The organism is Staphylococcus saprophyticus subsp. saprophyticus ATCC 15305 = NCTC 7292 (genome assembly GCF_000010125.1).
GTDB classification, from domain to species: Bacteria; Bacillota; Bacilli; order Staphylococcales; family Staphylococcaceae; genus Staphylococcus; species Staphylococcus saprophyticus.
Genome location: NC_007350.1, coordinates 922,747 through 1,153,432, shown reverse-complemented (window position 1 = coordinate 1,153,432; position 230,686 = coordinate 922,747). Strand labels below are relative to the sequence as shown.

Sequence of the window (230,686 nt, the reverse complement as noted above, 5' to 3'; positions counted from 1 at the left end):
GCTACCGTATGCTTTAATTCTTTTTCTAAAAAAGTAATCGGTATATAAAAAGTTCGGCTTGTCTCTTTTAAAACTCGCATTGCATCTTTTGGGAATTTCTTGTCTGCCATTTTATTCTCATACCTCCCCTTCGTAAATACTATCATATAACACCAAATTTAAATAGGAAATATATGTTTCATTTTTAGACGAAATTCAATACGCTTAGCGCCCGTTTACTACGTTGAATTTCTATCATAAATACATATTTTCTTCATAATAATATATTACCTCACACGTATATCATTGAAACTAAAACAACAACAGGCTGAAACATCAATGATGTCTCAGCCTGTTAATCTTAAAGTTACGCTTCACTAAAGAACTTTAACATTAGTAAACCATATAGAATTTTAGTAGCACTTACGAATAAGTTTCAGTTTAGGTAGTATTAAACTCAAGCTCATATAACTAGACATATTGCTATACTTTAAAATATGCATCATTTATGTCCTAATTGCTCTCATTAAAATTCACTTTAGATTTTACTTCGCTAATAAAGTATAAACTGCCAGTAATGATTAAACCTTCACCCTCATAAGTTTCTATAAACTTAACATAATCATCAACAAGTGCTTTTTGATCGTATCTGACGTCTTCAAAAATCTCTTCTTTTGTTAAGGCTTTCGGGAAATCAAAATCAGTAATATAGAATGTCGATGCAATCGTTTTAAGTTGATCTACCATGGCATTGATGGGCTTTCCTTTAATTGCTGAAAACAAGATATCTATATTTTCTATGTTGTAATATTGCTTAATTGTGCTAATTAACGCTTCTACGCTTTCTACATTATGCGCTCCATCCATAATCATTAAAGGCTGATCTTTTACTTGTTCAATTCTACCAGTCCAACTTACGGATTCTATACCATCTATCATTTTATTGAAATCTAAATCAACGATACCATCTTCATTTAATTCAATTAATGCCGTAATCGCTAGAGCTGCATTTTCTTTTTGATGTTCACCGACCATATTCAGAAGTAGTGTTTCTAATTCATAATCTTTATAGCGATAAGTAAATTCTTCATCTTCTGAAATAATACTAATATCGCGATCTAATTCGATGCCTTCAGCCTCTTGTTGCTCAACATAATCTCTAATCACTTTAAGTGCTTCATCGTTTTTCACGGCATAAATAACAGGTGTATTAGGTTTAACGATAGCGCCTTTGTCTTTCGCGATATCTACATAAGTATCACCTAAAAGGTCTGTATGATCTAACCCAATACTTGTAAGGATTGATAATATTGGTTTAAATACATTAGTCGAATCATTTTTAATACCTAATCCTGCTTCGACTATAACAAAATCTACTGGATGAATTTCTCCAAAATATAAAAACATCATTGTTGTTATAATTTCAAATTCGGTAGCAGTGCCAAGTTCTGTTTCTATTTCTAATGCTTCACTGACGGGTTTGACGTGTTGAACGAGTGCAACAATCTCATCATCACTTATTGGATTCCCATTTAAACTAATGCGTTCATTGAAGGTCTCGATAAATGGCGAAGTGAATGTGCCCACTTCATATCCGTTATCAACAAGTGCTGATCTCAAATATGAAACGGTCGATCCTTTACCATTTGTACCACCTACATGAATACCATTTATATTAAATTGTGGATTATTCAAGCGCTCTAGCATCCATTCCATGCGTTTGACGCCTGGCTTTATACCAAACTTAGTTCGCTCGTGTATCCAATATAAGCTATCTAGGTAATTCATCTTAAGGACTCCTATGCTTTTAATTGATTAATTCGTAATTTAACACCATCATATTTCTCTTGATAGGTTTGCTTTTTCTCACGTTCTTCATTAATCACTTTTTCAGGTGCTTTATTGACGAAGTTTTCATTTGCTAATTTTTTATTTACTCGATCTAGCTCTTTTTCCCATTTTAAAAGTTCATTTTCTAAACGTGCAATCTCTTTATCCATATCAATCAAACCTTCTAATGGAAGTACAACTTCACCGGCTGTCGTTACAGATGTCATTGCTTTTTCAGGAATTTCAATTGTTGTATCAATCGTTAATTCACTTGGATGACAAAATCTATCTATATAATTTGAATTATTCAACAATGTTTCTTTAATATTTTCATCTTTTGCTTTAATGAAAATTGGAATCGCCTTAGATAAAGGTGTATCCACTTCTAAGCGTGACTGTCTCACAGATTTTATAATTTCAACGAGTTGCTGCATTGTTTCTTTACTGTCATCAAAAACAAGCGCTTCGTTTACTTTTGGCCAAGCAGCTTTAACAATTGTTTCACCTTCGTGAGGTAAATTTTGCCAAATTTGTTCAGTCACAAATGGCATGAATGGGTGTAGCATTCTCATCGTATTATCTAGTACATAAGTAAGTACAGAGCGCGTGATTTGTTTCTGTGCTTCGTCTTCACCATTCATTGGTATCTTACTCATTTCAATATACCAATCACAGAATTCATCCCATATGAAATTATATAACGTTCTGCCTACTTCACCAAACTCATATTTATCACTTAATTCCGTTACATTCTCAATTGTTTCGTTTAAGCGAGTTAAAATCCACTTGTCAGCAAGTGATAAATCACCTGATAAGTCAACTTGTTCTACCGTAAAGTCTTCACCAATATTCATAATACTGAATCTCGCAGCATTCCAAATTTTGTTAATAAAATTCCATATAGACTCCACTTTTTCAGTAGAATAACGTAAATCATGACCTGGTGACGATCCTGTGGCTAAGAAATAGCGTAAACTATCAGCGCCATATTCATCAATAACATCCATTGGGTCAACACCATTACCGAGCGATTTACTCATCTTACGGCCATCTTCCGCACGAACCAATCCATGTAATAATACATCATTGAACGGACGTTTTCCAGTAAATTCTAATCCTTGGAAAATCATTCTAGCTACCCAGAAAAAGATAATATCATAACCAGTCACTAAAGCATTTGTTGGGAAATAACGTTGGAAGTCATCTGCTTCGACATCAGGCCAGCCTAGTGTAGAAAACGGCCATAAAGCACTGGAGAACCAAGTATCCAAGACATCTTCATCTTGTACCCAGTTTTCAATATCTTCTGGTTCATGCTCACCTACAAATATTTCACCAGTTTCCTTATGGTACCATGCTGGAATTTGATGCCCCCACCAAAGTTGTCTAGATATTGTCCAATCTCGAATTTCTTCCATCCATCGATTAAATGTTTTTTCAAAGCGGGCTGGAACAAAATCGATTCTGTCGTCTGTTTTTTGGTTATTTAATGCTTGTTCAGCAAGTGGTTTCATCTTAACGAACCATTGTGTAGATAAATAAGGTTCTACGACTGCACCAGAACGTTCAGAATGACCAACTGAATGTTCATGCTCTTCAATTTTAATGACTAGGTTTTCTGCTTCTAAATCTTTTACTAATTGTTCACGACAATCAAAACGATCCATGCCTTGGTATTTATCAGCTTTGTCATTCATCTTACCTGATTCATCCATGACAATAATACGCTCTAAATCATGTCGATTACCTATTTCAAAATCATTTGGGTCATGCGCAGGTGTAACTTTCATCGCACCACTACCAAATTCAATATCTACATATTCATCAGCCAATATTGGTAATTCTCTACCTACAATAGGTAAAATAACTGTTTTACCTATTACGTCTTTATAACGTTCATCATTCGGGTTAACCACAATTGCAGTGTCACCTAACATCGTTTCTGGACGCGTCGTTGCAATTTCAATATAACCATTACCATCTGCATAAGGATATTTAAAATGGTAAAATTTGCCTTGCACATCTTCATGTATAACTTCAATATCAGATAAAGCCGTGCGCGCAATAGGATCCCAATTAATAATATATTCGCCACGATAAATCAAACCTTTATTGTACATATCAACGAATACTTTTTTAACTGCTTTACTTAAACCTTCATCCAATGTGAATCTTTCTCTACTATAATCTAGACCAAGACCAAGTTTAGCCCATTGTTGTCTGATAAAGTTTGCATATTCCTCTTTCCAGTCCCATGCTTGCTCCAAGAATTTTTCTCTTCCTAAATCATGTCGAGATAAACCTTGTTCATTTAATTTTGCTTCTACTTTAGCTTGTGTCGCAATGCCTGCATGATCCATGCCTGGCAGATATAAGGTATCGTAACCCTGCATGCGTTTCATACGTGTCAATATATCTTGTAATGTTGTATCCCAAGCATGACCAAGATGTAATTTACCAGTTACATTTGGAGGCGGAATAACGATTGTATATGTTTCTTTAGATTGATCATCTTTTGCTTTAAAATATCCACTGTTTACCCATTGGTCATAACGTCCAGACTCAACTTCCCTTGGATTATATTTTGGTTTCATTTCCATGTGTTAAAATCCTCCTTAAAAATAAAAAATATCCGCCCTATCAAAATAGGACGGATATTCCGTGGTACCACCTAAATTCAAGAAATTACAAACTAATTTCAAGCACTTAATTACATGATTAACGCTCAAGCACGCTTTAACCTATTAAACAGATATCTTCATATGATTAGTGTTCAGTTAAAGTTCAATGTGGGCTACCTTCAATAAGTTAAATTGTACATTTTCAGCATTCTTGTACTCTCTGTTAAATTCAAGCCTATTTACTCTTCCCAGTAGACAATATTTATTTACTTAATTATAGTATAATGGATGTTAAAATAAGTCAATAAAATGGAGTGAAATTTATGAACGACTGTGCATTTGGTACCAAAGATCCGATCTATTTAAAATATCATGACGAAGTATGGGGGCAACCACTATATGATAGTCTCAAATTGTTTAAACTCTTAGCACTAGAATCTCAACATGCTGGTCTTTCATGGTTAACAATATTAAAGAAAAAAGAATCCTATGAACAAGCATTTTATGATTTCGATCCTCATCAAATTGTAAAAATGACAGATAAGGATATTGATCAATTAATGACTTTCCCTAATATCGTACATAACAGAAAAAAATTAGAAGCAATTGTAAGTCAAGCAAAAGGTTACTTTGAAATTGAAAAAGACTACGGTAGTTTCAGTGATTATTTATGGTCAACTGTTGATTATGAACCCATTAATTGTGGTTACAAACAACCTAGTGACCGAATTACTGTAGATGAACGTGCAACAAAACTTTCAAAATCTTTAAAAAGTTATGGGTTCAAATTTTTAGGTCCAGTAACAGTTTTTTCATTTTTAGAGGCTGCTGGATTGTATAATGCGCATTTGCAGTCTTGTCCAAACAAGCCGATTTATAACCATAACTAAATAATTAGATGATTAAAATTTGTTAAACTAAATTACTTGTAAAAGTGACTCGTATATATTCATAACCTATATGCTTATTTTTAAATTAAAAAATATTTTTCAATGATTTCATTTGTTATAAGTAAAATGAAATCATTAAAAAGTACATCGCTGTTTCATAATGTAATTAATAGATTATTTATTTTGTTGGCTTTCTGAATGCCACCATAATGAATCTTTAGGGTTTTCAACAGCTATTTTAAATTCTTTTTCATTAGAAACAGTTGGATAAGAGCCTTTTAAAGACTGTTTTGAAGTGTCTTTAAATAAAAACACGACAACTATAAGGCCAATAATACTCACTATTAACCAATAAAAGCCTGGGGCAAGGTTGTTTCCAGTTTCATGTACCAACCTTGTCGCTACTAAAGGTGTCGTACCACCAAACACAGACACTGAAATGTTAAATGTCCAAGACAGTGTTCTATAACGAACATTTGAAAAGAATAGTGTCGGTAGTGTGCCTGGCATTGTGCCTTCGTAGACTGATAATACGATACCGATCATTAGTAGACCTATAAATAAGAATATTAAGTTACCCATATTTAAAAATTGGAATGAAATTAATGATAATCCCCTTAAAATGTCTGATTATTATTTTATGCATTTTGTTTTCATTAAAAAATAACCTTCTATTCATAGAAGGTTATTTGTGAACATATTTCATTTTAAAATACCTAATCAAACTCAATAGTAAATCAATAAATTCTAATAGCTCTATGAATGTGATCTATCTATATATTTGAGTAAATGACCTAATAAAGGTGCAATTAAGAATAAAATAAAGAATATCCTAAAAATATGATAACTCGATATCAGCGCCACATCGGCACCTGTTTCAATTGCTACTAATACGATTTGGCTCATGCCACCAGGTGCAGCACCAAGGAACAATTCATTTACAGAATGATTAGACACCATCGAAATTAGCAACACCATGATAAAGGCAAGTAATATCAAAAGTACATTTTGAAATGCAATCGCAACTGCAATTCTCCCTTTCATTTGATCTAGCAACTTAGCTATTTGTAGACCAATGCGAATCATATAGATCACCTGGGCCGACGCAATAATATAATTATCTAGAGTAAATGTTACACCTGTAATTAAATTCCAACTAATAAGTACTATAATCGGTGCTAGTAACTGTTTCGTTGGAAAATTAATCTTACTCATTATGATATAAACAATAAAAACTGCTAATGCTAAAAGTAATATTTGGGGAATTGATACTGCATCTGTCAGTACCTTCGTTGTCGCCTTTTCAAGGCTACCATTACTACCATTATCTCTGAAAAAGTAAGAAATAAATGGTACTAGAATAACTACAAAAATAATCCTTGAAGTTTGTGTCAAACTGACTACCATAATATTTGCTCTTTTATTTTCTTCCGCCATGATTAACATTTGACTTAAAGCCCCTGGAATCACACTAAGAATAGCAGTTTCCGTATTAACTTTGGCAATTTTTTTGAAAAAGAATGCTATCACTAATGCTAGGGCTAACAACATGACAGTAATCAAAATAATCGTTAACCAATCATCTTTAATATCTAATATTACATTTTTAGTGAAAGTTGAACCAATTTGAACACCTAGCAAAACCAAACCTATCTGACTAAGCCAAAATGGCCATTCAATCTCTAGACGAAAGACCCTCACACAAATCACACTTGCAATAATAGGACCAAACATGAATGGCAACAATATATGCGCTACGTTTAATATCAAACTTAATATCACGGCGAACAGTAATACGATCATATTATTTCTTAATTGCTTATTCATGTTCTCACAACTTTCATCATTATCGTCAATCACAGTCAATCCAAATAAAATGCCCGCTCAACACATTGGTTGCTCGGGCATCATTTAAACTTTATACAATTCGACTTAATGCTGTATCAAATGCTTGTATGGTTTTGTTAATATCTTCTTCAGTATGTGAAGTAGAAAGGAACGTTCCTTCAAATTGTGAAGGTGGTAAAAATACGCCCTCTTTTGCCATTTCTCTATACATTTGGCTAAACATTTCTAAATCGCTATTGTTAGCTTGTTCAAAATTCGTTACTGGCCCTGCATTTAAGAAATATCCTATCATAGAACCAGCACGATTTACAGTGATTGGCACATTATGTTTGGCAAAAACATCTTTTAAGCCTTGCTCTAGTAAATCACCTAATTTATTGAAATAGTCATACGTTTCAGGTGTTAATTGACTTAATGTTTCGTAGCCGCTCGTCATGGCTAATGGATTACCGGATAATGTACCAGCTTGATAAATATCACCTGTTGGGGCAATTTGATCCATAATTTCTTTTTTACCTCCGAATGCACCTACTGGCAATCCACCACCGATTACTTTACCTAAGCAAGTTAAATCAGGAGTGACATCGAAGTATCCTTGTGCACAGTTATATCCTACACGGAATCCAGTCATTACCTCATCGAAAATCAATAACGAACCATACGCTGTTGTGATATCTCTTAAGCCTTGTAAAAAACCTTCAACTGGAGGTACCACACCCATGTTACCAGCTACAGGCTCAACAATTACGCCTGCGATATCGTCACCGAATTCTTCAAACGCAACTTTGATTGCATCTAAATCATTATAAGGTACTGTAATTGTGTTTTTTGCAATACCTTCTGGCACACCCGGTGAATCAGGTAATCCAAGTGTTGCTACACCAGAACCAGCTTTTATTAACAGTGAGTCACTATGACCATGGTAACAACCTACAAATTTCACAATTTTATTTCTACCTGTATAACCACGAGCCAAGCGTAATGTATCTAACGTCGCCTCAGTACCTGAAGATACCATACGCACTTTTTCTATAGATGGTACACGTTCGATAACAAGTTCAGCTAATTTATTCTCCTGTAATGTTGAAGCACCAAAACTTGTTCCTTTGTCCACCGCTTCATGTATCTTTTCAATGACTTGTTTATTTTTGTGTCCTAAAATTAAAGGACCCCAACTTAATACATAATCGATGTATTCATTACCATCAATATCATAAATTCTTGAACCTTCACCATGATCCATAAATATGGCTGGTGTATCAACAGATTTAAATGCTCTTACTGGACTGTTTACACCACCAGGCATTAATTCTTCGGCTTTAGCCATTGCTTTTTCTGAGTTACTGTAACGCATTCACATAACCTCCTAATCACTATTGTTCGTCTAAATAACGACAAATATCTTTTGAAAAATACGTAATAATCATATCCGCACCAGCACGTTTCATGGAAGTCATTTGTTCCATAACAACTGCTTTTTCGTCTATCCAACCATTCAATGATGCGGCTTTAGTCATACTGTACTCACCACTTACATTATATGCAACAACTGGAACGTTCGTAGTATTTCTAACATCTCTAATAATATCTAAGAAGCTAAGGGCTGGTTTAACAATCATCATATCTGCGCCCTCACGTAAATCACTATCTAGTTCTCTCAATGCTTCTCTACGATTAGCTGGATCCATTTGATAAGTCTTACGATCTCCAAACTGTGGTGTTGATTCTGCAGCATCACGGAAAGGACCAAAGAAACTTGATGCATATTTAATTCCGTAACTCATAATTGGGACATTATAATATCCAGCGTCATCTAGACCTGCTCTGATTTCAGCAACAAAGCCGTCCATCATATTACTAGGTGCAATGATATCCGCACCAGCTTCAACTTGTGATATAGCTGTTTTCACTAATAATGGTAGTGATTTATCGTTATCTACATCTTTCGTTTGTTCATTAATGACACCACAATGACCGTGGTCTGTATATTCACATAAGCATGTATCTGCAACAACTAATAAGTCATCATACATAGCCTTTGCTTTTCTTGTAGCTTCTTGAACAATCCCATTATGATCATATGCACCTGTTCCTATAGCATCTTTTTCATTTGGAACACCGAAAAACATAACACCTCTAATGCCTAAATCATATGCTTCTTTAATTTCTTCGTCTAATACATTTAAGCTTAATTGGTAAACGCCAGGCAATGATTTAATTTCTTCTTTAACATTATCACGTTCTACTACAAAGATTGGATAAATTAAATCTTCTTTGTTCACATGTGTTTCTCTAACTAAATTTCTCATTGATTTACTACTACGTAAACGTCTATGTCTATCAAATTGCATTTTCTTCCCAACTTTCTAAAATTTTATTAACTAAAGCATCTAATGTCTGTATATCAGCAACGATACCTTGTTTTTGATAATGATTCAATGTATCTAGCGTTTGTTGCCCTATCACAAAATAATTATTAAATGATACGTTTTGATTATCTTCAAAAAAATAACGCACTGCGGATGAACTTGCGAATGTAATTGCATCCACTTTGCCTTGCTCAATCAACATTTTAACATGCTTAATATGCTTTGTATGTGGCACAGGCTCATATAAATCAATCTTTTGAACATTATAATTTTGTTGTTTCAATCCTTCTTCAAGCGTGGACCTAGCAGCTGCACTAGAAGGTAATAAAATATTGCTTTGTTCATGTGTTTTAAATGCTTTCAGAAATCCTTCTTGCGAATAGTCTTTAGGACAAAATGATACTTTCAATCCAATTGAAGTACAATAATCTGCAGTTTTTTCACCAATCACAGCAATTTTTTTGTAATTCAGTTTAGATAAGTAGGGTTTGAAGTATTCCACAGCTTTTTTGGACGAAAAAATAAGCCAGTCATAATTAACATCGAGTAAATTCAGATTAAATGATAATGGTTCTACATTTATGAAAGGTTTATGTAGTATACATACATCTGATTTATAAAATTCACTCGTTTGAGTCATTACTATAACTGGTCTCATTTATTTTCACCTCGAAGTATTATTGTTCTTCGTTTAGTGCTTTAATTATTTCATACGCGCCTTGTTCATTTAATACTTTAGTCACTTCTTCACCTAATGCAACAGGATCTGTGCCGCGTACAGTGTGCTGATATCGTTCTTTACCATCTGGAGACATGATTAACCCTGTAAATTCGATTGTGCCATCAGCTTCTTTTGTTGCATAGCCACCGATTGGCACCTGACAACTACCATTCATTCGAGTTAAGAACGTACGTTCAGCAGTGACACAATCAGCAACATCTTGATTATGAACTTTGCTCAATAGTGATAAAAGGGTCTCATCATCTGAACGACATTCAATGCCTAATGCACCTTGACCTATTGCTGGAATTAATGTTTCTTTGTCTAAATAGCTCGTGACGATATCATCAGACCAACCCATACGTTTTAATCCGGCAGCAGCTAGAATGATTGCATCATAATCTTCTGTTTCAAGTTTATTTAAACGAGTATCAATATTTCCTCGTATCCATTTAATTTGTAACTTAGGATATTTTGCAAGAATTTGTGCACCTCTGCGTAACGAACTTGTTCCCACAATGCTATTATCAGGAAGTTCATTTAAAGGAACATGATTTTTTGCAATATATGCATCGTATGGATTTTCACGGTCAGGGATACACCCTAAAGTTAACCCATCAGGAATGACGCTAGGTACATCTTTCAAAGAATGTATCGCCATATCGATGCCATGATTAAATAATTCATTTTGAATTTCTTTCACAAAAAGGCCTTTTCCGCCTACTTTCGATAATTGTTTATCTACGATGAGGTCACCCTTTGTCACTATTTCTTTAATTTCTATTTCTAAACTTGGGTCAATAGCTTTTAATTTATCTATAAATTGTCGACTTTGTGTTAAAGCCAATTTACTTCTTCTTGAACCAACGACTAACTTACGCATTTTGCGTAACCTCCTAGCAATTTAGCGTTTTATCATTTATATTTAGTATCTCTTTAAATCCCAGTCCATTGATGAAAATCAGAAACATGGGAAGTGAATAATAAATTAATCATGTTTAAACAAAATAGAATGATATTAATATAAATCAACTTATGTTTTGATATCGACTGCCTTACTCTTAATAATAAGTATAAACCATACAATATCGTAATAATTACAGACATAATTACTTTCGGATCTACAAAAATATCCATCCCAATCGTATTGATGCCCCATTGAGCACCTAAAATAATGCTTAATATGATAAATAAAAAACCCACTAAACTATTATAAAATACAACTTTTTCAAGTGTAGCTACACTACTAATTCTAAAGTATTTTTGAGTAAATCGCTTTTGTTTCAAATTTTTAAATTGAATTAAGTATAAAATGCTATTCACAAATGCAAAGGCAAAAATAGCATAACTTATTATTGCAAACGTTACGTGTACAATAAGTAATTCATTGATTACATTCAATTTTTCACCAGCACCTTGATAGTGCATAGGTTGAAATGTACTAATTGCGATAAAAACGAAGCCAATTATATTAAATAAGAAAATGGATATATTGACTTGTTTAATCACACTAATCACGATTGATATCGAAATAATCAACCACGCAAGTGCAAATAATACATCAAAAACATTGCCCAATGGCACTTGATTTGTTGCGGTTACATAAAAAGATAAGGAGATTGTTTGTAACACCCAAACAATCCCCAATGTAACAAATCCAATGTTTCTAATCTTATAAAACCTTTTAATAAAATCAAAAAAATAACAAGCAATACTAAATAGATAAATTAATAATATTAGTTCATTTAACCTTATGAATAATAGTTCTTGCATATTATCACCATTTGCTAATGCTTATTCAAAACTTAAGATTTGACCTGTTTTCATATTGTTCTTTTGCTTTTTAGCTTCATATGCATTTTCAGCTTCAATATCAAATATGCTTTGAAATAGCTCTAATTTTTCGTTACTTTTCTTATCACTACTCAATTCTTTAGCTTGTTTTATAGGATCTTTCAACATTTGGTTTATAATGCTTTTTGTATGTTTTGAAATGATTTTGCGTTCTCTTTCAGATAATCCAGGTAATTTTCTGTCTATACTATCCATTGTATCCTCTTGAATTGACATGGCCTTTTCTCTAAGTGCGCGAATAACTGGCACAACACCTAACATATTAACCCATTCATTATGTGCTTCAATTTCATTTGGAATGTTTTGTATAATTTGTTCTGCTGCTAGTTGGCGTTCTCTCAGATTAGCATCTACTAAACCTTTCAAATCATCAACATCATAGCTAAACATATCATGGATTGTATCTATATTCGGTTCAATGTCCCTAGGAACCGCAATATCAATCATTACTAATGAATCGTGTTTACGTTCAGTGCTAATAGATTGCAACATTTCATTTGTCACAATATAATTTTCTGAACTTGTTGAACTTATTACTATATCTACGTCTACTAAAAGTCTTGGTAATGATTCCATTGGTTCAAATTTAACATGATGTTTCATTGCTAAATCTTGAGCTTTACTCAATGTTCTATTTACAATTGTGATATCAGTTACACCTGAACCAATTAAATTTAAGAGTGATAATTCACTCATATCCCCTGCACCTATAATTAAAGCTTGCTTATTATTGACTTTGCCAAATACTTTTTTACTCAGTTCAACAGCCGCATACGAAACACTTACTGCATTATCAGCAATATCAGTCTCATTATGTGCTTTCTTCGCAAAAGTAATTGCTTGTTTAAATAAATGATTAAAGATAGTGCCTGTTGTATCTTCTTCTTGAGCTAAAAAGAATGCGTTTCTAATTTGCCCTAGAATTTGTGTCTCACCTAGTACAACAGAATCTAAACCTGAAGTGACTTGCAATAAATGTTTTACTGCTTCGTCCCCCACTTTTACTTCAGTCATATTTTTAATATCCTCAACATCTAATCCAAATGATCTCGCTAAGAATCTCTGTATATAATAGCGACCCGTATGAATTTGATCTGCAACAGCATATACTTCTGTTCGGTTACAAGTTGATAGTATAACGTTTTCTAAAATAGATTTCGTTTCATATAAATCAACATTGGCTGAACGTATGGCATCATCTTTGAAAGCAACTTTTTCTCTAAGTGCTACATCTGCAGTACGATGATTAATGCTTACCGCAATTAAATGCATTTATAACGCCCTCCATACATATTACAATAAGTTTATTATAACACAATTATGACATGCGTTAAGTAACTCGTCCTGTAAATTAGAAGAATTATAATCTGTAGTCATATTGTTGTCATAATTATACTTAATTTTCTATTATATGTAATGATAAAAAGCCTGTTCTTTATAATAATTACAAATACTTTTCTATAACATTCCAAATTTGTTGTTGTTTATTATTTTTCACAGATGAATAACTTATAATTTCATCTTCAGGTTCCATTTCTAATTTTTGTTGAATATTTGCTAAGTGCTTTTGTACTTTGCCTTTTGCAATTTTGTCTTCTTTAGTTGCTACTACAAATGTAGGAATTTCATAATATTTTAAGTAGTTATACATTAAAATGTCATCCTCTGTTGGGTTATGTCTTAAATCTACAAGTTGAATGACTAATTTTAATTCTTCTCGCTGTGAAATATATTTTTCAATCATTTTGCCAAAAGCTTCACGTTGTTTTTTGCTCACTTTAGCGTATCCGTATCCTGGTACATCGACAAATACAAGTTGATTATCTATGTTATAAAAATTAAGTGTTTGTGTTTTCCCAGGTTGTTGTGACGTACGTGCCATATTTTTTCTACCAATCATGCTATTAATAAACGTAGATTTTCCTACATTAGATCTTCCACTTAAACCAACTTCACTTAGACCTGTTTCAGGATATTGTTCTGGTTTCACCGCACTTATCAATAATTCAATCTCGTTAGGATTAACTTTCATTTTCGTCCCTCTTTTCTGTTAAACTCTCTGATTCATTATATTACACAAATTATTAAATGAATATGTATTCTCACTATAAAGTGGTTATTTTGAAAAAAATAAAAATAGGAGTGGGTTAGCAATCTCAATTAACTTTGATTGCTTAGTCCCACTCCCAGTTTACTACTTAAAATATATTAAGCAGATGTTTGTTCTTTATTTACAAGATTTCCATCTTTATCGTAAAGTTCAGGTTCTTTTTCATCATTAATCGTTTCTGCAGTAATTACTACTTTAACAACGCCATCAGAAGATGGTACATCGTACATAATATCAATTAATGCTTCTTCGATAATTGAGCGTAATCCACGCGCACCTGTTTTACGTTTTATTGCCTTATTACTAATTGCTGACAATGCTTCATCTGTAAATTCTAATGTGACATCATCTAGTTCAAGCATTTTAGTATATTGTTTAACTAAGGCATTTTTCGGTTGCGTTAAGATGTTTTTTAATGCGTCTACATCTAATGTCTCAAGGTTCGCTACAATTGGCACACGTCCAATAAATTCTGGAATTAAACCATATGATTGTAAATCTTCTGGTCTAATTTGTTCAAGAATCGCATCTTCATCATACTTAGATGCTTCGCTACTAGAGAAACCAATTACTTTTTCACCTAATCTACGTTTGATTACTTCGTCAATACCATCAAAGGCACCACCAAGTACAAATAAGATGTTAGTCGTATCAATTTGAATTAACTCTTGGTTTGGATGCTTACGTCCGCCTTGTGGTGGAACACTTGCTGTTGTGCCCTCTAAAATCTTAAGCAATGCTTGTTGGACACCTTCACCAGATACATCACGTGTAATCGACGTGTTTTCTGATTTTCTGGCAATTTTATCAATTTCATCGACATAAATAATACCTTTTTCAGCTTTATCTATATCAAAATCAGCAGCTTGGATTAAACGTAGTAATATATTTTCAACATCATCACCGACATAACCAGCTTCTGTTAAACTTGTAGCATCAGCAATTGCAAATGGTACATTTAATGTTTTAGCTAATGTTTGTGCTAGAAGTGTTTTACCACTACCAGTTGGACCGATTAAAGCAACATTACTTTTTTGTAATTCCACTTCGTCTTCGTTAGGTCCTAATTGTTGAACACGTTTATAATGATTATAAACAGCAACAGCTAATGATTTTTTAGCTTTTTCTTGTCCAATAACATAATCATTTAATTTGTCCATAATTTCTTTAGGTGTTGGTAATTCAGTTAGCCCTTCAGGCTCTGATTGAGCTAATTCTTCTTCAACTATTTCTGAACATAGCTCGATACACTCATTACAAATATACACGCCACTTCCTGCTACTAGTTTTTTAACTTGGTCTTGATCTTTACCACAGAAAGAGCATTTTAAATTTTCTTCATCTTCATTGAATTTGAACATTCTATTTACACCCCTATTCCCTAAAGACTATACTAGATAGTATTTTAATATGCAACTTACACCTTTCACAAGTTATTTGCATAAAATAGTGTAGCAGACACATTATTTGAATGCATCTGCTACTAGTTTACTATATTAAACGACTAACATATAATTCACAAAACAATTTGCTCTATTTATATTTAGTTACGCTTCTGAGTCATCTTTAGATGGTTCTACTAATTTAGCTTCATCAACTAATAAGTCGATAACTTTTTGAATACGTACATCATTTTTAACGATATCCGTATTACCTAGTGTTTGTTTAATATCTTCTACTGAAATATTAAATTGTTCACTCATTTTTTCTAATTCTTTATCGATATCATCATCTGAAACTTCAATATCTTCTGCATCAGCGATAGCAGTTAATGTTAAGTTTGTTTTAACACGTTCTTCTGCATCGTCTTTCATTTGTTCTCTTAATTGTGATTCATCTTGACCAGAAATTTGGAAATAAGTTTCTAAATTAAGACCTTGTTGTTGCATACGTTGTCCAAATTCTTGAACCATGCGATCTAACTCAGTATTAATCATTGCATCTGGAACATCAATTGAAGCATTGTTTGCTGCTTTGTTAATTGCTTCTTCTTTTTGATTGTTTTCAGCATCTGTTTCTTTTTGTTCAGTTAGACGTTTACGTAAGTTTTCTTTATATTCATCAACAGTGTTTGCTTCTGAATCTAATTCGTTAGCAATTTCATCTGTTAATTCTGGAACATCTTTATATTTAATTTCATTAACTTTTGTTTTGAATGTAGCTTCTTTACCAGCTAATTCTTCAGCATGGTATTCTTCTGGGAATGTAACGTTAACATCTTTTTCTTCACCAGTTTTAACACCTACTAATTGTTCTTCGAATCCTGGAATAAATGAACCTGAACCAATTTCAAGATCGTAGCCTTCAGCTTGTCCACCTTCAAATTGTTCTCCATCAACATAGCCATCAAAGTCAATGTTAACTGTGTCGCCATTTTCAATAGCGCCATCTTCTTTAACAACCATTTCTGCTAAATGACCTAATTGATGATCAATTGATTCTTGTAATTCTTCATCAGTTAATTCAACATCTTGTTTTTCAACTTCTAAACCTTTGTAGTCACCTAATTGAACTTCTGGTTCTACAACAACATTAGCTTCAAATGTCATTTCTTTACCTTTTTCAATTGATGTTACATTGATTTCTGGTTGGTCAACTGGTTTAATTCCAGTTTCGTCAATAGCTTCACCATAAGCTTCTGGTAATAAGATATCAACTGCATCTTGATATAAAGCTTCTACACCAAAGCGTTGTTCAAAAATTGGACGTGGAACTTTCCCTTTACGAAAGCCAGGTACATTGATTTGTTTAACTACTTTTTTGAAAGCTTGATCAATTGCTTTGTCTACTTTTTCTGCTGGAACTGTAACGCTTAATACACCTTCGTTACCTTCCTTTTTTTCCCAAGTTGCTGTCATGTATAAAAACCTCCATGATTATCCTATTTTATTTTTTCAACTTCACTATTATAGCATAGGACTATTCACTACACAAACCCTGTGCTTATAACATTTTATTTTCCTGTGAAATTGAAATTATTTGCTTTATTATAACACTATTTTTTACAATTACCCGAAATACAAATGATTAATTATTCAATTTATCTATTTCAGTAATAAATTGAATGGCCGCATTAGACTCATCTAATGATTCTAAACCTATCATCGCTTTAAAGTAATTTGTATATGCCTCAACCCAAACATCTATATGAGCGATTCGCTCGATATCCAATGGATAAAATAAAATGGCATGATTATTCATTAAATGAAGCGCTTCTTCTATCAATTGCGCAGCATCTTCTTCAATGTGCTGAATCACATTTGGAATGATGTTAAGTTTAAATTCAGTATGTTCTAATCCTGGTAATTTGCTAGGTATAACAGACATGTCAAAATTGTATTTTATTATATCTATCTCTTGATCATATTCTGCAAAACGTAAATATTCAAGCATGATACTTAACACATTAGGTGTGAGAGTAACATGCTCAATAATATTCACAACCGTATTTTTATAGCTGAACTGACTATAATCAATTAATGTAAGTATCGTATTAATTTGATCACGAAGTGAAATTGAGTCGAAATCTTGAAGCATTTTGGTAGCATGTTCATTATGGCTATCTATTTGACTCATTGCATATTCTTTAATCGGGAACAATTCCATTCTAGTTCTATGGTCATTAACTTCATCTATAATTTGATTGATGACTTCTACTACTTCAAAATACTGTCCCAAGCCGTTTAAACTTTTCACATAATAAACCATTAAATCATCATACTTTGTCGTTCCTTGCTTAAGTAAAATAATGGCCTCTTCACGTAATTCTAGAAAATGCTGCATATTATATAACATTGAACATTTTAATAAAGCCATTTGTTCATCTAATTCGAAGTGTTCTTCAAAGTCTTCAAACAATTGATACATTTGCTCTAAATCATTGCTATTAAACGATTGCTTAATTTCTCTAATCAGTTTTTCTTTTGATCGAGGAAAAGGAATGACATCGGACATCTTTATACACCCCTACTGTTTAGCTTGTAATATTAAAGCGCTCCATGATTCAAATTCATCATAGTTATCAATTTTACTTTGATCTACCCATTTTATTCTCAATGTGTCGGTTTCTTTTGATTCTACATCATTACTATTTACATTGATTTTAAAGACGACACCTAGATGTACTTCGCCTACTTCATTCGTGTCATCATTGATGAAACCGATGTAAGCTAAATTCTGAGATTTGCTATCAGATAAACCAACTTCTTCTTCTAATTCTCTTTGAGCGTTAACTCTCAACACTTCATTTATAGATTCAGCACCCTTAACATCATTCATATGACCACCAACACCGATTGACGACTGACCATGTAAACGTGCCTCTCCACCACCAGACAAACGTTCATAAACTAAAATTTCATCATGTTCATTTTCTAATATGCAATATGAAATTAATTGTTTGTATGATGGGTCTTCTTCCATATCACCGCGTCGTTTTATCTCATATTTTGAAAGTGTGTCAAAAATATCTTGACCTTTTGTAGTATTTTTATCTAAGAAACCATTAAATTTATTTTTTTCATTATCAAATAAAATTGTTCTTGGAACTACTGTTATCATTTCATCAAATTTAGACATTAGTTTCTCCTTCATATATGACTTCTTCATTATTTTATCAAACCGTAGTTATTTATCAAAATGATTATTCAAAATCATATTGTAGATTGTTAATATAACTTTAGAAATTACAAAAATTAATTTGCTATGTATTTTAATCTCATTCATTAAATTTAAGACAACAAGAGAAAAGTTGAATTTTCATTGTTTAACTTTTCTAGAATTAAATTGAAACGAATCGATAAACATAAATGATCTCCAATATAGAGATTGCATTTCAACCATCTTTTGTCCTATATGACAAAGAGTCTGAGACAATAATTCATGTCCCAGACTCTACTTGATTATTATTTTAAAGCATCTTTTGCTTTAGCTACTAATTCACCAAAAGCTTTTTCATCTGAAATTGCAATTTCAGAAAGCATTTTACGGTTGATATCAATTTCAGCTTTTTTCAAACCATTCATTAATCTTGAATAGCTCATGTCATGTTGACGAGCTGCTGCATTGATACGTGTAATCCATAATTTACGGAAATCACGTTTTCTTTGACGACGGTCACGGAATGCATATTGACCTGATTTCATAACTTGTTGTTTTGCTACTTTATATAATGTACGTTTTGAACCGAAGTAACCTTTAGCTAATTTAATCGTCTTTTTACGACGCGCTCTTGTTACTGTTCCACCTTTAACTCGTGGCATAATAAATTCCTCCTCTAAATATGTTCGATCTTATCTTTTTTATATCGTTAATTATTTTTTATAAGCTAATAATTGTTTTACACGTTTCATATCTGATTTGCTTACTAATGAAGCTTTACGTAATTTACGTTTTTGTTTAGTACTCTTGTTTGCAAATAAGTGAGATGTGAAAGCTCTAGAACGTTTTAATTTACCTGAACCAGTTCTTTTAACACGTTTAGCTGCTCCACGGTGTGTTTTCATTTTAGGCATGATTCATTTCCTCCTGTAATATCGATTATTATTTTTCGTTAATTGGACTTAACATGATGAACATTTGACGTCCATCCATTTTAGGTCTTTGTTCAACTGTAGCGATGTCTTTGCATTGTTCTGCAAATTTTTCTAATACACGTTGACCAATTTCTTTATGCGTAATTGCACGACCTCTGAAACGAATTGAAACTTTACATTTATCGCCTTTTTCTAAGAACTTACGTCCATTTTTCAATTTTGTTTGGAAATCGTGTTCCTCAATTGTTGGACTTAAACGAATTTCTTTAAGGTTGATTGTTTTTTGTTTCTTTTTCATTTCTTTTTCTTTTTTCTGTTGTTCAAATTTGTATTTACCGTAATCCATAATTCTAGCAACAGGTGGTTTAGCGTTTGGAGCCATAATGACTACATCTAAACCAACGCGTTCCGCCATTTCTAGAGCTTCATTTTTAGTTTTAACACCAATTTGTTCTCCGTCTTGACCGATTAAGCGTAATTCTTTTGCACGAATCTTTTCGTTAACTTGAGTTTGATCTTTTGCTATGGTTGACACCTCCAAGATTTTTACGAAATTATCCCAAGCAAAAAGAGCGAGTATATAATATACCCGCTCTTCTCTACACATGAAATTAACATGTATATATAAGACCTGCCAACTGCCTATAGCGTCGCAACAGGTGAGAAGCGGGAGCTTCTACTTGGTTCGTTTCGTATTCAACGTTACCTATCTTATCAATAATACATATACAAGTCAATAGCTTTTTATTATTTATTAATTTCTTCCATATCAACATCTTGTCGTAAGTTCACTTTTTCCAATGGAACCATTTTCGTTTTATATCTCACTTTATGATAAATGAAGAACGCCAAGAATACTGGAATTCCCATATAAGTGATAACAAACCTGTTAAGGTCAAAGTCACCTGTTTTAATAAAATCTACATCTTGTCCAATAATAACTAATACACACAAGATACCAGCAAATATAGGTCCAAATGGGAATAATTTCGCTTTATATTTCAATTTAGACTTATCATAATCTTGTTTATCAAATGCTTTTCTAAATCTATAATGACTCACAGCTATACCTACCCATGCGATGAAACCAGTCATACCACTCGCAGCTACGATATATTCATATGCATCACCACTCAAGTGTTGCAATATAAATATGCCTATAACTATGATTGCTGTAACGATTAAAGATACATAAGGAACACCGCTTTTATTTGTTTTACCAAATATAGGGTATGCCAGTTTATCTTTACTCATTGAATAAAGCATTCTAGTTGAAGCATACATACCTGAGTTACCTGCAGAAAGCACTGAAGTTAAAATGACTGCATTCATGAATGACGCAGCAAATGCTAAGCCTGCATTTTGGAATACTAATGTAAATGGTGAAGTAGAAATATCATCTCCGCCGCCCATTAACGCTGAACTATCGTAAGGTATTAGCATACCGATTACAAATATAGCAAGTATATAAAAGATTAATATTCTCCAAAATACTTGTTTAATTGCTTTTGGAACTGCGCGTTCTGGATTTTCAGATTCACCAGCAGTAATACCAATCAATTCTGTACCTTGGAATGAGAAACCTGCCACTAAGAACACACCTAAAATAGTAAGTAAACTACCTCCAAGACCGTCACCTAAAATAGGTCCACCGCCTTTAGTAAATGTATCAAAGCCTACAAATTCGCCTCCCATAATACCTAGAATCGTTAATAGACCAATTGCAATGAAAATAATTACAGTAACTACTTTAATTAACGCGAACCAATATTCACTTTCGCCATAAACTCGTACAGATAATGCATTAAGTCCAAAAATAATAATTAAAAAGAGACAACTCCAACTCCAAGCCGGAATACCAGATAACGGCGTCCAATATTGAATAACTTGCGCAGCTATTGTAACATCGGCAGCAACAGTAATTACCCAGTTAAACCAGTAGTTCCATCCCAATGCAAATCCTAATGAAGGATCTACAAAGCGTGTAGCATATGTACTAAACGATCCAGATACAGGTAAATACGTCGCCATCTCTCCTAATGAAGTCATAAGAAAGAAGACCATTGCTCCAATGATTGCATATGCTAAAAGCGCACCAAGTGCACCAGCATCGTGGATCGCACCACCGGAAGTCATGAATAGTCCTGTTCCAATACAACCCCCAATAGCAATCATGGAAATATGACGGTCTTTCAACCCTCTTTTAATCCCAGTGTTTTGATTTTCTTGATTTGCCATAGAAGCTCCCTTTCTTTAAATTTAGAGGCTAACTTTCTATATGATTAATCCAATACGTTTATAGTAAAACATTGTCATCTGTATTCAGTATATCCATTACACATGACTTCATATTTTCGTTCTATCCCGTTAATGTATTTTCAATAATCATTAAACCAAAACAAAATGGTTGCATACCCATTAGATATGCAACCATTTTAATAATAGCATTTATATAGGTAGCACATCACATATGTGACAGTCCAGTTTCTTTCGATAACTGTCCCAACCTGTATTGTAAATGGTCAATACAGGTTTCGGCATTTTCACCTTTCATGCATTCAACATATGCCCCATCTGGCTTCTGAATCATTACTCTTTAAAAACGCAACCTCTAACTCAAATTTAATTTTTTTATTACTCACTAAACTGTAATATACATGATTTTAACAATAGTTTCAAGACTATCTTTGTTTTTTCAATCTGATTTCATCAACTAAGTTCCAAATGAATTCATCTTTTTCAAGCGTTTCTTGATCTTGGGAACCATATTTTCTAACATTTACTTCTTTGTTTTCAACTTCTTTGTCACCAACGACTAGTTGATATGGGATTTTTTGCATTTGTGCTTCTCTAATTTTATAACCCATCTTTTCATTACGATCATCAATCTCTACACGTACACCTTGAGATTTTAGTTCATCTTGAATAAGTCTTGCATAATCATAATGTAAGTCAACATTAACTGGAATAATTTCTACTTGTTTTGGTGCTAACCAAGTTGGAAAGGCACCTTTAGTTTCTTCCGTTAAGAACGCTACGAAACGTTCCATAGTTGATACAACACCACGGTGAATAACTACGGGTCTATGCTGTTCGCCGTCATTACCTATATAAGTCAATTCAAATTTTTGTGGTAATAAGAAATCAAGTTGCGCTGTAGATAAAGTTTCTTCTTTTCCCATCGCTGTTTGAACTTGTACATCTAGTTTAGGACCGTAGAATGCCGCTTCACCGATGGCTTCTTCATAGTCTAATCCTAGTTCATCAACCGCTTCTTTTAACATACTTTCAGCTTTAATCCACATCTCATCGTCATCAAAGTATTTCTCTTTATCTTCTGGATCTCTATAACTTAAACGGAAGCTATAATTCTCAAAATTAAAGTCATTATAAACATCTATAATTAAATTAACTACGCGTTTAAACTCTTCTTTGATTTGATCTGGACGAACAAAAATATGCGCATCATTTAAAGTCATACCACGAACACGTTGCAATCCTGAAACCGCACCACTTGCTTCATAACGGTGCATTGTACCAAGTTCAGCAATTCTAATTGGTAGTTCACGATATGAATGCGGTTTATTAGCATAAATCATCATATGATGTGGACAGTTCATCGGTCTTAATACCATTTCTTCATATTCATCTAATTTCATTGTCGGGAACATATCTTCTTGATAATGATCCCAGTGTCCAGATGTTTTATATAAATCAACGTTTGCCATTACTGGTGTATAAACGTGATCGTAACCCATACTCACTTCTTTATCTACGATATAACGTTCAATTTCACGACGGATTGTTGCACCATTAGGCAACCATAGTGGTAAACCTGCGCCTACTAACGGATTATTAGAAAAGAGTTCTAACTCTTTACCAATTTTACGATGGTCACGTTCTTTTCTTTCTTCAAGCATTTGCAAATGGGCTTTTAAATCTTTTTTATCAAAGAAAGCTGTACCATAGATACGTTGCAACATTTTATTATTGCTATCGCCACGCCAATAAGCACCCGCAGTTGATAACAATTTGAATTCTTTAATTTTTGAAGTTGATGGTACATGGACCCCACGACATAAATCAGTAAATTCTCCTTGTGTATACAATGTCACATTTTCATCTTCTGGAATCGCATCAATTAATTCTTGTTTATACGGATCATCTGAGAAAAAAGCTTTTGCTTCATTACGTGACACAACTTTGCGCTCAATTGGATAATTTTCGTTCGCAATTTGTTTCATTGTTTTTTCAATTTTTTCAAAATCATCCGATGAGATACTTTCTTCCATATCAAAGTCATAGTAGAAACCACCTTCAATAACAGGTCCAACACCAAAATGAACCTCACCATACAAACGTTTTAATGCTTGCGCCATTAAATGTGCTGTAGAATGACGTAAAACTTCCAACGCTTCATCTGAACCAGGTGTCACGATTTCAATATCTCCATCACTTTCAATAGGTCTAGTTAAATCAATTAATTGTCCATTCAACTTGCCTGCCACAGCTTTTTTTCTTAATCCTGGGCTGATGGATTGTGCGATATCTTCAGTTGTTGTTCCTTTGTCAAATTCCTTTGTATTACCGTCTGGAAATTTAATTTTAATTTGATCCATGTCACATTCCTCCTATTTTTTTCAAGCTCTTAAATCTTTACGAATCACCCTATGTTACTACTCAAAAACACAAAAAGACCTCATCCCAAAAAAGGGACGAGGTCTTCGTGGTACCACCCTAAATTAAAGTTATTCAACAAAAATATTGCATAATAACTTTACTCTACATAAGATAACGGTCTTGAGCCGGATGTTTATTACAACATCATTGACGAAGTAGTAATCAATAAATATACCTACCAATTCTCAACAAACATTGGTTCTCTGTGAGGTATCCATTTATTCATCTTGTCTCCGTATTATTTCGTAAGATTTAGATTTAATTATATTATACAACATTTATTTCAAATTTCAATCATTCCGGTAATTTTTTCCTTCTAGATAATACGGTATAGAAAGTGTTTTAATTCGCTCCATAATTCTGGCAGCTTTTGTCTTTTCAGTGCCGTCTCTCGTAACTGAAAGATGATATTCTAATTCTTCGAAACTTAAATTTGAACTGAAGAAAGTTGGCAGTTCTTGAACCATTCTATAATGTAAGAGCGGGCCAATGACTTCGTCTCTTGCCCATGTTGTAATTTCTTCAGCACCAATATCATCCAACATGAGTATATTCGCTTCTCTGACTCTTTGAAGTTTAGACTCAAAACTACCGTCTTTAAATCCGCCTTTTAACGAACGAATAAACTCTGGTAAATAAACGATGGTCGATGATATTTTTTCAGTTTTCAATTGATTCGCTATAGCACCTAATATAAAAGATTTCCCCGTTCCAAATGGCCCGTGTAGATATAAACCTTTCACTTGCGATTCGTGATTTGTAATTTTGTCGCAGATTTGGTTTGCAGCCATAGCAACATCTAATCTATCTCTTCTGTCCATATAAATATCTTCCAACTTAGCATCTAGTGTGTCGCGTTGCATGTGATGGGATGTAATCAAATGTGCATTAAACTTTTCTTCATCATGTTTGATTTTGCAAGGACAAGGTAAATAGCGAATCTTTATATGATTATTTTCAATGTACAATTCAGGTATGTGTCCTTTAACAAAATTGGGACAATCTTTATAAGCATGACCATCATAATGCTTTTCTTGGTCTTTATATTCTTGCAAAATATTTAAATCTTCATCAATCATTGCATTGGTCAATTCGGACTTATGTGTCTCTAAAAATTGTTTGACGTCTGGATCTTTGACGACATCTTTTTTGATTTTTTCGATGCGTTTTGATAAATCATTTGATTCACCCATAATATGGTTGAAAGATTTCATTTATTGTCCTCCTTCCATCTATTTTTTAATTGATTAAGAAATTGTTCTCTATCTTTTTTTAATTTCTCATCATCTTCATCTTTGGATGGTTCATTCGATTGCTTATTATCGCGTTCTTCTAACCATTTTGGTGTCATTTCTCTGGAAGCTAATTGTTTCTGTTTATAATTACGTTTATTAGATTGGTTTTCTTTCTTAGGCTGATTTACTTTCACGGCGTATTGATATGCTTGTTCTGCTGTTTTAATGCCTTTTTTCTTCCAATTAGATGCAATCTCAAATATATAGGATTTAGGCAGCTTCATATCTTCTTTTAACATTACAAACTGCAATAGAATATTAATAACGCCAAATGATAAATGTTCACGTTCAATCAGTTCTTCAATCATATATTTTTGTTGGGTAGTTGGTTCAGACTCTGACCATGATGCAAGCATATCAATAGGACTTGTTTCCTCCAATTGTTTAAGCCAACTATCATTTTCACTTTCAGTTTCCACTGGTTGATTCTCTAGTTTAGTTTCACTATCCGCTTCTGTTTTAACATTTAGTGTAGGCAATTGTTGTTCATGCTCCATTAAATAATACGTTCTTGCATGTTTACGCAATTCTTCAAATGACAATTCTTGTGCACTTGTGATGGATTTTAATATGATGCGTTTCATTGCTTCAGGTGTCAATCCATATAATGTAGCAATTTGTGTGATTAATATTTTAGCATCTTTATCAATTATTTTTGCACTTATAAAATGGCTTTGTAATAAATCGTAAAGTGTCTCAAAATCAAACTGAACTTGACTTAAGTTTAAACCAGTATATGCTGTTTCTTTTTTTTCTATACCATCATTTTCCACCGTTTTATTTGGCACTTTAAATACATCAGTGAACGTACGAGTCACATCTTGATATTGACTATAATCAATACGCTGATCACTCTCGAAATGCCGTTTGAGTTGTTGATAACGTTGTTTACTTACCTCACTATATAAATAAACAGATAACATAGGGTCGTTAAAAAATTGTTTCGCAGAAGGTGGTTGAATCAAATCATAAATAAACGATGAATGTTGTGCACTGTGATTAACATATGATTTAACAAGGCCTGTACCTTCTAACAAATCCATTTCTTTTCTGAATTCCAACAAATTTATTTTTAATTCACTCATTATAATATAGTGAGTTAAAACAGTATCAGAACCAACTTCCGCAAATTGATTCAAGTAATGATATAAACCAATCGCATTCATACCAATCATGGGCGTAAACAATCTATTTAATATTTCTAAATGGTTATTATTTAAATTAAAATCACGAACAACATTGAAATTATCATGTGGTCTCAAACCATAATCGTAGGATTGTAACCCCATTAAGAATCACTCCGTTTATTTTCAGCTAAAATACCTTGCATAGATTGTAGTAACTGGTCTACATCCTTAAATTCCTTGTATACAGATGCAAATCTTACATACGATACTTGATCTACATGCATCAATAAATTCATAACATGTTCACCAATTTCTCTTGATGAAATTTCAGCACGACCCTCATCACGTAATTTCCATTCGACATTATTTGTAATGTCTTCTAATTGCTCATATCGTACTGGTCTTTTCTCACATGAACGAACTAAACCATTTAATATTTTTTCTCGTAAAAATTGCTCACGTGTACCGTCTTTTTTAACTACGATGAGTGGTCTTTTTTCTATATGTTCAAAAGTAGTGAACCTTGTTTCACACTCTTCACATTCTCTTCTACGTCGAATCGCATTAACTTCATCTGCATGTCTAGAGTCCACAACACGAGAATGAGTCGAATTACATTTCGGGCATTTCATCGAATTATCACCCTCTCTTTTTGATTACCTTACATTATACTATAAATATGCAAGTCACAAAAGATTCGCTATTACACTATATCTATATCGTATAGCATAATTCAAAAGAAACGCCGTATAATTAAGATTTATTAACTTTAAAGCTAATATTAACGAAGAAATAATAATAAAATTAAAAACGCCTCGTAATATAGTTTATAAATTAACAACTATGTTACGAAACGTTTTAGATAATTATTTTTAAAATTTGTAATCGCTATTTTTGAAAATTAATTTGCTACAGCTGCAACATCGTTTTTAAGTAATTGTCCAATTTGTGTGGCAACATCAACTACTCTATTAGAATAGCCCCATTCATTGTCATACCATGCTATCACTTTAACTTTATTATCTCCCATTACCATTGTACTTTGTGTATCGATAATGGCCGAATGTGGATTCGTGTTAAAGTCCATTGAAACGAGTGGTGCATCTTCGGTAGAAATGACACCTTGTAAATCATTCGCTTCAAAAGCTTCGTTCACTTGTGTTGCTGTTACATTTTCATTTAAATCGACCACTAAATCAACGAGTGATACATTTTTTGTAGGTACGCGTAAAGCCATTCCATGTAATTTCCCTTCTAATTCTGGCAATACTTCTTTCAATGCTTTAGCAGCACCAGTTGAAGTTGGAATAATACTTTCATTACATGAACGTGCACGTCTTAAATCTTTATGTGGATTATCAATATTATTTTGGTCATTGGTAATGGCATGTACAGTTGTCATCAAGCCATTTTGGATACCAAATTGATCATTTAATACCTTTGCAACCGGACCGATACAGTTTGTAGTACATGAAGCGTTGCTAAAAATATCATATTTCTCAATATCTAATTGGTCATTATTAACGCCTTTGACAATCATTTGTACATCTCCACCCTTAGATGGACCTGTTAACAATACTTTTTTAGCACCAGCTTTAATATGTGCTATCGCTTTATCTCCGTGGTTAAATTTACCTGTTGCTTCTATTGCAACATCTATATCTAATTGCTTCCATGGTAAATTTTCAGGATTTCTATCAGAAACTAATTGAATTTCGTGATCATCAACTTTAATTCCCGATTCTATTGGCTCTACTTTAAAATCATAAACGCCATGTGTTGTATCATAATTTATTAGATGTGCAATTGTTTCCGGTGGGTAACTCGCATTTATCGCCACTACATTTAAATCTTTATTTTTTAGTGCGATTCTCAACACCATTCTACCTATTCTACCCATTCCGTTAATTGCTATATTTGTCGTCATTCGAAGCACCCCTCGTCTTAGTGTTATACTTTATGGAAATAGTATAACATAAATATTTATTCAGGAAAGCGTTTTCTATAATAAATTTAAAAACTTTAGCATTAAGGCTTTTATGTTTTCTAATATTAATCAGTAAGATTTTCGTATATATCCTATTCTCACTTATGTATTTCCTTAAATATTAATAATAAAAATACTTAAGTTATTAGAACGTCTCTTATATAAAAACCACCCAATTATCAAAGATAATTGGGTGGTTGTAATCACTTTTATTAAAGTACATCTTCAGAATGACTCTCTATATAGCCTTCTTCTAATAATAAATTTTCTAAATTTTGTTTTAGTTCTAATTTTGTATCACGATTATCTATTTCATGGTCTGCCATTCTACGTTTTTTATCTATAGAAATTTGACTATAAACACGTGCTTTCGCTTCTTCCATTGAAATATTATTTCGTTCCATCAATCTATCGATTTGTATACTTTCTGAAGTATATACTAACCAGACTTCATCGACAGTATCTTGTAAATTATTCTCAAATAATAATGGAATATCCATAATGACATGATAACCTTCGCTTAAGTATTGTGCTTTTTCTTTTTCCATAATTTCTCGCACAATAGGATGTACGATTTCATTTAATTCTAATCTCTTTTCAGGTTGATTAAATACTACTTCGCCTACATAAGCTCTATTCATTTCACCATTTTCATCAATAGCTTGCTCACCAAACGATTCTTTCACACGTTCTAGGCCTTTTGTACCTTTTTCTACTGCTTGACGTGATGCAATATCTGCATCTACGATTTTAAAACCATGTGCACTTAATAGTTCTGATACCGTAGATTTACCTGATGCGATACCACCAGTTAGTCCTATAACTTTCGGCATATTCTCACTCTTCCTTTATTTTTTGACAAGTTGGACAAAAATGACTATTTCTCGTTGCAATTACTTGTGTTGCAATGTCATCGCCACAAACTTTACAAACTTTTTGTTTATATACGTTTAGGTGTTGCTGCATTGTACCTGTACTACCATCAGCATGACGGTAATCTGAAATGCTTGTTCCACCATATTTTATACCCGCTTCCAGTACTTCTCGAACATAATAGAATAACATTTCTCGTTCCTGATGATTTAAATCTTTTGGTAATCTAGCTGGATGAATACCTGATCTAAATAATGCCTCGCAAGCATATATATTTCCACATCCTGATATGACACGGTGGTCTAGAATCATTTGTTTAATTGGTTTATTTTGATATAACTTTTTATCAAACCAAGCCAAATAATGTGCCATAGCTTCTTTTTCAAAAGGTTCTGGGGCAATTTCTAAAAATGATGGGTAAGCTTCAAATGAAGCAACGTTTCTAATTTCACCAAAGCGTCTAATATCTGAATACACAAGTAATTTGTCATTATCTAATTTAAATATGACATGCCAGTGTTTGCGATAATTTGGCACACTAATATCTTCAAGCTTATCTACGACAAAAAATCCACCAGCCATACCTAAATGACTTATTAGAATTCGCTTATCTCCATCTTTTTCTAAATAGAAGACAATATACTTACTTCTTCGCTCAATATCAACAATCGTATAAAGCCTAGTGAATCGTTTAAAAGTATCAAGCTCCATACCTTTAACAATGGTTTCTCTATGATTCGCTTTTCCTTCTTGTACTTTATCAGAAAAGAGAATAGATTCTATTTTTTGCCCTTTTACAAATGGCTTAATGCCTCTTGTTACATGTTCTACTTCAGGTAATTCAGGCACTTGTTCACCTACTTTCTATTTTGCGTCATACCATGTCTTACCATGACTTGTTTCAACTTTGAGTGGTACGTCTAATGCCAATGCATTATCCATTATTTCTTCTATAAATTCACTAAAAGCCTCTACTTCATCTTTAGGTAATTCAAAAATTAATTCATCGTGTACTTGTAATAATAATTGCGCATGAAAATCAGTATGTTTAACTTCATTTACAAAATTAACCATTGCCAATTTGATAATATCTGCGGCACTGCCTTGTATCGGTGTATTCATAGCCGTTCTTTCCGCAAAACCACGTAAATTAAAGTTTCTACTAGTGATGTCCGGAATATAACGACGGCGATGTAATAGTGTCTCAACATAACCTTGCGCTTTACAATCTTTAACAATATCTTCCATATATTGTTTCACACCAGGGAAACTATCGAGATAATCATCAATAAACTGCTTTGCTTGTTTACGTGTAATACCTAAACTTTGACTTAACCCATAGTCGCTTATGCCATATACGATACCGAAATTTACTGCTTTCGCTTGTCTACGCATTAGACTATCAACTTCATCTGGCTGTACATTAAATACTTTCATAGCAGTTGCTGTATGAATATCTTCATCATTGATGAATGCTTGTTTCATGCTCTCATCTTGAGTAATATGTGCAAGTACACGTAATTCAATTTGCGAATAGTCAGCTGAGAAGATGACATTGTTATCGTCACTAGATTTAAATGCCTTTCTAATTCTTCGACCTTCTTCTAAGCGAATTGGAATATTTTGCAAGTTAGGATCTACAGATGACAATCTACCCGTTTGTGCAAGTGTTTGATTAAAACGCGTATGAATGCGATTATCTTCACTAATCACTTTTTGCAGTCCTTCTACATAAGTAGATTGTAGTTTTGATAATGTTCTGTACTCTAAAATATAGTCGATAATAGGATGTTGTCCTTGTAGTTGCTCCAGTACATCTACGGCCGTAGAATAACCTGTTTTAGTTTTTTTAATAACAGGTAATTCTAATGTTTCAAATAGTACCACGCCTAATTGTTTTGGTGAGTTAATATTAAATGATTCGCCAGCCGCGTTATAAATATTATTAATTAGTACATCAAGTTTCGCTTGAATTTCTTTTTCCATTTCTTGCAAATCGGTTGCTACTGTGTAAATGCCAGTTTCTTCCATTTCACTTAAAATACGTGCTAACGGTAATTCTAAATCATCTAATAAGTTAGTTTGATTATATTCTTCTAACTGCGCTTCCATTTTTGGTTTAGTTTTGTTAATTGCTTCGATAATCGTTCCAACGTGATGATCTAAAATTTCATCCTCAGGTACATGTCTTTTTTTACCTTTACCAAAAACTTCTATACTTTCTTTCACATAATGTTGATCAAAATACGAAACCACAGAATTCACATCATCAATTGTGCGAGATGGATCGATAATATAACTCGCGAGCATAACATCAAAAACGATATGTTTAATAGCTATGTCTAAGCGATGTGCAACAATATATGATTTTTTAGCATCATAGACGATTTTTTCTGTCTTATCATTTTCTAACCAAGCTATCAATTCCGGATAGTCATGAACCTTATCCGCATCAATGACAACATGATTTGATCCATCATATAAAGCAAATTTCAAAATATCATCTTTCAAATAATTCGATCCATCTAATTCAAAATGAATAGTGGCTTCTGATAATTCATTAAAATCTACATTACTAAAATCCGATGTAATTTCAAGTTCTAATTCTTCAGCAGAAGTATGCGTGCCCTCTACATCGACTTGATCTAAAAGCTGCTTAAATTCAAGTTTTTTAAAGATATCAATTTTTGCTGTTGAATCAGGACTTTCAGGTAACTTCGTATCTGCTAAAGTGACTTCTATAGGGCTATCGCAGTTGATTGTAGCAAGTTCTTTACTCATTAAAGCATCAGATTTACTATTTTCTAGTTTTTCTTTTAATTTTTTACCAGACACTTCTTCAATATGATTATAAACATTTTCAACAGTAGAAAATTTCTTCAATAACTTGATTGCTGTTTTTTCACCAACCCCAGCCACGCCAGGAATATTATCTGATGCATCGCCCATCAATCCTTTCATATCAATGATTTGATTTGGGACTAAGCCATCATATTTTTCAGCAATAAATTCAGGCGTATAATGATCAACATCTGTTACGCCTTTTTTTGTGTAATAGATTGTTACATCATCTGTAGCTAACTGCGTCAAATCTCGATCACCTGTAACAATTATTGTTTCAAATTTTTCTGCATTTGCCTGTTTACTTAATGTTCCTATAATATCGTCAGCTTCATAATTGTCTAATTCGTATCGTTTAATTTGATACGCATCTAACAATTGTCTGACATATGGAAATTGTTCACTTAGTTCCGGTGGTGTTTTTTGACGTCCACCTTTATATTCACTATATTGTTCATGTCTAAATGTTGTTTTTCCTGCATCAAATGCAACAAGAAAATGTGTAGGCTGTTCTTCTTTAATTATTTTCTCAAGTAACATCGCAAAGCCATAAACAGCATTGGTATGTATACCTGCCTTATTTTGTAAAAGTGGTAAAGCATAAAAAGCTCTAAAGCTCAGACTGTTACCATCAATTAAGATTAATTTATTCAATGTTTTAACCTCCAACACATATTTATATTTATTTTAGCATAAAAAACTCCCGTAACTGTATTGATACGTCATATTTGCGATATTCAAATAAATATTAACGAAATAAAAAAGCCGGTCAAATACCATTTAGGTTATCTGACCGTTATATACATATAAGCTACTTTGATTTTAAAATTATAACATGTGTCACAACGTTATTCGAAAAATGTGACTCTAAAAGTAGAGCCTTCATTAGGGCGACTAAAGACATTAATACGTCCATTATGTGCTTCCATAATGTGTTTGGTTATTGAAAGTCCTAAACCAGTACCGCCTGAATCTCTACTTCTCGCTTTATCTACGCGATAAAACCTTTCAAAAATATGCTGCTGATCCTCAGCACTAATACCAATACCAAAATCTTGGACTTCCATGATACGTTTGTTTGCATCTTTATATACACGTACAATCACTTCACTTGATGCTTTAGAGTAACTCACGGCGTTAGACAACAAATTCAAGGCCACTTGTGATACTTTATCTTTATTTGCATCAATGACTATGTCAGGTTTAATTTCATTAACAATTGTGATTTGCTTTTCTTCTGCAATATTTTGCATATTCTTGATTGTGCTTTCTGCGATTTCCGAAAGACTCACGTATTCTGTTACAATTTCTGTTTGTTGCTCAACATGTGAGAGATCTAATAAATCAAACACTAATGTTTCTATGCGATCTGATTCTTTAGAAATAATTTTTAAAAATTCATTTAACGTCTGTTCATCGTTTTTTGCACCATCTAATAATGTTTCTGCAAAACCTTTGATAGACGTAATTGGTGTTTTTAATTCATGTGACACATTAGCAACAAATTCTCTTCTCAAATTTTCTAGTTTTTTAAGATTCGTAATATCGTGTAACACAATCACCATACCATATAAATTTTTCTTTGTTTTAGAAAGAATCGGTACACAAGATGTGTCAAAATATTTTTGATGAACTTGATCAATTGTTAATTCAATTTGATCATATATTGGCTTTTCTACTTTAAATGCTTCGGTAATAAGTTTTTGTAGTGTCAAATCTACAAAGTCAACATAACTTTTATGCTCTACAGCTTTTTCAGGTGTAAAAACATTATAAAATGATTTATTAGCTACAACGATTTCACCATATTTATCAATCATCAATATGGAACTTGGTATATTTTCTACCGTAGTTTTTAATCGATTAGATTGAAGTTTTTGTTTGTGATTCAATCTTTGCAACCTGCGAGCAAGTTCATTCGTCGTTACAAATAACTCTCTGGTTTCTTTGACATTACTTTCAGGTACTCTCACATGGTAATATCCTTCTGCTAACAGGTTCGTTGCATAAGTCACTTCATTAATTGGTCTAATATAAGTCCGGTTAATACTTCTAACAACTAAAAATATGATGATAATCACAAATAAACCAATCAGTGCAATATATTTCCACATTTGAATCTGTAATTCTAATATCTCATTATTTATTCCACTAAGGTATACATCTTTATCATCAATAGTGGTTTTAAATGTATATCTGCGATCATCATTTTCTTTATCATAGATTAATCGAGAAGGATTTGCTTCATTTTTTATATCCTCATTTATTTGTGTTCCTTGATTTGTGGAAAACAAGACATCGTTACTTTCCTCTATTTTAACTGTAAGCTTTTCACTTTTAGCAATATCAGTCATCTCATTTTCTTTGTCATTCTTATATAGTTTGACTAGATGATCAGCTTGATGTTCCAAATCACCTTCTTGAGCTGAAGAAACTGTATTATATATTGCATGTGTAATAATTGCACCTAAAGCTAAAAAACTTATAATAACGATGATACATAATAAAAATAAAAGTCGTTGTTGAAACTTTAACATTAGACTTTAGGTCTCTCCAATTTATAGCCTAACCCACGAACTGTCTTAATTAGTTTGGGTTGTTTTGGATTTTCTTCTAATTTATCTCTTAAATGACTTATATGTACATCCACAATTCTAGAATCACCAGCGAATTCATAATTCCAAACAGAGTTCAACATATGCTCACGTGTGATAACTCTGCCTTGACGCTCAATTAAATACAATAATAATTCAAATTCTTTTGGTGTTAATTCAAGCAATTCATCTTCTCTATATACTTCAAAATATTCAGGTCGAATTCTTATCGAACCAATGAGTATGTCATCTTCATCATTTTCAACTGGTACCGCCTCATTTACGATTGCAGACCTTCTTAATATTGCCTTTACTCTGGCAACAACTTCTCTTGGTGAAAATGGTTTAGTCATATAATCATCTGCGCCTAACTCTAGACCTAGAACACGATCAAACTCATCATCTTTGGCAGTTAGCATAAGTATAGGTACAAGATTTTTATCAGAACGTATTGATTTACAAACTTCAATTCCATCTTTTTTAGGAAGCATTACATCCAAGACAATCAATTCTGGGTTTGTAGCATTTACTTTTTCTAATGCCTCTTCACCATCATAGGCTACTTCTACTATGTATCCAGCTTGTTCTAAATTATATTTTAATAAGGTTACAATTGATTGCTCATCATCTACTACTAGTACTTTTTGTGACATAGTATACCTCCATATTTTTGTTTACAAATTAATTATAACTTAATTTTTAATAAAAATAACATAGTTTAAAATTTTTTAACATAAACTTTACAAAGCAAGTAATAACAATCTATGTAAATATTTTTTGAAACTTTTGTAATTTTGCTTTAAACAATGTATTGCGCTATTTATAACTGAAGTCATTATTGAAAACAATATATTGCGTTAATAGAATCTTAACACTATATACATAATATGAACACCTAAATAAGCGTTTTCATTTACTCTGTGTATTTTATTCCAATCCTATCTCACATAGACTCCCTTAGTTATCAAACAGTTTTAGTAGCCAATTGATATAAAAAGACGAAATTCCATAAGTGAGAATTTCGTCTTTTTTAATATATGCTAAATGTATGCTGACAGATTTAATTTTAACTGAATTATAGATTTTTAATTAATTCATCAGCAAAGTCAGATGTAGAAACTTCCTTCGCACCATCCATTAAACGAGCAAAGTCATAAGTAACTACTTTAGACGCGATTGTTTTTTCGATAGATGCAGTAATTTTATCTGCAGCTTCTTGCCATCCTAAATGTTCTAACATTAATACGGCACTTAAAATTTCTGATGATGGATTCACTTTATTTAAGTCAGCATATTTAGGCGCAGTACCATGTGTTGCTTCAAAAATAGCATGTCCAGTTTCATAATTTATATTTGCTCCTGGAGCTATACCGATACCACCAACTTGTGCTGCTAATGCATCTGATACATAGTCACCATTTAAATTCATAGTAGCAACAACATCGTGATCTGACGGACGTGTTAAGATTTGTTGTAGGAAGATATCAGCAATTGAATCCTTCACTATAATTTTACCATCTTTTTCAGCTTGTTCTTGAGCCGCATTCGCTTTGTCTTTACCTTCTTTTTCAACGATTTCATCATATTGTTGCCATGTAAATACTTTGTCACCAAATTCGTTATGCGCTACATCATAACCCCATTGTTTAAATGCGCCCTCAGTAAATTTCATGATATTACCTTTGTGGACTAATGTTAATGATTTACGGTTATTGTCTACCGCGTATTGAATCGCTGCACGAACTAAACGCTCTGTACCTTCTTTTGATACTGGTTTAACACCAATACCTGATGTTTCAGGGAATCTAATATTTTTAGCGCCCATTTCATCTTGTAAAAAGTCGATTAGTTTTTTAACTTCTGGTGTGCCTTCTTTAAATTCAATACCAGCATAAATGTCTTCAGTGTTTTCACGGAAGATAACCATGTCTGTATCTTCTGGACGTTTAACTGGTGATGGAACACCTTGGAACCAACGTACTGGACGTAAGCATGTGAATAAATCTAATTCTTGTCGTAACGCAACGTTAAGTGAACGAATACCGCCACCAATTGGTGTAGTTAAAGGCCCTTTGATAGCAATTAAATATTCTTCAATTGTATCAAGCGTTGCTTGTGGTAACCATTCACCTGTTTCATCATAGGCTTTTTGGCCTGCCAATACTTCTTTCCATTCAATTTTCTTTTCACCATTATAAGCTTGCTCTACTGCAGCATCGATTACTCTGCTTGCTGCTTTCCAAATATCTGGTCCAATACCATCACCAATAATAAATGGAATGATTGGATTATTTGGTACTGTTAAACCTTCATTTGTTTTTGCTACTTTTTCGCCTGCCATGTATAAAAACCTCCGTGTATTTGAATTATATTTTAATTGCGCTAACTAAAATAATACTTATTTATATAAAGCAACTCACTTATTTATGAGTAGTGATGCCTCTATCTGACTTATCTTTCTTCAATCGGTTCGTATGTTCTGTTTGTTTCACCAATATATTGTGCTCTTGGACGCATAATTCTATTATCTCTATATTGCTCTAAGATATGTGCAATCCAACCTGAAGTTCTGCTTACTGCAAAAATTGGTGTAAATAAATCATGTTTAATGTTCATACTGTGATAAACAGTCGCACTAAAGAAGTCGACATTTGCAATTAAACCTTTTTCGGCTTTCATTTTATCTGCGATTTTAACTGAGATATCAAACAATTGACTTTGCCCAGTTTCAGCAGTGATTTTTCTACTCATTTCTTTTAAGTATTTTGCTCTTGGATCGCCATCTTTATATACACGGTGTCCAAAGCCCATAATTTTTTCTTTATTTTTTATTTTGTTATCAATGTAATCATCAACTTCATCAATGGATTTCACTTCAGATAACATGCTCATTACACGTTCATTTGCCCCACCATGTAATGGACCTTTTAATGAGCCAACTGCTGCAACAATACCTGAATACATATCAGATAAAGATGAAACAGCACATCTTGCTGTAAACGTAGATGCGTTTAGTTCGTGATCCGCGTGTAATACAAGTGCTTTATTAAAAGCTTCAATTTCGATATCACTAGGTAATTCTCCTCTTAACATATATAAAAAGTTACCTGCATAGTTTAAATCTTTATTTGGTTTTACAGCTTCTTTGCCTTCTCTAACACGCGCATATGATGTAACAAGCGAAGCTATTTTAGCTTGAATACGAATAGCTCTTTCCATTGTTCTGCTTTCATCTTCGTCTTCAGCATGTTCATCAAAATGAGCGATATATGAAACAGACGTTCTTAATGCTGTCATTGGATGTACGTTACCTGTAGCGTATTCTTTAAAATGACTATACACTCTAGGATTTAATGTCATATATTCAAAGAGCTTTTCTTTAAGTTCTTTCAATTCTTCTTCATTAGGTAATCGATAATGCCAAAGTAAATAGATAACTTCTTCAAATTCAGCATTTTGTGCTAAGTCATCAATATCATACCCAGCATAAGTTAATTGGCTGTCGATGATGGAACTCACTTTCGTTTCAGCTGCAATTACCCCTTCTAAACCTTTTTGTAACTCTGCCATATATAATTCCCCTTTTCTATTTCGTTATGAAATGGCTTTCATAAACCATTATATCCAATTTTAGAACTTTTGTGAATATTTAGGTTTTAATTTCCTTACCAATTCAATAAGAAATATGTTTTTGTCTATATGCCCATAAACACGCATCTATCTATATACGTTGTTATAGATATATTTTAATATGTAAGCACGTACACTTCAATTTTTATACCTTTTCAATTGGTTATCATGATTAATAACAAATTATTAATGTACTATTATACTGTGTTCTGTATGATATCGTTTCAGAAAATAGTTGTTTTATTTTATATTGCATAGCATAATAATAAATAACTAAATAAAGGAGTCTTATATATGGCAAAACAACAGTTACAAAGAGAACTAAGTAATCGTCACATTCAGCTCATTGCAATCGGGGGTGCAATCGGAACTGGATTATTCTTAGGTGCTGGTCAAACAATTGCATTAACTGGCCCGTCTATTTTACTTACGTATATCATAATTGGTTTTATGTTATTTATGTTTATGCGTGGCTTGGGAGAAATATTAATTACTAATACTAATTTTAAATCCTTTGCAGATGTTACCAACCATTACATAGGTCCATTTGCTGGCTTTGTTACTGGCTGGACATACTGGTTATGTTGGATCATTACTGGTATGGCCGAAGTAACCGCAGTTGCAAAGTATGTTAGCTTTTGGTTTCCAAACATACCAAACTGGATGAGTGCCCTATTTTGCGTACTTGTCTTAATGTCACTTAATCTATTAAGTGCTAAATTATTTGGAGAATTAGAATTTTGGTTTTCTATAATAAAAATTGTTACAATCATTGCTTTAATCGTAGTGGGCGCTATTATGATTATCATGGCTTACAATACTCAGTTTGGACAAGCATCTTTAACTAACTTGTACAATAATGGTATTTTCCCTAAAGGTATCAGTGGTTTTGTTATGTCATTCCAAATGGCACTATTCTCATTTGTAGGAATTGAACTTATTGGTGTAACCGCGGGCGAAACTAAAGATCCCACTAAAACATTACCAAAAGCAGTTAACAGTGTACCGACACGTATATTAATATTTTATGTTGGTGCTTTAGCAGTCATCATGTCAATTATTCCATGGAATCAAATCAATTCAGACGAAAGTCCTTTTGTAAGGCTCTTCGCACTAATTGGCATACCATTCGCAGCCGGTATTATAAACTTTGTAGTATTAACAGCAGCCGCATCATCTTGTAATAGTGGTATTTTTTCAAACAGCCGAATGCTCTTTGGATTATCGTCACAAAAACAAGCGCCACCGTTTTTCAATAAAACAAATAAAAACGGTGTGCCACATATAGCGATATTCGTTTCATGTGGATTACTAATGATTGCTGCTTTATTGAACTATATTATACCGAACGCAACACTTGTATTCACATATATTACCACTGTTTCTACGGTACTATTCATTGTAGTTTGGGCGTTAATTACAGTGGCTTATATAAACTATCACCGTAAAAATCCAGAATTACACAAAAATGCGTCATTTAAATTACCAGGTGGTAAATACATGGGATATGCTATATTAGTATTCTTTATATTAGTGTTTAGCTTACTATTCGTAAATACGGATACAAGAATTGCAGTATTTCTTACACCGATTTGGTTTATTATTTTAGGTTTAATGTATATGCGCTATAAACAAGTATCAAAATCACAACAATAAAAACCGATTATGACTGAGCAAATTTAAACTTTATTAAAAATATTTTAAGAGAGTTGGACAGAAATCCAATTTTCTAATATAGCATTCGTAACCTGTCTTAGGTTAGAATGACTAAATGAATAAGAGTCTGGGACAAAAATAAATGTCTCAGACTCTTTATTTTTATTGCACATATTGATCTGTCGTTGATGTTTAAATGAGTAATAGATTCAAACTATATTCATAGTAGTTTGTTATCAAAAAGAAAGCCTCGACATGACGTCGAGGCTTTCTACATATTATATTATGAATTAAATTATATTTTTAAAGTACGTTTGCATAACCTTCAAAGATTTTTCCTTGGTTTGCATCTACTGTAATGAGTACATCACTTTGAATTTCAGATGTAGCGTTCTCAACGCCTACTACGGTAGGAATACCTTTTTCTAATCCTATAATTGCACTTGGAGATGTAATGCCATTTTCTTCAGTAATGAGTCCGATTGCATTTTCAATATATGGTACAAGCGTCTCATCTACAGAACTTGTTACAATTATAGATTCTGATAAGTCTTTGCCTTCTAGTTCACTAGCATCTTTAACTACTAGTGTTTTACCTACTACAGAACTTCTACCGATACCTTGTCCTTTAGCTAGTTCATCACCAACTAAATGTAATTTCATCATATTCGTTGTACCTTTTTCACCAGTTGGTACACCAGCAGTAATAATAATTAGGTCACCATTTTGAACTCTTTCAGTTTCAACGGCTGTTGCTACTGCATTATTTAATAATGCATCAGTTGTTTTACGTCCTTCTTTAACGACTGGGAAAATACCCCATACTAAAGCACACTGACGCGCAGTTTCTGCATTAGGTGTAACTGCAATAATGTCAGATTGTGGACGATATTTAGAAATTGTACGGGCAGTTGAACCACTTTCAGTAGCAGCTACGATTGCTTTGACATTTAAGTTTAAAGCAGTATGAGCAACTGAAACACCAATAGCATTGACTAATGAAGTTTCAACTAATTTTGTACGGTCAGATAATAATTTTTTATAATCTTGTGCTGCTTCTGCTGATACAGCTATATTACGCATTGTTTTAACTGCTTCTTCAGGGTATTGACCTGCAGCTGTTTCACCAGAAAGCATAACCGCATCTGTACCATCATAAATTGCGTTCGCTACGTCACTTGCTTCTGCACGTGTCGCACGTGGATTACGTTGCATAGAGTCTAACATTTGTGTAGCAGTTATAACTGGTTTACCTAATTTATTACATTGTCTAATTAAATCTTTTTGCACCATTGGTACTGATTCAGGTGGAATTTCAACACCCATATCACCACGAGCAACCATTAAACCATCAGAAACTTCTAATATTTCTTTAATATTATCAATACCCTCTTGATTTTCAATCTTAGGTATAATGCTGATATTTTTATTTTGCTTCGCTTCTAATAATTTACGAATATCTAATACATCACTTGGACGACGTACAAAGCTCGCTGCAATGAAATCAACGCCTTCACTAATTCCAAAGTTAATGTCGTCAGCATCTTTATCTGTAATACCAGGTAAGCTTACTTTGACACCAGGTAAGTTTACGCCTTTTTTGTTTTTTAATTCTCCAGTATTAAGTACATCACATAATACTTCACCGTTTGCTTTATCGATTGATTTAACTTGTAATTCAATTAAACCATCATCTAATAAAATATATGAACCTTCTTCAACATCATTGATTAAGTTTTCATACGTTACTGAGAATTTTTCAGGAGTACCTTCAACTTCAGTCATGCTTACGGTAACTTCAGAACCTTTTTCAAGTTCAATAAGCCCATCTTTCATGTTGTGTGTACGTATTTCTGGTCCTTTTGTATCAAGTAAGATTGCAACTGTTTTGCCTAATCTTTTAGAAACTTTACGAATTGTGTCAATTCTAGCTTTATGTTCAGCTTGGTCACCATGCGAGAAGTTTAAGCGCGCGACATTCATTCCAGCCTTAATTAGTTTTTCAAGCATTTCTTCAGATTCGGACGCAGGTCCAATAGTACAAACAATTTTAGTTTTTCTCATTATTATTTCCTCCCAGTATTTTAAATAGATAATTCATTCGTTAGCGCATAAGTTTCAAAATCAAACTCATGTTCATGTGATCTAAATATCTCGTCAAAAGGTGTATCAGTTAATTCATTATTACGAATTCCAACACCAATAGCAGATTTTCCATCTAACAGTAAATCAACTGCATGTCCGCCTAATCGTGATGCAAGCACTCTATCTGCACCACTTGGGCTACCACCACGTTGAATGTGGCCTAGCACTGACACACGTGCATCAACATTGATATATTTAGTCAATTCTTCTGCACATACTTCACCTGACATGCAACCTTCTGCGACCATCACGATTGAGTGTTTTTTGCCACGTTTGATTCCATTATCAATCTTTTCTGCTATATCTTTGATGTCTGTCTCAACCTCTGGAACAATAATAGTTTCAGCACCAACGGACAAACCAGCCCAAAGCGCTAAATCACCACAATCGCGTCCCATAACTTCAATGATGAAAGTTCTTGCATGACTAGATGCTGTATCACGAATTTTATCTACACATTCAATTATAGTATTTAATGCCGTATCAAATCCAATTGTAAAGTCCGAACCATTGATATCATTATCAATCGTACCTGGTATTCCAATCGTCTGTATTTCAGGACATTCTTCACTTATACGCTGTGCACCTCTGTAGCTACCATCTCCACCAATAACTACAAGCCCCTCAATGCCTCTCTTACGTAGATTTTCTATACCTTTTTTACGGACTTCTACTTCTTTAAATTCTGGACATCTTGCAGAATATAAAAATGTTCCACCTCGTTGAATTGTGTCACCTACTGAACCGAGTTCAAGTTTCTCGATATCATCGTTTAATAATCCTTGATAGCCTTGATAAACACCATAGACTTCAATATTATTGTAAATCGCTTTTCTAACCACAGCTCTTACCGCTGCATTCATGCCTGGAGAATCTCCACCACTTGTCAACACTGCAATTTTTTTCATGACGACATACCTTTCTAACATGTATTTCGTACTCTAAAAATACCATAAAATCTAAGCTGTTTCCATTAAAATAGGGCTTCGTGACAAATGTAAACGTTTTAAATATAAGTATTCGATAATTGTACATATAGTAAGCGTTTCCTTATAAATTCCTAAAATTACTTGAATACTTATGTACTATTTACCTTAATTCGAATTATCGTAAACAAATCATAAATCTATAGCAATTGCTTCATTTTGTAAAAATAACAAAAAAGCTAAGACAATAGAAATTATTATCTTAGCTTTCAACATATTTAACACGAATATCAAAAACATCAGACACTTTATTCTGTATACGAACCTATTGTTCTAAATTTTTGATATCTATCTTCAACTAATTCTTCTTGCGTTAATTGGTTCAATTCTGATAAATGCGATTCAAATGTGCGTTTGATACTTTGTGCTTGTGTTTCGACATCATGATGTGCGCCACCTAAAGGTTCTTTGATAACTTCATCCGCTATATTTAATTCATATAAATCTTCGGCAGTAATCTTCATTGTTTCTGCCGCGATTTTAGCTAGATTACTATCTTTCCAAAGTAAAGCGGATGCACCTTCTGGAGAAATAACAGAATATGTACTGTTTTCTAACATTAGGATGCGATTGGTAATGCCTAAACCAAGTGCACCACCACTTCCTCCTTCGCCAATAACAATAGAGATGACTGGTACAGTTAGCGAAGCCATTTCAACTAAGTTTCTGGCTATTGATTCACTTTGACCTCGTTCTTCTGCCGCTTTACCCGGATATGCACCTTTTGTATCAATAAATGAAAAAATCGGTCTATTGAATTTTTCAGCTTGTTTCATTAATCTAAGTGCTTTTCTATAACCTTCTGGATGCGCCATTCCAAAATTGCGATATATATTATCTTTTGTATCTTTACCACGTTGTTGACCCACTACTGTAACGGCTTGTCCATTAAGATAGCCGATACCGCCAATCATAGCTGGATCATCTCTATAATTTCTATCCCCATGTAATTCGATGAATGAATCAAATATATGCGGGATATAGTCTAAAGATGTTGGTCTTTCTTGTAAACGCGCTAATTGCACACGATCCCATGGTTTCAGATTTGTATATACTTTTTCGGTTTCTCTTGCTAATGAAGCTTCCAACATGTCAATTTCTTCTTGTAAATCTACATCATTTTTTTCTTGAGATTCTTTCAAAGATTCAATTTTATTTTTTATTTCAAAAAGCGGCTTTTCAAAATCAAGCATTTGTTTTCACCTCTTGGTGCATTTTTAGAATATTAGATAATGTCGCTTTCATTTCTTTTCTATGTACGACTTTATCTAATTGTCCGTGTTCTAATAAAAACTCTGCAGTTTGGAAATCATCTGGTAATTTTTCATTTATAGTTTGTTCAATGACACGTCTACCTGCAAAACCAATTAATGCTTTTGGTTCACTTATGTTGATATCACCAACCGAAGCAAAACTAGCAGAAACGCCTCCAGTTGTAGGATTTGTTATATACGAGATATATAATAATCCAGCATCTGCATGTCTTTTTAAAGACACACTTGTTTTACCCATTTGCATTAAAGAGATAATACCTTCCTGCATTCTTGCACCACCACTTGCTGAAAACAATATGAATGGCAATCTATTTTCAGTACAGTGTTCAATGATTCTACAAATTTTTTCACCTAATACAGAGCCCATGCTTCCCATTCTAAATCGCGCATCCATAACTGCCACACCAAATGTCATACCATCTAATTGTGCTGTGCCAGTCACTACAGCTTCATTCAAACCAGTTTTTTGTTGGTCTTTTTGAATTTTTTCTTCATAGCTTGGGAAGTCCAATGGATTAGCAGAGGTCATTCCTTTATCAAATTCCGTAAATGTCCCTTCATCTGATATAGCTTCTATACGATTGTGTGCAGTTAACGCAATATGATGATCACAATTAAAGCAAACATTCAAATTTTCTGCTAGTTCTTTTGTATACATAATTTTTTTACACTTAGGACATTTAGTCATAATACCTGCTGGTACATCACTTTGTTTTGAATCAGATACTGTTACATACTTTTTCTTTTTACTGCTTCTATTGAAAAAATCTTTAAACATTGGTAAACCTCCACTTAACCATCGCTTAGTTACTCACTACCAATTCGGTTTTGTAATCAGCGTTAATGAATATTATTTATCTAAGTCTGTTAATTTCATTGTTTTATTATATATCTCTTCTGGATCTACATCTACTCTTGCCACACCAGATTCCATCGCTGCTTTAGCTACTTCTCGAGCAACAGATGGTGCAACACGTTTATCAAACGGACCTGGAATACAATAGTCCGGATTTAACTCTTCAGGTTTGATTAAATCAGCAATAGCCTCAACAGCTGCTTGCTTCATTTCTTCATTGATATGTGTTGCTTCAACGTCTAATGCCCCTCTAAATATGCCTGGGAATGCTAAGACATTATTAATTTGGTTTGGAAAATCTGAACGTCCTGTACCGATGACTTTAGCACCTGCAGCTTTCGCTACATCCGGTTTTATTTCAGGATTTGGATTAGCCATTGCAAAAATAATTGGATCGTCAGCCATTGATTCAACCATTTCTTTAGACAATAAATCTGCCACAGAAACCCCAATAAATACATCGGCATCTTCAATCACATCATTCAAACTGCCATCTATTTTGTCTCTATTCGTCCATTTAGCTACATAAGCTTTCGTGTCATTCATACCAAACGAACGTCCCTCATAAATTGCGCCTTTTGAATCACACATAATCATATTTCTTACACCATAAGAATAAAGTAATTTAATAATCGCAATACCAGCGGCACCAGCGCCATTCAATACGACTTTAATGTCCGATAAGTCTTTATCTACGATTCTCAATGCATTGATCATACCTGCAACTGTTACAATGGCAGTACCATGTTGATCATCATGAAACACAGGAATTTTAGTTTCCTTTTTTAATCTTTCTTCAATTTCAAAGCAACGAGGTGCTGAAATATCTTCAAGATTAATACCACCATAATTGGGTTCAAGTAATTTTACAGTATTAATGATTTCTTCGGTATCCGTCGTATTCAGTGCAATTGGCACACCATCTATACCGGAAAAACTTTTAAACAACACTGCTTTACCTTCCATAACCGGTATACTTGCCTCAGCCCCTATGTTTCCAAGTCCTAATACCGCAGTACCATCAGTAACAACAGCGACGGTATTGCTTTTCATTGTATATTCAAATACTTTACGAGGGTCCTCATGTATTTCTTTACAAGGTTCAGCTACACCTGGCGAGTATGCCAAGCTCAATTCTTCTTTATTAGTCACCTTTACTTTAGGTGAAACCTCTAATTTCCCTTGATTTTTTCTATGCATTTCTAATGCTTCGTCTCTTAATGTCATGTAATCTACCCCTTACATCCAATTAGTTTAAAATAACATTCATATACATTTTTATTACAATCTAACCCAAATTACAAATGATATCGTTAACAAATTGTTATTTTCATTCGCACGTTAATGTTTGTAATAAAAACATATAGATATATAAACTATTATATATTTTTTCACTCTTAATTTTTATAAAAATTAAAACTGATGGCAAGTTTATGCTTTACCATCAGTTAACTATACCATAGTTTATAGTGCGGTTAAAGTTAAATAATTCTAATATCTCGGGGTGATAAACGTTGGATTAATTTACTTAATATTTCATTATCTCGTGTTATGAAACCAATTGTTTCTATATTGTTTTGGCTTTCATCAAAATAGTTAACCGGAATTTGATTTTGCCCTTTATCGTTGGTTAATAATTGATCCAATTTAGATTCACTATCCCATTTTCGAACAACAACTTGTTGCGCTTCGTCAAATTTAGTTTGCTCAAAATGATCCATGGTATCCACTTGATTTAATATCAGTTGTTGTTTATTATTTCTATTCTCAAACTTACCTCTTACGACTAACATTTTAGAAGTATTTAAATCGATTTCATATTTTTTAAAGGTATCCGGGAATACGACACCATCCAAATTATTGATACCATCATTTAAAGTTACAAATGCCATATTTTGCCCATTTTTCGTTCTAATACGCTTAAATTGATCTACTTGAACAAAAATGGGTTTATTATCTTGTGCGTTAGCAAGCTTATAAATACCCAAATATTGCTTTTGTTCAAATGCTTTTTCTACTGGATGTGTAGATACATAAAACCCTAAATATTCTTTCTCATATTCACTTAACACATGATCTGGTAGCTCTTCTTTTTCTTCATAAGAAGCTTTAGGTGTGAGTACATCAAAAATAAAACCATCTTGTTCAATATCAGAGATATCATCCAGCACTTGATCTATAGCATTTAACAGCGTCGCTCTATTCTTGCCAAAAGTATCAAATGCCCCCACTAAGATAAGAGATTCAAGTAATTTTCTAGTTTTAATTCGTTTAGGTATCCGTCGCGTGAAATCAAAAAAGTCTTTATAGAAACCATTTGCTTTTCTTTCTTCTACAATTAATTTAACACTTTGATAACCTACACCTTTAATTGCACCAATAGATAGGTAGATACCTTTTTTTGTGGCCTTGTAGAACCAATGACTGTAATTAATATTAGGTGGTAATATATTAATTTTTTGATGTTTAGCCTCATCAATCATTTGCGCTGTTTTCTTTTCGCTTCCAATAGCATTACTTAAAATATTGGCATAAAAATAATTAGCATAATGTACCTTTAAATAACTCATAATGTATGCAATTTTTGAATAACTCACGGCATGCGCACGAGCAAAACCATAATCCGCAAATTTTAAAATCAAATCAAAAATCTGTTTACTTAAATTCTCGTCATACCCATTTTTCAAAGCGCCATTCACGAAATGTTGCCTTTCACTTTCTAATACCGCTCTGTTCTTTTTACTCATTGCACGTCTTAAGATATCCGCTTCACCATAACTAAAATTGGCAAATTTACTCGCAATTTGCATTATTTGTTCCTGATAAATAATAACGCCATAGGTCGTTTTTAATATAGGTTCTAAATCTGGATGTAAATATTGCACCTTCTCTGGATGATGTCGTCTTGATATATAGGTCGGAATTTCTTCCATTGGCCCTGGTCTATAAAGTGATGTGACAGCGACTATATCTTCAAAGTGTTCAGGTTGTAATTTTTTTAATACATTTCTAATACCATCAGATTCTAATTGGAAGATACCTGTTGTATCCCCTTGTGACAACAAGTGAAATACGTTTTCGTCATCGAATGGAATTTGTTCTATATCCACATCTATATTCAAATCATGTTTCACTTGTTTTACTATTTGATGAATGATTGAGAGATTACGCAAACCTAAAAAGTCTATTTTTAATAAACCTATTCTTTCTGACTCAGTCATTGTCCATTGAGTCAATAGACCTGTATCACCGAGCGTTAATGGTGCATATTCATATAATGGATGATCATTAATAATAATACCTGCTGCATGAGTCGAAGTATGTCTAGGTAACCCTTCTAATTTCTTACAAATATCAAACCATCGTTCATGCCTATGATTACGATGAACAAACTGTTTAAATGGCTCCTGTGAATATGCGTCGTCTAATGTTATGCCAAGTTTATGTGGAATTAATTTAGAAATTTCATTTAGTGTGATTTCTTCGAACCCCATAATTCTCCCCACATCCCTAGCCACTGCCCTTGCAAGCAAATGACCAAAAGTCACAATACCAGCGACATGGGTTTCACCGTATTTCTCTTGAACATATTGGATGACTTTATCTCTATGTGTATCTTCAAAATCAATATCTATATCTGGCATTGTTACACGTTCAGGGTTTAAAAAACGTTCAAATAACAGATTATATTCAATAGGATCGATTGTTGTTATATTTAATAAATAACTTACAAGTGAACCTGCAGCTGATCCACGTCCTGGACCGACTAATACATCATTGTTCTTAGCGTACTGAATTAAATCACTTACGATTAAAAAGTAGTCTTCAAAACCCATTTTAGTGATAATTTGATATTCATGCTCTAAACGTGTTTGATAAAGTTCCTTTTTGTTTAGTGGTAAATTTAATTGCTGAAGATTATCTGCTAGTAATTGCCATAAAAAAGCATCCGATTGCTGTTGATTTGGTGTTTTATATTTTGGTAACAAAGATTGATGATAAATCATTTCCGCCTGACAAAGTGTTTCGAGTTGATTTGTTTGTTCCCAAACCGCATCATCGATTGACAAACCTTGTAATTCAACATTTGAATATAGATGTTCATTGTAATCCGTTTGTTCACTCACTAAATCTAATTTACTATTCTCCTTTATTGCGGCCATGGCAGAAAGCGTATCTGAATCTTGGGAATTTAAATAACGCGTGCTTTGTGCCCAAACTATTGGTAAGTCAAAAGTGACTTTACTCTTATGATTTACAAAGACGTGCGCATGTTCCGAAAAGTTTGAAATAATTGCTTCATGAGATTCAGTTACATTTTTAAAAATAATAACGAAATGACTTTCATATTTTTTTAACCATTCTATCGGTGTTTCTACTTTCTCTTTCATTTTAATTGCCGATGATAGTTTAAATAAATCTTTTAATCCTAAGTTATTTTGCGCCAATACGATTGTTTCAAGCTCTGACAAACCATCTGTAAGATTAATTGTCATACCAAAGATTGGATGAATATTTGCAGCAATACATGCGTCATAGAATTGCGGAAGTCCATACAAAACATTCGTATCAGTAATTGCGAGCGCTGTATAGCCTTCTTGTGCAGCCTTCGCAACAACATCCTTAATTCTAATACTTGAATTTAATAAATCATATGTCGTATGAATATTTAAATGCGCAACCATTTGCAAATACCTCCCATCTTATTACAGTTTATTATTTAATGCTTCAGCGAGCGTTTCAAATTGAGCCCAATCTCTTACCGATACACCTGAAGCATTTGGATGACCGCCGCCACCAAAATCACTTGCAATGTCGTTGATAACAATACCTTTAGAACGAATGCGACATCTAATTTCTGTGCCCTCATCAACAGCAAACACCCAAATCTTCAACCCTTGTATATCAGCAATTGCATTTACAAATAATGAAGCTTGGTTCGCAGCAATGTCAAATTGTTCTAAAATTTCTTTAGTAATGGTAACTTTACAGAAACCTTTTTCATTTAAATCAAAATGTTGAAGCACATAACCTTGGAATGGTAACAATTTTGGATCCTTTTCACCCATTTTATTAAGTTCTTCATTATGATTAAAAGGAAATGTCAATAATTGACCCGCAACACCCATTGTATGTGATGTAGTGTTATTAAATAGGAATCTTCCTGTATCTCCCACAATGCCAAGATAAAGTACCCTCGCCACAGATGCATCAATGATGGGAATATCATTAAAATGACTGATGAAATCAAAAATAATTTCGCTTGTTGAAGAAGCTTGATCGTTTACAAAATTAATATCGCCATATTGATCAACTGCTGGATGATGATCAATTTTAACCAATAATCGTCCTTGATTAAATCTTTCATCACTAATACGTGGTGAATTAGCTGTGTCACAAACGATAACTAACGCTTCATTGTAAGTATCATCCGAGATTTCATCAAAAGTACCAATAAAATCTAATGACGGTTCTGTTTCGCCAACTGCAAATATCTTTTTATCCGGGAATTTGAGTTTCAAATAGTTCTTTAACCCTAATTGTGAGCCATATGCATCAGGGTCTGGTCTTACATGTCGATGTATAATAATTGTTTCTGAGTCATTAATTTCTTTCATGATTTCATTAAATTCTGTTGTCATCTTTATCTTCCTTTTTCATTATATATTTATTAGTCTATCATTTGACAAATAATCATTGCTTTTGCTACGCGATGGCCGTCACTTGTCATTGTTACTTCTAGTTTTGAAAAATTGCGTCCTACATCTAACATATCATATTGTACATGTATTTCGGATTCTATTTGCACTGTTTTAATATACATAATATTTAAGATTTCTATCATAACTTCTAATTTCTTTAATTTTCTCATTTCATAACGTACTGTTTCTTCAATAATTGCTACAAATACTGATTTACTTAATGTTCCATATTGATTAGTTAATAATGGCGTGATTTGTACATGTATCCCATCATTTGAAATTGTAATATGTTTTGCAATTTGATCATTTATGGTTTCACCAACTTGTGGTTGTCTACTTAACAATTGCATCGCTGTTAACACATCTTTTCTAGTGATTACCCCTATGAGCTTTTTACTCGGAGTAGTCACCGGTAACAATTCAATGCCTTCCCAAATCATCATATGCGCACAGTTTGCCACAGTCGTTGACAATTGAACATTGATAGGTGATTTCGTCATAAATTGTGCAAGTGTGTCTTGGTTTTCCATTTTAATAATCTCTTTACTTGTTACAATACCTACTAATCTCCAATTTTCATCTATGACAGGAAATCTTGAATGGCCTGTCTCACGGGCTTTCGTTTTATAATCACTAAGACTCATATTATCAAATACAACCATGTCTTCAGTCACGGTTTTAACGATATCTTCTACAACCAAAATTTCTTTACGAATCATTTGGTTATACATCGCCCTGTTTATAATATTGGCAACTAAATATGTATCATAATTGGAAGATAGAATTGGTAATTCATGCTCATCAGCATATTGAATGATTTCTTCTGATGTATTAAATCCTCCAGTAATTAATACCGCACTTCCTCTTTTAAGCGCTGCTAGTTGGACATCCTTACGATTTCCCACTATTAATAATGTATGTGGACTAACATATTTTACGACATCTTCAATTTCCATTGCACCAATCGCAAATTTTGTAAGTGTTTTTATCAGACCATTTCTACCACCTAAGACTTGACCATCTATAATTTTCACAATTTCTGCAAAAGTTAGTTGTTCAATCTGTTCACGTGATTTCTTTTCTATTCGTACTGTGCCTACTCTATCTATTGTAGCTACCAATCCAATTTGCCCGGCATCCTTAATAGCCCTGTATGCCGTTCCTTCAGATACACTTAAATCTTTTGCAATCTTTCTAACAGATATCTTTTGTCCAACTGCTAGAGATTCTATATATGCTAAAATTTGTTCATGCTTTGTCATTTCAATAACCTCGTTTTTTTTGACAGTTTCTATGACATTATAACTTTTTATAACTAAAATTGCGATGTAACAAAACAAATTATCTTACGATTCCTAAAATCACAGTTTTTGTTCCATTAAATAATATAAAATTTTCTTTTTAGTAAATTAATATGTTAAATAGACAAATTTAATTGGCTTTATGAATAAAATTTTATTAAAATGAAGATAAGGAGGGATGAACAATGTTCAAAAATATTTTACTTGGTGTTGATACAACACTTAAAAATGAGAAAGCACTTGAAGAGGTTTCTAAACTTTCAGGTGAAGGTACTACAGTTACAATATTAAATGCAATTAGCGAGCAAGATGCACAAGCATCCATCAAATCTGGTGTTCATTTAGATAAGCTCGTACAAAAACGTAGTGAAGGTTTAGAAAGTACACGCAATAGCTTAGACGAGTATGGTATTAAATACGATGAGATTATTGTGCGCGGGAATGCGAAAGAACAATTGGTTAAAGAGGCTAATAGTGGAAAATATGAAATTGTTGTCCTCAGTAACCGAAAGGCTGAAGATAAGAAAAAATTTGTCTTAGGTAGTGTCAGTCATAAAGTTGCTAAAAGAGCTCACATCCCAGTATTAATCGTAAAATAATAAAACGCCTGAAGGACTTTAAAGTGCTTCAGGCGTTTTATTATATATTTAAATACACAGTTTATAAAGGGATTAGAATGAAACGTCTTCACCCGGTTTTAATATTTGTACTTCCCCTACAGATACTGCTTGTTTAAACTTATTTGGATCTTGTTCAATAAGTTCAAAAGTATCGTAGTGTATTGGAACTGAAATTTTCGGTTTAATAAACGAATTAATTGCATAGCTTGCATCGTCGATTCCCATAGTGAAATTGTCACCAATCGGAATAAAGCATACATCCACTGGATGACGATCTGCAATTAATTTCATATCGCTGAATAATCCTGTGTCACCAGTGTGATAAATCGTCTTACCTTCAATTTCTAAAATAAGACCCATTGGCATACCTAGGTATACTGGGACACCATTTTCATCAGTTAAACTTGAACTATGGAATGCTTGTACAAATTTCACATTACCAAAATCAAATTCTGCTTTCCCTCCAATATTCATTGGTCTAACATTTTCCACATTATGATAAGTAGTGAGATAATCACCTAATTCTGCTGAACCAATCACAGTAGCATGATTTCTATTAGCTAATTCTATTGTATCTCCAAAATGATCTCCGTGACCATGTGTTAAGATAATATAATCAACTTTAAGTGTAGATGCATCTAAATCAGATTGTCCATTGCCTGTAATAAACGGATCTACAATAACCTTTTTACCATTTGCTTCAAAATAAATTGTTGATTGACCATGAAATGAAAGTTTCATTAATTAATTCCTCCCGTAAATATGTTTAGTCTTTATATACCACAAATCCCTCACGCTATAACACGGTAATTTAATTTACTGAGTGTTTTTCTTCTTAAATTTAAAAATTTTCCTATGATATTGTTTTATTATCATATTTAACTTTTGAATTCCTTCATCAAGTAACATAAAATTAAATATGATTAACTATTTAGGAGGATGAATTAAAATGAAATTAGAACAGATTACCGAAGAATTAAAATCCCAACAGGCAGATGCTGCTTGGATAACAACACCTTTAAATATTTTTTATTTCACTGGTTATTTAAGTGATCCTCATGAACGTTTACTTGCATTACTAATTAAATCAAATGGTGAACAAGTATTGTTTTGCCCGCAATTAGAAGTTGAAGAAGTTCGCGCCTCTCCATTTAATGGTGAAGTTATCGGTTATTTAGACACAGAAAATGCTTTAGATAAATACGATATTAAATTCAATAAATTACTTGTTGAATCAGCACATTTAACATTACAACGTCAACGTGAACTTATTGATGCTTTTGGTGTACAAAGCTTTGGGGATATTGATCAAACAATCAAAACATTACGTAATATTAAAAGTGACTCAGAAATCGAAAAAATTAAAAAAGCTTGTGAACTTGCCGATAAATGTATCGAAATTGGTGTGAGTTTCTTAAAAGAAGGTGTCACTGAACGTCAAGTTGTCAATCATATTGAATATGAAATTAAAGCATATGGTGTAAATGAAATGAGTTTCGACACTATGGTATTATTTGGAGACCATGCTGCTTCCCCTCATGGCACACCAGGAGACCGCCAATTGAAAAAAGACGAGTTTGTCTTATTTGATTTAGGGGTTATTTATGAAAATTACTGCAGTGATATGACTAGAACGGTTAAATTTGGTACACCTGATGCTAAAGCACAAGAAATTTACGATGTTGTATTAAAAGCAGAAAAAGAAGCTATAGCAGCTATTAAACCTGGTGTAACGATTAAAGATGTAGATGATATTGCACGTAACATCATTACTGAAGCGGGTTATGGCGAATACTTTCCTCATCGCCTAGGACATGGCTTAGGCTTAGAAGAACATGAATATCAAGACGTTTCAAGTACAAATACAAATGAATTTAAAGCAGGCATGGTTATAACTGTTGAACCCGGTATTTATGTACCAGGTGTAGCTGGTGTAAGAATTGAGGATGACATCTTAGTTACTGAAAATGGTAATGAAAGTTTAACTGGTTACGAAAAATGATAAAAGAGGCCGTAGTAGAAACAATTCAGCAAGTTGAGCAAGCTGTTGCCAATGGTGCTAATCGAATTGAACTTTGCGATAATTTAAGTGTGGGTGGTACTACACCTAGTTTCGGCATGGTAGAAATTGCAACAGAAATATGCAAAGCTAACCACGTTGAGATTGCTGTTATGATTCGTCCACGTGGTGGTCATTTTGTTTATAACTTGTATGATTTCGAAATCATGCAACGTGACATAAAATCATTGAAACAATTAAATGTAGATTATTTTGTCTTTGGTTGTTTAACTGAGGACTCAACTTTAAACGAATGGCAAATGAAGACCTTGAAAAATTTGGCCTCACCTACTCCAGTTGTATGTCATATGGCATTTGATGAAATTTACCTAGAAGGACAAATTAAGGCTTTACACCAATTAATTGATATAGGGTTTACACGTTTATTAACACATGGCGGACCGAGCGATACAAATCTGTTCGATAACTTAAATCAATTAGGTAAACTTGTAGTAAATTCAGGCGGTCACATCGAAATCGTGCCTGGCGGCGGTCTGAATAAAGACAATCTTCCTGAACTTCTTGAAGCCTTTCCGTTCCAAGAAGTCCACGGTACTAAAATCGTTTAAATACTTCCCATATTTTCATAATGACATTATCATTTTGACATAGCAAAATAAAAAACTGGCAAGTCTTTTTGAGTTAAATACTCCAAGACTTGCCAGTTTTTTATTTAATAATTCATTACTTATATTATTTAAGTGCACTTTCGATATCTGTATAAGATAGGTTCAATGCTTCCGCTACGCCTTTGTTCGTCAACTCGCCATTAATTGTATTAAGTCCTAATGACAATGCATGGTTATCTTGTAAAGCCTTTAAATAGCCTTTACTTGCTAGTTGTTGGGCATATGGTAACGTTGCATTATTTAGAGCAATTGTAGATGTGCGTGGCACTGCACCAGGCATATTCGCAACAGCATAGTGTACGACACCATGTTTTTTATATGTTGGGTCATCATGTGTGGAAATTCGATCCGTTGTTTCAAAAATACCACCTTGGTCAATTGCAATATCAACGATAACGGCTCCATCTCTCATTTCTTTGACCATATCTTCAGTTACAAGATTTGGTGCCTTAGCGCCTGGAATTAATACAGCACCAATAACTAAATCGCTATCTTTCACACATTGTTCTATATTTAAAGGGTTAGACATGATTGTATGGACACGTCCATCAAACAAATCTTCTAATTCTTGTAAACGTTTAGGATTAACATCTAAAATTGTAACATCAGCACCTAAACCAAGTGCAATTTTAGCAGCATTTGTTCCAGCTTGACCACCGCCAATGATAGATACGCGACCTTTTGATACGCCAGGTACACCACCAAGTAAAATGCCCATGCCACCTTTATATTTTTGTAAAAATTCAGCACCAATTTGTGCAGACATACGACCTGCAACCTCACTCATTGGTGTTAATAATGGTAATGTACGATCAGGCAATTGGACCGTTTCGTAAGCAATACCAACTACTTTATTTTCTAGTAAAGCTCGAGTTAATTTTTCTTCATTCGCTAGATGTAAATAAGTAAATAGAATTAGACCTTCTTTGAAATATTGAAACTCTTCTTCTAATGGTTCTTTCACTTTCATAACCATATCTACGTTCCATACTTCAGCTTGTTCATTAACGATGCTTGCACCAGCTTCAGTATAGTCTACATCTTCAAAATACGAACCTAAGCCTGCAGATTTTTCAACAATGACAGTATGACCTTGTTCTACCAATGCATGTACACCACTTGGTGACAAACTCACTCTATTTTCATTGTTTTTAATCTCTTTCGGAATACCTATAATCATTTCATCCACCTCCAAATTTATAGTAACGCGTATTTTATGAAAGCGCAATCAAAGTTTAGGGTACTTTTACAACATTTAAATCATGTTAATATTCTGTAAACGGTGGTATAATATAAGTAAGAAAAATAAGGAGGTAATTACGATGCTAACTTATAAAAGTATTTTAATAGCCGTCGATGGATCACATGAAGCTGAATGGGCCTTTAACAAAGCAGTGGATGTGGCAAAACGTAATGATGCAAAATTAACAGTGGTGAATGTCATTGATTCAAGAACATATTCTTCATATGAAGTGTATGATGCTCAATTTACTGAGAAGTCAAAAAATTTCTCAGACGATTTATTAAAAGGTTATAAAGAAGTTGCTACAAATGCTGGTGTGAAAAACGTTGAAACACGTTTAGAATTTGGCTCACCAAAAGCTATTATACCTAAAAAGCTAGCAACAGATGTAGATGCTGACTTAATTATGTGCGGTACTTCAGGGTTAAATGCTGTCGAAAGATTTATCGTTGGTTCAGTATCTGAAGCAATTGTTCGCCATTCTCCATGTGATGTGTTAGTGGTTCGTACAGAAGAACTTCCTGAAGATTTCCAACCTCAAGTTGCCACTGATGAGTTTAAATCTCAATATCAAGCTCACTAAATAGTTTTTAATTTATAGGGCTGATTGAACAAGATAATTACGAAAAGAGCTTGAGACATTAATAGATGTCTCAGGCTTTTTTCAATTAAACAGTAGCTGTAAAGCCCCCCTCTCCTCATTTTAAATTTCAAAAATCTTCATTTCACTCACTACTTTACAATATAGTCATTGAAATTTTAATTTCATTTCACACCTATCCTTTATACTTAATTTAATACTTTTAAATTAAGGAGCATGTAAATATGAAAATGATTTATAAATCATTCGCAATAAGTTTATTAGCATTAACTACTTTGAGTCACACATATAATAGTCAAGTTAGTGCAAAGGCTAAAGTATCCGAACACGCAACACAATCCGTAGACGACCTTAGATTTATAGGTAGTCAAACTGTGCCATATAACACTCAATTCGATGATACAAAAGTTGGCGCTATTTCTGGAATTACCTATCAACCAACAACTCATCGTTGGTTATTAATAAGTGCTGATCGTTCAGAACAAAATCCTTCTAGATTCTACGAAGCAAAACTAAACTATAACCAAAATCATTTTAATAAAATTAAGCTACAATCTATGCACTTTCTAAAACAGCCGAATGGTTCAAACTATACTAACAAGAACCATTACAAAGACAATCCACAAGATATCGTTGCTGATCCAGAATCTATTCGCTTCGACCCTTTATACAAACAAATCATGTATACAAGTGAAGGTGATCGTAGTTTAGGCCTAAATCCTTTTATCCATTTAGCTTCGTTACAGGGCGACTTTATTACAGAAATACCTATAAGCCACACACAAAAAATGGATCAACATGCAAAACATGATTTCCGTAATAATCTCGCATTAGAAGGAAGTACATTTTCAGCAGATGGGCATTCTATTTGGACAGCAACAGAAGCGTCTTTAATACAAGATGGTAAATCCCCTACACCTACAACAGAGGGATTATCTCGCATCACACAATATGATAGACAAGGACGCTTATTAAACGAATATGCATATCGTTTAGATGCTATACCGAAATCACCTGGTAAGGGTAAGGAAGCTGAAAATGGCGTTTCTGAATTATTAGCAATTAACAATCATGAATTTTTAACTTTGGAACGCGCAAGTGTGCAATCTTCTGATAATTCATATCACAATTATGTACGCATTTATAAAATAAATACCGACCAAGCTACAGATATTAAAAATCAAGAGTCATTAAAGCAAACTAAGATTCACCCTGTAAAAAAAGAACTCATCGCTGATTTAAATAAAGAAGATATTGGTCACATAGATAATATCGAAGGTATTACATTTGGTAAACAATTACCAAATGGACACGACAGCATTGTTATAGTTGCTGATAATAATTTTAATAAGGCTCAAAAGCAACAATTTATGGCGTTTGAAGTTATTCCAAAATAACAAAAAAGGCATTTTCCGATTTTGGAAAATGCCTTTACTTATTTAAATATAATTTATTTAAGATCACCAAAATTGATAACGTCACGCGCAATCATAACTTCTTCATTTGTTGGAATAACGATAACTTTAACTGGTGAGTGTGGGTAGTTAATAAATGCTTCTTCACCATGAATGCTTTCATTTTTCTTAGCATCCCAATATACTCCCATAAATTCTAATCCTTCTAACACTTTAGCTCTTACAACATCAGAATTTTCACCAACGCCTGCTGTAAATACGATAACATCTACACCATGCATACGTGTCGCATAAGAACCGATATATTTGTGAATACGTGAAGCGAAGACATCGAGTGCTAATTGAGCTCTATCTTTGCCCTCTTCAGCTTCTCCTTGAATATCTCTTAAATCACTAGATGTACCAGAGATACCAAGTAATCCTGATTCCTTATTCAACGTATTTAAGACTTCTTCAGCATTCTTACCTGTTTTTTCCATGATAAACGGAATTAATGCAGGGTCAATGTTACCTGAACGTGTTCCCATTGTCACACCAGCTAAAGGTGTGAATCCCATGGATGTATCTACAGATTCTCCACCATCGATAGCAGCTATAGAGGCACCATTACCAATATGACAAGAAATAAGACGTAATTCTTCAATTGGTTTACCTAAAATATCTGCTGCACGTTGAGAGACATATTTATGGCTCGTACCGTGGAAACCATATTTACGAATACCATAATCTTTATAATATTGATAAGGTAAACTATACAAGAACGATTTTTCAGGCATTGTTTGATGGAATGATGTATCAAACACTGCGACATGTGGAATTTCCGGTAATAATTTACGGAAAGCGCGGATACCCATTAAGTTAGCTGGGTTGTGTAAAGGTGCTAATTCACTTAAACTTTCAATTTGCTTTTCTACTTCATCAGTTATATAAACTGACTCTGGGAATAATTCGCCACCATGTACAACTCGGTGTCCAGTACCATTAATGTCATAAATACTATCAATGACACCATGTTTTTTGAAACTATCTAACATGATATTAACTGCTTCTTCGTGATCAGCAATATCATTTGTTTCTTTAATTTTATCCCCATTTACTTCAATAGTGAATACTGAATCTTTTAATCCAATACGTTCAATAAGTCCCTTAGTTACAATTTTTTCTTCCGGCATTTCAATAAGTTGAAATTTCAAAGATGAACTACCAGCATTTATAGCCAAAATCAATTTTGACATAAGCACAATGCCTCCATTTTCAAATAAGTTTTATATCCATTACTATTTAATCATTAATACAGTATGAATTCAAGAATATTACAGTTTAATTTTCAGGATGATTTTCTTGCATCCATGCATTTAAATCTTGTAAAAATGCTTGGAACTGTTGTGGGCTCTTGAAATCTGGTATATTTGCTAATAAAACTTCGACTGGTTTCGTCACATTCGTTTCTTTTTTCTGTAATACAAGGATAGATTTACGTGCTTTTTCATTTTTAAATAAGGTTGATGGTAAATTTAAGAATGCTTGCATTTCTGTCTCTGTAGCAATGAAATTTTGCAACTGTTTCACATTTTCACCTTCAAAAATATTGCTTGGAACAACTAAAAATGCATAACCAGATGCTTTCATAGCTGTAATAGCTTGCTCTATCAATAAGAAATGAGAATAACTGTGCCCTTCATCGAAACCAAGTGCCATTTCTTTACTTCTATCATCAACAGGATAGTATCCAATTGGTAAATCCCCTATTACAACGTCTGCGTCTTCGAAAGGTAAAGGCATAATTGCATCTTGAGGATAAACATCAAACGGTATTTCTAAAAAGTTAGCCAAATGGACACTTACTCTAGAAAGTACTGGATCTACTTCTACTAAGTGATGCATTAAAGTGTGATCTGAAAGCACCTCGTGTACCGAAGCACTTAAATGTCCAGCACCACTAGCAATATCTGCAATGTGCATTGACTCGTTATTTTTTAAGAATCGTTCAGCTAAAAAGCCTAAAATTAGGCCAATAGAATCTGGTGTAATTTGATGATTTGCTTGTATATCTTCTTTTTGCATTAGACTTAGATATGCAAACTGGAATGCTTTCCTTCTATCTTGCAATGTAGCTTGTTCTAATAACTCTCTCTTATTTGTATAAATATGCTCCATAGCAAGACCTAAATTTTCGATAAAACTTTGTCCGTTTCCATCATTTAAATCCTTTACTTTTTCATCTAATGTTTTGAATAACTGCTCCATTACTGTTTCTTCTTGTGTCATTTAATAGTCCTTTCTAAAAAAACTGCCCATAATTTAATTGAAATCAAGCCAGTTTATACTAACTTATTTTACCAAATAATTATGGACAGTAATTTTTATAATGTCAATGATACTGTTTGCTTGAGCAACAATATATTTAACTTATTATATATATTGCAAAACGTAATTAAATATTGCGATATGCTTCTAATGCTGATTCAAAGTCTGGGAAATCTGTACCTTCAGAAACAATCTCTGAATATACGACTTTATTATTTTTATCTAATACAAAAACGGAACGTGCAAGTAAACGTAATTCTTCCATTACGACACCATAGTTTTTACCAAAAGATAAGTCTTTATGGTCACTTAATGTAATCACGTTATCTAATCCGTTCGATGCACACCATCTTTTTTGTGCGAATGGTAAATCAACTGAAACAGTTAATACAACGCCATCTTCTTGTGAAGCTTCTTCGTTAAATTTACGCGTTTGTTGATCGCAAACACCTGTATCTATAGATGGTACAACACTAATTAATTTCTTTTGACCATCATAAGTTGATAAGTTTACTTCATTTAAATCATTATCTAGCAAAGTGAATTCTGGAGCTGTTTCACCTGTTTTCACTTGCGAACCTAATAAAGTAATTGGTTCTTGTTTGAATGTAATTTGCGCCATTAGAACGCCTCCTAAATTATAAATGTGTACTTCAATTATTATAACGCTTTAGAATTATGAATGATACTATTCTACCTGTAATAAGTGTTAACCTACTTTAAATAAAAAAATTTTTCAAATTTATTTTTTATGACCACCGTATCTGCGAAATAATCATGTATACCTCTATGCTTTTTAGTAAAAATTGTCACTAAATAAGGCAAGTTTGCAAATACACCGCTAATAATACGTCCAATCCATTCTCTAAACAGTACATCTGTCCACGTTAGCTGTTGTCTGTCCATGCGCTCTACTCTGATATTGCAAATCATTTTACCAAGTGTTTGTTTAAAATATTTTGTCATTAATACAAAATACAAATAAAATACTAATGCATCCAACAGATGACCCACACTAAAATAATCAATCCATAGTTTTGCTGAATCTAAATTTGTGAAATGATAAATCGGTTTTAAGATCAAACTATGTACTCCGAAAATGATTAACAAATCTATTATGAAAGCACAAAATCTAATACCAAAACCAGCATATAAAGCTTTTAACATTTGTTCATGATACAGTGCATCTGTATCTATTTTTTGTGCACTATCTTTTGTATATTCTGAAACACTGTCTTGTATGTTTTCCATAATTTCACCTAACCCTCGTAAAGATACATAGGTTCAGTTTTAGTATCATTTGTAATGATTGATTTCACATCTTTGATTTCATTTGTAAACTGAGAAATGCTTGATTTCACATTATACATTGATGAGAACCAACCACCGTCTGTGCTATATTCAAACACTTCTGCGTCCTTAGCATTAATATCTTTTTTCAATGCTTTGACAGTTTGATCTTCGTAACCAATTTCGTCAATCAGACCATTACTTTTCGCTTGTTGCGCGCTATAAATTCGACCATCTGCCAGCTTTCTAACTTTACTTTCTGGCATATCTCGACCGTCTTTTACAATATTAACAAATCTATTGAAGCTATCATCTAAAACAGATTGTAAGATATCTCTTTCTTCGCTTGTCATTTCTCTTGAACTGCTTAAAATATCTTTATGTTCACCTGATTTGATTACGTTTTGTTTGATACCTAAATTCTTTTGTAATCCGGAGTAATCGATACTAGACATAATCACTCCGATTGAACCAGTCATTGTTTGTGGACCTGCATAAATCTTATCTGCAGGTGCTGAAATATAATATCCACCTGACGCAGCCATGCTATCCATATGTACATAAATCTTTTTATGTTTTTGTTTAATTTCTTTTATCTTTTCATAAATTTCATCACTTGGATATGTACCGCCACCGGGTGTATTGACCGTTAACAGCACACCTTTTATAGAATCATCTTTTTTCACATTATCCAACTGTTTTAAAAATGCTTCATGGTTATATCCTTCACCACCGAACAGGCCACCACCAGTACCTTCAGTAATTTCACCATTTAATGTTAGATGAGCGATACGTTTGCTGGAATTACCTTCTTTTTCTACTTTCTCTGTAAAAGGATTCGTATCAGATGTAGTTGATTCACTAAATAAAGATGAAACAACAGCTGAAATAGAACTCATTATTATACCACCGAGAACGATCACAACTGCAAGTATTAAGGCGATAATACGCTTTTTCGACATTCATCGTCACTCCCATATATTTTCTATTGATTCCTTCTTCATTTAAACACAATTAAATCCTAAATGTATACCTTAAATAAGATTAATAAAGAGAGCATAGTAAGAAATCAATCCATTTTGATTTCTTACTATGCTCTCAACAATTCATCATTTACTTTAGACCATACTGTTTCTTATTGATAAACACTTTCTGTTAAAATCCAATCACGTGTTTGACTCAAAACTACTACAAAAATGAGACTTATGTATTTATAACAGATTTTATATACTGTACTAATTGATAGCTATATGATTTGTATTAAATAATCATAAGCATTTTTCAAGATTAATATTGCAGTCACGACTATAAATAATACTTTGACGTAGCCCACACCTTTTTTTATAGCAAACATAGCACCTACATAAGAACCACATATCATACTTACAGCCATAATCAAGCCATAAAAATAATCCACTTGGCCTAAGCATATAAATAAGAGGAGTGCACCTAAATTGGAGGCAAAGTTTAACACTTTCGCATTACCTGCCGCGCCTAAAAAATCAAAACCAAACATTAGTAAAATAAAGAGCATAAAAGAACCCGTTCCGCCACCTAAAAAGCCATCATAAAAGCCTATTAAACACATGAGTAAAGCAAATAGTATTGCTTTCCCAAAAGTTAATTTGGTAAAGGTACGGACGTTACCCCAATCTTTTTTCATAATCGTGTAAATCATCACAATGGTTAGTATAACAATAACAACTGGTTTTAAGAGCTCTGAAGGTAAGAATGTGGCGATACTGGCGCCACCAATAGCGAATACAAATACAAATGGAAATAATTTACCAACAATTTTCAAATCCACATTGCCAGAACGCAAAAAGCGAAATGCACTTGTCAAAGAACCGAATGCACTTGCTAATTTATTTGTTCCTAATGCTGTGGATGGTGGCATACCAACTGCAAGCAATGCAGGTATTGATATTAAACCACCACCGCCTACAACTGCATCAATAAATGCAGCCAAAAATCCAAGAAGAATAATGATGATTACAATTGAAACATCCCACTCTAACATTTAACCAACCCCTTTATTTATTAAAAAATATATATTCCATGATACTTTAATATATTAAAATAAATCGTCAGCTAGTGCTTGTGTTGCTGTATCTTTTTCACTTTGGTAATCACTAGTAATAAGCAATGTTTCAATACCATCTACAGCTTGTTGTACTAATGGTTCAAAATCATAACCAATTTCATATTTTTCTACTTTTTCAATATCTGGTTCAGTTATAGGATTTTTTGGCGTGAAGATTGTGCAACAATCTTCATAAGGTTGAATAGACACATCAAACGTTCCAATTTCTTTCGCTTTTTTTACAATATCTTCTTTATCTAACGTTAATAACGGGCGAAGTACTGGTGTAGAAGTGACATGGTTAATAGCATACATACTTTTTAGCGTTTGACTTGCCACTTGACCTAAATTTTCACCATTTACTATCGCATGGGCATCAATATCATGAACAACTTTATCCGCAACGCGCATCATCATGCGTCTTGTTGAAGTCATTGTATAGCGTTCATGTACAACTTTATTAACTTGTTTTTGTAAATCTGTAAAAGGAACAATATGCAATTTTATGGGTCCTACATGTCCAGATAAAATGCGTGTTAATTCAATAACCTTTTCTTTCGCTTTTTCACTTGTAAATGGCGGACTATGAAAATGAATCGCTTCTACTGTAACACCTCTGCGCATAACTTCTATACCTGCAACAGGTGAATCAATACCGCCGGATAGCATAAGCAATGTCTTACCACCCGTACCTACTGGTAATCCACCTGAACCTTCAATCACTTGATCGTACATATAGATTGCATCTAAACGTACTTCAACTTTAATGTTGTGATCTGGGTTATGCACATCGACTGATAAATGGTTCGTAGCATCTAAAACAGCGCCACCGACCGTGCGTTGCAATGCATACGTATCATATGGAAAGTTTTTATCTGAACGTTTTACATCAATTTTAAATGTATCACCATCTGCATATTCCTTAGCAAAGCGCACCGCTAATTCATTAACCGCTTCTACTGTCTTTTCAATTTTTAATACGGGACTGATAGAATAAATACCGAAGACTTTTTTTAGTCGATTACACATTTCTTCAATATCTGCGCCTTCGTCTAATTCAATATACATTCTGTCTCTATTTGCCTTTACTGTATAACCTTGTAACGGCATTAATGCAAGCTTTACATTAGAACGTAATTTGTTCACAAATATTTTACGGTTGGCGCCTTTTAAAGTAAGCTCACCGTACCTCACTAATATGTGATCATAAATCATACTAACAACTCCTTCACTTCTTCATATACTAATTTGAATTTTTCCTTGAATGTTTCAATATCTGCTTCAGTAGTATAGCTATCCATAGAAATACGGATACTACCTTCAATTTGCTTCGTTGGAATACCCATTGCTAACAAAACTTCATTAAGACTTGCTTTTTTCGAAGAACAAGCACTCGTCGTTGATAACATGATGTCATTTTTAGAGAATGCATTCACCAATACTTCACCTTTAACACCTGCCAACCCAACATTTAAAATATGAGCAGCAGCACCCTTAGGTGAATTAACCTCAACACCACGAAATGCAACCAAATATTGGCGTAATTCATTATTAAATTCGCTTAACCGACTATTTAAATCCTGTGTATGATTAACTGCTGATTTCATCGCTTTAACGATAGCAATATCCATCGGTAAGTTAACCGTCCCACTTCTCACACCAAATTCTTGTCCACCACCATGAACAATTGGTTCTAACTGATGTATATTTCGAACAAATAAAATGCCTTGGCCTTTCAAACCATTAAATTTATGTCCGCTTAGACTAAGTGTATCTACACCTTCAAATATGAGTGGTGTTTTCCCAATAGCTTGTACTGCATCAACATGTAAATGTGCTTTAGGATATTGATGAACAATCTCTGCTATATCGGCAATCGGTTGTATTTGACCCATTATATTGTTGACATGCATACATGTAACAAGTCCTACATTATCTGACATTAATGTTTGAAGGTGATTCAAATCTATTCGACCTTCATCTGTTACATCGACATACTTCACAATAAATCCTTCGTCCTCTAGTGAACGAACCACTTCTAAAACGGAGGGATGTTCTAATAATGAAGTGATAATTTCATTGGCGAAATTCTTTTTCTTATAAGCAATACCTTTAAGTGCTATATTATTTGATTCAGTAGCACCACTTGTATAAATAATATCAAATGTATTATCTAAATTAAATAAGTCTTTAATTTGTCGTTTTGATTGTTGTAATAATTGTTCTGCTTGTAAACCTGCTTGATGTGGACTATTAGGATTAAAATATAGTGATTGATTCACTTTAATAAAAGTATCTAACACATCTTGCTTAGGCTTCGTTGTTGCAGCGTTATCAAGGTATATCAATGTTTTCACTCCAATTTTTTCTTGTAGTTTATTTGAACTCCGAAAAGCGTCGGCTTTTAAAATTTTATATCTTAATCGGAATATGCTACATATAAACATTTCACTTAACAGAATATATGCATGCGCTCCACCTATTCATTTTAATGATTTAACATTAATACATTTTATAACTAAATTAGATTGAATATACGCACTTAAATACATTTTCATATGTTTTAACTATCCGATTAAAACTTACACTGTTAGCATTATACTCGCTTTTACTAAAAAGAAAAGAGACTGAGACATAAATCATATAATTGTTAAATAATTTACGATACTAGCTTGTTCATCATGGGATTAAATAAAAATCAATTCACATTCAATGCACACTTCACGTATTCAAATCGATGAACATGCATTACAAATAAAACGCTATGTATCGACTGTCCGTTTTTTTAAATTAACAATCCTCATTCGAATCAACGATCGCAAAAAAGACTCGAGACAATCAGTGTCTCGAGTCTTTTCTAATCTATAGTTATGCGTAATGTGCTTAATATTAACCAATAACTTTTGATTCTATTTGTTTTGTAATACCAGGCTCAACGCGTTCCAATGCTTGTTCAGAAATTTCAATTGAACGTTTATACCTATTATTCTTAAATAAGCGTTCTGCTTCATTAAGACTTTTATCAATATTTGAACTATCTTTACGATAACGATTGCCATATTCAATTAGTTTTTCTGCATAAACTGCATTAACAAGTACATCTGTAGCTTCATCATCAAATTTATTCATTTGTAGGACGACTTTAGATACTTTATCTTTTAACTGTTTGACATGAATTGGACGTACACTAAATTTCTTGTTAACTTCTCTTACTTCATAATCAATTTCATTTTTCATAATGATAAAACGTTCCGGTACACTTGGTAAATTAGAAGCAAGTAATTTTCTATATACTTCTTCTTTTTTACTTTGTACTCGTAAAATATTTTCTTCAGCTTCTGCCTCATCTTCACGCAATTGAATTAAATGATTTTGTAATTTTTCTTGTTTTTCATTAATAACAGCTACATGTTCTTCGATATATTTCAAGTTGTCTTGCACTTCACTATAACGCACTGCAGATTTCGCCATTTCACGTAAAATTTCATCATATACTGAAATCATATTTTGAATTTCATTTTCAAACTGTCTTACATTTTGTACGTCACTTTCATTTATATAATAATTTTCGCGCACATATTCAATTTCAGTTTGTAATGTATAGTTCATTTCTTTTGCTCTAAATAAATTATCTGTAATAACTTCTTTTGTTTCTTCAACATCATTTTTAGCTTTAACTTCAAGCTCGATTAGTTCGTACATTTCATCTAATCGGTCATTAATGCTGTTTAATTTTTCATTTGCTTCATCAAGTTCTAATCTGCTTATCATTGGCTCTACAAAGCTTAACTCCGTTTTTAATGTTTGAAGCGTGCTATCAATTTTGACATGATCCAAGTCGTAGCCTTCTACTTTCAAGTCTCTACAACCATATTTAATGTCTTGGAATTGGCCGGGCAATTCTTTTTGTGCTTCTTTTATTAAATCTGGAATTTCATCCATATCTGTTTTTAAATAATTCATGTCATCATTTAAAGTTTTGATATGGTCATGTGCTTGATTGAAATTACCTTCTGATTTAAGCGTTTCATAAGTTTCCATTTCTGGAACAAAAGATTCGATTTCTTGTTCAAGCGGTGAAGCTGCTTCGCCGAATTGATGTCTGTTTGCTAACACATCACGCTTCATTTCGCGGTAATCCGTTTTACATTCATTATATAAATGGTCACTTTGTTTATGTAGTCCTATAATCTCTTCTACTTGTGTAGTGAGCTCATTATAGTTCGCTTCATATTGATCCATCATTTCATGCGCTTCATCCACTTCAGTTTGAGCTTGTGAAAACTTAAATTTATCAAGCAAGCCCTCTGCATCATGAATCTTTTCTTCTACCGGTAATAAATACTGATTTTTACTATCTAACGATGATTGTTTCAATCTATCATACGTTGATTTTGTCTCACCTGTTAAGTTAAATTCTGTTAATTGAGATAAACTTTCATCGTATGGTAATTGTTCAACTTTATGCTTTCGTTCTTCAGCCTTTTCTATCATTTGGCTTTTATTTGAACGCATATAGAACAATACACCAACAATAATGAGTATAATGAATATAATTGCTAAAACGATATACAACACCATATGTTTTCTCCTCCTATTTTATCACTGTTTATTATAACGTAAGTTACCTATGCATTAAAAGAGAAAATGGATTAATTCATGTGAATATTTTTTATTTTATTTAAAATGATCTCTAATAATAATATGTATTAGGTTATTTATTATCTAACCCTTTTCAAATCAATTGATTGATTACTATTAAAACAGTCTTTATACTAAATGAAAAGTAAAAAGTGAGGTTGTCTAATGACGGAAGTTAAAGAAACAAACTATAATTTATTGGAAAAACAAGTGAGTAGTTTAATAGAAGATGAGTCGAATTTAATTGCTATACTGAGTAATGTATCCGCGCTACTAAATGATTCGATTGATCAAATTAACTGGGTTGGATTTTATCTTATTGAAAACGAAGCATTAATTTTAGGACCATTCCAAGGTCATCCTGCATGTGTTCATATCGCAATCGGTAAAGGTGTATGCGGTACTGCTGTTTCTGAAGAACAAACACAACTTGTAGATGATGTGAATGCATTTCCAGGTCACATTGCTTGTGATGCGAATAGCAAATCTGAAATTGTTGTTCCACTTCGTAAAAATAACCAAATTATTGGTGTATTAGATATCGATGCGCCTATTACAAGTAGATTTACTGATGTAGACAAAAATGGCCTAGAACAAATTGTTGCTCGTATTGAAAAGCAAATATCATAATTCCATCGCAACTTGAATATGGACAAAGTCGAAAAGACTATTGACAGCAACCGATAACATGTTACAATGTACTTTGTGTGAATAAACGAAACTAGCAGTTGCGTATTAGTTGGCTCTATGTTGTTCCCAACGCGGACGTGCCGTGTAACCGTTGCTATGAGGCGAGGACACATAAAACAATATATCCAAGTAAGCATGCAACACTCTTTTTTGTTTTTTCATAACAAACAAAAGAGAAAAAGGAGGAGTCTTATTATGGCTCGATTTAGAGGTTCAAACTGGAAAAAATCACGTCGTTTAGGTATCTCATTAAGTGGTACTGGTAAGGAATTAGAAAAACGTCCTTATGCACCAGGTCAACACGGTCCTAACCAACGTAAAAAATTATCAGAATATGCATTACAATTACGTGAAAAACAAAAATTACGTTACTTATATGGAATGACTGAAAGACAATTCCGTAACACATTTGAAATCGCTGGTAACCAACATGGTGTCCACGGTGAAAACTTCATGCAATTATTAGCTGCTCGTTTAGATGCAGTTGTATATTCATTAGGTTTAGCACGTACACGTCGTCAAGCTCGTCAAATCGTTAACCACGGTCACATCGAAGTAGATGGCAAACGTGTTGATATTCCATCATACACTTTAAAACCTGGTCAAGAAATCTCAGTTCGTGAAAAATCTTTAAAATTAGATATCATTGCTGAATCAGTTGAAATTAACAATTTCGTACCAGACTACTTAGAGTTTGATGCAGATAACTTAAAAGGTAAATATATCCGCGTTCCAGAACGTAGTGAATTACCTGCTGAAATCAATGAACAACTTATCGTTGAGTACTACTCAAGATAAACATTGTCTTTTCAACCAAGAAGTCCTTTACGGATTTCTTGGTTTTTTTATTTTGGTTTTTAATACAAACTGACATACACCCCTATTATATGTAACGTCTTAATTTACAAACCTTCTGACATTTCGTATGCTATAAGTATAGAGGAGTGTTAATCTTGATTATTAGAGCATTAGAAGAAACAGATTTAGATTTCGTTCATCACTTAAATAATGAATATTCTATTATGTCATATTGGTTTGAAGAACCCTATCAATCATTAAGTGAGCTTCAATCTTTATATAAAAAACATATCTTAGATGAATCAGAACGCCGATTCATTATCGAACACGACCATATACGAATTGGTGTTGTAGAATTAGTAGAAATTAATTTTATACATAGTAACTGTGAGATTCAAATCATTGTTGATCCAAAATTCAGTGGTAAAGGCTTTGCTAAGAATGCCTTTAAAATGGCCATTGATTATGCATTTCTTGTACTAAATTTACATAAAATATATTTGTTTGTAGATGTAAACAATGAAAAAGCTATCCATATTTATAAAAGTCAAAACTTCACTATCGAAGGTACCTTACAAGAACACTTTTATACTAGAGGCGAATACAGTGATTGTTTTGTAATGGGATTACTAAAAAAGAACTGGATAAATCACCATGATAATGATTTATCACACATTCGTTAGTTAGCTACGAGTTAAAATATACATTAAAAGTAATGATTTTTAATATAACAACTGTATAGTTGTTATATCCCACGTATCCACAAAATTAAAAGAAAGTGAGCTTTTCTTCTGCTCATTCATATATCTTACTATTCCCTTTTCAAAGGCATAAAAGCGCCGAGACATACATTGCTGTCTCGGCCACTTTTATGTCTAATTTAATACTAATATAAATAACTTTATACAAACTGTTTCATTTCAGTTTTAAATTAATTTATAAGTGTTTCTGGATTATCTGATATTAACCCATGAACTCCTAACGTTATGAGTCTGTTGGCCGTTTCAGAGTCATTTACTGTATACGGCATCACCATTAATCCGTTCTTATTTGCTCTTTTTAAAAATGTTTCATTCACTAATGAAAACTGTGGATTGATATACTGTGCGTATTTACTGATTTGTTTAAATTTAGGTAACCTGTACCAATATTTTTTCTTACTAATTAAAACACCTAACTTATACCCCTTCTTTAAGTTATGTATTTTTTGAATCACTTGTTGATCAAATGATTGAATAATCACCTTTTCTTTAGGCATTTCATATGCCTCCAATTTATTGAGAAGTTCTATTTCTATATTTGGATATAATTTAGGGTATTTGAGTTCTATCAATAATTTTTGAGGGGCTTCTTTAACCATTGCTAAGACATCATCTAACTTCATGATTATTTGCCCTTTAAATGCCTCGTCTTTATATATGCCAAAGTCAAATTGTCGCAAAGCTTCTAATGTATACGCCTTTACTTTTCCTTTGCCATTAGATGTACGGTCTATCGTCTTATCATGAATGACTACAAGATGATTATCTATTGTTCTATGTATATCTATTTCCAACATATCTATATTGCTAGTTAAGGCAGCTTCCAACGCGATGCGTGTATTTTCTGGATACTTAGTAACCAATCCGCGATGTGCAACTAATACAAATTGTTGGCGATTAAATTTGTTATCTTGCAAACCTTCCCCCCTACTTTCTTTATCTCTCAATTTCAACTAAACTTAAGTTATCACATTTAATCAGGAGGTCAATCGATATGGTCCAACATGAATTTAAAGTACAAACAAATTGGAATGGTGGTCGTGACACAGTCGGCAACTTACAAGGCGATATTTTAGAAGAGCAAATTTCTATTCCATCGGGTTTAGGGGGTAATGGTACAGGAACTAATCCAGATGAATTGCTTGTTTCTGCTGCTTCTTCTTGCTATATCATTTCATTAGCAGCTGTTTTGGAACGTTCTGGTTTCACAGATATTAAAATCGCTCAATCATCGATTGGTACAGCTATTTTTGAAAATGCAAAGTTTCGCATGGATAATATCGTACACTATCCAGAAATTTATGTATCTCAAGAACAAAAAGATAATTTAACTAAGAAACTCCCTAAATTGTTAAAGGTTGCAGACAACAATTGCATGATTTCTAATTCCTTGAGAGGAAACGTTGAAGTAAAAATAGTACCAAAAATAAAATAATTTCAAAAAAATTTTATATGTGGCGGAATATGATTAAATTAACAATGAATACCCTTACATTATTTTTAGATTGATTCTATTTCGCCCTTTTTTCTAACTAAAAGCTTTTTTATTTTCTGAAAATTTGCTAAACTTGTATAATCTTAAGCATTGGGGGAATTAGTCATGAAATATTATCATCCATTGTTACTTACACCAGGACCTACACCAGTACCAGAACAAATATTACACGCAACACAATTACCTATGGTTGGACACCGATCAAGTGATTTTGAATCAATAGCGGAGGAAGCATTTCGCGCACTAAAACCTATCTTTGGTGCTAAAAACGATGTCATCATCTTAACTTCAAGCGGTACAAGTTCTCTTGAAGCAAGTATGCTAAACCTAGCTAACCCAGAAGATGATATTGTGATTATTGTTTCCGGTGCATTCGGTAATCGCTTTAAACAAATTGCTGAATCCTATTATGAAAATGTACATATTTTTGAAGTCGAATGGGGTAAAGCTGTCAATGTACCCGATTTTATAGATTTCTTAAAATCTTTGAATAGACAAGTCACAGCTGTCTACAGTCAATATTGTGAAACATCAACCGCCGTCTTACATCCTGTGAATGAATTAGGTCATGCTTTAAAAAATTATGATCCATCCATTTTTTACGTAGTCGACGGTGTAAGCTGTATTGGTGCTGTTGATGTGGATTTAGAACGAGATCAAATTGATGTACTTATTTCAGGAAGTCAAAAAGCAATTATGTTACCACCAGGATTGGCATTTGTCGCATATAATGATCGTGCGAAAGCTAGATTTGCCGAGGTCACTACACCACGTTTCTATTTAGATTTAAATAAATATCTAAAATCACAAGCTGAACATTCAACACCCTTTACGCCGAATGTTTCACTGTTTAGAGGGGTCAATGCTTATGCACAATTAGTAAATGAAGAAGGATTTGAACAAGTTATACGTCGTCATTACGCTATTCGCGATGCGTTAAGACAAGCGTTAACCGCTTTGGATTTAAATCTTCTTGTAGACGAAGCTTATGCTTCTCCTACCGTTACTGCCTTTATACCGAATTCAAAAGAAGAATTAAATTATATTAAAACAGAACTAAAAAAACGCTTCGCCATCACCATTGCAGGCGGTCAAGGCCATTTAAAAGGAGAAATTTTACGCATTGGTCATATGGGGCAAATCTCACCTTTCGATATATTACAAGTCGTATCAGCTTTAGAAATTCTCTTAACAGAATATAGAAATCAATCTTATATTGGCACAGCCATTACTCAGTATACGGAGGTTATCAAAGCATATGTATAAAATTTTAGTATCAGATCCAATCTCACCAGAAGGTTTAAAAAGCTTAATCGATCACAATGATTTTGAAGTTGTCATCGATACAGAGTTAGATGAAGCAGAACTTATTAATCAAATTGCAGATTATCAAGCACTTATCGTTCGTAGTCAAACGCAAGTAACTGAGGCAATCATTGAAGCTGCCCCAAATTTAAAAGTGATTGCGAGAGCCGGTGTTGGTGTAGATAACATCGATGTCGATGCAGCGACAAAACATGGTGTGATTGTTATTAACGCACCTGATGGTAATACAATTTCTGCAACAGAACATTCAATGGCAATGATTTTATCCATGGCTCGTAATATTCCTCAGGCACATCAATCGTTGAAAGACGGCAAGTGGGATCGTAAGACATATCGCGGAACTGAACTTTACAATAAAACGCTTGGCGTCATTGGTGCCGGTAGAATTGGTTTGGGTGTCGCTAAACGTGCACAAAGCTTTGGGATGCACATTTTAGCATTTGATCCTTATCTTTCTGAAGATAAAGCGAAAGAATTGAATGTCACTCGAGCTACTGTCGAAGAAATTGCAGAGCAATCAGATTTCGTTACAGTTCACACGCCACTTACACCAAAAACAAAAGGCATTGTAGGTAAAGCATTTTTCGAGAAAGCTAAACCAAATTTGCAAATTATAAATGTAGCACGTGGTGGTATTATTGATGAAGCCGCTTTGGTTGATGCGCTTAATCAAAATCAAATACAAAGTGCGGCAATAGACGTATTTGAAAGTGAGCCAGCAACGGAATCCCCTCTTGTAAATCATGAAAAAATTATTGTAACGCCACACCTTGGAGCTTCAACTGTGGAGGCACAAGAAAAAGTTGCAGTATCAGTAGCAAACGAAATTGTTGATATATTTGAAAATGGTAATGTATTCAATGCGATTAATGCACCGAAAATGACTTATAGTGAAATTAATGATGAATTAAAACCATATATTGAATTAAGTCAACTTACTGGTGAAGTTGGTATACAATTGCTTGAAAAAGCACCCCGTGAATTGCATATTAAATATGAAGGCGACATTGCTCTGGATGACACAAGTTTACTTACGCGTACGCTCGTATCAGGTGTATTAAAACAAGATCTAGCAGAGCGTGTAAACTTAATTAATGCACTCGTACTTCTTAATGAACAAGGTGTGTCTTATAATATTGAAAAAAATGCAAAACATCGTGGGTTTAGTAACTATATTGAATTAACCCTTATAAACAAAGATACACAAATTAAAATAGGTGCTACAGTATTAAATGGATACGGCCCTAGAATAGTAAGAATCAATGACTATCCCGTTGACTTTAAACCAGAGCGCCATCAGCTTGTCATCAATCATAATGATAGACCAGGTATTGTAGGTCGTACTGGTCAAATTCTAGGGGAATATGGCATTAATATTGCTTCTATGCACCTTGGTCGTATTAATCAAGGTGGTAACGCATTAATGATTTTATCTATTGATCATCCAGTTACTGATGATGTTATAGATGGCTTATATGAAATTGAAGGTTTCAATTTAATTAGAAGCGTTGAACTTGAAATAGAACCAGATACAAATTATATTATTTAAATAAATAATAAAAGCAGCTTAATCCTTATAAAGCGAAGGGTTAAGCTGCTTTTTTATCTAATATACGATTGTAACAGGTTATTTTTACAATAAAATATTTCTAATCTCACCTACATGATCGACAATATAATCAGCACCATAATCTACTAATTCATCACGTGCATGTATACCTTTCAAACCTGTTAACGGTCCGATAAATGTTGCTCCTATCTTTTTCGCACTCAATAAATCTGCTAAAGAATCGCCAACAACAAAGACTTCATCTTTGTCTACACGATTTTCTTGATTAGTAGCATAGTGTCTATATTTATCTTGATGGTTCCCTTCCAATGTCGCTAAATAGCTAAATGGATTAGGCTTACCTAAAGGCTTTAATTCTGGATATAAATCTTCTGCAATTAAAACTTCACTGGCAGTTACAATATGTACTTCATCAAAGTAAGACTTAATACCTATTGTTTCAAAGGGCACAATTGTTTCAGTTCTCGGTCTGCCAGTTGCTATGGCAATATGATAATTTGCCGACTTTAAATCTGCTAATAATTGCTTAATCTCTGATACAGGTCGTAACACGACTTCATTATATATATAGCCATGTTTAAAGTCAGACCGATTTTCTTTCTTTTCTATCTCGTTGAAAAGTTGATGTCCTAAATACCATTCTTGATAAACTTCTTGTGCAAGCATCCAGAACGGACTTTTCAGTTCAAATACGGCTGTTTTTGTCGTATTTAATTGTTCACTCGCATAATGTATTAAATCTTGATAAATATTTTCCTTACCTGCTGTTACACCATCTAGGAATGATAGTGGCAATGTAAAATCTAAAGAAACACTTTCAATTTTTTCACCTATCCACTGAAACGTCTCTTGTCCAAATTGATTAGAATCGAGCACGCGATTGACATCTTCAGAAGGCAATGTCTTACAAATTTCAATAAAATGGATTGCCAAAACGACAAACAACATATCCCAATTGGAATTTAAGCCTAACGATTTTAATTTAGTTAATATTTCATCATGATAAAAAACAATAGCTCTTATTTCAGAGATTTTTGCATCACTTAAATTTTCAAACTGTACAGTTGTATCTAAACCTATGTATGACTCACTCATCAGGATTTCATAAACAGTTAGTGCAGATACATCAAAACACCTTTCTTCACTTAAAAAAACACCATCAACATCAAATAATACCGACTTCATTATACCAACTCTCCTTTAATCAGAAAATTCTGATACTAGTATATCTTACTATCTTACTATGAAAAGAGCAATGTATTTTCAAGATAAATCATGTGAAAATAAAAGCGGTCAAAGATAAAATTTTTAAATTATTTAAATTTTTCCTTTTCCAATAATGAAGCGATTAAAAAGTCTGAGACAATGATGGATGTCTCAGACTTATCAAGCATTATATTTAATTTTCCATTTGTACTTCTATTTCATCAGCGATTTGCTGTACCTGCGTACCAATAATGACCTGTGTATTATGTTTACCACTTTGTGTAACACCTACAGCACCTGCGCCTTTAATTTTAGCTTCATCAATTGCGCTATTATCATGCAATTCCATTCGTAAACGTGTTGCACAGTTTGTTAATGACATAATATTTTCCTTGCCGCCAAGACCTTCTAAAATTTGTTTAGCTGGTTGCGAATATTTATTTGTCGATTTAGTTTGTGTTTCATTTTCATCAACATCACCTGTTGTAGCTTCATCTGATGTTGGATCAGGAAGTAAATTATCGCCACGTCCTGGTGTGTTTAATTTCAGTACTTTTATAGCAAGTCTAAATACAACATAATAAATAACAAAGAATACTAAGCCTTGTACAAGTAGCATATAAGGTTGATTAGATACTGGATTGATTAATGACAAGACATAGTCAATTAATCCTGCACTAAATGAAAATCCAGCTGTCCAGTGAAATAGTGCTGCTATAAACATAGATAAACCCGTTAATAATGCATGGATAACAAAAAGTATTGGTGCAACAAACATAAATGAAAATTCAATAGGTTCGGTAACACCTACAAAAAATGCTGAAATTGCGCCACCAAACATTAAACCATATACACGTTTTTTCTGTTTTGATTCTGCAGTATGATACATAGCTAAAGCTGCTGCTGGAATACCAAACATCATAACTGGGAAAAACCCAGCCATGTATCGTCCTGTAACACCATGAACTGCACCATCGCCAGTTTGGAATTTTGCAATATCATTTATACCTGCTAAATCAAACCAAAATACTGAGTTTAAAGCGTGATGTAAACCTGTCGGAATTAACAAACGGTTGAAGAAACCATACAAGAATGCACCTACAGGGCCTAAGTCTAAAATCCATGTCCCAAATATAACGATTGCTGAAAAAATGAACGGCCAAACAAATAACATGATTACAGCCAAAATAATACTAAAAAAAGCTGTTAAAATTGGTACTAATCGCTTACCACTAAAGAAGGATAAAGCTATTGGTAATTCTGTTTTACTGAATTTATTGTAGGTATATGCTGCAATTAAACCAATAATTAAGCCGATAAAAACATTTGAATTATTCATTTGTTCAAATGCTGCATCCACACCCGTCTCTTTAACCCCCAGTAACGGCGCCAATTTTTCTGGACTCAATACTACTGTCGTTAAAAAGAAACCTACAGCTGCCGCAAGTGCTACAGCCCCATCATTTTTCTTAGCCATACCTAATGCTACCCCAATAGCAAAGAGGATACCAAGTTGCTCAAGTATCGTAGAACCTGCAGAAGAAAAGAATGCAGCTACTGTCGGTAATATCCCCAATGCCAATAATGCGTTACCGATACCTATTATGATTGCTGCTGCTGGTAAAACTGCAACCGGTAGCATAAGAGATCTACCTAGTCTTTGAAAGAAACTAAACATAACAATTCCCCATTTCAAATAGTTAATTACATATAAAAACACCACATGCACAGTATAGTCCACGTGGTGTATGTAAACGATTTACTCGCTGTCATTGTACAATTACATAATAACACATAATTTAAAAATTACGTATAAAAATATAATAGTCTTACTATTTCAAAAAAATTGAATATTAATTATTATTTTTTACATAATCATTTAATTCCGATTGTAATTGTATTGTTTTTCTTTCTAATTCTTTTGTTAAATATTCTAGTTTTTCATTACGTTTCATTGTTTTTGGTAAATTTTTAGTTTCAATCGGTTCACCAAATTTAATAATGGCTTTCCCAGTAACTAAACCTTTGATTTTTTTAGGACCCACATATGCTGCTGGTAATATTGGGGCTTGCGCCATTAAAGCAATCGTTACTGCACCCCTTTTCATTGGTGCACCTTCATCATATTTCATACGATGCCCTGTTGGAAAAATACCAACTGTTTTATTTTCTTTTAATAACTTAATGGGTTTTTTTAGTGTACTCGGTCCCGGATTTTCTCTATCGACTGGAAACGCATTAAGAGAAGATAAAAACTTGCCAAACCATTTGTTATTAAACAATTCTTTCTTCGCCATATAATGAATTTGATTTGGATAAATTGCAGTTCCTAACATAATCACTTCATTATAGCTTTCATGAGTACATGTCACAACATATCTATGAAGTTGCGGAATATTTTCTTTTCCTTGAACTTCTAATGATTTACTTATTTTCAGTATGATCAATTCCAATAGACCACTTATAAATTTATACATCTTCGCACCTACTTCGTTTTGCTAATATTTACTTATTGATTTTATCACTTAGTCTTATTATGAACAAGGAGATTTATATTTCAGTCTAAAGTCGTATAGTGATATACTAGAAAAAGTTGTATAAAACTTTCATAATAGGATATAGAGTAATTATCGGAGGTAGCATATGTCAGAATTTAACAATGAAAATAATACAAATCAGCAACCAACACAAACGACTCAGCCATCAAAAAAGAGATTCAAACCTAAATTCCCGTGGTTTAAAACCATAATTGTTGCCTTAGTTGCAGGCATTATCGGTGCCTTAATTGTTCTAGGAGTGGGAAGACTTATGGAAAGCACGGTACTTGATAATGGTGGTTCCGATGTGAACGAAGCTTCTAATCATAATAGCGGTGGAAATACCTTAGATGGTAAAAGCGATAAATATGATTCAGTTAATCAAATGATTAATGACGTTTCCCCTGCTATTGTTGGTGTAATCAATATGCAGAAAGCACAAAATTTAAATGACCTTTTAAAAGGTAAATCAAATAAATCACAAGAAGCTGGCGTTGGCTCAGGTGTCATTTATCAAAAAAATAATGGTTCTGCTTATATTGTAACCAATAACCATGTCATTGATGGTGCGAGTGAGATTAAAGTACAATTGCATAATTCTAAACAAGTCGATGCTAAATTAATCGGTAAAGATGCGTTAACAGATATGGCCGTACTCAAAATAAATGATAGCAAAGGTACCAAAGCCATTGACTTTGCTAATTCTTCAAAAGTAAAAACCGGAGATAGTGTTTTTGCGATGGGTAACCCTTTAGGCTTAGAGTTTGCTAATTCTGTAACATCAGGCATTATCTCTGCGAGTGAACGTACGATTGACACACAAACATCCGCTGGATCTAATAAAGTAAATGTACTTCAAACTGATGCGGCAATTAACCCTGGTAATTCAGGTGGTGCATTGGTAGATATCAACGGTAACCTTGTTGGTATTAATTCGATGAAGATTGCAAGTGAACAAGTTGAAGGTATCGGCTTTGCAATACCTAGTAACGAAGTAAAAGTAACTATTAAAGAACTTGTAGAAAATGGTAAAATAGAACGTCCTTCTATCGGCATTGGTTTACTTAACGTAAGTGAAATTCCAGAACAGTATAAAGACCAACTGAAAACGTCACGTAAAGATGGCGTATATATCGCTAAAGTTGAAGGAAACAATGGTCTTAAAGAAGGAGACATCATTACACAAATTGATGACAAAAAAGTGAAAGAAGATACAGATGTTCGCTCCTATCTTTATGCAAATAAAAAACCCGGTGATACAGTGAATTTAACTGTAGAACGTAATGGTAAAGAACAAAATATAAAAGTAACATTAAAAGAACAAAAATCATCGAATAACAATGATAGTTCTGAAAGTGAAAGTTCGTCACCTTTTAATTAAATATAAGGTAAGCTATTTAAGTTAATATTTCATATTGGTTTTAAGTCTGGGACATCCATGAATGTCTCAGACTTTTCTTTATATATATTAGATACTAAATCTTAAAAATCTATCGTACTATCAAACTATTTTTAGCACTGCTTTTTAAAACTACTTTCACATTCATATGAATTAGTAGTTCTTTAAAACAGTGAGACTTTACTTTTTCCATTCATTCATCTACTACTCAATAGAAAAGATCGCCATCCCTTGAAACATTCATTCAAAGGATGGCGATCATGTTTAAATATGTTATTTGTAATTAACCATAAAGTATTTTTTCTTACCACGGCGAATAATCGTGAATTCATTTTCGATTTTATCTTCACTTGTAAGTTCATAATTTACATCTTGCTGTCTGATACCATTAATATAGATAGCACCATTGTTTACATCTTCTCGTGCTTGGCGTTTAGAAGATGAAATACCAGTCTCAACAATGACTTCAACAATATTTCTAGTTTCACTACTTAATTCTACTTGAGGTACATCTTTAAAGCCTTCTTTTAATTCTGAGGCAGATAGTGATTGTAAATCACCAGCAAATAGCGCTTGTGAAATACGAATAGCGTCATCTAATGCATCTTGACCATGTATAAAACGCGTTACATTTTCTGCTAAAGCCTTTTGCGCTTCACGTAAATGTGGTGCTTCATTTAATGATTTTTCTAAAGCTTCAATTTCTTCTTGTTCTAAGAAAGTGAAGTATTTCAAGAATTTAATAACATCATCATCTGTCGTGTTAATCCAGAATTGGTAAAATTCATAAGGACTGGTTTTTGCTGCATCTAACCAAACAGCGCCCCCTTCAGTTTTACCAAACTTTTTGCCGTCTGATTTTACTACTAAAGGAATAGTAAGCCCATAAGCCTCTGTTTGACCGTACATGCGACGCATTAACTCTATACCACTTGTAATGTTACCCCATTGGTCTGAGCCACCTACTTGTACCTTACAATTGTACGTTCTATTAAGATGACCAAAATCAATCGCTTGTAAAATTGTATATGTGAATTCAGTATAAGAAATACCGTGCTCTAATCGTGTTTGAATAGAATCTTTACCTAACATGTAATTCACACCTACATGTTTACCATAATCACGTAAAAAGTCGATTAAAGAAATTTGTCCTAACCAATCTTTATTATTAACAAGTTTTGCACCTTTTTCAGTATCAAATTCAAATATTTTATGCATTTGTTTATTGATACCTTGTACGTTTGTTTCGACCTGTGCTTCAGTTTGTAAAGTACGTTCTTCAGATTTACCAGAAGGATCGCCAATCATACCTGTCCCACCACCAATTAATACAAGTGGGCGATGTCCATGCTCTTGAAAGCGGCGTAGTGTTAAAAATGGTAATAAATGACCGATATGCAAACTATCTGCTGTTGGATCTGCACCACAATATAATGTCACTTGCTCTTTGTTCAAGATGTTTTCTATTCCAGACTCATCTGTTTGTTGATAGATTAAACCTCTCCATTTTAAATCTTCTAATAGTGCGTTTGTCATTGTATCAACCTCCTGTATTAATTAAGATATCGCTTTGAATAAAAGTTCGAGTTAAGTAGTATGTGTTAAATTGCAACATATATAGATTTCTAAAAAAATAGAAAAACGCCCTTACAAATTAATGTAAGGGCGCATGCGCACGGTACCACCATACTTTAAGTCAAATAACTTTATTAATGATACGTTCATTAACTAAAACGTTTGGATTCATTAAAAACTTAAGGTGTATTCACAAATTATGTAACATTAGTTCACAGCAACCACTAACTCTCTTTAGTTTACACAAAACGCTACTTCTCCTCTATCCAAAAACGATATCGAATTGATACTTATTATAATTAACTATAATTTAAAAGTCAATAACATAAATTGTGTTATAATGTTGCTTAAATAAGGAGGCAACATATGACGCACCAAAAAGTTGAAAATAATTTACAACATCAACCGCAAATATCAAAGTATGAAAAATTTGAAATCATTTACAAAAAACTCAAACATATTTTTATTGGTTTTTTTACGATTCTTACATGTACCTTAATCATACTATTAGCCATTACTGTATTTTATTTTCAAAGCATCACTAAAGAATCAGAACACATATCTGATAATACACTAAGATTGAAATTGCTTAATATTCCCGGTACTCAGGATATTAACTATAGTAATCAACATATCCTTTCCGAATATAACCAATCATTAAACCCATTAATAGTGGGTCCTAAAAATGTTAATAAAAATATAATTAAAGCATTAACAGCTTCCGAAGATAGCTTATTTTATAGACATAATGGTATTTTACCTAAAGCATTACTGCGAGCAGTTGGACAGGATTTATTTAATACCGATGCAGCAACGGGCGGCAGTACAATTACTCAACAATTAGTAAAGAATCAAGTCTTAACCAACGAAAAAACTTATGATCGAAAAGCAAATGAGCTTGTGTTGTCTATGCGCGCTGAAAACTTACTAACAAAAGATGAAATTATATATACATATTTAAACATTGTACCTTTTGGTCGTGATTATAATGGAGCTAATATATCTGGTATTTCATCAGCTTCCTATAGTTTGTTTGGAAAGCCACCTTCAGAAGTTAATATTGCTGAATCTGCATACCTCATTGGTTTATTACAAAGTCCTTATTATTACACACCTTATCAAGAAGATGGTGTCCTCAAACCAGATGATCAAATTCAAATAGGCATCAATAGACAACATTATGTATTAAAACGTATGTTAGTTGAAAAGAAAATAACACAGCATGAATTTAATCAATCAGAAAAATTTGATATCAAAAAGCATTTAATGACAAAATAAATACATAAAAATCGCTATAAAATAATCTGTATCAGTTAATTATTTCATAGCGATTTTTTATAGTTTTAGATTAGAGTCATATCTATGCCTACGAAATTTTAAAGTAGTATGTGACTTTTAACATCGTAAGCGTATAGACAATAAATTAAGAAAGCAACCTAATGCGCGAGCACATTAGATTGCCATTATAGCTAATAAAAATGTCTGTTAACAACATTTCATTGTGCCGTTAAACTATTAGAATAAACCTACTGCATGTCCATCATCTGTAACATCCATATTTAATGCTGCTGGTTTTTTAGGTAAACCTGGCATTGTCATAATTGCACCTGTTAAAGCAACAATAAATCCTGCACCTGTTTTTGCTTCTAATTCACGAATAGTAATTTCAAAACCTTCTGGTGCACCTAACTCTGTAGCATCATCCGTAAATGAATATTGTGTCTTAGCCATACAAATAGGATAGTTATCCCAACCATTTTCTTTAAATTGTTTTAATTGTTTCTGAGCTTTACTACTAAATGCAACTTTGGCACCACCATAAATTTCTTTTACAATGGTTTCAATTTTATCTTCTAACGGTTGTTCTAATTCATATAAATGTTTGAAATCTTGTGGTTGATCGATGACTTCTAAGACTTCGTTAGCTAAATCGATACCACCTTTACCGCCTTTTTCCCAAACTTCTGTTAGAGCTAAACGCACGCCATTTTCTTTGGCCCACTGTTCAACAAATTCAGTTTCTGCTTCTGTATCATGTACAAACGCATTTAATGCAACTACCGGTTCTAAGCCATATTTTTTAACGTTTTCACATGGCGTTCTAAATTTACGATACCTTGTTTTAATGCGTCTACGTTCTCTTCTTTTAAGTTATCTTTAGCTATACCACCATGCATTTTAATAGCACGAATTGTTGCAACGACAACTACGGCAGATGGTTCAAAACCTGCTTCACGCGCTTTGATATCAATGAATTTTTCTGCACCTAAGTCAGATCCAAAGCCAGCCTCTGTAACTACAATATCTGCTAAATCTCTAGCTGTCTCTGTAGCTAAGATTGAATTACAACCATGTGCAATGTTGGCAAATGGGCCACCATGTACTAATGCAGGTGTTCCCTCAATTGTTTGTACCAAGTTCGGTTTCATCGCATCTTTTAAAATCATCGCTAACGCACCTTCAACTTTTAGGTCAGCAACGGTTACTGGCTTACGACTACGTGTATAACCGATTGTAATATTACTTATTTTAGATTTTAAGTCGTTTATGTCGTTAGCTAGGCATAAAATGGCCATTATTTCTGAAGCGACCGTGATATTGAAACCATCTTCACGTGGTACACCTTGTGTAGGACCACCTAGTCCAACAATCACATTACGTAACGCACGGTCATTCATATCTAATACACGTTTCCACTCGATACGTCTTTGATCAATCTCCAATTCATTTCCCTGATGAATATGATTATCGATAAATGCAGATAATGCGTTATTCGCTGTAGTAATCGCATGGAAGTCACCATTAAAGTGTAAATTAATGTCTTCCATAGGTAATACTTGTGCATAACCACCACCAGTGGCACCACCTTTGATACCGAATGTTGGCCCTAATGCTGGTTCACGAAGTGCGACCATTACTTTTTTCTTAAGTTGATTGAATGCATCTGCTAAACCAACCGTAACAGTTGATTTACCTTCACCAGCAGGCGTAGGACTCATAGCAGTAACTAACACTACTTTACCTTTGCCATTATTCTGTTGTACCTGATTAATATCAATCTTCGCTTTATAATGTCCATAAGGTTCTAGTGCATCTGAAGGAATTCCCGCCTTCTCAGCAATTTCTCCTATCGGTTTTAATATTGATTGATTTGCAATATCTAAATCAGATAAATGTGCCAAATTCATTCGCCCCTTCTTAAAATAAATTTTTAAATCAATAATCTTTATATGCTAGTGATATATACTACTGATAAAAAATAATTCCTTACATAGTTAATTTTAACCAACTTAAATAGCATTGTCGACAAATAGAGATAGCGCTTTCAAATTTATATGTGTAAAATTGTAAATTTAAACTAAAAACATATACTTATATTGTACTATCACACCATATGTCGCTATGAGTTTTAATTCATTAATCATGGTAACTTACTTTACTTAGATATCGTAGTTTATCATAATGCTTAATACATCTGCTTTCTATAAATTTTTTTCAGTACTTCCATTTATGTAAATGAAGAAACTAAAAATTTTAAATTGCAGTGCTAATTACTTTAAATCACTATCTTGAATCAATTAACGACTTATTGTTAATAGGCTAAATATTGCTAAGTTGTTATTATTTTAAATTAATAAAAGCTATACCCTTTAAATGTTTAAGGATATAGCTTTTGTTTCATTTTAATCATTTATACAATTGTATTTGATAGCTACGATAATAAATTAAATATGATTTCACTTTAGCATGTAAATTCAACTCGTCTTTTATCGTTTATACTAGTCTTCCATAGTACTTAAATCGCCTTCTGGCAGATCTAATTCCCATGCTTTTAATACGCGACGCATGATTTTACCCGAACGTGTTTTTGGTAATTTTTCTTTAAATTCGATTTCTCTTGGTGCAGCATGTGCCGCTAAGCCTTCTTTTACAAACTTACGAATTTCTTCTTTAAGTTCATCTGATTCTTGATAATCAGGTCGTAACGCCACAAATGCTTTGATAATTTCACCACGAATTGGATCTGGCTTACCAATTACACCCGCTTCAGCTACTGCTTCATGTTCAACCAATTTAGACTCAACTTCAAATGGGCCAACACGTTCACCAGCTGTCATAATCACATCATCAACACGGCCTTGGAACCAATAATAGCCATCTTCATCTTTATATGCAGAGTCGCCTGATACATACCAATCTCCAATGAAATAAGAATCATATTTCTCTGGATTTTTCCAAATGGACACCATCATAGATGGCCAACCTTTTTTAATCGCTAGATTACCCATACGATTCGCTGGTAATTCATTACCTTGATCATCAATGATTGCTGCTTCTACCCCTGGTAAAGGTTTACCCATTGAGCCTAATTTTACATCCATAGAAGGATAATTGACGATCATATGACCACCAGTTTCTGTCATCCACCACGTATCGAGTACACGTTTGCCAAAGACATCTTTTGCCCATTTAATGACCTCTGGATTTAAAGGTTCGCCAACAGATAAAATACTCTTGATTGAAGAAAGATCATATTTTTCAACTACATCATCCCCTGCACTCATTAACATTCTAAGTGCTGTAGGTGCTGTATACCAAATGGTAACTTTAAATTCTTCAATCATACTGTACCAAGCCTCTGGTGAAAATCTTCCACCAGCAATACAGTTTGTTACACCACTTAACCAAGGACTAAAGATACCATATGATGTTCCTGTGACCCAACCAGGATCTGCAGTACACCAATAAACATCATCCTCTTTAAAATCTAATACATACTTACCTGATATATAATGTAAGAGCATTGCTCTTTGTGCATGTAAAACACCTTTAGGTTGTCCGGTAGAACCAGAAGTATAGTGAAGTATCAAACCGTCATCCATTGTTAACCATTCTGTATCAAATGACTCACTTGCTTGTTGGAATTCACTATTAAAATCGACATAGTTTTCATCAACGGTTTCGTCTACGACAACAATTGTTTCTAAATGAGGTAGATTTTCTTTAGGAATTCTAGGAAGTAACGCATTCGTTGTAATAATTACTTTTGCTTCACTATTTTGTAAACGATCGCCAACCGCTTTTTCCATAAATGCTTCAAATAGAGGTCCAACAATTGCACCTATTTTCAAAGTTCCAAACAACGCAAAATAGAGTTCTGGTGTTCTCGGCATAAATACAAAAACACGATCTCCTTTTTCAACATTTGCTTTTTCTTTTAAAACATTCGCAGCTTTATTTGAATTGATTTTCATTTCTTCAAAAGTATAACTTTCTTTACGTTTATCATCTTTATAATGTAAGGCAATTTTATCCCCTTTGCCTTCGTCCACATGACGATCTATACATTCATGTGCCATATTAACATTGCCAGATTCGTACCATGAAAATGATTTTTCTACATCTTTCCAGTTAAAATGATTGTATTCTTTTTCATAGTCTTGAAGGTTAAAATCTCCACTTTCACCTTTATAAACTTCTACTTTCATTTTAAATCCCCCTCTGAATGAAATCGCTTGCTTAAAAATTATTATAACGAATGTTATCGGAATTTTCAAAATAATAAGTGTAAGCGTATTTATTTATATGTTATTTTTCCTCTTTTTAACTTATAATGTAGATAACAAACTTGTTGACTATATTATATGCGGTAGTTTGGAGTGAAAAAATGAAACATATCAAAACATATCAATCTCAAACCTATCACTTAAATGAAGGTGATTTTATAATAGAAGGTCCTGTACCACTTTCTTCACTCGATACGATGACGTTTGATGATGGTTTATATGCATTTCGACCACCTAAAGATCAATTTGAGGCAATAAAAGAAATCAGTGAACTAGAAGAAGGTCGTATCTATGTCTTACATGAAGCACAACATATCATCGGTTATGTGACTTATCACTATCCAGATCCACTCGAACGTTGGTCTAGTGGCAATCTAGATTATTTAATCGAACTTGGTGCTATTGAAATCAGTTTGCCTTATCGACATTTACATTTAGGAAGTGAACTTATCAAATTAAGCTTAAAAGCAGATGAATATGAAGATTATATCGTATTAACTACAGAATATTACTGGCACTGGGATTTAAAAAATTCTGGTCTCGACGTATATGAATATAAAAAACTAATGCAAAAACTAATGGGTTATGGGGGCCTTGAAATTTTTGCTACTGATGACCCTGAAATTACAAGTCATCCTGCAAATTGTTTAATGGCAAGAATTGGTTCACGTATTTCAATCAATCAATTACAAGAATTTGATAATATCAGATTTATGAATCGCTTTTTCTTTTAAAGGGGAGAAATTTATGAGTAATATGCAACAAACTACGGGCTATGTATACGCAAATGAATTACTTCAATATCGTTTCAGCAATGATCATCCTTTTAATCAAATGAGATTAAAACTAACTACAGAATTATTGTTAGATCTAGGCAGTTTAAAGCCTGAACACATCATAACACCGAGAATCGCAACAGATGAGGAATTATCACTAATACATTCTTATGACTACATACAAGCCATTAGACGTGCGTCCCATGGTATTTTAAATTTACAAGAAGCTAAAAAATATGGCTTAGATGGTGATGATACATTGCAATTTAGACGGATGCACCAACATAGCGCTAGAATTGTTGGTGGTGCGTTAAATTTAGCTGATGCTATCATGGATAAAAGCGTTAAAAATGGTTGTCATCTCGGAGGTGGCTTACATCATAGTCTACCAGGTCGTGCAAATGGATTTTGTATATATAACGATGTGGCTATCACTATTGCTTACTTGATTAAACACTATAATCAACGTGTATTATGTATAGACACAGATGCACATCATGGTGATGGTACACAGTGGAGTTTTTACACTGAAGACCAAGCTTTAATTTATTCGATCCATGAAACAGGCAAATTTCTATTTCCTGGATCTGGACATTACACAGAACGTGGTAATGAGCAAGGTTTCGGCTATACAGTTAATATTCCTTTAGAACCATACACAGAAGATAGCTCTTATTTAGAGGTATTTAAGCAAACGATTGAACCTATTATTGCTTCTTTCAAACCAGATATCATTGTTAGTGTTCATGGTGTGGATGTGCATTATTTGGACCCACTAACACACATGAGTTGTACATTAAACACACTTTACCAAATTCCTTATATCATTAAATCTTTGGCTGATACATATACAAATGGCAAAGTCATGATGTTTGGTGGTGGCGGTTATAACATTTGGAAAGTAGTGCCAAGAGCTTGGTCACACGTATTCCTAGCGCTTATAGAAGCACCACCACCACAAGGTCAATTACCCTCACAATGGCTTGAAAAATGGCAACCTTATGCTACCTGTACTTTACCAAAGCACTGGCAGGATGATAAAGAAAATTACATCGATATACCTAGAGAGGAAGAAATTACAGCTACCAATTTAAAACATGCACAACAGGTAATTAGTTGGTTTAAATAGTAAGATTTATAGTTAAAATAATAATTTGAACAACTTGGTCATTTTGAAGAAATCCGCCTAAAACATTGTATGTTAAAAATTTTAGAAGCATTTACTGTTAAGCTTAGATTCATCACCCTACTATGGGTGAAAAATACATGTTCACACCGTATCCCAGATATACATGACCTTTCAAAATATAATAAATACAAAAAAGCTCATCTTCAATATGTACTAGCTCAGAGTATAAATTAAAGCCTACACAATAATTTGTGTAGGCTTTAATTTATATATTTGCTTTAAAACGCATTGACGATTTATTTCGTCGTCCCTCTATATTCAATTCTATGTGGAAGAATAACATTCGGTTCATCAATTTCTTCTTCATTCATATATTTAGTTAATAATCTCATACCTACTGCCCCAATGTCATATAAAGGTTGAATAACACTTGAAAGTTGTGGTCTTACCATCTCAACTAATCTTGTGTTGTTAAAACTAATGATTTGTACATCCTCTGGAACGTTCACACCTTCATCTTGTGCTGCATGTACAAGACCAATAGCTTGTTCATCACTGATTGACAAAATCGCATCTGGTTTTCCAGATTTTAATGATTCAAATGCGCGTAGCCCATCTTTGTAAGTTTCATTGCCATTAAAAATAAGTTCATTTTTTAATTCAAGATGATTTGAATCTAAAACCTCTTTTAGCCCAGTCAATACATCTTCTTGTGCTTTTTTGGAATAATCGCCACCGACAAACGCAAATGTTTTAGCACCTTTTTCAATCAATTCAGTAGTAATTTCTTTTGCTGCTGTTTTGAAATCAATATTAACTGATGAAATACCTTCATCTTTACCATTTGTTCCTGAAACTACAACTGGAACAGATGATTTATTAATAAGTTCTTTAATTTCTTCTGAAATAGTACCACCTAAGAAGATAATACCATCTACTTGTTTACTAAGTAGATTATTGAAAATTTCTTTTTCTTTATTTGGATCGTTATCTGAATTAGAAATAATAGAATGATATTTATACATTGTTGCAATATCTTCTAATCCACGAGCCAATTGTGAATAATAAACATTTGAAATATCTGGTATGATTACGCCAACTGTTGTTGTACGTTTACTTGCTAATCCTCTTGCCACTGCATTCGGACGATAATTTAATTTTTTGATAACATCGTTAACCTTATCACGTGTTTCCGGCTTAACATTCTGATTTCCATTGACAACACGTGAAACAGTTGCCATAGAAACGCGAGCTTCACGAGCTACATCATATATTGTTACAGTCATATTTTCCTCCTTGAAAACGATTTCTTTATCATTGTAACTTGTTTTCATAATATTTTCAAAGTTTACCATATTTTTGCTCATTGTAAAATCATTTTGTTTTTAAAATTCATAAATAATTCAATTCATATGATATGAACGTCTATTTATCTTTAATCGATTTTTATAACTTAATGAATGATACGTCATTTCATACGCTTTTTATTAAAAATAAACCAATTATTAATAAATGTTTTTAAAATAAAAAACCTTATAATCCATACTAACTAAATAGTTAGGATTATAAGGCATTCATTTTAATTAACGTAATACTTTATTTAAGTTGTTTATTATTATACATATCAGCTAATGGTTTAAGTTCTTTATAGAACGCATCAAATTCATTGAAATCCATTTGTTGTCCACTATCACTTAATGCTACAGATGGATCAGGGTGAACCTCAGCCATAATACCATCTGCACCAACAGCTAATCCTGCTTTTGCAGTAGGTAGCATAATATCTTTACGACCAGTGCTATGTGTAACATCTACCATAACTGGTAAGTGTGTGCCTTGTTTTAAAATTGGCACTGCAGAAATATCTAACGTGTTTCTAGTTGCTTTTTCATAAGTACGGATACCACGTTCACATAAAATGATATTTTCATTACCTTGTGATGCGATATATTCAGCTGCAAAAATAAATTCTTCAATCGTTGCTGATAAACCACGTTTTAATAATACAGGTTTATTTGAACGACCAGCTTCTTTTAATAATTCAAAGTTTTGCATATTACGTGCACCAATTTGGAATACATCTAAATATTGATCAGCAACTTCAAAGTCTGCTGGGTTTACAATTTCACTTACAACGTTTAAACCATATTTATCTTTCGTATTTTTAAGTATTTTAAGCCCTTCGACACCTAAGCCTTGGAAATCATACGGTGATGTACGAGGTTTAAATGCGCCACCTCTAATGAATTTCTCACCTCTCGCTTGTAAATTAGCTGCGACTGCATCGACTTGTTCCTGTGATTCAACTGAACATGGACCAAATACAAATGATTTGTTGCCATCTCCAATGATGCCTCCGTTGTCAAATTGAACGATTGTATCTTCTGGTTTTAATTTTCTCGATACATATAAATGTTTTTCATTTTCAGATTTTTGTAAATCAGTAGAGGCTTTAAAAATTTCTTTGAATAGTTGTTTAATCACATTGTCATTAAATGGACCTTCATTTTGATCTAATAACTGATTAATCATTTCTTTTTCGCGTTGTGGGTCGTAAACAAGTGTACCTTGTTTGCGTTTTTCTTCACCAATTTTTTGTGCTATCTTACCTCTTTTAGATAAAAGACCTAAGATTTTTTCATTAATTTCAACTATCTCATCTCTGTATTCTTGTAATTTGTCTGTCATTTTATTCACCTCTATGAAAAATTTTAAAACCAATATTTTATTCTGCTTTAAAGCGATAAAATATATGTTAAAGGTTATTCTAACAATAACTCCTTATAAGTTCAAGTAAGGATTATTAAAAATTCACTTAAAAAGTGAATAACATTAATGATAACTAAATTTTCAGTCATTTTCTAGTTATATTTTACACTATTACTTCTTTTTTATAAATTTTATAGATAAATTTACAAATTCCTTGTTCATGATATGCTTCAAATTCATAAGACATGTCATATTTAATCAACGATACGCTTTACATGATGTTCTATTAAGCAAATAGATATGTATCAAATAATACTACATAAAAAAAGAATCGAACAAAGCGTCCGATTCTTTTTATTAAATATTTTTAATCATTAAATGTTCTTTTATCAATCTTACTTTTTGCTTTTTCTGTTTTTTTCGTTTGTGGTCTGTTTTTTGAATATGTTGCTTCAGATTCAGTAGTACTTTCATTTGTCAAAGTACTTGCGTCTTTTGTAGATGATAGGTTATCTGCAGATTCTGAATCATCATGATTAATGATACCATCATTTTTTGAATCTGAATTTGTAGCAGTTGTTGCTGATTGCGTTTGACCAGAAGCATTTTCATGAACGATGATACCATCTTTAAATGCAACTTGTTTGTGTGTTTGTTTTACTCTTTGGTCTGCGGCTTCTGGTTTAACTTTTGTATCATTTTTTTTATTATCGCCTTGTTCTACTTTATCTGTAGTAGATTCAACAGCACTTTCAACCTTTGGCGTAACCAAATTAGGTACAACTTTATGTTTTGTCTGTGCTGGAGCTTCTGGCTTAAGTAAATTAGCTGTGTTTTCTGCAACAGAAGTATTGTCATCTAATGCTTTATTTTTATTTTTAGCCGCTAATGCTAAACTTGACGCAGTTACCACACCTGCGATTGCCCCTTGCTTACTATCATCTGTTTCATCGCTTTGAGTAACCAAATTCGGCGTTTTATTATTCGTGTTAGTGTTAGCAGGCGCTTCTTCTTTTAAAAGATTAGCTGTGTTTTCTGCAACTTGATTATCTTCATTTAACGCTTCATTTTTATCATGTGCTGCTTTAGCTAATCCACTCGCTGCAACTGCACCACCAGCTGCTGTACCTGCAGTAACTGCATTGCTATTTGAGTTTTCACCATCTATATTCGCATCACTTGTTTCTGTTTCTTCTTTAATTGCATTTTGTTGTGCATTAATTTCACTTTCACTTGGTTCTGCATTTGGATCTATATGTGCTAAACTGTCATCTGATTGATTTGCATCTTCACTAGTTGTCACTTCCCGTTGTTCTTGGGCATCCGGTGACATATTAGCTAAATTATTATCAGAAGTTTCTTGTTGAATCGCTACGCGTTGCGCAGATAATTCTGCATCGGTTACTTCTGTATTTTTATTTTGCGCGTCATCAATAGTTGATTTAATTTCATTTACTTTATCGTCAGCTTCTTGACGTTCTAATTCGGACTGCTCAATAATGCTAGATTTAAATTGATTGTCTTGTTTTGGAATAGATTTATTCGTTGCTCTCGACTTACTAATGGATACTAAACCAACAGCGGAACCTATAACAGCACCTACAATAAATCCATATACAAATTCATTTCTGGCACCTTTTGTAAAATATTCTGGCACTTCGTAACTTTCTAAATTTCTTTCATAATTATCACGGTTATAATACTTCATTGTCCAATGCCCCCTATAACAAATGCACTTAAATAAGTTTCAAACCTCATTTAAGTGCATTTGTTTTTTAATATATGAATTATTTGTTATCTACACGTGTAGTATAGCTATGATTCGTTTCATTTGCTACACTGCTCGTTTTGTAATTTGCACTATCTCTACGATTTCTTCTATTTTGCCATTTATCAGCAACTTCCATTGCTACATTTGACCATTGTACTACTTGAGAAATTTTATCTTCATTTTGAGAAATATTGTGCGTAATTGAGTTTGTCACTCTATCAACAGAACCATTTAAAGTTTGTACAGAATCACCGATACCTTTAACAGCATCAACTACTGAATTTAAACGATCTGATTTGTCTTGAATATCTTCAGTTAAGCGGTTCGCTTTATGAAGTAAATCTGTAGATTCACGCGTAATACCTTGAACCTGTCCTTCGACACCATCAAGTGTTTTTGCTACGTGATCTAAATTTTTCTTAACTGAAAGTAATACCACAACGATACCAATTACTAATATTAGAAATGCAACCGCTGCAATAATTCCAGCTATAGGTAAAATCCATTCCATTTAAAACGCCTCCTATTAATCATATGTTGTTATTTAATATAAATACCCCCATCATTTTAACATAAACATATTAAAATGGAGAAGTAACACCTATTTTTTCCATGTATGCACGTTGAATTTTTTGAATATCTCCTGCACCCATAAATAAAATAACAGCATCACTATATTGTTCAAGCGCATTTACACTTTCCTCATCAATCAATGTTGCACCATCAATTCTTTGAACTAAATCTTGAATCGTTAAGTTACCGCTATTTTCTCTTATCGAACCAAAAATTTCACATAAAAATGTTTTATCGGCTAAACTTAAACATTCTGCAAATTCGCCCAAGAATGCTTGTGTTCTACTAAATGTATGAGGTTGAAACACTGCGATAACATCTTTGTTAGGATATTTTTTTCTCGCTGTCTCAATTGTAGCACTAATTTCTCTAGGATGGTGTGCATAATCATCAACTAATACTTGATTTCCTACTTTTGTTTCATTGAATCTACGTTTCACGCCACCAAAAGTCTCTAATGCTTCTTTAATATTATCGATATTTAAACTTTCTAAGTAACTAATCGTAATAACCGATAAGGCATTTAATATATTATGATCGCCAAATTGTGGTGAAAGGAAAGTATCAAAATATTCACCTTTAAAATATACATCAAATTTTGTACCTTTTTCACTTATCTCTAAATTATCTGCATAAACGTCATCTTTATTTGAAAATCCATAATAATAAACAGGTACGTCTGCTTCAATTTTACGCAAGTGTGTATCATCACCCCAAGCAATAATCGCTTTTTTAACGTTATGCGCCATTTCTTGGAAAGCATTAAATACATCATCAACGTCTTTGAAATAATCTGGATGATCAAAATCTATATTGGTCATAATGGCATAGTCTGGATGATAGCTTAAAAAGTGTCTACGATATTCACATGCTTCAAACGCAAAGTAATCACTTGCTGGTATGCCAAGTCCAGTTCCATCGCCAATTAAGAAAGATGTTTTCTTATCACCATTCATTACGTGTGATAATAAACCAGTTGTCGAAGTTTTACCATGTGCACCAGTTACGGCGACTGACGTATATTGGTTAATAATATGACCTAAGAAGTCATGGTAGCGAATAACTTCAAGTTTTAATTCATGTGCTTTCACAACTTCTTCATGCGTATCCGGGAATGCGTTTCCTTGTACGACTACCATATCTGATTGAATATTATTCGCATCAAATGGCAGTATTTTAATACCATTGTTTTTTAATGCCACTTCTGTAAAAACATAATTTTTAATATCTGAACCTTGTACTTCGTTTCCAAGATCATGCATTATTTGTGCTAATGAACTCATACCGGCACCTTTTATACCGACAAAATGATAATGTGTCATTGTAACACTCCTTTATCTCTATATTAATTCTCATTCAAATCTGATTCTGTAATGTATACATCTCTTGGTTTAGATCCATTTGCGCCCGACACATAGCCAAGTTGTTCTAGTTGATCAATAATTCTTGCAGCACGATTATATCCGATTTGGAAATGACGCTGTACTAATGAAGTTGAAATATGTCCTTCATTTAGCATAAATCGACACACATCATCGAATAAATCATCTTGTGGTTGACTTTCTGTTTTTTTCAATAATTCTTTTTCTTCAAATAAGTATTCCGGATCTCGTTGTTGTTTTATGAAATCTACAACATCATCAATTTCTTCATCAGAGACAAATGTACCTTGAACACGGATAGGTTTATTCATACCGCTTCCTAGGTAAAGCATGTCACCATAACCTAATAAACGTTCTGCACCACCACTATCTAAGATAGTGCGAGAGTCTACGCTAGATGATACCATAAATGCAATTCTAGTAGGTATATTTGCTTTGATTAATCCAGTGATGACATTAACAGAAGGTCTTTGCGTTGCAACTAGCATATGAATACCACATGCACGTGCTTTTTGTGCAATGCGCGCAATAGATTGTTCCACCTCTTGTGGTGCCATCATCATTAAATCTGCTAATTCATCTATTACTATAACAATTTTTGGCATTCTATCCTCATAAGTTGCTTTCTTATTAAATGCCGTAATATTTCTAACATGATATTTAGCAAAAACTTTATAACGTCTTTCCATTTCTTCAACAGCCCATTTTAAACTTTGCGTTGCTGCTTTTACATCTGTTATCACAGGTGCAACTAAATGTGGTAAGTCATTATAAGGTGCTAATTCAACCATTTTCGGATCAATAAGTAACAATCTTAATTCCTCAGGATGATTTTTATATAATAACGACATTAATATACTATTAATACATACGGATTTACCTGAGCCTGTTGCACCAGCTATTAAAGCATGCGGTGTTTTAGAAATATCCATTAATAAAGGTTCATTATTAATTCTAAGTCCCATAGCTACAGTTAATTTGGATTCTGCATTTTTAAACGCTGGTTTTTCTAAAATTGAACGTAAATTTACAGTTGTTGCATTTTGATTTGGTACCTCTATACCAACTAGACTCGTACCTGGAATGGGTGCTTCAATACGAATATCCTTAGCTGCAAGCGCCATTTTTATATCGTCTTGTAAAGCTGTTATTCTAGATACTTTCACACCTTTTTCGACTGATAATTCAAATCGTGTCACACTAGGGCCTTCTGTAACATTTTGAACTTCTGCAGGCACATTGAAATAATAAAAAGCTTCATTCAATTCCTGTTTTTTATCTTCAATCCAAGCATTATCAATTTCATGTTGTTTTGGCGCTTCTAATAACTCAATACTTGGAAGTTTAATATTGGGTCCTCTTCTAATAGTAGCCTTATTATCATCCTCAGTTGATGTATTTACTCCACCTAATTGGTTACCAGAAGTTTCAGGTTTGAGAACTGGTTCTTGTACATTTTGCTTATGATTTTCATTTTGTTCAGAAGGCACATTTGTCATATCTGACTCAGCACTTTCAACTGACTCTTGTTGTACATTAGACTGAGTTGAGTCATTTCGATTATAATCATCACTATAAAAAGAAGCATCCGTTTCTGGTTTAAAGTCACTCTGTTCATCAATCAAGTCATGTGATAAATTCGTTTCGCTTTGGTTGTCATCAGTTACAGTCAATGACTCTGAAGCAGGTTCATTTGCTAATTGATCATTATTCGACTGTGATTGTTTGTCGCTAATATCGGATGACGTATTATGTTTAAAATTATCTACATTATTTAATTGTATGTTTGACTTATTTTTTTCTTTTTGTGCATCTAACATACGCTTTTTATCTGATGGTGTCATCACGACATTGAAAGGTTTACTACCTTTCTTGATAGATGTAGCCTTTTTATACGTTTTAGTTTCGTCGGGTTGCTTAATATGATTTCCATTATTATTATCAGTACTATCAGATTGCTCCAATTCAGACCTTTCATCTAATATTTCATTTTGGACGTTAAGCGATTCATTTTCATTCATACTTTCATCAGATTCTAGCTGTGATGCCTCTGATGGTGCTGCATCATTTGAAGTTACATGATTATCGATAATATCGGACTCTGAATTTTCAAAACCATGGTCTGGTTGTGATAATGACTCTGACAATTGCTCATTTTCACTTTGTGAATCTAATGAATCAAAAGCTAATGATTCTTTGGATTTAGGGTCTGTTTCAGATAATTCTCTATACTGCGCATCATCCACGTCATTCTCATCTAAATAACGCTCAAACGATTTCTCTAATATGTATGTGCGCTCATTTTCTGACATATCACTTTGACTAGACTCTATTGCAGTGTTGTTCTCATCGTTTTGATTTTCGAAATCACTGTTAGGTGTGACCTGTTCAACTTGATTTTGATCTGCTTCAATTGCGGAACTGTCATTTTTAGTATTTACATTAACCTGTTCATTATTAATCGTATGAACATCGCGTACATGATCTAAATCAACTTCTTCATAATTAAATGGTGTATTTGAATCTTCTTCAATATCTTCACTATTCGTCGATTCTGTTTGTTGCTGATTTTCTGCACTTTGACGTGATGTTGACGTTTTCGATTTGGACATATTCATTGCGTTACCATCTTCATCTAACGAGCTTTCACCTATGTAATTCCGCGCTTGTTTTGCATACATTTCGTCAATTGCTTTTTGTATACTATCTTCTTGTTTGTCTTGATTATCATGACGTTTTTGTTGAAGTGCCTTTTTAAATTGACGCTTCTGTAATACTTTACGTTCTCTCTCTCGTCTAATTTCTTCAACAATCTGAGAAGCATAGATGTTTTCTATTTTAATCGTATTATCTTTTTTATTTTGACTTGTTACTGGTTGATTCAGCTCAACTTCTTCACCATTTTCCTCAACATGTTGTGCGTCACGGCGCTCTTTGTTATCAGATAAATCATATGCAGTATCATTTGAATTTTCATGATACATATGTGCTTCATTTTGAATATCTGTTGAATTACTATCTGAATCTTTTACTGTTTGGTGTTTCTGTTGAGATGATTCATCATTATAATTACGATGATTCGTCTCATTTTCCGCTTGCGTACCTTCTTCTGAATCATCTTGACGTTTAATGACACCATTTTCTAAAGGACGGGGTTTTTTAGTACCAAAAATCGCTGAAGGCACTTCACTCGCTTTAAAATCGCTATGATGAAAATTTGACGTCGTTGGTTTGTGTTTTGATGAAGCATTTGCTCGTAAAACATCCGTTTGAATCCTCATTCTTTTGCCTTTATGTGTTCTAGTCTCATTTTCAGTTTGGTAATGATCTTGTTGTTGCGATTGTTGCCCAACTGAATCACTCGAGTTTATATTTTGAGTTGGTGTTTTATCATACATATGTCTACGTCTTCTTTGTTGATGATGTGCATTCCCATGACTCACATCATTATGTGCATCATGGGAAGTTTTATGAGATGTAGACGCAATATCAGAATTCAACTCATCATCTGTCTTCAAACTGTCATTTGCCTCTTCTAAAACACGCATAGGAAACCTGAATTTCCCTTTGGGTCTTTCATAAACATCATTATTTTGAGGAAGTAATGAATCATGTTCTTCTTTTTGTGTAGCTTTTTGACGTCGTTGGCTTCTTTTATTAAGATAATTATCTGTTGATTCATTATCTTCTCCAAATAACTTGTCGAACCAGCTCATACTACATTACCTCCTTTTTATACTTCAAAAAATGATTGCCCTACCGTGTAATCATCACTTAGAACCATAATACCTTTTTCTTGTGGTGCATTTGGTAATCCTAACTCTTTCATCGAACAAATCATACCACTTGATGCAACGCCTCTAAGTTCTGCATCTTTAATAACCATACCACTTGGCATAACTGCACCAACTTTTGCTACCACCACTTTTTGTCCAGCTTCAACATTCGGTGCCCCGCAAACAATTTGTAGTTTTTCAGTTGCAACATCAACACTTAGAACACTTAATTTATCTGCATCTGGATGCTTGTCTTTTGTTTCAACATAGCCCACTACAAATTTAGGAGTAAAGTCTGCGTCTAATTTATAAGTAAATCCAGCAGCTTCAATTGCTTTTTGAAACGCTTGAACTAATGTTTCAGTCAACTTAATATGTCCATTACCTGTTAGTGTTGCTTTGTTTGATGCATTAAAGATATTGTAACCTACGACTTCTCCGTCATTCTGTATTTCAACTACATCCCCTTGAGTGACGTAGTTATATTCACCTTCTGTAGGATTAATTTGTAAAAATGCAACATCGCCAACAGCTTCTTTATTATAAAATAAATTCATAACTTCATTACTCCTTATTTCTTATCTTTATTTTCATATTGTTTTCGTGTAGCTTCCAATCTTTGAATCACATTAGGATCTCTTTTTTGTTTATTATTTTTACCTAAAATAAAGATTGGTTCAAAATGCCCTTTATCATAACCTAAAGATAATGATGTAATTGGCACTAATCCTTTAGTGAAAAACTCCATAGTTAAATGCGCCATCACATCGTAACCCGTCTTATTGCGGATATCTGCAATGATAAGCACATCTTGATGAGGTACCGCTACTAACATTTCACCTTCACATTGTGCTTGTATTTCATTTAAAAATGACGTATTTAAAATTCTACTTGCATCATAACCATCATTTGAATTCACAAAGTAAAAAATATTACCTTTAACTTCGTCAGTTGTATACTTATTTTCTAATTTGCGCACATTAAATAGCGCCATTTCTTTTAATTGTTGCTTTGTTAGCTTTAATTCTTCTAACATCGCTTCATCAATTAGACGATATGACTTACCTAAATCAACTGCATAATAAATGTTTGTTTCTGCTGTATGTGCATCGATTACAAATGAATTACCATTTTTGTCTTTTTTATCAAAGCTAGGAGATCTTAAAACCGGCATAATTTGGATATTATCCGTATTTTCCAATGCCTCCCCTTTCATTTGCTCGACTGCTTCTTCAACATAATACACAATTTCATCGACTATTTTTTCTTTTTGAGATTTATATTTAGCTACTATTGGATTAATTTTAACGGTAACGCCTTTACCATTATCTATTCTTGAGATACGTAGTGTTTCATCTTCTCGATTAAAACTAAATTTCACATCAAGATGATTCAATCTATCTTTTAATTTATCTCTCATTTGAAAGACATTCATTATTAACACTCCTATTTACGTGCCTTACTATAGTTTACAATAAATACACCCTTAGGAACAGAAAAAATGTGCGCTCTAAGGGTATATATTTTTATAATTTAATCCTAAATTAATGCCACCTACAAAGACGCTAAAAATTGGTCTATTTGTTCTATGGATTTTCGTTCTTTTCCAATATAACTGCCAATTTGATTCCCGTCACAGAATACTAGAAAACTAGGTATACCCATAATGTCATAATTAATGCATATATCAATAAATTTGTCTCTATCAACTGAAATAAATTTATAATTAGTATATTTTGCTTCTAATTGAGGTAAATCTGGTTCTATAACTTTACAATCTGGGCACCAATCTGCTGTAAATAAAAACACTGTTTGTTCATTTTTCAGATTTTCAAATTGCTGCTCACTTTCTAATTGTTGCATAATACCACTCCTAATTATTATTTATATTGTAATATTTCTATTTGGTCTTCATTTAAATGTCTAACTGATTGTTCTAACAGGCTTCTGGCAGCTTCATAATCTCTAATATCAAACACTGCGTTTGTACTATGAATATATCGTGCACACACACCTATCACAGCGGTTGGGATACCTAATTTTGCCTTGTGTATTTCTCCACCATCCGTACCACCTGGAGAAATATAGTATTGATGTTTAATATCATATTGCTTCGCTAAATCAAGCAAATAATCTCTAAAGGTTGGTCGAAGTAACATTGTACCATCTTTAATTCTGATTAATGTACCTCCAGCTAATTCCCCTGATAAATTTTGCTTACCTTTCATATCATTCGCAGGCGAACAATCTACAACAAATGCTGCATCAGGATCGATTAACTCTGCCGCTGCACTTGCTCCTCTTAATCCTACTTCTTCTTGCACATTTGCACCGACATATAAATCAAAGTCCAATTCAGTATTTTTTAATAATTCCAGTAGCTCAATACCAATTAAACAACCATAACGGTTATCCCAGGCTTTACTGGCAAATCGATGCTCTGATAACTGTGTAAAAGGCGTATCAGGTGCAATCGTATCACCAATAGCAATACCACGTGCCGATACATCTTCAGCATTTTCTGCACCAATATCCAATAATAAATCTTCTATTTTAGGTGCTCCTTCATTTCCAGTTCTAAAATGTTTCGGAATATTAGCTACAATACCTGTAATCTCATCATTATTTCGCGTTCTAACTTTTAGCCTTTGGCCTTGCCATATATCGTTTGCAACGCCACCTAAATTAGTAAATTGTAGCATACCATTTGACGTGATATTTGTGACCATGAAACCAATTTCATCCATATGTGCAGCAACCATGATTCGTTTTGGATTACTTGATTTCGAACGTTTAACACCGTAAAATCCGCCCATACGATTATAAACAAATTCATCCACAAATGGTTCCATTTCTGCTTTCAAATATGATTTTACATTTTCTTCAAAACCTGCTACACCATGTAATTCTGTTAATGTTTTCATTCTATTCAATGTTTTACTTTTATCTATGTTCAACGTCTCTCACTCCTTAATATTTATTATATCATCTTCATTATGGTAAACTATAAATATGACTTTATTGGGGGTAGATTATGTTATGTTAAATAAAAAAAATTGGTTCATCCTCTTATTATTTTTCCTAACTACAATTGCAGGATCAATTTATTTTTATAAACGTCGAAAACATATCCAATATCGAGATCCTGAAAAAATCACTAAAGAAGTAAAAACTTATTTTATGAATGTTATAGGATCATATATATTAAAAGTGCCGATGACGTATACAAAATCCGATTCAAAAATCATTGCTTTTCAAGGTGGCATTACGACACGAAACCATAACACACTTACATATTATGACTTTTATGCTGATGCCAAAACAGGTGAAATATTAGATATCATTGAATGCAAATGATAGAAGGTTAAAGCCATAGCGACACGATGACAAACATATTCTAACTCAGAATATCTTCTTATTCATGTGCCGCTTAGCTTTAACCTTTTTAATTCCTAGAAATAAATGTATCAAATTCAGTTATATTTTGCTTATCAAATTTCACCGCAAAATAATTCACATCATGATAATATAAAAACCAATAATTTTGATGAATATAATACGGTACTAAACGTTCTTTTTCTCTAATTGATTGCATAGGGTAATCATCATAAGCTGTAACCCATAATGGATTTCTATGTGCAGTTGTTGGAAAAATATCACCCATATGCACCGCTTTTTCATTCTGACTTTCAATTGTAATGATTGCATGACCAAAACTATGACCGCCCGTATGAATCATTTTAATACCTGGCACTATTTCGATTTCATTTTCAAACAATAGTAATCGTTTTTTAAAATCTCCATTATTCTTTGGCCAATATGTTGATTTACTGCGTATATTAGGGCTTTGAAATTCATGCCATTCATCTTGTTGAATCACATGGATTGCTTTATTAAAAATTGAATTACCCTCATTATCTGTTAATCCAGCAGCATGATCGAAATGTAAATGTGTCATTAATACATAATCAATATCTGCAGTCGTTAAATCTAAAGCCTTTAAGTCTTCACTAATTTGGCTTTCATAATGAGCTCCAAAATTTCTACGTTCTTTATCTGTTAATTTTCCTGAACCTATACCTGTATCAATGATAATATTATAATCGTTTGATTGTATTAATATTGGATGCGTTGGTAATGGAATTTGATTCTTATCATTCACTTCATATTTTTTAGTCCATAACGCCTTAGGCACCACGCCAAACATTGCGCCACCATCAATGTGAGTGATACCACCATTTAAATAATGTATACGAAAATCCCCTAATTTCATCTACTTATCCTCCTCGTAAAATATAAACACAATAACTACTTAATATTAATAGTAATACAAACAATGTTCTAGGTAAAATATTGGACATAAGTACATTTAAATTAGCACAATTCTATTTACATTAAATTATAAAAATCTTAATTTGGACATAAAAAAATTGATAGAACCTATGTCCTATCAATTGAGTGCGTAATTATATTTAATGAAACTTAGCTTCCATACGATAAATTCTTGAACCTTTATCAGAAAATTTTCTTTCGTATTCAGTCTCAATATTCTCTTCATCATCTTCTTCATGCAAATTCAGGTTGATTTTTGTAAAATACATACCAAATTGAGACATACTTTCTAAACTATATGCAAACAGACCACGATTGTCTGTTTTAAAATGGATTTCACCATCATCTTTTAAAACTTGTTTATACAATGCTAGGTATGTTTGATATGTCAAACGACGTTTAGTATGTCTTTTTTTAGGCCATGGATCTGAGAAATTAAGGTATAATCTTGATACTTCTCCATCTTTGAAATAATCGTTAAGTTCAATTGCATCATTACAAATTAACTTGATATTTGTTAAGCCTTGTTCAATAACTTTATCTAAGACTTTTATCATAACACTTTTCTCTCTTTCCATAGAGATAAAGTTTATTTCGGGATGTTTTGCTGCAAGCGTAGTTATGAATTGACCCCTACCTGATCCTACTTCAATATAAATCGGTTGATCATTATCAAACCATTCACTGATTCGCCCTGCATGACTACCATCGATATCAACTATATTCGGTTCTTTTTTTAAGTAGTCCTCTGCCCAAGGCTTATAGCGCATTCTCATTTTGATAACTCCTTATATAAAAGCATTATTATTCATCACTTGATTTAAAAAAGTTAGCCACATATTCATATCTTTGTAACGTTTTTGTTCTTCATACCATTGAACCATACCGATAGATTGTACAACGGTATACCACTTCATACGTTTTTGTAAATCCATTGAATCTTTTGTACCATACACGTTTAACCACTCTGGCCATTTATTTTCTGGAACGTAATTGTATAGCAGCATACCTAAATCAATTGCGGGATCAGCAATCATTGCACCTTCCCAATCAACGAGATATAGCTCATCATGATCTGATAACAACCAATTATTATGGTTAACATCACCATGAACAACTGTAAAGAAACGAGGATCTAAGTTAGGTATGTGATCTTCCAAATACGTTAAAGCTTTTCTAACCACGTGATGTGTCAGTACATCTCTTGATAACGAAGCATTTATTTTATTTAATAAAATATCTGGCGTGATAGGTTCCATTTCCATACGTTTTAGCATGTTTAATAATGTCTTTGAACTATGAATTTTTTTCAATAAATTCGCTACACGTTGTTCATGCATTTCATTGAAAGTAAGTTCTCTACCATTTTTCCAATGTTGTGCTGTTACAACTTCGCCAGTTTCAATGCGTTTCGTCCATACAAGTTTAGGCACAATACCTTCAGCTGATAATGCAGCTATAAATGGATTTGAATTTCTTTTTAAGAATAATTTTTGTCCATCCTGTTCGGCCATGTATGCCTCACCCGATGCACCGCCTGCTGAGTCAAGCGTCCATCCCAATTGATAAAACTGCTCCAACACGTTCACCTCACTTTCAATTAGAAAATGGCTCCTGAAAAACATTTTTCGAGAGCCATATATAATCATTTTCTATAGCAAATTTTTTAAACTTCAACCATAATTTATGCTGTCTCAAGTGTTATGACTAGCATAATGTCCCATGTGGCTCAAGTTAATTTTTAAAATTATAAATAACTGATTTTCAAATTATAGTAACTTTTATAGCATACCATAAAAGAAACCCAAACAGAGCATATTTTTTAATATTTCTCTATCTTTTTTCAAGAAATTTTTCTCGTTCAATTTCAAGACTCATAAAAGATTTTATAATGTTTGGGTATGAATTTCAACCAATAATGAGAAACAAAAAGTCACTTTTTACTTTCTTATTTCTATTAGTTTCTTTCAAACGGCTCAGTTAGCATTATAACATAATTTAATATGAATTTTTGTTATATTTTCTATCTATTTATTGAAAATATTAACTATGTGTATCAATGTATCTGTTAAATCCTTCTTGCAATGATTTTGTTATCGAACCAACTTGACCATCACCGACATTTTCACCGTTTAATTTAACAACTGGCATAACCTCAATTGAAGTACTTGATACAATGATTTCATCCGCACTTTTCAAAAAGTCTAATGTAAACGTTTCTTCATTAAAAGGTATCCCTTTATCTTCAGCAACAGATTTAATTACCATACGCGTAATACCATTTAAAATATAATTATTTACAGGATGTGTATAGATTTCACCATCTTTGATTGCATACACATTACTAGAAGAACCTTCTGTGACAATATCACCACGATGTTGTATTGCTTCTTGAGCATTATATTTAACTGCATATTCTTTAGCTAATACATTACCCAACAAGTTTAAACTCTTAATATCGCATCTTAACCAACGAATATCTTCAGTAGTGATCGCATTAATACCTTCTTCTAATGATTTGTAAGGACGATCATATGATTTAGTGAAAGCCATAATATTGGTTTCAACAGAAGGTGTTGGAAAGGCATGATCACGCGGTGCGGCACCACGTGTAACTTGAATGTAGACACCACCATTAATCACACCATTTGTTGATAATAACTCCTGTATTAATTCCGTAAGTTCCTCAACGTTATATTTTAATTCAAGACCAATTTCTTTTGCACTACGTAAAAGTCTTTCAAAATGTTCCTTAGCAGTAAATACACTATTATCATATACTCTAATATATTCATAAATACCGTCGCCAAATACATAACCTCTATCATTATAAGGCACATTTGCATCTTGTTCATCAACGAGTTTTTCATTTATTAATACTTTTGTCATATTTATTCCTCCACACACAATTTATATAATGATTCTAAATAGATACTTGTCGCATTGAATAATTGTTTTTTAGTTATATATTCATTTTTTTGATGCATTAAATCTTCAGAATCACTAAACATCGCACCAAATGCAACACCTTTATCTAAATTTCGTGCATAAGTACCGCCACCAATCGTATACGGTTCTGTATCATCACCAGTTTGGTTACGGTAGGCTTGTACTAAGCTTTGTAAGAATGGGTCGTCTTTTTCTACATAATGTGGTGTTTGATTTTTACCTAACTCAATTGAAAATCCTAGTGATTGAATTTCTCCCTTGAATCTTGTTAACGATTCTTCAAATTCAAAACCTTCTGGATATCTTAAATTAATGCCGAATTTGCCACCATCTTGATTATCATAAGTGATAATTCCAACATTAGTAGTCACGTCGCCCATAACATCTGTGTGGAATTTCATTCCCATTTTTTCTCCAAAATGTGACTCAAACAAGTATCGTTCGCTAAACGCTACGAAATTTGCAGCAGTTTTATCTAAATTTAATGTTGCAAGGAAGTTAAGTAAATATAATCCTGCATTGACGCCTATAGATGGATCCATCCCATGAACCGCTTTACCTTGTACTTTAAGCACCAAGACACCGCTATCTACAACACTTTCACCTTCAACGTCATGCTCGTTTAAGTATTGTTCAAAATTTTGGATAACATCTGTCATATTTTCTTTAACAGCTACATTGGCAATCGCTTCATCAGGCACCATGTTATATCTTTGTCCTGATACAAATGAACGCAATTCATATTCAGGCTCATCTTGATCATCTGCTTTTTCATTTTGAATTACATCAAACGTGCTTATTCCTTTTTCACCATGAATAGCAGGAAATTCAGCGTCTGGAGCGAACCCTAATTCAGGCATTTCTTCTGTTTGGAAATAACGCTCAGTACATTTCCAATCAGACTCTTCATCTGTACCAATAATAATATGTATACGTTTCTTCCAGTTTACATTCATTTCATTTAAAATTTTAACTGCATAATAAGCAGCAATGGTCGGCCCTTTATCATCTAACGTACCACGAGCAATAATTTTATCATCAGTTACTACTGGATTGAACGGATCTGAATCCCATCCATCGCCTGCAGGTACAACATCCACATGGCATAAAATACCAAATACATCATCGCCTTTACCCGCTTCAATACGTCCCGCGATATGATCAACATCATGTGTGCCAAAGCCGTCACGTTCTGCGATTTTATACATGTAATCTAAAGCTTGTCTAGGTCCAGGTCCTACTGGATTTTCAGCAGAAGCTTTATCGTCTTCTCTTACACTTTCAATTGAAAGTAAACCTTTCAAATCTTCTAGTATGAAATCCTCATATTCTTTTACTTTGTCTCTCCACATATACAATCAACTTCCTTCTTATAACTTATATACTTAATATTTTACATGAAGTCGTAGAGAAACTACAGTGAGATGTAATCATAAAACAAAAAAATTAACTGTTATGCTTTATAATAAAACAGTTAAACCGCTTACTTTTACTATATATATAAACTGTATTAATATAAAAAACCTAGTTCCAATTGCGAACTAGGTTTGATATAAAATCATGACAACGTATTACTTACCGTCATGTTTATTGCTATTATTTTTTAACTCTTCTTCAGTTACAACTCGTAAATTGTTTGAAGGATCGGCTGCACCTTCATCTGTAAATCTTGCTTCTTCAACGTGCTCTTCTTCTTGTTCAGACACATTAGAGAAACGATCTTTTTGTTCATTAATGAAACCTTTAGGATCTTGTTTTACTTTTGAAGCATAACCTTTAGGATCCTGTTTTACTTCATTATATGTTTCGCCAGCTTTTGAACTGATTTGACTAGCGATATCTTTTGCATTTTGTTTGTATGATTCTGGATTAGATTTGTATTTACTGTACTCATCTTTTAATTTATCTCTATTTTCTTTTTGGGAAAGCACTACTGCTGCAGCTGCTCCCCCTATGCCTACGATTGCTTTAAATAATTTTGACATAATATTTACACCTCTTCTTTATTTTAATCCTAATAGTTTAAAATCTTGCTGAGTTAAATGACGATATTCTCCTGATGCTAATGTTGAATCAAGTTGTAAGTCGCCAATACGAATACGTTTCAAAGCTAAGACTTCATTATCTATAGCATGAAACATTCGCTTCACTTGATGGTAACGTCCTTCATATATTGTGACAAACGATTTGTTTAATTCATCACCTTGGACTAATTTTGCAGGTTTCGCCAATCCCTCATTTAATTCAATACCCACTTTAAATGCATTTATATCATTTTTTGTAATGTTTTTTTGAGAAATCACTTCATAAGTTTTAGCGACATGTTTACCAGGACTCATTAATTCGTGATTAAATTGTCCATCATTGGTAATCAATAAAAGTCCTTCTGTATCTTTATCTAATCGGCCGACTGGAAACAAATCTAAGTATCTATAGTCCTCTATTAAATCGAGCACTGTCTTGTGCTGTTCATCTGTTGTAGCTGATATATAGTCCTTAGGTTTATTAAGCATGAGATAGACTTTGTTAACAAAGTCTATCTTTTGGTCATTGACTTTCACTATTTCTAGTTCTGGATTAATTTGCTTCTTAGGTGACGTTTCTACCTTATCATCAATTGTGACTTGCTTCTTTTTTAAGCGTTGTTTTACTTCTGTTCGAGTGCCAACACCCATATTTGATAAAAATTTATCTAATCTCATTTAATAATACCTAATTTGCGTCTGATTTTATTTGGAATTTCACCTAAGAATTGATCAGCAAGTCTTGTTTTCATTGTCATGCTACCATAAATCAGCATACCTAACACAACACTTATAACAAGAATAATTAGAGAACCTATTTTATGTTCTGGAGAAATAAACATTTGTAATATGAAGAATGTCAATTCAACCCCAATCATCATGATAAATCCATACATAAATATTTTTCCAAAGTGTAACCAAGTCTCAGAAAAGTTAAATTTCGCATACTTTTTAAGAATATAAAAATTACATAACACTGCAAATAATAACGCGATTGCCGTACTTAAAATTGCGCCTGCCGTATGGAAAGTAACTATAAGCGGCGTGTTTAAAATAATTTTTATTACTACTGCTGCTAAAATGACAAATACTGTTAATTTTTGTTTATCTATACCTTGTAACATTGACGCTGTCACACTTAATAACGCGATTAATATTGCAACGGGTGCATAATAAAATAATAAATGGCTACCGTCAATATTATAACTATAGAAAACTGTATACAGAGGTAAGGACAATGCCATAATACCTAAACTGGCTGGCACTGTTATGTACATTAATACACCTAAAGATGTGCGTATTTGTCTGTGCATTTCATGTAACTGGCCTGATGCATAAGTCTTTGTAATGAATGGAATCAAACTCACAGCAAAACCCGCTGATAAAGATGTCGGAATCATCACAATTTTGTTAGTTGTCATATTCAGAATTGAGAAAAAGTAATCATGCAAATTGCTTGGTACACCTGCTAAATTCAACGCACTGTTATGTGTAAACTGATCGACTAAATTAAACAGCGGGAAGTTCAAACTTACAATAACGAAAGGAATACTATATGAAATAATCTCTTTATACATCTTGCCATATGAGACATCCATACCTGTATGATCCGTTGCAACCATGCGTTCTATGTTGCTCTTTCTTTTTCTCCAGTAATACCATAAGACGATGATTGCTGCGATTGCACCGATTGCCGCTGCAAACGTCGCAACACCATTCGCTACAAGTACACTACCATTAAACACATTAAGCACTAAATAGCTTCCTATTAAAATGAATAAAATACGTGCAATTTGTTCTATAACTTCTGATACCGCAGTTGGCCCCATAGATTTATAACCTTGGAATACACCACGCCACGTCGCTAATAATGGAATAAAAATGACCACGATACTAATAATTCTTATAATCCAAGTAATATCATCAACAGTCCAGCCACCATCTACATGACCTTTATTGGCTAATGTAATACCAGCTATGCTTGGAGCTAATAAATATAATACTAAAAATCCAATAAATCCTGTTATGGTCATAACAATAAAACTAGATTTATATAGTTTTTCACTAATTTTATATGCGCCTAACGCATTGTATTTCGAAACATATTTTGATGCTGCCAATGGCACACCTGCTGTTGCGATGGCAATGGCAATATTATATGGGGTATACGCGTAGTTGAAAGGCGCCAGATTTTCTTCTCCACCAATTATGGCGTAGAATGGAATAATGTAAATTACACCTAATACTTTAGTAATTAAAATACTTAGCGTAATTAAAAAGGTCCCTCTCACTAACTCTTTACTTTCACTCATTCAGATCGTCCTATCTCAAATTAAATTTTACACTCGTAATCTTAATAATAACGTGATAACTACTTTTTTTCAAAACTATATTACTATAAAATAACACTATACGCTTATGGGAGGCAATAAAATGTATCAAACAATTATAATCGGTGGCGGTCCTAGCGGGCTAATGGCAGCTGCTGCGGCAAGTCTCAATAATCATAATATTTTATTAATTGAAAAGAAAAAAGGACTCGGTCGTAAATTGAAAATTTCTGGAGGCGGACGTTGCAACGTAACAAATCGCTTACCTTATGATGAAATCATCAAAAATATACCCGGTAATGGGAAATTTTTATATAGCCCTTTTTCTGTTTTTGATAATGAATCTATCATCCATTTTTTCGAATCTAGAGGCGTTCTTTTAAAGGAAGAAGACCACGGTCGTATGTTCCCCGTCTCTAATAAAGCACAAGATGTTGTTGACGCACTCATCAATACTTTGCAACAGAATAACGTAGAAATAAAAGAAGAATCCACTGTATCATCAATTGAATACACGGACCAACATACTTTCACCGTAACATTAAATGATCAGCAACAATTTTCAAGCAATAGTTTAATTATTGCCACGGGTGGCACAAGCGTCCCTCAAACTGGTTCAACAGGTGATGGTTATAAATTTGCCGAACACTTGGGACATTCCATTACTGAATTATTTCCAACTGAAGTACCCATCACTTCTTCTGAAACATTTATCAAAAACAAACGTCTCAAAGGTTTGAGTTTAAAAAATGTTGCGCTATCCGTTTTAAAAAAGAATGGTAAAACACGAATAACACATCAAATGGATATGTTATTCACTCACTTTGGAATTAGTGGACCCGCTGCACTAAGGTGTAGTCAATTTGTATATAAAGAACAAAAGAATCAAAAAAAACAAGATATTCAAATGCAACTGGATGCCTTTCCTGAACTTACCAAAAATGAACTCGAACAAAAGATTAGACGTTTGTTAGAAGAAACACCTGATAAATTTGTTAAAAATAGTTTGCATGGCTTAATTGAAGAGCGCTATTTGTTATTTTTAATTGAGCAAGCCCATATCTCAGATGATTTAACAGCGCACCATATTGCCAACGCACAAATTAATCAACTTGTAGAATTATTAAAAGGATTTACCTTTACGGTTAACGGCACACTTTCTATTGAAAAAGCCTTCGTTACAGGAGGTGGTGTTTCATTAAAAGAAATACAACCCAAAACAATGATGTCTAAGTTTGTACCTGGTTTGTTTTTATGTGGTGAAGTACTGGATATCCACGGTTATACAGGTGGATATAATATCACAAGCGCCCTTGTCACAGGTCATGTAGCTGGCACTAATGCAAGCCTTTTCCAAATTGATGATATATAGTAAAAGATAACATTGAAATCCAATAGTTTCATTAACATTTGATAAAGTAACAGTGCATCATTCACTGTAAAGCCATTACTATATGGACAAATAAACCATTATAAATAAACTGTTGATTACCTTAAGAAAGCCGAGACATATGCTTATGTCTCGGCTTTTAATTAACTACTTATTTTATAATTAAATACTTTTAATATCTAAACCTTCATCACCAAATTCATCCATACCACCTTCAACATTCACTGCATTCACGCCATTTTGTTCAAGGTATTGAACGACTTGCGCACTTCTGCCACCGGCTTTACAGATAATATAATACGTTTCATTATCATTAAAATAGTTTAGATTATCTGGAATACTATTCATTGGAATGGTTTCAGCACCTGGAATGATACCCATCGCTGTTTCTTGATCAGTTCTAACGTCCACAATGTTAACTGGGTTAGCATCCAAAATTTTCTCTTTTAGTTCAGTTACTGTGATAGATTCCATAATTAATTCCTCCTGTGTTTATTTAGCGACGATATTAACAAGTTTTTTAGGAACTGCAATAACTTTTTTAATATCTTTACCTTCTATTTCAGATTTAACATGTTCATTATCTAGTGCGATTTGCTCCATTTCTTCTTTCGCAATATCTTTCGATACATTAATTTTAGCACGCACTTTACCATTTACTTGTACGACAATCTCAATTTCGTCATCAACAAGTAACGCTTCATCGTAGGATGGCCATGGTTGATAAGTGATTGTTTCATCATGGCCTAAACGTGACCACAATTCTTCAGATATATGAGGTGCAATCGGCGCCAGCATTTTAATAAAGCCTTCGATATATGGTTTATAAATTTCTTCCGCTTTATAACAATCATTAATAAATACCATAAGTTGACTAATCGCTGTGTTAAAGTTAAGCGAATTGTAATCTTCTGTAACTTTTTTCACTGTTTGGTGATAACTCTTATCTAAAGCCTTACTATGATTGTTTACCACTTTATTAGAAATTGAACCATCTTCTGTAATTAATAAACGCCAAATCCTATCTAAGAAACGTCTCGAACCATCTAAACCATTTTCGCTCCAAGCGATAGCGGCATCAAGCGGTCCCATAAACATCTCATATAAACGTAACGTATCCGCACCATGAGATTTTACAATATCATCTGGATTAATTACATTACCTTTAGATTTACTCATTTTTTCGTTACCTTCACCCAAAATCATACCTTGGTTGAATAACTTTTGGAATGGTTCTTTTGTTGGTACCACACCTAAATCAAATAATACTTTGTGCCAAAATCGTGCATACAATAAATGTAATACAGCATGTTCTACGCCACCAATATACAAATCTACAGGCAACCAATGTTTTAATTTTTCAGGATCTGCTAACATTTGCTCATTGTCTGGATCAATATATCTTAGATAATACCAACAGCTACCTGCCCATTGTGGCATCGTATTTGTTTCACGGCGGCCTTTCATACCTGTGGCTTCATCGACAACGTTTACAAATTCATCAATATTCGCTAACGGTGATTCACCTGTCCCTGACGGTTTTATTTCATCAGTTTCTGGTAAAAGTAATGGTAGTTCATCTTCAGGTACTGTCGTCATTGAGCCATCTTCCCAGTGAATAACTGGAATAGGTTCGCCCCAATATCTTTGTCTACTGAACAACCAATCTCTAAGTTTGTAGTTTACTTTACGCGTACCGGCATTTTTATTTTCTAACAATTCAATCGCTTTTTCTATAGCTGCTTCATTGTATAATCCGTTTAGTTCACCAGAATTAATATGCGGTCCGTCGCCAGTGTAGGCTTCCTTGCTCATATCTCCGCCTTCGATGACTTCTATAATTGGTAAGTCAAATGTTTTAGCGAATTCATAATCACGCTGATCACCACTAGGTACAGCCATGACCGCACCAGTACCGTAAGTGGATAGTACGTAATCTGCAATCCATATTGGTACTTGTTGCCCTGATAATGGATTAACAGCATATGCACCAGTGAATACACCAGACTTTTCTTTTGATAAGCCAGTACGTTCTAAATCAGATTTCTTAGCCGCTTCTTTTTGATAAGCTTCTACATCATCTTTATTATCTTCCGTAGTAATCAAATCTACAAGCTCGTGTTCTGGGCTAAGCACTAAAAATGACGCACCGTATATTGTATCAGGTCTAGTAGTAAATACTTCAATTTGCTCATTATAATCTTTCACATCAAATGCCACTGATGCACCTTCAGAACGGCCAATCCAGTTACGTTGCATATCTTTCAATGACTCTGGCCAGTCTAATTCATCTAAATCTTCTAACAATCTGTCTGCATATTCGGTAATTTTAAGAACCCATTGCTTCATTGGACGTCTATATACAGGATGGCCGCCACGTTCTGATACGCCATCAATAACTTCTTCATTCGATAATACCGTACCTAATGCTGGACACCAATTCACAGCCACTTCATCTACATAAGCTAAACCTTTATTATATAATTGTATGAAAATCCATTGTGTCCATTTGTAGTATTCAGGATCTGTCGTATTCACTTCTCTATCCCAGTCATAACTGAAACCAAGTTCTTTTATCTGACGCTTAAAGGTCTGAATATTTTCTTTAGTGAACTCTCGTGGATCATTACCTGTATCTAATGCATATTGTTCAGCTGGTAAGCCAAATGCATCCCAACCCATTGGGTGTAATACGTTATAACCTAACATACGTTTATAACGAGAGATGATATCTGTAGCAGTATACCCTTCTGGGTGACCAACATGCAGGCCTGCTCCTGATGGATAAGGGAACATATCTAAAGCATAAAATTTCTTTTGCCCTAAATTGTCGCTCGTTTTAAAAGTTTTATTTGCTTCCCAATAGTCCTGCCATTTCTTTTCAATTTCATTATGACTGTAATTCACTACTTTTCCTCCTATTCAATAAAAAAACACCCCAAACTATTATTTAATTACAAAGGGACGACTTTCGCCGCGGTACCACCCAAATTCACATTAAATGTGCACTCATTTTAACTAATAGTAAGAGATGTCATAAATTATCTTTAAGTCCTGGTAAGTTCACTTTAACTTAACACTAGGTTCCACCAACCCTAGTTCTCTGTAGAAAAGTTTTAAAGTTACTACTCCTATACATTACTAATAATATTTGAAATAACTATTTATTTCAAGAGTAAAACCTGATTTAACAGGAAACATACTTATTTTCTACATATGATAAGCATGTATAACTAAAAAATAAATTATTATATAAAGTAGTGAGACAGAGACCAACGTTTTTCACAGTGATTTCATAGACCCACGCCCGCAAGGATAATTAAGGTTCATGCTTATACAAAAGGCACACTTCTGTACAAAGCGCTGACGATACATTGACTGCCAATTGAAAACGAGCCTAAGATATTTATTTATATCCCAGACTCATCATATATCTTACGTATCTTTTGGTAATTTTTTATCGTATATTAACAGGAATACCAGTGCAATAAGTAATAATACAATCATACTTAAAAACATAGCTTGCATATTAAACGAATCTACAACAACACCGCCAATTAATGGTCCAAAAGCTTTTCCCACAGTTGCAGCAGAATTAACATAACCTTGGAATGAACCTTCTTTCCCTTTAGGCGCTAATTGATTCGCTATTGTTGGTACGGCTGGCCAAACAAACATTTCTCCTAAAGTAAGTATAATCATACCTACCATGAAAATTGAAAATTGTTCAGCAAAACTTGTCACAAAGAAAGAGAGAATAAAGATGACAATCCCAACAAGCATTTGATATTTTAGGTTTCCTTTTAACAATCTAATGACAGGTAAGATTAAAGGTTGCGCAACTAAAATCATAATGCCGTTAACTGTCCATAACAGACTGTACTGACTCATTGAAATATTGATTTCTTGAGTAAACGAAGCTATCGTACTTTCCCATTGAATATAAGCAATCCAACAAATACTGAACATAACGCATAATAGCGTTAGCGCTATAAACTGTGGTCTATATGCTTTAGATAAAAGACTCATTGCGTCCGTTGATTTCACTTTAACATCTAAATTAATTTTGAATTGTGTCACGGCTACAATTGCAAATGCGACATACATTAATAAGTTCGCTATAAAAATATAATTAAAACTTAATTCTGCTACAAATCCACCTGATGCAGCACCAATGGCTACACCTAAATTTTGAGCCAAATAAATTGCATTAAAAGTTTGACGACCACCTTGTGGCCACACGGCGCCAGCCAATGCATAAATTGCTGGAACAATCATACCGCCACCAAATCCTAGTGCTACTAGCCATACAGCATACCATGGCCAACCATGGAAAAAATTAAGCAGTGTTGTACTCATCAAACAAATTACTGTTCCTATAATAATAGTACGATAACCACCTAATTTATCAAAAAGCATGCCCCCTAATAAGTTACCTATGACCATGCCAAATGAATTGATCATTAGTACTAATCCGGCGATAGTTAGACTTTTATCTAATTCTTCATTCATATAAATTGTATTTAATGGCCATAAGAAACTTGAGCCTGTGATATTTAATGCCATACCAATTACTAGCCACCACACTGATTTAGGCATATTCATAACATTAAGCTCCTTTCTACATCAAAATTTCTTATTTTACTTTAAACACTATATCATTAAAATATGTTAAAATCTTTAACTAGAATGAATTTAGAAAGGAAAATGTTATATGGGACAATTCTTCCCTTACGCATTCGAGAATAAAAGATATCATACATGGAATTATCATTTAAAAAATAAATTTGGACAAAAAATATTTAAAGTTGCAATTGATGGAGGATTTGATTGTCCAAATAGAGATGGTACCGTTGCACATGGTGGCTGTACATTTTGTTCAGCAGCTGGTAGCGGTGACTTTGCAGGTAATCGTGTAGATCCAATCGATGTACAATTTAAAGAAATAAAAGATAGAATGCATGAAAAATGGCACGATGGCCAATACATCGCCTACTTCCAAGCTTTTACAAATACACATGCACCCGTAGAGGTATTGCGTGAAAAATATGAAACTGCATTGAAAGAGCCTGGTGTAGTTGGTTTATCCATAGGTACACGTCCAGACTGTTTACCTGATGATGTAGTCGAGTATTTAGCAGAATTGAATGAACGTACTTATTTATGGGTTGAACTAGGTCTTCAAACAATACACCAAGAAACATCTGATTTAATCAATCGCGCACATGATATGAAAACTTATTATGAAGGTATTGCCAAACTACGCAAACATAATATAAACATTTGTACTCATATTATAAATGGTTTACCTGGTGAAGATTATAATATGATGATGGAAACTGCACGAGAAGTCGCTCAAATGGATGTACAAGGTATAAAAATACATTTACTTCACCTATTAAAAGGAACGCCAATGGTTAAGCAATATGATAAAGGCATGCTAGAATTTATGTCACAAGATGAATACACTAAATTAGTGTGTGATCAGTTAGAAATCATACCAAAAGAAATGATCGTTCATAGAATTACCGGTGATGGTCCAATCGATTTAATGGTAGGTCCTATGTGGAGTGTTAACAAATGGGAAGTTCTCAATGAAATTGATAATGAACTTGCTCACCGAGATTCATACCAAGGGAAATATTTTGAAAGCACAGTTAAGTCATGAAACTTGAACGCATTCTCCCTTTTGCTAGAACATTAATTCAACAACACGTATCAGATGACAGTATCGTGATCGATGCTACATGCGGTAACGGTAATGATACACATTTTCTTGCCCAACAAGTTCCTAACGGTAATGTCTATGCTTTTGATATACAAGATGAAGCTATTAAGCAGACACAACTTAAGATTCATGATTTTAACAATGTCACTATCGTTCAAGATAGCCATGCAAATATCCAATCATATATTCCAAATTATCAACAAGGTAAAATTGACGCAGCGATTTTTAACTTAGGTTATTTACCAAAAGGAGATAAATCCATTGTTACACAAGCCGAAAGTACAATTGCTGCCATAAATGCAATATTTAATATTTTATCCATAGAAGGCATCATTATTCTTGTTATTTATCATGGCCATGATGAAGGCAAATTGGAGCGAGATGCTATTCTAGATTATTTGGAACAATTCGATCAAAATAAAGCACATATTCTAAAATATCAATTTATCAATCAACAAAATAATCCACCATTTATTTGTGCGATAGAAAAAAGATAAATTCTATCATTTAGTTTTCCTAAAGCACACGCTTTAAAAATAAAAAAGCTGCCAATAAAAGTATTTAAACTTTGTTGGCAGCTTTTTTGTGTAAATTACACTGTAAAATTCATAATTCCTATAGATTTAAGATAGATTTAAGACTGTTTTGAATAGTAGATGAGTTAGAATCAATTTCTTCTTTAAAAAAGTTTAAAAGACTTTCCCTTTGATCTTTTAAATCTTCATTAAAATGGATAATAACTGTACGTTCGTCGTTTTGTGGTCTTTCTTTAATAATCCACGCTTTTTCAACTAAATCATTGTACGTACGTGTACGTTTGTATGATTTAATATGAACAAAATCATCCATTTCTTTTAAAGTCATTGACCCTTCTTTCCAAAGTGTCAAAAGGATTAAAATTTCTTCTTTTGACATTTTATATTGCTTTTGAACTTTGTCAAAAATATCCTCGATATCTTTCAACACAGATTCTAATTGCAAAACGCCATCCACTTTTTCAGTAAATGTCTTCCCCATAGTGTAATCCCCCAATCATAGTATAAAGTTTAAACATGTAAAATTAATTTCAAAAAAATCATCAATAACTGTAAAATAAATTCTACACTGAATAAATATTAGAATTTTTAATAAAATTAATCTTATATACAGTTTAAATTTAAACTATGAATTATGCAATTAAATGAGATATTTTATTTTGCATTTCTTTCAAAATACCAACAGAACGGGTAAATAAAGTTTTTTCTTCATCGTTTAACGGTATTTCAAAAACTTCTACCGCACCTTGTCTGTTAATTTTTGTAGGGACACCTATATAGACATCTTCTTGACCATATTCACCTTCTAAACGACTGGATACGGTAAGCACTACATTTTGATTATTTAAAATCGCTTTAGTTATATGCACTAATCCCATAGCAATGCCATAATATGTTGCACCTTTAGCTTGAATAATGTCATAGGCTGCATCTCGTGTATTAACAAATATTTCTTCTATTCTATGTTGTTTTTCAGGATCATCTATTAACAATTGGTATAATGGCTGTCCTGCAATATTTGCTTGTGACCAAACAGCTAGTTCAGAGTCTCCATGTTCCCCAATGATTTGTCCATGAACACTTCTATCAGAAACGCCAAATTCTTCAGCTAATTCATATTTGAATCGTGCCGTATCTAAAATCGTACCTGATCCAATTACTTTTTCTTTAGGTAATCCAGAAACTTGTTGCGTTACATAGGTAAGTACATCAACAGGGTTAGTGGCTACTAAGAAAATCCCATTAAATCCAGATGCCATAACTTCAGAAACAATCGATTTAAATATTTTTGTATTCTTTTCAATTAAATCTAATCTCGTTTCTCCTGGTTTTTGAGCTGCTCCAGCAGTAATCACCACTAAATCAGCATTGTGACATGCTTTATATGAACCAGCTTTAATTTTAACAGGTGAACCTCCATACGGTGCCGCATGGTTTAAGTCCATTACATCACCTTTCACTTTGTCTTCATCTAAATCTATAATAACGAGTTCATCTGCCACACCTTGAGCTACTAATGCAAATGCATAACTTGATCCAACTGCACCATCACCAATTAAAACAACTTTATTACTTTTTATATATTCCATCACAGAACGCTCCTCACATGAATATTAATAATTTATATTGTGATTTATTTCACAATATAAATATATCATTTCCTCCGAGCGTTTGCAATAGTTATTTGTGATTTATTTCACAAAAATATTAATTATAAGTTACAATAAAAATCAAATATAAAAAACGGTGAAATCATATCTTTTTAAAATTAGGATACAAATCCACCGCTTTTGCCACATACTGTATTATCATTGTATTCAGGTACTATGAAACTTCATTTTCATCATGTACTATAAATCCATTGTTACTTGCACTATTATTTAAAAACGCTAAAATATATCGCATGACTTCATCACGTTCAGGCTCGTTATGAATTTCATGATATAATCCTTCCCACGCTTTAAAATAAAGTTCTTCTGTCATTATTTTATCTTTTATTAAATCCATTGCGCTTATATCTGCAACTCTATCTTCTGTACCGTACATTAATAATAACGGCAATGATTTTACATCTTTTAAATGGTTGACTGTCTCTTTCATAATTTCAATAATCTGTTTATACCAGTAGTAAGTTACTTTATTTAACATCAATTGATCTTTATTCGTCTCTTCTATAACTTCTTCGTTTCTTGTTAAATCTTCAACTGTAATACCAACTTTAAATCGAGTATCTTTCGCAATTTTACCTATATTAGAAATAATTTTATCTTTTCTAGATTTATTACTTTTCTTAAATTCTAAAAGTGGTGAAAGCAACATCAGGCCTTCAATCGGCACTTCTGTTTTTTCTAATAAATTTAAGACAATCAAACCACCAAGACCTATACCTAGGACATAAGTTGGAATTTTATATTCATTTGCGATTCTAATCCATTCAAGTATATGCTCATGATATGCATCAAAATTATCAATTTGACCTTTATTTGAACGTGATGTTTGCCCTTGTCCTGGCAAATCGCCCATAATAACATGATATCCATTTCGGCGAAGCATCGTAATCACATATGCATATCTTCCAGTATGTTCAAGCATGTTATGTGCAATTACTACGACACCTTTTGCTTCATTTTCGGTTTCCCATTTCCACATAATCCATACTTCCCCTTCTACATTTAAATTCATTACGCTTATTGTATCAAAATACGCTATGCTTTTTCCATTTTAAACATATTAAATAAACATAAAACTAAATTTATTTCCCACAATAAATTTCTTATTTCTGTTCAATACATATCTCATGAGTGTATATTGAAATTTAAAGTGTAACATATTTTATTGTAAACGATTTCATTACTATTAGATTCATGCTACACTATTATTGAAACATAGCTATAAGCGGAATGGGAGGAATTAATATGCCAATTGTGAAAGATTTCTTTATCGGATTATCAAATAATTCGTTTTTAAATAAGACTGCCAAGGAAGTAGGACCCATGTTTGGGGCGAATAAAGTCGTTGCGGGTAATACGATTAAATACTTGATAGACACAATTGAACGTTTAAACAACAAGGGAATTACAGTGACTGTTGATTGTCTTGGAGAGTTTGTCGTAACTGAAGGTGAAGCTATCCAAGCTAAAGATCAAATTTTGGAAGTCATGTATGCCATTTATAATCATAGTTTAGCTGGACATATGTCTGTGAAATTAAGCCAACTAGGTTCAGAGTTTGATATAGATCTTGCTTACCGTAATTTACGAGAAATATTATTGAAAGCAAATGAATTTGATAATATGCATATTAATATCGATACTGAAAAGTATGATAGCTTGTTTGATATCACTCAAGTATTAGATCGATTAAAAGGTGAATTTAAAAATGTTGGTACAGTCATTCAAGCATATTTATATAAAGCCGATGCGCTCATAGATAAATATCCTGAACTAAGATTACGCATGGTTAAAGGTGCATATAAAGAAAATGAAGTTATCGCTTTTCAAACAAAAGAAGAAATCGACGAAAACTACATACGTTTAATTAAAAAAAGATTGTTAAGTGCTAAAAACGTTACTTCTATCGCTACACACGATGATAAAATCATTACACAAATCAAACAATTTATTAAAGATAATAAAATTGATAAAGATCGTTATGAATTTCAAATGTTATACGGCTTTCGCTCTGATTTAGCAGAACAAATTGCCGGCGAAGGCAACAATTTCTGCATTTATGTGCCATATGGAGATGATTGGTTCAGTTACTTTATGAGAAGATTAGCTGAAAGACCACAAAATTTGAATTTAATGTTTAAAGAATTGTTAAAACCAGATATATTGAAAAAAGTAGGCACTATTGCTGGCATATTTGCTGGCGTTGTAGCTACAGGTTCAATACTATATAGAGTACTTAAAAAATAATCAATTCAATGTTCAATATATAAATAATTATTTTAAAACAATTCACTTTTTAAACACTACATCTAAGTAATCATACGAGCACAAATTTTAAGTTCAATGATGTTTAAAAAGATTTACATATCCGAATTCTAATTTAGATAGTCATTGAATTTATTATAAAAACAAAGAACGCCAAAGCTGTCATGTCTTTGGCGTTCTACTAATTTAATATAATTGAAAAACGATACGATATTTAAAATTGATAAGCATTAGACAAGTTTAACTTTATATTTCTCTTAATAAATTAGCCATTTCTATCGCACTTACTGCTGCTTCTGCACCTTTATTACCTGCTTTCGTACCTGCACGTTCTACTGCTTGTTCAATATTTTCTGTAGTTAAAATACCAAATATGACTGGCGTATCAGTAACATCATTCGCTTTTGAAACACCCTTGGCTACTTCGTTACAAACGTAATCGTAATGAGACGTTGATCCTCTAATAACACAACCTAGAGTGATAACTGCATCATAATCATTTTTCTTAGCTAATTTTTTAGCTACTAAAGGAATTTCAAATGCTCCTGGTACGTATGCTACATCGATATTAGCTTCCGGTACTTCATGTCTAATTAATGTATCTTTTGCACCATCTAATAATCGATTAGTAATAAAATCATTAAATCTACTTACAACAATCGCTACTTTTAAATCTGAACCTACTAATTTACCTTCAAAATTCATTGTTCATTACCTCCTATATTAAGTGACCCATTTTTTCTTTTTTTGTATCCATATAATCCTGATTGTATGCATTGGTTGGTACGATGAGTTCAATTCTCTTCGCAATATGAATGCCATATGATTCTAAACTTTCAAATTTTTTCGGATTATTACTTAATAAATTTACACTGTCCACACCAAAATATTTTAATATTTGGGCAGCATTTTGATAATCTCTTAAATCTTCTTCAAATCCTAATGCAATATTTGCAGAAACTGTATCATAACCCTGTTCGATTAATTCGTAAGCTTTCAACTTATTAATTAAGCCTATGCCTCTACCCTCTTGAGGAAGATACAGTATCATGCCACCATGCTCTGCTATATATTTCATCGATGCTGCTAATTGTTCACCACAATCACATCGTTGACTATGAAAAATGTCGCCAGTTAAACATGCTGAATGGATTCGAACATTTTCAGTTTTATTAATGTCGCCATTAGCGATAACAACAATATCTTCTTCGCTATTATCTGTAGTAAAGCCATACATATCAAAGTTACCGTATTCTGTTGGCATCTTAACTTTTGCTTTTGCATCTAGTTTAGAAATTGAAGATTTTCGATACTTTTCTAAGTCTTCAATAGAAATCATAACTAAACCATGCGTTTCTTTAAATGCTTCTAATGACGCTCCTTTTGCCATTGTCCCATCTTCATCCATAATTTCACAAATTAATGCTGCTGGTTTAGCGCCAGTTAATTTAGCTAAATCCACAGACGCTTCAGTATGACCACGTCTTGATAGCACACCATTATCTTGTGCAATTAAAGGGAATAAATGACCCGGTTTATTAAAATCAGATCCAGTAGCTTGCTCATCGATCAATGCTCTCGCTGTCATTGTTCTTTCGTCTGCACTAATGCCAGTTGTTGTTTGTATGTGATCAACACTTACCGTAAACTGTGTGCCATAAACATCAGAATTATGCGTGACCATAGGATTTAGATCCAACTTTTCAGCAATTGCATTACTGATTGGTGCACAAATTAATCCTTTACCATAGGTCGCCATAAAATTAACAGTGTTGTCATTCATCCATTCCGTAACAGCTACTAAGTCACCTTCATTTTCTCTATTTTCATCATCTACGACTATGATACTTTCACCTTTTTTTAGTGCTTGCAACGCTGTATCGATACTATCTAATTGCATATGAGCCCTCCTTAAAATCCAAATGCTTTAAGTTTATCTGAAGTTAATTTAGCATTATCATTTTCAATAATTTTTTCAACGTATTTAAATAACATATCCGTTTCTAAATGAACTGGATCACCAACACGCTTTTGATTTAATATCGTTGATTTTCTTGTCTCAGGAATGAGATGTATATCGAAATCTGATTGCTTTAATTGAAATATCGTTAAACTCACACCATCAACTGTAATTGAACCTTGACTAACCATTTGTTTTATCAATGACGTTGACGGTTGTATTGTTACAATTTTAGAATTATCCGATGACTGAATGCGTTTAATTTTCGCTACTTCATCTACATGACCAAGTACAAAATGTCCACCAAATCGACCTTGACCACTCATTGCTCTTTCTAAATTCACTTCAGAAGATTGACTTAATTGATTTAAATACGTTTTATTTTCTGTACCTTTTATAACTTGTACTGAAAAAGTGTGATTATCAAATTCTATTACTGTTAAACATGCTCCGTTAACACTGATTGAATCACCAATATGCATGTCAGTTAAAATCGTTTGACATTCAATTTTCAAGTTAACTACAGACTGTTGTGTTGATATTTTTTTAATTGTACCTATTTCTTCAACAATTCCAGTAAACATGTTTAATCACTTCTTTCGTAATTCTAATTTAAGATTTTGCTCAAGCATTTGTGAATCAACAATTTCAAACTGTGGGACTTCTGACAAATCGATGATTTTATCCGTATGGAAAAATTGATATTTGCCTGAACCACCAATTATTTTCGGGGCATAATATATAATTAGTTTATTTGTATAATTGGATTGAAGAAATTCAGAAGTAACTGTGGGACCTGCTTCTACTAACAATCTGCCTATACCTTTTTCATATAAATTTTTCATAATATTTTCTACTGAACAATTTGTAAGTTGAATAATTTCAACATGTTCAATGTCCGTTACTAAAGCTTCATTTTGTGTATAAATCCAAATCGGCGTATTCGTATTTTTAAAAATGTCTAAATTAAAATCTATGTTACCGTTTTGGGCTAGTATCACTTTAATTGGGTTTTTACCCTCTTCAATTCGAGTCGTATATTGTGGATTATCTGCATTTAACGTGCCACTACCAGTTAGTACCGCATCGTGATGATGTCTTAATTTAAAAACATCTTTTTTCACAAGTTTATTGGTAATCCATTTACTTTCACCAGTATCTGTCGCTTGTTTGCCATCTAAACTACAAGAAACCTTTACTGTTACCATTGGTACAGATTGTCGTTTTGTAATAAAGAAATCTTTATATAAGTTTTCAGCATCAGGTTGATGTCGAAATTCAACATCTATCCCTGCTTCTTGTAAAATACTGTCACCATTGGAAGGTAATGTAGTATCTTTAACTGCATAAACAACACGATTAATGCCTGCCTCAATAATTTTATTGACGCAAGGTGGTGTAGAACCAAAGTGTGTACAGGGTTCTAATGAAATATAAATGGTTCCACCTTTCGCATTGTCTTTTGCCATATCTAGCGCCTGCACTTCTGCATGTTTGTCACCTTTTTTTAAGTGTGCACCTATACCTACGATACGTCCTCGATTCACTACTACTGCACCAACTGGAGGGTTTAAACCTGTTTGTCCCTCAACCATTTGTGCAAGTTGTATAGCATAGTTTAAATATTGACTCATCTCATCACCTCTAAATAATAAAAAAAACACCTGAAATGAACATTTCAGGTGTGGGATCTATTGATATAACATTATTAGCAAAAATTAGACACACTTATACATAAATTTTAAATTTATGGTATGCCAAATAAACACTTAAAAAGTGTTGTTTTGTTATACTTCATTCTTTCTCCCATCCAGACTTTACTGTCGGCTCTAGAATCTCACTAGATCAGCCACATTTATACACATAAATGCAGGTCGCAGGCTTAATTTACTGCCGGTTGGGAATTTCACCCTGCCCCGAAAGAATATCTATGAAATTGTTAATTGATGATTGAGTCATGTAACTGAAACTTAGTTACAAAATCATCGTACTACATTTTTTGAGAAATGACAATTCTTATTGCCTAAGTCGGCTTTATTTTTCTGATAATTAATACAATTACATGGAGAAATGAGTCAAAAAACGAACTATTTAAAGCGTCTAATCCCATTTATTAAATAATACGTTAAACGCTCACAGATGTTTAAAGCAACAAACCATTAGTGATACTTTAAATCATTTATTTGATTCAAATAAATGATTTATTACACTTACCGCTTGCCTTACAATCATCATGACGCCATTTCTCGATTGATTAATACCATTTGTTAACTGACCTAATGCATACATATTTTTAAGCGTGCCATACCTTGGACTTATAATTTGATTTGTTTCAGCTACAATTTGTATACCACCAAGTGGATGCGCTTGTACTACTTGTCTATTTTCTAAATTCAACACAAGTTGATCATCACTATCAAGATCTGAAAGTTGTGTTTTCGAACCTGTCGCATTAATGACTACATCACTATTTTCTACCGAACCGTCTTGAAATTCTAATTGAAATCTATGTTGACTATGTTTAACAGATTCTAAGCCCTTCTCAATTTTAATTAAGCCATTATTAATGTGTTCAATGAGTAATTGTGCAGTCTGTGGAGGCATTGGATTAGAATTTTCTTTTAAAATACCATGATAATTTGATAAAAAATGTTTTTGGTCAGTACGACTCAAACTATTCCATATCCAATTTAAATTTTCTTTGGCAAGCTCAAGTATACTTTGGAATTTACCTAACTCCTCTGCATGTTCTAAATCGTAAGTTAAATCTATAATCGGATCATTTGTTCTTCGATGCACAAGTGTTTCTACCGGAATTTCATAATGTGCACAGTCTTTCATAAATAACCGCATTGCCTCATCTAATGGCACATTTCCAAAATGTTTCTCTTTAATTTCATTAAAATTTTCAGGAGTTAAATATTTAAATTCAATATCAGGCATCTCACCTCTAACACTCGGTAAGTGACCCTTACGACTTGTAACCATAATTGGTAAATTAGGATGATGCGCTGTTACATAGCGAATCACATCAAGACTTGCTAGTCCAGTACCAATAATAGAAATTCTATCTGTATCTTTAACATTATCTAACGTATTATATGTAGGATACGGTGTTTGTATATATCCTTTCGTGCCTTTCAATTTGTATGGATCATGATAAGACAACGTGCCTATAGCTAAGAATACTACATCATACTGCTTTCGATTTTCTATATTATTTGCAGTACAAACATTATATTGTATATCTGTTTGACCTATATCTGAGTCAATAAAGACTTCAGAAACTTCTTCACAAATTTGGTGAATATTATCATACTGATTGATAAATTGTTGCAAATAATCTTTCATATAATGTCCAAAAATAAACCTCGGCAAATACTTCGGATTTGAAAACTTAAATGTTGATTGATTTTCATACCATTCATAAAATTCCCGTTCATTTTCTAAATTCAATGACATCTCTTCGGCAGGTAAATTAATTAATAATTGGTCACTATCGTTTTGAAACGGCACACCTTGCCCCATGTTTTTAGGGTTATCATATACATCGATAGCTAATTCAGAAAAACGTTCCTGTTTGACTAATTCCTTTAGCAAACTCACACCTGCCGTACCCATTCCTATGATTGCAATCCTCATAGTTCACATCCTAACTAAACTTATTTAAGCTTTATTATACCAATGATTTATCTTACTTTACACATTAATGGTTTACAGTTGTTTCATCCGTTAAGTTATAATGTTTTATTAAATATGTTATTCTAAATATATTGAGAAATTTATTTTTTTGTATTTTAAATAAGGAGTATAATAATGAAATTTTTAAAACGATTTGTCATTTTGGTTTTATTTAGCACAATTTTTTTAGCAAGTTGTGAATTACCTGGCCTTGGTGGTGGACAATCAAAAAGCACTGTAAGAATATCTGCATTAGCCACAAGTGAATCCCAGATTATGGCCTATATGTTAAAAGAGTTAATGGAGCACGATACTGATGGGAAAGTAAAAGGATCAATCATTAATAATTTAGGTTCCGCAACCATTCAACATAATGCATTAATGAATGGTGATGCTGATGTATCAAGCACACGATATACTGGTACTGATTTAGTAGGTGCACTTGAACAGAAACCAATCACCGATTCTACCAAAGCTATGCATGTTACAAAAAAATTATTTAATCAAAAATTTGATCAAACGTTTTTTAATTCATATGGTTTTGAAAACACGTTTGCCTTTATGGTCACAAAAGAAACAGCCAAAAAATACAACTTACATACTGTTTCAGATTTAGAAAAAGTAAAAGACAAAGTAAATGTTGGCACAGATACCACGTGGATTAAACGCGGTGGCGACGGTTATGCCCCATTCCAAGAACATTACGGTTTTGCTTTCAATTCTATAAAACCTATGCAAATCGGACTTGTTTATGATGCATTAAAAAACCAAAAACTAGATGTTGCACTTGGCTATACTACAGATGGTAGAATTGCAGCATACGATTTAGTGGTTCTCAAAGACGATAAAAACTTCTTTCCGCCTTATGATGCCAGTGCAGTAGCGCCAAATAAACTTTTAGCTCAACAACCAGAACTAAAAAAAGCAATAAAAAAATTAGAAGGTCAAATCAGTACAGAACAAATGCAAAAATTAAATTATGAAGCTGATGGTCAAGGTAAAGAACCTGCCATTGTTGCGAAAGAATTTTTAAAACAACATCATTATTTTGATAAAAAATAGTATTGATTTCTACCTCTATATGCTTTGTTATTTTCAATTCACCTATTATCTTAGGTACATTCAAATATGAATTAGGAAGTGAAATAATGAAATTTATATTCAAAGTTTTCATATCTGCTTTGTTATTGTTTTTGCTTATTGGACAAAAAAATAAAGCACAGTAAAACACAAACGCATCTAAAAAGAGCCTAAGACATCTATTTATGATATGCTCCCTTCAAAGTAGACATTTAAAAAATGAAAACTTTGAAGGGAGTTTTTCTATGTCTAAAAAAATCGTTGATCTTGATTTATTAGAATTGATTTTTGCTAAATATGAAAATGGTATGAGTTTCGAAAATATTGTAGATGTAGTTGATATTGATATCTCTCCAGGCCATCTCCGATACACGTACAACAAATATTTAACCAACGGTATACAATCTTTTATACGCAATTCACAAAATAATAAGTATACACTTCAATTTAAAAAGAATGTGGTTCAAGAGTATTTGAATGGTGGCATATCATATAAAAATTTAGCCATTAAATATAATATTTCTGCTCATGAAACTGTACGTAGATGGGTAAATCGTTATACTGGAAGAAAAGAGAATATCAATTCTTCTCCTAAAAATGAGGTGTATACGATGAAGGGTAAAAAAACAACATTCCAAGAACGTCTTAAAATTGTAGAATACTATTTAGATAATGAAATTAATTATAAAGACTGTGCTGAAAAATACGGTATCAGTTATGGTCAATTGTACCAATGGGTACAAAATATAAAGTACATGGCCGCGATGGCCTTCAAGATGGTCGAGGCAAAGGCAAACCTAAATCTATATTAACACCAGAAGAACAGAAAGAAGCTGAAATTCAAGCTCTAAAAGATCGGAATAAAATACTAGAAATGGAAAATAAAGTACTAAAAAAATATCAAGAAATAGAAAGAGAGATGATAAACCAAAAAACAAGCAAATCGTCGCATACGAAACGATTGAAACGCTAAAAAATGAATTTCCTATTAAGCATTTATGCCAAATTTTAAAGATTTCCCGTGCAAGTTTTTATAAATGGTTACATCGTAATCCCACACAAAAAGAAATTGAAAACCAAGTATTGTTAGAAGAAATAAAACATATTTATAAAAAATATAAAGGTATTTATGGATATAGGAGGATTTATATTTATATTCGCCTATATTTACAGAAAGAAGTAAACCATAAACGTGTTTATCGGTTGATGAATCAACTGAATTTAAAAGCAGTTATTCGCCGAAAACGTAAGCGCTATAAACCTAGCAACCCACAAACCATAGCCGAAAACGAATTAAATCGTAAATTTCAAGAAAGTAAGGCTAATAAAAAATGGCTAACAGATGTAACTGAATTACAACTTAAAATTGGAAATAAAATATATCTTAGTGCGATATATGATTTGGGATCAGGTAAAATTGTAAGTCATGTATTAGGAAGCTCAAATAACAATCAACTCGTATTTGAAACATTTGATAAGGCAGTTAATACTGTAACTGATACCGAAGGTATTATATTTCATAGCGATCGTGGTTTTCAGTATACATCCAGATTATTTAAAAATAAGTTAAATCAACATAATATGATACAAAGTATGTCTCGAGTTGGAAGCTGCATTGATAATGGACCTATGGAAGGTGTTTGGGGAATTATTAAATCTGAAATTTATAGGGGTTATAAAAACTTTAAATTTGAAACTATAGAACAAGCGTTTCAAGTTATCAATGAGTATATAACATTCTTTAATAATGAAAGAATTACATTAAAAATGGCTAATCTCGTATAAACCGAGATTAACCGATAATTTAATTATTTATTTGTCTACTTGACGGGGTGCAATTCATTATGTCTTAGGCTCTTTTAATTATTGTTTATGTTTATTATCATCTTTATAAACAAAATATTTATAATACTTACCTTCTGTTTTCATATCTTCATAAAAGTGTGCCATTAATGAAGCGTTACTTTCTGCCCATTTTATGTCAGTAGCATATTGATGTTCACCTGGATTTTTCGGATTCCATCTCATACTATATAGTGTATTTTGATCTTTATTTGATAAAAAATGTCCATGAATAAAGTTAGCACCGCCACTAATTGCTTTTTGTGGTGTATCCCATCCATGTTTCTTGGCATATTCAGACCCTGTTTTAATAGGATCTTCATCTAAAGCACCTACACCGAAGAAATTATAGTATTTTTTACCATCAATCTCTACGCCACTTGAAAGTTCACTTTTAGCAGAACCTGTTTCAAGCAATGCGTGTGAAATTAAGTAGACCTCATTTACATGTTTGTCTTTAGCAGCCTTTATAAATTCATCAGAATGCTTAAGTAATGTTGGGTTATCAATTAACATACGTTTGATTCTGTTATGGTCAATACCTTGATATTTATCTAATTCTAAAAATTGGTATTTTTGCGTATCACTCTCAATAAACTTACTACTATCCATCGCAGCTTTTATTTCAGTTGATGATGCGTCTCTCCATGTTTTGTTATCTTTACTTGAAACTTGTTGGCTTGTGTAGTTATCTATTTGCTTTTTAGATGCTTTATCTAAAGTTACTTTTAAATTATCAACTTTTTCTTGTTCATCTACTTCTTTAAAAAAGATTTGATCTGAAATCATTGAAAATACAATAATTGCAGCTACACCTAAGATTACCAATAAACCTATAATTGATAAAATTGAGCCTTTTTTATGCTTCGTCATGTTCCACACCTCTTAGGTAATAATTAGAAATGAGAAGTCTCTATCATTTATGTATCAATGCGCTTGAGACTATCTGATAATAAATTCTAACACTAAATAGTTAAACGCACAATTTTATCTAAGTGTTGTTACATATTCATAAAAAAAGTAATGAAATTTTAATTTCATTACTCTTGACTTTTACGATATTCCATTAAGATAAAGCTCGATGCTTGTGATCTATTTTTATAATAATAACGATTCAAATCAATCGTACCTTCAATTTCTCCATCACGATACATCATTTCATTTGTTAAGTTATTTATCATTACAAAATCTGATTTATCTTTAATCATATCTAAATCATTATGTTTAGCAAAAAAATGCTCTAAATTTAAATGTGCGTAATCCATACAAACCTCCTGATAATTGTCCGAAGATAATAATACATCTTTTAGTGTTATATCTCTAAGTTGAATACGCGTTCATGTTATAAAAACTAAAATTTATTACTCTTATGTTATCTATTTAACACCTATTATGTATATTTAGCAAATGAAATTTATTATTTGTCTTTATAAAATGAATTTATCCGGAATTACAAGTTGTATATACAGCAATAGGAGGCACCAAATGCACTTTAGTAAAATTTATAATAAATCAAAACACATCATATATGTTCTTCTAAAAAAATACAATATTAAGTACAATAATGATGAATTTGTACAATTACTCACGATTAAATTATGGGAACTATCCAGAAAGTATAATGCCCAAAAATCTTCTTCATTTCAATCTTATTTATATACACGGTTAAATTTCTATTTAATTGATTTATTTCGTAAGCAACACAACACTTATGAAATATGCGAACCATTTGATAAAGTAAGTTTTCATCAAATTCCTAGCATCTACCTTGATAGTAAAATAGAGGCTCATCATTTCTTAACAACGCTTACAACACAAGAACAACAGTGGTTACAATTAAAATTATATGGTTATAAACAAAAAGAGATTGCACAACACCTAAAGTGTTCAATATCAACTATAAAAAATATACAGCAACGTGTTCAAGTAAAATATTCTAAATACTATAAATTTTAATGAGGTGAATTTAATGAATAACCTTGCTAAACTATTATATTTCAAAACCGTTATCGGTCCCGAATTACTTACCATTTGTCAATATACAACACATCAATTTACGTATCCTTCTTCCATTAATCAAACATTAAAATATATCCTTGAAACCAACAATCTTTCTTTACCCATACAAATTAAGCAAGCTAAGGACATACTTAAAATACGAAAACTCATCCCCATCTATATTAATAACCATACGATCGTCTTCCCAATTAAAGCAAAGCGCTCCCCAATACAATATTTTATCAATGCATTAGCAATTAATGGCTTAAAATCACAAGGTGCACAAACAGTTATTTATTTTGATAATGCAACTTTTATCATAGTTGATGTAGCATATATCGTTGTACATAAAAAATGGCAAGAAAGTTTAACACTTTCTCACCTAATAGATAGTTAGTATTTTATTACAATGCTTTGTTATGCTTATATTCTAATAATTTTTTCGTAAAGTAACCAGTGACCAACCTAATTAAATACAAACTAACAATAACAAGTAATAATGCTCCAATAAATGTTAATATGACTGTCAGTGTCGATAACTGTACTTCTGGTTTTATAAAATATTGTACAGCAGTTAAACTTGTAATAAAACCAAACAAGAAAATACCTAATAACATAATATATGTAAATAAAATACCTAATAATAAAGCAAATAACTGCGTAGACGATACTACTTTTTCTTTAAAAACATATTCTTTTAAAAATTGATTAGAAAATGCAATAGGTCGATTTAAATGTTCATTATCATGCTTTTCAACTACGCTTTCCAAAACAGAATCCAATTTACTTTTTTCTTTTTTATTTAAAAACCATAACTGCTTTTTAACTTTTTGCTTAAAAATATTTGCTTTCATTTAATATGTACTCCTTTAGCAATTTCGCCATACATCTCTTTCAAATAGTAATGGAATTATCTCAATGAATCAATTATAATTGAACACCTTTTTTACAAATTATGCATCAACGACACCTAGTCCCATTAATGTAGCGAATTGAATTGCTTGTTCTTTAGATACCTTACACCTAACTAAATCTTCTTTATTGACGACAATTGTTTCAAATTGTGATGTGCTTAAATCACAACCTTTTAATGGCGTTTGATGTATTGTTACGTGGTTCATGTTTGTTTCATCGAATGTAATTTGTTTTAATGTTGATTCATAAAAAGCACCATGTTCAAGTTGACACGTATCAAATAGTAACTTATCCATTTTAGAGTCTATAAAACTAACAAAATTAGCTTTAACTTCACAAAATGAAGTATGACCCAATCTCATTTGTTTTAAATAAGTCCCTGTCATACGACAATTTTTAAATATCACTCTATGTAAACTACCATGTTCCATTTTAACATTAGAAAAATCACAATTTTCAAAAATCACGTCTGTAAAATCTACACGTCCTAAATCAGAATTAGTAAAGTTGCAATTTGTGATGCGTGAACCATATATCAATAACCTATCTAAAGTTTGATCAACCAAATTTGAATGATTAATAGCTGCTTACTCTAAAATATCGTCTTCATCATCAAAAACATCAGTAAGTATTTTATAATCTAAACTAACATTTATTTTGGGCTGTTGGAGTTTCATTATTGTATCTCCTGTTCAATCAATCTATTTCACTATATATTAGCAAATACGTAGGTGCTCTGTACATGACTTAATATATAATTCAACATTTATGTATAAGTATAATGGGCTTGCTAATGACTTAACTATTTTTTAACAAAAAAATTGAGTCTGAAACATCTATTGATGTCTCAGACTCTTTTTCAATTGAATAGTAGACGTAAGGTACCATTTTCAATATAAAACTACATTCATATTTTACATGAACTTGTCGTCACTATGAATAAGTTTTAGCTCAGGTAAACCTCTATCATCCCATCCATAAAAAAGTGGGCGTACGTAATCTTTATTGTAAAATTCGTTTGTTATCCCACTCATAATTAAATTTATTCTAAAGTTTTATAGAATAGATAAACCAGAACTTTGGATGTCTTTAGCAAATCCTTGTACAGTGTCTACTGATAATTCACCAATATCACGACCAAGATTATTATTTACTTTTTTAACAACATCTGCTGGACATGTGATAATATCTGCACCGACTTCGTCTGCTTGAATGACATTAATCACTTCACGACAGCTTGCCCATAGTAATTTAACGCCTTCTTTACTATGCGTTACTTCTGCTGCTTCTTTCATCAATGGAATAGGATCTACACCTGTGTCAGCAATACGACCAGCGAAAACTGATACATAAGTTGGTACACCTTCTGTTACAGCATCAGTAATTTCTTTAACTTGGTCTAAAGTATAAACAGCAGTTACATTTAAACGAACGTTTTCTGCTGATAATTTTTTAATTAGAGAAATTGTTGATTCACCTTTAGTGTTTACAACTGGAATTTTAACGAATACATTGTCACCATATTGTTTTAAAATTTCAGCCTCTTTTGCCATAGTTTCTAAATCATCTGCGAATACTTCAAATGAAATAGAAGCATCAGGAATTTCACGTACAGCTTCTTCAGCAAAAGCTTTATAGTCTGTTACACCCGCTTTTGCCATTAAACTAGGGTTAGTTGTGAAACCATCAACCTGTTTGTTTTTATAAGCTGCTTTCATTTCTTCAATATCTGCACCATCTGCAAACACTTCAACATTTAAATTTGCCATTACTAATTCCTCCTGACTTAAATAAATAATTCAATTAAGAATTATTTTCTAACGGTTATTAACCATACAGTTTATTTATACCATCAATATTAGAAAAATTCTAATTTTTTGCTTAAAATCTTATCATTCAATACATCTTCATAATCAATTCACATCAGTCAACGATTTAATTTGACGCACTTTTTAAAACTCAAATATCAGAAAATAATATAAAATAGTAAATTTCATTAAATATTCTTATATTTATGGTATCATTGTAAAATGAATTGCACTAGGAGGTAAATATGGCACGTTCAAAACTTTATTTTTATTTATCTAGTTTATTAGTAATTATAAGTCTTTATTTTAATACTAGAAATCCTCTACTAAGCACACATTTTAGTTCAATGATTAAATTAATATTTGTGTGTAGTATCATTAACGCTATTATTTTAATTATTTCAATTATATTTGCAGATAAAGCTATCAAACATTTACATAATGATTCAGATTGGATTAGAATAGCCAGCAAAATCTTGCCATACATTATTTTGGTGGTATTAATCATTCATATCATTGCTTCCCTATCAACGTTTGGTATTATTTTCTAGTTTATAGTAAGGATGAGATGTAGAATGTATTTTAAATTTTACTCAAAAATTTCATCTACCAACTTTAGTAATAGTGAAATATAAAACCATATTATATGTTTTAACACGTAAACATTAATTTTTATCAACTTCTACCAATATGATTGACGAAACTGGGGCATTTTTTAATTATGTTCCAGTTTTTAAATTTAAGGAAGGACATACATTAATATGCAATATTTATTTATTTTTCTAGGTGGTGCTGTCGGTGCATTACTAAGATATTTACTTTCATTTATAAATACATCTTTTGAAATGCCTATTGGCACATTTATTGCAAATTTATGCGGTGCATTTTTGATGGGGTTTCTTGGCACTCTAGCTATCCAATACTTTAATAATAGCCCAATGCTCAAAAAAGGTATCACAACAGGCTTTATAGGATCACTGACTACCTTCTCGACGTTTCAATTTGAACTTGTACAATTTTTTGAAAGCGGCTCTTTTATTTTACTCATTGTATATGCATTAACGAGTTACATCTTTGGTATCTTACTATGCTTCTTGGGTGTTAGATTGGGGGCTAAAATTTCATGATTCAATGTATATTAGTTATGCTAGGCGGCGGCATTGGTGCGGTAATTAGAGGATTCGTCACAGATGTATTTAATCAGAAATTTAATACTTCCCTTCCTATACCTACACTTTTAATAAATGTAGTAGGCAGTTTTTGTATCGGACTACTTATGGGTATGTGTTTAAATATAAATTGGATTAATCCTTTTATTATCGTAGGCATACTGGGTGGATTAACTACATTTTCAACTTTGTCTTCCGAACTCGTTAAATTATTGACAACACCGAAACAAATCAATTTATTTATACTTTATTCTATTTTACAATATGGCGTTTCATTCGTAGCCTGCTTGTTGGGTTACTATCTTTTTTAAATCTTCTTAGCAACATACTAGATAATCTTCCATCCATAAATAAAACAGTCTGAGACCTTTAATGATGTCTCAGACTGTTTTTGATTATGATGTAAGTATAAAGCAACACACTTTATACTTAAACATCGATTCATGTATTCCAATTAAAGTAGCAGGACTTATACCTAAACTTCAGTCAAAGTAGCCCTCTATACTACAATCCATGTTTAGTGGAGCTAAGTCATCTTTATTAAAAAATCGGTTTCCACCTTATTTTTTTATTTCATCGACTTAGTGACCATTGTACCCTATTGGATCTGGTCCAATCCTTTTATCTTCATTCAGGCTATCTAATTTTTCAATTTGAGTTGGTGTTAAATTAAAATCAAAGACATTCAAATTTTCTTCAATTCTAGACGGTGTAACTGATTTTGGTATCACTACTACACCGTGTTCAATATTCCATCTTATAATGACTTGTGCTGGTGATTTTCCAACTTCTTCTGCTACTGATTTAACGGTTGCATCCTCTAAGATTTGTGCATTCATTAATGGTGACCACGATTCCATATGAATATTTTGTACTTCTAAATATCTTCTTAGTGATTCTTGTAACAAGTATGGGTGAAATTCAACTTGATTAATGACTGGTTTTATAGAAACCTGTGCCAATAATGCTTCTAAATGTTCAACATTAAAGTTACTCACACCAATATTTTTCACTTTATTATCTTTATATAAATCTTCCATCCCTTGCCAAGTGTCAATCATTAAAGCTTCATCAGTACCTGGCCAATGCATTAAATACAAATCAAGATAATCTAAGTTAAGTTTTTTTAGACTCGTTTCATATGCAGTTTCAACATTTTTGCGACCATAATCATCTAACCACAATTTTGATGTAATAAACAAATCACTTCTTTTCAGTCCTGTAGAAGCAAGACCTTCCGCAATACCTTCGCCAACTTTGTGTTCATTTTCATAAATCATGGCTGTATCGATATGTGTATAACCACTCTCAATCGCATGTTTAACCGACGCTTTACACTCATCGTTATTTTCAACACGGAACGTTCCTAAACCTACTATAGGCATTTCATTGCCATTATAAAAACTAATATTTTCCAAGTTAAAGTCCCCTTTTAGTTAAGTTAATGTTTATATTAATGAATATTACCAAAAATATAAATAATAATGCTTATAAATTTAAAAAGTCGAAATATTATTATATATGACAAAAAGCTACAGACAAAAGTGAACTGACTTTGTCTGTAGCTTTTTTATATCTCATAATATTCTAATTAAATGATTCGATTTCATCCATTACACGTTGTAAGTCTTCAACATTGTATTGAATGCGACCATGAAAGACAAATTTATTAAAGAATTCGTCTAATTGTTCTGGTCCTACTAAAACTTTTGAATTTGAACTTTGTGCATAATTTGTAATCGTAACATCGCCATCATTTTTAGGGTTGAAGTATAAGATAGTTGTTGGTGTAAATTTTAAATTTAATTCTGTTTGGATATCACCAGCAAGTCTTTCAATTTCATCTAAATGCGTCGTGTAATTAACAAATGATAAAGCATCTTTATCTTCATTTTGATCTAAGACAAGTGTTTGTGGAACTTGACCATCAAGATCTAATGTATTAAATACTTGTTCCATCATCGGCTGTTCTTTAAATTGTGCAGCACTTACGCCATTATACACATGACCTTTAAGCAATTGTGAATCAATGATATATAAACCTGTACGTGTTAGGACTAAGTGACTGATACGTTGCACATCACCAAACTCATTCCTTGGTAAAAAAATATTTGCCATAATATGCATATCTTCTGGACGAATTCTTTTCTCATTTACAAGTCGTTCGCGAATACCTATTAATCTCATATCAGTTACATATTCACTTTGATTTTTAGAGAATAATTTTAATGCATCAATTTCTCTATCTTTAGAATTAACCACAGCCGTATATTCTTCTTTTTGTTTTGTTACCGTTTTTTTATTTTCAATTCTTTCTTTTTCTAGCTCTTCTTCATGCTCATCGCTCAGTTGTTGCTCTCTTGATTTATATTGCGCTTCAACTTTTTCTTGCGCTTTTTTCTTACTTTTTAAAGCAACAATAAATAAAATCAAACAAATGACTGCTACGACAATTGCCACGATTAAACCAATCTCTATTGGTCCAAATGAATTCATAACAAAAACGCTCCTTTATGTGTTCAGTAACTTAATTATAATAGATATGCGCATCGTATTCGATAGTAAAGTTTAAAATTTAAACATTTTGTCTCAGTTTAAGCTTTGACACTATCTTTTAATAAGTTAACTTTATCTAATTTTTCCCATGGTAATAGCACATCAGTACGTCCAAAATGACCATATGCAGCTGTTTGTTTATAAATTGGATGTTTTAAATCAAGCATTTTAATAATTCCGGCAGGTCTTAAATCAAAATGTTTTCTTACAGCTTCTACTAATTCATATTCACTGACTTTACCAGTACCAAATGTATCTATTGAAATTGAAACCGGTTCAGCAACACCAATCGCATACGCTAATTGTACTTCACATTTTTCAGCCAATTGAGCTGCAACAATATTTTTAGCTACATAACGTGCAGCATATGCAGCTGAGCGGTCAACTTTAGTTGGATCCTTACCACTGAAGCATCCACCACCATGACGTGCATATCCACCATATGTGTCCACGATGATTTTACGACCTGTTAGTCCTGCATCTCCTTGAGGACCGCCGATTACAAATCTACCAGTTGGGTTAATATAAAATTTCGTCTGTTCATCTAATAATGACTCTGGCACTGTTGGATAAATAACGTGTGTTTTAATATCATCTTTAATTTGATCCAATTCAATATCTTCAGCATGTTGTGTAGATAAAACAATAGTATCTATTCGAACTGGTTTATCTTGTTCATCATATTCAACTGTCACTTGAACTTTTCCATCAGGACGCAAGTATTTTAAAATTTCATCTTTACGTACGTCAGATAAACGTTTAGCTAACTGATGTGATAAGAAAATGGGTAACGGCATATACGTATCTGTTTCATTAGTTGCATAACCAAACATCAAGCCTTGATCTCCTGCACCCGTAGCTTCAATTTCCGCTTCAGAAGCTTCGTCGCGATATTCTAAAGCTGTATCTACACCTTGTGCGATGTCAGGAGATTGTTCGTCAATTGCTGTTAATACAGCCATCGTTTGGCTGTCGTAACCGAATTTCGCACGTGTGTAACCTATTTCTTTAATTGTTTCTCTAACTACTTTTGGTATATCAACATAAGTTGTTGTTGAAATTTCTCCTGAAATTAAAGCCATACCTGTGGTTACAGTCGTTTCACAAGCCACACGTGCATTTGGGTCATCTTTTAAAATTTCATCTAAAATCGCATCCGATACTTGATCAGCAATCTTGTCCGGATGCCCTTCTGTTACAGATTCTGAAGTAAACAATCTTTTATTATATGTCATAATTTGCTCCTTTAGTTTTAAATTACGAAAATTCTCTCTCTGTTGAGCTCATTAAAAAAGGCCTTCTACACTATAGTAAATAGAGAGAAGGCCCTTTATACGTCCATTCGCTCTTATCGTTCAGACGCTATTTGTCTGCAAACGGTTTGGCACCTTTCTTCAATTAAGAAGAGGTTGCTGGGCTTCATTGGGTCCATGTCCCTCCGCCACTCAGGATAAGAGAATCCGTTAATTTATATAGTACCTAATCTAACATATAATGTCAATTTTACATTTATTAATATTTATTTAAAATTCCTTTGAAATTGGTGTGGACTATTAATCTATATATGTTATACTCTGTAATTGTAAAGGCTTACATCAACTAAATAGCGTGGAGGGATCAAGTATGGCGGTAGATACATACACTTATACAAGCAAAATTGAAAGCATTTTAGACAAGCAATCTTCATTATTTCAATTATCTACAACTCAGTTGTATAATAAAATTTTAGAAAATAATGAAGGCGAACTAACGGAATTAGGCGCCATCAATGCAAAAACTGGTAAATATACTGGTCGTTCACCAAAAGATAAGTTTATTGTCACTGAGCCATCTTATAGAGATGACATCGATTGGGGCAACATAAACCAACCTATCGAAGAAGAAAAATTTCTAAATTTATATGATAAAGTATTAAACTATCTTGATAAGAAAGATGAGCTTTATGTTTTTAACGGTTATGCAGGTAGCGATGAAGATTCACAGTTAAAACTCACTGTTGTTAATGAATTGGCTTGGCATAATTTGTTCGCTCAAAACATGTTCATCCGTCCAAGTACAAATGAAGAAGCTCAAGAAATCAAACCAAACTTCACTATTATTTCTGCACCTCACTTCAAAGCAGACCCATCCATAGATGGTACAAATTCAGAAACCTTCATTATCACATCATTTAAACATAAAGTAATCCTAATAGGTGGAACTGAATATGCTGGTGAAATGAAAAAAGGAATCTTCTCCGTAATAAACTACTTACTACCTAAAGACGACATTATGAGTATGCATTGTTCAGCAAATGTTGGCGAAAAAGGCGACGTAGCTCTATTCTTTGGTTTATCAGGTACTGGAAAGACAACACTTTCTGCTGACCCTACACGTAAACTCATCGGTGATGATGAGCATGGATGGAATAATAACGGTATCTTCAACATCGAAGGTGGCTGTTACGCAAAAGCAATTAATCTATCACAGAAAAAAGAACCACAAATTTATGATGCTATTAAATACGGAACAATTCTAGAAAACGTTGTTGTTGATGAAGAAGGCGATGTTGATTTTGACGACAATCAATACACGGAAAATACTAGAGCTGCATACCCTATTCACCACATTGATAATATTGTGACACCATCTAAAGCAGCGCATCCTAATACAATTATTTTCTTAACTGCAGATGCATTTGGTGTATTACCACCTATTTCAAAATTAACCAAAGACCAAGCGATGTATCATTTTTTAAGTGGTTTCACTGCTAAATTAGCTGGAACAGAACGAGGCGTTACTGAGCCTGAACCATCATTCTCTACTTGTTTTGGTTCCCCATTCTTACCATTAAACGCTAAAGTTTATGCTGATTTATTAGGTAACTTAATAGATAAACATGGCGTTGATGTTTACTTAGTTAACACGGGTTGGACTGGCGGAAAGTATGGCGTTGGACGTCGTATTAGCCTAAATTATACAAGACAAATGGTTAATCAAGCCATTACAGGTAAATTGAGAGATGCAGAATATGTGAAAGATGATATGTTCGGATTAGATATTCCTGTTGAAGTAGAAGATGTCCCTCAAACATTGCTCAATCCTATCAATGCTTGGAGTAAGCCAGAAGCATACAGAACACAAGCTCAAGATTTAATTAATCGTTTTAAATCTAATTTTGAAAAATTTGGAGAAGATGTTGACGAATTAGCCGTCAATGGCGGATTTGAATAATTTAAAATATTAGAAAAGTAGCCATGTAGTCGTCTATTACAATAGAAAACTACATGGCTACTTTTTATTTGTAAATACTTTATATCTATAACATCTTATCTATCATATTGGTCTTTAAGCTTGTTCTGTTCAACATCATCCATCCACTGTTTAATTTCCAGTAGCGTATCTTTGAGCGCAAATGGTCTTGGTACGTGTCCCTCCGACATTTGGTAATAAGTACGAAATGTCGCACCAATCTTTTCAAGTTGTTCCACTAAATAGTAAGCATTATGAATACCTACTTGTTTATCCTTACCCCCATGAACTATAAATATGGGCGGGCTTGTGTTTTTAATTTGAGCGATAGCATCACGTCGTTTATAAGCTTCTATATTCTTTTTAGGATGTCCAATCATACGTTTAAGCATTCCCCTTAAATCAATGCGTTCTTCATACATCAGATTTATGTCTGAGACACCGCCCCAAATAATATAACTCGTCACCGGTAAATCTTGAAATGTTAATAAACCTTGAAGTCCACCTCTAGAAAAACCAATCATGTGAATGGGAATACCAGGATACTTTTGATGTAACAAACGTATCGCAACTGTAACGTCATGCAGATCCGAACCATAAAACTCATCTTTGCCTTCGCTACCATTATTACCTCTATAATAAGGTCCAAAGACCAATGTATGTTCATCCGCAAATTGCATCAATCTTCCCGTTCTCACCTTACCTACTTGCCCTTTACCACCTCGTAAATATAGAACAATTCTCTGCACTTTTGCATGAGGTGTCATCAGCAGCCCCTTAACATTTAAATGATCTACTCTATAGATTACTTCATCAAATATATGGCTATTTGATTCAACCGGCATTCTCTTTTTATGAATAAAATCCAAGTTCAATCACTCTCTCTAAACATTGTAATATTGCTGGATCTTTCAATAAGTAACTTTTTTTATCTTCTGGAATCTCAGATAATGATTTATACAATAGTGGTCCATCCGTTTCAAAATAATCTGGTTGCTCAGTGATAGCTTCTATCTCCACCATAAAGACATCTTTAGTAAAGGACATTCCAATTTGACGATCAACCTTATATTGCGCTATGTATTCACAGTATTTAATCGTTGCGCCAGTTTCTTCAAAGACTTCTCGTGCTGCAGCAGTTTCACTCGCCTCACCTTTTTCTCTTTTACCACCCGGAAATTCAATACCACGTATTTTATGTTTTGTGAATAACAAGCTACCCTTATATTTAGGGATTATAAGTACATGATTACCGTTGGCATAATCTACTTTCTTTTTAAATGTTAGGTACACATCGTCATTTTCTTTGTCTTTAAACTTCACATACATCACTCTTCCCCTTATTATGTTAAACTAGCTATGCTAAGATTTTTGTTGGAGGCAAAATTATGAAAACTATATTTCTAGGACTTATCCATATATATCAACGCTTTATATCACCATTAACCCCTGCAACTTGTCGTTTTTATCCAACCTGTTCTGAATATACTAGAGAAGCCATAGTAGTGTATGGTCCCTTCAAAGGCACATGGTTAGGTATTAAAAGAATTTCAAAATGTCACCCGCTTCATAAAGGTGGCTTTGATCCCGTACCGCTAAAGAAAACAAAGCATAAAAAAGATAAAAACATTAACAAATAAAATTCAATATCTTATGATTTACCACTGGAGGCTCAAAATAAATTGAGCCTCCTTTTAATATACCTGCCTGATTAATCATATCTACCTTGTAGTAATAACCTTCTGGTGTAATATCACTAGGATAATCAGCATATTGTGCTAACATCGCTGTAAAATACCTACTTAGGCCATATTCATACATACCACCTATCACGATTTTCACATCTAGAGTATTGAGCATTTTTATCAAATCCATCACTTTATCTATGCCACCCAATCTAAATGGTTTTAACACAACGACCTCAATGCCAAAATCATTAATAGCTTGTGAAATAAGTGATTTAGATGTCGCTTTCTCGTCAATCGCAACGGGTGGTAGTTCATTTTTTTCAAAATGTGTTAAATGTTGTAGTGACTTAAAAGGTTCCTCAATATATAATATTTGCGCTTCACTTAGTGTTTTTAATTTATCATAATCTACTTTGCTTAATGATTCATTCGCATCGATGGCTATATCAGGTCGAAAAGCTAATTGTGACACCTTTTCCACATCATCTAAGATATCAGCATTCCATTTAAGCTTTACGCGTTGCGGTTGCGTTTGAACAAGTTGTTGAAAATTTCTTGAAGTCATGCCATTAACTGTCGCGCCATAAGGCACATTCAATGATTCTAAAACATGAAACATTTGATAACAAGCCATCACCAACATGCTACGTGTTGCAGGATAATTAGATAATTGCGTTAATGCATCTTGAATTTCTAAAAAAGAATGAAACGTTTTACCCTGAACCTGTTGAAACCATAGTTTTGAAAAATGTTTTACATCCTCTATTGTTTCATTTGCATACCAATTCGTTTCAAACGCATTGCTTTCACCAAAATATGATTTACCTTTATCTGTTATTAATTCAACGAAAAGCGCTTTGCGCGTATTCATTTTAACTTTAGGGGTAATGACAGGTGTTTTAAATTTTGCATTATAATCATACAAATGCATGTTAACTATTTTCATATGTACTCCTTAGTTAAGATTATAAACGCGTTCTTTGAAGTTTACCAGTTGACGTGTAAGGTAAACGAGATACTCGTTGAAATTGTTTAGGTACTTTATATTTTGCAAGTTTTTCTTTAAAAAACACAGTTAATTGTTCTTCTGCGATATCTTTATTTGCAACATAATATAGATAAGGTACTGAACCCCAAGTATCGTCCTCAACACCGATACACATAGCATCTTCGATATTAGGGAATTGTTTGGCTACAGATTCTATTTCAAATGGGTATATGTTTTCACCACCGCTAATAATTAAATCTTTTCTACGATCGTATATCATGACGTAGCCTTCCTCATCTATTTCCGCTATATCACCAGTTTTAAAATAACCGTCTTCGAATGTATCCATTTTTACTTTAGGAAAAAGATAACCATCCATTACATTTTTACCTTTAATCAATAGTTCTCCATGTCCATCTATATTAGGTGATTTAATTTTAACTTCAACATCATTACTCGGTTTGCCAACAGTATCAAATCGATGTTCAAGCATTTCAGGTGTCGCCGTTAAAAATTGCGAGCATGTCTCTGTCATGCCAAACGAATTATATATTGGTAAATCATAGCTTAAAGCTTGTTCAATTAAGTTACGAGAAAGCTTAGCCCCACCTAACAGTATTTTCTCAATATAGAATGGACGGTGTAATCCAGCATCCATTAACCATTTTAATGTTTGTGGCACCAGCGATACATGCGTTGGCGCTTCATTTTTTATGATATTTAACATTTGCTCCGTATTAAATTTTGATTCTAACCGTAATGTGAAGCCTTCAATTAATGAACGTAATACGACACTTAATCCTGAAATATGATATATCGGTAACACAGATAACCATTTTGTTTTCTCATTAAAACCCAAGCTTTCTCGACATCCAAGAGCACTCGCCAAATGATTATTGAATGTTTGCGGCACTGCTTTTTGTGGCCCTGTAGTACCGGATGTAAACATAATAGATGCTATACGCGTTAATGAAAATATCTCTTCAAAATACTTATCATTATTAACTGAAATAAGCTCATTAAAAGGCACAACTTGAATATGTTCTAATTCAAGATCATGCATGGAAATTACTGTATCAACATTTATTGAATCCATCTGTGCTATCATCTCATTTCGAGTTAACCGAGTATTTATCATAGCTGCTTCAATCCCTGCCAGCCAAGCAGCATTAATAAGCAAAACAGATTCAATAGTATTATCAATATAAAAGCCTATTCTCTTTTTATTTAACTGATGTAAAGTACAAGCAAGTTTTGAAGCTCTGTCGTACATTGTCGCAAACGTGACTTGCGTTTCACCATCATCAATAAATATATGTTCACCCTTTTGTTGCGCCTGTTGTTTTAACCAAAAATCCACTTCATCATTCCTCCATCTCATACTCATTATAACGTGTTTAGTCTTATTTAACAGTGTCTGCACATCAACAACAAATAATCTATTAAACTCAAATGTTATAATTAAAGGTAAACACGTTAACATTACCACAATGACCACAAAATAAAAAAGCATCCATAAATTGCCTGGATGCCTTTAATCCTAAGACTTACTATATAAGGTGTTGATCACCCATAGAAATGGATAGTCTATTCCACATATTAATTTGATTAATAATTAATACTAAATCTGTATATTCTTCTTCAGAGAATGATGTACGTACCTCATCATACAGTTTATCTGGCACACCATTTTTAGAGATATGTGTAATTGCTTCTGCTAATTTAAATGCTAACTTTGCTTTTTCAGAAAAAACATTCGTATCATCCCAAGCATTTAATAAATATATTTCTTCTTCTGAAACCTTCATTTTTCTAGCATCTGCAGTATGCATGCCAATACAAAATGCACAACCATTGATTTGTGAGACGCGTATTTTAATCAATTCACGTAGTTTTCTATCTATCGATGTTTTTTCAATTGTTTCTCTAAATCCATAATTAACCCAAGTTCTTCTTTTGCGATTTCATAATAGTCTATTCGATTATCCATGAATGAACCTCCATATCTTTTTAAACGAAGTGATTTATCTTTAAATTAATTAAAAATAAAAAATAATACTTGCAATCGTTGATATTTTACCACTATTAAAGCGTTGACAAACTTATTTTGGATATCTGCTATAAATATACAAGATTTGTAAATCAGACCCTAATTTTATTTTCGTTCAACTCATTATTTAAACTAATAAAAAACCTCGTTATTCAACACTTTAATAAGTTTAGAATAACGAGGCATCTATTATTAGCGGAGAGTGAGGGATTCGAACCCTCGAGACGCTTGTGGCGCCTACACACTTTCCAGGCGTGCTCCTTCGGCCAACTCGGACAACTCTCCATATAAAAAAACAGAAGCGATAATTCACTTCTGTTTATATGACCCCGACGGGACTCGAACCCGTGTTACCGCCGTGAAAGGGCGGTGTCTTAACCGCTTGACCACGGGGCCATGGCTCCACAGGTAGGACTCGAACCTACGACCGATCGGTTAACAGCCGATAGCTCTACCACTGAGCTACTGTGGAATAATTAAAATGGAGCGGGTGATGGGAATCGAACCCACAACATCAGCTTGGAAGGCTGAGGTTTTGCCATTAAACTACACCCGCACTTTAACGATTATGGGGCGGATGATGGGAATCGAACCCACGAGTGTCGGAACCACAATCCGATGCGTTAACCACTTCGCCACAACCGCCAAAGTATAAACTTTAAAAGAATGGTTCAGGACAGAGTCGAACTGCCGACACATGGAGCTTCAATCCATTGCTCTACCAACTGAGCTACTGAACCATAATAAAAATGGCGGTCCCGATGGGATTCGAACCCACGATCTCCTGCGTGACAGGCAGGCGTGTTAACCGCTACACTACGGGACCTATTTAAAAAGTTGCGGGAGGCGGATTTGAACCACCGACCTTCGGGTTATGAGCCCGACGAGCTACCGAACTGCTCCATCCCGCGATAATAATATTTATGACTCCTACCCAATCAGCATATCATAAACATTTACTTAATGTCAACGTTTTTTAAAATTAATTAACATTAACTTAATTCGAAATTAAAATTCAAATGCGATAATTGATGTTTGCACATCTCGTATCAATTAGGACTTACTCAGTATATAAATTTTTCACATGATAGTCAATGGATTCCAGAAATTATTTTGTGTAAAAATGGAATATAACTATAATATTTTATATTTTGTTTCTTATTTATACAAAAACCTATCACCCTTTATGATTGATACATCAAACAAAGCTTTTTACTAATTAATTTATCCTCCCATTTCTCCACTATAAATCTATAACAATAATAATTTCGATTACTCACTCATAATGCCTTGCATTTTACTTTGTAGCTGTGTAAATGTCGTGAAACCATCATCTTCCATAAAATGACCGCCAAATTCAGTTACTTTACATGTCCCTCCAAGCGTATCCATTAATCTTTTTGTTTCTTTGTAAGACACATAGGAATCATTTTTGGCACATAGACCATAAAATGCCTCTACTTTTTGTTTAACGTTTTCGTAATCTATATGAAAGTCTTCAATTTGATTGGTTTCAACAAATGGTATGACATCCTCCATGAATCCAGAAATACTAAATAATCCTTGTATAGTATTAATTTGTGATTTCTCTATAAACTTTAAAGCTGCGAGTGTTCCAAAACCATGCGTTACAAAAAACGTTTCATACTTAGTAACACAAATTTGATTTTTCATGTTACTCATCCAAGTATCAATATGATCATTTTCATCAACCGGCAAGTTAAATAAAGTTACATTATAACCTTCTAGCATGAGGTTACTGGCTAACCATTCATACCAATGATTTGATGCATCACCTTGTTTTGAATGTACTATAATTATATCCGTCATATAAATCCCCCATTAAAAATAACTTTCTAATATATATATATATCATTTTATCATTTATATAGCATGTCATCGTTTTTAATGCTACATAAATAATATCAATTAAAAAACGAGGCAGAAACCAAAATTGTATTTGATTTCAAATCCTCGCTCCGTATCTTTACTCGCATATACTCTATAATTCATTTAATAATTCTGATACTGCATTTTTACCTTGTAAAATACAGTCTGGCAGGCCAACCGCTTCAAATGAAGCACCGGCTATTCTTAACCTAGGATAATTATGTTTAATATGCGCTTGAATCGCAGATATGTTATCCATATGATCCACACGATATTGCGGCATACTATTAGGTAAACGATTCACAATACTGAAATCTGGTGCGCCTTTAAAAGTCATCATTTGTGTTAAATCTCGTTTAACAATATCTACAAGTTCTTCATCTGAATGATCTTTCACAACCGTATCACCTGGTTTACCAACATAAGCACGTATCAGCACCTTACCTTCTGGTGTAGTAAAAGGCCATTTTTTACTTGTCCATGTACATGCTGTGATATCGGTTTGGCTCGTTCTTGCAATCACGAAACCCGTACCGTCATAGGTATTTTCAATATGCTGTTCATCAAATGCTAGTACAACAGTTGCAACGGTTGTAGATGGCATTGTTTTGAAATAATCAAGGGCTGGATCATTACCAAACCATTTCATAAAGGTTTGATGTGGTGTGGTAACAAGGACACTGTCGTAGATATTTTTTTCATCATCTACAACAAGCTCATAATTCGTTTGTGAGATGACGATATCATCTATAGGTGTATTAAATCTGATTTTTACACCTTGGTTTACGACATAATCAGTTAATTTTTCAATAAAAGAAGTCAGCCCATGCCTAAATTGTTTAAATTGGCCTTTTGGTGCTCCTGGATATAATTGTCGTTGTTTTTGACGTTGCATTTTTTCGTATCGCATACCTTTAATTAAACTACCAAACTGTTCTTCTCTTTCTTTAAACTCCGGAAAAGTAGACATTAAACTTAATTCATCAATGTTTGTACCATAAATACCACCCATTAAAGGTTCAATTAAATTTTCTAAGACTTCATCTCCTAGACGTTCACGAAAGAATGACCCAACAGAAATATCGCGTTCTATTTGAATAGGCTTTTTAAATAAATCTAAACCAGCACGTAATTTACCTTTAGGCGAAATCAATTTTGTTTTAATAAAAGGTTTAAGGTTAGTTGGCACACCTAAGATAGATCCCCCTGGAATAGGAAACAGTTTATTTTTAGCATAAATATAAGATTGTCCTGTTTGATTAGTGATAAGTTCATCTGCTAATCCAATATCTTTAGCAATGTCTGTCATAATCTGTTTGCGTCCTAGATAAGATTCTGGACCTAATTCAATCGTATAACCATCTTTTCGATAGGTTTGAATCTTACCGCCAGTTCGATTAGTCGCTTCATATATCGTCACATCTATATCTGGTCGTTGTTTTTTTATAAAATATGCACTAGATAAACCTGTGATACCAGCTCCGATAATAGCAATACTTTTAGTCAAAATAAGTCACGCTTCCTTTAATAAACATTTTTTATCTCTTCAACAATTGCGCCAATAAATAGCGGATCAGTATCTGGCATTTTTGGACGATGATAATGTACACCTAATTCATCACAAATCACTTTACATTCATAATCGTTATCATAGAGTACTTCTAAATGTTCACAAACAAAACCCACTGGGGTATAGATAAAGTGTTCATATTTATGTTCATTGTATAACGCTCGAGTTAAATCTTGAACATCAGGTCCTAACCAAGGTGTACCCGTATTCCCTTCAGATTGCCATCCTTCAGCTACATGTATAATATTTGAATGTTGTTCTAATAACTGAGCAGTTTCATGTAACTCATTAGGATAAGGATCGTTATTTTTCTCAATTAAGCCTTTTGGCAAACTATGAGCTGAAACAACAAGAACTGTTTTGTCATGTTCATCTTGTGGAATATCTGCTAATGTTTCATTGATTTTCTCTGTCCAATATTGAATGAATTTAGGTTGTTGATAGTAATGTTCAACATGTTTAAACGTGATGCCGTATTTATCTGCTTCTTTTTGTGCACGTGTATTGTAAGAGCCAACTGAAAAGCTAGAATAATGTGGTGCTAATACAACTGTAACAGCTTCATCTATACCGTCTTCATGCATTGATTGTACAGCGTCTTCAATAAATGGGTGAATGTGTTTTAAACCGATATATAGTTTAAATTCAACGTCGTCATAGGCTTGATTGAGCGCATCACGAAGTGACTCTGCTTGTCTATTTGTCGTTCCTGCTAACGGAGATAAACCACCAATAAATTGATATCTATCTTTTAAATCTTGTAGTTCCGCTTCAGTAGGTTTTTTCCCATGTCTAATATCTGTATAATAAGCTTCTATATCGCTTTCTTTATATGGTGTTCCATAAGCCATAACCAATAAGCCTATTGTTTTTGTCATTTTAAGATCATCCTTTTGTATCATAATTTTTAGATGCATATGCCATAATTATTTGTAATTCGTGATAGTCAAAATTTATGTCGTACTATCTCTGTGTGTAGTCATGTACAAATGTAGTCACACGTTTTAATGTTTCGGGCTTCACCTCTGGAAATACGCCATGACCTAAATTGAAAATATGTTTGCCATGCGCTATCCCTTGGTCTAATATTGCTTTCAGCCTTTCTTCTATTACATCCCATGGTGCCAATAATAGAGATGGATCTAAATTCCCTTGCAATGTCTTATCAATGTTCATTGAACTAGCTTCTTTAATTGATAGCCTCCAATCCAATCCCAATACATCTATAGGTAATGTGTTCCATTCATCTGCTAAATGGCTAGCACCAACTCCAAATAGAATAACAGGTACATTATACTTCTCCTTAATACCGCTTATCAATTTATTCATCGCAGGTTTAATATAATAGCGATAATCTTGAACGTTCAATGCACCCACCCAAGAATCGAATACTTGGATAATTTGTGCACCTGCCTCTATTTGTGCAGAAGTATAAGTTATAGACATTTCAACTAAGTGATCCATTAATGCAAACCATGTCGCTTCATCACTATACATCATTGCTTTTGTAAAGTTATAGTTCTTAGAAGGACCACCTTCAATCATATAACTTGCAAGTGTAAATGGCGCACCAGTAAATCCAATCAATGGCACATTCAACTTTTCTTCAGTTAATAATTTAATCGTATCTAACACATAAGGTACATCTCTCTTTGGATCAATGTGTCCTAATTTTTCAACATCCTGTATCGTTTTAATTGGATTATGAATCACTGGACCTATACCAGATTTAATTTCTACATCCACACCTATTGGCTGTAGAGGTGTCATGATATCTTTATAAAGTACCGCTGCATCTGTATTATAGTTATCTACAGGCAGATGTGTTACATACGCACACAGTTCTGCTTGGTGTGTAATTTCAAATAATGAATACTTTTCTTTTAATCTTCTATATTCTGGCTGAGACCTGCCAGCTTGACGCATAAACCAAACTGGTGTGTGCGAAACCGACTCGCCTTTTATCATATTTAGGATCGTATTGTTTTTATTATGCACCTTTTAATCCTCCTAGATTATAATCATTCTTGTCTATAATACCATATTGCTTAATTACGCGTGTTTTATTGTTCTAAAATGTCATAAAAAAGACAAACAGTCTCATTTTAACAGCTTAATTATTTGACTATTGTTTTATAATAAAAATCAATTATAATGTTATCAAAGCCTATTTTATATTTATTTGAAAAAGTAGATATTTTTATAGTAAAGTGAAATAGTTAATTATACTTTCATATACCAAGCAAGGGGGACAATCTTATGAAAATTTATGCATCTTATGGAACGTTTGGTTACTTAAACCAGATTAGGCTAAATAATCCTGACCATAACTTATTACAATTTTCAGCGTCTGATTCTTCAGTCATTCTTGAAGAAACTGACCAAACTTCTGTATTAAAACAACCTTTAGTCTATGATGTACTTAAAGCTGAGGGAGATTTAAATGAAAATTATTTTTATTCGGTCATATTTGTACCTACATCAGAAGATCATGCTTATCAACTAGAAAAAAGATTAGAAAATATTACTGCTGACTTTAAACAATTTGCGGGTTATCGAAGCTATCGTTTCTTAAAACCTGATCAAGGTTTAACTTATAAGATTTACTTTGGCTTTGAAAGTAGAACGGCTTATGAAGACTTTAAAGCATCATCTATTTTCAAAGATAATTTTGATAAATTAGCATTAAGTCAATTCTTTGGTTCTAGTGGCCAACATTCTAGTTATTTCGAAAGATATTTATTCCCTATCGATGATAATTGATTTAATGTAATGAACTTAAAAACACTGTTTATGTCAAAGCAAATGACATAAACAGTGTTTTTTTAATCTCGCAATAACGTTTCTTGATATTTTAATTTTTTAATTACATTTCTAATTGTTAACCAACCCACTATTAAGAATAATAAGCCAAAATAACTGTATAATGGGAAAGATATCGCATATACGATAATAAATAAAATGCCTATCATAAACATTAATCTATATAAAAATTGTTCATAACCTTTAATCACTTTTGATTCTGGTGTTGGCCAAACTTGTGGCCATAAACCATATGCCTGTTGTGTATAAAATTGTGCCATTTGAAGCAAGATAATATACATAAACAAACTTCCTATGATCAAAGTGATTACGGGTTGATGCAACCAAAACATAAGAATGAGCGCAATAATAACTAACCTTAATATTATATTAAAAACATCTTTCCCTCTTGCGAAGCTCCTAACGAATAAATATAAATACATATAATTCTCATTGAATTTCTTAAACTTAGGAGTTCGTAAAATAGGATCCAAATAACTTCGTCGAACCGCTGTTTCTTTAAGGTGTTTGACATCTGTAAACATATTTACAAATTTATAGTAATTCATATGATGTTGTTGCTCTGACTTAATCATTCTTTCCCAAGGAAACAATTGATGCTTATTTTGATATTGAAGTAGTAGTGTTAAGCCTATAATAATTAATATCGAAGTAATACTTGCAAATGATTTGGCATCTAATGTCACATAATAGCCTGATGCAAATACAATAAAAAGTAATGTATGCAATGACCAACTTTCCAATTTATACGTGTACCATTGCCATTTTAATAATAAGCCTACAAATGGCATGATTAACATTAATAATGCAAATAATATATAAAAGCCAAATGTCTGGTCATTAATCACATAAAACAATGGAAATAATACAATCATAATAACAACTTGTAAGCCAATACGTGAAACATAGCTATAAATCAAACTTTGCTTAATATAGTGATTCATATTGCTTTCGAATGGCAATAAAAATAATTTATCTGCATCTTTAAGCAACGTACGTAATGGAAACATTGACGTTATTGAAACGAATATACTAACAATAAGTGAATAATTAATATGTTTCGGTATTGATTTAAGCCAATCACCGTAGCCTAATATAAATGCACCTAACATAATAACTAAAAACAAAGAAAAATGACCATTAAAAATAAATTTATTATAATATTGTTTTTCTTTACTTATTTCACGTTTTCTAGTTTTAAATAATTGTTCTGCATCTCGTGTCATGAATTTTGGCCACCTTGCGTGACATGGATATAGATTTCATCTAATGTCTTACCTTTTAGCCCTGTTTGAGCACGCAACTCTTCCAAGTTTCCAAAAGCAACTATTTCTCCTTCATCCATGATTAAAAATCTATCACAATAACGCTCTGCAGTTGCTAGTATATGTGTACTCATCAGCACTGTACGACCTTCTTGCTTTTTTTCCACCATCAAATCTAACATAGATTGAATACCTAACGGATCTAAACCAAGAAATGGTTCATCGATAATATATAGTTCAGGATTAACTATAAATGCGCATATAATCATCACTTTTTGTTTCATACCTTTAGAAAAGTGACTTGGAAAAATATTTAATTCATCTTCTAAACGAAACGTTTTTAATAATGGACGCGCACGTTCCATAGCAACTTCTCTGCTAATATTATATGCCATTGCTGTCATATAAATATGTTCTTGTAAAGTTAGTTCTTCATAAATAACTGGTGATTCTGGTATATACGATAACTTTCTTCTATATGTTTCAACATCTTGCTTTATATTTATATCAGAAATAGACAAGTTACCTTCCATAGGTGTTAACAATCCAAGCATATGCTTAATCGTTGTACTCTTACCTGCCCCATTTAATCCTATAAGTCCCACAATTTCACCTTGTGTTAATTCAAAATTTATATTTTTAATTACAGGTCGTTTTCCATAACCACCTGTTAAATGTTCTACTTTTACTGTCATATAGCACCTCCACAAAATATATTGTATCAAAAATCTTTAATTAGTCATAAATTTACTGCAAAAACTGACGTAAATAATACAGTAATGCTATAATAGGCAATAACAATCTTACAAGGAGTGAAGATTTTATGTCAGAAACAATCTTTAGTAAAATTATAGATGGTGAAATACCAAGTCATAAAGTATATGAAGATGAATATGTCTATGCATTTTTAGATATATCACAAGTTACCAAGGGTCATACACTTTTAATCCCTAAAAAAGCATCTGCTAATATTTTTGAAACTGACAGTGAAACAATGAAACATATTGGTGTCGCACTGCCAAAAGTTGCTAACGCTATTAAAACAGCTTTTAACCCAGATGGACTCAATATTATACAGAATAATGGTGAATTTGCCGATCAATCTGTCTTTCATCTTCATTTCCATTTACTACCAAGATATGAAAATGATGTCGATGGTTTTGGCTATAAATGGGAAACACACGAAGAAAGTATCGACGATGAACAAAAGGCTGAAATTGCACAAGAAATAGCCGCTCAATTCGATTAATCATGCTTACCTTATTACATATGGGGTATATAAAAAATATTAACGGATGAGATACTACTAGAAATGAGGAGAATTTTTATGAAAACAGCTCAAATATTATTAGGCCTAGGCGCTGGCGTTGCAACTGGCCTCGGTGTAGCTTTAATGAATCGTGATAAAAAAGATTCTAGCCTAAATACTGCACGTGCTAAAAGACCAACTGGTGCTGAATCAGAAGTAGATAGAGAAATAAACACAATTAAGCAAAGTGTGAATGACATAGCCAACTATATTTCACAAATCAAAACTGAAAGTACTGAATTCGGTAGTTCTATCGGTGACGAAGTAAAAACGATGATTGGTGATTTCAAATCTGATATCAATCCAAATATTGAGAATTTGCAATCACATATTGAAAACCTTCAAAACCGTGGTGAAGAAATTTCAAAAGCATTTGATAAAGATGAAAAATAACCACTAATTAAAGTATCAATTATTGAACTGTTATCTAACATTTAAACTAATGCTAGATAACAGTTTTTTAATTGAAAATACTTTTATGCATGCTATAAACTTAACTACTCAAATGATGGAATATATCTTGACGTTTCACATATTAAGATAGATAATACATAAGCATATATCATATGACTTTAGTTTAAGAGGAGTGAATAAACAATGTATCTCTGTACAAGACAAATCGATATCAATGCTCGATTTGGATTACCAAGGATTGCATTTCTAAGTTTAGTTACAACCATTATTACATTTCTCCTTGCTTATGAAATACTCTATTTTTTTTCTAACACAAAACTAACTGATCAATATTTTTTAATCTTTTTACTACTCGTGGTTATTTTGTACCCTATCCACAAAGCCATTCACCTCATATTTTTTATTCCATATTATAAATCGTTTAAAAAATATAAATTGTTACGGCATAAAAAAATACCATTTTATAATACGTATGTGAACACACCAGTAAATAAGTATTATTTTTGTTTTGATTTAATAACACCAGTTATAATCATCACTGTAATTTGTGCTTATTTCAGTACATTGTTTCCACAATACGGTCATTATCTGATGTTTTTAATTGCTTTAAATATGGGTTATTCAGTTATGGATTTTCTATATTTAAAAATCATTTTATTTTCAAATGAAGGTGATTATATAGAAGAACATCAAACAGGTATTAATATATTAAATAAAGTTAATACGCATTATGAGAAAAAAGTATAGTCTTGTTTCATAACGATTTACTTGTATGCATAGATAAATATTACAGAGGTGAACATAAGTAATCTAACAATAGGTTACGATGTCACCTCTTTTTTGATTAAGTTATATCAAAAGTCACAAAACACTAATACTATAGTTGTAGAAATTATGTTTCTAATTGGTGAATAATCAATAATATGTTATATTTACGTTGTTATTCTTACAAAAGGAGTTTCCAACTATGAAAACATTTAAAAAAGTTTTACTTCCTGTTACAGCTAGTGCATTGTTATTAGGCGCATGTGGTAACAGTGCAACAGATTCAAAAGAAGATACAATTATTTCTTCAAAAGCTGGCGACGTTAAAGTCGAAGATGTTATGAACAAGATGGGTGATGAGCAAATTGCTAATACATCATTCTCAATCATGTTAAACAAATTGCTTGCTGATAAATATAAAGACGATGTAAATACAAAAGATATTGATAAAGAAGTTGAAAAAGAACAAAAACAATATGGTGGCAAAGATCAATTTGAAAGTATGTTAAAACAACAAAAAATGTCTATAGGCGATTATAAAGAACAGAAAAAATTACAAGCTTATCAAAAAGAACTACTTAATGATAAAGTGAGTATGTCTGACAAAGAAATTAAAGAAAATACCAAAAAAGGCTCTCACATTCTAATTAAAGTTAAAGAAAATAAAGATGATAAAGAAGGCTTATCTGATAAAGAAGCTAAAGCAAAAGCTGAAAAAATCCAAAAAGAAGTTGAAAAACACCCAGATAAATTTGGAGAAATTGCTAAAAAAGAATCAATGGATAAAGCCTCTGCTAAAAAAGATGGTAGCTTAGGTTATGTCGTCAAAGGTCAAATGGAAGACAAATTTGAAAAAGCATTATTCAAACTTAAAGAAGGTAAAGTATCTGACGTAGTTAAAACAGATTACGGTTACCATATTATCAAAGCAGATAAAGAAAATGACTTTGATAAAGAAAAAGGCAAATTAAAAGCACAATTAATTCAAACTAAAATTCAAAAAGATCCTAAGCTTTTAACTGACGCTTATAAAGAATTATTAGATGAATATAAAGTTGATTATAAAGATAGAGATATTAAAAAAGCGATTGAAGACTCAATATTAGATCCAGAAAAAATCAAACAACAGCAGCAACAACAACAGCAACAACAATCTATGCAACAAAGTGGTGCTGGCATGTCAACTGGACAATAATTTCATAAATGAATCAAGTGGTATAGAAACCTATTCAATTAGATTTCTATACCACTTTTTTCGAAAATGAAAAAGGTTCGAGAACATCCACAAATTTCTCGAACCTTTTAATATTATATATCCAACCTAAAAGACCTTCATTATTAATCTAGCGATTTAGGATTGTAAAATTGTCTACCATCTAATCCAAAAATACGTTCTGTAAATTGACCTTTATCAGTTTTCTTATAAGCTTTTTCAAACATATTCATTTTCGCATCTATATTATCAATGAAGAATAATATTTCTGCCTCTTTCATATGAGGTAATTTCGGCGAACCAAATTCCATTTTACCATGATGCGCTAAAATCATGTGGCGTAGCAATAACACTTCTTCACCTTCAAGATTCAGCTCTCTTGCCGCTTCTGCGACTTCATCACTAGCAATTGAAATATGCCCTAATAAATTACCTTCGACAGTATAGGAAGTAGCTACTGGACCACTTAATTCTCTAACTTTGCCTAAATCATGCAAAATAATTGCGCTATATAACAAACTGCGATTTAACAATGGATAAATATCACAAATTGATTTTGCAACACGTAGCATTGTTAACACATGATAGCTTAAACCACTCGCAAAATTATGATGATGTGTACTAGCTGCTGGAAAAGTAAAAAACGCTTCTTGATGCTTACGTATCAAATGTCTCGTAATACGTTGTAACGTTGCATTTTCAATGTCCAACATATAATGCGATATTTCCTCTTGAATTTCATCTGGAGTAAGCGGCGCCCCATCAACAAAATCTTGCGTTTTCATATTATCATCTGGTGTAGCTAATTTTATCTTGTTTATCTTCATTTGCTTACGACCACGATAATTAATTACATCACCAGTAACATGTACGATTTTCTCAGGTTCTAATATTTTCATATCTTCTTTACTCACAGTCCACAATTTGGCTTCTATATCGCCACTTTTATCTTGTAAGTATAGTGTCATATAGTCCTTACCTTGAGCAGTAACACCTTGTGTCGCTTTATGGATTAAGAAAAAATGATCTACTGAATCACCTGGATTTAATTTTTCTACATTTCTCATTATTTACCGCCTTCCTGAATTTTATCTAAAGTAATAATTTGTTTTGAATGCACACTATTATCTTTCACACATGTAAAGTATAGGATTTGATAACTGTTAGGCATTTGTCTCAAATAATTCATCATGATTTCTTTTCTTTGCTTATCAAAATGAACAAACGCATCGTCTATGATAATTGGGAACGGATAATATGGCTTTAATGTTTTAATTAAACTTAAACGCAATGCAATGTATAAGATTTCTTTTGTTGATTGGCTTAATTCTACGGGTTCATACATTTGACCATTAACTTGTTTAACCATTAAATTATCATTTGCATACGTAACTTGAACATAATGACCATTTGTTAAATGCGCAAAGATATCTGTTGCTTCATTTATCACTTGTGGTAAACGTTTATCTTTAATTTGTTTAATATGTCCTTCTACCAATGCTTGTAAATAACTTAAACTTGCCCAATCTTTCGCTTCAGCATTCACTTTATTTTTCAATATGTGGAATCTATGTCTTAAATCAGCTAAAGTCTTATCTGTTTCCATATCTGTGATTTTGGCATTTAAGTCACTTACTTCAGATTGCATTTCTAAATACTGATCATTATACTCATCAACTTGACGTGCTAATACTTCATCTTCGTTTGTAAGTTGTGCAGATGTTTTCGCACTTAAACTTGAACTTGTATCATAATTATAATTTTGATTTTCCAGATATTTTGATAAGTCATTAAATCTCGACATATTTTGATGATAATTTTGATATTGAACATGATGTTGATAATATGATTCTTCATCGTTAACATTAACAAAATTGAATAATTGGTCAATCACACGGCTATTTTCATTTAATCTACTATTCAGTTGTGAAACTTCACTTTCAATTAATTTGATTTGTTCATCATTACGTGTCCATTTTTCCAAATTACTTGTTTCTTCTTTAAGCCATTGTCTTATATCGTGGAATAGCGATAATTCATTAAAATACGTAAATTGGTTTTTAGTTACTTCTTGCGCATGTTCGTAAAAATCATTTAATTGTTGTTTTAAGGCTTGTACCTGCGTTTGCAAATCATCGATATGCTTTTCATGTGTTTTAATTTTATTCATTGTTCCAATACTATCTACGATTAATTCATCTGACATTTTATCAGATAAATATAAATCAGCTTTCACTTTATCAATGTTTTGTTGCGCATTTTGATATTGTTCCTTTGCCTGAGTTAAAGTATTGGTTAAGTATTCAGCCTTCTTATCTATTGCTTCTTTTGTTTTGATTGTTGTTTGTAGCTGTTCTCGTACTCTGTACTGATCATCCAAGTCGAAGTCAAGATCATAGTTATCTTCAAGTTGTGTTACTTGCTGTTGCAAATCTTCAATTTCTTTAGAGAAAGATTCACTATGTCCGACCTCTTTCGTTTTAACAAAGAATATACCGACAATAAATACGACTGATAGAATAGCAAATATAATCCCGAAAATGATATTCGCAGATACAAATGAGAAGACTGTCAGTCCAATGCCAATAATAGCCAATATAATTAAACTTATTCGCATTAAATTTTGTTTCTTCTCATTCTCTCTTTGCTCTTTATCAAATGTTTCTTTCATTTTTTGATAAAGATTGTTTTTCTCTTGAAGCTCAAACACTTGTCTATTATATTGTTTTTTCTTTTCAAAGTTCTCTTCTGGAACAATATCTGCTTCAAGCGCATTCATTTCTGCGTGATTTGTATCATTATCAATTTTATTTTCTTCAATATTACGTTCGAGTTGTTGGATATAAGCCATTTGTTCTTGTTTATCTTTTATTTGATTACTGACATGACTCTTCATAGCTTCTGAACCATCGACTTCATGATGAACAGTTTGCCATCCAATGTTTGACTTCAAGCCTTCTTTTTCACGTTCTTTATCTTGTATTTCTTTATCTAACGCCTTAACTTCATATTCTTTTTGTTTTATTTCATTTTCTTGTTGATGTAAATGATTAAATGCATCAATGTCACTTTGCCTTGGTACTGTTATTTTTTCATTTTCGGCTTTAAGATGTGCTAATCGTTCTGTTCTTAAACTGATATCACGCTTTAAATTTTGAGTTTGTAACTTTGCCGATTCATAACGATCTATACCTTGTTCTGGAAAAACAACAGGCTCTATATTCAATTGGGTTTCCAATTGTTTCCACTCTTGAGTCTGTTCAAGTAAAGCGAGTTCTTTTTGTTTACGTTCATGCATTTTAGATAGCTGTGCTAAATTTTGTTTTAAATTATTAAGTCGTCTTTCTGCTTTATCTTTATCATCTACTAATCGCTTATAAGAAGTTAATTTTGCTTCTTCTTCACGAATTTGGCCTTCTAATTCTTTCAGTTGTTCTATTTGTTGATTGATAATTGGATTGCGACCATTTTTTTTATAAAGTTCTTCCTTTTTAGTATTTAATACCTCACGCATAGTCGTAAATTCAGTAGAGCCTAAAGCACCAGCTTGTAAAAGATAATTTTGTAATTGTGTTTCATCCATATTTTTATGAATATCTTGCAAACCTAAAACATCGAATGAAAAAATCCCTTGATACGTACGTTTCGAGATAAAATTCAGTTCTTTTTTTAACCAACTTTCATCTTTAATGCTACCATTAGGCAAATAAACTTTCACATCACCAGTCGCACTGCCTTTAATACGTTCTACTTCGACAAGCGAGCCGTCATCTTGAATTAATGTTAATTTACCACCGTATTGATTACCTAATCTTGGTTCTAAACGTGGTTCGTTCTCTTTTTTTGTAGGAAATCCAAAGAGAATTGAATGAATAAATGCTTGTATTGTAGATTTACCCGTTTCATTTTCACCATAAATCTGAGTAAATGATTCGTCAAATTCAATTTTTCTTTCAATAAATCTACCGTATCCATAAATCTCTAATGATTTGATTTTCATATTATTCACCCCTCATATCTGACTTCAATAATTCTTCAGCATGTTCAATTAATGCTCTTCTATCGAAATCACTATAATTTTCTAGATATTTAGACGCTTTGGGATTTAAATACAAATCATTCATAGCACCGTCATAAACAGTTGTATCATCTATTAATTCAGGCGAGAATTCTTTAACTAATGTATTTTGATCTTCATATTTGTTTTTAATTGAGAGTTGTTCTACAAATACAAAATCATGCTCATTTTCTTCAAAATCACTTATCATTTCATGTACTTGCAAAATATCTTGTTCAGATATCAATTGATCTGAATTTACAACAACTTTCAATTGATAGATGGCTTTTCCATTTTTTCTCACTTGTGATTTAAAAGATTGAATGTCATCAAAAAGACCTTGCTTCGATGTTTTATCCGATTCTATAGTTGCTTTTTCAAATCTTATAAATTGAGTAGGAACAAATTGCGCGTTGAGTTTTAAATCGTCCCCTTCAACTAACAAGCATCCTTTTTCACCCAGCTCTTTAAAATGTCTGCCTTGAATGTTACCAGGATAATGAATTTGTGGCATATCACTCAGTTGTTGACGCTCATGAATGTGGCCTAAAGCCCAATAGTGATATAACTTATTATTTAAGTCTTCTAGTCTGAATTCAGTATATCGATCATTGGTATTTGATTTGCTATATGTACCATGCAAGATACCAATATGTATGCCTTTTTGACCTTGACTTGAAGGATATGCATCTAATTTATTTTCATAACTTGCATCATTTTGATAACTAAAACCATGCAAATAAATCTCTTCGCCATTTTTAGTGATTGTTTGATAAGTTTCAACATTTTCAGAGAAAACGGAAACATTATCTGGCCATACTGTGCCAATACTTGCTGATAATGGATCATGATTCCCGTGACATAAATAAACAAATATTTGTTCTCTCTTTAATCGTTCAAACTGTTCCTTTAAGAACACCTCTGCACGTAGCGTGCGGTTATGTTGATCAAATAAATCACCAGAAATAATCATAAAATCTATTTCTTCATTTAATGCTAAATCTACTATTTTTTTAAAACTTTCGTAAGCACTTTTTTGCATATCATCAAAAATAGACTGACTAAGATAACTTCTAGATTTAAAAGGACTATCTAAGTGTAAGTCAGCGCAATGAATAAATTTCACCATACAGTATAGTTCTCCTTTATTGAAAGGTTTATTTGTACTTATGCATATACCACAATTAATTAACATCTAAGTTATTTCTGTCACTTGTTAAATTGTATGCATAACAATCCCTTTTATCTCTATATTTTACCATATTGTTTATTCACCAGTCGATAAAACTAAGCGAGCAATCACTTTGTTTCTCTAATATCTACCTTATTAGTAAAAATCCCTTTCAATCAGTAGCCAAAATATAATCAATCTATATATTCACAAAAAAATAGACCAAGACAAATATATGTCTCGATCTATTTAACCATATAGGTCGCATCGGTATTGAACTACTACAAAATCAAATTTATAAAAGATAGGATTACTGTTTTATTCTTTAACCGACTATATTATTTAAATAATATTCATTTACATTCAACTAAAAATTAGTCAGCGTAAATTTCATCTAAAGGTTTAACAATGATTTGGTTGATTTCTTGGAATACTTGGCTCATATTTTGTTCAGCAGCCATTAATTCAGAAATGTTTGAATCATTCTCGATTTTTTGAGCTTGTTCTTGTGCTTTTTGTAGCTCTTCTTCACCGATTTCTTCACCTTGCATTTGTTTTTGTTGGAAACTTAATTGTGTTTCACGGAATTCATCAAATAAATCTTTTGATTCTTGATTTTCTTTAACTTTTGCATAAGCATTTTGAATAGCTTGATATTCATCACTTTCTCTTAATGCTTGTTCTAATTGATTTGCATGATCGTATAAATTTACTGCCACTATGCTTCACTCCTTTTTTGTATATGTGTGAAAACCACATCGATATTACAATAACATAATTTAATATGTTATACAAAAATTGCAATTACACCTTGGAATAAACCGATTATGCCACCGAGTAAAAATCCCAAAAACATGATTAATTTCAATTCTTTATTAGCGATATCAATGATTAATTTTTCAATATAAGCTAAATCAAATGTATTAATTTGTTCTTCTACCATTTGTCTCAAGTTTATTTTTTTCATAATTGGAGATAGATGTTTTGACGCATTATCAATAATTACATCGGTTAACGTCTTAGATACTTTTGTTTCTAAGAATGAAATAAAGCGTGGCATAATGGTATGCAATGGTTTATGTGAAGTTTGTTCTAAGTCCACATATCTTAATGCTAATTCTGTCACTGATGTTTTAAAAGCTTGATATTGCGTTTCATTTATCAATTCATTCAACTGTTTCGATTTCATTGTTGCATATTCATTTTCAATAATCTGCGTAGCAATTGCTTTTGCTTTAGGATGACTCGTTAATCTAATGAGTTCATGCTGTATTCGCTCTGCAATGCTTTCTTTTGTCATGAACATTTGTAACATACCAACAATTTTTCCTTTTTCGTTGAAGAATGTATCTAACATAGAAGCAATATCTGCCCCACCTTTTTCTGATTTCAAGTATACGCGTGCTCTATCAAATAACAACTCAGGAAGTAGCGCAACTTTATCATCTATACTACTTTCAATGTCATTAGGAATAAGTTGCTGGATTGGCGTATTTTGATAATCTAAATAAAAGTTATCCATTTTATCTGAAATTAATTCATCTAATTTTTGATTTGCTGTTTTAGAAAAATCAATATCTACAATGTCTGCTAATGATTGTATTGTCGTATGATTCTCTTTCAATTTAGCGATTTGCTTAAATATAATCTCTTCAATTGCATCTCTAGAAGTTGGTGCATTTAACTTAGCTTGAATAACTTCTTCTGTAAGTAAGTGTTCTTCAACGACTTGACCAATTTTATCCGCAATTTCTTTTCTTCTATTAGGTATTAATCCAGGAGTGAAAGGCACTCTCTTTTTGAAAATATAATATGTTTTAAACGGGTGAAACAACATTTTAACAGCAATGACATTGGTTACCCCACCAATCAGTGCGCCTATAACCATCATAAAGATGATAACTAAAAATGTCTGCATGTGTATGACTCCTTTGTTTGCTTAAATAAATTTCAAATTTTCTTATAATCATTTTTACATTGTATAACATATAACGATTCATTGTGTAGAAAAACATTCCAACATTTTACTTATAAAATAAAAAAAGACCTAAATCTATGTTTAGGTCAAGTAGAGGTAGAGTGACTAAATCATTCATATATAATATCACTTCCCATGACTGATAATTATATAAATAATGATTCTTCTATCACTAATTGAATTAATATTATACGTGCATTAATTCTTCTTTAGAAATTCTACCAAAATAAGTTTCAGCTTCTCTTAATTTTGAAGTACCAAATATCGGCTGTGTCTCTTGATTTAGCACACGATAGATATCACTCACTTTGTTACTTTGTAAGATGAAGCCATTACGACTATCAACAGTGTTCCAATAGATATCACTTGTTGTAGAATGGTTAGGATATGCACAATGATTACGAGAAATCGTTTGTACCATTTCTAGAGGATCACATCCAAATGTACTATTTAACACATCTGAATCTCTAAATAATGCACAAATTGACACACATGTTGTCCAGTTAGGTAATACTCTCTCTTTTTCTATTTGTACCAATGTCTTTTTAGAAAGACCTATTGTTTGGGCCATCGTATCTTGCGTATAACCTGCTTCAATACGTACCATTTTAAATTTTGTTTGAATTAAATCTGTGAAACTCTGTCTATCCATTACTTTAATCTACCTTTCATAAAAGAATATTTTATCCGGACACAAGAAATTGCAATAATACACGCTTCTTGAAACACAAATTACATCATAATACAATTTTTAGGAAAATAAAAGAGTGAAATGAAATTTTCATTGTTAATTATCATTGGCGCAATTATCAAAATAATCAATCTTATATCTTATAATATTTTAAAAACAAAAATCACTTTGTTTGTAAGCGTATTATTATTGTGAAATGTGTTATCAACTCAAATTACTTATTACTCTTTTAAGATAAAAACACTATTTATTATTATAGACCATTTTTCTTGTTTACGCATAGATAAACTACAAATTTCTCTAAATTAATTTAAATGATAGCTTTTGTTTACATTATTCAAAATTTTCATTATAATCTGAGTTACTTTTAAAATTTTGAGGTGCTTAATATGAAAAATACATATATATTACTAGCTAGATGTACAGACAGCGTAGGTTTAACGTCATTAATTACAACGATTATTGCGGATCATGGATCTAATATTTTACATTTAGATCATTTTACAGAGTATGAAAGCAACCAATCTGAAAATGGTAAATTATTTTTACGCTTAGAATTTGAACAAGTTACAGAACTTAAAGAAGCATTAGAATCGACTTTAAATCAATACGATATAAAATTTGAACTTTTCGATAATAATGATAAAACGAAAATCGCATTATTTGTTTCTAAAGAAGATCACGCATTTAACGAAGTGCTATTAAGAGTACAACGAGGTGAATTGCCTGCAGAAATTGTATGTGTCGTAAGTAACCATGAAACAAACAGACATTTTGCTGAATCTTTGTCTATTCCATTTTATTATGTGCCAAATAATAAAGAGAAACAAGAAGTAGAGCAAGAGATACTTAATATTTGTAGCCATCACGAAATCGATCTCATTGTACTAGCAAAATATATGCAAATTTTAACTGATCATTTTGTAAGTCATTATCCAAACCAAATTATAAATATTCATCATTCATTCTTGCCATCATTTATCGGTGCAAATCCTTATAAACAAGCTTGGGAACGCGGTGTTAAACTTGTAGGCGCTACAAGTCATTATGTTACGTCGGATTTAGATGAAGGCCCAATTATCGAACAGGATGTCACACGCATAAATCATCGCTACAGTGTTCAAGATTTAAGAAAAATAGGACGTCACGTTGAATCAACCGTGCTAGCACAAGCAGTCGAATATCACGTACAACATAAAATTATTGTAAATGATGGAAATAAGACGATTGTCTTTAATTAACAAATATTTTTTGTGTACTAATCACTGTTTCAGAGATAAAAAACAAAATTTTTAAGAATTATATATTTTCTAAAACATACTATTATAAATAGATACATTTAAAGTTATCTGAAACTCATTGTATTGACTTCAGATAACTTTATTATTTATATATAGTTCCACTTACTCCTGTAATATACTTCTTTAATTTACTTATATATCGTTCAATTCTGTTATACAACAGAATCTGACGATTATAAAATGATTATGCGATTTCATTAATTTTTTTAAATTTAATAGACTCGAAATACCAGTATATTGGAAAGCAATGATCTAATCGCACTATTCAATAATCTATTTTTATTCTCCCTATCATATGACTCAAAATATTCTATGTATCACATGATAATTCATTTACTTACATTCCAAATATAATGTATAATTATTTTCACTAATATTAATAAAAACTAAATATGAAAGCGTGATATGTTCAAATGAATTCAGTATGGTTTATATTAAAGGAACAGTTGACGAACCTGTATTTAATTAAAAGACTAGCAGATTTCCAATTACGAATTTCTAACCATAACAACTATTTAGGTGTAGCTTGGGAAATCATTAATCCAGCATTACAAATTGCAGTATATTGGTTTGTATTTGGTCTAGGTTTACGGAATAATGCTACTCATGATGGGATACCTTTTATTTATTGGCTTATTGTAGGTATAAGTATGTGGTTTTTTGTAAATCAAGGTGTTTTAGAGGGTACAAAAGCGATTGTATCAAAATACAATCAAGTTGCAAAAATGAAATTTCCATTATCTGTCACACCTAGTTACATTGTATTTAGTAGATTTTATGGACATCTCGGCTTATTGTTGATTGTGTTAATCATTTGCTTTTCGGGTGGATATCACCCTTCTATTTATTCATTACAATTATTAATTTATGTACCTTATGCCTTAATATTAACGACTATTATCTCAATATTAACATCAACTTTGGCCGTATTGGTTCGTGATACGCAAATGGTTATTCAATCGTTAATGAGAATCATATTTTTTGTATCTTCCATATTATACGCACCTAAAAATGAAATTGTGGTAACAGTCATGAAATTAAACCCGATTTATTTTTTAGCTGAAGGATACCGAGCCGCCCTATTGCACAAAGAATGGTATTTTATTAATCATTGGCATTTAACTGTTTATAATTTTGTACTTGTCTTGTTTCTTTTTATCGTAGGAGCTGTCGTGCACATGCGTTATAGAGATCATTTTGCTGATTTTATGTAATTTATCATAATAAAGCCCCCTTACATTGATAGAACTACTTTTTCATTTTATGAAAATAAGGCATTCCTATACATAAGCTCTAGCTTTTGTATTCTATATAAAGTGTATCCGCGGCTTTATACATGTGCATTAGCTTAAATGTACATTATTTTCCACTTCTCAATTTAACCGCCCTTAGCTAAACGATGTAATCATTATTGAAACTCCACCATTATCCGACATTTCATATATGTAATTTGTAATAGACTATTCTCATGTTATACTCAATTAAAATAATTTATAAGTAAATGTTTTGTCAATATATGACAAATAAACTTTAGATTGGGGAATTAATTATGCAAGTAGATATCAATCATCCCGTCATTGCTATAAGTGCTTCGTTAAAATTTTTTCAATTACAAACTGTTTCAGGGCAACTCATTTTGCTAGATGATCGTATCATCTTTAAATCTCTAGAGACAATGCAAATTGGAAATATTAAGGAGACATTTTTATTTACAGATATCAAAAGCTTGAAGACAGGTTTCTCACTTTCACCTTTTAGAATTACAATAATGGACCATGATGGTGAAACATGGATATTTGATCAAGTCCATCGTAAAGATGCAAAAAAATTTGTAGAACTGTATCATGCTATTACATAATACCCATTTAGCCTTCATCATTTTTAATATAAGTTACTAAAAAAATGTTTGTAACAGACAACTGATTATCAATTAAATTTGCCTATCAAACGTGCAACTTACTTATGTTATTGCACATATATTGCATCTAATTTAATCGGCTGTCACTACTTATCTTTATCATCTTTTCTGCCAAAGAAATAATCAATAATTAAAATGATTAAAGGTATAGATAATGTTATGAATACTGAATAATGACCTCTCTTTATAAAAAGTATGTGCATATCACCGTTATTATTAAACAAATTGCTAAGACAATCAGTACATATAATTTATTTTTATTCATATGCATAGTTCTCCTTCAAATTTAGTTCAATCACAAGATAACATATGATGCAAATCACTTCTAATTTGATGATATCCGTGTTTCAGTGTTTATGATTATTAAAAATACGAACCTATTAAAGCATATCAGTACGCATTAAAAAGTCTGAGACAAAATAGATGTCTCAGACTTTTTCAATTAGGCAGTAGATGATTGAGTTGAAAATATAAAGACTCACTTATTTATAAAAACTATTTTTCCATTTTTATAGAAACAAATCGTTCTTTTGCATAAGCTAAAGCTTAGATATGCCACATAAAAATGCTAGTGAGACTTATGTATGCACGTTAGCTCAGGTAAAGCTTTATTCTAGTCATCTTTGCCTTGATTGCATAGGTAGGACGACGTAATCTATATTAGAAAATTTGATTTCTATGCCCTACCCTTTATTAATCTATATTTATTCATTAAGTGTACGTTCTTTTGCTAACTTTCTTTCTTCAGCATTTGAAATAACTAAAGCACATGCTGCGTCGCCTGTTATATTGCCTGATGTTCTTGTCATATCAAGTAATCTATCAATTCCTAAAATAATACCGATGGCTGCTGGATCTAGTCCTACTGCATTTAATACCATTGCGAGCATAATCAATCCTACGCCAGGAACCCCAGCTGTACCAATAGATGCCACAACTGCTATAACGACAACTGTTATAATTTGCGAAACAGATAAAGTCACGCCAGAAATTTGAGCGATAAATATCGTTGCAACACCTTGCATTATGGCAGTACCATCCATGTTAATCGTTGCGCCTAAGGGTTGAACAAATGAAGCAATTTCCCGTCTAACCCCCATTTTTTTCGTGCATTCTAATGATACAGGTAAAGTAGCCGTAGAACTTGAAGCACTAAAACCTAATGTGATAGCTGGAATAAAGTCTTTGAAAAACTTTAATGGACTTGATTTTGCCATAAATTTAACGGCAGCACCATATACCACAAAGAAATGAATCCCTAACCCCAGTAAGACAATAAAGAAATACATACCTAATTGCTGGATTGCCCCAAATCCAGCACCAGTAAAGGCATGTGCTACAAGACCAAATGTACCAATTGGTGCAAAGACACTCATAATCATTGTTACAATATACATGAGTACATCATTGGTTTGTTCTAAAAATTTATGAACCATTTGTGCCTTTGAACCCACCATGATAATACCTACACCAATGAAAATAGCAAATGAAATAATTTGCAACATATTTTCATCCGTCATGGCTTGCAATGGATTTTTAGGAAATAAATTAATTAAAGTTTGATCAAATGTTTGTTTGGCGGCTGAATCTTGTGAACTGTCTTCTTTCTCTAATGTTTGTTGATAACTGGATACATCATCACTATTTAATAGTTCTGATTTTCCAGCACCGGGTTGTAATACTAAAGCCAATGTAATACCAATGATAATTGCAATCGCTGTCGTTGTTAAAAAGAAGGTAATCGTTTTTATACCTATGCCCCCTAATAATTTTGGATCACCTACACCGACTACCCCTAAGACGATGGAAACAAAAACAACTGGCACTACTAACATAAAGATTAAATTCAGAAAGATTTGTCCGATAACATTAAATAGGTATTTATCTACGTTTTCTACAAAAGCTGTATTCGAAAATACATTAAAGATAGAACCAATTGCAATACCTAATACTAACGCTATGACGATCTTTAATGAAAGATGCTTCGTTTTCATAGCAATATCCCCCTTTTAGTTATTACTATTTATTATATAGTATTTTTATATAAATTAAAGTAAGAATTCACCAAAATAGATATATTACCATGCCATGACATTATTTATGATCGTTTTATTACACACTATATTAAATTGTTTTGCATAGCATAAATTGCCGCCTGTGTACGATCCGTTACTTGAAGTTTACTAAATATATGGCTAACATGCGTTTTAATTGTTTTCTCTGATACAAAAAGTGTTTCTGCAATTTCTTTATTTGTTTTACCTTTTGCCATTTCCGTAAGTACTTCTGATTCCCTTTTTGAAAGCTTGTTTGCATAATGTGGCTTTTTACTTACTGTTTCAATGACATGTTGTGCTTGAGGATGAATAATTTTTTCTCCTGCAAGAACATGTTTTATTGTTTTTATTAATTGCTCAGGCTCTACATCTTTCATCTCATAACCATCTGCACCTTTATCAATTGCAGAAATAACATGTTCATCATCAATATAACTTGTTAACACTAATATTTTTACATTTGGATATTTTTTCTTCATCCATTCTGTAATTTCAATACCATTCATTTCTGGCATTACTAAATCTAATAATACAATATCGGGTAACGTGTTGTTTTCTAGATAATCTAAAAAGGTTTGACCATCTGAAAATCCACCTATAACCTCTAAATCTTCTACCGTTGATAATAAAAATTCTAATCCTTGCCTAACAATATGATGATCATCTACAAGTATAATTCGACTCATAACTTTCTTCCTTCCTATAACGACAACGGCACGCTTATATATATTTTAGTACCCTTGTTTTCAATTGATTCAATATCTAAATTACCATTTATCGCTTTCGCACGTTGTCTCATATTATTGATTCCATGTGAATAATTAAAATTTGATTGATTCATATTAAAACCTTTACCAAAATCTTTAATTTCCACGATTAAAGATTGATGATTTTGCGTCAATTTCACATTAATCTCATTTGTATTCGCATGTTTCTTAGTATTATTCATAGCTTCTTGGATAATACGGTAGACATTTTCTTCTATTAAGCTTGGTAAATTAATCAAACCTTCAACTTTTACACTTAACTCAATTTGTAAAATATCACTATAGTTATTTAATGCATTTACTAATCCTTGTTCTAATCCAACAGGTTTAAGTTGCCAGATCAATGACCGCATCTCATTCACGGCTTGTTGACTTGTATCTTCTATTACATTAAAAGCATTCCGTGATACTTCCTCTTTCGTAATACCCTGGGCAGCATGTGCAGTCAGTTTCACAGAAAATAATAATTGATTCACTGAATCATGTAAATCTCGAGCTAATCGATTTCTTTCACTGATACGAGCAGCTTCTTTTTCTTTATTTGTGAGAATAATTCGTTTGATAGCAGAACCTATTTGAAAAGCAACTGACTCTAGTAATTCTAAGTCCTCTTCACTGTAGCTTGTTTTATAAGGTGTCGCCACATTTAATAATCCAAACTGTTCTTCTCCTGAACGTAATGGCACCGTTGCATGATGTGTAATACCATTTGTTTCAGCATGATGTGCACGATTAGCTAAATTAATGCGAGAGCAATTTATAATATTTGATGCCTTAGTTAACTTTTTATTTTGATATGCTTGAACACACCAACACGTGCCTTCACACATGTATTTACAATTGTCTTTGGCTAACGCTCCTGGAAGCTCAAAATGCGAGACTAATTCATGTTGCCCTACATCATCTATAAAGAAAATCCATCCAGTAGTAAAATCCGTTCCTTCTATAAGATATCTCAACGCGCCATCCATCATGCTGTATGTTTCTGTTTCTTCATTTAAAAATTCAGCTATTTCTTTAAGTAATGCAAGTCTTGTCGGTTTTTCCATTTAACCATTCCATTCCGTTACTACTTTAATATATATTATACCTTCTTCATGTTAAATTTTAAAATGTTGCTTCTACAACATTAATAAATGCATTCATTTAAATTTTAAATATAGAATTCATTTGACTAATATTTTTAATACTTTCTTTATGGTATGATAATAGTTGATAATCAAGGAGGATACTATGAAATTTGAAATCCCTAATAAATATAATCAATTAACATTAAGAGAAATTTTTCAACAATTGCACTTACCAAAAAAAGATTTACACACTTTAAATATGTCGAAAGCAATTACCATTAACGAATCGCCTGGAACGCTCACGACTAAAGTAAATACTGGCGATAATGTTTATATTCCAACACCAGATGAAGTGAGTAATTACTTACCTAGTTACCGCTTCGCTCAAATTTATTATGAAGATGATGACATAGCAATTGTCATGAAACCAAAAGGTGTGAAAACACATCCAAATGATTTAAAAGAAAGTAATACATTAATGAACCATGTCATTTATACAATAAAAAGTGATTATGTAGAACCTATTCACCGATTAGACCAAGAAACAGTTGGTTTATTAATCGTCGCAAAAAACCCACTAATGAAAAAAATCTTAGACCGTATGCTAGAGGAAAATAAAATAGACCGTATATATAAAGCAAATGTACATAGTTTATTACCTATCAAACCTCAGACTATCGATATGCCTATTGGTAAAGATAAATTTCATTCTAATAAACGTCGTGTCTCTTCTACAGGTCAATCTGCAATCACACATATTTTAAATTCAAAAATGATTAAAGAAGACGTCTGTGAATTAGAAATAAAATTAGATACCGGTAGAACGCATCAAATTCGTGTACACTTAGCAGAAATTGGTCACCCAGTTATTGGTGATCCATTATATGGTAACTCTACGTTAAGAAAATTAGAATTAAATAGTCACAAAATAGAATTTATTCATCCACTCACACAAGAAAGTATAACTGTAAGTTTAGACGATGAAGTTTAATCATATAAAATAATTGCAATACCTTATCTCTATTAAAATAAGCTAGCATACTATTAAGTGTAAAAAAACTGTTGCATTTGATTATTCTGTAGTCAATTGCTAACGTTCAACGCATTAAAGTATAAAACAAAAAGAGCTAATCCATATGATAGGATTAGCTCTCTTAATTTAAATATTTGTATTTTCAGTGCTCTATGGAGTTTTATTTAGGTTCAACCATATCTTCTGGTTTAATCCATTGTTCGAATTGTTCTTCTGTAACATACCCTGAATCAATTGCTGATTCTTTTAAAGTAAGCCCTTCACGGTGAGCTTTTTTAGCGATACTAGCTGCTTTTTCATATCCAATGTGTGGATTCAAAGCAGTTACGAGCATTAATGATTGGTTTAAATAATTATCAATATTCTCTGGAATTGGCTCAATACCAACTGCACAGTTATTATTAAATGTGTCCATACCATCTGCTAATAAATAAATTGACTGCAAGGTATTTAATAAAATAACTGGTTTGTATACATTGAGTTCAAAGTTACCTTGTGAACTTGCAATACCAACTGCTGTATCATTACCCATTACTTGAACTGCAACCATAGTTAACATTTCACATTGCGTTGGATTAACCTTACCAGGCATGATAGATGAACCAGGTTCATTCTCTGGTATGGAAATCTCAGCAAGACCCGCACGAGGTCCTGAAGCTAACCATCTTACATCATTGGCAATTTTCATTAGATCTGTTGCAAGTGCTTTAAGTGTACCATGCAATTGTACAACTTCGTCATGTGCTGTTAATGCATGGAATTTATTTTCAGATGATACAAAAGGATAGCCTGTATTTTCAGCTATAAATTTAGCTACTTTGTCACCAAACTCTGGATGTGCATTAATTCCTGTACCTACTGCAGTACCACCAATAGCTAAGTTTAAAATATGCGCTTTTGATTCACTTAACAACGTTTCACATTTATCTAACATATAACGCCAACCACTAATTTCTTGACCTAGTCGAATCGGTGTAGCATCTTGTAGATGCGTACGCCCAATTTTAATAATATCGTGATATTGTTCTTCTTTTTGTTTAAACGTATCTCTCAGTGTTTTTAATGCAGGTTCTAATTTTGTTTCAACTTCATTGTATAATGCAACATGCATTGCTGTTGGGAATGTATCATTAGAACTTTGAGATTTATTTACATCATCATTAGGATGAATAGACTCATCGATACCTTGCTCTTTTAAGTAAGTATTGGCAACATAACTTACAACTTCGTTTACATTCATATTACTTTGTGTACCACTCCCTGTTTGCCAAACAACAAGTGGGAAATGTTCATCTAATTCTTTATTTAATACGCGGTCACATGCATAGACAATCGCATCTTTTTTGGCATCTGATAATTTACCTAATGCATGATTAGCTAATGCTGCCCCTCTTTTTAATTGCGCAAATCCGTATACAACTTCAATTGGCATACGTTCTTTACCCACTGGAAAATTACGTTTACTTCTTTCTGTTTGTGCACCCCAGTATTTATCTGCAGGTACTTCAATTTCACCGAATGTATCATGTTCTATTCTTACTGACATTTATAATTCTCCCCTTCATTATTCATTGTTCGCTATTAGTATAGCATTAAACATTTTATAGGAGCAATCGTATTATATAGCGTTTTCATAATTCAATTGATAATTTTAAAATACATAAACAACAACACATTGATATTTTTTCTTTTATATGAAAAGGTAGCAGGAGAGTAATCAAATTTTTTAATCGTTTGTTTAAATAAGTGAGATTTTACCTTTTCAATTCAGTCATCTACTGCCTAAATGAAAAAAAGCGTCTGAGACATCTACTTTGTCTCAGACGCGATAATTGGAAATACAATTAAAATTTTTATATTAGATGAATGAACATAGTGACGTACATTTTATTAATCTTAAAAGCTCTATTATTAAAAATTGTCTTAACGCTCTTTAGTGATATTAACACTTTTAAATTGATTTTTTGCCGCTTGAATCACGCCAACTGCAGTTAAAATTAATAAGATCGCACCTATCACTAATGTAACTGGACTAATTGTTATTAATAATCCTAGGAAACCATCTAAATTATCATAAAAGCTACCTAAAGGCTTAAATAATAATACAGTTATAACAATACAACATAACACACTAATAATGACGCCTGTTTGATTACTTTTTACAAAAGTTGATGCATTCACTTGATCTACTAAACCTTGTGATAAATTAATTTGTAATTTAATAATTTTGAATAATACTGGTAAATAAAGCGCTCCAATTGCCATTGGAAAACCTTTTATAGAAATTAAATTTACAATAACAGCACTTATCATGATATATTTCCAATATTTGCTTAACATTTATATAATTCTCCTTAAATCAATAATGCTTTAATAATAACACATTCACATTTAACATGGCATTTCTTTTTTTACCACATGACTTCGAAAATAATCGTCATCACAATTACACAAAAAACCTTTGTGAACCATAATAATTCACAAAGGTGGCTTAAACTATTCATTTAAATCGGAACGTACTGCTGGGTCATGTGATTTATCTAATTTATCTTCATCATTTTCTTCAGAGATTTGTTCCATTTCTTTTCCTAATTCTACGACATCCTCTAAATCATCAACCATCGCGTTTTCTGACTCTAATTCATCACGATGTAGATTATTTTGATTTTTATCTAAACTCATTGCAATCACCTCACATATAAATTATGCAAAACGTGCAGTGAAATAATGTCTAACATCTTCTGGTAAACCTTCAGCAGCCGCTTCATCTAAAATAACATTAACCATACGGTGCGCTTTTAAATCTGAAGGTTCAAAACTTGTTTTACCATTTTCTTCATAAAGTTTATGAACGACTTCTTTTTTATCGCTACCTGTAATAATTAAAATAACTTCACGTGCCGAGAATAAACCTTGATTCACACTTACATCTAATTTACCATTTGTATCAATAGAAAGTACTTGTGTAATCAATTTCCCTTTATTTTCTTTAGTTTTGATTTTATCTTTAATAAATGATTCCGTATCTTCACCAAATGAAACATTGAAGATTTGGCCTTCTGGAACACCAAGTGCTTCAAAGTATGATTTATTGTTATCATAATCCAGAATATTAATTTGACTAAAATCTACTGCATGTTTATCAACATTTTTCTTTAATTCATCCAATACTGGTGCATTGTCACTTGAAAGGTGTACGCCAGCAATTGTTGTTGGATTGTTGTTAAATTGTTTTCTTAAGATATCTGCAGCATATTCCGCTACAACTTGTTCATTTTCTAAAACTTTAAAGTTCATTGCCATAGTAATTACACTCCTCTTTGTCTATTAAGACGCGTTCTAGCATTATTTTTATTATTACCCTTGTTACAGTAACCATAAACTATTTACTTAATTTAACTTATGATTCTTCTGATTTAAATTATATTTAGGCTTAACTTCATTATACAAAGCTTTAACTATAATTTCATTCATTTTAAACAATTAATGTAACCCAGGGAAACTTTGTTGTCTTAAAGCTTCGTATATAAGTAATGAAGCTGTATTAGATAGATTTAATGATCTAATATTATCATTCATTGGTATTCTTAAGGCAGTTTCAGCATAAGCATCTTTTACCCAATCAGGTAATCCAGTTGTTTCTCGTCCAAATATGAAAAAGTGGTCATGTTCTGTATCTGTGAAATCAAAATCTGAATACGTCTTTTTACCAAATTTAGTCAACAAATAGTATGTACCATCTGTGTTTTCAAAAAATGATTCAATGTTTTCATAATAGGTAATGTTCACAGATTCCCAATAATCTAAGCCTGCACGTTTTAACATTTTATCATCTGTACTAAAACCTAATGGCTTAATTAAATGTAAATGTGTATATGTACCAGCGCATGTTCTAGCAATACTGCCTGTATTACCAGGTATTTGTGGCTGAAATAATACTATATGGTTTGTCATGCTTTTATTCGCTCCTCATTTCAAGTCCTTTTATCATTTCTACTTGGACTTCTTCTATTTCATCATTATAATGTTGTTCTATAAAAGGCCTTGCCGCTTCACCTTGAATTTGACCTATTGCCCAATATGCAGTACCACGAATCATGGGTCTAGGATCATTCAAAGCTACTTCTTGTAATTCTGATATTGCAGTTTCATCTTTAAAATGCGCTAATGCGACGATAGCATTCCGCTGTATCGGTTTCTTCCCTCTCCATGCACCTGCTAAATGACCATAAGTGTTTTTAAATTCCTTATTACTCATTTGCAACAAAGGCACCAATCTAGGTTTCAAAATTTCTGGTTCTAATACGATATCATCATGTTGAGTATTGATTCCTTTATTTCTTGGACAAACTTGCTGACATGTATCACAACCATATAAACGATTACCAATTTTATAACGATATTCATCAGCTAAATACCCTTTAGTTTGCGTTAAAAAGCTGATACATTTTTGACTATTTAATTGTCCATCACCAACAAGTGCTCCAGTTGGGCAACGATCAACACAAATGGTACAATCACCACAACTATCGATTAACGGATCATCTGGTGGAAAAGGTATACTTACAAGCATTTCACCTAGATATGTCCATGTACCTAATTCTGGATTAATAACAAAACCGTTTCTACCTACGTAACCTAAGCCCGCGCGTTCAGCAACTGCGCGATCTGAAAGTACACCAGTATCTACCATTGATTGTATTTCTACACCAGGTACTTTTTCTTCTAAATACGCACCTAATTTATCTAGGCGTTTCCTCATAATCGAATGATAGTCTTGTCCCCACGATGCTCGTGCAAACATACCACGGCGATCACCACGAACACTTTTAGGAGCGCCTTTCAATTTATTAGGATAACCCACTGCAATTGCAATGATTGATCTAGCTGTCGGCAGCGATAACTTCGGTTCAGTTCTCAATTCGATATCCGATTCTTCGAAACCAGATGCATAGCCTTTCGCATGATAGTCAGCTAACTTTTGTTTCAACTCATCAAAAGGATCAGCTGTAGTAAAACCAATACTATCGATACCAATTGTATGAGCATAATCTATGACATCTTGTTTCAATTGGTTTAAATCCATTTAATTACACCCCACATTAAAAACATACATTCCATAGTTTAACACATTCCGAAGTGTTTAGCGTATGACGTATTTTAGTTTTTCATGACAAAATTAAAAACCAAGTATCTAAAGTTACGATTATTAATTAATCTAACTTTAAATGCTTGGTTTCAACAGCTTATAGTACTCTACTCAAGAAGTTTTTAGTTCTTTCATGTTGTTGATGATCAAAAATATCTGTTGGCGATCCAGATTCAACAATCACGCCATCTGCCATAAAGACCACTTTATCACTTACATCCCTTGCAAAGTTCATTTCATGTGTGACAACGACCATTGTCATACCTTCTTTTGCTAGATCTTTCATTACCTTAAGCACATCACCAACAACTTCAGGATCAAGTGCTGACGTTGGTTCATCAAATAATAACACTTCAGGATTCATTGCCAATGCTCTAGCAATTGCAACCCTCTGCTTTTGTCCACCAGATAATTGAGAGGGATAAGCGTCTGCTTTATCTGCTAATCCAACCTTTTCAAGTAATGATTTCGCCTGTTGTTTTAAATTAGCGATATTATCTTTTTTCAATAAACTTGGCGCTAATATAACATTATCTATGACCTTTTTATGAGGAAACAAATTAAAATTTTGAAATACCATCCCCATTTGTTGACGTAAGGTTTCTAACTCAGTGCTGTTATGAGTTAAATGTTGTTCTTTAAAAATAACTTCCCCACTAGTCGGTGTTTCTAACAAATTCATGCAACGAAGTAATGTACTTTTCCCACTACCAGAAGGACCAATGATTGCGACGACTTCACCTTGATTAACCGTTAAATCAATTCCTTTGAGCACTTCATTTTTACCAAAAGATTTATATAAATTTTTAATATTAATCACTAACTTTCATTCTCCCTTCAAAGTAATACATCACTCTAGATAATGTGAATGTAAGAATAAAGTATAGTATTGCAGCAACGATTAATGGTGTAAATGGATCAAATGACGCACCTTGTACAACTTGTGCATTGAACATTATTTCACTAACACCAATGACTGAAACAATTGACGATTCTTTAATTACCGTTACAAATTCATTACCTAAAGCCGGTAAAATATTTTTAATAGCTTGCGGTAAAATAACTGACTTCATTGTCTGACCATAAGTTAAACCTAAACTACGTGCTGCTTCAGTTTGTCCACTATCAACAGCATTAATACCTGCTCTTATTATTTCGGCAATATATGCTGAACAATTAATTACTAAAGCAATCATACCGCATATAAGCGCTGATATATTTAATCCAAGAACTGCTGTTGTTCCAAAGTAAACAAGGAATACTTGAACTAAAAGCGGTGTCCCTCTTAGGAATTCAATATAAGCTGAAGCAAGCCAACTTAATAATTTAATTTTGCTTAACTTAAGTAAAGCAATACCAGCACCAAACACTGTCCCTAATAGAACACCAACAATGGAAATTAATATCGTGTTCTGAATACCTTTTAAGAAGAAATTACCATACTTAGTGAAAAAATTACCGTCATCTTTTTTCATTGCTTCTGCCGCAGAAGCTTTATAATCCTTAATTAAATTATTATCTTTAACATCTTTGATAGATGCATTCAATTTTTCCATTAATTTTGGAGAATGTTTCGGAGCAGCTATTGCTGTACTTTTTGTACCTTCATTAAATTTAACATTTTCAGCAAATGTTAAATCTTTATTTTGTTTCAAATAAGCTTCAGCTACTGGTCCTTCGATGACCATTCCTTTTACCTTACCACTCTTTAATGACATGATTACTTCTGGAACTCTAGTCAAAGATTGTACCTGTGCATTATCAATTTCACTCTGAGCAATTTTTTCTTGTTGTGTTTGTTTTTGAACACCTATTTTTTTATTTGCAAAATCATCAATATCTTTTAAATTATCTGCATCTGATTTTTTTATTATCATTTTTTGTTGGACTGTCATATATGGGTTAGAAAAATCTACTTCTTTTTCACGCTCTGGTGTTGGTGTCATACCAGAAATAATTAAATCGACTTTCCCAGTCTTAATTGCTCCCAATAAACTGTCAAATTGCATATTTACAATTTTTAATTTCAGATGATTATCTTTAGCTATTTTTTAGCTAAGTCAATATCGATACCTGCATATTCCGATTTACCATTTACATTATGCTCAAATTCATATGGTGCATAATCTGCAGATAAACCTACGCGTAATTCACCACGCGCTTTTATTTTATCCCATTGATCCTGTTCCGCTCCATGTGCAACAGGGCTAATGTAAGTTAATATACCGCTACTAATTAAAATAACAGTCATAATCAATTTAATCATGTGTTTCATTTTCTAACCCCTTTCTATATAATTCATTATTATACATAATTACGAAATAATATTCAATATAATTTTAGGAATCTATTTAAACTTATATAAACAGCTAATTACCTCAAATTCTGTCCCTTGAGTATAAAAAAGAGAGCCTGGGACAAAACTAGATGTCTCAGACTCTTGTTCAATTAGGCACTAAATGACTAAATTGAAAATGTATAGCCTACTTATTTTAAAGAAACTATTTTTCCTATTCTTATGGAAACGAGTAGTTCTTATGCATAGGCTAAATCTTATATATAATTATAGTGAAACTTATACATGCACGTTAGCTCAGGCAGACCTTTATCATAGTTATCTCTGCCTTGATTACATAGGTGGAACTACAAAAGACCCACTAGAAAATTTAATTTCTGCCCTATGCTTCATAATCAATTACAGGTTGCTGTCATGCTTGTTAATATACATTAATTTATACTCCATACCTTAAAGTAAAATATATAGACATAGAAAATAATATTGACACTATAATAAACTTAAAGTTTTAGATTTTTAGACTTAACTACACCTATACAATACCTTGAAAATGTATAGATATTCATTTTCTTAGATAACCAACTGCCATACACAAATTCAAAACACTTTATTGTTTTGGTATTTCAAATCTATATATGTCATCTGAATAATTGCCTATGAATTTTTTACATAATTCATGTACAAAAAATGCTGCTACAAATGGAATAATAAGATAACCAAAAATTAAAAGGATAATATTTATTACTGGATCACCATCCATCCGATTAAATGCGTTTATTGGCCCTACTAAACCTGTATAACCAAAACCAGCAGACATTGGTGTCCCTTGAATTCCTATGAAATAAGCAATTAACCCTCCTATGATACCATTAATAACTAAAGGCACCGCGATGATTAAATGTTTAAAGTATACTGGAATCATCATTTTAGCTGCACCAATAATTAATACAAGATTGACACCTGCACCATTCACTCGTATTGAACCGAATAAAAATGTTACACAAGCTGCTACAATACCCATATTAGCTGCACCACTTCCTAAACCAGACAAACCAATTGCAGTGGCAATTGCTACCACAGATATGGGTGTAACCATTAATAAAGAATATGTAACACAGATAAGGATAGACATCAACATAGGATTCAGTTCTGTAAAAGAACTCACTAAATGTCCAATTCCTTTCGTCACATTCGATACATACCCTAGTGTATAAATACCTATAATGCCACTTACAACCGGAATCACTACCGGTAAAATAATCATTTCAAGCGATCCTAATTTGTTTTGAAGTATTAAATATAAAAAACAGGCTACCATGACTACTAATATCGTATTTATAATATCTCCAATACCATTTAACATAAAACCGTTTGATGTTATTTTTACTGCCCCACTACCAAGCATTGCAGAAACGCCAACCATCGTTGCACCAGCACCACTAAATTTAAATTGATGCGCTGCTAATACTCCAATAATAAAAGCCATAAATGATTGAATTAATACAACCAATTGATACACTGATTCTAATAATTGATTATCTTCTTTGAAGAATTTTAATAACTCTCCTAACATTGCATTCGGTATTAATGCAATTACAACACCAGCACCCACAGCTTGAAGTATGTTGCTAAAAAATTGTTTACTACTATTATTTTTAGTTTTACTCTTAGACATTCATTTTCCTCCAAATAAAGCATTAGACTCATAATATTATACTTTCTTAAAAACCACAATATAAAGTTATAATGGTAAATATAATATCAATGATTTATATTCTTTTTTTAAATTTAAAACAAAACGTATATTTGACATAAAAAAAGAACCTCGTAGATACGAGGTTCAAAAACAAACAGAGTCTGTTTATTACTATAGTTATACCGGTGGTCGGGATCGAACCGACACTCCAAGAAGGAACGGGATTTTGAGTCCCGCGCGTCTGCCAATTCCGCCACACCGGCTCAATAAAAAATTGAGCGATCACTTATTTTACAAAAAGTAACCGTTTATGTTCGAAACAGCATAAATACATTATATAACTTAGAACTTTTGTCGTCAATAGATTTCTTAATAAAGAGCGTAATCACTAGCTTTTGAAAGAAAAACACCTTACTAAAAAAGTATAAATTGTCACTATTCATAATATATTTGCCTTATAAATAAATTAAACTAATTACCACGTCTTAATTTAAATAAATTCATCATTTTTAATTAGAAGCAAATTATTAAGTACAGATCAAATTAACTATTTACTTAAAAATCAATCTAAAATTATTTCATTTTCCTTTTCACCAATCATTTGTGTTATTTGGTTAAATTCATTCATTACAGCTACTTTAGGTACGTGATTTATAAGCTCAGTTTCATTTAATTGAACATATGTCATAATAATCACAACATCGTCTACTTCTACTAACTAGAAGCAGCTCCATTTAAGCATATCTTACCACTTCCACGTTCTCCTTCAATAACATAGGTTTCAAAACGTGCACCATTATTATTATTTACAATTGCCACTTTCTCATTGGGTAATATATCTACTGCTTCCAATATATCTTTATCAATCGTAATACTACCTACATAGTTTAAATTAGATTCTGTTACTCTTGCTCTGTGAATTTTTCCATTCATCATTGTACGTATCATAGAAATTATAGCTCCTATAGTTCAAATTTTTAATTATACATAAATCAAGTATTAATTATTACTTCATATAACATAACCACTTAATAATACCACATTGATTAAGACGTTAAAATAATATTTACCTCAATATAAATAAACAACAATCCAAAGTGATTATTAAATTTATATACTTAAAAAAGTGTAAAAAAAAACTTCCTCAATGGAAGAATAAATGGAGCGGAAGATAGGACTTACACCTATACCTCATTCCGGGAAGGAATGTGTTCTAAAAGTTGAACTACTCCCGCAAAATAATATGGAGCGGAGGATAGGACTTACACCTACACCTCGTTCCGGGAAGGAACGTGTTCTAAGAGTTGAACTACCCCCGCATGGGATATAATAATTTAATATGGAGCGGAAGATAGGACTTACACCTATACCTCATTCCGGGAAGGAACGTGTTCTAAAAGTTGAACTACTCCCGCATATTGTTGAAGGCGGCAACCGGATTTGAACCGGTGATAAAGGTTTTGCAGACCTCTGCCTTACCACTTGGCTATGCCGCCAATAAAAAACTGGGCTAGCTGGATTCGAACCAGCGCGTGATGGAGTCAAAGTCCATTGCCTTACCGCTTGGCTATAGCCCAATAATACTAAGGGCGGATGATGGGAATCGAACCCACGAGTGTCGGAACCACAATCCGATGCGTTAACCACTTCGCCACAACCGCCATGGCAGGGGCAGTAGGAATCGAACCCACATCAAAGGTTTTGGAGACCTCTATTCTACCGTTGAAATATGCCCCTATTAAATTAAATAAATGGTGGAGGGGGGCAGATTCGAACTGCCGAACCCGAAGGAGCGGATTTACAGTCCGCCGCGTTTAGCCACTTCGCTACCCCTCCAAAAAAGATGGTGCCGGCCAGAGGACTTGAACCCCCAACCTACTGATTACAAGTCAGTTGCTCTACCAGTTGAGCTAGGCCGGCTTGCATTAAAAATGGTTCAGGACAGAATCGAACTGCCGACACATGGAGCTTCAATCCATTGCTCTACCAACTGAGCTACTGAACCATAATAAATGGCGGTCCCGATGGGATTCGAACCCACGATCTCCTGCGTGACAGGCAGGCGTGTTAACCGCTACACTACGGGACCTTTTAAAAATTGCGGGAGGCGGATTTGAACCACCGACCTTCGGGTTATGAGCCCGACGAGCTACCGAACTGCTCCATCCCGCGTTAATAATATAAATGGCGGAGGAAGAGGGATTCGAACCCCCGCGAGCCGTTAAGCTCCTGTCGGTTTTCAAGACCGATCCCTTCAGCCGGACTTGGGTATTCCTCCACAAATATTAGCTAAAAATAAATTATATTCAATTATTATAAAGATGGCGGAGGAAGAGGGATTCGAACCCCCGCGGGCCGTTAAGCCCCTGTCGGTTTTCAAGACCGATCCCTTCAGCCGGACTTGGGTATTCCTCCAAAATTATATGGACCTTGCAGGACTCGAACCTGCGACCGAACGGTTATGAGCCGTTAGCTCTAACCAACTGAGCTAAAGGTCCTAAATATAATTTACAACTAATAATTAGTGGCGGTGGAGGGGATCGAACCCCCGACCTCACGGGTATGAACCGTACGCTCTAGCCAGCTGAGCTACACCGCCGTTGTATTTTAGTTTGTATTAAATATGGTGGAGACTAGCGGGATCGAACCGCTGACCTCCTGCGTGCAAAGCAGGCGCTCTCCCATCTGAGCTAAGCCCCCATATATAAATTTTCAGGGAATCGGGAAGACAGGATTCGAACCTGCGACCCCTTGGTCCCAAACCAAGTGCTCTACCAAGCTGAGCTACTTCCCGTAAATTAGTGCGCCCAATAGGGGTCGAACCTATAACCTCTTGATTCGTAGTCAAGTACTCTATCCAGTTGAGCTATGGGCGCATAATTTTTATAGGATGATGCCGAGGACCGGAATCGAACCGGTACGATAATCACTTATCGCAGGATTTTAAGTCCTGTGCGTCTGCCAGTTCCGCCACCCCGGCAAAATAATGGAGCAGAAGACGGGATTCGAACCCGCGACCCCGACCTTGGCAAGGTCGTATTCTACCGCTGAACTACTTCTGCATATGCGGGTGAAGGGAGTCGAACCCCCACGCCGTAAGGCGCTAGATCCTAAGTCTAGTGCGTCTGCCAATTCCGCCACACCCGCGATATTAAAATGATAATGGTGAGCCATAGTGGGCTCGAACCACTGACCCTCTGATTAAAAGTCAGATGCTCTACCAACTGAGCTAATGGCTCATCAAAATGGTGCCGGCCAGAGGACTTGAACCCCCAACCTACTGATTACAAGTCAGTTGCTCTACCAGTTGAGCTAGGCCGGCTAAATTAAATAAATGGTGGAGGATGACGGGTTCGAACCGCCGACCCTCTGCTTGTAAGGCAGATGCTCTCCCAGCTGAGCTAATCCTCCATATAAATTGCCTGGCAACGTCCTACTCTTGCGGAACGTAAGTCCGACTACCATCGGCGCTAAGGAGCTTAACTTCTGTGTTCGGCATGGGAACAGGTGTGACCTCCTTGCCATTGTCACCAGACAATGAAATGTATGAAATTATACATTCAAAACTAGATAGTAAGTAAAATATGATTCAACCAAACAAAACATTTAAAATTTGATTAAGTCTTCGATCGATTAGTATTCGTCAGCTGCACATATCGCTATGCTTCCACCTCGAACCTATTAACCTCATCATCTTTGAGGGATCTTATAACCGAAGTTGGGAAATCTCATCTTGAGGGGGGCTTCATGCTTAGATGCTTTCAGCACTTATCCCGTCCATACATAGCTACCCAGCGATGCCGTTGGCACGACAACTGGTACACCAGAGGTATGTCCATCCCGGTCCTCTCGTACTAAGGACAGCTCCTCTCAAATTTCCTACGCCCACGACGGATAGGGACCGAACTGTCTCACGACGTTCTGAACCCAGCTCGCGTACCGCTTTAATGGGCGAACAGCCCAACCCTTGGGACCGACTACAGCCCCAGGATGCGATGAGCCGACATCGAGGTGCCAAACCTCCCCGTCGATGTGAACTCTTGGGGGAGATAAGCCTGTTATCCCCGGGGTAGCTTTTATCCGTTGAGCGATGGCCCTTCCATGCGGAACCACCGGATCACTAAGTCCGTCTTTCGACCCTGCTCGACTTGTAAGTCTCGCAGTCAAGCTTCCTTATGCCTTTACACTCTATGAATGATTTCCAACCATTCTGAGGAAACCTTTGAGCGCCTCCGTTACTCTTTAGGAGGCGACCGCCCCAGTCAAACTGCCCATCTGACACTGTCTCCCACCATGATAAATGGTGCGGGTTAGAAATCCAACACAGCGAGGGTAGTATCCCACCAACGCCTCCACGTAAGCTAGCGCTCACGTATCTCAGGCTCCTACCTATCCTGTACAAGCTGTGCCGAATTTCAATATCAGACTACAGTAAAGCTCCACGGGGTCTTTCCGTCCTGTCGCGGGTAACCTGCATCTTCACAGGTACTATGATTTCACCGAGTCTCTCGTTGAGACAGTGCCCAAATCGTTACGCCTTTCGTGCGGGTCGGAACTTACCCGACAAGGAATTTCGCTACCTTAGGACCGTTATAGTTACGGCCGCCGTTTACTGGGGCTTCGATTCGTAGCTTCGCAGAAGCTAACCACTCCTCTTAACCTTCCAGCACCGGGCAGGCGTCAGCCCCTATACATCACCTTACGGTTTAGCAGAGACCTGTGTTTTTGATAAACAGTCGCTTGGGCCTATTCACTGCGGCTCTCCTGGGCGTTAACCCTAAAGAGCACCCCTTCTCCCGAAGTTACGGGGTCATTTTGCCGAGTTCCTTAACGAGAGTTCGCTCGCTCACCTTAGAATTCTCATCTTGACTACCTGTGTCGGTTTGCGGTACGGGCACCACAATTCTAGCTAGAGGCTTTTCTTGACAGTGTGAAATCAACGACTCGAGGAAACAATTTCCTCTCCCCATCACAGCTCAATCTTAAGAATGCCGGATTTGCCTAACACTCAATCTCACTGCTTGGACGTACAATCCAATCGTACGCTTCGCCTATCCTACTGCGTCCCCCCATCGCTTAAAACGAATAATGGTGGTACAGGAATATCAACCTGTTATCCATCGCCTACGCCTATCGGCCTCAGCTTAGGACCCGACTAACCCAGAGCGGACGAGCCTTCCTCTGGAAACCTTAGTCAATCGGTGGACGGGATTCTCACCCGTCTTTCGCTACTCACACCGGCATTCTCACTTCTAAGCGCTCCACATGTCCTTGCGATCATGCTTCAACGCCCTTAGAACGCTCTCCTACCATTGTCCTTACGGACAATCCACAGCTTCGGTAATATGTTTAGCCCCGGTACATTTTCGGCGCAGTGTCACTCGACTAGTGAGCTATTACGCACTCTTTAAATGATGGCTGCTTCTAAGCCAACATCCTAGTTGTCTGGGCAACGCCACATCCTTTTCCACTTAACATATATTTTGGGACCTTAGCTGGTGGTCTGGGCTGTTTCCCTTTCGAACACGGACCTTATCACCCGCGTTCTGACTCCCAAGTTAAATTGATTGGCATTCGGAGTTTGTCTGAATTCGGTAACCCGATAAGGGCCCCTCGTCCAAACAGTGCTCTACCTCCAATAATCATCACTTGAGGCTAGCCCTAAAGCTATTTCGGAGAGAACCAGCTATCTCCAGGTTCGATTGGAATTTCTCCGCTACCCACAACTCATCCGCTCACTTTTCAACGTAAGTCGGTTCGGTCCTCCATTCAGTGTTACCTGAACTTCAACCTGGTCATGGGTAGATCACCTGGTTTCGGGTCTACGACCAAATACTCAACGCCCTATTCAGACTCGCTTTCGCTACGGCTCCACATTCACTGCTTAACCTTGCATCAAATCGTAACTCGCCGGTTCATTCTACAAAAGGCACGCCATCACCCATTAACGGGCTCTGACTACTTGTAAGCACACGGTTTCAAGTTCTATTTCACTCCCCTTCCGGGGTACTTTTCACCTTTCCCTCACGGTACTGGTTCACTATCGGTCACTAGAGAGTATTTAGCCTTGGGAGATGGTCCTCCCAGATTCCGACGGAATTTCTCGTGTTCCGTCGTACTCAGGATCCACTCAAGAGTGAACAAACTTTCGACTACAGGATTATTACCTTCTTTGATTCATCTTTCCAGATGATTCGTCTAGTCTGTTCTTTTGTAACTCCGTATAGAGTGTCCTACAACCCCAACAAGCAAGCTCGTTGGTTTGGGCTCTTCCCGTTTCGCTCGCCGCTACTCAGGGAATCGATTTTTCTTTCTCTTCCTGCGGGTACTAAGATGTTTCAGTTCTCCGCGTCTGCCTTCAGATATGCTATGTATTCACATATCGATAACACGACATAACTCGTGCTGGGTTTCCCCATTCGGAAATCTCTGGATCAAAGCTTACTTACAGCTCCCCAAAGCATATCGTCGTTAGTAACGTCCTTCGTCGGCTTCTAGTGCCAAGGCATCCACCGTGCGCCCTTAATAACTTAATCTTTTTTGACTTTCAACACGAACAAGTCGGTTGAAAACCCAAAATGTTATTAATCTGTGAGTGTTCTTTCGAACACTAGCGATTATTTCTTTTTGAATTCAAAGCTTGTTAAAAAACTCTAATTCACTCGGTTTTGCTTGGTAAAATCATAAATTTTACTTACTTATCTAGTTTTCAATGTACAAAATTTTTCATGGTGGAGACTAGCGGGATCGAACCGCTGACCTCCTGCGTGCAAAGCAGGCGCTCTCCCATCTGAGCTAAGCCCCCATAAAAACTTATTAAAATCAATGGTGGGCCTAAGTGGACTCGAACCACCGACCTCACGCTTATCAGGCGTGCGCTCTAACCAGCTGAGCTATAGGCCCATTCACGATGTGAATACTCCAATGAGCATTCAAAACTGAATACAATATGTCAATGTTATTCCTGCATCTTCGTAAGAAGATGTTCCGAATATATCCTTAGAAAGGAGGTGATCCAGCCGCACCTTCCGATACGGCTACCTTGTTACGACTTCACCCCAATCATTTGTCCCACCTTCGACGGCTAGCTCCATAAATGGTTACTCCACCGGCTTCGGGTGTTACAAACTCTCGTGGTGTGACGGGCGGTGTGTACAAGACCCGGGAACGTATTCACCGTAGCATGCTGATCTACGATTACTAGCGATTCCAGCTTCATGTAGTCGAGTTGCAGACTACAATCCGAACTGAGAACAACTTTATGGGATTTGCATGACCTCGCGGTTTAGCTGCCCTTTGTATTGTCCATTGTAGCACGTGTGTAGCCCAAATCATAAGGGGCATGATGATTTGACGTCATCCCCACCTTCCTCCGGTTTGTCACCGGCAGTCAACCTAGAGTGCCCAACTTAATGATGGCAACTAAGCTTAAGGGTTGCGCTCGTTGCGGGACTTAACCCAACATCTCACGACACGAGCTGACGACAACCATGCACCACCTGTCACTTTGTCCCCCGAAGGGGAAGGCTCTATCTCTAGAGTTTTCAAAGGATGTCAAGATTTGGTAAGGTTCTTCGCGTTGCTTCGAATTAAACCACATGCTCCACCGCTTGTGCGGGTCCCCGTCAATTCCTTTGAGTTTCAACCTTGCGGTCGTACTCCCCAGGCGGAGTGCTTAATGCGTTAGCTGCAGCACTAAGGGGCGGAAACCCCCTAACACTTAGCACTCATCGTTTACGGCGTGGACTACCAGGGTATCTAATCCTGTTTGATCCCCACGCTTTCGCACATCAGCGTCAGTTACAGACCAGAAAGTCGCCTTCGCCACTGGTGTTCCTCCATATCTCTGCGCATTTCACCGCTACACATGGAATTCCACTTTCCTCTTCTGCACTCAAGTTTCCCAGTTTCCAATGACCCTCCACGGTTGAGCCGTGGGCTTTCACATCAGACTTAAGAAACCGCCTACGCGCGCTTTACGCCCAATAATTCCGGATAACGCTTGCCACCTACGTATTACCGCGGCTGCTGGCACGTAGTTAGCCGTGGCTTTCTGATTAGGTACCGTCAAGACGTGCACAGTTACTTACACGTTTGTTCTTCCCTAATAACAGAGTTTTACGAGCCGAAACCCTTCATCACTCACGCGGCGTTGCTCCGTCAGGCTTTCGCCCATTGCGGAAGATTCCCTACTGCTGCCTCCCGTAGGAGTCTGGACCGTGTCTCAGTTCCAGTGTGGCCGATCACCCTCTCAGGTCGGCTACGTATCGTTGCCTTGGTAAGCCGTTACCTTACCAACTAGCTAATACGGCGCGGGTCCATCTATAAGTGATAGCAAAACCATCTTTCACTTTAGAACCATGCGGTTCCAAATGTTATCCGGTATTAGCTCCGGTTTCCCGAAGTTATCCCAGTCTTATAGGTAGGTTACCCACGTGTTACTCACCCGTCCGCCGCTAACGTCAAAGGAGCAAGCTCCTTATCTGTTCGCTCGACTTGCATGTATTAGGCACGCCGCCAGCGTTCATCCTGAGCCAGGATCAAACTCTCCATAAATGAATTATGATGTTTGATTAGCTCATAAAATACTAATTTGTGTTATTTCTAACACTTGTTTTGAACCAACAATTTAATGTTGTGTTCGGAATTAACGTTGACATATTGCAATTCAGTTTTCAATGTTCATTAATGCGTTACAAGAATTTATTATAACATTAAGTTTTTGTTAAGTCAACAATAAATTTTTGTTATTTTTTATTAAGTTTGTTGCGTTTTTTAACTCAACATTTAATATTGTATTATCTTTCAACTATATTAACAAGTGTCAAATTTACACTTTTGATAATTTCTGTTGATTCGATTTATATTGCAGTACGTCGTGTTTTGACGACTTTTACATAATATCAAGATTATTTATAACCGTCAATAAAAAATACAGATCTTTTTAGTTTAATTTTACTACGGATATTACCAAATATCGTTTAAATGTATTTAAATTTTATTTTGTGTAAATAGATTGTATAACCAATTTCACATTTTGATTACTTTATTACCTTTTCTTATTATCATTAAGTTAAATTCATATTAGTTAATGTTGAAAAATTAAATTCACCTTTTTAAAAATGCACTTTATTAAATCACTTACTTCTATAATAACTAAAAGTGAAAGAAGGGACTTACTATTCAGTAAGTCCCTTCTTCATGATTAAAATTGATTTTAAAAATAGCTTTGCTTAATTATTTCTCATCATCAAGTTTATTTATCTTGGCAATCTTTGCATAACCCATATATTTCCATACGGTGATGCGTTACATTAAAGTCTGTTACGTGTTGTGCTAACTGTTCCACTTCATCTAGTTGTGGATAATGGAAGTCAACGATTTTACCACATTGTTCACATATAACGTGATAGTGATTGTGTGTACTAAAATCAAAACGACTCGAAGAATCTCCATAAGGAAGTTCTTTAACGATACCAATATCTTTAAATACACGTAAATTATTATATATAGTAGCAACACTTATATTTGGAAAATCAGGTGAAAGTGCTTGATAAATTTCATCTGCTGTCGGATGAGTATGTGAAGCAATTAAAAATTTAAGAATTGCCTGTCTCTGTGGAGTGATTCTTACACCATTATTTCTCAATGAAGTAATCGAATCCTCTAATTGATGCTCTATCGTTTCCAACTCTGCACTCATTCCCCTCACCATCTTTCTATTTAAGAATTATTATTACTTAATATTAATATAACTGTTCACGTGGGGAAATGTCAATAAACAAAGCTATAAACACATCAATAGCCATTCAAAGGATTTACGACATTCTCAATTAGTTCATTGTTATTGAGAATGGATTTTAAATTTTTCTCAAATATACCTGTCACTTCACTTTTATTTTCATTACCATTACCTGTAATATGCGCTGTAATCGTTACATTATTCAATTGATATAGCTCATTACTCGGTTGCAATGGTTCATTTTCAAATACATCTAAGTATGCATGTCTAATTAATTTTTCTTTTAAAGCTTCTATTAAAATTTCTTCTTTAACTACTGTGCCTCTGCCTACATTGATAAAAAGACAATTATGGTCCATACATTCAAAATGCTCTCTTTCAAGTAGATGAATTGTATCTTTGGTTTCTGGCAAAGTGTTTATTACAATATTCGCTTCCTGCAACGCTTCTTTCAATTCATTGATTGGATATATCTTACTAAACCCTTCAATAGTATGTCCAGTTGTATTAACACCCATCACTGTCATGCCCATAACATTTGCAATTCTCGCTGTTTGTTGAGCTATGCTTCCTGTTCCTATAAACAATATCTTTTCTCCACTTAATCTTGATCCAGTTAACGAAGAATCATAATATTTATTTTTTTGATTTATGTAGGAAGTTCTCATCTTTTTATAATCATCTAATATGTACGCAAATATAAACTCCGACATCTGTTTTGCATGTACACCTTTAGCGTTCGTTAGTTTAATATTATGCTTGCTTATGTATTCTAAAGGCAAGTTGTTTACACCTGTGGCATACCAAGCAATCCAATTTAAATTAGGACATTGTTTTAAAAACGATTCATCCAATTTACCATCATAACCAAATAATATTTCTAAAGTTTCTCTGTCCTTGTCATCTATATCTGAGAGACCATTGCTAAACACAAAGTCTACATTTGGAAAGCGTGCTTTCAATTCATTTTCTAAATCGCCCAATTTCATTAGACTGACTGCTTTCATTTATGCTCACCCCAAGATTTGTTTTAATTCATCTATTTGCGTTTTCACTTTAACTTTTTCAATTATATCAATAATTTGACCAGTTTCATCTATTACAAAGGTTGTTCTCACTATACCCATGGATTCTTTTCCAAATGATTTTTTCAGTTGATATACACCAACCGCTTCAGATAATTTATAATCTGTATCTACAAGTAAGTCAAAATTTAGATCTAATTTGTCACTAAAATTCTGATGTTTCTTTTTACTGTCACCACTAATGCCATAGACACTGGCATTAAGTTCATTAAATAAAGCGATATTATCTCTAAAATCGCACGCTTCTGTAGTACATGTTGGTGTATTATCTCTTGGATAAAAATACAAAACTGCCTTTTTACCTTTAATCGTCTCATTCGTGATTAGCTCACCATTTTGATTTTCTAATTCAAATAAAGGAAATTGATCTCCTTTTTTCAACATATAACTCACCCTATTTCTTTTTATGATTAATTTTATGATACGATAATAAGCGAAAATATTAAATTAAAAGAGGTTGATAATAATGAAATTTACTGAAAGTGAAAAACTTCAGAAATTATCTGATGAATACATTTTGGGTGGCGTTAACTCTCCATCGCGTTCTTATAAAGCAGTAGGTGGTGGCGCACCTGTAATGATGCGTTCAGGTAAAGGCGCTTATTTATACGATGTGGATGGTAATAAATATATAGATTATTTACAAGCATATGGCCCTATCATCACTGGTCATGCACATCCACATATTACAGAAGCAATACAAGAACAAGCAGCGTTAGGTATACTATATGGCACGCCAACTGAATTAGAAATAGAATTTGCAAAAAAATTGCGCGATGCTATTCCTTCCTTAGAAAAAATTAGATTCGTCAATTCTGGTACTGAAGCCGTTATGACGACAATTCGTGTAGCACGTGCTTATACAAAACGCAATAAAATAGTTAAATTTGCTGGTCAATATCATGGACACTCTGATCTTGTTTTAGTTGCAGCTGGTAGTGGCCCATCACAATTGGGTTCGCCAGATTCAGCAGGTGTACCATTGAGTGTGGCTCAAGAGGTCATTACCGTTCCATACAATGATATAGATGCTTATAAAGAAGCAATCGATTATTGGGGAGATGAAATTGCCGCTGTTTTAGTTGAACCTATCGTTGGTAATTTTGGTATGGTTGAGCCAAAACAAGGCTTTTTGGAACAAGTTAACGAAATTACACACAATAATGGAAGTCTTGTTATTTACGATGAAGTCATTACTGCTTTCCGTTTCCATTATGGTGGCGCTCAAGATTTATATAAAGTTTACCCTGATTTAACTGCTTTCGGTAAAATTATTGGCGGCGGACTCCCAATTGGTGGTTATGGTGGCAAACAAGAGATAATGGAACAAGTAGCACCATTAGGTCCGGCATACCAAGCTGGAACAATGGCTGGTAATCCCCTTTCAATGAAAGGCGGTATTGCATTATTGGAAGTATTAGAACAAGACGGTGTTTATGAACAATTAGATGCACTAGGTAAACGATTAGAAGATGGTTTACTTTCTTTAATTAACAAACACAATATAACAGCAACAGTCAATAGAGTATACGGGGCACTTACGCTATATTTCACAAATGAAACGGTTGTTCATTATGACCAAGCAGAAAATTCAGATGGAGAAGCTTTCGCTAAATTCTTTAAACTAATGTTAAATCAAGGTATAAACTTAGCACCTTCTAAATTTGAAGCTTGGTTCTTAACTACTGAACATACAGAAGAAGATATCGATTCTACGTTAAAAGCTGTCGATTATGCTTTTAGTCAAATGAAATAAACTTGAAATTTACTGCTAATAATTGTATAACAAGTATAAACACAATTATTATTAATATATTAAGGAGCGGTACTTTTGAAATTAGGAGCCCGTATTCTCAAGACAGGTATAGCCATTATACTTGCTTTGTTTATCGCTTCTCTACTACCTAATGAAGCTGGTTTGAAAGCAATTGCTGGGGTCAGTGCGGTTGTTGCAATGCAGCCTAGCGTATTTCGATCAATTAAAACTGTTTCTGACCAAGCAATAGGTAATGTTTTTGGTGCATTACTTGCTGTAGCAATGGTTACGGTATTTGGAGATAATGTTGTAATTATGGGTGTAACCGTAATATTATTAATTGCTGTACTTTTCCGCTTTAATTTAGCACATGTTGCTACCTTAGCTAGTGTGACAGCATTAATTATTATGGGACAACACACAGGAGATTTTTATGTTTCTGCATTTTATCGTTTTGCGCTCGTTATGATTGGTGTAATCAGTTCTTCAATCGTAAACCTAGTATTCTTACCACCAAAATTCGAATCAAAAATTTATTACAACTCTTTAAATATTTGTTCCGATATTTTTGTTTGGTTCAAATTAGTCTTAAATGATACATCTGAGTACCATCATATTAAAGAAGATAGAGGCGTAATTAGTGGTAGAATTAAAAAACTAGAACAAACATTTGTTTATTATGAAGAAGAACGACCTTTAACTAAAAAACAAACGTATGCCCAAAACAGGAAAAAAATACTTTTTAAAGAAGTGGTTAGAAGTACGCGTCATGCCTATGACGTGCTGAAAAAAATGAATCGCTACCAAAACGATTTACACAATTTGAATCATGAATTGCTATTACAGATTAAATTAGAAATTGATACGTTGATTGCATATCATGAACAAATATTTATTAGCCTTTCTAAAAAAGCAAAGTATGACGTGGGCCAATTTGAAAATCAAATTGAAAATCCACAAAAGAAAGAACTAATGGATGCCTTCCAAAAGGAACTTATTAGAAATCCTTATCAAACGATGTATTCATACGCAAATGTCATGCAAATCATTTCAGCTATTGAAGAATATCGTTACACATTAGAACATTTAGACAGATTACGTATTAGTTTCTTCTCATACCATAACAATGACAATGAAATTGATATTTTAGACGAAGATTTTGATTTATAACTAATTATCGCATAGCGCAGCTAACATAAGCTGTACTATGCGATTTTTTTATCAAGCGTCATTCCACAATGATATGCCGTGTATAAAATACCTTATTATCTAGTTAACAAAGATAAAACGAACGATTTTTGTGTATAAAAAAGCGAGACAAATATCAAAACTGATTCAGTTTGATTAGTTTGCCTCGCTTTTTTTTAATTTTTATAAACATCATTAACATAATTAAATATAACTTATAGATTTAATTGTTCACATATTAATTGATTATTTTGAGTAACGAATATTTATAAATTTTGAATACTATATAAATGTTCGTAAGCACCTTTTTTAGCTAATAAAGCTTCATGGGAACCAACCTCTACAATTTCACCATTTTCAACTACCACTATTTTATCTGCATGTGTGATCGTCGACAATCTATGTGCAACAATTAATGTTGTTCTATTTTCACTCAATACTGTCAATGCATCTTGAATGATAGATTCACTTTCTAAATCTAATGCACTTGTTGCTTCATCTAGGATAATGATTGGAGGATTGTTCAAGAAGATACGCGCAATGGATACACGTTGTTTTTGTCCTCCTGACAATTTAACGCCTCTCTCCCCGACTTCAGTATCGTAACCCTCAGAAAGTTCCATAATAAAATCATGTGCGTTAGCCATTTTCGCTGCTTTAATAACCTCTTCATCCGTAGCATTTGGTCTACCCAATAAGATATTTTCCTTAATTGTATCTGAGAATAAGATATTATCTTGCTGTACTAATCCAATTTGATTTCTCAAACTGCCAGTTAAATAAGATTTAATGTTCGTACCATCTATCTTAATTTCTCCGCCTGAAACATCATAAAATCTCGGAATAAGATTAATTAATGTCGATTTACCACCGCCACTCATGCCAACGAATGCAACTGTTTCACCTTTATTAATCTTCAAATTAATATTATTTAATATAGTTGCTTCTTCTGAATTATATTTAAAGCTCACATCGTTTATCTCGATATCGCCTTCTTTAATTTCAAGCGGAAGTGCGCCTTTTTTATTTTTAATATCATAACCTTCATCCATCAATTGAAAAACACGATCCATGGATGCGAAACTTTGCGTTAATGTAGTAAATGATGACACTAATCTACGTAATGGACCAAATAATTGTTCTAAATATCCTACAAACGCAGCTAAAGTACCAACCGTGATAGATCCATTAATAGCTAAGAAAGCGCCCGAACCAATAACAATTAATGGGCCAACATCTGTCACAGTATTAATTGCTGAAAATGAATACGCATTCCAACGCGTATGATTAAACGCTCTCTGCAAGAAATTTTGGTTATGTTTATCAAAATTTTGTGCTTCATTATCTTCAATTGCAAAGCTTTTAATTACTGACATACCTTGAACACGTTCATGTAAGAATCCTTGAACTTCAGCCAACGCCTGTGATCTTTTTCTGGTTAAATTTCTTAAACGCCCAAAGAAGAAATATACAGTCAATATATACACAGGGAAAATAACTAATGCTGCTAACGTCAGTTTTACATTTAAATAAAACATAATCGTCAATGCAATAACTATCGTTATACAATCTAGCCATATATTCATTAGACCAGTTAATATAAAATCTTTTGTTTGCTCTACGTCATTAATCACTCTTGAAATAACTTGCCCTGCTTGATTATTAGCATAGAAACGTGCGCTTAATGCTTGTAAATGATTATATAATCTTTTCCGTATATCATATAAAATTTTGTTACTTGTCCATTGCGCCAAATATTGTCTTAAAAATTCAATTGGTGGTCTTACAATTACAAAGATGAATACTGCAATGCCCAATGCAATACCTAATCTAGTGAATTTTTCCTCCGCTGTAATCGCTCCATTATTTATGATATCGTCAATAACATACTTTATTAATAATGGAATTAACATTGGAATACCGAATTTTAAAATTCCGACAAGAATTGTAGCAATGATTCGCCATTTATATGGTTTTACAAATTGTAAATATCTTCGAATCATAAATTTATTTCCTCCCCACACTTACTCGCAAATGAAACAGCCTGCGCTGAATTTCAACGAGGCTGCTATAAACGGACGATCTTTAATTGTTTATGTTCATTTGCCATACCATTTTTCAAATAAAAGATTTTGGTTGCTATTAATTACACGCATACCACTATATAGGATAATTTAATTAAAAACATTAAATGTGCTTAATAATTTCTAATTTTTTTATATCGTTCACGCCAAACTTTTATAAAATCAGGAGCAAATGGACCTTTTTTCTGTTCAATCCATTGTTGTAAGATATCTACATTGCGCCTTAAAATGACATCAATATCTGAAGAATAATTCATCTGTCTCATATGTTGTTCATATTCATCTTCATCTAATAAATGATACTTACCATTTGGATATACTTTAATATCTAAGTCATAGTCAATATATTTTAACGCTTCATCATCACACACAAACGGTGAAGATAAATTGCAATAATAATAGACGCCATCTTCTCTAAACATACATATCACATTAAACCAAAATTCTGAATGGAAATATACAATTGCTGGCTCACGCGTAATCCAAGTACGACTATCACTCTCTGTGACAAGCGTATGATCATTTCCACCTATTACAACATGTTCCGTACCTTTTAATATAGTAGTTTCAGACCAAACACGATGAATATTCCCATCATGTTTATAACTTTGTATTTTTATTGTCTGACCTTCTTTAGGTATGGATTCTTTTACCATGCTCCACACCACCTTTTCTTAATTTCACATTATAAATTATAACATAACTAAGTAGACTACACCGAGTCTATCAATGCGATAATAAAAATTTATATATTTTTGTCATGCTCACTGGAAAATTATAATCTTCTTTTTCATCTAAATTCATCCACTTCATATTGTTAGGTAAACTTATTTCATCTTTGTTATTAATTACCTGATCTGCTAAATAAACTTCAATGTCCCAAGTTAAATGTGTAAATTGATGTTTCAATTTATAAGCTGGTTGTTCTGAAAATTGGATATTTGTATTTAAAATTGAATTAATTTGATGTTCCGCTTCCGCTTCATACATCGGAAATTCCCACATATTATTCAATAATTTTTGCATACGTTTTTCAATTAATACTTCATTATCTTGCGTTTTAATGATGTAAACATGTTGCTTAATATGTTTCTTTTTAACTTTAGCGGTTTTCACAGGTAATGTTTCAACTGTACCGTTTAAAAATGCTTCGCAATGCTCTTGTACGGGACAAAACATGCACAGCGTATTTTTCGGTGTACAAACTAATGCGCCTAATTCCATCATAGCTTGATTAAATGTACCAGCGTCACTTTCGACATAAGACTGTAACTCTTTTTCAAATGCCTTTCTAGTAGATTGTAATTTAATATCTCGTGTATCATTATTTAGCCTCGACCAAACTCTAAATACATTGCCATCTACCGTTGCTAGAGGTAAATCAAATGCGATACTCATTACAGCAGCTTGAGTATATGGCCCTACACCTTTCAATTTCCCGAACGTTTCTGGATGATTCGGTACTTCTCCATCAAAGTTATGATGTACATCTTGAATGGCAGTATGAAAATTTCTAGCACGACTATAATAACCGAGCCCCTCCCAATATTTAAGCACTTCATCCTCCTGTGCATTACTTAAATCTGCAATAGTAGGAAATCGATCAATAAATTTATGATAATAGTCTATTACCGTTTTAACTTGTGTTTGTTGGAGCATAACTTCACTTAACCAAATATAATATGGATTTGAAGTTTCTCGCCATGGCATCTCTCTCTGATTTTTATTAAACCAGTCAACTAGATTTTTTTTGAATTTTGGTTCATTAAGCATAAAGCACATCACTTTCTATTTTCTAAAATTTTTCTATATGATATATAGTGTGTTATTTTTAATATTGGACGTATTAGATTATAATGAATATATTATAGACATGAAATGAGTGAATACTTATGGATACAGGAACACATATTGTCATGGGTATCGGACTCACAGCATTAGCGACCCAAGACCCTGCCATGGCGGGATCTTTTGCAGCCACTGCTACAACTTTAGTAGTTGGTTCATTAATTCCGGATGGTGACACCGTTTTTAAATTAAAAGATAATGCTACTTATATATCAAATCATAGAGGCATCACACATTCAATCCCTTTTACAATTTTATGGCCTTTGTTCATTACATTATTAATATTTACATTCTTTAAAAATGTAGATACGACCCATGTCTGGTTATGGGCGCAACTTGCCGTATTTCTTCATGTATTTGTGGATATATTTAATTCTTATGGTACACAAGCACTTAGACCCATTACAAATAAATGGATTCAACTCAGTGTTATTAATACATTTGATCCAATCATATTTGTATTATGGTGTATAGGTATATTACTGTGGATCGTTGGCGTACATCCATATCTCGCATTTTTCCCAATCGTTGGCATACTTGTTGTATATTATATTATTCGCTTTAGAATGCAAGCGATTATAAAACAACAAGCATTGCGACAAATTAAACAAGAACACAATCCTGTAAAAGTATTTGTTGCACCAACAATAAGGTTTATGCAATGGCGCGTCGCAGTACAAACGGAAATGCACGATTATGTTGGTCGTAGCTATGGAAGAAACATCGTATTTAGTGACAAATCGAAACGTCAATCATTCCCAAGTGATGATTTAATGCAATATGTAAAAGACGATAAAAATATTAAAACATTTCTTAATTTCTCGTCAATATATCGTTGGCAATCACGCAAATTAAATGATAATACCACAGAAATTAGATTAATCGATTTACGTTATCTAAAAAATGGTCATTACTCATTTGTTGCAATTGCACATTTAGATGAAGATATGGTTATCGATCATTCTTATATTGGTTGGGTTTTCAGTGAAGATAAATTACAGCGTAAATTATTTGCTAAATAAAGTAATTAAAAACTGGAGGTACGCGTTATTATTAACGTGAACCTCCAGTTTTTTATCTTTTAAGTAACTAACATTATTTATTTTCATCTGCTTTATCTTCTAGATTTTCAGAAGTTTCGTTCTCTGCTTGTTGCTTATATGAATCAACATATGAATATTTTTTATGCGCAATACTTCTATATAATGCATAAATAATGACACACACTATTGCTAAAAATAATAGGAAGTATATATGCTGTGGTATATTATTTAGACTCAGCGTTCCTAATACAACCGACTGTGAAATCCCTTCAATTAAATAATATAAGGGATTGAGCATTAAAATATGCGACACTAATGTCGTATTTGTATTAGGTATGAAAATAATTGGAACAATGAAAAACATGACTGCACTTACAATATAATAAATTATATTGATTTTGTTACTCACAATCGCTATTAAACCTAATACTGTAGAAATAACTACAATGAATACTAATGACATAGCAACAAAGAATAATGTAGATAGCACCGAACTTTCAATATTTACGGGTGTAGCTAAAATAATCATTATAAGTGAAATGAACATCACCAAACTAAACAATAGCGCTATGATAATATTTTGAAAAATTGGATTGATATTAAATAATTTTCCAGTAAAGTAATCATGTTTAAATGTGTTAAAACTTTGATATATCGCAATCCAAATATATGTAAAACTCATCACCGCTGCTAATCTAAAAAAGCCCCGTGCTTGTTTAATTTCTTCCGTACCATTCATTTTAAATATCAACATCATTATTAAGAGTACTACCATACTTACTATAAAGGGTATTACTAACCACATCCATTGCGATTTCAAACGATGGTACGCATGTTTAATGAGATGTGGTGTATTTATAAAATAGTTAATCATACTATCAATCATTTTTCACACCTACAATTCGATATAAATCCATTTATTATTTTTCATATCTGCCATAAAATACCCATCACCCGATTTTGTTATCCAAAAATTAGTTTCAATATTAAATTTTTCTTTTAGTTTTTGTTTATCTTTTATAGGAATCGTAAAACCAACTAATTTATTTTGATCATTAAATAACATCGATATCGGTTGTTGAACGATGGGTACAACAAAACGGTCATCTTTACCACTTTCAGGTACGAGCGAATCGGTCACCGTGCTATGTTTTTTATGCAAATGGCTATTAAAGAACTCATTATAGTTACTATAATTTTTATGCATATAGGGCGCTAATGCACTTGCACTATGTTCTTCAAACAAGCTTGCTGGATCAAAATAGCGTAACTTGTTCTTTGCAACTTTATAGTTATTGTTATCAATTTCAATACGATAATTTTTTGTGTTTTCACCTGTTATCGTAACAAAAGCATATTTATCTGCTTTTATCTTTTTACCATTCGACATATTTTCTAAACTTATCGCATCTTTTAAAACAATGCCATATGCTAATTTTTCTTCATATGGATTTTTTTGCTGGTTTTGTATTGTCGTTTGATCATCATTTTTGCCTATTTCAAGCTTGCCTAAATCATTAAACATTAATAATGCCATGATGACCATACCTAATAAGAACACAATAAACAATGTCCAAAAACGGACAAGTGCTACTGGTGGCTTAGCATGATTATAGCGTTCAATACGTTTGAAATTATAGGTTAACTCAGGGATTCTTGTTCTGCTTTTTTTCCAATCAACATCAAAATTAGATTTTTCTTCTTCACTCGTCAGTGATAGCCGATCTTTTTCATGTTCTCTAAAAGCAGGTAATACTTGGTTAAGCGATCCATCCATTCTAAGCTGACCATGTGAAATCCACGCAATATAATTACTCGTTCGTGAAATTCGTTCTATATTGTCATCGATAAGTATTATGGTCAAATTTTCATTTATGTATTCGTTCGTTAGTTCAATCGCTTTTTCAAAGTAACTTTCATCTAAATAACTCAGTATTTGGTTCATTACAATAATACTGGATTTTGATGTTCTCGCTAATGTGAATTGCAATCTCGCATAGGCTTCATCCGTCAAACTTTTAATAGGTGTATTTGTATCTTCTTGAAGATGGGCAAACTTAATAATCTGTTCTACTTTATGATCAGATGTTTTATAAGGAAATAACGTGGTTACATTTTTCACATAATCTATCACCGTCGTAGATTGAAGCAATTTATCTTCGATATCTGCAAAAAATATATCTTTCTTTCTAACAACTTTACCCTTATCTGGTTTAATTTCACCACTTAATAAACGCCCTATCAAAGATTTAGAGGAGTCGCCTTCACCAATAATACCTAGTGCTTCCCCCTGATAGATATGTAGATTAATATTATTCAATTCAATATCTTCTGCATCATATCCAAATGGTAAATACCATTTTTTAGATTTTTTATTTCTATAATAATGAGTTACATTGAGTAACTTTAATATAATTGAACTACCCATCTATCGTCATCCTTCTATAATTTTAATAATGCAATTGGTAAACCTTCTTCAGGTTCTGCACTTTTTATTCTAAAGCCCCAAGCAAAAACACCTTTTAATCTTTCAACTTTAAAATAATTCTCAGTCCCGTCATTTAGCTTATAAATTCTACCGATTTCTATTTTTGTTCTATCTACCAAATAGCTCTCTGCAATGATGACCTTACTTTGATAAACATCATATTCATTAAATATGCCATTCATCTCTGCTTTCCTCATTTTTTCTTTGTAGCCTTGAATTTCGTGACGTAACTCAACCTCACTCATTTCACTCAATTTCTTCTGTTCCATCTACAATACCACTCTCTTCCAGTTTAGCTTTAATTTTATCATATTTATAGCCTTTTCTCATAAGACCTTCTATTGTTTTATTAATTAATTTTCTGCCTGAAAATTTTCTTGAATATTTATTATAAACCTTCTCTAGTTCTTGTTGTAACAAACCGTCTAATTCTGCTTCAGGTTGTGAGAAGTCCATTTCATCCATCACTACTTTTATTATTTCAAAGCTATAACCTTTTTGCATCAAAGCTTGCGATAGTTTTTCTTTCCTTTTAACTGTAGGACCTTTTTTTTGTTTTAATATTTTATTTGCAACTTTAATAATATCTTCCATTGGTTGTTCGTTCTCATAACGCTCAGCATATACATCAATAATTGTTTGTTCAACACCAGCATCTCTCAATTTTTGTCTGAAAATACCTGGCCCCTTATCTGTAGTAAGTATCATAGTGTTTTTTAAACTATTAGCGTAGTCTTCATGATCGATTAGTCTTTGCTCATGACAATAGTCAATGACACTTGCTATAACAGATTCGGAAATTTCTTTCTTTTGTAAATGTTGTATCACTTCATGATCTGTTCTTTTTCTATATGATAAAAATTGAATTGCTACATTCACTGCTTGTCTATATTGGTCATACTTTTGGATTTTTTCCATGTCAGCAGCATCAACGATTTGACCTTTTTTTAAATTGAAATGTACATAAGTATCCATATCGATACCCATTTCAAATTCCTCATCTAAATATAAATTAAAACGCTCTTTATTTTTCTTTTGTACTTCTATTTTTGTAATTTTAGGCATTATCCTCACTCCACCTCTAAGGATAACGCATATTGTTTGGTAATGGAATCATAGTGACTAGCTTAATTAAAATGCTTAAAGATTTATTAATCTAAAAAGTGTGAGGATACAAAATCAATCACTCTTTTTGATTTCGTACCCTCACACTTAGTTATTTTTATTTTTTTAAATCTCTCTTATAAATACCATTAAAAATTAAGCGCTATTTTGATATTAAACACCTAGTTCTTGAATTGCATTCTCGTATTGACTATTTGAAATATATCCTTGCTGCTTCATTTTTTCTAAATCTGTTTTAACACGGTTAGTAAAATTATCTGACATGTCATTGATATTATATACACTTGGGGCATTTATCTTGCTTGCTAATATAGCACTTTGTAATACCGATATTTGTGGTAAATTTGGATTGTTTTTATCAGTCGTTACCCCAAAATAGTGATTAGCAGCAGATTCAATCGTGTATTGGTCACTCCCATAATAGATGTTATTCATATAAAAACTTAAAATTTCATTTTTATCATATTCTTTCTCTACTCTATGTGCCACGAACAACTCTTTAATTTTTCTAGTAATTGACTGTTCATTATCATAGTAATAGTTTTTAACTACTTGTTGGGTAATGGTACTTCCACCTTGGACACTTTTGTCACTCAATGTTGAAAATAATGCACGTGAAGTTCCTTTCACATCAAAACCATGGTGTTTATAAAAGCGTTCATCTTCCATAGCAATGAAAGCACCTTTTGTATAATCTCGCATATCTGATGCATAAACAAAAGATTCTTTTTCTGTTATATTCTTCAACTCATCTGTATCAGCTCTAAGTGATAATGCATACATGACGCCGATGATTATTCCAATAATAATTAAGATGGGAATGAGTAGTTTTAAAATGATACCTTTACCTTTTTTCTTTTTCTGCGGTTTATTCACAGGTTTAAAATACGTATTATGATGTAATTGATTTGAGTCATTTGAGTCGTTTGGTTTGTTGTACGTTTTATAACGATCACTTCTTTTCATACGGTAGCTCCTTTATGTTGCTCTCATATCATTATAAGTGAGTGTATCAATAGTTTAAATGTTTATCTATAGCTAAATGCAAAAATCGGTCCAAGGGTGTATGAATGTATCAACATGGAGTTTTACAACAATGCGTTTTTGGTTATTATGTCCAACTTAGACAACAAAAAAACTGGAAAACGACAGGTATTTTATACTACCTATCGCTTCCAGTTATGAACTAACTCACGAAAAACTATTTTAATTACTTACCTATACATATTAATCGTTTAATTGATTTACAATTTCTCTATTAAAATCATCTAAATCATCTGGTGTACGGCTTGTAACGATATTTTTATCTACTACAACTGATTCATCAACAACTTGTGCGCCAGCGTTTGCTAAGTCTTTACGCACATTTAATACTGCAGTTAAAGTACGTCCATTTAAATCATCTGTATCAATTAAAATTTGAGGTCCGTGACAAATTGCGAATGCTGGTACATCATTTTTAGTAAAGTATTTCGCAAAAGTGCCATATCTGCCTTCAGCATCGCCACGTAAGTGGTCAGGAGAAAAGCCACCAGGAATTAATAAACCATCAAAGTCTTCAGGTTTTGCGTCAGCAATACTAACGTCTACCGCAACTTTTGTGCCATGTTTACCTACGACTTCACTATTCGCTTGATCACCTATAACAACTGTTTCATGTCCCGCTTCTTCAATCGCTTCTTTAGGACTAGTTAATTCAATATCTTCAAATTCATTTGTTAAAATGATTGCTACTTTTTTAGCCATTAATAATCACCTTTCTCTATTTATGTTCTACGTTATATATAGACTAAAACTTGAAAGTTTAAACATCGGCCTAAGATAGCATTCAATTAACTTATTTATCTTCTGATGATTTTGAAACAGTTTTAACTTTTTCTTCAAGTTGATCGAGCAAACCAATCCACTCATCTATATCTTCTACGCGCACTTCGTCCGGATTTACGTGATCGATATCATCAATAAATTTTTCTAATCTTGCTCTAATTTGATCAATTGTTTGATTTTCATTCATTTTAAAAATGACTCCTTTTTATAAGATAGTATAATCCTAACATGGATTTGACAAAATTTGGTATAGTCTTAATAATATTAAGATGAAATATTAGATGTGAGACACATACGATTATTCATAAATTTGTATACACCGTTCCCTATACAAATAAAGTTTAGTATATACTCATAGCAGATAAAAGTTAAAAAAGGAAGTTTTAATTATGTTGAATTTGTATGCATCAAATGTTAAGAAACCAATTTCAATTCATAACGACCCGTGGGAAGCATACAATGATATGCAAGAACACGATCGTTTGACGTTAAGTAATATCGAATTTACGACGACGAATTTATGTAATATGCGTTGTAGTCATTGCGCTGTCGGTTATACATTGCAAACCACAGACCCAGACCCGTTACCTATGGATTTAATTTATCGCCGTTTAGATGAAATTCCAGACCTTAAAACCATGTCTATCACAGGTGGCGAACCTATGTTTTCAAAAAAATCCATAAGAAATGTTGTAAAACCCTTGTTAAAATATGCACATAGCCGTGGTATCTATGTTCAAATGAATTCTAATTTAACTTTACCATTAGATCGTTATTTAGATATTGCTGAATATATTGATGTCATGCATATTTCACATAATTGGGGAACAATTGATGAGTTTACAGATGTAGGATTTGGTGCCATGGACAAGCAACCTCCATTAAAAGCAAAACTGAGACTGTATGAACAAATGTTATCTAATTCCAGTACCTTATCTCAACAAGGTATGTTTATTTCTGCCGAAACGATGTTAAATCAAAGCACTGTACCCCATCTTGAAAAAATACATAATGAGATTGTCCATGATATGAAATGTCAAAGACATGAAATTCATCCCATGTACCCTGCTGATTTTGCTAGCCAACTAGAAGTGCTTTCTCTTAAAGAGATGAAAACAGCAATCCATCATATTTTAGATATTCGTGATCCAAATTTATGGATGCTATTTGGTACATTACCTATTTATCCATGTATCAAAGATGAAAATGATCAAGCCTTATTGCAAAGACTGAGAGATACACCGAATGTAACGATGAGAAATGACCCTGATGGACGCAATAGATTGAATGTGAATGTTTTTACAGGTAACGTCATAGTTACTGACTTTGGTGATGAAAATGGTACTATTTCTAACATTAAACATGATAAATTACCAGACGTATTTAACCATTGGCTTGCGACACCTTTAGCTCAATCACTTAATTGTCATTGTTCCGAATTTAGTTGTCTTGGACCCAATGTACTTGTTAAAAACATGTACTACCCTAATACGGATTTTAAAAAGAATGAGAAAATCATGCATCGTTGAAATGCAACGTATAACTAAAAAAGCGAAAGTTGTTATTTAATCTAAAGTGATTAACTGTACAACTTTCGCTTTATTTTATTCTATATTTTGTACATTGGATAAAAATTCTATCGTTTCTTTACTTTCTTGTCTGCGCTCTTTCCTACGTTTTACCCTAGCAAGTGCTGTGTCATGAAACCATTTTTCTGTTTGTGTTTCTGGATATACTTGTGGGACTTCTTGTGGTTTCCCATTTTCATCTAAAGCAACAAATGTTAAAAAGCTAAGTGCCGCTAAATGACGTTCGCTCTTAACAACATCTTCAATAATGATTTGTACACAAACTTCCATCGAAGACTTACCAGCATACGAAACCATTGCTTCGTAAGAAATGATATCCCCTGTTTTAATAGGTTTTAAAAAGTCGACTGAATCTGTTGACGCAGTTACCACTTGTGAATTGCTATGCTTCGTCGCCGTAATAGCAGAAATCTCATCTACATTGGCCATCAATATACCACCAAACATCGTGTGAAGATGGTTCGTATCTTGTGGGAATATTTGTCTTTCTTTTATACTTCTAGATTCCGACATTGATTTGCTTGCTACATTTCCCATAATTTTAGCTCCCTTTTCAATTCTCAATGACATAAACTAAGGAGTGAGTCCGAAATCAGCATAATATAGATTTCATATCCTCACTCCCAATTTAAATAACATCAGACTTTATCATTTTTTGTAAATGTATTTAATATGATTTAACACCTATGCTTACTTTAATCGCTTATTAGCACTTATTTGATTTATAAAATAAAAAATGTTTCCATTACATTATTTTGACCAATTACCATTTTCAAATACAAGTTCTTTTTCATCATCTTGTGTTATTCCATAAATAGTTAGATCAGGGCTTCCAATCATAAAGTCTACATGAATTAATGAGTCATTCAACCCATGCGCTAATTTTTCTTCCGTAGTCATTTCTGTGCCACCTTCAACATTAAATCCATAAGCTGAACCTAATGCAATATGACAAGATGCATTTTCATCAAATAATGTATTGTAAAAAATAGTGTTACGATTTGAAATTGGCGAATCATCAGGTACAAGTGCGACTTCTCCTAATCTTCTTGCACCTTCATCGGTATTTAGTAAATCTCTTAATACATCTTCGCCTTGATCAGCTTTAAAATCAACAACCTCACCATCTTTGAACGTTAATGTGAAGCCGTCAATGATATTACCATTATGACTAAGTGGCAACTTATTTGTGACATGACCATTTACATTTAAGCGATGTGGTGCGGTAAATACTTCTTCAGTTGGGATATTAGCAACAAAAGCTTGGCCTTCACTCGTATAACTCGTAGCATCTTCCCAAATATGTCCTTCCGGTAGTCCAATAACTAAATCCGTACCTTCTGAAATGTAGTGCAGTGCTTTATAATTTTTATCTTGTAATTTACGCGCGTGAATACTTAAATTTTCTACATGGTTTTTCCAATTTTCAACTGGATCATTACCATCTACACGCACGATGTCTAATACTTCATCAATAAATTTACTATATGCTTCTGTTTCAGTCAGGTCAGGATATACGCGTTGTGCCCATGCTTTTGAAGGGAATGCTGCCACACACCAAGGGAATTGATTCTTTTGACTTGCTTCCATATAACCTTTATAAGCAGTAGAATATTGTCTTTGATATGTCGATAACTTTTCACTATCAATACCATTCAATAGATCTGGATCTTGTGTAATGAGTGCTAAGTTGGCTGCACCACGTTTCACATAGTCCATACGTTTTTCAACTTCATATGATTTCACAGCGTCTTTCTCAAAAAATTCAACAGATTCATATTCAAATTTCAAACGCGATAACTTGTCATCGCTATATTCTACTTTAACGTCGGAAGCGCCACGTTTATATGCCGCTTCAACTATGTAATGTGTTAGTTCTAATGCATCGACACTAGAGCGAATAAATACTGGTTGATCCTTTTGAACATTCATGCCCACACCAACTAATAGTTCGGCATATTGTTGAAGTTTATCTTGTAATTCTGTCATATGGTAACTCCCCCTATTTACGAATTTGACCAAGTGCATCAGCGATTGCCGATGCTTCACTCGGTGTAAATGATGCTTTTGATGTTACATATTCATGAATTTCACGAATTTCTTGTTCATCTGCTGATTTATAATTATCTGGATCAATCAAACTTTGATTCACAAGATTTAATCTATCTCTTATTTCTTCTATCATTTGTTCTATACTTTTTGCCACAAAATTCACCTCTTTTTCAATTTATTTTATCAAATTTACCTATCTTGTAAAACTTTTATGGCAATTACCCTTTTGAAATGATTAAAAAAGCTTTAAAATGGGAAAGAGGAGTATATAAATTTGGAGGTACACAAATGATTACAGTAGCATTCGTATGTTTAGGAAATATTTGTCGTTCACCTATGGCAGAAGCAATCATGCGACAAAAATTACTTGATAGAAATATAAATGATATAAAGGTTACCTCTAGAGGCACAGGGCAATGGAACTTAGGTGAGCCACCTCATGAAGGTACACAAGCCATTCTATCTGAACATGACATACCTTTTGATGGTATGATTAGTGAACTGTTTGAATCAAACGATGACTTTGATTACATTATTGCAATGGATCAAAGTAACGTTGATAATATCAAACAAATTAATCCTAATATTAAAGGTCAATTGTTTAAACTATTAGAGTTTAGCGATATGACTGAAACAGACGTTCCAGATCCTTATTATACAAATAATTTCGAAGGCGTCTATAAAATGGTACAATCATCTTGTGATAATTTAATCAATTTTATAATTAAAGATGCAAATTTAAGAGAGGAGTAACACATCATGCAAAACAAACTCATTCCAGGAATTTTATTAGGTGCCGTAATTGGAGGCGCAGCAACATTAGCTGATAAATCAACACGTCAATCTTTAAAACAATCTATTAAAGACAGAAAAGAAGGTACGCGTTCTCAAAAACCTTCTGCAATCAATAACATTAAAGACGAAGTGTTATATTGGAAAGACGTTGTAGAAGAAATCAGACGTAACAATCCAGAATTAGAACGTTCAATCAAAGATGCAAAAAATACTTTTGTAGAGCGTAAGAATAATCGTTTAAACGGCTAATTCTACTTATTTTTGTATTTCAAATGTAAGCTTCAATAAATGATTTAAGAGCCTGGGATGTATGACATATCTCAGGCTCAATCATTATGTTAACTTTACTTTGTAATATCAATTTTGTGTTTATATACGAATTTACAAACGGTTGCATGCATTTATATCATTGTCTTAATATTATGTAGCTTTAATTATTATGATGCATTACCGTATTTTCACATTAATAACACTTCATTATTTACTTAGGTTTTAACATTCATTTGATACTTACGCATACACATATGCATTATGCTATTTTTTTATTAATCTAATTATCTATTTTTCCGAAAGAAAATAGCGTCACATATTTACCTAAACTAGATTTTAAAGTATATTAAAATGTATATTGAAAAATATCAATACATAAGGAGATTAGATATGTCTAAAAAAGATAAAACAACTTCTAACTTTTTGAATGAGGCAAAAAGTGTAGAAGAAAATGACAAACAGTCTAATGAAACAAACGGTCAACAAATCAAACGCGACCGCACTTACATCACACCTGATGAATTTAAATCTAAGTCACCTAAGAAAGATAACCAAGCATTCTTTGTTTCACGTATCAATAAACCAGCAAAATATACTAAAGATTCAAATTTTTTCTCATATCTTGTATATAGAATTGGTAAAGATGACGCATCAGGACTGTCAGCACAGTTATCTTATTATTTCATGCTTTCATTGTTCCCAATGCTACTATTCTTACTCTCTATCGTACCAGTTGTTGGTGTGAAACAGTCGACGATAAGAGATTTAATAAAAGATCATGTGCCATCTGATTATGCACCTCAAGTTTCAGGTATAATTGGTGATATTATGGAGAATGCGAGCGGTGGATTACTATCTATCGGGTTAATCGCAGCATTATGGTCCGCATCTAACGGAATGACTGCGCTAATGAATGCCTTTAATGTTGCTTATGACGTTGAAGATAGCCGAAATTTTGTAGTTGCTAAACTTTATAGTGTATTATTCACGCTTGCCATGATTATCGTTATGCCAGTTGCACTCGTGTTACCTACATTTGGGCAACAAATTGGTGATCTGCTATTCGGCCCGCTAGGCCTTGGAGATCAAGTAAAATGGCTGTTTGATACAATACGTTTTGTATTACCTGTAATTGTTGTTCTTATAGCATTCATGGTGTTATACACATTAGCTCCTAATGTTAAAATTAAATTATTGTCTGTTATTCCAGGCGCTATATTTGCAACAATCGTCTTCTTAGGTGGGTCATATTTATTTGGAATTTATATTTCAAACTTTGCTAATTATTCTAAAACATATGGTAGTATTGCCGGTATTATCATCTTAATGTTATGGTTATACATCACAGGTTTCATCATCATCATTGGTGCTGAAATCAACGCCATCTTCCATCAACGTAAAGTGGTATCTGGTAAAACACCTGAAGAACAAACCTTGGACGATATCGAACATAATAGAAATACATCTATTGCAGATAATCAAGATTCTGAAAATGAAAATACTGATATTACATCATCAAACAAAGCAGTTAATGATGTAGATACATCGAAAAATAAAGGATAATATTAACCAATCCCCCTCAAACAAATGAGATGTCATTGTTTGAGGGGGATTTTAATAAATATAAAAGCTTTTATTGTTGCATAAAAATTAAAAAGCTAAAACAGCGTGTATGTCTACCATACGCGTTTGTTTTAGCTTGCTAGATTTATATTCCCTTTATTGAATTAAATTGTGCTGGAATGCATATATGACGGCTTGAGTTCTATCTTGAACTTCTAATTTACTTAGGATATTACTTACATGCGTTTTCACTGTTTTAATCGTAATATGTGAAGCGCTGGCAATCTCTTGGTTAGAGTAACCTTTAGCAATCAGTAATAAAATCTCCATTTCACGTTCTGTGAGCATTTCATACAATTCAGCTCGTTGTTTCATCCTATTTCTCATTTTAACTAGGACTTCTGCTTCAAATACTGACTCATTATTGTAAGTCTTACGAATCGCTTCAGCAATATCACTAGCACTTGTTGTTTTCAATATATAGCTATCTACACCGGAATCAAGTGCACGATAGACTTCGTTATCTTCAATATAACTCGTAAGCATGACAACTTTAATATTTGGCAAGTCTTTTTTAACTTGTTCAGTTGCTTCGACACCATCCATATCGTCCATAAGTAAATCCATTAAAATTAGGTCCGGTTTCAGTTCATGTGCTTTTTCGATTGCATCTTTTCCTGACTTACCTTCCCCTACGACATCTATATCTGATTGTGTGGATAAATAACTAGAAATACCTATTCGAACCATTTCATGATCATCAACAAATAATACTTTAATCGGCATTTGAATCCTCCTTATTTAATGGTGCCTTTACTTCAATTCTCGTACCTGCATCAGGCAAAGAAACGATATGAAATGTTGCACCTATTTCTAGTGCACGTTCGCGCATATTTTTTAATCCATAACTTTGTTCTACCTTATCATCTACATTAAACCCTTTACCATTATCTTGTATACGCAATAACAAATATTCTTCCCTATTAAATAATTCAATTGTGACCTTCGTTCCTTTAGAATGTCTTAGCGTATTAGAAATGGCTTCTTGCGTAATACGGAATAAATGGTCCTCGATACCTTTTGGTACTTTGAATTCTTCAATATCATGTACCACTTTCATTGGTACTTTTTTCTGTAAATCAACGACTAAATCTTTAATACCCTCACCTAAAGATTTATCTTTCAAACCAATAGGTCTTAAGTGTAATAGTAGTGCTCTCATTTCTAATTGGGAATCTTGAATCATTTTTTCTAATACTGGTATTTGTTGGTCCAATGGGGCCTTCAATTCTGTCTCTTTAATTGCTGATAACATCATACTTGCTGCGAATAATTGTTGACTAACTGAATCATGTAATTCACGCGCTAAACGTTGGCGTTCGTCTTCTATAATTTTCTTAACTTTAACATCATTGATATTATAAGATTCATTCGTCAGGTTCTGTGTTTTCATTCTTAATTTATGTACTTCTTGATTTAAAGGCACAAGCGTTTGATATAGTTCGATTGTTTCGTTGTATAATTCAATATTTTGATCATTGATACCCACTGTTTGACCTTCTATTGAACGTTCAATTTGATCTTTTAACCAATGATTTTGCTGATTGATTTTATATGCTAAGACAGAACCTACAATAATACAGAGTAAAATCACCATTAGATTTAAAAAAAGCAGTACAGGTATGCCAAATATTTGAGTATAAAACATACCTTGAAAATACATTATATTAACAAACACTTTATCAATAAAGAATATGGCAAAAAACGTACTATATACTAATATCAACATGGACCCGATCGCTCTAAAGTAGTGATTCATTTATAAATCACCTCAACATCACCTAAAAATGATGAGACATAAATATTTACAGCATAGTTCTCTGCTTTTGTTTCTTCTACTACCTTAATATTATTATTCTCAACTTTATAAGAGGTTTCGTTTACATAGGCATTCCCGTATAACGTTGTGAAATGTAATATAATATTATAGTTAAGTGGTACCACGATTTGAACTTTTCCAATGATATGTCGAATAACGATTGTATTATTTTCTTTAATGTTTGCTGCTTTAGACATATCAATATGAATATCACCAATGCCATGTTGAATTTGTAAATCTTCCCATTTATAAACATATACAGGTGATCGTTGCTCGCCAAACCATTTTTGTTTTATAAATTCCGGTGAGTCTACTTCTTCTTCTGTTGCAGTAATTTTTAAAGGTTTAAATTTATAAATAATATATCTAACGATGAGTACTATTAAAAATATAAATAATATGATAATCGTATACTTATTAGATAATAAGGTAAATGCTATTAATAACGCACCAATCCAAAAAGCTAATAAACCACGTACTTTATGAAAATAGATATAACCCACATAAACTAAAATACAACCCAATAATAACACAAGTAAAAAGCCAATTTTTTCAAAGAAAATATAATAAAAATTGGCAATAATCATTAATGCTGTAAATACGATAAGCATCTCTGTGGATATATATTTATGAGTCATGTTTCGCCACCTTTCTTTAAGCGACTAAACTGATACGTTCGATTAAATCACATTCAGTTTCAATGTTTGCACGTTCAACTGCCTGATGAGATAAATCGGATTCAATTCTCGCATAGTCTGCTTCCATTTCGTTTAATTCTTTTTTAATTTTTTCTATTTCAGAATGCTCTATTTCTTGAGCACAGTAAATGTAATCTTCATCTATCATATCAATATATTTATTTTCTAGCGTTAAAGTTAAGCAGTCTATTAATTTTTCAACATACGCTTTTCTTTCAATTAAATATTTTATGTACATTTCAATGCTTCTCATTTTTTTATCTAAATACTGTCTATATTCTACTAAACTTGTATAAAAAGTGTTTTTAGTCATTTTGTCTAAATAAGTCGTAATATAATTCATAGAATCACCTCATTATTGATTAGATTCCATTATAAAAAATTTCCGGAACCATTGGTATAGGCTCCGGAACCATCTTATATTAGGACTTTAGACCGAAACAAGATTAATCTATTTTAGTAGTTAATAATGGTCCATCTTTTGTCACAATAACCGTATGTTCAATTTGAGCAACAAAACTTTTATCGTTTGTTTCAAATGCCCATTCATTTTTACCTTCTGTTACAAAAGTTGCCTTTGTAGAAATAAATGGTTCAACAGCGATTACTGTGCCTTCTTTTAATAGTGTTTTATCTTTAGGTTCATAATAATTCATAACATGGCTTGGTGCTTCATGTAGAGATTGGCCTACGCCATGACCTGTTAGGTTTTTAATTACTGTAAGGTTATTTTTTCGTGCAGTCGCATGTACTGCTTTACCAATTTGGCTTAATTTAGCACCAGGTTTTACACGTGTCATTGCCGCTTCGAATGCTTCTAATGCCACATCACACACTTTTTGTTTTAATGGATTGTCCGGTTCACCAACAACAAATGAAATCCCTGTGTCTGCATAGTATCCGTTTTTAAGCGCAGACACATCTATATTCACTAAATCACCTTCACGTATTTTACGTTTACCAGGTATACCATGAGCTACTTCTTCGTTTACACTGATACATGTTTGACCTGGAAAGTTCTCATCATGAATTGGCGCTGATATCGCTCCATGCTTTTCAAATAAGTCCTTTGCAATATCGTCTAGTTCTTTTGTTGTAATTCCTGGCTTAGTTGCTGATTGCATTTCATCTCTTACTAGCGCGCAAATATAACCAATATCTTTTAATGCTGTTAATTCTTCTTCTGTTTTTACAATCATATTATCCCGTTCCTTTTTGTAATTTATATTCTTTCTTATTATAGCAGACTTTTTTTGATATAATAAATTAGAAAATTTTATCAACTATAGTTTAACATTTCACAGATATTAATAATACGACTACTCACCATTTTGAGCAGTTATTTGACTATACATCACATTAGGAGTTTTTAAATGAATGATAACTGGTATAAAAAAATTATCGGTGCTCGTACAATTAAAACGGGTCTAGCCACATTCCTGACTGCATTATTTTGTTTAGCTTTAAACTTAAATCCGATATTTGCTATATTAACGGCTATTGTGACGATTGAACCTACAGCTAAAGCTTCATTAAAAAAAGGCTATCGTCGTTTGCCAGCAACAATTATTGGGGCATTATTTGCAGTCATATTCACATTTATATTTGGGGACCAATCCCCTTTCGCATATGCATTGAGCGCTACGTTCACAATTATTCTATGTACCAAACTTAATTTACATGTGGGTACTACGGTAGCTACATTAACAGCTATGGCTATGATTCCAGGTATTCATGAAGCCTATTTCTTTAATTTCTTTTCTAGATTATTAACTGCTATCATCGGACTCGTAACAGCTGGATTAGTAAACTTTATTATTTTACCTCCAAAATATTATGATCAAGTTGAATCATCTATTAATTTGACTGAATCAAAAATGTACGAACTCTTTGAATTACGTATGCGTCAATTATTACTTGGTAAATTTACAAAAGGCGCGCCTTATCGTCAATTAAATCAATTAATCGATTTAAATCAAAAAGTGGAAACCTTACTTTCTTATCAAAAAGATGAACTAAGCTATCACAAACACCATGATTCAGAATGGATTCAACTTAAAGCACTAACTACGCGCGCGCATACTAATAGGTTGTTTATTACCCATTTATCTAATTTAGTTTATTTACCGAAAGATACGATAATTACTTTTACAAACGATGAAAAATTGGCGATTTTAAGTATCGCACAAAGTATAAACAATATATATTCGACTGGACACTTCGAGCGTAAGAAACAACATGCCTCTTTACTAAAAATGTCTGTGAAAGGTTTAGATGAGTTTGATAGCAATCAACTTAAAAGTCATGTCATTTATGAAATTCTATTGATTTATCGCATATTAGATCATCGTTTTGCATAAATCTAAATTTATTCTTAAATAAAAAGCACACTCGTATAAGCATATATTGTACTGAACCCCAAAAGTTGTACTTTGGTTTAGTGTAATATTTCAAAGGTTTGTTTCCTAAAATTTTTAGGAGACAAGCCTTTTAATTTTGATTTAATTCTTTCATCATTATAAAAAATAATATAGTTTTGAATAGCTAGCTCCAATTGATAAAAATGACCAAATTTTTCTCCATAAAACATTTCTTGCTTCAATAATCCAAAAAAGTTTTCCATAACTGAATTATCGAGACAATTTCCCTTTCTTGACATACTTTGAAACACTTTATTTTCTTTTAAAATATTTACGTATTTCGCATTTTGATAATGCCAACCTTGATCTGAATGTATAGTTAATCGATAATTAACATTTGGACATTTATTTAAAAGTTCTTTTAGTGGATTGATAGCCATATCTAGTGTTGGGTGACTTGAAATACTATAGCTCATAATTTCTGAACTATATAAATCAATATATGCAGATAAATATAATTTTGATCCATTATTTAACTTAAATTCTGTAATATCAGTCACTACTTTTTGATAAGGGCGATTCGTATTAAAACGTCGTTTTAATAAATGTTTTGCTATTTTGCCTACATTTCCTTTGTAAGATTTATACTTACGTCCTCTATGTGTAAATTTTGTACAAGTGAGTTTTAATTTTTTCATTAACTTTCTTACCTTTTTATGATTCACTTTAATACCTTTATTTGATAAGGATTGAGTAACTCTTCTATAGCCATAGATATATCCACATTCTTCACATATCGCTTTAATAGTTTCAATTAATTCTTTATCTTTATTTGGTTGTTTAAAACGTTCTAGCCAATAGTAATAAACAGATTTAGCTACTTTTGAAACTTTAAATAATAGACTGAGCCCAAAATTTAATGTTTCATGTAATACTTTTATGATTTTTACCTTTTCGAATGTTTTGTTTCGTAATTTTGAGTCAAGGCTTGTAACTTTTTTTGATAAGCTATACCTGCTTTTAATATCTCATTTTCATTTCTTAGTCTTTCTAATTCCTCGCGTTCACTTTCTTTTAATTCGGTTGATTTAGACTTTACTTTCGAATGTTTTTTATCCATTTTATTTGGACGTCCTTTCCGATTGTTGTTTAGTCCGAGGATACCTTTCTCTTCAAATATACGTTGCCAAGCACATATCATGGCGCTATTACTTATTTTAAAATGGCTTGCTGTTTCTCGATAAGACAACATGTTTTCTTGTCTAAATCTTAAAACATATAGCTTAAATTCTCTAGTATAAACTTTATTTTCAATCGTTTACTTAACCCTTCGGGTCCAAATTCTTTATATTGTGTAACCCACCTTTCGATTAAACTTTTATCGATATTTCATATTTCTTTGTTAATGCTCTATAACCTAATAAACTATTCAAATATTCTTGAACTACCTTTAATTTAAATTCATATTTGTAATGTTTGCCCATAAAAAATACACCCCTAAAAGTTAGATTTTTAGTCCAACTTTTGGGGTGCACATCAAATTCATATCGCTTTACGAGTGTGCTTTTTTATAATTTAATTTTTAGCTACGCGATCAACAATAACTTGTTTAGCAGCTTCTTCTTCAGTATTATCTACTTGTTTAGGCTCAAAAGCAATGCCTTTACGTTCACATGCTTTTTCTAATAAATAATCAGTAATTTCATGGTTTTTTGGTAAAATTGGACCATGTAAATATGTACCTAATAGATTTTTATAATGAATACCTTCTTTTGCATCTTCATCATTATTTCCATATCCATGTGTAACGTGACCTAAAGTACCAAATTTATGATATGTACGGCCACCATGATTTTCAAAACCAACTATTGTTCCAAAAGTTTTACTTTCAATCACAATATCGCCTGTAAGACGATTTGTTTGTGACTCAGTATAAAAGTCTAAAATATTTAAACCAGCTAATTCTGTACCATCTGGTGTAATGTATTTACTCCCCAAGAACTGATACCCACCACAAATTGTCAGACCGGGCATGCCTTCTTCAATGGCATCTTTCAATACCGTTTTTATTTTGCTTAATTCTTTCGTAGCCAAGGCTTGTTCTCTATCACTGCCACCACCAATGAAAAATATATCACAGTTATCTAGCGTGATACCTTCTGTTTCATTGATATCAACTACATTTAATTGGATATTCCTCAATTTAGCACGTTGTCTTAACGCAATGATATTACCAATATCACTATATAAATTTAATTTATCAGGCATAAAATGATAAACAGTTAATTCATTCATTTCGCTTTGACCTCCTCAAAAGAGTGGTTTAATTGTTCTAACATAGGTGCGAGCGAAGAATAATTTGGAATTGCTACAGTAAAGCTCTCTTTATATTCCATAGATTTAGCAGTCGCTTTGTAAATATCGCGCTCTAAGATAACAGGTACTGTAACACCAGCCAATTTTAATCTTAATTGAAGTTCTTCTGCTCTAGTTCCTGTAACAATAATTGTCTCTATTTGTTGTCTTGTTAATTTTTCAAAATCTGCATCATATATCCACGATGTATCTCTACCATCTGCAGCATTATCATTTAAACTGATAAGGTAAACCTTACTACCGCTTAATTGTTCACCTACTGAGAGACTTGCGTTCATCCCTGCAGGATTTTTGGCTAAGTTTATCATAGCTTCTTTGCTATCTTGTTTAAAATATTGCATACGGCCGTTGTCTGATGTATACGTTTCAAAACCTTTTCTGATGCCGTCATCATTAATGCCTAACTCTCTTAATACAGAATATGCAGCAATCGCGTTATAAGCATTAAAATCACCAGCTATTTTCATATTAAACGTTTTAGAACCAATATTTAAGTTTATAAACGGTGTCAGTGTAAATGAGGATACTTCATATTGTGTATCCTCACGTTTAAAACCACATTCACAGTGATAATGACCAATTTGGTTATATTGGATATAGTCATAATGGAGTAAACGTCCGCAGTTTGGACAATAACGGCTTTCATTCATTGTACTTTGTTCAAATTCGTGTGCGTGTGCCTTCATGCCATAGTAAACAACCGTGTCACTCGCAATTTTCAACCTACTCACAAATGGATCATCTGCATTCAATAATAATTTAATGCCCTTATTATTAATCGCCTTTGCTATGTTATTAACCATAATATCAATTTCACCAAAACGGTCCATTTGATCTCGGAAGAAATTCGTAACAACCATCATCGTTGGTGTTACTTCGTTAAGCACTCTCGGAATAGAGCCCTCGTCAATTTCAATGACTGCGATTTTTGTATTTTTCTTATTTTGCAAAATAAAAGCAGATGTAATACCTGCAGCCATATTTGCGCCTTCATTATTATGTATGATTTCTATATCATTAGCTTTTAATGTATGACCGATTAGGTTTGAAGTGGTTGTTTTCCCATTCGTACCACTTATAAAAACAATCTCATCAACTTGAGATGCTAACTTTCTTAATATATTTTTATCTACTCTTCTAGCTACTTGACCGGGCAAGTCTGTGCCTTTTTTGCCAGCAGCTTTACTTGCTTGCCTTGCCAATTTTGCTAAGCGGGTTGCAGTCCAGTATCTCATTTAGCTCCTCCTCTACTCTTCACTCAAATATTATAACACGATTATGTTGTATTCCAAACAATTCTCAACCCAATTTACATGAGTCTTTTTCAAATAAAGTAGCGTATAATTTACTACTAAGTCTAGTTTTGCTATACTGAAAAAAAGTATAGGAGGCTTATTAATTATGTTAAACAAAGAACTATTAGATGCTTTAAATGAACAAATGAATCATGAATTTTATGCTGCTCACGCTTATATGGCTATGGCTGCCTTTTGTGACGACAATTCTTACGAAGGTTTTGCAAATTTTTATATTCAACAAGCTAAAGAAGAAAGATTCCATGGTAAAAAAATATATGACTATATTAACGATCGTGGAGAACATGCTTTATTTACAGCAATTCCTGCACCAAAAACAGAGTTCAGCAGCATCTTAGAAACGTTTGAAGATGGTTTGGCTCAAGAACAAGACGTTACACATAGATTCTATAATTTATCAGATTTAGCTAACAAAGATAAAGATTATGCTACGATTTCATTCTTAAATTGGTTCTTAGACGAGCAAGTTGAAGAAGAAGCTATGTTTGAAACGCATATCGATTACTTAAATCGTATTGGTGATGATAGTAATACACTTTACCTTTATGAAAAAGAGTTAGCTGCACGTTCATTTGATGAATCAGAATAATTAATAGGTAATACTCACGAATTTATATATCAGAAAAGTCTGGGACATCAATAAATGTCCCAGACTTTTTTGATTAGGTAGTAAATGTTAGTTCAATTTCATTAACTTGACTGTTTTTCATTTATTCTATAAAGTCATAACATATTCCATTATAGAAAGGGAACTTGCTCCATGAGTAACGATGCATTTATAGCTTTAGATTTTGAAACTGCCAACGGTAAACGTACAAGTATTTGTGCTGTTGGTATGGTTAAAGTAGTCAACCACCAGATAACAGAATCTTTCTATACACTTGTTAACCCTAATGACTATTTCTCACAACAAAATATCGCAGTACACAGCATACATCCTGAACAAGTTGAAGATGCGCCTACATTTCAAACAGTATATCCCTATATGTTGCAATTTATCGGCGATTTACCCGTCGTTGCACACAATGCAGCATTTGATATGAACGTTCTACACGAAAGTATTAGTGCTTTTGGTTTTGATACCCCTAACATGACTTACTTTTGCTCTTTACAACTTTCAAGAAGAACAGTAGAAAATCATCGCTATGGTTTAAATTACATGATGCAATATTATAATTTAGATTTTCATGGACATCATGATGCGCTCAATGATGCTAAAGCATGCGCTATGATTACGTTCCGTCTCTTAAAACATTATGATGATTTACCTAGTATGTTAAATATCTACGGCAAGGATTTAAAAGATAAAGATTAATTCTATTTCCTTGATATGTCTGTAAAATAGCTTATCTACTATAAATCATTTTCTATCTTAATTAAATATAATCGTATATTGTCATATTTTCATATGTCGCTTTTTCAAGATTACCAACAGTCACCCCTACAAGACGAATAGGCGTTTCAGGATTTTTTAATTCTGTATATAAATCATAAGCAATATTGTATATGTCAGTTTCTGAGCGAACCGGGTCTCTAAGACTACGTTGTTTCGACAAAGATTCAAACTTAAATGTTTTAATTTTTACTGTTACTGTTTTTCCAGATTTTTGTAATTTAGCTAGACGTTCTGCTGTTTTATTACTTAATTCCCAAATTTTTTGTAAAATTTCTTCATCATCATTCATATCTGTGGCAAATGTTCGTTCTGTACCAACAGATTTCCTGATTCTAGTAGGCTTTACTGGATTATGATCTATACCCCTCGCTTTATTGTACAAGCCATGTCCACGCTTACCAAATAGTCTAATAAGGTCCCGTTCACTTTGATTATATAAATCTTGTCCTGTATAAATCGCTTCTTGATGCATTTTTTGTTTTGAAGCTTTACCAACACCAGGAAAATCTCCAATATCTAAGCCCATTAAAATATCATGAACATTTCTATAGTCAATAACTGTTAAACCGTTGGGCTTGTTCATACCACTTGCTAATTTAGCTAAAAATTTATTATATGATACACCTGCTGACGAAGTAAGCATTGTAGCTTCATAAATATCTCTCCTGATATATTGAGCGATTCGAGAGGCTGGTAAATCAGGTCTGACAAGATGTGTGATATCCAAATATGCTTCATCCAAAGACAAAGGTTCAACAACCTCTGTATAACTTTTAAATATATTCATAATCTTTTCCGATGCAGTTTTATAAGCTTCGAATCTTGGCGTCACATAGTACCCGTTAGGACATAATTTATGCGCTTGTGCAGTGGGCATCGCAGAATGTACACCATATTGTCTTGCCTCATATGATGCCGTTGATACGACCCCTCTTCCACTAGCTTTACCACCAACAATGACAGGTTTTCCTTTTAGTTTAGGGTTATCCCTCATTTCTACTTGTGCGAAAAAGTAGTCCATATCCACATGTATAATCCGTCTTTCTGACAATGCCCTCACCTCCTGTATTCGATATAATTTATAATTGTGTTGTTTTTATCTTACATCCTCCATCATCATTTTTCTTTGAATTTGCTCAATAAAAAAAAGGAACAGTACACGTTTAAGTGAATCAGTTTGAATTTAATATTCAAATGATCATTTACTCAAACGGAGCTGATCCTTTATCAAAGTTACATTTATCATTTTATGATTTCAATTCAGTTCGAAATTCTTGAGCAGGGGCAGGCGCTTGTGTATAAAATTTAATCCCTTCTTCTGTATCTTCAATAAGTTGTACATGTTTATTTAATAAACCTGTAAGGAAATACATATCCATTACGCAATATCCTATGTGAAAACATGCAATAAAGATAATAGATGAGTAAGCAAAATACGAAAATATTACTAATAATACGCTTGTGATAATGACTAAAGGGGCTAACATAATTGTCATGTATTGCCATTTTTTAAAATAAACATTTGGCATATGTGTTGTAATCAAACCTGATTTAATACGATATGTAGGTTTATTACCTTTTGACATTACTCTGAACATTATATTATGAATAAATTCATGTAAGAAATACACTACTGCAAAACCAACAATACCAAAAATAATATTAAAAATTATGTTTTGTTCTATAATATGGGTCATAGAATATGCCATTTTATAAGAAATCAAAATGCTAATCATCACAATAGTTAATTGAAATAAAATAAAACCTTCAACTGCTTTTTTATTAGAAAACAAATCAATTTTAAACATTAGACGCCCTCCTCGTCACTCGTTATTAACTAGAGTATACAACGATTATCACCACTATGAAAGGGGGTAAAGTGAAAGTAAGTTGCTTGTAATTGAATTTTAACAAACTTACTCATTTTGCAATATTTTGCAATGTTTAGCAAACAAATTATTAATTATTTTTACACAAGTCATATATACAAAACGTATTTAATTATAAGTAATACAGTCTTTACATCAATGCTTTATATACGTTCAAATTGTGCCACTGTTTCAACATGTGTCGTATGCGGAAACATATCAACCGGTGTAATTTGTGTTAACTTATATTGGTTTGCTAATAATTGTGCATCACGCTGTTGCGTTGATGGGTTACATGATATGTAGACAATTTTTTGAGGATTTAGCTCTAATAATGTCTTCAAAAATGTTTCGTCACAACCCTTTCTAGGTGGATCAACCATTACAACATCTGGTCTTATTCCTTCTGATTTCCATTTTAAGATAACTTCTTCTGCCTTACCACAGACAAAAGTAGTATTTTCAAATTGGTTTATAGTCGCATTTTGTTGAGCATCTGTAATGGCTTCTGGCACAACCTCAACACCATAGACATGTTTTGCTTTGGGAGCCATATATAAACCAATGGTACCAATACCGCAATAAGTATCCAACACTGTTTCTTCTCCCTGTAGCTCAGCATAATCTATAGCACGTTGATATAGTTTTTCTGTTTGGATAGAATTAATTTGATAAAATGATTGGTCATTAATTTTAAATGTGACATCTGACAACATATCGACAATCTCATCTTTACCATAAAGTGTATATGAATTTTGTCCCATTATAACGTTGGAATGTGTATCATTTACATTTTGTTTAATACTCACAATTGCTGGAAAATGTTGTTTTAAACGTTCTGTTAGGATGTCACCTTGTTTAAATTTTTTGCCATTTGTTACAAAAATGACCATGAGTTCTCTAGAATGATGCCCTGTTCTTATTACAACATGACGCATCATGCCTTGCTTTTTACGCTCATTATAAACACTGATGTTTAGTTCATTGAACCACGCTTTTAATTTATTTATAACTTCTTGGTGTAGTTGGTCTTGAATCAAACATTCATCCATATTAATAATATCGTGGCTACGTTGACGATAAAATCCTGTTATAACTTTATTCTCATTGTTTTTACCCACTGGAATTTGTGATTTATTTCTGTAGTACCAAGGATTTTCCATACCAATCGTGTCATGAATGATTGTATCTTTAAATCCAGCTTTACGTTGAAATAAATTCACAACTTGTTCTTTTTTCATATTTAACTGCGCTTGATATGTCATGTGCTGCAACTGACAACCACCACATTTATAATAATATATACACGGTGGTTCTACTCGATCAGTGCTTTTTTCTTTAATTTCAACCAGCTTACCAATTGCGAAGTTCTTTTTCACTTTGATTACTTTAAACGCTATCACTTCATTAATGAGTGCATTGGGCACAAAAATTGGATAACGATCAAATTTCACAACACCATGACCTTCATGTGTTAAATCTATCACTGTTCCTTCAATTACTTCATTTTTTTGTATCGCATTCATTACTTCACCCCACACTAAAAGAGGTTAGGATGTATGTTGACTGACCTAACCTCGTAGTTTAATCTAAATCGTATTTTTATTTGTATCATTGTTCTATAATTTCTTCATTTTTAATATCATTTGGTGTGAATACTTCAATATGTTGTTTCAAGTTTAAAAAATTACCAGGTAATTTGCCTCCATATTCACCATCTACATTTAATTGCATATCGGTGAATGATGAAACGCTAATAGATTTGGCCTTCTTGTAATGTACTTTAGGATGCTTGGTATGTTCACCTCTTGATGCTAACGTCATAATGTGGCCTAATTCAGCTAAGTTAGCTTTTTCAACGATAATTAATGTAAAGTAACCATCATCCAATTTAGCATCGGGGACTAATTTTTCAAACCCAGCCATTGAATTCGTAAGCCCTAGTAAGAATAACAAGGCTTCTCCTTGGAATACTTCGTCATCATATTCAATACGAATATCCACGGCTTTCATTTGAGGTAACATTTCAAAACCTTTGATATAATACGCGAATGGTCCTACAATGGATTTCAACTTACTCGGAGTTTCGTATGATACTTGAGTTAGTTGTCCACCTGCAGCTAAGTTAATAAAATAACGACTATTCATCTTACCAATATCCACACGTGTCATATGTCCCTCAATAATGACATCTATCGCACTCATGATATCTGTGGGTAAATGTAATGCACGACCAAAATCATTCACAGTGCCCATCGGTATAATACCTAAACTTGGTCTATTTGGCTTTTCAGCAATGCCATTTATGACTTCATTTAAAGTACCATCTCCACCAGCTGCAATCAGTACATCGTAATTTTGTTCTAAACTACGTGCTGCTTCTGTAGTTGCGTCGCCTACTTTTTCTGTGGCATATGCGCTTGTTTCAAATCCAGCTTTTTCTAATTTAATTAAAACATCTGGTAATGTGCGTTTAAATAATTCCTTTCCAGATGTTGGATTATAAATGATTCTAGCTCTTTTTCTCATAATTTATCCCTCTACTTCATATACTCAATACCTATATTATATGATTTACATAGATGTTAAAAGCATTTTAGGTTAAATTCCAAAGAAAATATTTAAGGCACATCGCATTTAAAAGACCCTGTAGCATAATTTGAGCTACAGGGTCTAGATATATTGAATTATCGTTTATCCAATTCTTGTTTTAACAATTGGTTAACTAACTGTGGATTAGCTTGGCCTTTAGAAGCTTTCATAATTTGTCCAACTAAGAAGCCCATAGCCTTACCTTTACCATTCTTATAGTCTTCAATAGATTGCTCGTTATTATCCAATGCTTCATTTACAAATTTAAGCAATGTTGCTTCGTCAGAAATCTGCACTAAGCCTTTATCTTCCATAATTTGTTTTGCATCCCCGCCATTTTCAGCTAGTTCAGGGAATACTTTTTTAGCTATTTTACTACTCATTGTGCCATCTTCAATTAATTTAATCATACCCGCTAAGTTTTCTGGTGTTAACTTAGTATCTAATAAATCAATTTGATTTTTATTTAGATATTCGTTTACGCCACCCATT

General features: G+C 33.0%; 199 protein-coding genes, 36 tRNA genes, 3 rRNA genes, 6 pseudogenes, 3 riboswitches and 3 other annotated features (2 of these 250 running past the window's edge). Of the genes and pseudogenes, 50 read left to right on the top strand and 194 right to left on the bottom strand.

From position 1 onward, the window contains the following. From SSP_RS05645 to SSP_RS05635, 3 genes are all read right to left on the bottom strand, one after another. A protein-coding gene (locus SSP_RS05645) for a squalene/phytoene synthase family protein (RefSeq protein ID WP_041784797.1) crosses the window boundary here: on the bottom strand, positions 1-110 show its 5' end (the start). Its footprint begins 709 nt before the window's first position; the window shows 110 of its 819 coding nt (coding positions 1-110); it begins with the start codon at positions 108-110; the stop codon falls past the left edge of the window. Between the two features lie 382 nt (positions 111-492). Then, on the bottom strand, positions 493-1,767 hold the full coding sequence (locus SSP_RS05640; RefSeq protein ID WP_011302935.1) for a bifunctional folylpolyglutamate synthase/dihydrofolate synthase: 1,275 nt from the start codon (positions 1,765-1,767) through the stop codon (positions 493-495). Positions 1,768-1,778: 11 nt separating this feature from the next. After that, on the bottom strand, positions 1,779-4,409 hold the full coding sequence (locus tag SSP_RS05635; RefSeq protein ID WP_002483080.1) for a valine--tRNA ligase: 2,631 nt from the start codon (positions 4,407-4,409) through the stop codon (positions 1,779-1,781). A 43-nt stretch (positions 4,410-4,452) separates the two neighbouring features. Next, positions 4,453-4,695 (bottom strand) — a binding site (T-box leader). Between the two features lie 58 nt (positions 4,696-4,753). Between SSP_RS05635 and SSP_RS05630 the strand changes: the two genes are divergently transcribed. Then, positions 4,754-5,320, top strand: a complete 567-nt coding sequence (locus SSP_RS05630; protein WP_011302934.1) for a DNA-3-methyladenine glycosylase I — start codon at positions 4,754-4,756, stop codon at positions 5,318-5,320. Between the two features lie 174 nt (positions 5,321-5,494). Here the strand turns inward: SSP_RS05630 and SSP_RS05625 are convergent. From SSP_RS05625 to SSP_RS05485, 29 genes and pseudogenes are all read right to left on the bottom strand, one after another. After that, positions 5,495-5,929, bottom strand: a pseudogene (locus SSP_RS05625) (MFS transporter); the annotation flags it as partial. Positions 5,930-6,076: 147 nt separating this feature from the next. Continuing rightward, positions 6,077-7,147 (bottom strand): AbrB family transcriptional regulator, encoded by a 1,071-nt coding sequence (locus tag SSP_RS05620; RefSeq protein ID WP_011302932.1) that lies wholly within the window; start codon positions 7,145-7,147, stop codon positions 6,077-6,079. 91 nt (positions 7,148-7,238) lie between these two features. After that, positions 7,239-8,522 (bottom strand): glutamate-1-semialdehyde 2,1-aminomutase, encoded by a 1,284-nt coding sequence (hemL, locus tag SSP_RS05615; RefSeq protein ID WP_002483076.1) that lies wholly within the window; start codon positions 8,520-8,522, stop codon positions 7,239-7,241. 19 nt (positions 8,523-8,541) lie between these two features. Further along, positions 8,542-9,519, bottom strand: a complete 978-nt coding sequence (gene hemB, locus SSP_RS05610; RefSeq protein WP_002483075.1) for a porphobilinogen synthase — start codon at positions 9,517-9,519, stop codon at positions 8,542-8,544. Next, positions 9,509-10,195 (bottom strand): uroporphyrinogen-III synthase, encoded by a 687-nt coding sequence (locus tag SSP_RS05605; protein WP_011302931.1) that lies wholly within the window; start codon positions 10,193-10,195, stop codon positions 9,509-9,511. The genes hemB and SSP_RS05605 overlap by 11 nt, the downstream gene beginning before the upstream one ends. Before the next feature lie 19 nt (positions 10,196-10,214). Next, entirely contained in the window at positions 10,215-11,141 is a 927-nt protein-coding gene (hemC, locus tag SSP_RS05600) for a hydroxymethylbilane synthase (RefSeq protein WP_011302930.1), read from the bottom strand. Positions 11,142-11,194: 53 nt separating this feature from the next. Then, a complete protein-coding gene (ccsA, locus tag SSP_RS05595) occupies positions 11,195-12,031 on the bottom strand; it encodes a cytochrome c biogenesis protein CcsA (protein ID WP_011302929.1) in 837 nt (278 codons plus the stop codon). Positions 12,032-12,052: 21 nt separating this feature from the next. Beyond that, positions 12,053-13,384: a glutamyl-tRNA reductase gene (hemA, locus tag SSP_RS05590; protein WP_011302928.1), complete on the bottom strand. Its 1,332-nt coding sequence runs from the start codon at positions 13,382-13,384 to the stop codon at positions 12,053-12,055. A gap of 172 nt (positions 13,385-13,556) precedes the next feature. After that, entirely contained in the window at positions 13,557-14,144 is a 588-nt protein-coding gene (gene yihA, locus SSP_RS05585; protein ID WP_011302927.1) for a ribosome biogenesis GTP-binding protein YihA/YsxC, read from the bottom strand. Positions 14,145-14,320: 176 nt separating this feature from the next. Continuing rightward, a complete protein-coding gene (gene clpX, locus SSP_RS05580; RefSeq protein ID WP_011302926.1) occupies positions 14,321-15,583 on the bottom strand; it encodes an ATP-dependent Clp protease ATP-binding subunit ClpX in 1,263 nt (420 codons plus the stop codon). Positions 15,584-15,769: 186 nt separating this feature from the next. Beyond that, on the bottom strand, positions 15,770-17,080 hold the full coding sequence (tig, locus tag SSP_RS05575; RefSeq protein WP_002483068.1) for a trigger factor: 1,311 nt from the start codon (positions 17,078-17,080) through the stop codon (positions 15,770-15,772). 169 nt (positions 17,081-17,249) lie between these two features. Next, positions 17,250-18,176, bottom strand: coding sequence for a hypothetical protein (locus tag SSP_RS05570; RefSeq protein ID WP_011302925.1), 927 nt, complete (start codon positions 18,174-18,176; stop codon positions 17,250-17,252). A gap of 12 nt (positions 18,177-18,188) precedes the next feature. Beyond that, positions 18,189-18,800, bottom strand: a complete 612-nt coding sequence (locus SSP_RS05565; protein WP_002483066.1) for an NUDIX domain-containing protein — start codon at positions 18,798-18,800, stop codon at positions 18,189-18,191. Positions 18,801-19,126: 326 nt separating this feature from the next. Then, positions 19,127-19,483 carry a 50S ribosomal protein L20 gene (gene rplT, locus SSP_RS05560; RefSeq protein WP_002483065.1) on the bottom strand — a complete coding sequence of 119 codons (357 nt, stop codon included), beginning with the start codon at positions 19,481-19,483 and terminating at the stop codon, positions 19,127-19,129. 51 nt (positions 19,484-19,534) lie between these two features. Then, on the bottom strand, positions 19,535-19,735 hold the full coding sequence (rpmI, locus tag SSP_RS05555) for a 50S ribosomal protein L35 (protein ID WP_002483064.1): 201 nt from the start codon (positions 19,733-19,735) through the stop codon (positions 19,535-19,537). 28 nt (positions 19,736-19,763) lie between these two features. Beyond that, on the bottom strand, positions 19,764-20,291 hold the full coding sequence (infC, locus tag SSP_RS05550; protein WP_002483063.1) for a translation initiation factor IF-3: 528 nt from the start codon (positions 20,289-20,291) through the stop codon (positions 19,764-19,766). Between the two features lie 23 nt (positions 20,292-20,314). Beyond that, positions 20,315-20,444, bottom strand: a sequence feature (ribosomal protein L20 leader region). Positions 20,445-20,503: 59 nt separating this feature from the next. Further along, positions 20,504-21,994, bottom strand: coding sequence for an amino acid permease (locus SSP_RS05545; protein WP_002483062.1), 1,491 nt, complete (start codon positions 21,992-21,994; stop codon positions 20,504-20,506). A gap of 211 nt (positions 21,995-22,205) precedes the next feature. Beyond that, positions 22,206-22,378, bottom strand: a riboswitch (Lysine riboswitch). Positions 22,379-22,437: 59 nt separating this feature from the next. Next, on the bottom strand, positions 22,438-24,375 hold the full coding sequence (gene thrS, locus SSP_RS05540; protein WP_011302924.1) for a threonine--tRNA ligase: 1,938 nt from the start codon (positions 24,373-24,375) through the stop codon (positions 22,438-22,440). A gap of 351 nt (positions 24,376-24,726) precedes the next feature. Beyond that, positions 24,727-25,650, bottom strand: a complete 924-nt coding sequence (gene dnaI, locus SSP_RS05535; RefSeq protein WP_011302923.1) for a primosomal protein DnaI — start codon at positions 25,648-25,650, stop codon at positions 24,727-24,729. Further along, positions 25,647-27,020 carry a replication initiation and membrane attachment family protein gene (locus SSP_RS05530; RefSeq protein WP_011302922.1) on the bottom strand — a complete coding sequence of 458 codons (1,374 nt, stop codon included), beginning with the start codon at positions 27,018-27,020 and terminating at the stop codon, positions 25,647-25,649. Before SSP_RS05530 ends, dnaI begins: the two co-directional genes overlap by 4 nt. Then, positions 27,020-27,490: a transcriptional regulator NrdR gene (gene nrdR / locus SSP_RS05525; protein WP_011302921.1), complete on the bottom strand. Its 471-nt coding sequence runs from the start codon at positions 27,488-27,490 to the stop codon at positions 27,020-27,022. The genes SSP_RS05530 and nrdR overlap by 1 nt, the downstream gene beginning before the upstream one ends. Before the next feature lie 269 nt (positions 27,491-27,759). Then, positions 27,760-28,785: a type I glyceraldehyde-3-phosphate dehydrogenase gene (gene gap, locus SSP_RS05520; protein WP_011302920.1), complete on the bottom strand. Its 1,026-nt coding sequence runs from the start codon at positions 28,783-28,785 to the stop codon at positions 27,760-27,762. Between the two features lie 272 nt (positions 28,786-29,057). Then, positions 29,058-29,678, bottom strand: coding sequence for a dephospho-CoA kinase (gene coaE / locus SSP_RS05515; RefSeq protein ID WP_011302919.1), 621 nt, complete (start codon positions 29,676-29,678; stop codon positions 29,058-29,060). Between the two features lie 4 nt (positions 29,679-29,682). Continuing rightward, complete coding sequence (gene mutM, locus SSP_RS05510) at positions 29,683-30,567, bottom strand: bifunctional DNA-formamidopyrimidine glycosylase/DNA-(apurinic or apyrimidinic site) lyase (protein ID WP_011302918.1); 885 nt, start codon at positions 30,565-30,567, stop codon at positions 29,683-29,685. 15 nt (positions 30,568-30,582) lie between these two features. Continuing rightward, a complete protein-coding gene (polA, locus tag SSP_RS05505; RefSeq protein WP_011302917.1) occupies positions 30,583-33,213 on the bottom strand; it encodes a DNA polymerase I in 2,631 nt (876 codons plus the stop codon). 194 nt (positions 33,214-33,407) lie between these two features. Beyond that, positions 33,408-35,096: a two-component system histidine kinase PnpS gene (pnpS, locus tag SSP_RS05500; protein WP_011302916.1), complete on the bottom strand. Its 1,689-nt coding sequence runs from the start codon at positions 35,094-35,096 to the stop codon at positions 33,408-33,410. Further along, positions 35,096-35,806, bottom strand: a complete 711-nt coding sequence (locus SSP_RS05495; RefSeq protein WP_011302915.1) for a response regulator transcription factor — start codon at positions 35,804-35,806, stop codon at positions 35,096-35,098. The genes pnpS and SSP_RS05495 overlap by 1 nt, the downstream gene beginning before the upstream one ends. Positions 35,807-36,228: 422 nt before the next feature. After that, the gene (icd, locus tag SSP_RS05490) at positions 36,229-37,494 is read right to left on the bottom strand and encodes an NADP-dependent isocitrate dehydrogenase (protein WP_011302914.1); all 1,266 of its coding nucleotides are present in this window, start codon (positions 37,492-37,494) and stop codon (positions 36,229-36,231) included. Between the two features lie 110 nt (positions 37,495-37,604). Beyond that, positions 37,605-38,723 carry a citrate synthase gene (locus tag SSP_RS05485; protein ID WP_011302913.1) on the bottom strand — a complete coding sequence of 373 codons (1,119 nt, stop codon included), beginning with the start codon at positions 38,721-38,723 and terminating at the stop codon, positions 37,605-37,607. A 354-nt stretch (positions 38,724-39,077) separates the two neighbouring features. On the opposite strand from SSP_RS05485, the gene SSP_RS05480 reads away from it, so the two are divergent. After that, positions 39,078-40,439: an amino acid permease gene (locus SSP_RS05480; RefSeq protein WP_011302912.1), complete on the top strand. Its 1,362-nt coding sequence runs from the start codon at positions 39,078-39,080 to the stop codon at positions 40,437-40,439. Positions 40,440-40,742: 303 nt separating this feature from the next. Here the strand turns inward: SSP_RS05480 and pyk are convergent, their stop codons facing one another. The 8 genes from pyk to SSP_RS05440 form a co-directional block, all read right to left on the bottom strand. Further along, the gene (gene pyk / locus SSP_RS05475) at positions 40,743-42,503 is read right to left on the bottom strand and encodes a pyruvate kinase (RefSeq protein ID WP_011302911.1); all 1,761 of its coding nucleotides are present in this window, start codon (positions 42,501-42,503) and stop codon (positions 40,743-40,745) included. Positions 42,504-42,523: 20 nt separating this feature from the next. After that, positions 42,524-43,492 (bottom strand): 6-phosphofructokinase, encoded by a 969-nt coding sequence (gene pfkA, locus SSP_RS05470; protein ID WP_041784897.1) that lies wholly within the window; start codon positions 43,490-43,492, stop codon positions 42,524-42,526. Positions 43,493-43,818: 326 nt separating this feature from the next. Next, on the bottom strand, positions 43,819-44,763 hold the full coding sequence (locus SSP_RS05465; RefSeq protein WP_011302909.1) for an acetyl-CoA carboxylase carboxyltransferase subunit alpha: 945 nt from the start codon (positions 44,761-44,763) through the stop codon (positions 43,819-43,821). After that, positions 44,756-45,622 carry an acetyl-CoA carboxylase, carboxyltransferase subunit beta gene (accD, locus tag SSP_RS05460; RefSeq protein WP_011302908.1) on the bottom strand — a complete coding sequence of 289 codons (867 nt, stop codon included), beginning with the start codon at positions 45,620-45,622 and terminating at the stop codon, positions 44,756-44,758. Before accD ends, SSP_RS05465 begins: the two co-directional genes overlap by 8 nt. A gap of 72 nt (positions 45,623-45,694) precedes the next feature. Next, complete coding sequence (locus SSP_RS05455) at positions 45,695-46,927, bottom strand: NAD(P)-dependent malic enzyme (RefSeq protein ID WP_011302907.1); 1,233 nt, start codon at positions 46,925-46,927, stop codon at positions 45,695-45,697. A 254-nt stretch (positions 46,928-47,181) separates the two neighbouring features. Beyond that, the gene (locus tag SSP_RS05450) at positions 47,182-50,385 is read right to left on the bottom strand and encodes a DNA polymerase III subunit alpha (protein ID WP_011302906.1); all 3,204 of its coding nucleotides are present in this window, start codon (positions 50,383-50,385) and stop codon (positions 47,182-47,184) included. A gap of 21 nt (positions 50,386-50,406) precedes the next feature. Continuing rightward, positions 50,407-51,342: a DHH family phosphoesterase gene (locus tag SSP_RS05445; protein ID WP_011302905.1), complete on the bottom strand. Its 936-nt coding sequence runs from the start codon at positions 51,340-51,342 to the stop codon at positions 50,407-50,409. 29 nt (positions 51,343-51,371) lie between these two features. Then, positions 51,372-52,664, bottom strand: a complete 1,293-nt coding sequence (locus SSP_RS05440; protein ID WP_011302904.1) for a DRTGG domain-containing protein — start codon at positions 52,662-52,664, stop codon at positions 51,372-51,374. Positions 52,665-52,888: 224 nt separating this feature from the next. Between SSP_RS05440 and SSP_RS05435 the strand changes: the two genes are divergently transcribed. Then, the gene (locus tag SSP_RS05435; RefSeq protein ID WP_002483040.1) at positions 52,889-53,302 is read left to right on the top strand and encodes a universal stress protein; all 414 of its coding nucleotides are present in this window, start codon (positions 52,889-52,891) and stop codon (positions 53,300-53,302) included. Positions 53,303-53,374: 72 nt separating this feature from the next. On the opposite strand, the gene SSP_RS05430 is transcribed toward SSP_RS05435, so the two are convergent. Further along, positions 53,375-54,064: a metal-dependent hydrolase gene (locus SSP_RS05430; RefSeq protein ID WP_011302903.1), complete on the bottom strand. Its 690-nt coding sequence runs from the start codon at positions 54,062-54,064 to the stop codon at positions 53,375-53,377. Positions 54,065-54,272: 208 nt separating this feature from the next. On the opposite strand from SSP_RS05430, the gene SSP_RS05425 reads away from it, so the two are divergent. Then, on the top strand, positions 54,273-55,325 hold the full coding sequence (locus SSP_RS05425; RefSeq protein WP_011302902.1) for a M24 family metallopeptidase: 1,053 nt from the start codon (positions 54,273-54,275) through the stop codon (positions 55,323-55,325). Next, entirely contained in the window at positions 55,322-55,951 is a 630-nt protein-coding gene (locus tag SSP_RS05420; protein WP_011302901.1) for a copper homeostasis protein CutC, read from the top strand. The genes SSP_RS05425 and SSP_RS05420 overlap by 4 nt, the downstream gene beginning before the upstream one ends. A 124-nt stretch (positions 55,952-56,075) precedes the next feature. Here SSP_RS05420 and ald read toward each other — a convergent pair whose 3' ends face one another. Next, complete coding sequence (gene ald, locus SSP_RS05415; protein WP_011302900.1) at positions 56,076-57,191, bottom strand: alanine dehydrogenase; 1,116 nt, start codon at positions 57,189-57,191, stop codon at positions 56,076-56,078. A gap of 142 nt (positions 57,192-57,333) precedes the next feature. On the opposite strand from ald, the gene SSP_RS05410 reads away from it, so the two are divergent. Then, positions 57,334-57,837 (top strand): universal stress protein, encoded by a 504-nt coding sequence (locus SSP_RS05410; RefSeq protein WP_011302899.1) that lies wholly within the window; start codon positions 57,334-57,336, stop codon positions 57,835-57,837. A gap of 242 nt (positions 57,838-58,079) precedes the next feature. Beyond that, positions 58,080-59,252 carry an esterase-like activity of phytase family protein gene (locus SSP_RS05405; RefSeq protein ID WP_011302898.1) on the top strand — a complete coding sequence of 391 codons (1,173 nt, stop codon included), beginning with the start codon at positions 58,080-58,082 and terminating at the stop codon, positions 59,250-59,252. A gap of 53 nt (positions 59,253-59,305) precedes the next feature. Here SSP_RS05405 and SSP_RS05400 read toward each other — a convergent pair whose 3' ends face one another. The 9 genes from SSP_RS05400 to ezrA form a co-directional block, all read right to left on the bottom strand. Then, on the bottom strand, positions 59,306-60,505 hold the full coding sequence (locus SSP_RS05400) for an acetate kinase (RefSeq protein WP_011302897.1): 1,200 nt from the start codon (positions 60,503-60,505) through the stop codon (positions 59,306-59,308). Positions 60,506-60,590: 85 nt separating this feature from the next. Then, positions 60,591-61,538: a class I SAM-dependent methyltransferase gene (locus SSP_RS05395; RefSeq protein ID WP_011302896.1), complete on the bottom strand. Its 948-nt coding sequence runs from the start codon at positions 61,536-61,538 to the stop codon at positions 60,591-60,593. A 166-nt stretch (positions 61,539-61,704) separates the two neighbouring features. Beyond that, a complete protein-coding gene (gene tpx, locus SSP_RS05390; RefSeq protein WP_002483031.1) occupies positions 61,705-62,199 on the bottom strand; it encodes a thiol peroxidase in 495 nt (164 codons plus the stop codon). 92 nt (positions 62,200-62,291) lie between these two features. Continuing rightward, a complete protein-coding gene (locus tag SSP_RS05385) occupies positions 62,292-62,828 on the bottom strand; it encodes an RDD family protein (protein ID WP_011302895.1) in 537 nt (178 codons plus the stop codon). Positions 62,829-62,836: 8 nt separating this feature from the next. Then, entirely contained in the window at positions 62,837-63,829 is a 993-nt protein-coding gene (gene sppA, locus SSP_RS05380; RefSeq protein ID WP_011302894.1) for a signal peptide peptidase SppA, read from the bottom strand. 284 nt (positions 63,830-64,113) lie between these two features. Next, positions 64,114-64,887, bottom strand: a complete 774-nt coding sequence (locus SSP_RS05375) for a sulfite exporter TauE/SafE family protein (RefSeq protein ID WP_011302893.1) — start codon at positions 64,885-64,887, stop codon at positions 64,114-64,116. Between the two features lie 54 nt (positions 64,888-64,941). After that, positions 64,942-66,165 carry a tRNA uracil 4-sulfurtransferase ThiI gene (gene thiI / locus SSP_RS05370; RefSeq protein WP_011302892.1) on the bottom strand — a complete coding sequence of 408 codons (1,224 nt, stop codon included), beginning with the start codon at positions 66,163-66,165 and terminating at the stop codon, positions 64,942-64,944. Beyond that, positions 66,162-67,298: a cysteine desulfurase family protein gene (locus SSP_RS05365; protein WP_011302891.1), complete on the bottom strand. Its 1,137-nt coding sequence runs from the start codon at positions 67,296-67,298 to the stop codon at positions 66,162-66,164. Before SSP_RS05365 ends, thiI begins: the two co-directional genes overlap by 4 nt. A gap of 541 nt (positions 67,299-67,839) precedes the next feature. Then, entirely contained in the window at positions 67,840-69,531 is a 1,692-nt protein-coding gene (ezrA, locus tag SSP_RS05360; RefSeq protein WP_011302890.1) for a septation ring formation regulator EzrA, read from the bottom strand. A gap of 225 nt (positions 69,532-69,756) precedes the next feature. Between ezrA and SSP_RS05355 the strand changes: the two genes are divergently transcribed. The 3 genes from SSP_RS05355 to SSP_RS05345 all read left to right on the top strand — a co-directional run bounded on the left by SSP_RS05355 (position 69,757) and on the right by SSP_RS05345 (position 71,762). Beyond that, positions 69,757-70,221, top strand: a complete 465-nt coding sequence (locus tag SSP_RS05355) for a GAF domain-containing protein (RefSeq protein WP_011302889.1) — start codon at positions 69,757-69,759, stop codon at positions 70,219-70,221. A 255-nt stretch (positions 70,222-70,476) separates the two neighbouring features. Continuing rightward, positions 70,477-71,079: a 30S ribosomal protein S4 gene (gene rpsD, locus SSP_RS05350; protein ID WP_002483023.1), complete on the top strand. Its 603-nt coding sequence runs from the start codon at positions 70,477-70,479 to the stop codon at positions 71,077-71,079. Positions 71,080-71,234: 155 nt separating this feature from the next. Continuing rightward, entirely contained in the window at positions 71,235-71,762 is a 528-nt protein-coding gene (locus SSP_RS05345; protein ID WP_011302888.1) for a GNAT family N-acetyltransferase, read from the top strand. A gap of 248 nt (positions 71,763-72,010) precedes the next feature. Here the strand turns inward: SSP_RS05345 and SSP_RS05340 are convergent, their stop codons facing one another. Then, the gene (locus SSP_RS05340; RefSeq protein ID WP_011302887.1) at positions 72,011-72,757 is read right to left on the bottom strand and encodes a glycerophosphodiester phosphodiesterase; all 747 of its coding nucleotides are present in this window, start codon (positions 72,755-72,757) and stop codon (positions 72,011-72,013) included. Positions 72,758-72,834: 77 nt separating this feature from the next. On the opposite strand from SSP_RS05340, the gene SSP_RS05335 reads away from it, so the two are divergent. The 3 genes from SSP_RS05335 to serA all read left to right on the top strand — a co-directional run bounded on the left by SSP_RS05335 (position 72,835) and on the right by serA (position 76,210). Next, positions 72,835-73,275, top strand: coding sequence for an SACOL1771 family peroxiredoxin (locus SSP_RS05335; RefSeq protein WP_011302886.1), 441 nt, complete (start codon positions 72,835-72,837; stop codon positions 73,273-73,275). A 165-nt stretch (positions 73,276-73,440) separates the two neighbouring features. Continuing rightward, positions 73,441-74,601 (top strand): pyridoxal-phosphate-dependent aminotransferase family protein, encoded by a 1,161-nt coding sequence (locus SSP_RS05330; protein ID WP_011302885.1) that lies wholly within the window; start codon positions 73,441-73,443, stop codon positions 74,599-74,601. Continuing rightward, positions 74,594-76,210, top strand: coding sequence for a phosphoglycerate dehydrogenase (gene serA / locus SSP_RS05325; RefSeq protein WP_011302884.1), 1,617 nt, complete (start codon positions 74,594-74,596; stop codon positions 76,208-76,210). Before SSP_RS05330 ends, serA begins: the two co-directional genes overlap by 8 nt. A gap of 84 nt (positions 76,211-76,294) precedes the next feature. On the opposite strand, the gene SSP_RS05320 is transcribed toward serA, so the two are convergent. From SSP_RS05320 to SSP_RS05310, 3 genes are all read right to left on the bottom strand, one after another. Then, positions 76,295-77,416 carry an HAD family hydrolase gene (locus tag SSP_RS05320; RefSeq protein ID WP_011302883.1) on the bottom strand — a complete coding sequence of 374 codons (1,122 nt, stop codon included), beginning with the start codon at positions 77,414-77,416 and terminating at the stop codon, positions 76,295-76,297. 214 nt (positions 77,417-77,630) lie between these two features. Then, complete coding sequence (nagE, locus tag SSP_RS05315; RefSeq protein WP_011302882.1) at positions 77,631-79,115, bottom strand: N-acetylglucosamine-specific PTS transporter subunit IIBC; 1,485 nt, start codon at positions 79,113-79,115, stop codon at positions 77,631-77,633. A gap of 175 nt (positions 79,116-79,290) precedes the next feature. Next, positions 79,291-79,914, bottom strand: coding sequence for a lysophospholipid acyltransferase family protein (locus tag SSP_RS05310; RefSeq protein WP_011302881.1), 624 nt, complete (start codon positions 79,912-79,914; stop codon positions 79,291-79,293). 166 nt (positions 79,915-80,080) lie between these two features. Here SSP_RS05310 and SSP_RS05305 point away from each other — a divergent pair, with 166 nt between their 5' ends. Further along, positions 80,081-81,355 carry a S1C family serine protease gene (locus SSP_RS05305; RefSeq protein ID WP_011302880.1) on the top strand — a complete coding sequence of 425 codons (1,275 nt, stop codon included), beginning with the start codon at positions 80,081-80,083 and terminating at the stop codon, positions 81,353-81,355. A 291-nt stretch (positions 81,356-81,646) separates the two neighbouring features. Here SSP_RS05305 and tyrS read toward each other — a convergent pair whose 3' ends face one another. Continuing rightward, positions 81,647-82,909, bottom strand: coding sequence for a tyrosine--tRNA ligase (tyrS, locus tag SSP_RS05300; RefSeq protein ID WP_011302879.1), 1,263 nt, complete (start codon positions 82,907-82,909; stop codon positions 81,647-81,649). Positions 82,910-83,314: 405 nt separating this feature from the next. Here tyrS and SSP_RS05295 point away from each other — a divergent pair, with 405 nt between their 5' ends. Next, positions 83,315-84,226 (top strand): biosynthetic peptidoglycan transglycosylase, encoded by a 912-nt coding sequence (locus SSP_RS05295; RefSeq protein WP_011302878.1) that lies wholly within the window; start codon positions 83,315-83,317, stop codon positions 84,224-84,226. Between the two features lie 237 nt (positions 84,227-84,463). Here SSP_RS05295 and SSP_RS05290 read toward each other — a convergent pair. Then, positions 84,464-86,136 (bottom strand): annotated as a pseudogene (locus tag SSP_RS05290) (formate--tetrahydrofolate ligase). A gap of 591 nt (positions 86,137-86,727) precedes the next feature. Beyond that, a complete protein-coding gene (acsA, locus tag SSP_RS05285; RefSeq protein WP_011302875.1) occupies positions 86,728-88,437 on the bottom strand; it encodes an acetate--CoA ligase in 1,710 nt (569 codons plus the stop codon). A 179-nt stretch (positions 88,438-88,616) separates the two neighbouring features. Here acsA and SSP_RS05280 point away from each other — a divergent pair, with 179 nt between their 5' ends. Both SSP_RS05280 and SSP_RS05275 read left to right on the top strand, forming a co-directional pair. Further along, a complete protein-coding gene (locus SSP_RS05280) occupies positions 88,617-89,249 on the top strand; it encodes a hypothetical protein (protein WP_002483009.1) in 633 nt (210 codons plus the stop codon). 13 nt (positions 89,250-89,262) lie between these two features. Next, positions 89,263-90,420: an acetoin utilization protein AcuC gene (locus SSP_RS05275; RefSeq protein WP_011302874.1), complete on the top strand. Its 1,158-nt coding sequence runs from the start codon at positions 89,263-89,265 to the stop codon at positions 90,418-90,420. 296 nt (positions 90,421-90,716) lie between these two features. Here SSP_RS05275 and ccpA read toward each other — a convergent pair whose 3' ends face one another. The 10 genes from ccpA to SSP_RS05225 all read right to left on the bottom strand — a co-directional run bounded on the left by ccpA (position 90,717) and on the right by SSP_RS05225 (position 103,588). Beyond that, positions 90,717-91,706, bottom strand: coding sequence for a catabolite control protein A (gene ccpA / locus SSP_RS05270; protein ID WP_002483007.1), 990 nt, complete (start codon positions 91,704-91,706; stop codon positions 90,717-90,719). A gap of 310 nt (positions 91,707-92,016) precedes the next feature. Beyond that, positions 92,017-93,108, bottom strand: coding sequence for a bifunctional 3-deoxy-7-phosphoheptulonate synthase/chorismate mutase (locus SSP_RS05265; RefSeq protein ID WP_011302873.1), 1,092 nt, complete (start codon positions 93,106-93,108; stop codon positions 92,017-92,019). Positions 93,109-93,496: 388 nt separating this feature from the next. Further along, positions 93,497-94,837 carry a YtxH domain-containing protein gene (locus tag SSP_RS05260; RefSeq protein ID WP_011302872.1) on the bottom strand — a complete coding sequence of 447 codons (1,341 nt, stop codon included), beginning with the start codon at positions 94,835-94,837 and terminating at the stop codon, positions 93,497-93,499. A gap of 79 nt (positions 94,838-94,916) precedes the next feature. Next, positions 94,917-95,411 (bottom strand): DUF948 domain-containing protein, encoded by a 495-nt coding sequence (locus SSP_RS05255; protein WP_011302871.1) that lies wholly within the window; start codon positions 95,409-95,411, stop codon positions 94,917-94,919. Positions 95,412-95,481: 70 nt separating this feature from the next. Then, positions 95,482-96,795 carry a UDP-N-acetylmuramate--L-alanine ligase gene (gene murC / locus SSP_RS05250; RefSeq protein WP_011302870.1) on the bottom strand — a complete coding sequence of 438 codons (1,314 nt, stop codon included), beginning with the start codon at positions 96,793-96,795 and terminating at the stop codon, positions 95,482-95,484. A gap of 23 nt (positions 96,796-96,818) precedes the next feature. Continuing rightward, the gene (locus tag SSP_RS05245) at positions 96,819-100,571 is read right to left on the bottom strand and encodes a DNA translocase FtsK (RefSeq protein WP_011302869.1); all 3,753 of its coding nucleotides are present in this window, start codon (positions 100,569-100,571) and stop codon (positions 96,819-96,821) included. Between the two features lie 17 nt (positions 100,572-100,588). Beyond that, positions 100,589-101,188 carry a YtpR family tRNA-binding protein gene (ytpR, locus tag SSP_RS05240; RefSeq protein WP_002483001.1) on the bottom strand — a complete coding sequence of 200 codons (600 nt, stop codon included), beginning with the start codon at positions 101,186-101,188 and terminating at the stop codon, positions 100,589-100,591. A 14-nt stretch (positions 101,189-101,202) separates the two neighbouring features. Further along, positions 101,203-102,066 carry a DUF1444 domain-containing protein gene (locus SSP_RS05235; RefSeq protein WP_002483000.1) on the bottom strand — a complete coding sequence of 288 codons (864 nt, stop codon included), beginning with the start codon at positions 102,064-102,066 and terminating at the stop codon, positions 101,203-101,205. A gap of 119 nt (positions 102,067-102,185) precedes the next feature. After that, complete coding sequence (locus tag SSP_RS05230; RefSeq protein ID WP_011302868.1) at positions 102,186-102,494, bottom strand: thioredoxin family protein; 309 nt, start codon at positions 102,492-102,494, stop codon at positions 102,186-102,188. Between the two features lie 17 nt (positions 102,495-102,511). Further along, on the bottom strand, positions 102,512-103,588 hold the full coding sequence (locus SSP_RS05225; protein ID WP_011302867.1) for a M42 family metallopeptidase: 1,077 nt from the start codon (positions 103,586-103,588) through the stop codon (positions 102,512-102,514). An 82-nt stretch (positions 103,589-103,670) separates the two neighbouring features. Between SSP_RS05225 and SSP_RS05220 the strand changes: the two genes are divergently transcribed. Continuing rightward, the gene (locus SSP_RS05220) at positions 103,671-103,988 is read left to right on the top strand and encodes a hypothetical protein (protein ID WP_011302866.1); all 318 of its coding nucleotides are present in this window, start codon (positions 103,671-103,673) and stop codon (positions 103,986-103,988) included. 88 nt (positions 103,989-104,076) lie between these two features. On the opposite strand, the gene SSP_RS05215 is transcribed toward SSP_RS05220, so the two are convergent. From SSP_RS05215 to SSP_RS05180, 8 genes are all read right to left on the bottom strand, one after another. Next, positions 104,077-104,904: a YtnP family quorum-quenching lactonase gene (locus SSP_RS05215; protein ID WP_002482996.1), complete on the bottom strand. Its 828-nt coding sequence runs from the start codon at positions 104,902-104,904 to the stop codon at positions 104,077-104,079. Positions 104,905-105,103: 199 nt separating this feature from the next. Next, the gene (gene trmB, locus SSP_RS05210; protein ID WP_011302865.1) at positions 105,104-105,739 is read right to left on the bottom strand and encodes a tRNA (guanosine(46)-N7)-methyltransferase TrmB; all 636 of its coding nucleotides are present in this window, start codon (positions 105,737-105,739) and stop codon (positions 105,104-105,106) included. 12 nt (positions 105,740-105,751) lie between these two features. After that, the gene (locus tag SSP_RS05205) at positions 105,752-106,543 is read right to left on the bottom strand and encodes a phosphotransferase family protein (protein WP_041784794.1); all 792 of its coding nucleotides are present in this window, start codon (positions 106,541-106,543) and stop codon (positions 105,752-105,754) included. A 463-nt stretch (positions 106,544-107,006) separates the two neighbouring features. Continuing rightward, the gene (gene dat, locus SSP_RS05200) at positions 107,007-107,852 is read right to left on the bottom strand and encodes a D-amino-acid transaminase (protein ID WP_011302863.1); all 846 of its coding nucleotides are present in this window, start codon (positions 107,850-107,852) and stop codon (positions 107,007-107,009) included. A gap of 2 nt (positions 107,853-107,854) precedes the next feature. Next, positions 107,855-109,264, bottom strand: coding sequence for a dipeptidase PepV (gene pepV / locus SSP_RS05195; RefSeq protein WP_011302862.1), 1,410 nt, complete (start codon positions 109,262-109,264; stop codon positions 107,855-107,857). Positions 109,265-109,483: 219 nt separating this feature from the next. Next, positions 109,484-109,897 carry a YtxH domain-containing protein gene (locus SSP_RS05190; RefSeq protein ID WP_011302861.1) on the bottom strand — a complete coding sequence of 138 codons (414 nt, stop codon included), beginning with the start codon at positions 109,895-109,897 and terminating at the stop codon, positions 109,484-109,486. 18 nt (positions 109,898-109,915) lie between these two features. Then, positions 109,916-110,614 (bottom strand): pseudouridine synthase, encoded by a 699-nt coding sequence (locus tag SSP_RS05185; RefSeq protein WP_011302860.1) that lies wholly within the window; start codon positions 110,612-110,614, stop codon positions 109,916-109,918. Next, complete coding sequence (locus SSP_RS05180; RefSeq protein WP_011302859.1) at positions 110,611-112,248, bottom strand: putative polysaccharide biosynthesis protein; 1,638 nt, start codon at positions 112,246-112,248, stop codon at positions 110,611-110,613. Before SSP_RS05180 ends, SSP_RS05185 begins: the two co-directional genes overlap by 4 nt. Positions 112,249-112,369: 121 nt before the next feature. Here SSP_RS05180 and SSP_RS05175 point away from each other — a divergent pair, with 121 nt between their 5' ends. Next, the gene (locus SSP_RS05175) at positions 112,370-113,638 is read left to right on the top strand and encodes an NAD(P)/FAD-dependent oxidoreductase (RefSeq protein WP_011302858.1); all 1,269 of its coding nucleotides are present in this window, start codon (positions 112,370-112,372) and stop codon (positions 113,636-113,638) included. A gap of 180 nt (positions 113,639-113,818) precedes the next feature. Here the strand turns inward: SSP_RS05175 and SSP_RS05170 are convergent, their stop codons facing one another. The 3 genes from SSP_RS05170 to SSP_RS05160 form a co-directional block, all read right to left on the bottom strand. Continuing rightward, positions 113,819-114,130, bottom strand: coding sequence for a rhodanese-like domain-containing protein (locus tag SSP_RS05170; RefSeq protein WP_002482987.1), 312 nt, complete (start codon positions 114,128-114,130; stop codon positions 113,819-113,821). A gap of 18 nt (positions 114,131-114,148) precedes the next feature. After that, positions 114,149-116,563 (bottom strand): leucine--tRNA ligase, encoded by a 2,415-nt coding sequence (leuS, locus tag SSP_RS05165; protein ID WP_011302857.1) that lies wholly within the window; start codon positions 116,561-116,563, stop codon positions 114,149-114,151. Between the two features lie 50 nt (positions 116,564-116,613). Next, positions 116,614-116,804, bottom strand: a binding site (T-box leader). Between the two features lie 287 nt (positions 116,805-117,091). Further along, on the bottom strand, positions 117,092-118,261 hold the full coding sequence (locus tag SSP_RS05160) for an MDR family MFS transporter (protein ID WP_011302856.1): 1,170 nt from the start codon (positions 118,259-118,261) through the stop codon (positions 117,092-117,094). Positions 118,262-118,370: 109 nt separating this feature from the next. Here SSP_RS05160 and SSP_RS05155 point away from each other — a divergent pair, with 109 nt between their 5' ends. Both SSP_RS05155 and SSP_RS05150 read left to right on the top strand, forming a co-directional pair. After that, a complete protein-coding gene (locus SSP_RS05155; RefSeq protein ID WP_011302855.1) occupies positions 118,371-119,324 on the top strand; it encodes a TIGR01212 family radical SAM protein in 954 nt (317 codons plus the stop codon). Beyond that, positions 119,321-119,881, top strand: a complete 561-nt coding sequence (locus SSP_RS05150) for a tRNA (mnm(5)s(2)U34)-methyltransferase (RefSeq protein WP_011302854.1) — start codon at positions 119,321-119,323, stop codon at positions 119,879-119,881. Before SSP_RS05155 ends, SSP_RS05150 begins: the two co-directional genes overlap by 4 nt. A 118-nt stretch (positions 119,882-119,999) precedes the next feature. Here the strand turns inward: SSP_RS05150 and SSP_RS05145 are convergent, their stop codons facing one another. The 3 genes from SSP_RS05145 to SSP_RS05135 all read right to left on the bottom strand — a co-directional run bounded on the left by SSP_RS05145 (position 120,000) and on the right by SSP_RS05135 (position 122,569). Continuing rightward, complete coding sequence (locus tag SSP_RS05145; RefSeq protein ID WP_002482982.1) at positions 120,000-120,401, bottom strand: transcriptional regulator, SarA/Rot family; 402 nt, start codon at positions 120,399-120,401, stop codon at positions 120,000-120,002. Between the two features lie 151 nt (positions 120,402-120,552). Next, entirely contained in the window at positions 120,553-121,509 is a 957-nt protein-coding gene (locus tag SSP_RS05140) for an L-lactate dehydrogenase (protein ID WP_011302853.1), read from the bottom strand. 235 nt (positions 121,510-121,744) lie between these two features. Then, complete coding sequence (locus tag SSP_RS05135; RefSeq protein WP_011302852.1) at positions 121,745-122,569, bottom strand: alpha/beta fold hydrolase; 825 nt, start codon at positions 122,567-122,569, stop codon at positions 121,745-121,747. A gap of 266 nt (positions 122,570-122,835) precedes the next feature. On the opposite strand from SSP_RS05135, the gene SSP_RS05130 reads away from it, so the two are divergent. Next, on the top strand, positions 122,836-123,837 hold the full coding sequence (locus SSP_RS05130) for a proline dehydrogenase family protein (protein WP_011302851.1): 1,002 nt from the start codon (positions 122,836-122,838) through the stop codon (positions 123,835-123,837). Between the two features lie 264 nt (positions 123,838-124,101). On the opposite strand, the gene ribE (SSP_RS05125) is transcribed toward SSP_RS05130, so the two are convergent. The 5 genes from ribE (SSP_RS05125) to SSP_RS05105 form a co-directional block, all read right to left on the bottom strand. Further along, positions 124,102-124,560, bottom strand: coding sequence for a 6,7-dimethyl-8-ribityllumazine synthase (gene ribE, locus SSP_RS05125; RefSeq protein WP_002482978.1), 459 nt, complete (start codon positions 124,558-124,560; stop codon positions 124,102-124,104). Between the two features lie 13 nt (positions 124,561-124,573). After that, positions 124,574-125,755, bottom strand: a complete 1,182-nt coding sequence (gene ribB / locus SSP_RS05120; protein ID WP_011302850.1) for a 3,4-dihydroxy-2-butanone-4-phosphate synthase — start codon at positions 125,753-125,755, stop codon at positions 124,574-124,576. An 11-nt stretch (positions 125,756-125,766) separates the two neighbouring features. Then, positions 125,767-126,399, bottom strand: coding sequence for a riboflavin synthase (gene ribE, locus SSP_RS05115; RefSeq protein ID WP_011302849.1), 633 nt, complete (start codon positions 126,397-126,399; stop codon positions 125,767-125,769). A gap of 6 nt (positions 126,400-126,405) precedes the next feature. After that, entirely contained in the window at positions 126,406-127,449 is a 1,044-nt protein-coding gene (ribD, locus tag SSP_RS05110) for a bifunctional diaminohydroxyphosphoribosylaminopyrimidine deaminase/5-amino-6-(5-phosphoribosylamino)uracil reductase RibD (RefSeq protein WP_011302848.1), read from the bottom strand. A 160-nt stretch (positions 127,450-127,609) separates the two neighbouring features. Continuing rightward, a riboswitch (FMN riboswitch) is annotated at positions 127,610-127,743 on the bottom strand. 247 nt (positions 127,744-127,990) lie between these two features. After that, a complete protein-coding gene (locus tag SSP_RS05105) occupies positions 127,991-129,457 on the bottom strand; it encodes an FAD/NAD(P)-binding protein (RefSeq protein WP_011302847.1) in 1,467 nt (488 codons plus the stop codon). Positions 129,458-129,631: 174 nt separating this feature from the next. Here SSP_RS05105 and SSP_RS05100 point away from each other — a divergent pair, with 174 nt between their 5' ends. Further along, positions 129,632-130,558 (top strand): osmoprotectant ABC transporter substrate-binding protein, encoded by a 927-nt coding sequence (locus SSP_RS05100; RefSeq protein WP_011302846.1) that lies wholly within the window; start codon positions 129,632-129,634, stop codon positions 130,556-130,558. Positions 130,559-130,795: 237 nt separating this feature from the next. Beyond that, positions 130,796-132,361 (top strand): annotated as a pseudogene (locus SSP_RS12770) (IS3 family transposase). 78 nt (positions 132,362-132,439) lie between these two features. Here the strand turns inward: SSP_RS12770 and SSP_RS05085 are convergent. After that, positions 132,440-133,291: an N-acetylglucosaminidase gene (locus SSP_RS05085; protein WP_002482919.1), complete on the bottom strand. Its 852-nt coding sequence runs from the start codon at positions 133,289-133,291 to the stop codon at positions 132,440-132,442. A 167-nt stretch (positions 133,292-133,458) separates the two neighbouring features. Then, positions 133,459-133,683 carry a hypothetical protein gene (locus SSP_RS05080; protein ID WP_011302841.1) on the bottom strand — a complete coding sequence of 75 codons (225 nt, stop codon included), beginning with the start codon at positions 133,681-133,683 and terminating at the stop codon, positions 133,459-133,461. 220 nt (positions 133,684-133,903) lie between these two features. Here SSP_RS05080 and SSP_RS05075 point away from each other — a divergent pair, with 220 nt between their 5' ends. Continuing rightward, positions 133,904-134,374, top strand: a complete 471-nt coding sequence (locus SSP_RS05075; protein WP_011302840.1) for a sigma-70 family RNA polymerase sigma factor — start codon at positions 133,904-133,906, stop codon at positions 134,372-134,374. A gap of 13 nt (positions 134,375-134,387) precedes the next feature. Next, a complete protein-coding gene (locus SSP_RS05070; protein WP_011302839.1) occupies positions 134,388-134,813 on the top strand; it encodes a competence protein ComK in 426 nt (141 codons plus the stop codon). 7 nt (positions 134,814-134,820) lie between these two features. Here SSP_RS05070 and SSP_RS05065 read toward each other — a convergent pair whose 3' ends face one another. The 3 genes from SSP_RS05065 to SSP_RS05055 form a co-directional block, all read right to left on the bottom strand. After that, entirely contained in the window at positions 134,821-135,270 is a 450-nt protein-coding gene (locus tag SSP_RS05065; protein ID WP_011302838.1) for a hypothetical protein, read from the bottom strand. A gap of 99 nt (positions 135,271-135,369) precedes the next feature. Then, on the bottom strand, positions 135,370-135,897 hold the full coding sequence (locus tag SSP_RS05060; protein WP_011302837.1) for a pentapeptide repeat-containing protein: 528 nt from the start codon (positions 135,895-135,897) through the stop codon (positions 135,370-135,372). A gap of 489 nt (positions 135,898-136,386) precedes the next feature. Continuing rightward, a complete protein-coding gene (locus tag SSP_RS05055) occupies positions 136,387-137,100 on the bottom strand; it encodes a transaldolase (protein WP_011302836.1) in 714 nt (237 codons plus the stop codon). Between the two features lie 284 nt (positions 137,101-137,384). Between SSP_RS05055 and SSP_RS05050 the strand changes: the two genes are divergently transcribed. The 3 genes from SSP_RS05050 to SSP_RS05040 all read left to right on the top strand — a co-directional run bounded on the left by SSP_RS05050 (position 137,385) and on the right by SSP_RS05040 (position 138,619). Beyond that, positions 137,385-137,690 carry a hypothetical protein gene (locus SSP_RS05050; RefSeq protein ID WP_011302835.1) on the top strand — a complete coding sequence of 102 codons (306 nt, stop codon included), beginning with the start codon at positions 137,385-137,387 and terminating at the stop codon, positions 137,688-137,690. Positions 137,691-137,900: 210 nt separating this feature from the next. Then, positions 137,901-138,266 carry a fluoride efflux transporter CrcB gene (gene crcB / locus SSP_RS05045; RefSeq protein ID WP_011302834.1) on the top strand — a complete coding sequence of 122 codons (366 nt, stop codon included), beginning with the start codon at positions 137,901-137,903 and terminating at the stop codon, positions 138,264-138,266. After that, entirely contained in the window at positions 138,263-138,619 is a 357-nt protein-coding gene (locus tag SSP_RS05040) for a fluoride efflux transporter FluC (protein WP_011302833.1), read from the top strand. The genes crcB and SSP_RS05040 overlap by 4 nt, the downstream gene beginning before the upstream one ends. Before the next feature lie 270 nt (positions 138,620-138,889). On the opposite strand, the gene SSP_RS05035 is transcribed toward SSP_RS05040, so the two are convergent. From SSP_RS05035 to metK, 3 genes are all read right to left on the bottom strand, one after another. Further along, the gene (locus SSP_RS05035) at positions 138,890-139,726 is read right to left on the bottom strand and encodes an aldo/keto reductase (RefSeq protein WP_011302832.1); all 837 of its coding nucleotides are present in this window, start codon (positions 139,724-139,726) and stop codon (positions 138,890-138,892) included. Between the two features lie 169 nt (positions 139,727-139,895). After that, positions 139,896-140,804: a nuclease-related domain-containing protein gene (locus SSP_RS05030; RefSeq protein ID WP_011302831.1), complete on the bottom strand. Its 909-nt coding sequence runs from the start codon at positions 140,802-140,804 to the stop codon at positions 139,896-139,898. A 98-nt stretch (positions 140,805-140,902) separates the two neighbouring features. Beyond that, entirely contained in the window at positions 140,903-142,099 is a 1,197-nt protein-coding gene (metK, locus tag SSP_RS05025; RefSeq protein ID WP_011302830.1) for a methionine adenosyltransferase, read from the bottom strand. 110 nt (positions 142,100-142,209) lie between these two features. Beyond that, positions 142,210-142,321, bottom strand: a riboswitch (SAM riboswitch). 166 nt (positions 142,322-142,487) lie between these two features. On the opposite strand from metK, the gene pckA reads away from it, so the two are divergent. After that, the gene (pckA, locus tag SSP_RS05020) at positions 142,488-144,077 is read left to right on the top strand and encodes a phosphoenolpyruvate carboxykinase (ATP) (protein WP_011302829.1); all 1,590 of its coding nucleotides are present in this window, start codon (positions 142,488-142,490) and stop codon (positions 144,075-144,077) included. A 95-nt stretch (positions 144,078-144,172) separates the two neighbouring features. Here the strand turns inward: pckA and SSP_RS05015 are convergent, their stop codons facing one another. Then, the gene (locus tag SSP_RS05015; RefSeq protein WP_011302828.1) at positions 144,173-144,964 is read right to left on the bottom strand and encodes an alpha/beta hydrolase family protein; all 792 of its coding nucleotides are present in this window, start codon (positions 144,962-144,964) and stop codon (positions 144,173-144,175) included. Further along, the gene (gene ytkD / locus SSP_RS05005; RefSeq protein ID WP_011302827.1) at positions 144,948-145,424 is read right to left on the bottom strand and encodes an RNA deprotection pyrophosphohydrolase; all 477 of its coding nucleotides are present in this window, start codon (positions 145,422-145,424) and stop codon (positions 144,948-144,950) included. The genes SSP_RS05015 and ytkD overlap by 17 nt, the downstream gene beginning before the upstream one ends. Positions 145,425-145,483: 59 nt before the next feature. On the opposite strand from ytkD, the gene yidD reads away from it, so the two are divergent. Next, positions 145,484-145,735: a membrane protein insertion efficiency factor YidD gene (yidD, locus tag SSP_RS05000; protein ID WP_011302826.1), complete on the top strand. Its 252-nt coding sequence runs from the start codon at positions 145,484-145,486 to the stop codon at positions 145,733-145,735. On the opposite strand, the gene menC is transcribed toward yidD, so the two are convergent. The 15 genes and pseudogenes from menC to hemE form a co-directional block, all read right to left on the bottom strand. Then, a complete protein-coding gene (gene menC, locus SSP_RS04995) occupies positions 145,725-146,729 on the bottom strand; it encodes an o-succinylbenzoate synthase (RefSeq protein WP_011302825.1) in 1,005 nt (334 codons plus the stop codon). The genes yidD and menC overlap by 11 nt on opposite strands. 19 nt (positions 146,730-146,748) lie before the next feature. Then, positions 146,749-148,131: an o-succinylbenzoate--CoA ligase gene (gene menE / locus SSP_RS04990; protein WP_041784790.1), complete on the bottom strand. Its 1,383-nt coding sequence runs from the start codon at positions 148,129-148,131 to the stop codon at positions 146,749-146,751. A gap of 190 nt (positions 148,132-148,321) precedes the next feature. Continuing rightward, a pseudogene (locus SSP_RS04985) lies at positions 148,322-148,761 on the bottom strand (carboxymuconolactone decarboxylase family protein). A gap of 256 nt (positions 148,762-149,017) precedes the next feature. Continuing rightward, a tRNA-Ser gene (locus SSP_RS04980) sits at positions 149,018-149,106 on the bottom strand. A gap of 39 nt (positions 149,107-149,145) precedes the next feature. Beyond that, positions 149,146-149,217, bottom strand: a tRNA-Glu gene (locus tag SSP_RS04975). Between the two features lies 1 nt (position 149,218). Beyond that, positions 149,219-149,293, bottom strand: a tRNA-Asn gene (locus SSP_RS04970). A 10-nt stretch (positions 149,294-149,303) separates the two neighbouring features. Beyond that, positions 149,304-149,377, bottom strand: a tRNA-Gly gene (locus tag SSP_RS04965). A 13-nt stretch (positions 149,378-149,390) separates the two neighbouring features. After that, positions 149,391-149,466, bottom strand: a tRNA-His gene (locus SSP_RS04960). 22 nt (positions 149,467-149,488) lie between these two features. Next, positions 149,489-149,561 (bottom strand) — tRNA-Phe (locus tag SSP_RS04955). Between the two features lie 10 nt (positions 149,562-149,571). Next, positions 149,572-149,647 (bottom strand) — tRNA-Asp (locus tag SSP_RS04950). 11 nt (positions 149,648-149,658) lie between these two features. Further along, positions 149,659-149,732, bottom strand: a tRNA-Met gene (locus SSP_RS04945). A 361-nt stretch (positions 149,733-150,093) separates the two neighbouring features. Further along, complete coding sequence (locus SSP_RS04935; RefSeq protein ID WP_011302822.1) at positions 150,094-150,651, bottom strand: RBBP9/YdeN family alpha/beta hydrolase; 558 nt, start codon at positions 150,649-150,651, stop codon at positions 150,094-150,096. Positions 150,652-150,823: 172 nt separating this feature from the next. Then, entirely contained in the window at positions 150,824-152,218 is a 1,395-nt protein-coding gene (gene hemY, locus SSP_RS04930) for a protoporphyrinogen oxidase (RefSeq protein WP_011302821.1), read from the bottom strand. A 17-nt stretch (positions 152,219-152,235) separates the two neighbouring features. Next, positions 152,236-153,159, bottom strand: coding sequence for a ferrochelatase (gene hemH / locus SSP_RS04925; RefSeq protein WP_002482901.1), 924 nt, complete (start codon positions 153,157-153,159; stop codon positions 152,236-152,238). An 85-nt stretch (positions 153,160-153,244) separates the two neighbouring features. Continuing rightward, entirely contained in the window at positions 153,245-154,279 is a 1,035-nt protein-coding gene (gene hemE, locus SSP_RS04920) for a uroporphyrinogen decarboxylase (protein ID WP_011302820.1), read from the bottom strand. 261 nt (positions 154,280-154,540) lie between these two features. Here hemE and SSP_RS04915 point away from each other — a divergent pair, with 261 nt between their 5' ends. After that, on the top strand, positions 154,541-155,044 hold the full coding sequence (locus SSP_RS04915; protein WP_002482899.1) for an antibiotic biosynthesis monooxygenase: 504 nt from the start codon (positions 154,541-154,543) through the stop codon (positions 155,042-155,044). A gap of 62 nt (positions 155,045-155,106) precedes the next feature. Here SSP_RS04915 and ecsB read toward each other — a convergent pair whose 3' ends face one another. Beyond that, entirely contained in the window at positions 155,107-156,330 is a 1,224-nt protein-coding gene (ecsB, locus tag SSP_RS04910; protein WP_011302819.1) for an ABC transporter permease EcsB, read from the bottom strand. Then, entirely contained in the window at positions 156,327-157,064 is a 738-nt protein-coding gene (gene ecsA / locus SSP_RS04905; protein ID WP_002482897.1) for an ABC transporter ATP-binding protein EcsA, read from the bottom strand. Before ecsA ends, ecsB begins: the two co-directional genes overlap by 4 nt. Positions 157,065-157,192: 128 nt before the next feature. On the opposite strand from ecsA, the gene SSP_RS04900 reads away from it, so the two are divergent. From SSP_RS04900 to SSP_RS04885, 4 genes are all read left to right on the top strand, one after another. Then, positions 157,193-157,618, top strand: a complete 426-nt coding sequence (locus tag SSP_RS04900; protein WP_002482896.1) for an HIT family protein — start codon at positions 157,193-157,195, stop codon at positions 157,616-157,618. 78 nt (positions 157,619-157,696) lie between these two features. Next, positions 157,697-158,071 (top strand): YtxH domain-containing protein, encoded by a 375-nt coding sequence (locus SSP_RS04895; protein ID WP_011302818.1) that lies wholly within the window; start codon positions 157,697-157,699, stop codon positions 158,069-158,071. Positions 158,072-158,275: 204 nt separating this feature from the next. Next, positions 158,276-158,839, top strand: a complete 564-nt coding sequence (locus SSP_RS04890) for a DUF3267 domain-containing protein (RefSeq protein WP_002482894.1) — start codon at positions 158,276-158,278, stop codon at positions 158,837-158,839. A gap of 220 nt (positions 158,840-159,059) precedes the next feature. Next, a complete protein-coding gene (locus SSP_RS04885) occupies positions 159,060-160,052 on the top strand; it encodes a peptidylprolyl isomerase PrsA (RefSeq protein WP_011302817.1) in 993 nt (330 codons plus the stop codon). Between the two features lie 143 nt (positions 160,053-160,195). Here the strand turns inward: SSP_RS04885 and yhaM are convergent, their stop codons facing one another. The 6 genes from yhaM to SSP_RS04855 form a co-directional block, all read right to left on the bottom strand. Beyond that, the gene (yhaM, locus tag SSP_RS04880; protein WP_002482892.1) at positions 160,196-161,137 is read right to left on the bottom strand and encodes a 3'-5' exoribonuclease YhaM; all 942 of its coding nucleotides are present in this window, start codon (positions 161,135-161,137) and stop codon (positions 160,196-160,198) included. Next, on the bottom strand, positions 161,137-164,070 hold the full coding sequence (locus SSP_RS04875; RefSeq protein ID WP_011302816.1) for an ATP-binding protein: 2,934 nt from the start codon (positions 164,068-164,070) through the stop codon (positions 161,137-161,139). Before SSP_RS04875 ends, yhaM begins: the two co-directional genes overlap by 1 nt. A gap of 1 nt (position 164,071) precedes the next feature. After that, positions 164,072-165,256 (bottom strand): metallophosphoesterase family protein, encoded by a 1,185-nt coding sequence (locus SSP_RS04870; RefSeq protein ID WP_011302815.1) that lies wholly within the window; start codon positions 165,254-165,256, stop codon positions 164,072-164,074. 416 nt (positions 165,257-165,672) lie between these two features. Beyond that, complete coding sequence (locus SSP_RS04865; protein WP_002482889.1) at positions 165,673-166,017, bottom strand: YlbF/YmcA family competence regulator; 345 nt, start codon at positions 166,015-166,017, stop codon at positions 165,673-165,675. A gap of 68 nt (positions 166,018-166,085) precedes the next feature. Then, positions 166,086-167,216: a DUF445 domain-containing protein gene (locus SSP_RS04860; protein ID WP_011302814.1), complete on the bottom strand. Its 1,131-nt coding sequence runs from the start codon at positions 167,214-167,216 to the stop codon at positions 166,086-166,088. A 247-nt stretch (positions 167,217-167,463) separates the two neighbouring features. Continuing rightward, positions 167,464-167,928, bottom strand: coding sequence for an XRE family transcriptional regulator XdrA (locus SSP_RS04855; protein WP_002482887.1), 465 nt, complete (start codon positions 167,926-167,928; stop codon positions 167,464-167,466). Between the two features lie 428 nt (positions 167,929-168,356). Here SSP_RS04855 and purU point away from each other — a divergent pair, with 428 nt between their 5' ends. The 3 genes from purU (at position 168,357) to SSP_RS04840 (ending at position 171,126) form a co-directional block, all read left to right on the top strand. After that, the gene (gene purU, locus SSP_RS04850; protein WP_011302813.1) at positions 168,357-169,208 is read left to right on the top strand and encodes a formyltetrahydrofolate deformylase; all 852 of its coding nucleotides are present in this window, start codon (positions 168,357-168,359) and stop codon (positions 169,206-169,208) included. A gap of 473 nt (positions 169,209-169,681) precedes the next feature. Then, on the top strand, positions 169,682-170,482 hold the full coding sequence (locus tag SSP_RS04845; RefSeq protein WP_011302812.1) for an ABC transporter permease: 801 nt from the start codon (positions 169,682-169,684) through the stop codon (positions 170,480-170,482). A 335-nt stretch (positions 170,483-170,817) separates the two neighbouring features. After that, the gene (locus SSP_RS04840) at positions 170,818-171,126 is read left to right on the top strand and encodes a hypothetical protein (protein WP_002482884.1); all 309 of its coding nucleotides are present in this window, start codon (positions 170,818-170,820) and stop codon (positions 171,124-171,126) included. A gap of 764 nt (positions 171,127-171,890) precedes the next feature. On the opposite strand, the gene SSP_RS04835 is transcribed toward SSP_RS04840, so the two are convergent. From SSP_RS04835 to SSP_RS04825, 3 genes are all read right to left on the bottom strand, one after another. After that, a complete protein-coding gene (locus SSP_RS04835) occupies positions 171,891-173,180 on the bottom strand; it encodes a dicarboxylate/amino acid:cation symporter (protein ID WP_011302811.1) in 1,290 nt (429 codons plus the stop codon). A 125-nt stretch (positions 173,181-173,305) separates the two neighbouring features. After that, positions 173,306-173,929 (bottom strand): response regulator, encoded by a 624-nt coding sequence (locus tag SSP_RS04830; protein ID WP_011302810.1) that lies wholly within the window; start codon positions 173,927-173,929, stop codon positions 173,306-173,308. A gap of 14 nt (positions 173,930-173,943) precedes the next feature. After that, entirely contained in the window at positions 173,944-175,059 is a 1,116-nt protein-coding gene (locus SSP_RS04825) for a GAF domain-containing sensor histidine kinase (RefSeq protein WP_011302809.1), read from the bottom strand. A gap of 184 nt (positions 175,060-175,243) precedes the next feature. Here SSP_RS04825 and SSP_RS04820 point away from each other — a divergent pair, with 184 nt between their 5' ends. Next, a complete protein-coding gene (locus SSP_RS04820) occupies positions 175,244-176,071 on the top strand; it encodes an RluA family pseudouridine synthase (protein WP_011302808.1) in 828 nt (275 codons plus the stop codon). A gap of 202 nt (positions 176,072-176,273) precedes the next feature. On the opposite strand, the gene fumC is transcribed toward SSP_RS04820, so the two are convergent. From fumC to SSP_RS04610, 44 genes and pseudogenes are all read right to left on the bottom strand, one after another. Beyond that, a complete protein-coding gene (gene fumC, locus SSP_RS04815; RefSeq protein WP_011302807.1) occupies positions 176,274-177,659 on the bottom strand; it encodes a class II fumarate hydratase in 1,386 nt (461 codons plus the stop codon). Between the two features lie 377 nt (positions 177,660-178,036). Beyond that, positions 178,037-178,453, bottom strand: a complete 417-nt coding sequence (locus SSP_RS04810) for a hypothetical protein (protein WP_011302806.1) — start codon at positions 178,451-178,453, stop codon at positions 178,037-178,039. A gap of 156 nt (positions 178,454-178,609) precedes the next feature. After that, a complete protein-coding gene (locus SSP_RS04805; RefSeq protein WP_011302805.1) occupies positions 178,610-178,795 on the bottom strand; it encodes an SAS053 family DNA gyrase inhibitor in 186 nt (61 codons plus the stop codon). Between the two features lie 21 nt (positions 178,796-178,816). Then, entirely contained in the window at positions 178,817-179,416 is a 600-nt protein-coding gene (locus tag SSP_RS04800; protein WP_011302804.1) for a 6-phosphogluconolactonase, read from the bottom strand. 180 nt (positions 179,417-179,596) lie between these two features. Continuing rightward, entirely contained in the window at positions 179,597-180,067 is a 471-nt protein-coding gene (gene trmL, locus SSP_RS04795; RefSeq protein ID WP_002482875.1) for a tRNA (uridine(34)/cytosine(34)/5-carboxymethylaminomethyluridine(34)-2'-O)-methyltransferase TrmL, read from the bottom strand. A gap of 4 nt (positions 180,068-180,071) precedes the next feature. Beyond that, a complete protein-coding gene (gene queG, locus SSP_RS04790) occupies positions 180,072-181,199 on the bottom strand; it encodes a tRNA epoxyqueuosine(34) reductase QueG (protein ID WP_011302803.1) in 1,128 nt (375 codons plus the stop codon). Between the two features lie 160 nt (positions 181,200-181,359). Beyond that, positions 181,360-182,082 (bottom strand): amino acid ABC transporter ATP-binding protein, encoded by a 723-nt coding sequence (locus SSP_RS04785; RefSeq protein ID WP_002482873.1) that lies wholly within the window; start codon positions 182,080-182,082, stop codon positions 181,360-181,362. After that, positions 182,075-183,537 (bottom strand): annotated as a pseudogene (locus tag SSP_RS04780) (ABC transporter substrate-binding protein/permease). Before SSP_RS04780 ends, SSP_RS04785 begins: the two are co-directional and overlap by 8 nt. A 628-nt stretch (positions 183,538-184,165) precedes the next feature. Then, the gene (locus SSP_RS04775; protein WP_011302800.1) at positions 184,166-185,233 is read right to left on the bottom strand and encodes a PTS transporter subunit IIC; all 1,068 of its coding nucleotides are present in this window, start codon (positions 185,231-185,233) and stop codon (positions 184,166-184,168) included. Between the two features lie 201 nt (positions 185,234-185,434). After that, a tRNA-Leu gene (locus SSP_RS04770) sits at positions 185,435-185,517 on the bottom strand. 299 nt (positions 185,518-185,816) lie between these two features. Next, positions 185,817-186,202: pseudogene (gene panD / locus SSP_RS04765) on the bottom strand (aspartate 1-decarboxylase). 212 nt (positions 186,203-186,414) lie between these two features. Further along, a tRNA-Gly gene (locus SSP_RS04760) sits at positions 186,415-186,489 on the bottom strand. Positions 186,490-186,498: 9 nt separating this feature from the next. Next, positions 186,499-186,573: transfer RNA gene (locus SSP_RS12975), tRNA-Gly, on the bottom strand. Between the two features lie 21 nt (positions 186,574-186,594). Further along, a tRNA-Gly gene (locus SSP_RS12970) sits at positions 186,595-186,669 on the bottom strand. 10 nt (positions 186,670-186,679) lie between these two features. Further along, positions 186,680-186,750: transfer RNA gene (locus tag SSP_RS04755), tRNA-Cys, on the bottom strand. Positions 186,751-186,759: 9 nt separating this feature from the next. Next, a tRNA-Gln gene (locus SSP_RS04750) sits at positions 186,760-186,831 on the bottom strand. Positions 186,832-186,842: 11 nt separating this feature from the next. Beyond that, positions 186,843-186,915: transfer RNA gene (locus tag SSP_RS04745), tRNA-His, on the bottom strand. A gap of 2 nt (positions 186,916-186,917) precedes the next feature. Next, positions 186,918-186,991 (bottom strand) — tRNA-Trp (locus SSP_RS04740). A 15-nt stretch (positions 186,992-187,006) separates the two neighbouring features. Further along, positions 187,007-187,090 (bottom strand) — tRNA-Tyr (locus tag SSP_RS04735). An 8-nt stretch (positions 187,091-187,098) separates the two neighbouring features. Further along, positions 187,099-187,174: transfer RNA gene (locus SSP_RS04730), tRNA-Thr, on the bottom strand. A 12-nt stretch (positions 187,175-187,186) separates the two neighbouring features. Continuing rightward, positions 187,187-187,259 (bottom strand) — tRNA-Phe (locus SSP_RS04725). An 8-nt stretch (positions 187,260-187,267) separates the two neighbouring features. Beyond that, positions 187,268-187,343, bottom strand: a tRNA-Asp gene (locus tag SSP_RS04720). A 9-nt stretch (positions 187,344-187,352) separates the two neighbouring features. Next, positions 187,353-187,426: transfer RNA gene (locus SSP_RS04715), tRNA-Met, on the bottom strand. Positions 187,427-187,439: 13 nt separating this feature from the next. Beyond that, positions 187,440-187,532 (bottom strand) — tRNA-Ser (locus tag SSP_RS04710). A gap of 44 nt (positions 187,533-187,576) precedes the next feature. Next, positions 187,577-187,669 (bottom strand) — tRNA-Ser (locus SSP_RS04705). Positions 187,670-187,678: 9 nt separating this feature from the next. Then, positions 187,679-187,752, bottom strand: a tRNA-Ile gene (locus tag SSP_RS04700). Positions 187,753-187,779: 27 nt separating this feature from the next. After that, positions 187,780-187,853: transfer RNA gene (locus SSP_RS04695), tRNA-Met, on the bottom strand. Between the two features lie 25 nt (positions 187,854-187,878). Continuing rightward, positions 187,879-187,954, bottom strand: a tRNA-Ala gene (locus tag SSP_RS04690). Between the two features lie 20 nt (positions 187,955-187,974). Continuing rightward, positions 187,975-188,048: transfer RNA gene (locus SSP_RS04685), tRNA-Pro, on the bottom strand. An 8-nt stretch (positions 188,049-188,056) separates the two neighbouring features. Then, positions 188,057-188,130 (bottom strand) — tRNA-Arg (locus tag SSP_RS04680). 18 nt (positions 188,131-188,148) lie between these two features. Next, positions 188,149-188,234 (bottom strand) — tRNA-Leu (locus tag SSP_RS04675). Between the two features lie 7 nt (positions 188,235-188,241). Continuing rightward, positions 188,242-188,316, bottom strand: a tRNA-Gly gene (locus SSP_RS04670). A 3-nt stretch (positions 188,317-188,319) separates the two neighbouring features. Further along, positions 188,320-188,401, bottom strand: a tRNA-Leu gene (locus tag SSP_RS04665). A gap of 16 nt (positions 188,402-188,417) precedes the next feature. Further along, a tRNA-Lys gene (locus SSP_RS04660) sits at positions 188,418-188,493 on the bottom strand. Positions 188,494-188,500: 7 nt separating this feature from the next. Continuing rightward, a tRNA-Thr gene (locus tag SSP_RS04655) sits at positions 188,501-188,576 on the bottom strand. 13 nt (positions 188,577-188,589) lie between these two features. Continuing rightward, positions 188,590-188,665 (bottom strand) — tRNA-Val (locus SSP_RS04650). A gap of 9 nt (positions 188,666-188,674) precedes the next feature. Then, positions 188,675-188,789 (bottom strand): 5S ribosomal RNA (rrf, locus tag SSP_RS04645). Between the two features lie 78 nt (positions 188,790-188,867). Continuing rightward, a 23S ribosomal RNA gene (locus SSP_RS04640) occupies positions 188,868-191,790 on the bottom strand. Between the two features lie 193 nt (positions 191,791-191,983). Continuing rightward, positions 191,984-192,059 (bottom strand) — tRNA-Ala (locus SSP_RS04635). Positions 192,060-192,080: 21 nt separating this feature from the next. Continuing rightward, positions 192,081-192,157 (bottom strand) — tRNA-Ile (locus SSP_RS04630). Positions 192,158-192,257: 100 nt separating this feature from the next. Next, a 16S ribosomal RNA gene (locus SSP_RS04625) occupies positions 192,258-193,810 on the bottom strand. Together the 16S, 23S and 5S rRNA genes with 27 tRNA genes alongside form the textbook arrangement of a ribosomal RNA operon. Before the next feature lie 700 nt (positions 193,811-194,510). After that, entirely contained in the window at positions 194,511-194,957 is a 447-nt protein-coding gene (gene perR, locus SSP_RS04620; RefSeq protein WP_002482869.1) for a peroxide-responsive transcriptional repressor PerR, read from the bottom strand. A gap of 95 nt (positions 194,958-195,052) precedes the next feature. Next, positions 195,053-196,003, bottom strand: a complete 951-nt coding sequence (locus tag SSP_RS04615) for a phosphoglycerate dehydrogenase (protein WP_011302797.1) — start codon at positions 196,001-196,003, stop codon at positions 195,053-195,055. 6 nt (positions 196,004-196,009) lie between these two features. Then, a complete protein-coding gene (locus SSP_RS04610; RefSeq protein WP_011302796.1) occupies positions 196,010-196,465 on the bottom strand; it encodes a peroxiredoxin in 456 nt (151 codons plus the stop codon). Positions 196,466-196,547: 82 nt separating this feature from the next. Between SSP_RS04610 and SSP_RS04605 the strand changes: the two genes are divergently transcribed. Together SSP_RS04605 and SSP_RS04600 are read left to right on the top strand one after the other, a co-directional pair. After that, entirely contained in the window at positions 196,548-197,837 is a 1,290-nt protein-coding gene (locus tag SSP_RS04605; RefSeq protein WP_002482866.1) for a glutamate-1-semialdehyde 2,1-aminomutase, read from the top strand. A 75-nt stretch (positions 197,838-197,912) separates the two neighbouring features. Then, positions 197,913-199,007, top strand: a complete 1,095-nt coding sequence (locus SSP_RS04600; protein WP_011302795.1) for an FUSC family protein — start codon at positions 197,913-197,915, stop codon at positions 199,005-199,007. A gap of 284 nt (positions 199,008-199,291) precedes the next feature. Here the strand turns inward: SSP_RS04600 and SSP_RS04595 are convergent, their stop codons facing one another. The 3 genes from SSP_RS04595 to mutY form a co-directional block, all read right to left on the bottom strand. Continuing rightward, complete coding sequence (locus SSP_RS04595; protein WP_011302794.1) at positions 199,292-201,028, bottom strand: ABC transporter ATP-binding protein; 1,737 nt, start codon at positions 201,026-201,028, stop codon at positions 199,292-199,294. Positions 201,029-201,222: 194 nt separating this feature from the next. Then, entirely contained in the window at positions 201,223-201,765 is a 543-nt protein-coding gene (locus SSP_RS04590) for a nucleoside tri-diphosphate phosphatase (protein ID WP_002482863.1), read from the bottom strand. 70 nt (positions 201,766-201,835) lie between these two features. Further along, the gene (mutY, locus tag SSP_RS04585) at positions 201,836-202,882 is read right to left on the bottom strand and encodes an A/G-specific adenine glycosylase (protein ID WP_011302793.1); all 1,047 of its coding nucleotides are present in this window, start codon (positions 202,880-202,882) and stop codon (positions 201,836-201,838) included. Positions 202,883-203,001: 119 nt separating this feature from the next. On the opposite strand from mutY, the gene SSP_RS04580 reads away from it, so the two are divergent. Further along, complete coding sequence (locus SSP_RS04580; RefSeq protein WP_011302792.1) at positions 203,002-203,979, top strand: metal-dependent hydrolase; 978 nt, start codon at positions 203,002-203,004, stop codon at positions 203,977-203,979. 73 nt (positions 203,980-204,052) lie between these two features. On the opposite strand, the gene SSP_RS04575 is transcribed toward SSP_RS04580, so the two are convergent. The 7 genes from SSP_RS04575 to SSP_RS12965 form a co-directional block, all read right to left on the bottom strand. Continuing rightward, positions 204,053-204,886, bottom strand: coding sequence for a sugar ABC transporter permease (locus SSP_RS04575; protein WP_011302791.1), 834 nt, complete (start codon positions 204,884-204,886; stop codon positions 204,053-204,055). Positions 204,887-204,895: 9 nt separating this feature from the next. Then, positions 204,896-206,428, bottom strand: a complete 1,533-nt coding sequence (locus tag SSP_RS04570) for an ATP-binding cassette domain-containing protein (RefSeq protein ID WP_011302790.1) — start codon at positions 206,426-206,428, stop codon at positions 204,896-204,898. A gap of 14 nt (positions 206,429-206,442) precedes the next feature. Further along, on the bottom strand, positions 206,443-206,757 hold the full coding sequence (locus SSP_RS04565; RefSeq protein WP_011302789.1) for a YfhH family protein: 315 nt from the start codon (positions 206,755-206,757) through the stop codon (positions 206,443-206,445). Then, positions 206,735-207,553 (bottom strand): recombination regulator RecX, encoded by an 819-nt coding sequence (recX, locus tag SSP_RS04560; protein ID WP_011302788.1) that lies wholly within the window; start codon positions 207,551-207,553, stop codon positions 206,735-206,737. The genes SSP_RS04565 and recX overlap by 23 nt, the downstream gene beginning before the upstream one ends. A 213-nt stretch (positions 207,554-207,766) precedes the next feature. Further along, on the bottom strand, positions 207,767-208,579 hold the full coding sequence (gene sgtB / locus SSP_RS04555) for a monofunctional peptidoglycan glycosyltransferase SgtB (RefSeq protein WP_011302787.1): 813 nt from the start codon (positions 208,577-208,579) through the stop codon (positions 207,767-207,769). Positions 208,580-208,840: 261 nt separating this feature from the next. Beyond that, positions 208,841-209,359, bottom strand: coding sequence for a type 1 glutamine amidotransferase domain-containing protein (locus SSP_RS04550; RefSeq protein WP_011302786.1), 519 nt, complete (start codon positions 209,357-209,359; stop codon positions 208,841-208,843). 91 nt (positions 209,360-209,450) lie between these two features. Continuing rightward, the gene (locus SSP_RS12965; RefSeq protein WP_002482854.1) at positions 209,451-209,627 is read right to left on the bottom strand and encodes an SE1561 family protein; all 177 of its coding nucleotides are present in this window, start codon (positions 209,625-209,627) and stop codon (positions 209,451-209,453) included. Between the two features lie 202 nt (positions 209,628-209,829). Between SSP_RS12965 and yfkAB the strand changes: the two genes are divergently transcribed. Continuing rightward, entirely contained in the window at positions 209,830-210,969 is a 1,140-nt protein-coding gene (yfkAB, locus tag SSP_RS04545; protein WP_002482853.1) for a radical SAM/CxCxxxxC motif protein YfkAB, read from the top strand. Between the two features lie 75 nt (positions 210,970-211,044). Here the strand turns inward: yfkAB and SSP_RS04540 are convergent, their stop codons facing one another. The 3 genes from SSP_RS04540 to SSP_RS04530 form a co-directional block, all read right to left on the bottom strand. Next, on the bottom strand, positions 211,045-211,566 hold the full coding sequence (locus SSP_RS04540) for an acyl-CoA thioesterase (protein WP_011302785.1): 522 nt from the start codon (positions 211,564-211,566) through the stop codon (positions 211,045-211,047). A gap of 213 nt (positions 211,567-211,779) precedes the next feature. Beyond that, the gene (locus SSP_RS04535) at positions 211,780-213,018 is read right to left on the bottom strand and encodes an aminopeptidase (RefSeq protein ID WP_011302784.1); all 1,239 of its coding nucleotides are present in this window, start codon (positions 213,016-213,018) and stop codon (positions 211,780-211,782) included. Positions 213,019-213,031: 13 nt separating this feature from the next. Next, positions 213,032-213,235, bottom strand: coding sequence for a DUF1128 family protein (locus SSP_RS04530; RefSeq protein ID WP_002482850.1), 204 nt, complete (start codon positions 213,233-213,235; stop codon positions 213,032-213,034). Positions 213,236-213,369: 134 nt separating this feature from the next. Between SSP_RS04530 and SSP_RS04525 the strand changes: the two genes are divergently transcribed. The 3 genes from SSP_RS04525 (at position 213,370) to SSP_RS04515 (ending at position 215,709) form a co-directional block, all read left to right on the top strand. Further along, positions 213,370-213,834 carry a low molecular weight protein-tyrosine-phosphatase gene (locus SSP_RS04525; RefSeq protein ID WP_011302783.1) on the top strand — a complete coding sequence of 155 codons (465 nt, stop codon included), beginning with the start codon at positions 213,370-213,372 and terminating at the stop codon, positions 213,832-213,834. Between the two features lie 6 nt (positions 213,835-213,840). Next, positions 213,841-214,125 (top strand): hypothetical protein, encoded by a 285-nt coding sequence (locus SSP_RS04520; protein WP_002482848.1) that lies wholly within the window; start codon positions 213,841-213,843, stop codon positions 214,123-214,125. Between the two features lie 411 nt (positions 214,126-214,536). Beyond that, complete coding sequence (locus SSP_RS04515) at positions 214,537-215,709, top strand: YihY/virulence factor BrkB family protein (RefSeq protein WP_011302782.1); 1,173 nt, start codon at positions 214,537-214,539, stop codon at positions 215,707-215,709. Positions 215,710-215,865: 156 nt separating this feature from the next. Here the strand turns inward: SSP_RS04515 and SSP_RS04510 are convergent, their stop codons facing one another. The 5 genes from SSP_RS04510 to map form a co-directional block, all read right to left on the bottom strand. Continuing rightward, positions 215,866-216,495 (bottom strand): response regulator transcription factor VraR, encoded by a 630-nt coding sequence (locus SSP_RS04510; RefSeq protein ID WP_002482846.1) that lies wholly within the window; start codon positions 216,493-216,495, stop codon positions 215,866-215,868. Beyond that, positions 216,485-217,528, bottom strand: coding sequence for a sensor histidine kinase VraS (locus SSP_RS04505; RefSeq protein WP_011302781.1), 1,044 nt, complete (start codon positions 217,526-217,528; stop codon positions 216,485-216,487). Before SSP_RS04505 ends, SSP_RS04510 begins: the two co-directional genes overlap by 11 nt. After that, a complete protein-coding gene (gene liaF / locus SSP_RS04500; RefSeq protein ID WP_011302780.1) occupies positions 217,525-218,226 on the bottom strand; it encodes a cell wall-active antibiotics response protein VraT in 702 nt (233 codons plus the stop codon). Before liaF ends, SSP_RS04505 begins: the two co-directional genes overlap by 4 nt. Before the next feature lie 16 nt (positions 218,227-218,242). Next, positions 218,243-218,629 (bottom strand): hypothetical protein, encoded by a 387-nt coding sequence (locus SSP_RS04495; protein WP_011302779.1) that lies wholly within the window; start codon positions 218,627-218,629, stop codon positions 218,243-218,245. 103 nt (positions 218,630-218,732) lie between these two features. Continuing rightward, the gene (map, locus tag SSP_RS04490; RefSeq protein ID WP_011302778.1) at positions 218,733-219,485 is read right to left on the bottom strand and encodes a type I methionyl aminopeptidase; all 753 of its coding nucleotides are present in this window, start codon (positions 219,483-219,485) and stop codon (positions 218,733-218,735) included. 174 nt (positions 219,486-219,659) lie between these two features. On the opposite strand from map, the gene SSP_RS04485 reads away from it, so the two are divergent. Next, positions 219,660-220,646 (top strand): FUSC family protein, encoded by a 987-nt coding sequence (locus SSP_RS04485; RefSeq protein WP_002482841.1) that lies wholly within the window; start codon positions 219,660-219,662, stop codon positions 220,644-220,646. Positions 220,647-220,723: 77 nt separating this feature from the next. Here the strand turns inward: SSP_RS04485 and SSP_RS04480 are convergent, their stop codons facing one another. The 4 genes from SSP_RS04480 to SSP_RS04460 form a co-directional block, all read right to left on the bottom strand. Further along, positions 220,724-221,587: an IS3 family transposase gene (locus tag SSP_RS04480; protein WP_075345165.1), complete on the bottom strand. Its 864-nt coding sequence runs from the start codon at positions 221,585-221,587 to the stop codon at positions 220,724-220,726. Between the two features lie 5 nt (positions 221,588-221,592). Then, positions 221,593-221,898, bottom strand: a complete 306-nt coding sequence (locus SSP_RS12960; RefSeq protein WP_011302776.1) for a helix-turn-helix domain-containing protein — start codon at positions 221,896-221,898, stop codon at positions 221,593-221,595. Positions 221,899-222,221: 323 nt separating this feature from the next. Continuing rightward, positions 222,222-222,941: a type 1 glutamine amidotransferase gene (locus SSP_RS04465; protein WP_002482838.1), complete on the bottom strand. Its 720-nt coding sequence runs from the start codon at positions 222,939-222,941 to the stop codon at positions 222,222-222,224. After that, the gene (locus SSP_RS04460; RefSeq protein ID WP_011302774.1) at positions 222,938-224,257 is read right to left on the bottom strand and encodes a Mur ligase family protein; all 1,320 of its coding nucleotides are present in this window, start codon (positions 224,255-224,257) and stop codon (positions 222,938-222,940) included. Before SSP_RS04460 ends, SSP_RS04465 begins: the two co-directional genes overlap by 4 nt. Positions 224,258-224,423: 166 nt before the next feature. On the opposite strand from SSP_RS04460, the gene SSP_RS04455 reads away from it, so the two are divergent. Then, positions 224,424-224,927 carry a ferritin gene (locus SSP_RS04455; RefSeq protein ID WP_011302773.1) on the top strand — a complete coding sequence of 168 codons (504 nt, stop codon included), beginning with the start codon at positions 224,424-224,426 and terminating at the stop codon, positions 224,925-224,927. A 171-nt stretch (positions 224,928-225,098) separates the two neighbouring features. Further along, positions 225,099-225,653: a 3'-5' exonuclease gene (locus SSP_RS04450; protein WP_011302772.1), complete on the top strand. Its 555-nt coding sequence runs from the start codon at positions 225,099-225,101 to the stop codon at positions 225,651-225,653. Positions 225,654-225,714: 61 nt separating this feature from the next. On the opposite strand, the gene dinB is transcribed toward SSP_RS04450, so the two are convergent. From dinB to gatB, 5 genes are all read right to left on the bottom strand, one after another. Next, complete coding sequence (dinB, locus tag SSP_RS04445) at positions 225,715-226,785, bottom strand: DNA polymerase IV (protein WP_011302771.1); 1,071 nt, start codon at positions 226,783-226,785, stop codon at positions 225,715-225,717. A gap of 196 nt (positions 226,786-226,981) precedes the next feature. Beyond that, positions 226,982-227,542, bottom strand: a complete 561-nt coding sequence (locus tag SSP_RS04440) for a DUF3267 domain-containing protein (RefSeq protein WP_011302770.1) — start codon at positions 227,540-227,542, stop codon at positions 226,982-226,984. Positions 227,543-227,766: 224 nt separating this feature from the next. Beyond that, positions 227,767-229,128 (bottom strand): 23S rRNA (uracil(1939)-C(5))-methyltransferase RlmD, encoded by a 1,362-nt coding sequence (rlmD, locus tag SSP_RS04435; protein ID WP_011302769.1) that lies wholly within the window; start codon positions 229,126-229,128, stop codon positions 227,767-227,769. Between the two features lie 85 nt (positions 229,129-229,213). Then, complete coding sequence (locus SSP_RS04430; RefSeq protein ID WP_002482831.1) at positions 229,214-230,131, bottom strand: diacylglycerol kinase; 918 nt, start codon at positions 230,129-230,131, stop codon at positions 229,214-229,216. Positions 230,132-230,289: 158 nt separating this feature from the next. Continuing rightward, positions 230,290-230,686: the end of an Asp-tRNA(Asn)/Glu-tRNA(Gln) amidotransferase subunit GatB gene (gene gatB, locus SSP_RS04425; protein WP_011302768.1), read on the bottom strand. The gene runs 1,031 nt beyond the window's last position; only the last 397 of its 1,428 coding nucleotides appear in the window; its start codon lies beyond the right edge, outside the window; it ends in the stop codon at positions 230,290-230,292.

What these genes read in the sequence shown, in the direction of transcription:
- SSP_RS05640 (WP_011302935.1), bottom strand. Translation starts at nt 1,767, where the DNA reads ATGAATTACCTAGATAGCTTATATTGGATACACGAGCGAACTAAGTTT.
- SSP_RS05635 (WP_002483080.1), bottom strand. Translation starts at nt 4,409, where the DNA reads ATGGAAATGAAACCAAAATATAATCCAAGGGAAGTTGAGTCTGGACGT.
- SSP_RS05630 (WP_011302934.1), top strand. Translation starts at nt 4,754, where the DNA reads ATGAACGACTGTGCATTTGGTACCAAAGATCCGATCTATTTAAAATAT.
- SSP_RS05620 (WP_011302932.1), bottom strand. Translation starts at nt 7,147, where the DNA reads ATGAATAAGCAATTAAGAAATAATATGATCGTATTACTGTTCGCCGTG.
- hemL (WP_002483076.1), bottom strand. Translation starts at nt 8,522, where the DNA reads ATGCGTTACAGTAACTCAGAAAAAGCAATGGCTAAAGCCGAAGAATTA.
- hemB (WP_002483075.1), bottom strand. Translation starts at nt 9,519, where the DNA reads ATGCAATTTGATAGACATAGACGTTTACGTAGTAGTAAATCAATGAGA.
- SSP_RS05605 (WP_011302931.1), bottom strand. Translation starts at nt 10,195, where the DNA reads ATGAGACCAGTTATAGTAATGACTCAAACGAGTGAATTTTATAAATCA.
- hemC (WP_011302930.1), bottom strand. Translation starts at nt 11,141, where the DNA reads ATGCGTAAGTTAGTCGTTGGTTCAAGAAGAAGTAAATTGGCTTTAACA.
- ccsA (WP_011302929.1), bottom strand. Translation starts at nt 12,031, where the DNA reads ATGCAAGAACTATTATTCATAAGGTTAAATGAACTAATATTATTAATT.
- hemA (WP_011302928.1), bottom strand. Translation starts at nt 13,384, where the DNA reads ATGCATTTAATTGCGGTAAGCATTAATCATCGTACTGCAGATGTAGCA.
- yihA (WP_011302927.1), bottom strand. Translation starts at nt 14,144, where the DNA reads ATGAAAGTTAATCCTAACGAGATTGAATTATTGATAAGTGCGGTGAAA.
- clpX (WP_011302926.1), bottom strand. Translation starts at nt 15,583, where the DNA reads ATGTTCAAATTCAATGAAGATGAAGAAAATTTAAAATGCTCTTTCTGT.
- tig (WP_002483068.1), bottom strand. Translation starts at nt 17,080, where the DNA reads ATGACAGCAACTTGGGAAAAAAAGGAAGGTAACGAAGGTGTATTAAGC.
- SSP_RS05570 (WP_011302925.1), bottom strand. Translation starts at nt 18,176, where the DNA reads ATGTCCGATGTCATTCCTTTTCCTCGATCAAAAGAAAAACTGATTAGA.
- SSP_RS05565 (WP_002483066.1), bottom strand. Translation starts at nt 18,800, where the DNA reads ATGTCTAAATTTGATGAAATGATAACAGTAGTTCCAAGAACAATTTTA.
- rplT (WP_002483065.1), bottom strand. Translation starts at nt 19,483, where the DNA reads ATGCCACGAGTTAAAGGTGGAACAGTAACAAGAGCGCGTCGTAAAAAG.
- rpmI (WP_002483064.1), bottom strand. Translation starts at nt 19,735, where the DNA reads ATGCCTAAAATGAAAACACACCGTGGAGCAGCTAAACGTGTTAAAAGA.
- SSP_RS05545 (WP_002483062.1), bottom strand. Translation starts at nt 21,994, where the DNA reads ATGGCAAATCAAGAAAATCAAAACACTGGGATTAAAAGAGGGTTGAAA.
- thrS (WP_011302924.1), bottom strand. Translation starts at nt 24,375, where the DNA reads ATGGATCAAATTAAAATTAAATTTCCAGACGGTAATACAAAGGAATTT.
- dnaI (WP_011302923.1), bottom strand. Translation starts at nt 25,650, where the DNA reads ATGAAATCTTTCAACCATATTATGGGTGAATCAAATGATTTATCAAAA.
- SSP_RS05530 (WP_011302922.1), bottom strand. Translation starts at nt 27,020, where the DNA reads ATGGGGTTACAATCCTACGATTATGGTTTGAGACCACATGATAATTTC.
- nrdR (WP_011302921.1), bottom strand. Translation starts at nt 27,490, where the DNA reads ATGAAATGCCCGAAATGTAATTCGACTCATTCTCGTGTTGTGGACTCT.
- gap (WP_011302920.1), bottom strand. Translation starts at nt 28,785, where the DNA reads ATGACGACAAATATAGCAATTAACGGAATGGGTAGAATAGGTAGAATG.
- coaE (WP_011302919.1), bottom strand. Translation starts at nt 29,678, where the DNA reads ATGCCGAAAGTTATAGGACTAACTGGTGGTATCGCATCAGGTAAATCT.
- pnpS (WP_011302916.1), bottom strand. Translation starts at nt 35,096, where the DNA reads ATGTTAAAGTTTCAACAACGACTTTTATTTTTATTATGTATCATCGTT.
- SSP_RS05495 (WP_011302915.1), bottom strand. Translation starts at nt 35,806, where the DNA reads ATGTCACAAAAAGTACTAGTAGTAGATGATGAGCAATCAATTGTAACC.
- icd (WP_011302914.1), bottom strand. Translation starts at nt 37,494, where the DNA reads ATGGCAGGCGAAAAAGTAGCAAAAACAAATGAAGGTTTAACAGTACCA.
- SSP_RS05485 (WP_011302913.1), bottom strand. Translation starts at nt 38,723, where the DNA reads ATGGCAGAGTTACAAAAAGGTTTAGAAGGGGTAATTGCAGCTGAAACG.
- SSP_RS05480 (WP_011302912.1), top strand. Translation starts at nt 39,078, where the DNA reads ATGGCAAAACAACAGTTACAAAGAGAACTAAGTAATCGTCACATTCAG.
- pyk (WP_011302911.1), bottom strand. Translation starts at nt 42,503, where the DNA reads ATGAGAAAAACTAAAATTGTTTGTACTATTGGACCTGCGTCCGAATCT.
- pfkA (WP_041784897.1), bottom strand. Translation starts at nt 43,492, where the DNA reads ATGAAAAAAATTGCAGTGTTGACAAGTGGTGGAGATTCTCCAGGCATG.
- SSP_RS05465 (WP_011302909.1), bottom strand. Translation starts at nt 44,763, where the DNA reads ATGCTTGATTTTGAAAAGCCGCTTTTTGAAATAAAAAATAAAATTGAA.
- accD (WP_011302908.1), bottom strand. Translation starts at nt 45,622, where the DNA reads ATGTTTAAAGATTTTTTCAATAGAAGCAGTAAAAAGAAAAAGTATGTA.
- SSP_RS05455 (WP_011302907.1), bottom strand. Translation starts at nt 46,927, where the DNA reads ATGACATTAAGAGACGAAGCATTAGAAATGCATAGAAAAAATCAAGGG.
- SSP_RS05450 (WP_011302906.1), bottom strand. Translation starts at nt 50,385, where the DNA reads ATGGTTGCGCATTTAAATATTCATACGACATATGATTTATTAAATTCA.
- SSP_RS05445 (WP_011302905.1), bottom strand. Translation starts at nt 51,342, where the DNA reads ATGACAACAGAATTTAATGAAATCATGAAAGAAATTAATGACTCAGAA.
- SSP_RS05440 (WP_011302904.1), bottom strand. Translation starts at nt 52,664, where the DNA reads ATGACAAAGCATGAACAAATTTTAGCATATATAGAATCTCTAGCAGTT.
- SSP_RS05435 (WP_002483040.1), top strand. Translation starts at nt 52,889, where the DNA reads ATGTTCAAAAATATTTTACTTGGTGTTGATACAACACTTAAAAATGAG.
- SSP_RS05430 (WP_011302903.1), bottom strand. Translation starts at nt 54,064, where the DNA reads ATGAAACTTTCATTTCATGGTCAATCAACAATTTATTTTGAAGCAAAT.
- SSP_RS05425 (WP_011302902.1), top strand. Translation starts at nt 54,273, where the DNA reads ATGAAATTAGAACAGATTACCGAAGAATTAAAATCCCAACAGGCAGAT.
- SSP_RS05420 (WP_011302901.1), top strand. Translation starts at nt 55,322, where the DNA reads ATGATAAAAGAGGCCGTAGTAGAAACAATTCAGCAAGTTGAGCAAGCT.
- ald (WP_011302900.1), bottom strand. Translation starts at nt 57,191, where the DNA reads ATGATTATAGGTATTCCGAAAGAGATTAAAAACAATGAAAATAGAGTG.
- SSP_RS05410 (WP_011302899.1), top strand. Translation starts at nt 57,334, where the DNA reads ATGCTAACTTATAAAAGTATTTTAATAGCCGTCGATGGATCACATGAA.
- SSP_RS05405 (WP_011302898.1), top strand. Translation starts at nt 58,080, where the DNA reads ATGAAAATGATTTATAAATCATTCGCAATAAGTTTATTAGCATTAACT.
- SSP_RS05400 (WP_011302897.1), bottom strand. Translation starts at nt 60,505, where the DNA reads ATGTCAAAATTGATTTTGGCTATAAATGCTGGTAGTTCATCTTTGAAA.
- SSP_RS05395 (WP_011302896.1), bottom strand. Translation starts at nt 61,538, where the DNA reads ATGACACAAGAAGAAACAGTAATGGAGCAGTTATTCAAAACATTAGAT.
- tpx (WP_002483031.1), bottom strand. Translation starts at nt 62,199, where the DNA reads ATGGCGCAAATTACATTCAAACAAGAACCAATTACTTTATTAGGTTCG.
- SSP_RS05385 (WP_011302895.1), bottom strand. Translation starts at nt 62,828, where the DNA reads ATGGAAAACATACAAGACAGTGTTTCAGAATATACAAAAGATAGTGCA.
- sppA (WP_011302894.1), bottom strand. Translation starts at nt 63,829, where the DNA reads ATGTCGAAAAAGCGTATTATCGCCTTAATACTTGCAGTTGTGATCGTT.
- SSP_RS05375 (WP_011302893.1), bottom strand. Translation starts at nt 64,887, where the DNA reads ATGTTAGAGTGGGATGTTTCAATTGTAATCATCATTATTCTTCTTGGA.
- thiI (WP_011302892.1), bottom strand. Translation starts at nt 66,165, where the DNA reads ATGATTTATGATCACATATTAGTGAGGTACGGTGAGCTTACTTTAAAA.
- ezrA (WP_011302890.1), bottom strand. Translation starts at nt 69,531, where the DNA reads ATGGTGTTGTATATCGTTTTAGCAATTATATTCATTATACTCATTATT.
- SSP_RS05355 (WP_011302889.1), top strand. Translation starts at nt 69,757, where the DNA reads ATGACGGAAGTTAAAGAAACAAACTATAATTTATTGGAAAAACAAGTG.
- rpsD (WP_002483023.1), top strand. Translation starts at nt 70,477, where the DNA reads ATGGCTCGATTTAGAGGTTCAAACTGGAAAAAATCACGTCGTTTAGGT.
- SSP_RS05335 (WP_011302886.1), top strand. Translation starts at nt 72,835, where the DNA reads ATGGTCCAACATGAATTTAAAGTACAAACAAATTGGAATGGTGGTCGT.
- SSP_RS05330 (WP_011302885.1), top strand. Translation starts at nt 73,441, where the DNA reads ATGAAATATTATCATCCATTGTTACTTACACCAGGACCTACACCAGTA.
- serA (WP_011302884.1), top strand. Translation starts at nt 74,594, where the DNA reads ATGTATAAAATTTTAGTATCAGATCCAATCTCACCAGAAGGTTTAAAA.
- SSP_RS05320 (WP_011302883.1), bottom strand. Translation starts at nt 77,416, where the DNA reads ATGAAGTCGGTATTATTTGATGTTGATGGTGTTTTTTTAAGTGAAGAA.
- nagE (WP_011302882.1), bottom strand. Translation starts at nt 79,115, where the DNA reads ATGTTTAGTTTCTTTCAAAGACTAGGTAGATCTCTTATGCTACCGGTT.
- SSP_RS05310 (WP_011302881.1), bottom strand. Translation starts at nt 79,914, where the DNA reads ATGTATAAATTTATAAGTGGTCTATTGGAATTGATCATACTGAAAATA.
- SSP_RS05305 (WP_011302880.1), top strand. Translation starts at nt 80,081, where the DNA reads ATGTCAGAATTTAACAATGAAAATAATACAAATCAGCAACCAACACAA.
- tyrS (WP_011302879.1), bottom strand. Translation starts at nt 82,909, where the DNA reads ATGACAAACGCACTATTAGAAGATTTAAAATGGAGAGGTTTAATCTAT.
- SSP_RS05295 (WP_011302878.1), top strand. Translation starts at nt 83,315, where the DNA reads ATGACGCACCAAAAAGTTGAAAATAATTTACAACATCAACCGCAAATA.
- acsA (WP_011302875.1), bottom strand. Translation starts at nt 88,437, where the DNA reads ATGAAAGTAGAAGTTTATAAAGGTGAAAGTGGAGATTTTAACCTTCAA.
- SSP_RS05280 (WP_002483009.1), top strand. Translation starts at nt 88,617, where the DNA reads ATGAAACATATCAAAACATATCAATCTCAAACCTATCACTTAAATGAA.
- SSP_RS05275 (WP_011302874.1), top strand. Translation starts at nt 89,263, where the DNA reads ATGAGTAATATGCAACAAACTACGGGCTATGTATACGCAAATGAATTA.
- ccpA (WP_002483007.1), bottom strand. Translation starts at nt 91,706, where the DNA reads ATGACTGTAACAATATATGATGTAGCTCGTGAAGCTCGCGTTTCTATG.
- SSP_RS05265 (WP_011302873.1), bottom strand. Translation starts at nt 93,108, where the DNA reads ATGACAGACAAATTACAAGAATACAGAGATGAGATAGTTGAAATTAAT.
- SSP_RS05260 (WP_011302872.1), bottom strand. Translation starts at nt 94,837, where the DNA reads ATGAAGTATTATAACCGTGATAATTATGAAAGAAATTTAGAAAGTTAC.
- SSP_RS05255 (WP_011302871.1), bottom strand. Translation starts at nt 95,411, where the DNA reads ATGGAATGGATTTTACCTATAGCTGGAATTATTGCAGCGGTTGCATTT.
- murC (WP_011302870.1), bottom strand. Translation starts at nt 96,795, where the DNA reads ATGACACATTATCATTTTGTCGGTATAAAAGGTGCCGGTATGAGTTCA.
- SSP_RS05245 (WP_011302869.1), bottom strand. Translation starts at nt 100,571, where the DNA reads ATGAGCTGGTTCGACAAGTTATTTGGAGAAGATAATGAATCAACAGAT.
- ytpR (WP_002483001.1), bottom strand. Translation starts at nt 101,188, where the DNA reads ATGAATTTATTTTATAATAAAGAAGCTGTTGGCGATGTTGCATTTTTA.
- SSP_RS05235 (WP_002483000.1), bottom strand. Translation starts at nt 102,066, where the DNA reads ATGAATGTCTTTCAAATGAGAGATAAATTAAAAGATAGATTGAATCAT.
- SSP_RS05230 (WP_011302868.1), bottom strand. Translation starts at nt 102,494, where the DNA reads ATGCAACAATTAGAAAGTGAGCAGCAATTTGAAAATCTGAAAAATGAA.
- SSP_RS05220 (WP_011302866.1), top strand. Translation starts at nt 103,671, where the DNA reads ATGTTAAATAAAAAAAATTGGTTCATCCTCTTATTATTTTTCCTAACT.
- SSP_RS05215 (WP_002482996.1), bottom strand. Translation starts at nt 104,904, where the DNA reads ATGAAATTAGGGGATTTTCGTATACATTATTTAAATGGTGGTATCACT.
- trmB (WP_011302865.1), bottom strand. Translation starts at nt 105,739, where the DNA reads ATGAGAATGCGCTATAAGCCTTGGGCAGAGGACTACTTAAAAAAAGAA.
- dat (WP_011302863.1), bottom strand. Translation starts at nt 107,852, where the DNA reads ATGACAAAAGTATTAATAAATGAAAAACTCGTTGATGAACAAGATGCA.
- pepV (WP_011302862.1), bottom strand. Translation starts at nt 109,264, where the DNA reads ATGTGGAGAGACAAAGTAAAAGAATATGAGGATTTCATACTAGAAGAT.
- SSP_RS05190 (WP_011302861.1), bottom strand. Translation starts at nt 109,897, where the DNA reads ATGTCAAAATTATTTAAAGCAATCGTAGGCATAGGGGGAGCAGCTGCA.
- SSP_RS05185 (WP_011302860.1), bottom strand. Translation starts at nt 110,614, where the DNA reads ATGAGATTAGATAAATTTTTATCAAATATGGGTGTTGGCACTCGAACA.
- SSP_RS05180 (WP_011302859.1), bottom strand. Translation starts at nt 112,248, where the DNA reads ATGAGTGAAAGTAAAGAGTTAGTGAGAGGGACCTTTTTAATTACGCTA.
- SSP_RS05175 (WP_011302858.1), top strand. Translation starts at nt 112,370, where the DNA reads ATGTATCAAACAATTATAATCGGTGGCGGTCCTAGCGGGCTAATGGCA.
- SSP_RS05170 (WP_002482987.1), bottom strand. Translation starts at nt 114,130, where the DNA reads ATGGAATCTATCACAGTAACTGAACTAAAAGAGAAAATTTTGGATGCT.
- SSP_RS05160 (WP_011302856.1), bottom strand. Translation starts at nt 118,261, where the DNA reads ATGAATATGCCTAAATCAGTGTGGTGGCTAGTAATTGGTATGGCATTA.
- SSP_RS05155 (WP_011302855.1), top strand. Translation starts at nt 118,371, where the DNA reads ATGGGACAATTCTTCCCTTACGCATTCGAGAATAAAAGATATCATACA.
- SSP_RS05150 (WP_011302854.1), top strand. Translation starts at nt 119,321, where the DNA reads ATGAAACTTGAACGCATTCTCCCTTTTGCTAGAACATTAATTCAACAA.
- SSP_RS05145 (WP_002482982.1), bottom strand. Translation starts at nt 120,401, where the DNA reads ATGGGGAAGACATTTACTGAAAAAGTGGATGGCGTTTTGCAATTAGAA.
- SSP_RS05140 (WP_011302853.1), bottom strand. Translation starts at nt 121,509, where the DNA reads ATGGAATATATAAAAAGTAATAAAGTTGTTTTAATTGGTGATGGTGCA.
- SSP_RS05135 (WP_011302852.1), bottom strand. Translation starts at nt 122,569, where the DNA reads ATGTGGAAATGGGAAACCGAAAATGAAGCAAAAGGTGTCGTAGTAATT.
- SSP_RS05130 (WP_011302851.1), top strand. Translation starts at nt 122,836, where the DNA reads ATGCCAATTGTGAAAGATTTCTTTATCGGATTATCAAATAATTCGTTT.
- ribE (WP_002482978.1), bottom strand. Translation starts at nt 124,560, where the DNA reads ATGAATTTTGAAGGTAAATTAGTAGGTTCAGATTTAAAAGTAGCGATT.
- ribB (WP_011302850.1), bottom strand. Translation starts at nt 125,755, where the DNA reads ATGCAATTAGATAGTATCGATACAGCGTTGCAAGCACTAAAAAAAGGT.
- ribE (WP_011302849.1), bottom strand. Translation starts at nt 126,399, where the DNA reads ATGTTTACTGGAATTGTTGAAGAAATAGGTACAATTAAAAAAATATCA.
- ribD (WP_011302848.1), bottom strand. Translation starts at nt 127,449, where the DNA reads ATGAGTCAATATTTAAACTATGCTATACAACTTGCACAAATGGTTGAG.
- SSP_RS05105 (WP_011302847.1), bottom strand. Translation starts at nt 129,457, where the DNA reads ATGAGGATTGCAATCATAGGAATGGGTACGGCAGGTGTGAGTTTGCTA.
- SSP_RS05100 (WP_011302846.1), top strand. Translation starts at nt 129,632, where the DNA reads ATGAAATTTTTAAAACGATTTGTCATTTTGGTTTTATTTAGCACAATT.
- SSP_RS05085 (WP_002482919.1), bottom strand. Translation starts at nt 133,291, where the DNA reads ATGACGAAGCATAAAAAAGGCTCAATTTTATCAATTATAGGTTTATTG.
- SSP_RS05080 (WP_011302841.1), bottom strand. Translation starts at nt 133,683, where the DNA reads ATGGATTACGCACATTTAAATTTAGAGCATTTTTTTGCTAAACATAAT.
- SSP_RS05075 (WP_011302840.1), top strand. Translation starts at nt 133,904, where the DNA reads ATGCACTTTAGTAAAATTTATAATAAATCAAAACACATCATATATGTT.
- SSP_RS05070 (WP_011302839.1), top strand. Translation starts at nt 134,388, where the DNA reads ATGAATAACCTTGCTAAACTATTATATTTCAAAACCGTTATCGGTCCC.
- SSP_RS05065 (WP_011302838.1), bottom strand. Translation starts at nt 135,270, where the DNA reads ATGAAAGCAAATATTTTTAAGCAAAAAGTTAAAAAGCAGTTATGGTTT.
- SSP_RS05055 (WP_011302836.1), bottom strand. Translation starts at nt 137,100, where the DNA reads ATGGCAAATTTAAATGTTGAAGTGTTTGCAGATGGTGCAGATATTGAA.
- SSP_RS05050 (WP_011302835.1), top strand. Translation starts at nt 137,385, where the DNA reads ATGGCACGTTCAAAACTTTATTTTTATTTATCTAGTTTATTAGTAATT.
- crcB (WP_011302834.1), top strand. Translation starts at nt 137,901, where the DNA reads ATGCAATATTTATTTATTTTTCTAGGTGGTGCTGTCGGTGCATTACTA.
- SSP_RS05040 (WP_011302833.1), top strand. Translation starts at nt 138,263, where the DNA reads ATGATTCAATGTATATTAGTTATGCTAGGCGGCGGCATTGGTGCGGTA.
- SSP_RS05030 (WP_011302831.1), bottom strand. Translation starts at nt 140,804, where the DNA reads ATGAATTCATTTGGACCAATAGAGATTGGTTTAATCGTGGCAATTGTC.
- metK (WP_011302830.1), bottom strand. Translation starts at nt 142,099, where the DNA reads ATGACATATAATAAAAGATTGTTTACTTCAGAATCTGTAACAGAAGGG.
- pckA (WP_011302829.1), top strand. Translation starts at nt 142,488, where the DNA reads ATGGCGGTAGATACATACACTTATACAAGCAAAATTGAAAGCATTTTA.
- ytkD (WP_011302827.1), bottom strand. Translation starts at nt 145,424, where the DNA reads ATGTATGTGAAGTTTAAAGACAAAGAAAATGACGATGTGTACCTAACA.
- yidD (WP_011302826.1), top strand. Translation starts at nt 145,484, where the DNA reads ATGAAAACTATATTTCTAGGACTTATCCATATATATCAACGCTTTATA.
- menC (WP_011302825.1), bottom strand. Translation starts at nt 146,729, where the DNA reads ATGAAAATAGTTAACATGCATTTGTATGATTATAATGCAAAATTTAAA.
- SSP_RS04935 (WP_011302822.1), bottom strand. Translation starts at nt 150,651, where the DNA reads ATGACGGATATAATTATAGTACATTCAAAACAAGGTGATGCATCAAAT.
- hemH (WP_002482901.1), bottom strand. Translation starts at nt 153,159, where the DNA reads ATGACAAAAACAATAGGCTTATTGGTTATGGCTTATGGAACACCATAT.
- SSP_RS04915 (WP_002482899.1), top strand. Translation starts at nt 154,541, where the DNA reads ATGAAAATTTATGCATCTTATGGAACGTTTGGTTACTTAAACCAGATT.
- ecsB (WP_011302819.1), bottom strand. Translation starts at nt 156,330, where the DNA reads ATGACACGAGATGCAGAACAATTATTTAAAACTAGAAAACGTGAAATA.
- ecsA (WP_002482897.1), bottom strand. Translation starts at nt 157,064, where the DNA reads ATGACAGTAAAAGTAGAACATTTAACAGGTGGTTATGGAAAACGACCT.
- SSP_RS04900 (WP_002482896.1), top strand. Translation starts at nt 157,193, where the DNA reads ATGTCAGAAACAATCTTTAGTAAAATTATAGATGGTGAAATACCAAGT.
- SSP_RS04895 (WP_011302818.1), top strand. Translation starts at nt 157,697, where the DNA reads ATGAAAACAGCTCAAATATTATTAGGCCTAGGCGCTGGCGTTGCAACT.
- SSP_RS04890 (WP_002482894.1), top strand. Translation starts at nt 158,276, where the DNA reads ATGTATCTCTGTACAAGACAAATCGATATCAATGCTCGATTTGGATTA.
- SSP_RS04885 (WP_011302817.1), top strand. Translation starts at nt 159,060, where the DNA reads ATGAAAACATTTAAAAAAGTTTTACTTCCTGTTACAGCTAGTGCATTG.
- yhaM (WP_002482892.1), bottom strand. Translation starts at nt 161,137, where the DNA reads ATGAGAAATGTAGAAAAATTAAATCCAGGTGATTCAGTAGATCATTTT.
- SSP_RS04875 (WP_011302816.1), bottom strand. Translation starts at nt 164,070, where the DNA reads ATGAAAATCAAATCATTAGAGATTTATGGATACGGTAGATTTATTGAA.
- SSP_RS04870 (WP_011302815.1), bottom strand. Translation starts at nt 165,256, where the DNA reads ATGGTGAAATTTATTCATTGCGCTGACTTACACTTAGATAGTCCTTTT.
- SSP_RS04860 (WP_011302814.1), bottom strand. Translation starts at nt 167,216, where the DNA reads ATGCAGACATTTTTAGTTATCATCTTTATGATGGTTATAGGCGCACTG.
- SSP_RS04855 (WP_002482887.1), bottom strand. Translation starts at nt 167,928, where the DNA reads ATGGATAGACAGAGTTTCACAGATTTAATTCAAACAAAATTTAAAATG.
- purU (WP_011302813.1), top strand. Translation starts at nt 168,357, where the DNA reads ATGAAAAATACATATATATTACTAGCTAGATGTACAGACAGCGTAGGT.
- SSP_RS04845 (WP_011302812.1), top strand. Translation starts at nt 169,682, where the DNA reads ATGAATTCAGTATGGTTTATATTAAAGGAACAGTTGACGAACCTGTAT.
- SSP_RS04840 (WP_002482884.1), top strand. Translation starts at nt 170,818, where the DNA reads ATGCAAGTAGATATCAATCATCCCGTCATTGCTATAAGTGCTTCGTTA.
- SSP_RS04835 (WP_011302811.1), bottom strand. Translation starts at nt 173,180, where the DNA reads ATGAAAACGAAGCATCTTTCATTAAAGATCGTCATAGCGTTAGTATTA.
- SSP_RS04830 (WP_011302810.1), bottom strand. Translation starts at nt 173,929, where the DNA reads ATGAGTCGAATTATACTTGTAGATGATCATCATATTGTTAGGCAAGGA.
- SSP_RS04825 (WP_011302809.1), bottom strand. Translation starts at nt 175,059, where the DNA reads ATGGAAAAACCGACAAGACTTGCATTACTTAAAGAAATAGCTGAATTT.
- SSP_RS04820 (WP_011302808.1), top strand. Translation starts at nt 175,244, where the DNA reads ATGAAATTTGAAATCCCTAATAAATATAATCAATTAACATTAAGAGAA.
- fumC (WP_011302807.1), bottom strand. Translation starts at nt 177,659, where the DNA reads ATGTCAGTAAGAATAGAACATGATACATTCGGTGAAATTGAAGTACCT.
- SSP_RS04810 (WP_011302806.1), bottom strand. Translation starts at nt 178,453, where the DNA reads ATGTTAAGCAAATATTGGAAATATATCATGATAAGTGCTGTTATTGTA.
- SSP_RS04805 (WP_011302805.1), bottom strand. Translation starts at nt 178,795, where the DNA reads ATGAGTTTAGATAAAAATCAAAATAATCTACATCGTGATGAATTAGAG.
- SSP_RS04800 (WP_011302804.1), bottom strand. Translation starts at nt 179,416, where the DNA reads ATGGCAATGAACTTTAAAGTTTTAGAAAATGAACAAGTTGTAGCGGAA.
- trmL (WP_002482875.1), bottom strand. Translation starts at nt 180,067, where the DNA reads ATGACAAACCATATAGTATTATTTCAGCCACAAATACCTGGTAATACA.
- queG (WP_011302803.1), bottom strand. Translation starts at nt 181,199, where the DNA reads ATGGATTTAAACCAATTGAAACAAGATGTCATAGATTATGCTCATACA.
- SSP_RS04775 (WP_011302800.1), bottom strand. Translation starts at nt 185,233, where the DNA reads ATGTCTAAGAGTAAAACTAAAAATAATAGTAGTAAACAATTTTTTAGC.
- perR (WP_002482869.1), bottom strand. Translation starts at nt 194,957, where the DNA reads ATGAGTGCAGAGTTGGAAACGATAGAGCATCAATTAGAGGATTCGATT.
- SSP_RS04615 (WP_011302797.1), bottom strand. Translation starts at nt 196,003, where the DNA reads ATGAAAGCAGTCAGTCTAATGAAATTGGGCGATTTAGAAAATGAATTG.
- SSP_RS04610 (WP_011302796.1), bottom strand. Translation starts at nt 196,465, where the DNA reads ATGTTGAAAAAAGGAGATCAATTTCCTTTATTTGAATTAGAAAATCAA.
- SSP_RS04605 (WP_002482866.1), top strand. Translation starts at nt 196,548, where the DNA reads ATGAAATTTACTGAAAGTGAAAAACTTCAGAAATTATCTGATGAATAC.
- SSP_RS04595 (WP_011302794.1), bottom strand. Translation starts at nt 201,028, where the DNA reads ATGATTCGAAGATATTTACAATTTGTAAAACCATATAAATGGCGAATC.
- SSP_RS04590 (WP_002482863.1), bottom strand. Translation starts at nt 201,765, where the DNA reads ATGGTAAAAGAATCCATACCTAAAGAAGGTCAGACAATAAAAATACAA.
- mutY (WP_011302793.1), bottom strand. Translation starts at nt 202,882, where the DNA reads ATGCTTAATGAACCAAAATTCAAAAAAAATCTAGTTGACTGGTTTAAT.
- SSP_RS04580 (WP_011302792.1), top strand. Translation starts at nt 203,002, where the DNA reads ATGGATACAGGAACACATATTGTCATGGGTATCGGACTCACAGCATTA.
- SSP_RS04575 (WP_011302791.1), bottom strand. Translation starts at nt 204,886, where the DNA reads ATGATTGATAGTATGATTAACTATTTTATAAATACACCACATCTCATT.
- SSP_RS04570 (WP_011302790.1), bottom strand. Translation starts at nt 206,428, where the DNA reads ATGGGTAGTTCAATTATATTAAAGTTACTCAATGTAACTCATTATTAT.
- SSP_RS04565 (WP_011302789.1), bottom strand. Translation starts at nt 206,757, where the DNA reads ATGGAACAGAAGAAATTGAGTGAAATGAGTGAGGTTGAGTTACGTCAC.
- recX (WP_011302788.1), bottom strand. Translation starts at nt 207,553, where the DNA reads ATGCCTAAAATTACAAAAATAGAAGTACAAAAGAAAAATAAAGAGCGT.
- sgtB (WP_011302787.1), bottom strand. Translation starts at nt 208,579, where the DNA reads ATGAAAAGAAGTGATCGTTATAAAACGTACAACAAACCAAACGACTCA.
- SSP_RS04550 (WP_011302786.1), bottom strand. Translation starts at nt 209,359, where the DNA reads ATGGCTAAAAAAGTAGCAATCATTTTAACAAATGAATTTGAAGATATT.
- SSP_RS12965 (WP_002482854.1), bottom strand. Translation starts at nt 209,627, where the DNA reads ATGAATGAAAATCAAACAATTGATCAAATTAGAGCAAGATTAGAAAAA.
- yfkAB (WP_002482853.1), top strand. Translation starts at nt 209,830, where the DNA reads ATGTTGAATTTGTATGCATCAAATGTTAAGAAACCAATTTCAATTCAT.
- SSP_RS04540 (WP_011302785.1), bottom strand. Translation starts at nt 211,566, where the DNA reads ATGGGAAATGTAGCAAGCAAATCAATGTCGGAATCTAGAAGTATAAAA.
- SSP_RS04535 (WP_011302784.1), bottom strand. Translation starts at nt 213,018, where the DNA reads ATGACAGAATTACAAGATAAACTTCAACAATATGCCGAACTATTAGTT.
- SSP_RS04525 (WP_011302783.1), top strand. Translation starts at nt 213,370, where the DNA reads ATGATTACAGTAGCATTCGTATGTTTAGGAAATATTTGTCGTTCACCT.
- SSP_RS04520 (WP_002482848.1), top strand. Translation starts at nt 213,841, where the DNA reads ATGCAAAACAAACTCATTCCAGGAATTTTATTAGGTGCCGTAATTGGA.
- SSP_RS04515 (WP_011302782.1), top strand. Translation starts at nt 214,537, where the DNA reads ATGTCTAAAAAAGATAAAACAACTTCTAACTTTTTGAATGAGGCAAAA.
- SSP_RS04510 (WP_002482846.1), bottom strand. Translation starts at nt 216,495, where the DNA reads ATGCCGATTAAAGTATTATTTGTTGATGATCATGAAATGGTTCGAATA.
- SSP_RS04505 (WP_011302781.1), bottom strand. Translation starts at nt 217,528, where the DNA reads ATGAATCACTACTTTAGAGCGATCGGGTCCATGTTGATATTAGTATAT.
- liaF (WP_011302780.1), bottom strand. Translation starts at nt 218,226, where the DNA reads ATGACTCATAAATATATATCCACAGAGATGCTTATCGTATTTACAGCA.
- SSP_RS04495 (WP_011302779.1), bottom strand. Translation starts at nt 218,629, where the DNA reads ATGAATTATATTACGACTTATTTAGACAAAATGACTAAAAACACTTTT.
- map (WP_011302778.1), bottom strand. Translation starts at nt 219,485, where the DNA reads ATGATTGTAAAAACAGAAGAAGAATTAACAGCATTAAAAGATATTGGT.
- SSP_RS04485 (WP_002482841.1), top strand. Translation starts at nt 219,660, where the DNA reads ATGAATGATAACTGGTATAAAAAAATTATCGGTGCTCGTACAATTAAA.
- SSP_RS12960 (WP_011302776.1), bottom strand. Translation starts at nt 221,898, where the DNA reads ATGTTGTCTTATCGAGAAACAGCAAGCCATTTTAAAATAAGTAATAGC.
- SSP_RS04465 (WP_002482838.1), bottom strand. Translation starts at nt 222,941, where the DNA reads ATGAATGAATTAACTGTTTATCATTTTATGCCTGATAAATTAAATTTA.
- SSP_RS04460 (WP_011302774.1), bottom strand. Translation starts at nt 224,257, where the DNA reads ATGAGATACTGGACTGCAACCCGCTTAGCAAAATTGGCAAGGCAAGCA.
- SSP_RS04455 (WP_011302773.1), top strand. Translation starts at nt 224,424, where the DNA reads ATGTTAAACAAAGAACTATTAGATGCTTTAAATGAACAAATGAATCAT.
- SSP_RS04450 (WP_011302772.1), top strand. Translation starts at nt 225,099, where the DNA reads ATGAGTAACGATGCATTTATAGCTTTAGATTTTGAAACTGCCAACGGT.
- SSP_RS04440 (WP_011302770.1), bottom strand. Translation starts at nt 227,542, where the DNA reads ATGTTTAAAATTGATTTGTTTTCTAATAAAAAAGCAGTTGAAGGTTTT.
- rlmD (WP_011302769.1), bottom strand. Translation starts at nt 229,128, where the DNA reads ATGAATGCGATACAAAAAAATGAAGTAATTGAAGGAACAGTGATAGAT.
- SSP_RS04430 (WP_002482831.1), bottom strand. Translation starts at nt 230,131, where the DNA reads ATGAGAAAAAGAGCTAGAATCATTTATAATCCAACATCTGGAAAGGAA.